Annotated in this window: 135 protein-coding genes and 1 pseudogene; 46 read left to right on the plus strand and 90 right to left on the minus strand. The window is 43.9% G+C overall.

Features of this window, described 5'->3' with window-relative positions:
- Nucleotides 1-1,058: 1,058 nt before the first annotated feature.
- Nucleotides 1,059-2,468 carry a sensor domain-containing diguanylate cyclase gene (locus tag JJQ94_RS23370; RefSeq protein WP_099030908.1) on the plus strand — a complete coding sequence of 470 codons (1,410 nt, stop codon included), beginning with the start codon at nt 1,059-1,061 and terminating at the stop codon, nt 2,466-2,468.
- Here the strand turns inward: JJQ94_RS23370 and ylqF are convergent.
- On the minus strand, nt 2,465-3,409 hold the full coding sequence (gene ylqF / locus JJQ94_RS23375) for a ribosome biogenesis GTPase YlqF (RefSeq protein WP_099030907.1): 945 nt from the start codon (nt 3,407-3,409) through the stop codon (nt 2,465-2,467). The two genes, JJQ94_RS23370 and ylqF, sit on opposite strands and share 4 nt — an antisense overlap.
- Nucleotides 3,410-4,353: 944 nt before the next feature.
- Here ylqF and JJQ94_RS24260 point away from each other — a divergent pair.
- From JJQ94_RS24260 to JJQ94_RS23410, 5 genes are all read left to right on the plus strand, one after another.
- Nucleotides 4,354-7,983 (plus strand): polymorphic toxin type 15 domain-containing protein, encoded by a 3,630-nt coding sequence (locus JJQ94_RS24260; RefSeq protein WP_236596538.1) that lies wholly within the window; start codon nt 4,354-4,356, stop codon nt 7,981-7,983.
- Nucleotides 7,983-8,669: a GAD-like domain-containing protein gene (locus JJQ94_RS23395; protein ID WP_099029944.1), complete on the plus strand. Its 687-nt coding sequence runs from the start codon at nt 7,983-7,985 to the stop codon at nt 8,667-8,669. The genes JJQ94_RS24260 and JJQ94_RS23395 overlap by 1 nt, the downstream gene beginning before the upstream one ends.
- 406 nt (nt 8,670-9,075) lie before the next feature.
- Nucleotides 9,076-9,816 carry a hypothetical protein gene (locus JJQ94_RS24265; RefSeq protein ID WP_236596539.1) on the plus strand — a complete coding sequence of 247 codons (741 nt, stop codon included), beginning with the start codon at nt 9,076-9,078 and terminating at the stop codon, nt 9,814-9,816.
- Between the two features lie 11 nt (nt 9,817-9,827).
- Nucleotides 9,828-10,577, plus strand: coding sequence for a PoNe immunity protein domain-containing protein (locus tag JJQ94_RS23405; RefSeq protein ID WP_099029945.1), 750 nt, complete (start codon nt 9,828-9,830; stop codon nt 10,575-10,577).
- A gap of 9 nt (nt 10,578-10,586) precedes the next feature.
- A complete protein-coding gene (locus JJQ94_RS23410; RefSeq protein ID WP_099029946.1) occupies nt 10,587-11,378 on the plus strand; it encodes a PoNe immunity protein domain-containing protein in 792 nt (263 codons plus the stop codon).
- A 212-nt stretch (nt 11,379-11,590) separates the two neighbouring features.
- Here JJQ94_RS23410 and JJQ94_RS23415 read toward each other — a convergent pair whose 3' ends face one another.
- Entirely contained in the window at nt 11,591-13,474 is a 1,884-nt protein-coding gene (locus JJQ94_RS23415) for a methyl-accepting chemotaxis protein (RefSeq protein WP_099029947.1), read from the minus strand.
- 84 nt (nt 13,475-13,558) lie between these two features.
- Here JJQ94_RS23415 and JJQ94_RS23420 point away from each other — a divergent pair, with 84 nt between their 5' ends.
- Nucleotides 13,559-14,719: a porin gene (locus JJQ94_RS23420; protein ID WP_099029948.1), complete on the plus strand. Its 1,161-nt coding sequence runs from the start codon at nt 13,559-13,561 to the stop codon at nt 14,717-14,719.
- Nucleotides 14,720-14,839: 120 nt separating this feature from the next.
- Nucleotides 14,840-15,481, plus strand: coding sequence for an alpha/beta fold hydrolase (locus JJQ94_RS23425; protein WP_099029949.1), 642 nt, complete (start codon nt 14,840-14,842; stop codon nt 15,479-15,481).
- Here JJQ94_RS23425 and JJQ94_RS23430 read toward each other — a convergent pair.
- The gene (locus tag JJQ94_RS23430; protein ID WP_010376516.1) at nt 15,478-15,687 is read right to left on the minus strand and encodes a hypothetical protein; all 210 of its coding nucleotides are present in this window, start codon (nt 15,685-15,687) and stop codon (nt 15,478-15,480) included. The genes JJQ94_RS23425 and JJQ94_RS23430 overlap by 4 nt on opposite strands.
- A gap of 403 nt (nt 15,688-16,090) precedes the next feature.
- On the opposite strand from JJQ94_RS23430, the gene JJQ94_RS23435 reads away from it, so the two are divergent.
- The gene (locus JJQ94_RS23435; RefSeq protein ID WP_099029950.1) at nt 16,091-16,564 is read left to right on the plus strand and encodes a Dps family protein; all 474 of its coding nucleotides are present in this window, start codon (nt 16,091-16,093) and stop codon (nt 16,562-16,564) included.
- Nucleotides 16,565-17,007: 443 nt separating this feature from the next.
- Here JJQ94_RS23435 and JJQ94_RS23440 read toward each other — a convergent pair whose 3' ends face one another.
- The 8 genes from JJQ94_RS23440 to JJQ94_RS23475 form a co-directional block, all read right to left on the minus strand.
- Nucleotides 17,008-19,065 carry a S9 family peptidase gene (locus JJQ94_RS23440; RefSeq protein WP_099029951.1) on the minus strand — a complete coding sequence of 686 codons (2,058 nt, stop codon included), beginning with the start codon at nt 19,063-19,065 and terminating at the stop codon, nt 17,008-17,010.
- 60 nt (nt 19,066-19,125) lie between these two features.
- Nucleotides 19,126-19,587, minus strand: coding sequence for a hypothetical protein (locus tag JJQ94_RS23445; protein ID WP_099029952.1), 462 nt, complete (start codon nt 19,585-19,587; stop codon nt 19,126-19,128).
- A gap of 340 nt (nt 19,588-19,927) precedes the next feature.
- Nucleotides 19,928-23,080, minus strand: coding sequence for an efflux RND transporter permease subunit (locus tag JJQ94_RS23450; RefSeq protein ID WP_099029953.1), 3,153 nt, complete (start codon nt 23,078-23,080; stop codon nt 19,928-19,930).
- Between the two features lie 15 nt (nt 23,081-23,095).
- On the minus strand, nt 23,096-24,262 hold the full coding sequence (locus JJQ94_RS23455) for an efflux RND transporter periplasmic adaptor subunit (RefSeq protein WP_099029954.1): 1,167 nt from the start codon (nt 24,260-24,262) through the stop codon (nt 23,096-23,098).
- Nucleotides 24,263-24,505: 243 nt separating this feature from the next.
- Nucleotides 24,506-26,824, minus strand: coding sequence for an ABC transporter permease (locus JJQ94_RS23460; protein WP_236596540.1), 2,319 nt, complete (start codon nt 26,822-26,824; stop codon nt 24,506-24,508).
- 53 nt (nt 26,825-26,877) lie between these two features.
- On the minus strand, nt 26,878-29,262 hold the full coding sequence (locus JJQ94_RS23465; protein WP_099029956.1) for an ABC transporter permease: 2,385 nt from the start codon (nt 29,260-29,262) through the stop codon (nt 26,878-26,880).
- A 10-nt stretch (nt 29,263-29,272) separates the two neighbouring features.
- The gene (locus JJQ94_RS23470; RefSeq protein WP_099029957.1) at nt 29,273-29,977 is read right to left on the minus strand and encodes an ABC transporter ATP-binding protein; all 705 of its coding nucleotides are present in this window, start codon (nt 29,975-29,977) and stop codon (nt 29,273-29,275) included.
- A 10-nt stretch (nt 29,978-29,987) separates the two neighbouring features.
- On the minus strand, nt 29,988-31,229 hold the full coding sequence (locus JJQ94_RS23475; RefSeq protein ID WP_099029958.1) for an efflux RND transporter periplasmic adaptor subunit: 1,242 nt from the start codon (nt 31,227-31,229) through the stop codon (nt 29,988-29,990).
- A gap of 252 nt (nt 31,230-31,481) precedes the next feature.
- On the opposite strand from JJQ94_RS23475, the gene JJQ94_RS23480 reads away from it, so the two are divergent.
- Entirely contained in the window at nt 31,482-33,986 is a 2,505-nt protein-coding gene (locus JJQ94_RS23480) for a zinc-dependent metalloprotease (protein ID WP_099029959.1), read from the plus strand.
- Between the two features lie 88 nt (nt 33,987-34,074).
- Here the strand turns inward: JJQ94_RS23480 and JJQ94_RS23485 are convergent, their stop codons facing one another.
- Nucleotides 34,075-34,689, minus strand: a complete 615-nt coding sequence (locus JJQ94_RS23485; RefSeq protein WP_099029960.1) for a PQ-loop repeat-containing protein — start codon at nt 34,687-34,689, stop codon at nt 34,075-34,077.
- Between the two features lie 211 nt (nt 34,690-34,900).
- On the opposite strand from JJQ94_RS23485, the gene JJQ94_RS24270 reads away from it, so the two are divergent.
- From JJQ94_RS24270 to JJQ94_RS23495, 3 genes are all read left to right on the plus strand, one after another.
- Nucleotides 34,901-35,221, plus strand: a complete 321-nt coding sequence (locus JJQ94_RS24270; RefSeq protein ID WP_236596541.1) for a hypothetical protein — start codon at nt 34,901-34,903, stop codon at nt 35,219-35,221.
- 330 nt (nt 35,222-35,551) lie between these two features.
- Nucleotides 35,552-36,076, plus strand: coding sequence for a hypothetical protein (locus tag JJQ94_RS24275; protein WP_236596542.1), 525 nt, complete (start codon nt 35,552-35,554; stop codon nt 36,074-36,076).
- A gap of 219 nt (nt 36,077-36,295) precedes the next feature.
- Nucleotides 36,296-38,098, plus strand: coding sequence for a PKD domain-containing protein (locus JJQ94_RS23495; protein WP_099029961.1), 1,803 nt, complete (start codon nt 36,296-36,298; stop codon nt 38,096-38,098).
- 78 nt (nt 38,099-38,176) lie between these two features.
- Here the strand turns inward: JJQ94_RS23495 and JJQ94_RS23500 are convergent, their stop codons facing one another.
- The 6 genes from JJQ94_RS23500 to JJQ94_RS23525 all read right to left on the minus strand — a co-directional run bounded on the left by JJQ94_RS23500 (nt 38,177) and on the right by JJQ94_RS23525 (nt 47,083).
- Nucleotides 38,177-40,990 (minus strand): hypothetical protein, encoded by a 2,814-nt coding sequence (locus JJQ94_RS23500; protein WP_099029962.1) that lies wholly within the window; start codon nt 40,988-40,990, stop codon nt 38,177-38,179.
- 166 nt (nt 40,991-41,156) lie between these two features.
- Nucleotides 41,157-41,393, minus strand: coding sequence for a hypothetical protein (locus JJQ94_RS23505; protein WP_099029963.1), 237 nt, complete (start codon nt 41,391-41,393; stop codon nt 41,157-41,159).
- A 58-nt stretch (nt 41,394-41,451) separates the two neighbouring features.
- A complete protein-coding gene (locus JJQ94_RS23510) occupies nt 41,452-42,723 on the minus strand; it encodes a sensor histidine kinase (RefSeq protein ID WP_099029964.1) in 1,272 nt (423 codons plus the stop codon).
- On the minus strand, nt 42,701-44,050 hold the full coding sequence (locus tag JJQ94_RS23515; RefSeq protein WP_099029965.1) for a sigma-54-dependent transcriptional regulator: 1,350 nt from the start codon (nt 44,048-44,050) through the stop codon (nt 42,701-42,703). The genes JJQ94_RS23510 and JJQ94_RS23515 overlap by 23 nt, the downstream gene beginning before the upstream one ends.
- A 61-nt stretch (nt 44,051-44,111) precedes the next feature.
- The gene (locus tag JJQ94_RS23520; RefSeq protein ID WP_099029966.1) at nt 44,112-44,963 is read right to left on the minus strand and encodes a D-hexose-6-phosphate mutarotase; all 852 of its coding nucleotides are present in this window, start codon (nt 44,961-44,963) and stop codon (nt 44,112-44,114) included.
- A 161-nt stretch (nt 44,964-45,124) separates the two neighbouring features.
- Nucleotides 45,125-47,083: a methyl-accepting chemotaxis protein gene (locus JJQ94_RS23525; RefSeq protein WP_099029967.1), complete on the minus strand. Its 1,959-nt coding sequence runs from the start codon at nt 47,081-47,083 to the stop codon at nt 45,125-45,127.
- A gap of 268 nt (nt 47,084-47,351) precedes the next feature.
- On the opposite strand from JJQ94_RS23525, the gene JJQ94_RS23530 reads away from it, so the two are divergent.
- Nucleotides 47,352-48,641, plus strand: coding sequence for a porin (locus tag JJQ94_RS23530; RefSeq protein WP_099029968.1), 1,290 nt, complete (start codon nt 47,352-47,354; stop codon nt 48,639-48,641).
- Between the two features lie 101 nt (nt 48,642-48,742).
- On the opposite strand, the gene asnB is transcribed toward JJQ94_RS23530, so the two are convergent.
- The 5 genes from asnB to JJQ94_RS23555 all read right to left on the minus strand — a co-directional run bounded on the left by asnB (nt 48,743) and on the right by JJQ94_RS23555 (nt 55,187).
- A complete protein-coding gene (asnB, locus tag JJQ94_RS23535) occupies nt 48,743-50,758 on the minus strand; it encodes an asparagine synthase (glutamine-hydrolyzing) (RefSeq protein WP_099029969.1) in 2,016 nt (671 codons plus the stop codon).
- 9 nt (nt 50,759-50,767) lie between these two features.
- Nucleotides 50,768-51,838 carry an aspartate/ornithine carbamoyltransferase family protein gene (locus JJQ94_RS23540; protein ID WP_099029970.1) on the minus strand — a complete coding sequence of 357 codons (1,071 nt, stop codon included), beginning with the start codon at nt 51,836-51,838 and terminating at the stop codon, nt 50,768-50,770.
- A 109-nt stretch (nt 51,839-51,947) separates the two neighbouring features.
- Entirely contained in the window at nt 51,948-53,369 is a 1,422-nt protein-coding gene (locus JJQ94_RS23545; protein ID WP_099029971.1) for a sodium:solute symporter family protein, read from the minus strand.
- The gene (locus JJQ94_RS23550; RefSeq protein ID WP_099029972.1) at nt 53,366-53,797 is read right to left on the minus strand and encodes a hypothetical protein; all 432 of its coding nucleotides are present in this window, start codon (nt 53,795-53,797) and stop codon (nt 53,366-53,368) included. Before JJQ94_RS23550 ends, JJQ94_RS23545 begins: the two co-directional genes overlap by 4 nt.
- Nucleotides 53,798-53,939: 142 nt before the next feature.
- Nucleotides 53,940-55,187: a Zn-dependent hydrolase gene (locus JJQ94_RS23555; protein WP_099029973.1), complete on the minus strand. Its 1,248-nt coding sequence runs from the start codon at nt 55,185-55,187 to the stop codon at nt 53,940-53,942.
- Between the two features lie 229 nt (nt 55,188-55,416).
- Here JJQ94_RS23555 and JJQ94_RS23560 point away from each other — a divergent pair, with 229 nt between their 5' ends.
- Nucleotides 55,417-55,827 (plus strand): YbaN family protein, encoded by a 411-nt coding sequence (locus JJQ94_RS23560; protein WP_099029974.1) that lies wholly within the window; start codon nt 55,417-55,419, stop codon nt 55,825-55,827.
- 110 nt (nt 55,828-55,937) lie between these two features.
- Here the strand turns inward: JJQ94_RS23560 and JJQ94_RS23565 are convergent, their stop codons facing one another.
- The 6 genes from JJQ94_RS23565 to JJQ94_RS23590 all read right to left on the minus strand — a co-directional run bounded on the left by JJQ94_RS23565 (nt 55,938) and on the right by JJQ94_RS23590 (nt 60,822).
- Nucleotides 55,938-56,477, minus strand: a complete 540-nt coding sequence (locus JJQ94_RS23565; protein WP_088532102.1) for a carboxymuconolactone decarboxylase family protein — start codon at nt 56,475-56,477, stop codon at nt 55,938-55,940.
- Between the two features lie 202 nt (nt 56,478-56,679).
- Nucleotides 56,680-57,555 carry a retropepsin-like aspartic protease gene (locus JJQ94_RS23570; protein WP_099029975.1) on the minus strand — a complete coding sequence of 292 codons (876 nt, stop codon included), beginning with the start codon at nt 57,553-57,555 and terminating at the stop codon, nt 56,680-56,682.
- Between the two features lie 66 nt (nt 57,556-57,621).
- The gene (locus tag JJQ94_RS23575; RefSeq protein WP_099029976.1) at nt 57,622-59,001 is read right to left on the minus strand and encodes a sensor histidine kinase; all 1,380 of its coding nucleotides are present in this window, start codon (nt 58,999-59,001) and stop codon (nt 57,622-57,624) included.
- Nucleotides 58,998-59,693, minus strand: coding sequence for a response regulator transcription factor (locus JJQ94_RS23580; protein ID WP_099029977.1), 696 nt, complete (start codon nt 59,691-59,693; stop codon nt 58,998-59,000). Before JJQ94_RS23580 ends, JJQ94_RS23575 begins: the two co-directional genes overlap by 4 nt.
- A gap of 162 nt (nt 59,694-59,855) precedes the next feature.
- Nucleotides 59,856-60,566, minus strand: a complete 711-nt coding sequence (locus tag JJQ94_RS23585; RefSeq protein WP_099029978.1) for a hypothetical protein — start codon at nt 60,564-60,566, stop codon at nt 59,856-59,858.
- 13 nt (nt 60,567-60,579) lie between these two features.
- Nucleotides 60,580-60,822 (minus strand): hypothetical protein, encoded by a 243-nt coding sequence (locus JJQ94_RS23590; RefSeq protein WP_236596543.1) that lies wholly within the window; start codon nt 60,820-60,822, stop codon nt 60,580-60,582.
- A gap of 178 nt (nt 60,823-61,000) precedes the next feature.
- Between JJQ94_RS23590 and JJQ94_RS23595 the strand changes: the two genes are divergently transcribed.
- The gene (locus tag JJQ94_RS23595; protein WP_099030074.1) at nt 61,001-61,702 is read left to right on the plus strand and encodes an NUDIX hydrolase; all 702 of its coding nucleotides are present in this window, start codon (nt 61,001-61,003) and stop codon (nt 61,700-61,702) included.
- A gap of 21 nt (nt 61,703-61,723) precedes the next feature.
- On the opposite strand, the gene JJQ94_RS23600 is transcribed toward JJQ94_RS23595, so the two are convergent.
- Entirely contained in the window at nt 61,724-62,581 is an 858-nt protein-coding gene (locus JJQ94_RS23600) for a LysR family transcriptional regulator (protein ID WP_099029979.1), read from the minus strand.
- An 89-nt stretch (nt 62,582-62,670) separates the two neighbouring features.
- Between JJQ94_RS23600 and JJQ94_RS23605 the strand changes: the two genes are divergently transcribed.
- Both JJQ94_RS23605 and JJQ94_RS23610 read left to right on the plus strand, forming a co-directional pair.
- Entirely contained in the window at nt 62,671-62,901 is a 231-nt protein-coding gene (locus JJQ94_RS23605; protein ID WP_010606951.1) for a DUF2798 domain-containing protein, read from the plus strand.
- A complete protein-coding gene (locus tag JJQ94_RS23610) occupies nt 62,882-63,184 on the plus strand; it encodes a putative quinol monooxygenase (protein ID WP_099029980.1) in 303 nt (100 codons plus the stop codon). Before JJQ94_RS23605 ends, JJQ94_RS23610 begins: the two co-directional genes overlap by 20 nt.
- 161 nt (nt 63,185-63,345) lie before the next feature.
- On the opposite strand, the gene JJQ94_RS23615 is transcribed toward JJQ94_RS23610, so the two are convergent.
- Nucleotides 63,346-64,647: a hypothetical protein gene (locus JJQ94_RS23615; protein WP_099029981.1), complete on the minus strand. Its 1,302-nt coding sequence runs from the start codon at nt 64,645-64,647 to the stop codon at nt 63,346-63,348.
- 307 nt (nt 64,648-64,954) lie between these two features.
- Between JJQ94_RS23615 and JJQ94_RS23620 the strand changes: the two genes are divergently transcribed.
- Both JJQ94_RS23620 and JJQ94_RS23625 read left to right on the plus strand, forming a co-directional pair.
- The gene (locus JJQ94_RS23620) at nt 64,955-65,830 is read left to right on the plus strand and encodes a hypothetical protein (protein ID WP_099029982.1); all 876 of its coding nucleotides are present in this window, start codon (nt 64,955-64,957) and stop codon (nt 65,828-65,830) included.
- A gap of 50 nt (nt 65,831-65,880) precedes the next feature.
- A complete protein-coding gene (locus JJQ94_RS23625; RefSeq protein WP_099029983.1) occupies nt 65,881-66,852 on the plus strand; it encodes a transposase in 972 nt (323 codons plus the stop codon).
- Between the two features lie 160 nt (nt 66,853-67,012).
- Here JJQ94_RS23625 and JJQ94_RS23630 read toward each other — a convergent pair whose 3' ends face one another.
- The 4 genes from JJQ94_RS23630 to JJQ94_RS23645 all read right to left on the minus strand — a co-directional run bounded on the left by JJQ94_RS23630 (nt 67,013) and on the right by JJQ94_RS23645 (nt 71,541).
- A complete protein-coding gene (locus JJQ94_RS23630) occupies nt 67,013-67,246 on the minus strand; it encodes a hypothetical protein (RefSeq protein WP_442960333.1) in 234 nt (77 codons plus the stop codon).
- A gap of 69 nt (nt 67,247-67,315) precedes the next feature.
- The gene (locus JJQ94_RS23635; protein WP_099029984.1) at nt 67,316-68,752 is read right to left on the minus strand and encodes a hypothetical protein; all 1,437 of its coding nucleotides are present in this window, start codon (nt 68,750-68,752) and stop codon (nt 67,316-67,318) included.
- A gap of 175 nt (nt 68,753-68,927) precedes the next feature.
- Nucleotides 68,928-70,748 (minus strand): glutamine--fructose-6-phosphate transaminase (isomerizing), encoded by a 1,821-nt coding sequence (glmS, locus tag JJQ94_RS23640; protein ID WP_039493253.1) that lies wholly within the window; start codon nt 70,746-70,748, stop codon nt 68,928-68,930.
- A gap of 10 nt (nt 70,749-70,758) precedes the next feature.
- Nucleotides 70,759-71,541 carry a DeoR/GlpR family DNA-binding transcription regulator gene (locus JJQ94_RS23645; RefSeq protein ID WP_010377680.1) on the minus strand — a complete coding sequence of 261 codons (783 nt, stop codon included), beginning with the start codon at nt 71,539-71,541 and terminating at the stop codon, nt 70,759-70,761.
- 149 nt (nt 71,542-71,690) lie between these two features.
- On the opposite strand from JJQ94_RS23645, the gene JJQ94_RS23650 reads away from it, so the two are divergent.
- Nucleotides 71,691-73,571 carry a PKD domain-containing protein gene (locus tag JJQ94_RS23650; protein ID WP_099029985.1) on the plus strand — a complete coding sequence of 627 codons (1,881 nt, stop codon included), beginning with the start codon at nt 71,691-71,693 and terminating at the stop codon, nt 73,569-73,571.
- 64 nt (nt 73,572-73,635) lie between these two features.
- Here JJQ94_RS23650 and JJQ94_RS23655 read toward each other — a convergent pair whose 3' ends face one another.
- Nucleotides 73,636-73,956, minus strand: coding sequence for a DUF6482 family protein (locus JJQ94_RS23655; RefSeq protein ID WP_099029986.1), 321 nt, complete (start codon nt 73,954-73,956; stop codon nt 73,636-73,638).
- A gap of 368 nt (nt 73,957-74,324) precedes the next feature.
- Here JJQ94_RS23655 and JJQ94_RS24280 point away from each other — a divergent pair, with 368 nt between their 5' ends.
- A complete protein-coding gene (locus tag JJQ94_RS24280) occupies nt 74,325-74,600 on the plus strand; it encodes a transposase (RefSeq protein ID WP_236596544.1) in 276 nt (91 codons plus the stop codon).
- Nucleotides 74,601-74,754: 154 nt separating this feature from the next.
- On the opposite strand, the gene JJQ94_RS23665 is transcribed toward JJQ94_RS24280, so the two are convergent.
- The 7 genes from JJQ94_RS23665 to JJQ94_RS23695 form a co-directional block, all read right to left on the minus strand.
- The gene (locus JJQ94_RS23665) at nt 74,755-75,879 is read right to left on the minus strand and encodes a glycosyltransferase (protein ID WP_099029987.1); all 1,125 of its coding nucleotides are present in this window, start codon (nt 75,877-75,879) and stop codon (nt 74,755-74,757) included.
- Nucleotides 75,876-76,904 (minus strand): glycosyltransferase family 9 protein, encoded by a 1,029-nt coding sequence (locus JJQ94_RS23670; protein ID WP_099029988.1) that lies wholly within the window; start codon nt 76,902-76,904, stop codon nt 75,876-75,878. The genes JJQ94_RS23665 and JJQ94_RS23670 overlap by 4 nt, the downstream gene beginning before the upstream one ends.
- A 2-nt stretch (nt 76,905-76,906) precedes the next feature.
- Complete coding sequence (locus JJQ94_RS23675; RefSeq protein ID WP_099029989.1) at nt 76,907-78,253, minus strand: 3-deoxy-D-manno-octulosonic acid transferase; 1,347 nt, start codon at nt 78,251-78,253, stop codon at nt 76,907-76,909.
- A 132-nt stretch (nt 78,254-78,385) separates the two neighbouring features.
- A complete protein-coding gene (locus tag JJQ94_RS23680) occupies nt 78,386-80,800 on the minus strand; it encodes an FtsX-like permease family protein (protein ID WP_099029990.1) in 2,415 nt (804 codons plus the stop codon).
- A 226-nt stretch (nt 80,801-81,026) separates the two neighbouring features.
- Entirely contained in the window at nt 81,027-83,423 is a 2,397-nt protein-coding gene (locus JJQ94_RS23685) for an ABC transporter permease (protein WP_099029991.1), read from the minus strand.
- A 2-nt stretch (nt 83,424-83,425) separates the two neighbouring features.
- Nucleotides 83,426-84,133, minus strand: a complete 708-nt coding sequence (locus JJQ94_RS23690) for an ABC transporter ATP-binding protein (protein WP_099029992.1) — start codon at nt 84,131-84,133, stop codon at nt 83,426-83,428.
- A 10-nt stretch (nt 84,134-84,143) separates the two neighbouring features.
- Nucleotides 84,144-85,397, minus strand: coding sequence for an efflux RND transporter periplasmic adaptor subunit (locus JJQ94_RS23695; RefSeq protein ID WP_099029993.1), 1,254 nt, complete (start codon nt 85,395-85,397; stop codon nt 84,144-84,146).
- Between the two features lie 249 nt (nt 85,398-85,646).
- Between JJQ94_RS23695 and JJQ94_RS23700 the strand changes: the two genes are divergently transcribed.
- The 4 genes from JJQ94_RS23700 to JJQ94_RS23715 all read left to right on the plus strand — a co-directional run bounded on the left by JJQ94_RS23700 (nt 85,647) and on the right by JJQ94_RS23715 (nt 91,412).
- Nucleotides 85,647-87,059 (plus strand): sigma-54-dependent transcriptional regulator, encoded by a 1,413-nt coding sequence (locus JJQ94_RS23700; RefSeq protein ID WP_099029994.1) that lies wholly within the window; start codon nt 85,647-85,649, stop codon nt 87,057-87,059.
- 11 nt (nt 87,060-87,070) lie between these two features.
- Nucleotides 87,071-88,396: a sensor histidine kinase gene (locus JJQ94_RS23705; RefSeq protein WP_099029995.1), complete on the plus strand. Its 1,326-nt coding sequence runs from the start codon at nt 87,071-87,073 to the stop codon at nt 88,394-88,396.
- A 132-nt stretch (nt 88,397-88,528) separates the two neighbouring features.
- Nucleotides 88,529-89,305 carry a LytR/AlgR family response regulator transcription factor gene (locus JJQ94_RS23710; protein ID WP_099029996.1) on the plus strand — a complete coding sequence of 259 codons (777 nt, stop codon included), beginning with the start codon at nt 88,529-88,531 and terminating at the stop codon, nt 89,303-89,305.
- A gap of 139 nt (nt 89,306-89,444) precedes the next feature.
- Nucleotides 89,445-91,412: a TonB-dependent receptor gene (locus JJQ94_RS23715; RefSeq protein ID WP_099029997.1), complete on the plus strand. Its 1,968-nt coding sequence runs from the start codon at nt 89,445-89,447 to the stop codon at nt 91,410-91,412.
- A 38-nt stretch (nt 91,413-91,450) separates the two neighbouring features.
- Here the strand turns inward: JJQ94_RS23715 and JJQ94_RS23720 are convergent, their stop codons facing one another.
- Together JJQ94_RS23720 and JJQ94_RS23725 are read right to left on the minus strand one after the other, a co-directional pair.
- Complete coding sequence (locus JJQ94_RS23720; protein ID WP_099029998.1) at nt 91,451-94,876, minus strand: GMC family oxidoreductase N-terminal domain-containing protein; 3,426 nt, start codon at nt 94,874-94,876, stop codon at nt 91,451-91,453.
- A 153-nt stretch (nt 94,877-95,029) separates the two neighbouring features.
- On the minus strand, nt 95,030-96,232 hold the full coding sequence (locus JJQ94_RS23725; protein WP_099029999.1) for an acyltransferase family protein: 1,203 nt from the start codon (nt 96,230-96,232) through the stop codon (nt 95,030-95,032).
- Nucleotides 96,233-96,399: 167 nt separating this feature from the next.
- Between JJQ94_RS23725 and JJQ94_RS23730 the strand changes: the two genes are divergently transcribed.
- The 4 genes from JJQ94_RS23730 to JJQ94_RS23745 all read left to right on the plus strand — a co-directional run bounded on the left by JJQ94_RS23730 (nt 96,400) and on the right by JJQ94_RS23745 (nt 100,171).
- Nucleotides 96,400-97,263 carry a LytR/AlgR family response regulator transcription factor gene (locus tag JJQ94_RS23730; protein WP_099030000.1) on the plus strand — a complete coding sequence of 288 codons (864 nt, stop codon included), beginning with the start codon at nt 96,400-96,402 and terminating at the stop codon, nt 97,261-97,263.
- A gap of 231 nt (nt 97,264-97,494) precedes the next feature.
- Nucleotides 97,495-98,781 carry a LysM peptidoglycan-binding domain-containing protein gene (locus JJQ94_RS23735; protein ID WP_099030001.1) on the plus strand — a complete coding sequence of 429 codons (1,287 nt, stop codon included), beginning with the start codon at nt 97,495-97,497 and terminating at the stop codon, nt 98,779-98,781.
- Between the two features lie 23 nt (nt 98,782-98,804).
- A complete protein-coding gene (locus tag JJQ94_RS23740) occupies nt 98,805-99,554 on the plus strand; it encodes a hypothetical protein (RefSeq protein WP_099030002.1) in 750 nt (249 codons plus the stop codon).
- Nucleotides 99,518-100,171, plus strand: coding sequence for a hypothetical protein (locus JJQ94_RS23745; protein WP_172439924.1), 654 nt, complete (start codon nt 99,518-99,520; stop codon nt 100,169-100,171). The genes JJQ94_RS23740 and JJQ94_RS23745 overlap by 37 nt, the downstream gene beginning before the upstream one ends.
- Before the next feature lie 17 nt (nt 100,172-100,188).
- On the opposite strand, the gene thpR is transcribed toward JJQ94_RS23745, so the two are convergent.
- The 3 genes from thpR to JJQ94_RS23760 all read right to left on the minus strand — a co-directional run bounded on the left by thpR (nt 100,189) and on the right by JJQ94_RS23760 (nt 102,497).
- Nucleotides 100,189-100,707, minus strand: a complete 519-nt coding sequence (gene thpR, locus JJQ94_RS23750) for an RNA 2',3'-cyclic phosphodiesterase (RefSeq protein ID WP_099030003.1) — start codon at nt 100,705-100,707, stop codon at nt 100,189-100,191.
- Nucleotides 100,708-100,736: 29 nt separating this feature from the next.
- A complete protein-coding gene (locus tag JJQ94_RS23755) occupies nt 100,737-101,459 on the minus strand; it encodes a helix-turn-helix domain-containing protein (protein ID WP_099030004.1) in 723 nt (240 codons plus the stop codon).
- Nucleotides 101,460-101,630: 171 nt separating this feature from the next.
- Nucleotides 101,631-102,497: a helix-turn-helix domain-containing protein gene (locus tag JJQ94_RS23760; protein WP_099030005.1), complete on the minus strand. Its 867-nt coding sequence runs from the start codon at nt 102,495-102,497 to the stop codon at nt 101,631-101,633.
- A 284-nt stretch (nt 102,498-102,781) separates the two neighbouring features.
- On the opposite strand from JJQ94_RS23760, the gene JJQ94_RS23765 reads away from it, so the two are divergent.
- The 6 genes from JJQ94_RS23765 (at nt 102,782) to JJQ94_RS23790 (ending at nt 112,181) form a co-directional block, all read left to right on the plus strand.
- On the plus strand, nt 102,782-105,436 hold the full coding sequence (locus tag JJQ94_RS23765; protein WP_099030006.1) for a TonB-dependent receptor: 2,655 nt from the start codon (nt 102,782-102,784) through the stop codon (nt 105,434-105,436).
- 58 nt (nt 105,437-105,494) lie between these two features.
- A complete protein-coding gene (locus tag JJQ94_RS23770) occupies nt 105,495-106,982 on the plus strand; it encodes a tryptophan halogenase family protein (protein WP_236596545.1) in 1,488 nt (495 codons plus the stop codon).
- A gap of 106 nt (nt 106,983-107,088) precedes the next feature.
- Entirely contained in the window at nt 107,089-108,354 is a 1,266-nt protein-coding gene (locus tag JJQ94_RS23775; RefSeq protein ID WP_099030008.1) for an MFS transporter, read from the plus strand.
- Between the two features lie 6 nt (nt 108,355-108,360).
- The gene (locus JJQ94_RS23780; protein WP_099030009.1) at nt 108,361-109,236 is read left to right on the plus strand and encodes an ROK family protein; all 876 of its coding nucleotides are present in this window, start codon (nt 108,361-108,363) and stop codon (nt 109,234-109,236) included.
- Nucleotides 109,226-111,772: a family 20 glycosylhydrolase gene (locus JJQ94_RS23785; protein WP_099030010.1), complete on the plus strand. Its 2,547-nt coding sequence runs from the start codon at nt 109,226-109,228 to the stop codon at nt 111,770-111,772. The genes JJQ94_RS23780 and JJQ94_RS23785 overlap by 11 nt, the downstream gene beginning before the upstream one ends.
- A 235-nt stretch (nt 111,773-112,007) precedes the next feature.
- Complete coding sequence (locus JJQ94_RS23790) at nt 112,008-112,181, plus strand: hypothetical protein (RefSeq protein WP_017218574.1); 174 nt, start codon at nt 112,008-112,010, stop codon at nt 112,179-112,181.
- Between the two features lie 49 nt (nt 112,182-112,230).
- Here the strand turns inward: JJQ94_RS23790 and JJQ94_RS23795 are convergent, their stop codons facing one another.
- Nucleotides 112,231-112,749, minus strand: coding sequence for a hypothetical protein (locus JJQ94_RS23795; protein ID WP_099030011.1), 519 nt, complete (start codon nt 112,747-112,749; stop codon nt 112,231-112,233).
- A 237-nt stretch (nt 112,750-112,986) separates the two neighbouring features.
- On the opposite strand from JJQ94_RS23795, the gene JJQ94_RS23800 reads away from it, so the two are divergent.
- Entirely contained in the window at nt 112,987-114,552 is a 1,566-nt protein-coding gene (locus JJQ94_RS23800; RefSeq protein WP_099030012.1) for an NAD(P)-binding domain-containing protein, read from the plus strand.
- Nucleotides 114,553-114,597: 45 nt separating this feature from the next.
- Here the strand turns inward: JJQ94_RS23800 and JJQ94_RS23805 are convergent, their stop codons facing one another.
- The gene (locus JJQ94_RS23805; protein WP_099030013.1) at nt 114,598-117,726 is read right to left on the minus strand and encodes a lantibiotic dehydratase; all 3,129 of its coding nucleotides are present in this window, start codon (nt 117,724-117,726) and stop codon (nt 114,598-114,600) included.
- Nucleotides 117,727-117,735: 9 nt separating this feature from the next.
- Entirely contained in the window at nt 117,736-118,941 is a 1,206-nt protein-coding gene (locus tag JJQ94_RS23810; RefSeq protein ID WP_099030014.1) for a lanthionine synthetase C family protein, read from the minus strand.
- A gap of 233 nt (nt 118,942-119,174) precedes the next feature.
- Here JJQ94_RS23810 and JJQ94_RS23815 point away from each other — a divergent pair, with 233 nt between their 5' ends.
- On the plus strand, nt 119,175-119,375 hold the full coding sequence (locus JJQ94_RS23815; RefSeq protein ID WP_039493184.1) for a hypothetical protein: 201 nt from the start codon (nt 119,175-119,177) through the stop codon (nt 119,373-119,375).
- A gap of 51 nt (nt 119,376-119,426) precedes the next feature.
- Here the strand turns inward: JJQ94_RS23815 and JJQ94_RS23820 are convergent, their stop codons facing one another.
- From JJQ94_RS23820 to JJQ94_RS23865, 10 genes are all read right to left on the minus strand, one after another.
- A complete protein-coding gene (locus JJQ94_RS23820; RefSeq protein WP_099030015.1) occupies nt 119,427-121,571 on the minus strand; it encodes a peptidase domain-containing ABC transporter in 2,145 nt (714 codons plus the stop codon).
- A gap of 17 nt (nt 121,572-121,588) precedes the next feature.
- Complete coding sequence (locus tag JJQ94_RS23825) at nt 121,589-122,833, minus strand: HlyD family secretion protein (RefSeq protein WP_099030016.1); 1,245 nt, start codon at nt 122,831-122,833, stop codon at nt 121,589-121,591.
- Between the two features lie 159 nt (nt 122,834-122,992).
- Nucleotides 122,993-124,354, minus strand: coding sequence for a bifunctional UDP-N-acetylglucosamine diphosphorylase/glucosamine-1-phosphate N-acetyltransferase GlmU (gene glmU, locus JJQ94_RS23830; protein ID WP_099030017.1), 1,362 nt, complete (start codon nt 124,352-124,354; stop codon nt 122,993-122,995).
- Between the two features lie 326 nt (nt 124,355-124,680).
- Nucleotides 124,681-124,890: a hypothetical protein gene (locus tag JJQ94_RS23835; RefSeq protein ID WP_099030018.1), complete on the minus strand. Its 210-nt coding sequence runs from the start codon at nt 124,888-124,890 to the stop codon at nt 124,681-124,683.
- A gap of 14 nt (nt 124,891-124,904) precedes the next feature.
- Nucleotides 124,905-126,524, minus strand: coding sequence for a cyclic peptide export ABC transporter (locus tag JJQ94_RS23840; protein ID WP_099030019.1), 1,620 nt, complete (start codon nt 126,522-126,524; stop codon nt 124,905-124,907).
- Between the two features lie 48 nt (nt 126,525-126,572).
- Entirely contained in the window at nt 126,573-127,583 is a 1,011-nt protein-coding gene (locus JJQ94_RS23845) for a TauD/TfdA family dioxygenase (protein WP_099030020.1), read from the minus strand.
- Nucleotides 127,584-127,602: 19 nt separating this feature from the next.
- Entirely contained in the window at nt 127,603-134,901 is a 7,299-nt protein-coding gene (locus JJQ94_RS23850) for a non-ribosomal peptide synthetase (protein ID WP_099030021.1), read from the minus strand.
- Nucleotides 134,898-138,275: a non-ribosomal peptide synthetase gene (locus JJQ94_RS23855; RefSeq protein ID WP_099030022.1), complete on the minus strand. Its 3,378-nt coding sequence runs from the start codon at nt 138,273-138,275 to the stop codon at nt 134,898-134,900. The genes JJQ94_RS23850 and JJQ94_RS23855 overlap by 4 nt, the downstream gene beginning before the upstream one ends.
- Before the next feature lie 2 nt (nt 138,276-138,277).
- Nucleotides 138,278-144,049, minus strand: a complete 5,772-nt coding sequence (locus JJQ94_RS23860; RefSeq protein WP_099030023.1) for a non-ribosomal peptide synthetase — start codon at nt 144,047-144,049, stop codon at nt 138,278-138,280.
- 3 nt (nt 144,050-144,052) lie between these two features.
- Nucleotides 144,053-146,476 carry a penicillin acylase family protein gene (locus JJQ94_RS23865; protein WP_099030024.1) on the minus strand — a complete coding sequence of 808 codons (2,424 nt, stop codon included), beginning with the start codon at nt 146,474-146,476 and terminating at the stop codon, nt 144,053-144,055.
- Nucleotides 146,477-146,638: 162 nt separating this feature from the next.
- Between JJQ94_RS23865 and JJQ94_RS23870 the strand changes: the two genes are divergently transcribed.
- A complete protein-coding gene (locus tag JJQ94_RS23870) occupies nt 146,639-148,780 on the plus strand; it encodes a winged helix-turn-helix domain-containing protein (protein WP_099030025.1) in 2,142 nt (713 codons plus the stop codon).
- A gap of 162 nt (nt 148,781-148,942) precedes the next feature.
- Here JJQ94_RS23870 and JJQ94_RS23875 read toward each other — a convergent pair whose 3' ends face one another.
- The 19 genes from JJQ94_RS23875 to JJQ94_RS23965 form a co-directional block, all read right to left on the minus strand.
- Nucleotides 148,943-149,149: a hypothetical protein gene (locus JJQ94_RS23875; RefSeq protein ID WP_099030026.1), complete on the minus strand. Its 207-nt coding sequence runs from the start codon at nt 149,147-149,149 to the stop codon at nt 148,943-148,945.
- Between the two features lie 1,051 nt (nt 149,150-150,200).
- Nucleotides 150,201-153,290 carry an efflux RND transporter permease subunit gene (locus JJQ94_RS23880; RefSeq protein ID WP_099030027.1) on the minus strand — a complete coding sequence of 1,030 codons (3,090 nt, stop codon included), beginning with the start codon at nt 153,288-153,290 and terminating at the stop codon, nt 150,201-150,203.
- A complete protein-coding gene (locus JJQ94_RS23885) occupies nt 153,287-154,348 on the minus strand; it encodes an efflux RND transporter periplasmic adaptor subunit (RefSeq protein ID WP_099030028.1) in 1,062 nt (353 codons plus the stop codon). Before JJQ94_RS23885 ends, JJQ94_RS23880 begins: the two co-directional genes overlap by 4 nt.
- A 490-nt stretch (nt 154,349-154,838) precedes the next feature.
- Nucleotides 154,839-155,255, minus strand: coding sequence for a F0F1 ATP synthase subunit epsilon (locus tag JJQ94_RS23890; protein ID WP_099030029.1), 417 nt, complete (start codon nt 155,253-155,255; stop codon nt 154,839-154,841).
- A gap of 13 nt (nt 155,256-155,268) precedes the next feature.
- Nucleotides 155,269-156,654, minus strand: coding sequence for a F0F1 ATP synthase subunit beta (atpD, locus tag JJQ94_RS23895; protein ID WP_099030030.1), 1,386 nt, complete (start codon nt 156,652-156,654; stop codon nt 155,269-155,271).
- A 32-nt stretch (nt 156,655-156,686) separates the two neighbouring features.
- Nucleotides 156,687-157,547 (minus strand): F0F1 ATP synthase subunit gamma, encoded by an 861-nt coding sequence (atpG, locus tag JJQ94_RS23900; RefSeq protein ID WP_099030031.1) that lies wholly within the window; start codon nt 157,545-157,547, stop codon nt 156,687-156,689.
- Nucleotides 157,548-157,599: 52 nt separating this feature from the next.
- Nucleotides 157,600-159,141: a F0F1 ATP synthase subunit alpha gene (atpA, locus tag JJQ94_RS23905; RefSeq protein ID WP_010376884.1), complete on the minus strand. Its 1,542-nt coding sequence runs from the start codon at nt 159,139-159,141 to the stop codon at nt 157,600-157,602.
- Between the two features lie 14 nt (nt 159,142-159,155).
- Nucleotides 159,156-159,689: a F0F1 ATP synthase subunit delta gene (atpH, locus tag JJQ94_RS23910; protein WP_099030032.1), complete on the minus strand. Its 534-nt coding sequence runs from the start codon at nt 159,687-159,689 to the stop codon at nt 159,156-159,158.
- Between the two features lie 16 nt (nt 159,690-159,705).
- Nucleotides 159,706-160,176, minus strand: coding sequence for a F0F1 ATP synthase subunit B (atpF, locus tag JJQ94_RS23915; RefSeq protein ID WP_010376882.1), 471 nt, complete (start codon nt 160,174-160,176; stop codon nt 159,706-159,708).
- Between the two features lie 49 nt (nt 160,177-160,225).
- Nucleotides 160,226-160,459: a F0F1 ATP synthase subunit C gene (atpE, locus tag JJQ94_RS23920; protein ID WP_010376881.1), complete on the minus strand. Its 234-nt coding sequence runs from the start codon at nt 160,457-160,459 to the stop codon at nt 160,226-160,228.
- A gap of 78 nt (nt 160,460-160,537) precedes the next feature.
- Nucleotides 160,538-161,395 carry a F0F1 ATP synthase subunit A gene (gene atpB / locus JJQ94_RS23925; RefSeq protein WP_017218544.1) on the minus strand — a complete coding sequence of 286 codons (858 nt, stop codon included), beginning with the start codon at nt 161,393-161,395 and terminating at the stop codon, nt 160,538-160,540.
- Between the two features lie 15 nt (nt 161,396-161,410).
- Nucleotides 161,411-161,791 carry an ATP synthase subunit I gene (locus JJQ94_RS23930; protein ID WP_010604145.1) on the minus strand — a complete coding sequence of 127 codons (381 nt, stop codon included), beginning with the start codon at nt 161,789-161,791 and terminating at the stop codon, nt 161,411-161,413.
- 289 nt (nt 161,792-162,080) lie between these two features.
- Complete coding sequence (locus tag JJQ94_RS23935; protein WP_099030033.1) at nt 162,081-163,019, minus strand: ParB/RepB/Spo0J family partition protein; 939 nt, start codon at nt 163,017-163,019, stop codon at nt 162,081-162,083.
- A gap of 15 nt (nt 163,020-163,034) precedes the next feature.
- Entirely contained in the window at nt 163,035-163,820 is a 786-nt protein-coding gene (locus tag JJQ94_RS23940) for a ParA family protein (RefSeq protein WP_099030034.1), read from the minus strand.
- A 14-nt stretch (nt 163,821-163,834) separates the two neighbouring features.
- Nucleotides 163,835-164,455 carry a 16S rRNA (guanine(527)-N(7))-methyltransferase RsmG gene (gene rsmG, locus JJQ94_RS23945; protein WP_099030035.1) on the minus strand — a complete coding sequence of 207 codons (621 nt, stop codon included), beginning with the start codon at nt 164,453-164,455 and terminating at the stop codon, nt 163,835-163,837.
- 15 nt (nt 164,456-164,470) lie between these two features.
- Entirely contained in the window at nt 164,471-166,360 is a 1,890-nt protein-coding gene (gene mnmG, locus JJQ94_RS23950; RefSeq protein ID WP_099030036.1) for a tRNA uridine-5-carboxymethylaminomethyl(34) synthesis enzyme MnmG, read from the minus strand.
- Between the two features lie 422 nt (nt 166,361-166,782).
- On the minus strand, nt 166,783-167,220 hold the full coding sequence (gene mioC, locus JJQ94_RS23955) for an FMN-binding protein MioC (RefSeq protein ID WP_010604148.1): 438 nt from the start codon (nt 167,218-167,220) through the stop codon (nt 166,783-166,785).
- A gap of 409 nt (nt 167,221-167,629) precedes the next feature.
- On the minus strand, nt 167,630-168,427 hold the full coding sequence (locus tag JJQ94_RS23960) for an isocitrate lyase/PEP mutase family protein (RefSeq protein ID WP_099030037.1): 798 nt from the start codon (nt 168,425-168,427) through the stop codon (nt 167,630-167,632).
- A 111-nt stretch (nt 168,428-168,538) separates the two neighbouring features.
- Nucleotides 168,539-169,039 carry a phage integrase N-terminal domain-containing protein gene (locus JJQ94_RS23965; RefSeq protein ID WP_236596546.1) on the minus strand — a complete coding sequence of 167 codons (501 nt, stop codon included), beginning with the start codon at nt 169,037-169,039 and terminating at the stop codon, nt 168,539-168,541.
- 642 nt (nt 169,040-169,681) lie between these two features.
- Between JJQ94_RS23965 and JJQ94_RS23970 the strand changes: the two genes are divergently transcribed.
- Together JJQ94_RS23970 and JJQ94_RS23975 are read left to right on the plus strand one after the other, a co-directional pair.
- A complete protein-coding gene (locus tag JJQ94_RS23970) occupies nt 169,682-170,803 on the plus strand; it encodes a hypothetical protein (RefSeq protein ID WP_099030038.1) in 1,122 nt (373 codons plus the stop codon).
- A 1-nt stretch (nt 170,804) separates the two neighbouring features.
- A complete protein-coding gene (locus JJQ94_RS23975) occupies nt 170,805-171,308 on the plus strand; it encodes a hypothetical protein (RefSeq protein ID WP_099030039.1) in 504 nt (167 codons plus the stop codon).
- 305 nt (nt 171,309-171,613) lie between these two features.
- Here the strand turns inward: JJQ94_RS23975 and JJQ94_RS24470 are convergent, their stop codons facing one another.
- From JJQ94_RS24470 to mnmE, 3 genes and pseudogenes are all read right to left on the minus strand, one after another.
- Nucleotides 171,614-172,225: a site-specific integrase gene (locus JJQ94_RS24470; protein ID WP_442960344.1), complete on the minus strand. Its 612-nt coding sequence runs from the start codon at nt 172,223-172,225 to the stop codon at nt 171,614-171,616.
- Nucleotides 172,226-172,816 (minus strand): annotated as a pseudogene (locus tag JJQ94_RS24475) (phage integrase SAM-like domain-containing protein); the annotation flags it as partial.
- 106 nt (nt 172,817-172,922) lie between these two features.
- Complete coding sequence (mnmE, locus tag JJQ94_RS23985) at nt 172,923-174,287, minus strand: tRNA uridine-5-carboxymethylaminomethyl(34) synthesis GTPase MnmE (protein ID WP_099030040.1); 1,365 nt, start codon at nt 174,285-174,287, stop codon at nt 172,923-172,925.
- A 211-nt stretch (nt 174,288-174,498) separates the two neighbouring features.
- On the opposite strand from mnmE, the gene JJQ94_RS23990 reads away from it, so the two are divergent.
- Nucleotides 174,499-176,679, plus strand: coding sequence for a winged helix-turn-helix domain-containing protein (locus JJQ94_RS23990; protein WP_236596547.1), 2,181 nt, complete (start codon nt 174,499-174,501; stop codon nt 176,677-176,679).
- A gap of 3 nt (nt 176,680-176,682) precedes the next feature.
- On the opposite strand, the gene JJQ94_RS23995 is transcribed toward JJQ94_RS23990, so the two are convergent.
- Genes JJQ94_RS23995 through JJQ94_RS24005 form a run of 3 tightly spaced genes read right to left on the minus strand, consistent with a single transcriptional unit; the run spans nt 176,683 to nt 178,567 of the window.
- The gene (locus JJQ94_RS23995) at nt 176,683-177,420 is read right to left on the minus strand and encodes a TlpA family protein disulfide reductase (protein WP_099030042.1); all 738 of its coding nucleotides are present in this window, start codon (nt 177,418-177,420) and stop codon (nt 176,683-176,685) included.
- Entirely contained in the window at nt 177,420-177,878 is a 459-nt protein-coding gene (locus tag JJQ94_RS24000; protein WP_099030043.1) for a TlpA family protein disulfide reductase, read from the minus strand. Before JJQ94_RS24000 ends, JJQ94_RS23995 begins: the two co-directional genes overlap by 1 nt.
- A gap of 17 nt (nt 177,879-177,895) precedes the next feature.
- Entirely contained in the window at nt 177,896-178,567 is a 672-nt protein-coding gene (locus JJQ94_RS24005; protein ID WP_099030044.1) for a cytochrome c biogenesis protein CcdA, read from the minus strand.
- 205 nt (nt 178,568-178,772) lie between these two features.
- Between JJQ94_RS24005 and JJQ94_RS24010 the strand changes: the two genes are divergently transcribed.
- From JJQ94_RS24010 to JJQ94_RS24025, 4 genes are all read left to right on the plus strand, one after another.
- Nucleotides 178,773-178,928, plus strand: coding sequence for a DUF1496 domain-containing protein (locus tag JJQ94_RS24010; RefSeq protein ID WP_141557605.1), 156 nt, complete (start codon nt 178,773-178,775; stop codon nt 178,926-178,928).
- Between the two features lie 113 nt (nt 178,929-179,041).
- On the plus strand, nt 179,042-179,206 hold the full coding sequence (locus tag JJQ94_RS24015) for a hypothetical protein (protein WP_172439925.1): 165 nt from the start codon (nt 179,042-179,044) through the stop codon (nt 179,204-179,206).
- 21 nt (nt 179,207-179,227) lie between these two features.
- Entirely contained in the window at nt 179,228-179,458 is a 231-nt protein-coding gene (locus JJQ94_RS24020; protein ID WP_099030045.1) for a DUF1496 domain-containing protein, read from the plus strand.
- A 268-nt stretch (nt 179,459-179,726) separates the two neighbouring features.
- Nucleotides 179,727-179,942, plus strand: coding sequence for a DUF1496 domain-containing protein (locus JJQ94_RS24025; protein ID WP_099030046.1), 216 nt, complete (start codon nt 179,727-179,729; stop codon nt 179,940-179,942).
- A gap of 75 nt (nt 179,943-180,017) precedes the next feature.
- Here JJQ94_RS24025 and yidC read toward each other — a convergent pair whose 3' ends face one another.
- The 4 genes from yidC to rpmH all read right to left on the minus strand — a co-directional run bounded on the left by yidC (nt 180,018) and on the right by rpmH (nt 182,712).
- Nucleotides 180,018-181,652: a membrane protein insertase YidC gene (gene yidC, locus JJQ94_RS24030; RefSeq protein ID WP_099030047.1), complete on the minus strand. Its 1,635-nt coding sequence runs from the start codon at nt 181,650-181,652 to the stop codon at nt 180,018-180,020.
- An 8-nt stretch (nt 181,653-181,660) separates the two neighbouring features.
- Nucleotides 181,661-181,963 carry a membrane protein insertion efficiency factor YidD gene (yidD, locus tag JJQ94_RS24035; protein ID WP_010604158.1) on the minus strand — a complete coding sequence of 101 codons (303 nt, stop codon included), beginning with the start codon at nt 181,961-181,963 and terminating at the stop codon, nt 181,661-181,663.
- A 176-nt stretch (nt 181,964-182,139) separates the two neighbouring features.
- Complete coding sequence (gene rnpA / locus JJQ94_RS24040; protein ID WP_099030048.1) at nt 182,140-182,571, minus strand: ribonuclease P protein component; 432 nt, start codon at nt 182,569-182,571, stop codon at nt 182,140-182,142.
- A gap of 6 nt (nt 182,572-182,577) precedes the next feature.
- On the minus strand, nt 182,578-182,712 hold the full coding sequence (gene rpmH / locus JJQ94_RS24045) for a 50S ribosomal protein L34 (protein WP_010376846.1): 135 nt from the start codon (nt 182,710-182,712) through the stop codon (nt 182,578-182,580).
- Between the last annotated feature and the right edge of the window lie 607 nt (nt 182,713-183,319).

A 183,319-nucleotide genomic window follows, 5' to 3' on the forward strand; every position in this document is an offset into this window, starting at 1 on the left:
AACCACTTAGATCTAAATAAGAATTATTTTCAAAAAGAACGTTGACAGCCCTTCAAATCTAATTGATAATCACTATCAACAAGGCGAGAGTGACGGCTCAACTTGTTATTACAATAGTTTCTTGACCCGAAACAAGGCTGGTATCCACAACTACCAAGGACGTTAGCAGGCACTTGCATTGCTCCTCGTATTTAGACGCTAACTCCACTTTTTACTTGCTACATTGCTCATATCGGTGACGGTAGATATGAAATCAAAAAGCCCTGCTCAGGGCTTTTTTTATGCCCAAAATTTATTTTTACTCCTGCACTTGCTAGAAAAACAGCCGCACTAATATTAATGAGAATTATTTTCAAAAAAGTATTGACTCATTATTAGATCTAACTGATAATCACTATCAACAAGACGGCAACGTGTTGTTTCGCCAACTCAGTTAGTAAGGTTGATAGTTGTAAAGCCCTGTCTACCTGATGTACTCGCTACCTTGAGATTGGCATTAGTACTCTAGTTTGTTTCTCGACCCTGAAACACGGCTGGCCAACGTTAATGGCTTGAATGAGCTTAATTCAGTCGCCCCTAAACCTGACTAAGTTTATTCTCACAATTTACTTGCTACATTGCTCATATCGGTGACGGTAGATATGAACGCAAAAAGCCCTGCTCAGGGCTTTTTTTATGCCAAAAATTTATATCTATTTTCAGCGCTTACCGAAAAACAGCCACACAAATATTAATGAGAATTATTTTCAAAAAGGTATTGACCTAACGGCAAATCTAATTGATAATCAATATCAACAAGAGGACATGCTCTTGCTGATTCGACCCTGAATCGTGTTGTCGGTGATGTGCTACAACGCCCCTTGATGTGTATCACTGGCAACCACTTTTTACTTGCTACATTGCTCATATCGGTGACGGTAGATATGAATCAAAAAGCCCTGCTCAGGGCTTTTTTTATGTCTATATTTTCGATCAGCGTTTGTTCAGCTGTAATGTCGTGTAATCGTTTTCTTTTACTAGAATCCGTATCATTCTATTTTTCCAAAAATAACAATAATATGAACGCTCGACGCTACCGTTATAATATGTTGTTAAGCCTGCTGCTGTTGGTAGGGTTTATTTTCACCAGCTGGATAAGTATCGAGCACGCTAAACAGTCGTTGTATAAAGGGGTGAGCGATGATGCTCTGCCACTCACCAGCCATCTGATTGATTTAGACATACAAAAACGGCTCCAAGCTCCAATCATTGTTTCTCAGCAAATGGCAAATAACGTCTTTATTAAACGTTGGCTAACGTCTTCACAGCAAGACCCTGCGCTTATTTTCACCTACTTAGAAGATACTCGAGTATTACATCACGCAAAAACGAGCTTTTTAGTGGATGACAAGAGCCTCACTTATTACCACTTTGATGGTAGCACCCAGCAGTTAGACATCCGCGCCAAACAAAACGATTGGTACCGAGAAAGCCTGCATAGCGATGCTGACTATGCGCTCAATGTTGATATAGATCCAAGAGACAACAACGAAGCCATTGTTTACGTCAATCATAAAATAAAGCAAAACAACGATGTAATTGGCGTTGTTGGGGTTGGTATCTTATTGGCTGATTTACACAATTTAATCGAACAATACGAAGCCAGTTACGCGCGCAAACTGTATTTTATCGACCACAAAGGCAGGCTATTATTTTTTAACGACCAGACCCTATCTGGCACCAGTATTCATGACCGCTTTCCAACCCAAGCAACGGCGCTGCTCAATCAATCCGAATATCAATTTCGGTTGGAAACTGACGACCATGCCGAGTTTGTTCATTCGCGCTATTTGGACTCAATAGGCTGGTATTTAATTGTTGAGCAAACAATAGATAAATCCAGTGGAATAAGCGACATCCTCACAACCAATTTATGGGTAGGGAGCCTCGTCACCCTATTAATATTGGCCGTGGCGCAGTTGACGTTTAATCACTATCAAAAACGCTTAGAAAAAATGGCGAAGTACGACAAACTCACTGATACTTTTAATCGCCAAGCCTTCGAGCCACAGCTTCAGCACCATTTAGCGAAAGCGCGTACCCAATCAACCCCTGTAGTGATGTTGATGATGGACATTGACCACTTTAAACAAGTGAACGATCAACATGGCCATGTGGTAGGCGACAGAGTGCTGCAATGTTTCTCCAACGTATGTAAACGCCAGATAGAAAACAAAGGTTTGCTGTGCCGCTGGGGGGGGGAAGAATTTATGGTATTGCTACCCAAAGCGACGTTAGAGCAAGGAATTGCGATTGCTGAGAAGATCCATGTTGCTCTAGAGCAGGCGGAATGTGAGGTCAAAGTGACAGTCAGTATTGGCGTTGCACAATACCATATTGATGAATCAGAAGATGGTTTTATAAAGCGCGCCGATGCCGCGCTCTATCGTGCCAAACAAGGCCGGAATCAAACCAAATTCGCCGCTTAGCGGCGATTCTTACGCGTTCTTGCGCGGCGCTGACGTTTTTCGTCTTCACGCGCGGCCTTTTTAGCCTCAGCTTGTGCTCGTAACTCAGCAACCATTTCTTCTTCCGACTCTCGCATTTCCGGCGTTTCCATCGTGATCTGCCCGATAACAGCATCGCGCAGTTCGTTGATTAAAATCTCCGACATCTTATGCGTATCGACCTGATTGCCACCCTTTACACAACCGCGCTTGCGGCCAGCCATCTCAATAAATGTCCAATCACAATCCGGTAATTCGTCGAGTTTGTAACGTGCTTTTAAAAGCTCTGGATATGCACCTAGCAAATATTCAGCGGTATAGCTCGCCACTTCTTCATAATTGATAGCCGTATCGCGAATAGCACCCGTTGCCGCCAAACGATAGCCCGAGTTTTCGTTCTCAACCTTTGGCCACAACATACCCGGCGTATCGTAAAGCATAATGCCGTCTTCAAGCTTAATACGCTGTTGCGCTTTAGTTACCGCCGGTTCGTTACCTGTTTTTGCAACAATTCTGCCAGCAAGTGTATTGATAAGTGTCGATTTACCCACATTTGGAATACCCATGATCATGGCTTTTAGCTGCTTATCTTGACCCACTTTATGAGGTGCAAGCTTTTTGCAAAGCGCATTAATACGCTGTACTTCATTCGCCTTATCATGACCAAACGCCAGCGCTTTTACACCGCTCTCACGTTCAAAATACTCCATCCACTGCTTGGTCAGTTCAGGATCGGCAAGGTCCGCTTTGTTCATGATTTTGATAACCGGCTTGTCACCGCGTAACTGCCCTACCATCGGGTTTTCACTACTATATGGAATACGAGCATCCAGCACTTCAATAATGACATCCATCTGCGGCATGATCTCTTTGATCTCATTGCGCGCTTTATTCATATGCCCTGGGAACCACTGTATTGCCATTATAACCACCTGTATTAATTAACTTTAAAAGCTCATATGTTGAACACCTTGCCAAACTCACGCCCACCATCGCGCCATTCGTACGAAGCAAGAGAAAAGTTAAGGATACAACATAGGGTACTAAACGCTTTTAATACAGCAGCAGTACCTCATCATAAGTTGGTTATTCTACTATAAATTGACAGGATTGGGTTAATGGCTAAGAATTCTGTTTAATTCACGTATCACGCTCGACATCCTTGTCCATATATCGCTGCTATGAGTAAAGTCAGCCCGTCCTCCTAACTGGGTTCAACGCCCATCCATGGGCTACGACTTACTTTTCTTTGATACTTAAAGAAAAGGCACTCCCTCTTCACCCGAAAAACATACTTCTCGGCGGGTGAACCGCCTCCCACAACACTATTTAGACTGTGAGCTTGGAGGCTACGCTGATAGTTTTTGTAACCCTTGCAAACAGCTTTATTGATGAAGTCGTAGACGATCTCAAAAGCAACTTATTTCCCCCTCCATCACACCCGAAAAGCATAAGCTGATATGCAATGTGCCGACAGGATGTCGGCCAAGTCTTGTCTGGCACAGGGAAGTGCCTTACAAGACGGTTGCACTATGTCGGCTTAGGATTTGAGGGTTAAGTGTGATGCTGGGGCGACGTTTTCTTGGTTCGCTCGATCGCGTCGTGTAAAAAGAATGAACGAGAAGCGCATGGATGCGCTTTGATATCTGCCAAGGAGGGCAAGCTGACACCGTTTCATTTGACTTGAGATTTAAAAACAGTCCGTTATGCCAAAAGATAAGCATTCGGATGCTGAATAAAAAAATGAGTTAAAAATGCTTGCCTTTTATGTAACAATAGCGCGCAAATAAAAACCAATCGCAGCACACTAGGAAGTCGTACTGTGTATTGGTGGAACGGCTTTAACCAACAACAGTGGACATAAAAAATGCAAACAAGGATTGTGGTGTATGGTACTAACCATCCTGTACATGTCGTCGATTTTGAACTCACGACCTGTATCAATAGCGGCTTTTTACTCAAAGCGAACCTAGAATCCCAATTTGACCTCGCTGATGAGTTACTTGTCGGCAATATGCTCACGTTTGAAATTGAGTCACCGGACGCAATATCAACGTATTTCACTGGGACTTTGTTTGATATCCAATCTGGCTTTGTGTCTGAGCACACCTGTGGTGCAGAGGTGGTCTTAAAGCCTCGCCTTGAGTTACTTAAGCAAACAGAAAAAAGCCAAATCTTTGTACAAGCCAATGTCCAGTCTGTCCTCAATAAGTTGATACAAAAAGCCGGCTATTCACAAGACCGGATAAAATGGCGAGTCACTAAAGATTTACCCACGCTACCGCAGTGCGTGCAAGCGCTAGAAAACGACTACACCTTTTTCACCCGACTCTTAGCAAAGTACGGGTTAATTTATTGGTTTGAATGCCATGATTTTATTGAGTCGATAGTGATTGCCGAGGGGAATCTTGCAAGCCCGTATATTGAGCGAGGCTTGCTGTCGGTGACGGATAAAGATGGTCTAGTTCACGAGCATGAAACCGGCTTTGTTGGGTTTACGCAGTGCCAAAGCCGCCATCGTTTTAGAATGGGTGGCTCCCAAGTGCATATGAATGCCCATCCACCAACCTCGGTCAGCTCGGCGCAGCGCAGTTATTTTGAGCCTGCTGCACAAAATCCTGCTGAGCAATTTGAGCGCACCGGCAATCTCGAGCTTGCCTATCAACAAGGTAAAAATGAAGTCACGCTAGTAGGAAACGTAGCCGAAGCCAATGCCGGTTATTCGTTTTCGTTAAATGGTAAATTAGGCACAGCGAAAGGTGGCGATTATACCTGTATTCGCAGTAAACAGGTGTATAAGCAAGGCAGTGCCAATGACCCTAAGCAAGTTGCGTATCATAGCGAGTCGGTGTGTGTACCACGAGGTGAGCCAATACGTATTACTCCCCCAGAGCATAGCCCCAAGCCGATGGTGTTTACCGCCACAGTGCGCTCGCTGTCGGGGTCAAAGGCCAACCCTCACTTAGATACCCAAGGGCAATATGCCACGCAAGTACATTTCGATAGTCAGGTGACCGAGTCGGTAAAGCGCCTCACCCAATATGCCTGTCGCGGTCAAAAGCAACCGACGGGGTTACACTTTCCACTCCTGCCAGACAGTAATGTGCTCATCGGTTGTATGAACAACGACCCAGACCAAAGTTACTTGTTAGGGTTTGCCCTTAACGACACGCAACCGTCGGTTGTTACTAGCGCCAATAACACCCAAAACGTGTTGTGCTCTCGCGGCCAAAACCTGTTGATGTTTGATGACACCCCAAATACCCCGCATATTGTGTTGCAAACCCTAGCGGGCAACCAGCACTTGGTGTTACATGGGGATAAAAAGCAGCCTTATATTCACTGGCTTGCGCAACTTGGCGCGATGAATATTTTTGCGGCCAAAGACATACAACTTGGCAGTGTTAAAAGTGCAATTCGACTACTCACCAATAAAACCTTTATTGCCAGCGCCAAACAACAACTGGCACTGGAGAGTAAAAAGTCGGTGATTATTGATGCCGCAACCAACCTAGACGTCACCGCCAATCAAATTGACGTCAGCGCCAAACAAAATATCACCCTTAAGGCGGGTCGCAGCCATCGCAGTGTTATCCAAAGTGATATAAAGCTCAAGGCAGACAACAACCTCACCATCACCGCGCCGGCGGGAAGTCAAATCATTCAAAGCCAAGGCAATATCACAGTAAAAGGCAGTGGCTCTGGCAACCTCACCCTTACCAATGGCGGCAGTGAAATCAGCATTGACTCAAGTGGTAACGTCAACATCTTTGCAGACAAATTACTGACCTTAAAAGGCAAAGCCATGACCGTGTTTGACGGTAGCATGGAGCAAGATATTGGCAGCAAACAAAGCGCCACTATGCCAAGTGTACCGCAAATTCAAGCCCTCTCTGAGAATGCTCGACTCTCATTGGCTGCCGATGGCATTGCCACCATGGCGAGCAGTACCATTGAGCTGTCTTATACCTATCAAGATGGCAGCCCAATTATGGGCGCGCCTTATACCATTCGATTTGCAAACGGCACAGAGCTGACCGGTAACTTAGACGATAGCGGTAAAGCAAAAATTGAGAATGCACCGCCTGGTCAATACACCGTGCAATATGGTGAGGATAAACGCGATTACCTGCCAGAAGATAATCGCCCTAAAAATCCTCTGTATGGACAAATCACCCCAGCGCGAGCGGCTGAAATGGTACGCAGCGGCAATACCGCACCACTGATAGAAGCCAACGGCATTGCAACCCAAGCAGGTGATTGGTTGTGGGGCACACTGCAAGGCGACTTTAATCAAAACCCCTCCACGTCACAAATCGTGGTAGGCACCTTGATTTCCATGATACCAATTATCGACCAAGTCATGGATTTACGAGATATCACCGCCAATGTCATGTTACTGACTGACGATGATGAAGCCAACGACACCGACGCTTGGCTTGCCTTTACCCTAACGGGTATTGGTTTAGTGCCAGTTGTGGGCTCAGCAGTCAAAGGCGTAGGCAAGGTTATCTTAAAAAATACCGGAGAATCGCTCTCGGCTGCGCTTGCCGTACTGCGCAAGCTCGGCAAAGGCGACCCAGTTAAATACCTAAGAGACATCAACTGGCAAGACCTAGGAAAACAATCCGCCACGGAAGTTAAAAACATCGTCAAAGGCCTGCGCGATTCACTTGACGAAATGTCTACCAGTTGGCACTACGACCTACTGCTCCCAGACGCTGCCATCGAAGGCATGCAAGCCACGGTAAAACGCCTAGACGACGTTACCCCCAAAATCGACCAGCATATGCAACAAGCCGCCCAAGAAATCGGACAGCGAGTTAATAGAGCACTGGATGAGTATCAAGGGGAATTACCAATTCGAGGCGTTACCGACAAGCCCACCAAAGCCAAAGCCGATGAATTGGAGCCGCCAAAAGGAAATGAGTTGCCAGGGGCTGCAATAAAACGTATGCCGCAATACAACGTGCCTTGTTTTAAAAAGAATGCCAAAGGAACCGCTGTTGAATATGACCGCCAATTAAAAGGACAAATGGACGGGCTAAATAGCATGACTGTAAAACAGTATCTTGAAAATCGCGATGCTTATAAAAAGATTGGCCGAAAAGGAACTGGTAAGGCGCAGAAGGCGGCTAGAGAAAAGTTTAAGAAAAAGTTAATTGACAAATACAAATTAGAGCTCCAAGAAAGTGGAGAGTACTTCGGCGAAGAAGCTGTTAGAAAAGCTGAAGAATTAGCAAAAAGGGACATGAAAACCCTCAATGCTTTACATAACCCTGATATGATTGCAGGGGGGTTAGATGAGGTGGTTGATTTAGGTGACGCTAGTGTTAACCAATCTATTGGCGCACGATGGAATAAAAAAGGTTTTGATGACTCAGGTAAAAAGACTACGTTGAGTCGTGTTGAGCTAATGGATAATGAGGCAGAGAAAGCACTAAAAGCATTGGGTCCAGATGCAAAATTAAATATGAATCTACATAGGTGCAAATAATGAACAAGTTTTTTGACAATTTTTATAACTTTGGTGGGTTTGGTCCAGCGATAGAAGCGATTCAACCAACAGATGAGCAACTCCAGTATTACCAAGGTATTTTACCGAATAATTTACTTGAGTACTGGAAGGAATACGGCTTTTGTGGTTGGGGGAAAGGCCGTTTATGGATGGTGAATCCAAAAGATTATCAAGATATCTTGACTGAATGGTTAAGAGGCACGAAGTTTGAAAAAATGCAAAATGACGGTATAGACAGCTTCCATGTAATTGCACTAGATGCATTCGGTGAGATCTATGTCTGGGGAAAGAATTCAGGGAATAGCATTTCAATAACAAGTAGTTATGGCATGATTTTCCCGACCTTTGATAATGAAAAATATGTTAGTAGAGGTGAAACTAGAAGCCTAGACCTTTTCTTTTCTATAAAAACAACTTCAGAAATTGATTTAGACGATATCAATGATCAGCCTCTTTTTGAACGAGCTGTCGAAAAGCTAGGTCCTCTTGAAAATGGAGAGATTTATGGCTTTGCGCCTGCTCTTGCCCTTGGTGGCGAACCTAAGCTTGAGAATCTCCAAAAGGTAAAAGCCACGGAACATTTAGCTTTCTTAGCAGACCTTGGAGAAAAGCGTGTTATGGCCGATATCGTTGCGCTATCTAACCAATTACCCCATAACCAATAGCACTTTTTTAAGTCCTTTAAATACATAGATGTTGTGAGGCTAGGTTCAATCGTCTTCCTAGCCTACATTTCTCACCACATTTCTTCTGCTGCTTTCATTTACATTTTTAATTAGAGAAACCACGGTTGCTAACCTTTAACTACTCTACTGAGATGGTGTGCAGTGGTAAGACAAAGCCATAAATAGAGGCCCAAGACATATCATAACCATAGGCAAGGTTATCTAAAAAAATACCGGAGAATCACTCTCTGCTGCGCTTGCCGTACTGCGGCTTTTTACCCAAAGAAAAGTCGGTAAAGGCGACCCAGTTAAATACCTAAGAGACATCAACTGGCAAGACCTAGGAAAACAATCCGCCACGGAAGTAAAAAACATCGTCAAAGGCCTACGCGATTCACTCGATGAAATGTCCACCAGTTGGCACTACGACCTACTACTTCCAGACGCCGCTATCGAAGGCATGCAAGCCACGGTAAAACGCCTAGACGAGGTCACCCCAAAAATCGACCAGTATATGCAACAAGCCGCCCAAGAAATCGGACAGCGAGTTAATAAAGCACTGGATGAGTATCAAGGGGAGTTACCACAGGTTGGTGTTACCAATGTGCCGAAGAAATCTAAAGCGCCTGAGCTTTCAGCTCCAGAAGGAAACGATCTCAAAGGTGCTCCAGTTAACAAAGTTAATCCGCCATCACGTAAGACGCCTAGTGACTTTACGCAGCATAAATCATTAAACCATAGAAAAGGTGCTACTGGTGAGTACAATGCACACCAATTAATGCTGGAAAATGGTTTTACACCGCTAGGTAAAACCGACGGTAATTATAAACCAGGACAATCAGGTATTGACGGAATATATCTGCACCCAAATCCACCACCAGACTATGTGATTACAGAAGCCAAATATAACACCTCTCCATTAGGTATGACTAAAGATGGTAGACAAATGGGTGATGACTGGATCACAGCCGAACGGCTAGAAAAAGCAGGTATAAGTAGAAGAGATAGAAAAAAAATACTTGATGCTTTAGCTGATGATGATGGCTCGGTACTAAAGTTATTAATTAGAAATGAGATAGATGGAAACTTAGCTGTTGAAGTACTTGGTAAAGATGCTAAAACGATTGATAATCAATTTAAATTTTAAGAGATATTAAGATGTTAAGAGACACTTTAAGAGATAAAGCTTACTTTGACGAAGCAGTTGAGTTTTATAGCGATGCAATAACTGAAGATGTTGAGAAAATCACTTCTAGTAATCGTTCTAATTTGGTGAAGATGAAACGCACCTTTAACTTAATAAACGAAGTTTTAAGTTACCTCCAAGTAAAATACTCTCGAGGGGATGACCTTACTGAGTTTAGAGCTTTTATTCAGGACCTGCTTACTTATCGCAAATGGCAAAAGGACTTTGCGGATAATCTATCAGACGTAGAACAAGTTGAGCGTATTCCTATAGAAGAGTTGCACCAAAGCGATTTACGGAACTATTTAAAGTTATTTAGCTTCGCCTACTGCTTAAATATGGGAAAAGATTACTACTTACAATTATTAGAGCTTATTGGAAATCAAGGACAAGATGCACTATTTGATAAAATTGCGATAGCGTTAGGTGACACTAATCGTGAAATAGCAGCGGATACTCAGTTCAAAAAACGTTTCGGTAAGCTTTACAAAGTAGTTGAAGGAAGTCCAGAGCAACGTCCAGCACTTGCGAAATCTTATATGGAGGCTTGGTACGTTTTGGAGGAAAGTCCTGATATACATTTACTGGATAATGATGCTTACGATGGCTATTGGTGCTGGGAAATTGCACTTGTTGTTAAGTTATTCAATATTGATGATAGCAGCTTTATTGACCACCCATACTACCCCAAAGACCTCGTACATTGGCAAGATAATCAGTAGGAGATAAAGGTGCGCGATACACGGAGAAGTAACGATTATTTCGAAGAGTTCTTAGTCGACATTGAAGTTGGCATTAAAGAAACACAAGAAGCCCTCGACGCAGGTAATTTTACCACACCGAGCGAGCGAGTTAATGTTGCGCAGCGTATATATCAGCTCGCGATTATGCGAGCGGTAGCGCACTACTCATATGGTGCTCACCTTGGGGATGTTAAGCGCTATACCGAAGCGATTTTGCCGTATCGCAAACAACTGACAAACTACTGTGATAAGTTACCTGCAAATCATCAAATATACCGCCATGCTTTTGAAAAGCTGGGCGGGCAAATCGATGCTGTCGGCTCCCCTAATATCAATCGTTATATCTACACTTTGTGGTGGCTGGCTCTTTTACAAGCCTGTGATGTCGCTCCAGCTCATATTCAGGAAGTGCTCGATGTTATTGGCGAACGCGGCAAAGACACCTTACTTGATAATGTAGCCATTGCACTTGGTGATAACGATAGACCTATTTCGCCCACACTCTACTACCCTGAAATTTATCAAAACCTTTCACTCGCTTTTACAGTACCCAATGAACAAAAGCCTGATTTACTCAACCAATTTGCACAAAATTGGTACAGTAAGTTAGAGAGCTTGGCGGACTGGCATGATAATCACAACTGTGAATGCGAATTCGAGTACACAGATTATTATATTGGTTATTGGTGCTTTGAACTGGCTTTAGTCGCTAATGTTCTAGAAATACCAAGAGAATCCTTGGAAGATAGTGTTTATGTTCCGGTTGATTTAATCAGGTAATCAGCCTGACACTCTTGGAAGCGCGTAGAAGTGGCAGCCAGCATGCAGAAATTTAATTGAAACAACCACTTTTAACATCAATGTGATACCTGATCTGAGTGGCTTTGGTACTGTTGTGAACTTTCACATCACATTCTGCAGGCTGCTCACCAATAGAATGGCGCAGCCGCTATAACAACAAGTCACAAGCTGTAATCCGTTATATTTCAAACTCACAACGTAAACTTAGACAGCAGCGCCTCTTGTTCATGGGCGTTTTTCGCGAGTTCTTCGCTGGCATTATATTGTTTGTCTGAAAAGCTACCGACCTCCACGCTAATATCGTTGATATGTATTGTATTTTTATTGATTTCTTCAATCACTACACTTTGTTCTTCGATGGCGGTTGCGATTTGAATATTGCGATCCATAAGCTCTTTTACCGCTTCTGAGATTTCTTCTAGCATATGTGTCGCTTGCTCGGTTTGTGAAACACATTGCTGGGTTTTATCTCGGCTGCTTCCCATAGATTGCTGAACTTGAATGGATGAGGCTTGGATCTGGTCGATCATGGATTTAATTTCGGTGGTGGATTCCTGTGTTTTAGACGCTAAAGAGCGCACTTCATCGGCCACAACCGCAAAACCTCGGCCTTGCTCCCCGGCACGTGCGGCTTCAATTGCAGCATTAAGTGCCAGTAGATTGGTTTGTTCAGCAATGCCATTGATGACCGAAAGAATATTCTCGATATTTTGGCTGTATTCTGCAAGTTGCGTACTCAGCTCGTACGATGCGGTAATATCGTCAGCCAAAGCATTAATTTGGCTTCGCGCTTTAAAGAATATCTCTTGCCCTTCGGAGGTCTTTTCATTTACAGAAGTGATAGAACTTGCGGCTTGCTGCGCGTTACCCGCGATCTCGGTCGAGGTAGTACTCATTTCATTCATCGCGGTAGCGAGGTTTTCAATTAGGCTAACTTGTTGGTCAAGTTTCTGAGAGGAATGCGTCGACAGCTCTTTGGCGGCATCACTGCTTATCACCACGTCGTCTGCACGTTCTTTTACGTTACTTACTAACCCATGCAAAAAGCCTAAGAACAAATTAAATTGTCGCGCTACCGTGCCGCACTCATCTTCGTTAACGATTTTTAAGCGCTGAGTTAAGTCACCTCCCCCACTTGCCATGCCAGTGATCGCAGATTCCAAATCCCGTAATGGTTGGAGTAAGTGAATTGCTAAAGTCCGTACGCAGAATACTCCAATAGCCACGGCTAAAATAGCAATGATCAGGGAGTTTATTGTAATTTCAGTTAGTGTTTTGTAGGCTTTTGATTTGTCTATTAATACCGCTAAATACCAGTCCGTACCAAAGGTGTTATCTAGCGAATGTAAGTAAAACAGCCTTTTGCCTTCTTTGGTATCCACTTCTTGCAACTTATCTACGCTATCTAAGCGTAAAGCGGGGTATACCTGTTGCAGTTTTTTGCCGTTAAATTCGGCATGTTGATGAGAAATTACATTACCAGACTTGTCGACCAAAAAGGCATAGCCCGTATTATCAAAGGTGACCTGATTGACACTATTGGCGATGGTTTTTAGGCTTAAATCTCCCCCGATTACCCCTTTAAAATTACCGTTCGCTACAATGGGAGATACCACCGACAGCAATAATTCACCTGTCGCTGCGTCAGTATATGGACTGGTATAAACAGTTTTATTTTGGTTTTTACCAAGCTGATACCAAGCTCGCTCTCTAAAATCTACGCCCGGAGGATTTTTGCGAGCGGGGTTGTTCGATCTGAGTCCTTCCTCATTTGCCAAAGTACCAAAAGCCAGCAAAAATTCGTTTTTAAACGCTGGTGTATTCAACGCTTGTTGAAAGTTATCATCGTTAAAGTTTTGCTCTAACTGGCTTTTTATCACATTAATTTGCGTTGCTTTACCGGCCAGCCAATTCTCTATGCTCACAGCCAGCAATTGCGTGCTATCTGTTACATAAGCATGGGTTTTGGTTTTCACCGAATCGCTAACAAACCAGTAAGTAGAAAGCGTCGTCGTGGTGATGATCAATAAGATCACTATGGCAGAAGTCACAGAGAACTTAGTGCGGATCTTCATATTCAACAGCCTGAATAAAAAGCGCTCGAATATCAAAAGTGTTATCTATAATTCGATTATTGGCAACTGAGCGATGTAAAAACCATGAATTTTACTTTGAGCAACTCAACCGCACTGATTGGCCTAGCCTGTTTACTAACTTCTTCAGCAGTTCTGGCAGCCGAGCGCCCTGTCACCATGGCCGACATTGAAAATCTTGAGCGGCAATTGGCTGAGCTTAAAGCTCGGTTTATGACGCAAAATAGCGAACTAAAGGCCGCAGCTCCGGTGGCAAAATCAACACCACAAAGTGACCCCGTAAAACCACCTACCGAGCCCTCAACCACGCTCAAAACCTATGCTACAATACGCCCGACATTTGGTGTAATCAATCAAGATGACGCAAGTAACTGGGATGTTCGTGACGCCTTATCCCACGCAGGGATTAAAGTGACTCATGAATTTATGCTGGGCTGGCAGGCTGAACTTCATGGTGAATGGGGCATCGATCTCGCCAATGAAGGAAATTTTGGCAAGTCACGCCGTGCTTATACTGCGCTAGGTACACCGTATGGTCGGTTTGGCATTGGCAAACAAAGGCCTCCACAGTATCTGTTTATTGCCGAATACGTTGATATTTTTAATCACGCCAGCAGCCCGTTTGCTTACGATCCAGAGAGTATTTTTTTCGTTGATAATTTAGTTACTTACCGCTACGAATTGGGGCCAATGACGTTTATCGCCGCAGGCCAATTTAATGGTGACAAAGGCGATAATCAAACGGATTTATTCAACACTGGGTTAAGTTACGATAACGCGGGTTTACACGCGGCGATTACTTATCAACAAAACGATGTGTACGATAACGAGCAGCATATTGGCGAAAACCAACTTTGGTCTGGTGCACTGGCTTATCAATTTACTTCCCGCTTTTACGCTGCCATGGCGTATCAGGACAAAGACTATCAACGCGTGAGCGCACTTGATTCTCGACAAGGCCACACCTTTGATCTTTCTTTGGCCTACCAACTCGCAAAACACTATAAACTCAAAACCGGATATTTTGATTTTGATGATGGTTACGGCAGTCATGATCCGCTTAATCAAAGCTTCGATGGCTACAATGTTACGCTTGAGTGGCTACCAACACCGCCCCTCAGAGTGCACTTGGAGTATTTGAACAAGTCCTTCGACAACCAAATCGATATGGACTCCATCTCCATTGGGTTTAGGTACGATTACAAGCAAGAGTGGCAATTTGATTAGCAAAGATCACAGGATCTAGGATAATAATTTTTCAATTTGGATTGATTTATACATCAAGTATTCAAGTGAGGGTGGTACACTCGCGCAAGGCTTAGAAGTATTCAAGTTTAAAGGGGCGGCATGAACCACTCTCCTATTCCACTCAATATTACCACGAGCGCCAACATCGAGAGTATTGTTGTGCTGCATGGCTTGTATATGTCTGGCTTTGTGATGCGGCCGCTTAGCGCTCGCTTAGGTAAATCGGGCTACCGTATTCTCAATTTAAGCTATAACACATTAACGCCAGATATTGATGAGATCTGCGCCGCTATAGATACTTTTGTTGGCGACCGCCCCGCCGCACTCGTTTGCCACTCCATGGGAGGCTTAGTTGCAAGAGCATATTTAGAACGAGGTTCTGCTGCGAGCAAGCAAATAAAAAAAGTGGTGACCTTAGGGACACCACATAAAGGCAGTGCCATTGCCAAGCATATGCACGACAAAGGACTGGAGCTACTGTTAAAAAACAGTGTGGAGTTTTTATTATCTAACAATCAAGATTGGCCTTTCGACGCCAAGCTTTACAGTATTGCCGGTGACTTACCCATTGGACTAATGCCACTGCTACAAAAAGGTAGCCAGTCTGATGGCACTGTGTTGTTAGAAGAAACCAAGCTCAGAGGCATGGCCGAGCACAAAGTATTTCATCTCAGCCATACCAGCTTAATATATTCCCGTGCGGTAATGGACTATATCTGCGAGCTGTTAGAGAGGCCTTAGTGCTCTGCGCTTGCAGCCACTTTGTAAGCAATCACTGCGATCAAGCCAACTAATAACGGCACTGGCGCTGCAATATAACCAAAGGTATCTGAGTTTGCGATGCTTGCGCCAGCTAAGTGACCCACTAGCCCAACAACAAAAGCCACTAAAGCGATAACAACGACGACGAGTTCCATTTTATGTTCTGATTTTGTTTTGCCTTTCATACTCATTTCCTCAAGTAGTAGACACCGCGTTTTTTGTGTCTTGATGAAATGATTATGCGCTTATAACACGGTGATATTTTGACCTGAATCAAGTTTAAAAGCGCCAAAATACGAACGAGATTAAACACTTGTCTTAGATCAAAAACTACGCGCTCTAGTTATATTTTGGGAAAAGTTGGCAAGCTTTATTCCCGCCGAGTTTTTATGTCACCTTGTTATTTTTGAACACTTCTTGGGGTTTCATCTTGTTTTTTACCACGCTCATCCCAACGTCATATTGTATTAATATTTGATATGTTTTTATTTTATTGATTGATTTTTTCGATTAAACACTTTGATTTTAATCATTGGGCAATCACCTAAGGTTGCGCCATACTGACTGTGAATCAACAAGGAGCATCGCATGACAAACATTAATTCTATCGGTTTAGACAAAGCAAAGAGCCAAGCGCTGGTAACGTCACTTAATACATTACTAAGCAGCTACCAAATTCAATATATGAATGCCCGTGGTTTTCACTGGAACATCAAAGGTCGTGAGTTTTTTGAACTACACCTAAAATTTGAAGAAATTTATACGCTACTGCTTGAGAAAGTAGACGAAATCGCAGAGCGTATTTTGACGATTGAAGGCAACCCATTGCATGCGTTTTCTGATTATTTGGAAAACAGCGAAATTAAAGAAGCAAAAGGCATCAGCAATGGTACACAAGCACTAGAAACCTTGCTTGATGGCTACACAACGCTTATTTCTATGCAGCGTGAAATTTTAGCACAGGCGGGTGAAGCCGAAGATGAAGGGACAGCAGCGCTAATGAGCGACTACATTAAAGAGCAAGAAAAGCTAGTGTGGATGCTTAAAGCGTATTTAAACTAAGATAGACGGATAGGTCGGACTAAGGCTAGGGTGTACGAGTCGAGCTAAAGCTACGACCTACAAGCAGAGCCAGCTCCTACCTAGGTTCTTCTCTGGTAGGAGCGAGTTTACCTCGCGATCTTTTATCGCTTTTTTTGTCGAGCTAAGTCTAGAATGTACGAGTCGAGCTAAAGCCGCGACCTACAAACCGAGGCAGCTCCTACCTAGGTTTTCCTTTGGTAGGAGCGAGTTTACCTCGCGATCTTTTATCTCGCTGTTGTCGAGCTAAGGCTAGGATGTACGAGTCGAGCTAAAGCTACGACCTATAAACCGAGCCAGCTCCTACCTAGGTTCTTCTCTGGTAGGAGCGAGTTTACCTCGCGATCTTTTATCGCTTTTTTTGTCGAGCTAAGGCTAGAATGTACGAGTCGAGCTAAAGCTACGACCTACAAACCGAGCTAAAGCTACGACCTACCATCCAATAAGCTGATAAAGAATGCCATTTCTAGCGCTCGTTCATGCAGGCTTTTAAATCGGCCTGAGGCACCACCGTGACCCGCTTCCAAGTCGGTTTTAAAGATCAGTACATTATCATCCGTTTTATATTCTCTGAGCTTGGCAACCCACTTCATGGGCTCCCAATACTGCACTTGCGAGTCGTGCAGGCCTGTGGTGACTAGAATATTTGGATAGGCTTTGGCTTCAATATTGTCATACGGCGAATACGCTAAAATATTCTGGTAGTCCGCTTCATTATTCGGATTACCCCATTCATCATACTCGTTGGTGGTCAATGGGATTGACTCATCCAACATGGTAGTTAACACATCCAAGAAAGGCACATGGCAGCCTAACCCTAAATACAGCTCTGGAGCTTGGTTTGCAATTGCCCCCATTAACAGGCCGCCTGCACTTCCACCTGATGCAAACACTTTGTCTTTATGGCCGTAACCCTGCTCAACCAAGGCCTTGGTAACATCAATAAAGTCGTTGAAGGTATTTTGCTTATGGGCTTTTTTGCCTTGCTCATACCATTCACGACCAAGCATCTCAGAACCTCGAATATGCGCAATCGCGTATACAAATCCTCTATCTAACAGGCATAGAATTTGACTAGAGAAGTTAGGGTCGATAGTAATACCATAAGAGCCATAGCCATACTGCAATAATGGATTGCTACCGTCTTGATTAAACTTATCTTTTCGATACACCAAAGATACAGGGACTTTAACGCCATCTCTTGCGGTAATATGCAAACGTTCAGAGTGATAATATTCAGGTTTAAAATCACCTAACACTTGCTGCTGCTTTTTAAGCGTTTTCTTGCCTGTGGTTAAATCACAATCGTACACTGAGCTGGGAGTTGTCATACTCGAGTAGTGGATACGAATATTACTTGAACTTGGCTCAGGGTTATTTCCTACCGTGGCAAAATAACAAGCATCATCAAATCCAAGGTGATAGCTCTGCCCTTGATAATCGTGGACAACAAAACGGATCTGCCCTTGTTCACGCTCAGTCAGCACAAAGTGACTATTAAACAGCTCCAAGCCTTCTAATAGTACATGGTCGCGATGGGCAACCAACTCTTCCCACTGCTCGATATCACCAACGGTTGCCGCTGTTGCACGCATTAAACGGAAGTTTTTAGCGTTCTTATTACTCAGGATGTAAAAGAACTCTCCCATTTTTTCAAGACCATATTCATGGCCAGCTTCTCTTGGAATAAGGGTGCTAAACTCACCGCAAGGATCGTTTGCATCCAGTATTAACTGATCGCTCGTTTCCGTCGCTGCGAGATAGATATAAATAGCGCTTTCGTCACGACTTTTACCCAATCCCATATAAAATTGGCGATCTTGCTCTTCAAACACCAAAATATCATCGCTTTGTGGCGTTCCCAACACATGACGATACACTTGGAAGCCGAGCAACGTTTGCTCGTCTTTTTTGACATAAAATACGGTTTTATTATCGTTCGCCCAAATTACCTGACCTTCCGTGTTATACAGCACGTCTTGTAGTAATGTATTGGTGTTTAAATCAAGAAACTTGATGGTATAAATTCGACGCCCGTCGGTATCTTCACTATAGGCAAGCAGTTGCTCATCTGGGCTTACGGTAATATCACCGATGTCATAAAACTCGTTGCCAGCGGCTAACTGATTAATGTCTAACAGAAGTTTTTTATCCGACAAATCTTCTTGTGATGCGCGATAATACCTAGCATATTCCTCATCACCACTCACTTCACTCACATACCAATAGTTGCCATCTTTTGCGGGCACTGAGCTATCGTCTTTTACGATACGACCTTTCATTTCTTCAAACAGCTGGGTTTGCAGCGCTTGGTGAGGCGCCATTTGCGCTTCACAGTAATCATTCTCTGCTTTGAGGTGTGCCAACACATCAGCATTTTTACGCTCGTCATCACGCATCCAGTAGTAGTTGTCGATACGCTCATGATTATGGTGCAGCAAGGATTTCGGCTGCTTTTTGGCTAGCGGTTGAGTTTTTTCCATCACCAAGTTGTCATCCTAAATTCGTTATTTCTCACCAGTGTATCACAGCAAATTTAGGAATTAACAACCATCTAAAAAGCTTTCTGGTGTTTCCTCTACAGCAACACCCTGAGACTTTGCAACCTGCCACAATTGCTCTCCTTGTGATTTAGGCACAAGCCAATTACAGGCAAAACTCGAATATAGATAAACTTCTTCATCTTCTACAGAAAGTAGCTCAACCCCAAATTGATCCTGCTTATTTGGATGGCGATAAACACAAAGCTTATTGTTGCTCGTCATTCTATACACTTTCGGCAGTGGTGAGCGCCAGTTATAAATGTGAATTTCACGATTCTCAAAGTTGAGGATTAATGTGTGTTCCAGATTAATGATTGCATAAACAATGACACCTGCAGTGAGCAGCAGCATCACTATTATTGCTGGTCTTGCCAAACTAGCATCCACAGTCAATGAATTGCCAGAAACGACATCCTCAACCGTTATCGCATAATAAGCACCCATGCAAAAAATATAGTGCATGCCAAAATTTGCAAAGGTAGAAGCCTAAAGCTTTTTTTTAATGTAACGCACTGAATCATACTATCCTTTATTTTCTAATCACTGATAATCAACTCTATTGGTATAGCGCATATTAAGACGTTAAATTAGCAACCAGAATGGCTTAGGTGCAGGCTCAACCGCCCTCTTTTTTTCTTTTGCCATTTGCCATCACAGCGAAGAAAGAGGTGACAATACCGACTCGCAGGTACAGCAAGAAATCATTAATTTACCTTCCCTAGAAACGGGTTGGGTTTTTAATACACAAAAAGGCCGAGCATCACTGCGCGGCCTTTATATTATTGAGTGTAAACGAGAGTTTCTAAGCTTCTGCTTTCTCTAGTTGGTTATCGTCAGATTTAGGCTTGCGTCTGATCTTCGCTTTTAAGCGTGAACCCGCCGCCTGCACATCCGTTAAGATGATGTATAGGGCCGGCACTAACACCAGCGTGATAAGCGTTGCGAATAGCACTGCAAACCCAAGTGATACCGCCATCGGAATAACAAATCTTGCTTGTAGACTCGTTTCAAAGATGATTGGCATGACACCGGCAAACGTCGTGATAGAGGTTAGCGTGATTGCCCTAAAGCGTGCACACCCCGCTTCAATAACCGCCTCTTTAAGCTTAACGCCCTCGGCACGTGCTTGGTTGATATAGTCCGTCATTACTAAGGAGTCGTTGATCACAACCCCAGCAGCGGCTACCAATCCAAACATAGACATAGTACTCATATCTAAGCCAAACACTAAGTGACCCCATAGCGCGCCAACTAAGCTAAACGGAATTACCGACATCACGATAAGCGGTTGCGCGTAACTCTTCAGCGGTACAGCCAATAGGATATAAACCATCAACATACCAGCGGCAAAGAATAAGATCTGCTCACTGGTTTGTGCTTGGCGCTCTTCCACACTACCACCTAGCTTAGTTTTTACGCCTGGGAACTGTTTTAGTAGCTCTGGTAAGATATTTTCTTCGATATTCTTAACCACGGCATCTGGCTCAATCAGCTCTTCATCGATGCTGCCGTATACATATACCGTTCTAAAGCCATCTTCACGACGAATATAATTGATACCCGGCTTCTCGGTAAACTCTACGACATCGCCTAGCATCACTTCTTTGCCTTTTGGCGTTGTGATGATAGTACGCTTAAGTGAAGCCAAAGCTTTACGATCTAGTTCAGGATAACGCACCATCACTTTGATCTCTTCGCCATCACGAATAACACGCTGTGCTTCGCCACCGTAGAAACTATTACCAACCTGAATCGCAACATCAGCAAGTTGCAAGCCAAGCTCATAAGCCACTGGCTTGAGCGCGATCTGCATTTCTTTACTCGCAGGGTCAATACTCGAGCTGATATCAAAAAGCCCTGGTTGCTGCTGCAACATTGAAATAAGCTGCCTACCCGCCGCATTGAGGGTCTCGATATCAGAGCCTAGCAAGCGATAACCAAATTCACCCTCACCACCACTTTGATCGCCAACACTGTCATACACAATGATTGACTTCACTGCAGTGATCTCTGGCATTGCCTCGCGCCAACGGCGTGCAAGTTCAAAAGCCGTAAACGGTCTTTGCTCTTCGTCAACTAGCGTCGATAACACTGAGCCCTTAGTGCGGCTTTGGTTCCAAGAATATACATCCTTAATCATGCCTTGACCGAATTCCTGGGCAATCTCTTTATCGACATTGCGTACCATTAACTCAATAGACTGCATTGCTGCAATGGTCTGCTCGTCTGATACGTTGTCGTTCATGGTAATTTCGATCTTTGGATAATCCTCTGGCACTTTCGGGAATGGAATAAAGCGCACTAAATTCGAAGTCACCAAGCTAAAGCTAAATACCAGCATAGCCACAAAAGTTAATAATACGGTCCAGCGCCAGTCAACGCAGCGCTGAATAAAGCGTCTGTATGGTCCGTTTACAAATGCGAAGAACTTCTTGTTAAATGCAGCACGACGACTGTTTGGACGTAGTGGTTTAATCTTAGTGTGAGCAATATGTGCTGGTAAAATCCATTTGGATTCAATCAAGCTGAATACTAAACACAGAATAATAACGCCCGAGATTGACTTAAAGAATGCACTTTCAGGACCAGATGAGAACATCATAGGTGCAAACACAGCGATGGTCGTTAGTACGCCAAAGGTTGCTGGCGTTGCTACACGCTTAGCGCCGATCACTACATTCTTAACGCTATGACCTTTACGCTCAATTTCGGAGTAGGCGGACTCTCCTATGACGATGGCATCATCCACCACGATCCCAAGCACCATGATAAAGGCGAACAGCGATACAATATTAATGCTGATCCCAAGTGCTGGCATAAATAGGAACGCACCAAGGAAACACACCGGCAAACCAATCATTACCCATAGCGCTAATTTGAAGCGTAGGAAAATAGTCAGCATGATTGCAACGAGTAACGCTCCCTGTATCATATTACTCTTCATCATTTCGAGTCGAGCGTTCAGGTAGTACGTCATATCAACGATTGGTTCTAATCTTAAGCCTGCGGGTAATTTGGCGTTTTTCTCTTCAACATATTTATGTACCGCTTTCGCGATTGGGATCATATTTTGGTCTTTGGTCGCTTTAACCGACAGGAATACTGCATTTTCACCGTTCAAACGGAAGTAATATTCACCTTCAGTCAGGCCATCTTTAATTTCTGCGATATCTTGAAGATAAATTTTTGCACCGTTGTCACCAACTTTAACTGGGATATTTCTAAACTCATTACCGCGGTACATTTGATTTTCAACACGCACTGCAATGATGCCAGATTCAGTTCTGATTTGACCTGCTGAAATGTTGGTTGAATAACGTCTAATTGCGCTACTTACATCACTAATCGTTAGGTTGTAACGGCGCAGAGCGTCTGGATCAACTTCAATACCAATCTCATAGTCAGGGGTTGAACGGTCAACCAGTGAAATCGTTGGAATTTCGAGTAATTCATCCTCGATTTCTTTGGCAATTGGCTTGAGTGCATTCAACGGTAAATTACCAGCCAGCGCGATGTTCACCACGTCTTGACGAAATTCTATAAGCTGAACCTGCACAGGCTCCATGGACGCTGGAAAGGTCGCGATACTATTCACACGCGAGCGAATTTTATCTTCTACTTCCGTTAGGTCTTCATCTTTATAGATTTCAAGTTGCGCACTACCGCTGCCTCTAGCGGCACGGTAAACCCCTTTTTTGATTTCTGTAACGTCTTTTAATGCTTCTTCAATTTTGATCAAGATCCCCTCTTCAATTTCTTGAGGAGACGCACCAGGATACACGGCTGACACCGTCACATAATTGATCTCAAAGTTTGGAAACATTTGCCTTTGGATAGTCACATAACTGATAAAACCCATTATCAGTATGAAGACCATCAACAAGTTTGCCGCTACCGTATTATTCGCAAAATAAGCGATAATACCGCGCTGCGATGTTTTTTCTATATCACTCATGGTCGCTCCTTGCTGTTACAGCTTTTCCGGCTGACTACTTGGCTTTGATGAGGAGTCCGTGCCAGCAACTTTAACTTCCATGCCTTTTTGTGGATATTCAGGTGGTGTCATGACCACTTTATCGCGACTTGTGATGCCATCGCCGATTAAGAAGAACTCACCCTCTTCGCGGATAACTTGCACTTTACGTGGCTCAAGCTGGTTATCTTGATTAAGCAACCAAACCGACTGATTATTCACGATATCTTGAGGTAGACGGTAGATTTGTTTTAACGTTTTACCCGCAAAGCTAACTTGTACATACGTACCGTATTTTATCGCTGGCTGGCGTGTTGTGAGACCATACGGGTCGTTAATACGCACTACCAAGTTGTTCATACGCGTTTGTTGGTCAACAGTACCTAAATCTCTATCAATTACCGCTTCTCGAGAGAAGGCATTAACACCACGCTGATAAACCGTAGCGGCAAGGCCTGACACTCGCTCAGGTAAAAACACAGAATCAAAACCCGCGATAGGAATAATCACTTCGGCAGTTTCGATGTTATTGACCGTACCAACTGAGCTACCCATAGAAACGAACTGGCCAAGACCAACGTCTTTTTTCACCACTAGTGCGTTATAAGGCGCGATAACTTCGCAGTTTTCTAGGTCTCGCTTTGCACGCTGCAGTGCAGCTTTTGCCGATTTTACTGAGGCTTTGGCACTCATGACCTGCGGTTTACGTAAAAATAGGTCGGTATGCTTTTTATTTGGAAATCTTCTTGCTTCATCAGCAGCTACATCAGCTTGTGCTTGCTCTTCGATAAGCTGCGCCTGGGCTCTGGCAAGTTCTGCTTCTGCTTGTAGCAACGCGGCTTCGTAGTTATCTTGCTCAATACGCAGTAGCACCTCGCCTTTTTGTACCACACCTCCTTCAACAAAGTTAGGGTGCCAGTATTCAACTTCGCCCGATACTTGAATAGAAAGTTGTGTACTTTCTAGCGGTTTTACTTCGCCATAGCTTTGGATCACAACTTGGTGATCTTGCGCAGCGAGAGTTTCAACTTCAACAACAGGACGAGAATCGACTTCTTGCTTCTCAGGCTCACTCTTAGCAACGGCATTGACGAACATAAATCCGACAACACCCACTATAAGCACGGTAAAGGGTAGAATCCATTTTAAAGTTTTAGCTTGCATGACAGTACCTATTGATAATTTCCTGACCGTATAGTACCAAGTTTAGCGCGTTCTCGGATGTGACATTTGTAAGAATCTGTTACACCTTTAGAACAACTTTTTATAACTATCGAAAAACAGCGGAAATTATAAAGTAATTTCAAACAATTAAGCACCAAAACCTTTGATTTATAAAGATCTTTCTAAGTGCGATTTTTGTGAGTTATATAACAATTTCCTCAGCTTTTTGTCACATTTATCACCCTAGATCTGCTTAGTGACATGATGAAGCTCAAGCGCTAGAACGATACAGCCTACCAATACGATAGCGAACAACAGATAGGTCCCAAGCAGCGGACTCAAAATGCCAAACATACTCGCCACTACTAAAGACAAGAAAACAGCAATAACCACCGCGACTAACACGAGAGAAGCTCGACTCCTACACTGTTCAATAAGAACATCGCTTACCTTAGCACCGACTAAACGCTTGATATGGAAAACCGGCGCACTCAATATGGCGAGGTAGCCGAGCAAACCATACATACCTGCAACTACCTGTATTAGCATCATCAGTGCGATCATCAGCCCAGCTAAAAAGCTCAGCTTGGCTGTTTTGTTGAGTTGCTGCATACGTAATTTAATATCGACGAGCTTTAAGATCGATTGGCTTGGGTTTTGTTGTTTGTACAAGGCGGTAACCGTATGCAAGTCTAATTTCTCTCCCGCTTTGGCTCGCACTAGGATATTTCCACTAATAAAATTAAAAGGTAGATAAGCCAAGGCTTGTGCTTGGGAGGTATGGCTAAAGGTGTTTTCAACAATACCCACAAGGGTAATAGGACGCTGATTTCTGTCGTAGATAGTCATGCCGATATCTGCAGCTGTTACGCCAAGGCGCTGTGCTAAAAGCTGATTGAGCACCACTTTTTTTCCCGAACTATTGATAGCTAAGTCATCCTCAGAGAATCCGCCACCAGCAATAAATCTTAGGCCTGAGGTGCTAAAGTAATTTGGCCCGCTGAGCTGTAAATAAGCGACGACTGAGTCACTGCCATCATCAACTAAGCTTAGCGGCTCCAGAAATACAAACTCGTGGGGTAATACGCCAGCCAGAGCAGCACTCTCGACACTTGGGAGCTGTCTAAACGCCGACAGGTTTATCATCGCTTGATTATATCTTGCTTGAATAGCATCTGAGCTGCGATCGTAGTTACTTTGCTGTAACTCAACAAAATAAAGGTTATTTGAGTTAAAACCACTTGAGGTATTTAGCTGCCCGCCAAAGTAGCTCAATAGCCAAAATGCAAAGCTCATCGTGACTATGCCCACACCAATTTGCAATCCGAGTAAGGCTTGACTCATTGACTTAGGTAATTGTTTGACCTGTCCCTTTCCTGAGCCACTTAGTTGACTACGTATATCCTTAAATGACACCTGAGACATTGCCAGTTTTACGAACACCAGTGCACAGAGCTGAGCAAAGACAACCGCCAATAAGAAGCTCCACCAAGGCAGCGTTAGCCAAACCGCGTGCGCTAAAGTCTCCTTTGCCCAAAACTGAATTAGCCAAACGCCAGCTTTCGCTATCCCTATGGCAAACAGTGACGCAAACAAAAAAATCAAGGCGATATAACGCCACTGTTCGAGTTGTAGACTGCCGCGCTTAGCACCGAGTACAATCGCCAGTGCCAGCTGGTTTTGTTTGGATTTAAAATCTAACAAGTAGAGTGAAAATGCATTCACTAAGGTAATGACAAGCAGCCCAACGCCTGCAAATGCTAACCATTGCGTCGTTGTTCTTAGCTGCCCTTTTAGTTTATCTGCAAGTGGTGACAACGAAAACCTGAGCGTCGCACGACCAGATATCGCTTGTTCTAATTGAGCTTGCTCAAATGCAACTTGAAACTGCGCTTGCAAAAGCGTTAATTGCAGCTGCGCATTTTCTTGTTTTATGCGACCTACCAGAAATAAGTCGCTTCTTACCGCCAAGTGATCCATACCCGTAATACGGTCACCCATCATCTGCGCAAATGGCAAGAATACCTCACTCATCCGGTTAGATTGATATAACTGCGGTTCGGACTCATCGCACGCGACCACTCCCACCACGATATAACGACGGTCATCAAGTTGAATGCTCTGTTCTATAATATTTTCATCAGGAAAATGTTGCTTCACAAAGCACTCTGTTACAACAACTTCATTAGGTGCTGTACCAAGCCCATTACTTTGGGAAAACCACCTCCCTTCCTTTAAAGCAATATTAAAGAGCGAAAAGAAATCATCACTGACGTAAGTTGTCTCAATCCTCGGCTCAACCACTGAACCACGTAATAAGCTGTGGCTATAGAATACTGCGGAGGCTTTATCAAACAATTGCTTGTCTTGAGCAAGCTGCCACGCAACAGGCGTAGAGATAGCATTTTCCATGATCGCCTTGTCATGTTCATCTAACATATCCCCTTGCAGCCAAACGAGTTTATCGCTTTGCGCATAAGGTAGCGGCTGATAAGCTTGCCATGATAAGCCAATACTCATCATCATAGCGGCGAATGCGCCGCTCAATAACACGACTAACATTAGATTTAGCCTATACCTCATTCGCCTCAATAGCTTATGCCATAATGTCATGCTTATCCCTTCACTAATTCAGATGGGTTGATTAATGCATTGAGTGGCCTGCGCAGTATTTGTTGTAGTGAAAAGTACAAACACGAACTCGATACCAACATTATCCCCACAGCCGCAATCGAAAACTCTGCCACACTAAATGTTTGCTGAAAGTATGGCGACAATAATAAGCAACCTGTCAGGGAGATCATTAACGCAATACCTATGTGCTTAAAGTGGGTAGTAAGATCCTCTCGAGTGAGATCGCTGTGTTTGGCACCCAGCACCATTTTCGTACCGTAATAAGAAACTTTAAGTGATTGGCTATAACGAAAGACACCAAACAGACCAATAATCACGAGCAACAACGCCAACGCGAAGATAAATAGTGCTCCATAGGTGACCAAGGTATCAGTCAACAGGTATTGCTCACGCTGCGCAGTAAGTGATTTAAAACTAAAGATTTTCAATGCTGGATGAACTTGCGTAAGCAGCGCTGCAAAATGGGATTTAGTAACCGGCTGCCGAGTCTTAATTAACGCCGTATTACTTCCTTGTACTGCCCGATACACATGGGGCAGTGCGGGTTCGCCAGGCACGGCTAAATCAGCAACGACACCAATAATTTCAAATGCCGCATCACCGTCTGCAATGTTAAAGCTCAAGCGCTTGCCTAGCGCCTTTTCCTCGCCACCTAGTTGCTCAGCAAAAGTTTTATTGATAATTAACTGCTGCTCACCGCGGCGCACCGCTTCACTATCGAAAAACTGACCTTGTAGTAACGGCAAAGAAAAAAACTCAAGATAACCACTATCTACAACTCGGCCAACCGGATGCACGCGTTCGAGCGTCTCGACTTCTTGCAATGACCAAGTGCCAACGCCTTGCCCGATGGGTGAACGGCTTCGACTCACCGCGATTACTTCTGCGGTATTCGCTAGGGCTTCACTGGCTTGACGCATGACTTCTCGGTATTCGTCTCTCGGCATTGTGTCAGGAGCATAAAACGTGACTTCGTATTTATTCTTGAGATCTACCGCATAAGCATTTTTGAGATGAGATATGGCAGCAACACCGACATTAAAGCAGAAGAAGGTCAAGATAATAGAAATACTTAACTGACTCACCGCCATGATCCGTTGTACTCGCTCACTCACAACAACGGCAGCCCCCTTGCCGCTTTGTTTTAGCATGTGCGTTAAGTGGCGAAAGCGTATTGCTGACATTCCAGCTAACAACAATAACCAGCTCGTCAATAAAGCGACCAATCCCAGTGCAAGCACACTTTGCCAGGTTAACGAAATCAGCTGCGCTTGCGGCAACAGTCCCACTAGCTCTTGCTGTAGCCACTGGCAGATAACATAAGACGCACCAATTGCAACCAAGAATGATACTAAGCAAAGTGCTAGCAGCGGTAACCACTGCATCAGCGCAATATCTCTTATTTTTGCACCCACCACCGCTTGAATTGCCAGCCTACGCTGGATCTGACTGAGTCTTGCAAGGTATAAATTACTGATATTTAGGAGCGCTATACCAAGTAAGCCTAGCGATACCACAAACATTCCAAATAACAATAAGGGAGACTTACCGAGCATAATTGATTTCAACGGTATCGCGCGAATGCCAATATGCCACTTCGCAAAATACTCACTGTCGCTCACTTTGCTGCGCCAAAGTGTGTTCATTTCGTTGGAAAGCGAGAGGCTGACTTGTTCATGCTCCGCCCCTGTAGCCAGTTTACCCACCATCAAGTTAAGCGCATAACGGTTCCACCAGTAAGGTTTAGCTTCCTCTGAAGTTAGGTTGTATTGCCAAGGTAGCCATACCGCAGTGTTGTGCGTGAGTTTTTTTAAGTTAGGTTCATAAAACTGCTCTGCCGCTACCCCGACAATCGTAAACTCTCGCTCATCCAGACGCAGCATTTTATTTAAGATATTAGGATCGCCATTGAAGTGGTTTTGCCAAGCTTGAAAGCTAAGCACTGCCACAGGGCTGCTCTCATCGACAGGTTCGGTAATAACCCGCCCCATCGCAAGCGGCATATCAAAAATACTAAACCACTGTGGCGAGACATAAGCCGATTCAACTTGAGGCGCATCGGCGTCTGAGGTAAGCAATTGCTCGGCATAATGCACCATCGCCAGTTGCTCCATTGCGGCAGGTTTATGCTCGTATAAATGCATCAATGATGGGTAGTTAAAGGCTTCGCTGCTCTCGTTGTCATTTTCATCAAACATCGGGTATTCAAGTTTAACAATACGTTCTGAATCCGGGTATGGTAGAGGTGAGAAATACAGGCTATGTAACATTCCCATTGCTACCAGCATCACAACGAATACGCAGCTCAGCGTAGTCACCACACTAACATGGTAAATATTTGCACGGCCTAAGTTGAACACTTGCATGGTGCCCTCTCTATGCTCGTTGACTAACAGGTTGAGCAGAAGCGACAGTGCCTAACAGCTCACCATCAAACAATTTCACCTGCCTTGGAGCCATATCGGCATAACGTGGATCGTGCGTCACCATACAAACTGTGGTGCCTTGCTGATGCAATTCAGCGATTAATTGCATCACCTGATCGCCACTTTTCGAATCTAAGTTACCTGTCGGTTCGTCCACCAGTAGAATGCTTGGTTCTGTCACCAAAGCACGAGCAATCGCGACACGCTGCTGCTGCCCGCCTGATAGCTGATTTGGCTTGTGTTGAACGCGATGCGACAGTCCAACCTTTTGTAAACAAGACTCGACTCGCTGCTTTACTTCAACCTTGCTCAGCTTTTCAGAGCGATACTTTAGGGGTAAAGCGACGTTATCGAATACCGAAATTTCATCAATGAGATTAAAAGCCTGAAAGACAAACCCAATATGCTCATTGCGAAGCTCAGCGGCCTGATCAAGCGTCAGGGTTGTCACATCATGAGCACCAATCGTATAACTGCCACTTGTTGCTTGGTCAATCAAACCAATGATGGATAACAAAGTAGATTTACCACAACCAGATGGGCCAGAGATCGAAATAAAATCGCCTTTTGCTATTTCCAGTGAAATATTTCTCAGTGCATGTGTTTGTAGTTCTTCGGTTTCGAACACTTTATTGATATTTTTAAGCACTATCATTTTGATATTCCTACTTTAATAAGATTGTCTCACCTAGACTGGAAAGATAGGCTAGATCAGAAATGATTAATCGTCTCCCGGCTTCAACGCCAGAAACTATAACAATATATTTCCCAGTTGAAGCACCAAAAGTGATTTCTATCGGCTTTGCGGTGTCATCATTATTCAGGGCAAATAAGGTCTGCGTTTGATTATCTTTGGCATTGGCGGGGCGCTGAACATAGGTGGCATTGGCAAGATGCTTAATGGCGATGCTGGCAGAGATACTCAGCTGCGCTCGCGCCTGCTTCGGTAAAGCATTTGGTAAACTCACCTCTACTTCCACGCTATTGTTTGTCACAACGGGGTCAACTCGGAGCACTTTGCCTTTTACTTTGTTGGCCTGCATGCTCACCATAACGTCTTGCCCAGTTTCAACCCAGCGCACTTGGGATTGTGGCACAGACAATACCGCCATCAACGACTGGTTAGAGCCAATCAATGCTAATTCGTCACCAACATTGACTCGTTGCCCAAGCGCCAGAGGCATGCGCTCAATGATCCCTGAAGTACTGGCTCTAATCTCTAATTGTTGCTGTTTTTCTAGTAAGTTATTGAGTTCTTGTTCGCGAATATTGATTTCCTCGTTGGCAAGAATAAGCGCTGAGCCATGTAGTGCTTGTAACTGTTTAGCTTGCTTCTCTAGCATAGTGATTTCATGTTGCAAGGTACTCAAACTGGTTTCAGTTTGGGCAAAGTTCAGCGCAGAAATAATGCCTTGTTGTGCAAGGTTTTGCTCCGCGCGGTGACGCAATACTAAGGTTTTTAGCGCGCCTTGTTTTTGCATCAGCTGTGTTTGTTCGTTTAACAGCTCCCGTTGTTGAGTGAGTAGCAGCTGCTCTTTTATTGTCCGCGACTGACGCAGAGCTTGTTTGGCTTGCTGAACTTGCAACACCAGATCAGGGCTCACAAGCTCGGCTATCACATCTCCTTTACGAATAATTGCGCCCGCTTTATGGTGGATAGTTTTAACGATAGCCGAACTTTGCGCGTTTAATAAAAACTGCTCAGCACTACGTAATTCCCCAAAGCTATCTACTGATAAGGTAAGCGGTCCTTGTTTCACCTCCGCTACCAGTATTTCAGCGCGCATCACACTAGAATGAGACGCCCATTGTTGCCACAGCAAATAAACAACTATCACCGCCATTAAACAGGCAACAACGATATAGTGTGTGGTTTTTTTTGGCTTCGCTGGTTTGACTAGATCCATTTCCCCTCCTAACTGACTAAGCGCTAAGAGCGAGAACTATGCCAAGTTGAAATAACATTACATTTCAGCACGTTAAAAATCACGTAACTGAAAAAGTCAGCTGATATTCCGAAATCGGAGCATTCACTCCGGGATCGGAGAGTAACGGCAGTAGATGCAGCTTATCTTTTGTTACACTCCTTTTGCCTTGAGTTTCTGACAGGCCCAATTATTTTGGGTACACTCTAATTTTTACCATTTCGAGTCAATATTATGAAGAAAACGGCATTAAGCATTGCCCTCGCGATCACCTTTGCAAGCGCCCCGAGCTTTGCAAAAAAAGACAAAAAAGAAGAAGAAAAAACCATCGCTTCACTTATCGAAAATAAAACCAGTATCGATGGCCTGTTCACGCTTTATCAAGATAAAGAAAGTGGCGAGTATTTAATGCAACTCAATGAGGCGCAACTTGATACACCTTTCTTATACTTCGTACACACTGTTGATGGCGTTACCGATGCCGGTCATTTTCGAGGTAATTACCGCGAAACTAAACTGATTGAATTTAGAAAGCACTTTGACCGCATTGATATTATCAGCAAAACACCGCGTTTTATTTTTGATGAAAACTCAGCCATCGCAAACGCGAGCGATGCCAACATCAGCGAAGCAGTGCTTGCCAGTATCGATATTGAAAAAGCCGAAGTTGGTAAAATTTTATTCAAAGCGGACAAGCTATTTTTAAGTGAGTCACTACACAAAGTGTCTCCTTGGAAACGTGCGGACGACAAAAAGGCAAGCAAACGTTTTGCCCTTGGTAAATTAGACGACAAAAAATCTCGAATCGTTAAGCACCGTCCATACAGCAACAACTTAGATATCGTTGTTGATTATGTCTTTAGTAACCCAGACCCAAAAGTTGCCGGCTCAAATGCAGTAACAGACTCACGTTTTGTTTCGCTAAAAGTACAACATAGCTTTGTCGCTCTGCCAGACAATAGCTACCAACCTCGCTACGATGATGCGCGTATCGGTTATTTCACCAATCAGTTCGACGTGCAAACTTCACCAGATTGGACGCCATATAAAGACGTTATCAAGCGTTGGAACTTAGTGAAAAAGGACCCAAGCGCGGCGCTTTCTGAACCTGTTGAACCAATCGTGTGGTGGATTGAAAACACCACACCAGTCGAATGGCGTGACACGGTTCGCGATGGTGTACTAGGTTGGAATAGTGCGTTTGAAAAAATCGGCTTTAAAAATGCCATTGTGGTGAAAGTACAGCCTGACGACGCCACTTGGGATGCGGGCGATATCAACTACAATGTCCTACGCTGGACTTCATCACCTCGCCCACCGTTTGGCGGCTATGGTCCGGCAACAGCAAACCCGCTTACCGGCCAAATTCTTGGTTCCGACATCATGCTAGAATACGTGTTTATGCGTAATCGCTGGATATATGACTCGCTCTACTCTCAAGGGCAGATGAGCCATAGTGCTGAGACATCAAGCGATACACTACACTGCTCGCTTGGACATGAAATGCAAGGCCAATTGATGACGGCAAGCCTCGCAACAGGCGCTGACATCGAACGCAAAGAAATGCTACGACAAGGCCTAGTACAGTTGGTTCTTCACGAAGTAGGACACACTTTAGGTCTAAACCACAACATGAAATCTTCGATTTTGTGGGGTCCTAAAGAAGTACACGACAAGTCAAAAACACAAGGTATCGTAACTGGCTCCGTGATGGACTACGCACCAGCTAACATCGCCCCGCTAGGTATGGAACAAGGTGATATCTTCCAAACCAAACCGGGTCCATATGATGACTGGGCAATAGAATTTGGCTACAGCACGGCACTTAACGATGACACCCAAGAGCAACTGCGCCTTGAAAAGATCTTATCTCGTTCTGGCGAACATGGCTTAGCTTTTGGCAACGATGCCGACGATATGCGTGCGCCAGGCCGTCATATTGATCCTCGCGTGATGATTGGCGACTTATCGTCAGATCCGGTGACATACGGCGTTGACCGCATGACTCTGGTCAACCATTTATTCACCGAACTAAAAGGCAAAGCGCGTGTTGAAGGTCAGTCTAACCAACAGTTATTAACCTCAGCGAATATGCTGTTTGGTCAATACCGTGCTCAAGCAACTGTGATTTCACGCCAAATTGGCGGTGTATACGTTGAGCGCAGCGTAGTAGGCACAGAAGGTGAAACAAAACCATTTACACCAGTACCACTTGCGCGCCAAAAAGCAGCAATGACCGCGCTTAAGGAAATGGTGTTCGCACCGACCGTGCTTGAAAATATGCAGCCTCTTTATAACTACATGCAAGCACAGCGCCGTGGCTTTAACCATTATGGTAAGAACGAAGACCCTAAAGTCCATAAGATGGTACTTGGTATGCAAAAGTCGGTACTAGACCAGGTACTACACGCGAATGTATTACAGCGTATCAGCGACTCTGCGTACTATGGTAACGAATACAGCCTAAACGAGGTTATGAACGACCTGACCGCCGCTATTTTCGTTACTGATAAGAATGCAACGACACTAAGCCAAAACCTGCAAATAGAGTACGTTTCTCGCTTGATTAATGTCGCAGGCTTGAGTAAAGCGAGCAAATACGACAATTTGGCAAAAGCAGCTGCACTATTCCAGCTGCAGAGTATTTTGGATAAGAGCACAGCTTGGGGTGCCGATCAGGCAACTAAGGCACATAAAGCGTATATCGACCGTATGATCACAAAAGCGCTAGAAGCGTAACTCAAAAGCTTTTGTATTACGCGAGTGAAATGAGCGAAAACGTTAAGGGCTAGCAATTTGCTAGCCCTTATTTTGTCCGTTTATATTACTAAGCTAAAGCAGGTTTAGAGCGATAGTACTGAATACAACCTAATTGCGCGGCATTAGTCAGTAAAATCATCACAAACATCAACACGTGAGCCACGCTAACATGACCTAAGCTCAGTTCAGCAGCCAATCCAATTCCTCCCGCTAAAAACTGCAGTGAGAAATACCTAGCGCTTAAGTTAGAGACATCACCGCTTTTAATCGTTTTATAGGTTTGTGGCATAACGCGAATTGAACTCATCACTAGCCCTAAGTAAGTTAACGCATTTAGCAACGCCGCTGCTTCAATGTCCTTTGCCAATAAAAGCCCAAATGGCAACGTCGACAAAGCAAGCAAGAGTGCTAATTGATTACGCTGTTTCGAGCTTGCGTTGTACCGAATAAAATAATATAAAATAAGTGCACTTAAAGAACCAGTAATAACAAAAGGCAGCACCATAAAAAAACGTTCAAAGAAAACGTTGTAGGCAATAAAGTAAGAGCTTTGTGCAACACCAAAACTCATCATTAACAGTGATACACCTGACACACTGCGATTTTTACGGATCTTCCTAATCAAAGGAACAAAGCTTAAAACCAAAACGAAAGAAGAAACGATCGGTAAATATTCGCTCAATGCCAACTCCAAATGTCTAAATTGTTGCAAAGTTAAAGTGCTGTAAAACTTTTAAAAACACATTGTAAATTTATGATTTTTAAGGTTTTATTTTTGAAGGCGCGCATTTTAAGAGCTAACTTTTAAAATACAACTGGACGCCTAACATCCAACTTTGAATAGATGGCAAGGCTGAAATACAGGTGTATATAAATAAATACAAGGAATTACTATGAAGTGGCTACTCATTATACTTACTAGCATTGGCTTGAGCGGATGCAATTCCACTCACACCACTACAGCAGACATGAGACAGAAGGTAGATGTAACTTCTCTATTCAACCACTCTCTTTTTGCGCTGAAATCAGTTCCTTCAGAACAACAAATCTTCACTTTACCTAAGCAAGAAGAAGAAGCTTTATTAACCTATGTTGAGCGGTTCAGAGGTAAAAATGTAACCAAAGACGAAATTCTTGGTAATTTCCTTCAGGCAAAAATTGGCCACTTTTCTTACGACGGCGAAACATTCATAGCCAGTGAGTTGCTAAATTAGCAGTCCGGAAATTGCATTTCTCTAGCTATATTATCTCAGGCCTATGCCAATATTCTCGGTATTGAAACTAGTTACGCCAAAGTCGATAGCTTTCCCATCTATCAGAAGAATCAAAATTTCGTACTCACATCAAGCCATTTTAAGACAAAACTAATTACACCAAAGGAAGAATTAGCAACTCTAAATAACAGACTTTTCTTTAGCGGAACTGTTGTTGATTATTTCCCTGAGCAGGATAGTGTATTCTCAGGGAATGCGCAGTATGAAGATTTAGTCGCAAAGTTTTATACCAATTTGGCCGTTTCCGCTTTGTTGGAAGCTGACTATGATATGAGTTATTCTTTGTTGTCTGCTGCACTCAAATACGCCCCAAGAGACGCTGAAGCTATCAATATTGCCGCGCTGTTACATAAGCATGTTGGTGATAGAAATAGTGCGAAGCAAATCTATGATTATGCCTTCAACAATCACCTCACCAGCACCAATTTATTATTGAATTACCTTAACTATATTCCCAAAGACCAAACTAATCTCAAGAATATGATCCTAGCGGAGCTTGAAAAAAGCCCTACCTCCCCTTTCGATACCCTCTCGTTAGCTTCGAGCTACATAAAGCAACAGCGCTATAAAAAAGCCAAAGAGCTTATTGAACCTTTATTGTTGAATTATCATTACTTGCCGGAAGTTTATGTCGAGCTCGGGAAAATTGCTTATTTAGAGCAAAGATACCAAACCGCGTTTGAATATTTTGAGCAAGCAGTCATTAAGTCCAAAGAGCAATACAAAAAAGACCTGTACACCGCCAAGCAAAACATGTTGAACCATTTATTGGTTCGTAATGAGGATATAAAATAAGTCATAAAACAGGGAATAGCATGAATAAAGTAAAATTCATGTTAAAATAATATATATAAAACTTTACAAATCACATTATTGTTTCTATTTTGGTGTGTGGATGTTCAAAAAACATACCACCAACTGGTCGTGCCCTACAGTGCACCCAAGGCTTGGTACTGAACGACGCCCAACTTTTTTATTTCAAGTTGGATAACCACACACTCAAAAGGAATAACAATGAAACGACACATTCTTGTCACAGCATTAGGTTTTGCATCTGGTATCGCGATGGCACAAGCGCCATTAACGGAAGCTCAGATGATGGAATATACCAGCAAAGCTAGCAAAGCAATGATTGGTAAAAAGTACGAACTTAACCTTCCACTTATTACTCAAAACAGTGCTACAAATACTTCAACGTCTACACAGACCATTGTGCAAACAGTTTCACACCCAGATGCAAGCTACATCAAACTACACTTTAAAAACCTCAATCTTGCAAGCGGCGGTAAACTCGTTGTTCGCTCGGAGGATAGTGGCGAGCGCTATGAATACACCCAAGCAAGCCTCCGCGCAGCAACAGTTGATCCAGACCTCGGCGATGACGGCGTTAAACAGTTTTCTGCTATGTCAGTCTCTGCTGATAAAGTCATCATTGAATATACCCCAGGTCAGGGTAATGCGGGCAAAACACCCGAGATCGATTTTTACTATCATGGTACTGAAGGGCAAGCAACTGTTGAGGGCCTGACCGATGTGACGCCCATGTCAACTTGTGGTGCGATGGAACGTAAAGACGTAAAGTGCTGGGCGCAATCGCATCCGGTAGAGTTCGAGCGTTCACGTCCAGTTGCTAGACTGCTTATGAACGGTAGTGGTTTATGTACGGGTTGGCGTGTTGGTGCAGATAACCGCATGTTTACCAATAATCACTGCGTGGGATCAGCATCGGAGCTGGCGAATACTGAGGTATGGTTTAACTATCAAAGTACGAGCTGTAACGGCAGCCAGCGCGAGACCGTGGTTAAGGTCACAGGTAAAGACTTCCTTAAAACAGATTACACGCTAGATTATACGCTGTTTACCATCAATGATTTCGCCAAGGCCCAGCCGTTTGGTTATTTTGGCTTAGATGTGCGAAATCCATCGCAGGGCGAGCGTATTTACATACCTCAACATGGTTCAGGTAACCCTAAAGAGCTGTCGATTGAGTCTGATCAAGACACCAATGGACTGTGCTCTGTTAACCAAGCAACGGCGAATGGTCGAGGTACTGGTACAGATATAGGCTATTACTGCGACACTATTGGCGGCTCGTCAGGTTCACCAGTGCTTGCAGCCTCAACCAATAATGTTGTTGCACTACACCACTTAGGTGGCTGTACCAATAAAGGCGCTAAAATTAGCTTAATTTGGCCTCAGGTTTCTACTCACTTTGGTGGCCAAATCCCTGTTGGTGATAACGGCACTACCGATCCATTGCCGGTTGCGTTATTTACTTACAGCTGTAATGACCTAAGCTGCAGCTTCGATGGCTCGGGCTCTAGTTCACCAAATGGTTCTATTACACAGCATAGTTGGCAGTTTGGTGACGGCGCATCCGCTTCAGGCGCGCAAACTTCACATAGCTTCACAAACTCTGGCAGCTATACCGTAGAACTCACCGTGACAGATAGTAATGGTGACACTGCGTCAACAACACAACAAGTTGCCGTGACGCTGCCAGGTGAAGAGCAAAAGCTTATCAAGGGAGTTGCAAAAACGGGGCTTGCGGGTGCTAGAGGCAGTGAAACCTTCTTCTATTACGATGCGCCTGCTGGCGCGAATACAGTGACATTCAATACAAGTGGTGGCACTGGTGATGCTGATATGTACGTACTTAAAGGTGCAGAACCTACAACCAGCAATTGGACTTGTCGCCCTTATCGCTCCGGTAATACTGAGTCTTGCAGCCTAAATGAAGGGGCTGGGCGTTATTGGGTGATGATCCGCGGTTACAATGCTTACTCAGGTTTGCAAATCGTAGCAGATCACAACTAGCCTAAACTTCGAATAAACAAACTGAATGATTTGCGGGGGCTCGCCCCCGCTTATTTGATAGCAATCTTCAGCGATTACCTACAACTCATACCAAACACTAAACCAAACACGGTTTTCATTGGTCATGTTACGCCCCTCTATACGACCAACTCCAGCACTAAACTGTAGATCGGTTAATCCGGCAGGAGCAAAATCAGCGGCCTTATCTAATATCACTCGAGACAAAGGTAAGCGCATCTTAATACCGTAATTTTGTCCAATCACTTCTCCATCTAACTGATGCTGCTTATAAAATAACTTAGGTTTGCCCTGCTGCCATGAAGTTGCAAATTCATAGCCTAAATAGCGGCTTCCCGTTGCAAATAGATGCGGCAACATAGGTTCGCTGACAGCGTGCAAACTGTTACTAATACTAGTGCTGGTAAGCGCTCCACCACCCACAGATAGGGGTAATTCGCTGCTGTAGCGGCTATCGACCGATGCATAGAATGGAATTTGCCATGCTTTAGCGAAAAAACTCAGCTGATAATCAAAACCATCTAATTCACCTAGCCACTGAGCTGCAGAGACTTGCAGTGCTACACCATGCTGCTGCGTATCCCACATTGCACGACCGTTAAAGCCGTAACGCCCGCCGCTCCATGTCTTTTCACCATGTTGCACACGAATAACACCCAATTCAGGAGCGAGGTAATTCAATGCTTCACCAAAACGATAGCTAGATGACAAGGCAAATTGCTTAAAGCTGCTTTCATTCGAAGTATTTGCTTGTGGCGAGCGAGACTGCTTATCCGCTTCTAGCTCTTGATATCCAGCATCAAACGTCGTTTTCCAGTTTTCATGACGATATTCAAGTTGGGCAAATGCGCCCATCAACGCGCCATTATTGATACTTTTCTCGGCTCCAAGCTGCCAAGCAAGTTGGCGCAGCACATCCTGCCCTTTTAATGCCACGCCCAAACTATCAAAAGAGGCGCTATTTAATGCGCCTGATAAGGCGACAGAATAAGACTGTTCGAACACAGAATAATCAGAACTGGGCAGCGCGGTTTGATCTATCTTAGCCGCAGGTAATTGATGAGGATGCAGCTCTTTTTGTTCCGCCTCATCCACTTGCTCCAACACGCTCACGGTGCGCCAAGCCGGAGACACTATTTTGTTAACCTTGACCCCTTCAGGGGTCGCATAGCTCACCAGTAACTGCTGTGAATGGGTAATAATTTGCTCAAGCGGTTTAGCACTCACAGGTAAGGTTTCAAGTATGTTACTCGCCACATCATAACGCATCACCGCTAAGTGGCCTGCGACTCCGGAAATAAAGTACAACTTGTCATCATCATGAGACCAAGTTAGCCCCGAAAGGTATTGATGTGACTTGGGTAAGTAGACGATTTCGGTTGCATCATGGCTGAGATCTTTAACAACAAGTTGCCAGCGCTTGTTAGGAGTAACATGCACATAGGCTAATGTGGTCTTTTTATTAGAGAGCACAGGAAAGTCATGGACATCCCCAAGCTTACTTGTGGTGATCGGCATTTGCTTGCCTGAGCTCAGCTCTATGGTCACTAGCTGTGAGTAACCCAAACGAGACACCTCCGCAATAATGGTATTAGTATCAACAATACTAAAGCGACGAATACCCGCGCCTTCGGTTAGTTGCTTAGGCTTTCCAGTACCAACTTTCCAGACAAACAAATCATTGATAAAGGTATCGTCTGCAGCTGGCGCTTTTGCAACGAAGTAAATATGGCTGTCATTCAGCCACTGGGGGTAATAGATACCAGCAAAATTGTGAGCATTAAGCTGCGCAAGTCGCTTTTTTGGAAAGGCTTCAGGTGCGATATCCACAATATCTTTAGGATCAGCATTTAGTATTGCTTCATTGCGCTTATTAAATTGCTCAATGGCTTCTACATTTTCTTTATTTTCGTAGATATTGAGTGTGACTTGGCGTTTACGATTTTGCTCTACCACCAAAAACTGACTGCCATCTGGAGAGAACGCGATATCTCGAGCAGCATATGCGAACTGCTGCCAAAGCTCACTCTGTGTCGGAACCAAGGCCAGCTCTTGCTGCATGGCCTGATAGCTATATTCAACAATAAAGCGACGATATAACTGGCTTGCCGGCGCTCCAAAAGCACCACTAAATGCGGTTTCAAAACTGCGAGATTCCACCGCCTGCACTCTTGTCCACACTGCATCTAGCGTCTCTGCGCCATAATTATCCTCAAGCCATGCTAGAAAACGTACGCCTACTAAGTATGCCATGGAATTGGAAAGGTAAGACTTGTCGCCATTATCTAAAGCGCTATAGGTCGGTAATGCGCCTTGCTGCGCGTAATAACGCACAATGCTCTCACTGTAATTATCGTATAAGCGTCCTCGTCCCGTTAATCTAGACTCCAGCAAGGTCGCATAACCCTCGCTGACCCAGCGCGGTAATACTGCATCGAGCAAGTCAGTAATATCGTGCCAATCTCTGAGATGTTGTCGCCATTGATTACGGCTAGGCTGTGACAGATGAACAAGGTGAATATATTCGTGCAAAATGAGCAACTGCTGCCAACTGGTGTTATTTGCTATTACGGAGTCAGCTTGAGGCGGCGTTGCTTGCAGCGCCATCATTGGTTTATCTGTGCTGGGTAGTGCAAAGCCATTAGCCGCATTTTCTGGGTCGTAAATGATCACATCAGCACGTTCACTCAGGGCTCTGCCTTGCTGTGCCAGCACTTTATCTCGCACCACCTCCAGCTCATTTGCTGCAGAATACGCCCATTGCTGAAGCGACTGAGGATAATGCACATTGAAGTTTTCGGTTTTAATGGTTTGCCACTTAGCCTGTAAACCAAAGCTAGTAAAAGCCACAAAAATTATCAGTAGCGCTCGCATTACCTTTCCTAAATAATTCCAGTTGCGCTAGCTTAACAAGAGATGTAAAGAAAAAGTGTGCTTTTTAGTAACAATTTCTTGCGCACGTTACACCTTAAAACGTCTATTTTGAGGTAAGCAGCTCTTTAGTTGCTCTAAATGCGCGCTTGTAATATTAGTACTTTTTTCAGTGCTTTTGTGGCTGTGCAAGGGTGATGAACAAGCTAAGTACCCCAAGAGACACTGCAAACACAAAAAATACCACGGTTGAACTCAACCCCGCCTGCCATTTTGCCACGGCGATTAAACTCGCGCTCAATAACACCGCCAGTTTTGCTTTGGTTTTCGCGTGTTGTTTGAATGATTTGGAGTAAGTATACGCCATAAAGATAAAGCCGCTGGCCAATAGATAAGTGACTAACATGGTAACTCCTTGCCAAAGTTTTGAAGGAGCTTTAATTATATGCTAATGATAATCATTATCAATAAGGCAAGGTGATTTTTATTAATCCACCTGAGTCTGTGTTGTGACAGCTAAGTTGTCCATCGTGTAACTCCACAATGGTGCGACTAAAGGTTAAACCTATTCCCTGCCCATCTTCTTTGGTGGAATAGAAGGGAGTAAGCATGTTATCTAGGTTGGCAAAGCCCGGGCCATTGTCTTGTACATCAATCACCACTCGTTGCTGCTGATAATAAGCATGTAGCATCAATTTGGTATTTTCACCACTGGCCTCAATGGCGTTTTTAACTAAGTTAATCAGCACTTGCTCGATTAAGGTTTTATCAAGATTAAGCGTATTCACGGTGCAATTTACTTGGATATCAGTATCCTCAAATAGCGCAGCAACAGAAGACAGTAACAGCATTATGGAGACTGACTCCCGATCTAACCTTGGGGTTTGCGTAACCTTGGCGTATTGGCTCACAAATTGTTGTAAATGCTGGCAACGCTGACCAATAACACTTAGCGCATGCTGCTCTTTTTCGTCCTTCGTTCTTGCCAATAAGGTTTGCGCTAGGGAGCTTACGGGCGTCAAACTGTTGTGGATCTCATGGCTTATTACTCGGATTAAATGTTGCCAAGCAGCCAGCTCCTTTTTACGTAATGCCTTGGTGATATCGAGTGCGACGAGTAAAGAAAACTGTTTACCCTCTTGAAAGAATTCACTGCTTTGCAGTTGCCACCGAGATTGCTGCGCTGTATCTGCAAAATGCCAGTGATTATCTTGTTGCACCAACCCAAACTGAGCCGCGCTTATTCCCTTACACTCTAACCAAGGGCGATGATAAAGCGACTCAAATGCCCCATTGGCATAGGCAAGTTTGAGTTTTTCGTCAAACATCATAATAGGCGTATTAAGGCTGTCTATGAGCTGATAAATGATAAACTGCTGACTATGATAGCGGCGCTTTTGACTGTGTAGCTGTGCACTTAAGGCCAGCAAGCGCTGTTCAAATTCAGCCACCACGCCCGCCGTATAATGTGGCTTAATGGTTTGAGTAAAATCACTTTGTGCAATCGCTTCTAGCTGCCAATTAGCACGCATGGCAATACGCTTAAGGTGAGACAACAGTATTTTTTGTAACCCGCCCAATAACCCCAATACACTCACCGATACGACAGCCACCCACATTACCCCAAGCTGTAATTGCAAAAGCAGCAAAGTCAGTAAAACCGTACAGCTAATGGTCAACAGCGTACAGTAGGCTCCAAGCCGCCACTCGGCGCTAGCCAGATGTTTTAAGGCCATATTTTTCCAAACGCCGATAAAGAGAAGAGGCCGTGAGCCCGAGTATTTTAGCGGCTTCTGCGACATTGCCTTGGGCGCGTTGCATCGCTTGCTCCACCATTTCTTGCTCCACTTGTTGCAAGGTCTTGCTTGGCATATCACTGGTCACTTTAGGTGCAGTGGTAAAGCGTAGTTGGCAATCACTGAGCTCAATTTGCAAGCCCTCCGCCATTAACACGGCACGCTCCATGACGTGACTTAACTCACGTACATTGCCAGGCCAAGCGTGTTCAATCAATGCAGCTTTAACCGCTGGGCTAAGTTCACGAATTGGCTCTCCATACTGCGCACAAAATTTAGCGACAAAATACTCGGCCAACGGCACAATATCGCCAAACCGCTCGGCGAGCCTCGGCACTTCAATCACAATCGTGTTGATGCGATATAACAAGTCTTCTCGGAACTCACAAGCTTTCACTAAAGCGTCAAGATTGGTGTTGGTTGCGCAAATAAGTCGGCAATCCGCTTGTTGCGTCTGACTGCTACCCACAACTTCATAACTGCCATTTTCCAGCACCCGCAGTAGTTTTGCTTGAAGAGGAAGTGGAATAGTCGCAACTTCATCAAGAAATAGCGTACCTTGCTTTGCCATCGCAAAACGACCAACACGATGCTGCTTTGCATCCGTAAACGCCCCTTTGCTGTGACCAAACATCTCACTTTCGAACAATGACTCAGGCACCGCGCCCATATTCACTTCAACCCAAGGCCCTGCTGAACGATTAGATTGTTGGTGTAACCACTGAGCTAAATGACTTTTCCCCGCTCCACTTGGCCCAGTAAGCAGCACCCGAGCGTCGGTTTTTGCTACTTTAGCAAGCTGCTTATATAAAGATTGCATCGCCTGAGAGCGCCATTGAAACGCGCCGCGCTCGCAGTGTTTTGCTACGATACTCGATTGCTTTAATGATATTTTGAGTTGTTGCTGCACGGCTTGCAGCAGCTGCTGATTATCCCATGGCTTTTCTATAAAGTCGCTCGCACCAAGCTGCATTGCAGACACCGCTAACGCGACATTTCCCCAACCGGTAATACAGATCACAGGCACATTAAGATTGGAGTCACGTAGCCAGCGCAAAAAGTCTAGCCCTTCATTGCCTGAAGTGGTATCGCGGGAAAAGTTCATATCGAGCAAGACTAATGACACTTGCTTAGCGGTGAGCAGTGGCTTGGCAAGTTCAAGGGTTGCCGCCTCAATTACATTGAAACCTTGATCTTCTAAAAAGAATACGGCGCTGAGGCGTACTTCGGCGTTATCATCGATAACCAGTATTGTGGGCTTTTCCATAGGGAGAATTTTTATTGTTACAGGGTTTCAGCGGAGCATGGTGTGCTCCGCGAGTATAGGATTACAACCAACGGATGATTGTACTTAGCGTATGACTTTCACCCGGTGCAAGTTGCACGGCATCGTCCATTACGTTACAGGCTTCTAAACACAACATCTTGTGGTATTCATCATCATTAAAGTTGCTTAAACGCTGTGACTTTTCAATCCATGGGTTCCAAAGCACACAAGAAGTTGAGTTTTCACGTTTTACTTCAATAATGCCCGCAGGCGTGTTAATGGTTTGCACTGGGCTTGCTTGGGTGTACACCATATCGGTTTCGCGGGCAAAGCCAACCACTTCGGTTTGCTCAAATGGACCTTCATCAAATTCGATATATTTCGCGCCTTGTAACCCGTCTACCGTAGTATTACTTACTTCTGGAGTTGGGAAATACGTATGTAGGGCTTGCGTTAACGTAAATGGCGCATCACCAGTATTGATATTCGTGAGCCGCACCTCAAGCTTGTCTGATAACACAAACTCGACTTCTAGTTGTGATGTGTGTGGCCAGTATTGCGCTTCAACTAAGGTCATCGGTAGTGTGAGTTTAACGGTAATTTCTTCGCTTTTTTCTTCAACGCTGTGCGCGCGCCAAAGTAGCTTGCGAGCAACCCCATGAATTGGCCAATCCGCTTTGCTATGTACACCAAACCAAGGCCAACAGATTGGAATACCACCGCGTACTGGTTTGCCCTCAAGGTAATCTTCTGCCTCAGAAACCCAAATTAAATTGCCTTTTCCTGCCGGCGTAAACTCAGTCAGTTGCGCGCCCTGTAAAAAGATCTTCGCTTGGCAAAATGCACTGTCGACCCAAATATATTCAAGTCCGGACTCAGTGCGCTCGATTGAAACTGAAGGTGATAATTCCATGGTGATTCCTACGTCAACTCAATGATATGCCTACCTTACCACTTAAATACTACGAGTAAACTGTTATCCATCCAATTTGAAACTTATTCAATTATACCAATACGGTAGCACCGTGAGAGTCTTGCTCTCACGGTTTATGGAACTTGAGGATTGGGCTAAAGCTATACTTTAAATTTGCCCACCAGCTCTGTGAGCGTGCTCGACAATGAATGTAATCTCACGCCATTTTGATTAGTATTCACAGCAATATCACTCACGCTATCCGCGGCATTTTTAATTTCCACCACGTTACGATTGATATCTTCGGCAACATGTTGCTGCTCTTCAGCAGCAGTGGCAATTTGCGTGTTAAGGTCGCTAATATTGACAATCGCTTGGGTAATTTCACTAAATTGTTGTTGCGCTGAGTTTGTCAGTTCAACCGTTTGCTCCGTGCGCGTTAGACTGCGCTTCATTTCTCCCGACACCATTTCCGTCATTTTTCTAAGCTTATCAAGCTGAGAGGCAATTTCTTCCGTCGATTCAGAGGTACGCTGCGACAACGCTCGCACTTCATCAGCCACAACGGCAAAGCCACGACCATGTTCACCTGCGCGTGCCGCCTCTATTGCAGCATTTAATGCTAAAAGGTTAGTTTGCTCTGCAATGCCTCGGATCACACTGAGTATCGACATAATATTTTCGCTTTCGGTGTCGAGCTGCATGATATCTGCGGTTGCCTTATTGATCACTTCAGATAATGTTGTCACGCTTTCGACAGATTCTGTGATCACCCTTTGGCCCAGCTCAGATGCTTGCTGAGTTTGTCCGGCCAGCTCAGCCGCATTGGCACAGCTTGCCGCTACTTCGTTTGCCGTTGCCGCCATCTCATTAATTGCGGTGGCAGCCATTTCAAGCGCTTGCTGTTGTTGACTGGTAGCGCCCGTGAGCTGATCAGACTGCGAAGCGGTTTGTCGTGAGGTTTCATTAACTTGCTGTGCACACTCATTGATTTGCGTCACCAACTCAGCAATGAGATTTAAAAACAAATTAAAGCTCGTCGCCAGTTTGCCTGTTTCATCCTGAGCTTTAATGTCTAAACGCTGAGTTAAATCACCACCGCCTTGCGAAATTTCAGTTAAGCCATCACTCACTTCTACAATGGGTGCTGAAATCAACTTAGAAATATAACTTGCCAGTAACAGGAACACGGTGATCAGGACGGCACTTAGAATCAATATTGTCAGCGTCATCGCATTGGCTGCAGCCATTACCTCACTTTTTTCAACTAAACCAATAAACTTCCAGCCTAATTTGGGTGCTGTATAGATGTTGGCAAAGTAGTCTTGCCCGTTAATTTCGAGCTCAAATAGCCCATCTTTATTTTGAGCCAATTCACGATAGCGGCCGTCAGCAATGTCTGCCAACTTTTTAAATCTATGTTCGGAGAACTTGGCATCGACCAACACATTTCCAGTGTCTTCCACTAGCATTAAATAGCCGGTCTCGCCCAATTTGATATTGCGGATGATTTTGGTCAACCCTTGTAGTGACACGTCCATACCTTGGACACCCACGGTTTGACCATTGACAGTTACCGCTTTTACCGTCGACACAATCACCATATCATCCGGCGCCCAATAATAGGCGCTGGTGCGGATCGTCTCGCCATTTCCTGATTGTCCTGTTTGATACCAAGGACGCTGCCTAGGGTCGTAGTTTGCATTCACTTCACCTAGAGGCCATTGAATATAACCACCTTGCTGATTTCCCATGTAGATATAGGCAATACCGGGGTGCGTGTTACCAAAGTGCTCAAATAGCGAATACGCCGCTTGCTCTGTTTTGCTTCCTGCTTTCGAATTAAGTCGAGTGGTGCTGGTTGTATCCATATAAGTTTTCACGTCTTGCTGCGCACTCAAGACCTGTGCATGGGTTGCTAAATAGTCTACGTTTTTTGCAATTTCATCAAAAAACATCTGGATACCATTCTCAACCTGTAGCGCCTCTCGATCACTGAGCTCCGAGAAGGTCTCTATTCCCTGCTGCCGAGTTTGACTGATAATAAGCCCCGCGATGATTAACAAAGGAAGCGCGATTGCTGTTGCGAAAGACAGCTTTAGTTTTTGCGATATATTCATGAATAAACACCATTTCACAGATAGTAAAAATATAGTGAGGGATAGGCTATTGGGCAAGAATGACATACAAATGTGATCACTTGTTCGCCTTATATTCATCTTAGATATGGTTAAATGTTGGGTAACTTTGAGGTCAGATAGGCCACAGTGTTACTATGGATAATTCAATCAAGGACCATAAAATTTATCTGCTTTCTGCAATGATAGGTTTAGTGGTCTACAATTTGTAAGAGGTTTTTGCGCTCAACCATTTAACAACGGGACAACTATGTTAAAACTTTCAATCATCTCACTCGGATTAGGTCTAGCACTTTGCTCTAATTCAGTGCTTGCCGAAAACTCAGAAATTGACGCGTTAAAGCGCCAATTAGCTGAACTTCAGAAGAAGCTTACGCAGCTAGAACAAAAAGAGCAGGCGCGAGCACAACAGGAAAAAATCGCCAAGGCTGAAAAAGCCGAAGCTGAAACTAAAACTCAAGTTGCGGCAGCTGAAACAAAACCGACCATCAAAGTCGGCGGCGCGATCAGAACAAACTACAGCCATACGTCTTATGACGATGACAACAAGAACCGTGGTGGCGATTTTGACTTCGATATTTTCAGACTGAACTTCTCTGGTAATGTCGGTGGCTTTGGCTTAAATGCCGAAATCCGCTTTTTCGACTATATGACTGCGGTAAAATACGCTTACCTAGATTATGACTTTGCCGAACATTGGCAAGCTCAGGTTGGTATGACTAAAGTGCCTTTTGGTAACTCACCTTACAATTCGCATAACTGGTTCTTTAACACCACCTATTACATTGGTCTTGAAGACGACCACGACATGGGGGTGGTATTTAAACGTAAAGTGGCGGAAAACTGGCAGCTTGACCTTGGCTTTTTCAAAAACGATGAGCTAGGTGGTGTCGATGGTTACGTGGATGACCGCAGCGATCGCTACTCTTATGACGTGGTGGGTTTCCGTAAAGCGGGCGATGGCGTTTATGACGACCCAACGCAACCAATCGGGGAATACAACACCTTTGTTGGTCGCTACGCGTATCATATTGAACACAACGGTGGCACAACTGAAATTGGCGTCTCTGGCCTTGCCGGTGGCCTTCACGATGGTAACGACCGAGCAGGTGATTACAACGCGTGGGCACTGCATTTAAATAGTAACATTGGCCCTTGGAACTTACAGCTACAACACGGTGAGTACCAGTACGATATTGATGACGTAAACCGTATGGCCGTCGGTGCTTATGCGTTTTATGATTCCATCGCAGCAGAAGCCACCATGTCGAACTTTAATGTAGCGTACAACCTGCCAGTTGAGTTCGGTCCAATTACCGATCTGCAATTTTATAACGACTTCGGTATTATTTACGACAAATCCGATAACACCGAAGACACTTGGATGAATGTCACAGGTGTGTCACTCGCTGCGGGTGCATTCTTCACCTATGTTGATTTAGTTCACGCGAAAAACCAGCCATTTATTGGTGGTTCAATCGCAGGCGATAGTGACGAAAGCGAGCGTCGCTTCAACATTAACTTCGGTTATTACTTTTAATCTAAGGGATTAATCTTAGGGATTAAATCAAAAAGGCGATGCGCTTGTTGGTGCATCGCCTTTTTATTTCCTTGTTTTCTGTAATACCAATAAGACCAACGTTAGTTTGTGGCAGCCCTCCAACCAAGGCGCTCCGCTTCAGCGGCAGCAAATTGTGGTAAATCTGCGGCAATAAACTGCTTGTGCAGTATTTGCACACCAAGTAAGTGATTGATCACGGCATCGAGTTGCACTTTGAGTGAATCATCGGCGTCTGGCGATTCATGTAACTCAAATAGCGCATTTACCGCTTCAAAGTCTAATAAACCTGCGGCTTCTACAGCTTGTCTAGATAAGTATTTATCAGCCAGCACGCGCATTGACGCCCATTTTTTCTTATCCGAGTGCGCCGGTGGTGCCATAAAAGCAAACTTTTCTCGTTCATACAGCACTTCTGGCAGCAGCCCTTTCATCGCTTCACGTAATACATACTTTTCTTTACGGTCTTTAATGCGATATTGCGGGGGAATGGTAAAGGCAAACTCAGCGAGGTGATGATCCAAAAAGGCAGGCCTTGCCTCCATCGAATTGGCCATGTCGACCCTATCACCGCCCCAAGTTAATATTTGCCCCTCAAGCATGGTTTTAATCCACACATACTGGGCTTTGTCGAGTGGATGACGGGACTCCAACATGGCATCGTTTAAAGTCTCAGCGATTGCTTTGCCTGCATCATAACCCGTGAGTATTTCTCTGTGTTCGGCGGCAACGAGTTGATGGGCAAAGTGACTGCACGACAACCAAGGCTGCAAACAACTTGGTGTGAAACCAACCACCTCATCTAACGCTGCACTATCGTATTGCTCACGGGAAAGCATGGCGCCCTTAAACAACTTATTGCTGTCTTCCAGCATGGTTTGCCACTGGGCCTTTTCGGTGTCATCAAGTTCATCTAAGCCATATAAAAACAGATCTTTTCTAAATGCTGGATAACCCGCAAAAAGTTCATCGGAACCCTCTCCGGTCATCACAACTTTATAATTAGACTCGTTAACTTGCTGACTCATCAAGTATTTCGCAACACCAAGCGTGTTATAAATAGTTCGTTCGGTATGCCATAAAGTTCGCTCAAAATGCCCATATAGCTCGTCACCGCTTAACGACATAATGTGATGATCGGCCTTGGTGGCTTGTGCCATCTGTTGTGCAATCGGCGTTTCGTCGTACTCTGCACTATCAAAGCCTATGGTAAAAGCCTTAATTGGTGTCTGTGCCGCAGCCGAAGACAGGCCCAAAATAGCGCATGAGTCTATGCCACCACTTAAGTAACAACCTACCGGAACGTCCGCGGTGAGTCTCAACTGCACCGCTTCTAGCAGCTGTTTGCGCACGCCATCAATGTAGTATGCCTCATCTTTGCTATTTAAATACGCTTGCGCCGTCGGAAAGTTAACATCCCAATAAGGTCTATCTTCAATGCTAAAACCTTGTTCACTTCTGGTGATGCTAACAACATGTCCAGGTTTGATTTGATGTACATTCGCAAACGCCGTGCTACCGGGCACCATGACTTGGATCAGTTGATGAAATAGGCCTTCACTTGAGAATCGGCGTTTAACTTTAGGGTTGGCAAACAGCACTTTCAGTTCTGAGCCAAACACAATTTCGTCTTCTGCTTGGGTGTAGTACAAAGGTTTAATACCAAAGCGGTCTCTAACTAAGTGCAACGTATCGGTTTGTTGGTCATACAACGCAAACGCAAACTCACCACGCAAATGTGTCAGCATCTCATCGAGGCCAAGCTGCTGATATAAGTGCATCGCAATTTCTGAGTCGCTCTTACTTTGGAACCTTGCCCCTTTTGCTACTAGCTCAGCTCGGATCCGCGCGTAATCATAAAACTCGCCATTGTGCGCCAACATTAGGCGCTTATCAGAACTAATAAAGGGCTGTCGCCCTCTTTTTTCGTCGAGGTCGATTATCGACAGTCTGGCGTGACTAAATCCCACGCCAGCCATTTGTTTATAGCCAAAACCATCGGGACCACGATGATGTTGAATGGCTGCCATGTTTACCAATAATTGATTATCTATTTGTGTTTGCGCTTGCGTTGAAAAAATACCAGCAATTCCGCACATAATATCTCCCTAAATCACATCCATCACAGTACTGGCGCGCTGCACCATACAGGTCAATAAGGCTTGGCGTAAAAAGACGGCACCACGTGCCTGACTAAAATACCAATTGTGTGGCGTGGCATCTAAACTGGTGCACAGCTCTTCACCTCGAGCCAGAGGATGAAGCACTATCGCATCGGGCTTAAAAGGGGAATCTGCGCTCAATTTAAACGACTTTCCATAGGTTTCGAAGCTTTCACCAACCCATGCAATGGAATTGATATACACCACATCAAGCTCAGGTAAAACGGCGTTCAAGTCATAGCCGATAGACACCTTAACCCCCGCCTCCTCTAGCTGGGCTAATTGCTCACTCGACACCGCTTCCTCGACACTCTCGTCATAGAGCAGGAATATTTCGTCCACAATACGCGGAAAATGCGTAAACATTTTCAACAGGCTACGTACCGTACGCATTTGACTCGGCACGCCAATCACACCAATTTTTATAGGACTAAAGGCTTCGCTGTCAGGGAGTAATAACGACGGCCGCCATTTGAAGATAGTGTATAGATCGGACATCGCTTGTGTTGGGTGCTCATCAATGCCATTACCAGCGTTGATAATTGGAATGCGTAGGCTGTGGATCATCTCTTCAATAGACTCCACTGAGGTGTCACGTAAGACGACACAATCGCCATAATTATTGAACATCTCGGCGACATCCTGCAGCGACTCCCCTTTCGCTATGCCCGTTGAGGAGCGATCGGTGATCGACATAATGTCGCCCCCTAAGCGATGCCATGCACTTTCAAACGACAGACGGGTGCGGGTGCTGGGTTCATAAAACGCACTGATCAAAATTTTGCCACTGAGCGGCGAGCTGAACCTTGCAGGGTTACTTTCATATTTCGCGGCGAGGCGGAATAACTGGATCAGCACGTCTCGGTCAAGATGGTCGACACTGATAATGTGCTTATTCTCCAAACAATGCAGCCTGTCACCGTCTTCTTGTATCGCTCTGAGTAATGCTTTGGGATGTGCATCCCCGTAAACATCCGGCTGCGCTCGATTAAACTCTACTTGCTGCGCACTTACCATAACTGCCTCTTTTTAAAATCAATAAGGAACATAACGACAAGGACAACAGGACATAAACAACTGAGCACTATGGCCAGCCAAATTAAACTAGAAAATGCGCCCAATGAGATCATACATCCTCCACTTTGCTTTGCGTGCCCAACGCTTGCCAATGGAATGATTGCTGACTAAAACGCCAAGCAATCACACAAATTAATAACGACACCGCACAAGAAACTAATGCAGCGACATAAAAACCAATATAAAAATACCCAATCAAACCTGATAGCGTGCCAAGCAACATAGCCCAGCCAGCGCTATTTCCCGTCATTCGCGCAAAGTACAAACCAAATACGATAGGCCAAATGGTGCTGGCGACGAAGGCGCCAGCGAAGTTCAACAAGGCACCCAACGTGGCGATTTTTGGTAAACACAAGAGCCAAGTCACGACACCGAGTATGACAATAATCCACTTAGCACTTTTTAAGCGTTCGCTATCGCTTGCCTTTGGTTTGATGTATTGCAGGTAAATATCTTGATTGATGAGATCTGACGTTGCGGCAAGCAAGGAGTCCAAACTCGATGCCAGCGCGGAGAACACCACAATGAACAGAATGATCGAGCCGGTATAGCCGAGCACTTGGCTTGCAACCAAGGGTCCCACCATATCGGCGCTAGCGGGATACAAGCCTAAACTAGGCGCTGCCAACGCAATAAATCCAGTCACGATGGGGATCGGTAGCCACAGTAGTCCTGCGATAAAATACGCCTTTTTGCCCACCCCACCTTTAAATGCAAACGCCCTTGACCACCATACGTTGCTGTGAAAAATTTCTCCTAAACCAAAAAAGATATTGTTGAACAAAAACATCACAGCAGCAGGAAAAAGTAGGTCGAGTAGTTTAGGGTGGTCGCTACTGAGTTTTTGGTGAATTGATTCAAGCCCAACATTCATCGCCACGACGATGGCAATTCCTACGACACCTGCCAAAATAATAATGGCCTGTAGAAAATCAGTGGCGATCACCGCTTTTAGACCGCCAAAGAGCGTGTAGACCACACACATCAGTAGAATTATTGACATACCAAGGTGATAATCTAAGCCACTTAGGGTGTGTAGCAAAATGCCACCCGCCATGCCTAGGCTAACGAGCCAGCTCATGGCATATACGAAAGAGATCAGCAAAAAGACCCACCAAGAGAAACGCCCAAACCGCAACCGCATGAAGTCGCCACTGGTGTAGCCGTGGGGTAGTAAAGTTTTAATGCGTTGGCTTAGTGGCGCAAATAGCAGCAATCCGAATGCGGCACAGGCGTAGCCTATCATGCCCCAAATACCAAACTGATAAGTGAGCTGTGGTGCAACCAAAGTGGTGTTACTGGTGACCCAAGTTGCCATCGCAGTGGCGCAAGCAAAGGCCAATCCGACATTTCTACCGGCCAGCGCAAATTCATTATGTGACTGCACGCGCCTGCCAATCCACCAGCCAAAAAATACCCATAGCAAAGCAAACGCTAGGGCAAGACCGAGCGCCAATGAAGCATTTATCATACGCTTTCCTTATCGTGCGTTTGCTTATTACCCACCACAATCATCCCTACAAGCAGCACAAATAAGCACAAGCCCAATACAAACAGTGCAAGCGCCAGCGTTAACTGATGATGTTTGACTGAAAATGAGACCGACGTTTGTGCCGAGTTAGCAGAGGGACTACCTAAGGTTGCGAGATAATCACCATCAGCCAAGCCACTAATGGTTACCGCTTGTTGAGACGGCTGAAGCGAAAGGGAGAGGGAGTAGGGTTCTGAAAGATGTTGAATGGATAGCTGTGTTGATTGCTGTAGAGGCGGACCCGTGCGCTCAATGTGTAGCGTAATAAACCCAGCAGTCACGACCTCATCGCTCACCCTCAACGAGGCGGCAAGCCCATTAAAGCTCGCAGCAAGTAAGACTAAGGTTACTACTCGGGCGATCCACATCCTCATAATCCCTAACTGCGGTTATCCAAGCCTGGATTCGCCGCAAGTTTTGCTATCCACATTATTCTAGTAGTAACAAAGACTAGCCCAAGGATCAAATTTGTCTAGTAAACCGTCACCCAATTTCATCCTCACTTTACATTTACTCTTTTGTTTTTATTGCTCTTTTTTTAACACATTGCAACAGTAAATTACTCCCAGCTTCAACGTCATGCCAGTGACTCCATTCATCTGGCGCATGGCTAACGCCGTTGAGTGATGGAATAAATATCAGTCCCGTGGGACACACTTCTGAAAAAAATTGGCTATCGTGACCAGCACCACTTGGCATGATTTGATAATTCAGTGACAAGGCCTCTGCCTGTTGACTAATGAATTCCACCATCTCAGGTGTGCACTTCATTGGAGACAACCAACTCACCTGCTCGTATTCAAACATTAAATGATGTTTTCGAGCGATGGCAGAAAGCGCTTTACGACAGGCAATTTCAAGGTTTTCCATCACCGTTTCGTCCATATCACGCGCAACGATGGTGAAATCCACCTCTCCAGCAATCGTATGCGCAAAACCCGGCTTTAATTCTGCCTTACCGACGGTGATCCTCGTGGTGTCCGTGCCGTCCTCTGCAATAATGCGATCTAACTGGTAAGCAAAATCAGCCAGCCCCATAAAGGCGTCGCTGCGCATTTCCATGGGTGCAGTACCTGCATGATCGGCCTTCCCAATTAATTTAACCATCCATTTAAATACCCCTGAAATCCCTTCCACCACACCAATCTGAATGCCTTTTTGATCAAGCACTGGCCCCTGCTCAATATGTAATTCAAAAAAACTATTTATTTGCTCAGGTTCCAGCCTCGCATTCAGTGCATCCATAGGGTCTAAGCCTTGTGCACGCATAGCATCACTGAGCATACAACCATCCGCATCATGACTTGTGAGCAATTGGTGAGGCGTTAATTTTCCGGTGAGCGCTTGTGCCCCGATCATGCCGCCAAAGCGCCCTTCTTCTTCACTGGTGCCGATGACCCAAATGGGCCTATCTAATTGCACATTATGTTCTTTCAAGACACGAATACACTCAAACCCCGCAATGACGCCCAAAGTTCCATCAAACATGCCACCCGCTGGTACACTGTCGAGATGGGAGCCAATGATCACCGCGGGTTTTGCAGCGATATCCGGGCTGGTCATTTCAATAATCACATTGCCAGCGCCATCCATGCGACTCATGAATCCCTCACTTTGTGCGCATTCCATCAGCCATTTACGCGCTGCAAAATCCTCATTGCTAAAACCTTGGCGATAAATTCCCTTATCTTCATGGTTATAGCCGAACTCCGCGAGCGCAAATAAGGTAGACTTAAGACGTTCTAAATTTACTTGCATACTTTGCTCCTCAACGTTTCAGTCGCACTACTTCCTTGAACCTGAGATCAGATTAGCTATTTTAAACACTGACGTCCGACTGATGATCTCTTTGCTTTAGCTTAGTTGAAAATTCGCGAATTTCAGCCGCTGTGATATGCTTTTAATAATTGGCTTCTGGTTAACAATGTTAGCTCAGGTCATCGCGATGCGCTGTCAGTTCAGCACTCCCGGAAATATGAGGATGCCTATGCGTAAAAAAATCCCCTTATTCAATCGTTGTTTTTGGTTGCATGTTGCTGGCATCGTCTTTGTTGGTCTCGGTTTTATCGGCATGGCACTGCCTGTTATGCCTACCACCATCTTTTTTATTCTCGCTCTCGCTTGCTTTACCCGCTCTTCTCCCAAATTAGAAAACTGGCTGCTCACCCACCCAAAATTTGGCCCGAGTCTGGTTGCATGGCGGCAACATCAGGTGATCCCCATAAAAGGCAAGATTGGCGCTGCGATTGGCATGAGTGTTGGTTTACTGGCTTTGAGCTTTAGTAGCGCGCCTGTTTGGGTAGTGTGGTCTGTCGCGATAACTGAGGCTGCCGTACTCAGCTATATTTTTACACGTCCATCAGTCATCCCTGTGGATGTAAAACAGCCACACTTATAACAAAATATTAGTGGCCAAGCAGGAGGACTGAGCACTCAGATAGGCTTACAGCTTGAAGGTTTGGAAAGCGAGTACATACCTAGTAGAGAGGCTAAATGCCTCTATACTGATTAGCTAAACGCTTTAAAAGCATCATCCAGCGGAGTATGCGCGATATGATTCACGTAGTTACTCATGACTTTTTGACTTAGCGCTAAGATAATTTCCAGCAGATTTTGTTTGGTATAACCCGCTGCAAAAAATGCTTTAGTTTGTGCATCGCTCAACTTGCCACGCTCACGCAGCATTTCAAGTGTTGTGGCACGCAGCACTTCTAGCTTCTCATCGCCAAGTGGTGCTTGCTCACGCAGCGCTTTGACCAATTCATCACTTACTTTCATTGATTTTGCGATGGCAGAGTGAGCAGGCACGCAGTAGTGACACTCATGTTCTACATTAATCGCTTGCCACACCACGGTTTTTTCATCGTTATTGAACGAGCTATTTAAAAAAGCCTCATGTAACACTTGGTAACCATGCAGATGCTCGGGTGATTCTGCCATCACACCATGAAGATTCGGAATACGTCCAAACGCTTGCTGGGACTTCTCAAGTAATGGTTTACCTTTTTGCGGTGCAGATTCTACGGTATGGATTGTAAAGTCAGTCATCAGTTGCTCCTATTGGTGCATTTTGTGTTGGTATAATCTGAGTTCTAACTAACCTCAGGTTAACTACTCATTGGGTACTAGACTAACCTTACTTGAATGATCATTCAAATAACTATTCGCTATAGTAAACACAATAACCGTCTAAATTAATATGAAATTTAATTAGCTACTGACTGGTCGGGTCAAGCCAACAGCGTTGGGATCAAAAGTAAATTTTGTTCTCCGCGTAATCGATAATTAGCTTATCGCCGTTGAAATTACTTAAACCAAGCAGGATAAACGGCTCGTCTTTATATCCAAGCACCTCAAACACTGGCATATCCGATAAGTGGCTTTCGGTATTGATGATTTCCTTGCCTCCTAAGCTAAAGCGCAGTGATTCTATGGCAACCTTTTTAGTCGCTTGGTCGTTTAACCCGCGGCTGATATCTTCTTCGCCCAGCGTTAATGTTAGTTTATTGGCCAAGTGTGAGTTGATGTAGTTGGTTGGAGCGCCGGTATCAAGCACGGCGTCCACCTCTTCGCCATTAAAACTTGCTGTCAGCTTGATGAAATTGTTATCTATTTTAAAACTTTCACTCTCTAAGCCTTGTGTCACGCTATTTGGACAAGCCCCTTGATACAAACTCAGCTCATTATTTTTAAAATCAAACACATTACAATATTGCGACATATATCCATGCCCCAAAATTCCAGGCAAGACACCTTCCACATCTAAGCGGGTCATATCTTTAAATACATAAGGAAGTGACTCTGCTGCTAAGTGACCGACGCTGGTGTGGTCTATCGTTGCCAATACTAGCTCTGAGCTGCCACTTGCGCCTTGCACGTCCATTTTGCTTAGCTTATCTTCTGGCAAGGCAAGTGCTGCTTTCAGATTAACCGGTAAAATACCAACATTCGCAGCACTATCTAAAATCATAGGATGGGTAACCGTATGGTTAAGCGTTGCCATCACATAGGCATGACCTTTCTCGGTATATTTCATCGGTAAGGTTAGCGATTGTGGCGCGGTAGACGCGGTGATCCCACAGCCAACGGTGGTACATGCCAATGCTGATAAAATAATTGCTCTCATAATCTTGCTCTCAAACTGTTGATGTCGTTGTTAAGCTAACTATGCCGAGCAATTGTCAAGCAATTATCAAGTTAGTCGAGAAAACCGAAGTGAAAAGCTAGCGCCTTGATTTTCAGTACTGGTCGCGGTCAATGTCGCGCCCATCAGCTCGGCAAGTTGACGACAAATTGGTAAGCCGAGCCCTAAACTGGATGTATCGTGGCGCGACCCCTGCGCGCGGTAAAAGCGCTCAAACACCTGCTCGAGTTGATTAGGCGACATACCTTGGCCGCAGTCAGCAACCTTAATCACCAGTTCATTATCTTGATAACTGAGCTTTAAGGTCACAACGCCACCATCTGCACCATATTTAAAGGCATTATCTAATAAGTTCACCACTATCTGCCTGACTCTTCCGGCATCAAGCGTCACGGTCACGCCCTCTTGAATATCTGCATCTAATTTCACGCCTCGCGCTTTGGCCTGTGCTTGGTAACGCACTAAGGTCGATGTTAACAGCTCAGAGAGATTTACTCGTGTCGATGACAATGTCAGCTGCTTTGACTCGGTTAATGACAACAAACACAGGTCGTCGATAATACGGTTGACGTTGTGAAGTTCTTGGCTGATCACCGCTAACTGAGCCTTATCCATAGGGACTATACCGTCTTCCATCGCCTCCAAGCGCGAACGAATGCCATTTAGTGGTGTCCGTAGTTCATGAGATAAGTCGGAATTCATTTGTTTATATTGTTGATGTAAACCTTGTAGCCAAGCCGCTAGATTATTGAAGCTACTGATGATTTCGCCAACTTCATCATGGCGTTTAAGCGCTAAGCGGGTGTCTAACTCTCCCGACTCTATTGCCTTAAAGCTACGTTTGAGCTGTTTAAGTGGCGACAAAAAGTACCACGAACCCAACCAAGCAAGTAATGCAGCAATAATCGATAAAATGACCAAAGTAAGCATAAAATCATCCAGCATAGCTTGCTGCAACGCTTCCTTTTCAAACGACCTATCTAGCAATACCTCAGGTAACCAGAACAGCTCACCATGTGGCGGTAACGCATATTGCGCCTCATTAAATTGCACCACAAACGCTGCAACACCGGGATGATGGATAGAAAATTGATGACCGAATTTGACATGCTCATAGTCTATGGTGAGATCGGGGTTGAGGATCTTTACATCCGATGTTGAGTTAGCATCTCGCCAAATAAATAGCTGCTCAGGATAGGTTGATGCTAAAAACGTTAACGTCGCTTCTGGGCTCGCGAAGGTTTTGCCAGCCAATGCTTCTTCCACTAAGTCATCATCGAGCAATGAATGACCAAACGTCACCGCACTTTGCTTATTAAATGCTAAAAAAGTGCGCTCGGCTGAGTTTTTAGATAGTTGATAGAAGCTTCCGAGTAGCGCAAAGGTACAAAGCGCCACGAGTAAGGTAAATTTGGTTTTTAGTTTCATGAAGGCACCTTACGCGCGATAAATTGGTAGCCTTGCCCGTAACGAGTGGCGATAAACTTGGGCTCAGCCTTACTGTCACCTAGTTTTTTACGCAAGTTAGCCAAGTGAGTATCGACTGCACGATCCGTAATAGGCGCATCACTTCCCCATACTTGTTCAATTAATTGCGCCCGGCTAAATACTTGTTGCGGCTGCTTGGCTAGAGCCAATAATAATTCAAACTCCACAGCCGTTAACGCTGGCGTTTGCTGTGTTACCGTTACGGATTTGCTCTCAAGGTTGATACTTAAGCCATCAAACAACAAAGTGGCACTTTGCTGACCGCGATAGCTACGCTTACATAGTGCCTTTGCTCGTGAGATCACTTCTCGTGGGCTGTAAGGCTTACATACATAATCGTCCGCACCAAGCTCAAACCCCTCAAGACGATCGGTTTCAGAGACTTTGGCGGTCACCATAATGGTAGGAATGTTGCGCGCAACGGCTTCTTTTAGTAGCTCACGACCATCACCGCCGGGTAGCATGACATCTAAAATAGCGAGTTGAAATGTTAGATTTTGTAGGGCTCGGTGGGCATCTGGGGCGTTATCGAAATGGACAACCTGCATATCCGCTTGTGCCAGATATAAACGTAAGATCTCGGCACTGCTTGGGTCATCTTCTACATATAAAACAGTATATTGGTCAGACATGGGGAGGCGCTTTTTGTACTGATTGTAATTATTAGATGGATAATTGTGAAGTACAAAAGTCTTGGATAATCAGGCAAAAATGTTGGGGGTTAATTGTGCGCGATAGGAAATATCGCTTTTTACCACTTTAGAGCGAGAAGAAACGTCGCAACTTTTGATTTTCTAGTACGGCAACATTTGCTTGACCCTACATACTCTCTTTTCACCTGTACTGCAGTACAAAATATCGCCTTTTGGATTTTCGAATTTTAGGGATTTAGCATTAGAGAGAAGTGTACTCATATTTGAAATATTGACAGCCAGGTCATCTTTACAACTTTTGTCGCACTCCCCCAGCAAGAATCGGTATTCTTTTTGATATTCAAATGTTTGCCCCTTCACAGAAAGCGACTTCTCCATTATATCGTTAGAATATTTGATTGCGCCATGCTCAACTTTTAAACCAGTAATTTTCGTAATTGCGCTCACATACTTATTAATGTTTTGCGCCGGTAATAAAACAAAATAGGGACCAAAGTCTTTCAGCATTTTTTCAATACTATTCTCAAATTTGTTGTATTTCCCAATAATAGACCAACTTTGCAACCAGCTGTCAGACTGTTCTTTTAATGGATAAACCAACAAGCTTTTAATAGAGCCTAAATTTAAAGCTTGACCATGCTCAGTATAAATTTCAGGAAATTCATGTCCACTATCTCTGCTCCAGTACCCTAAACACGACTCTGCTTGGTCACCCCGTCCGATTTCTTCGCATAACCTATAATAGTGAGGAGTTCTAAAAAGTACCGAGCCATTTTTAAAGCTCTCTAGATGCTCCCTACAGGAAAAAAACTTAATGAGTGAATATGCTGTTTGTTCCTCTATATTTCTCATAGCCGACCTTCTCCTAAACTGACTTTTTTCTTCCCATTAGTATCCGCGCCAAACAAAGTCGCTTCAATGCATCCACCGCCATCAGTAAACGCATGATATGAGAAGAATTGGTCACTCTGGCTGTGATTTGAACTTTTTCGCAATCACGGAAATCAAATGCCTTGAAACGAATATGCTCTTCCCCACCTGAGAAGGTAAATGCTTCATATTGAACATCTTTTTTGTTTCCAGAGAATTCATAACTCGTGACTTTCATAACCTTTCCTTAATAATGTCCCTAAGACACAAATAAGGTATCAAACATTTTTTGATCAATCAACAACTTTATGTCCAAAAGACATTTAATGTTTATTTTTAACATAGGGATATTCAGTATATTTGCCATACTGGCTACAATTGTTTATTGTGTCCAAAAGACACAAACTAAAAATATCATGAACCCTGATTACGATTTAACCCAATACCAAAACCCACTGTTCACGGTAGACAGCGTGTTATTTACAATTTTGCAGGACAGCTTAAAAGTGCTGCTGGTGAAACGCGCTAACGCTCCCTTTAAAGGCCGCTGGGGATTACCTGGAGGGTTTGTTGATGTTGAGCTGGATGACAACACGGATATGAGCGCGCTGCGTAAGATCAAAGAGAAAACCAGTGTTGCCCCACAATACCTAGAACAACTTCAGGCCTTTTCTGGGATCAACCGTGATCCGCGAGGCTTTAGTGTCACCTTGGTTTATTACGCCTTGATTTCACCTCAGCAAGTGGCAACACAAATAGACTCGGTAGATGATGTAAGATGGGTGGATCTTAGCGAGATCCCAGATCTTGCTGTGGCTTTTGATCATAAGCATATTATTGAAAAGGCCAAGGCAAGGCTGCAGCAAAAGGCGTTATATTCCATGATCCCGGTTTATTGTTTGCCTGATCAATTTACCATTGGACAACTCAAAACCGCCATCGAAGCCATTATCGCCAAACCCATTCAGCGCAAGAGCTTGGTAAGACGAATTGAAGCCTCAAACATGTTTGAAGCACTGGATGAAAAGGTCAAGTCAGGCGGACGTTTAGCACAGCTCTACAAGCTAAAGCCTGATGTCGATATCGTGCATTTTGAGCGAAATCTGAGCTTAGGATAAAATACGGTTGTGCGGTGTTCATTACAGAGCTATCACTGCCCCTTGCAGATAATCAAGCTCCTGACACCGCATTTGCAGTAACTCAATAAAATCTCTGGTGTAAGTCGGTGGAGTTCGTTGATTTGGCCAAAGCGCGTAGATGTTGCGAGTAAATTGGCAGTCACCGATATAGCTAAATGCGGTTTGAGATTGCGCTGCCAACGCTGCAATTTCTGTCATCGGCAATACGCCAGCACCGTTAGCCGAGCCTACCAATTTACGCACTAAGGTAATATCACCCACATAAGAGACGTGACTAAACTGCGCCAGCAGTGCTCGCCACGCATCGGTTGCAGGCAGTTGCGATGCTTTAAAGGGCAAAAACAGGATTTGTGTAGTCGCAATTTCCTTGGCGACCACCACTCTTACCGCAATTTGCCCCAGACGCTTTTGATAGACGCTTGAATCATCCAGCTCCCCAACTCGCACGGTTAAATCAAACCGCTTTTGGCTGAGTAAGGCCACACTATTGGCAGGCTCCACATGCAATTGGATCTCAGGATGCTGGGCCTGAAACGATTGCAGCGCATTATACAAAGGACCAATCATTAAGTTTTGCGGGCATAACAGGTGAAAAGTGGACGCTTCTAAAGTTGATAGCGCCTCACTTTGCGCTTGCAAGGCGAGCAAAGACTCCGCCATTTTATCCACCACCGCCTGACCATGATTCGTTAATGTAAGTCCTCTGGCGCTACGCAGTAAGAGCGGATAACCGAGTTTCTCTTCCAGCGCTAACATCCGCTTAGATAAGGTCGGCGCGCCTATGCCAAGGTCTTCTGCCGCCTTGGCAAAACTTCCTCGGCGGCTTACCTCAACAAAGAGTCGTAAGTCATCTAGCATAGTTATCTCCGCAATCTTAGCTTTCCATTTTTGCCATTCTGATCGGCTGGCAATTCCCTACAATCATACCAACAGCCAGAGGAGGAAACATGCAAAAACTCATTTTTACATTACTGCTGTCATTGTGCCTGTCGTTTATGGTGTCTGGATGGGTTACGTACATCAATTTGGGATTAGTGGCGGACTTTACTACGCGATGGGCGCATGCCTTTGCCAATGCTTGGCCAGCCTCGTTCATCGCCGCCTATGTTTTATCAGCCCCAGTTACCGCCGTTACTAAACGCATTATGGAGAAATACCATGGCCAACAGCCACAATAACGTCAACTTTATCGCCCATATCACACCTAAAACCGAGCACTATCAAGATTGTATTTCCGCAATCCAAGGGATCTTGTCAGCCACTCGAGCAGAAGCAGGATGTTTACGCTTTGAACTTTATGAAAGTGAAAACCGCACCCAGCTTACCTTAGTTGAGCGCTTCATCGATCAAGCCGCGTTCGATTTTCATCACCAGCAAGTTTACACCAAACGGGTATTTACACTGTATCAAGGATGGCTGGCAAAAGCGGTGGATATTACCTCTTTATCGCCTGTAAGGTGATTAAAGTGAGGATCAACATAGAGTAAACTGAAAGCCTTGTTTAAGCCTAAACAGCGAATAAATAATGCTTTTCCAGTTACTACTTCCGGAACTACTAAAGTTGCATTTAGGACTCACCCTAAATGCAACCCTTTTAGCTCATTTCTGACCCAACCTTCAGATTAATTAATAAAATCAATAGTTGGTGCGTATATGATGCGCAAAGAGGTGGTAAACCCGTCAACGTCAATTTGATTATCACCTTCACTTTGATTCTTATGCCATTTTACATCTATAGTCATATATAGCTCATCTACAAATTCAAATTCATAGTAAGCACCATAATATATTGTTTGAAAGTTAAGGCTTCTTGATGTTGAGAACGAAGTTCCTGCGCTGAGTTCATTAAAAGGTGTGTTATCTGTGCGAAAACGCAAATCGGTAGTGAACTCATCCTCTATTTTAAATCCAGTTAAGCCCAACAACAGTCCCCAATCCATTTGGCTATTTCTTGGATTTGAAAACCTTAGTTTTTTATATCCCCCTAGCAACGGTAGCCTAAAAGAGAAGTCATATTCCATTTTTATTGTTGATTCTAAGGTGGTTCTAAAAGCAGCCTCTCTGTCACTTATGTCATCTAGTTTTACAAACTGGACCGGAGTAGTTATTGATGAGTCTTCGCTAGATACAGGAACACTAATGCCTAACTCAACCCATGGCATTTTCGCCGCAACTTCAAAGCTTGGAAAGCTAGAGTTTGCAAAACTTTGAGTAAAGCTAGCTTTATTTACTCCACCAATAGCATCTGGGGTGAAAGGTGATAAATCAAGCACATTATTAGCGCGGTAGTTAATTTTAGGAGTATACGCATATGAAAAGCCTAGGCCTGCTTTAAACCGGCTTGTACTAATGTATTTATCAGTAAACAAACGTAGTTCCTTTTCAAAATCCTCTTTTCTGTAATTTAACTGTTCATCTGATGCGCTTGTATCATTCAGCAATAAGCTAGCCTTTACTATTATTGGCATCCTCGTTCTTAATTGATAACTGAGATTAGTGTTATAATGAATTTCGTCGGCATAGCTACTTGCACGCAGATCAGACGTCAGCTCTCTCATTCTACTAACAAATTTCTTATCTGGTAATTGACTTAGGTTGGCATCTAAAGTCAAAACATAATTATAAAGTAGATCCGTATCTATTGTCTTTTTCAGCAATAAGTAATTCACAAATTCAGCGCTCTGAGTAACCAACTCATCAGGTATATTTGAAACAGAGGCTATATTTAATATCCACTCGTAGGTAGTAATAGCATTTCTATCTGATTGATCTAACTCTACAGGAGTATTACTCTCATCAATCACTGATACCTTTTGCTTTCCTTTGTCTGTTATTACATCTGTTTTCCTCACCGGATCCTTGGCCTGTGATATATTGCTGAATAGAATTAGCGAGATTGTTGATATGGTTATAAGCGTTTTCATGTTTTATCCTTCATAGTGATGAAAGATAAAAATAGTACAAAAAATAAACAAGTGTAAAATAGTGAAACCAATCGTAATTTAATTGATCTTTATTTACTATCTAAGGACCTTTTCTGATATTTAAAACATGACGTTTTTACGAACTGTGCTCTCGCTGATTGAATGCTTAACCAGATCAGTTTTCAGCTTTATATCTTCGATTATTCATGTCTTCATAAGTCGAAGAGCGCTATAGACCCCCTCTATAAGCCACAGCAACCAACCACACTGACACGACAATACTGATGAGTAATTAAGGAAAACAAATATGACGCAATTCTATTTTGGAGATTGGTACAACGAGGATGCTTCAACTCGCCTAGACGCCTTAAAACAGGCTTTATCTCAACAAGATAAGGCAAAGGTAGAAACCTTATCGGAAGCCCTGTTTGAAAGTTATTTGGATGTCACCGCAGCACTCACGAAAGCACAAATTATCCAGTATGCCGACTTGATGGGTGATGAGTTGAGTGCGATAGAACTCGATATTTGTATGGGAGAATTAGTTGATCATCACCACCCAGACAATATCGAAACAGCCTGTCGTCATTGCCTAGAACTTGGCATTGGTTTTCCATTCGCCGACTACTTTTTGATGGAAATGACGGCGAATCGCTCAGAGTTCGACATTGAGTTTTTTGAGCGCACCGTAGCCCCCTCTTTTGTGGAGCTGCACAAAGCAGGCAAAATGTCTGTCACAGACTACTTTGCACTGATGTGCGAAATTATTTGTCGCCTTGATAAGTGTGAATATGGCGCGAATTGTTTAGAAAAGTTACTTAAAGACCCAGAGCTCGATTTAAGTCAGCTAACCGAAAACGACTATACTGCGTGTTTAGATGCCTGCCACTACGGCTATTTTCTCAAACCTGAACTGTTTCGCTTATTTGTGAAGAAAGCGAATGGTCGTCAAGTAATCGAATCCACAACAGAATGGCAAGAATCGGGGGAGTATTTTCTTATCACCTATCAATTTAAGTCCATTTTCGGTGAAGCCAATGCATATTGTGGCGGCTGGGAAGAATATAAAGACAATTTTACCGATGCCTTTATCGAACTAAAGCGCAGTAACTTAGTTACTCAAGTAGTGGAAATAAACCAAAGTAAACCAAAGACACCCACCACTAATTTGTGCCTTTTTTAAAAGTCGTCTACGCTCTAATTCTGCACTCAAAGGATTGAGGAAAACAAAGGATGGCTACTGCCCGTAAAAACCAAATCAGCTTAACCGACACCAAATACTACCACTGTATCTCCCGTTGCGTGAGGCGCGCGTTTTTATGCGGTGAAGATAAATTGACCGGAAAATCCTATGAACATCGCCGTGATTGGGTTGAAGAAAAGCTCCTGATGTTGGCAGCTGTTTTCTGTATCGACGTCTGTGCTTATGCGGTGATGAGTAACCACACTCACCTTGTTCTGCACGTTGATGATAAAAAGGCCAAGCGCTTATCAGATAAAGCCGTTGTAATACGCTGGCACAAGCTGTTTAAAGGTAATTGGGTAACTTGGAAGTTTATCGAGGAAGAGCCTCTAAGCGAGTCGGAGCAGTTGACACTCAGTGAATATGTTACCAAATACAGACAAAGACTGGCTGATATTAGTTGGTTTATGCGAGTGCTTAACGAAGACATCGCCCGTCGAGCAAATAAAGAAGATAATTGTACAGGCCGATTTTGGGAAGGACGATTTAAGTCCCAAGCATTACTGGATGAAGCAGCACTGGCTGCTTGCCTCGCTTACGTAGACTTAAACCCAATTCGAGCTAAATTAGCCCCAACACCTGAAACCTCTGACTTTACCAGTATCAAAAAGCGTATCGACCATGCAAGGCAAGGGAAACAACCAAAAAGCCTATTACGGTTTGCGGGAAGCCCCCGAAAACATATGCCAAAAGGGCTGCCTTTTGAACTCAAGTTTTATATAGAATTAGTTGAGCTTACCGGTCAATGTATTCGCACCGACAAAAGCGGTGCCATCTTTGAGTCTCAACCTATTCTGTCTCGACTAAACATCGAACCTGATAATTGGATGAAACTCACTACACAATTTTCTCAGGTTTTCCACGGCGCGGTGGGTCGAGAGCAAGTACTCACAGCTTATTGTGGAACCCTTAAAAAACGACGGCGCACAAATCTAGCAAATTGTGAACGCTTGCTGGCTTAACCAAATAAAGCCTTTAATGATAAACCCTCAAGCTGTACAAATCACAGCCCCCTTGTCGTGCGTGATACACAAGTTTTAGTGTCGCAAAATGAGCAAACACCAACAGCTACCTTATTTTAGAATCGCTTTTGATACGCATAATGAACAATCTTGTACAATTCTAAGTCGAAACTGCCATAACCATGGTAAGCAAATAATAGTGGCTGTCAGTATTGTTTTCGGTCAGTATTGTTTTGCGTTTGGACTTATAGCCAAAAACTCGATGTACACGGCCATCGGATGGCGCATCATAAACCGTTAACCACGGCTTGTAATCCTGATACTCACCTGTACCACGCCCTTCTTTAATCCACTTACGATATTGCGCCTCAGTATGGCCAATCTTCCTAGACATAATATACCGCTATAACTGATTGAAATTTCAGCATAGCTAGAGTGAAAGTGTGATGCAAGCACCTCAGAGTCAAACTATATACTTTCTAAATGACTTAACTATCTGAAAATATAAGTACCCATTGATTGCTCTACTTATCGTATTGTAGAGGACAAACCAAGTGCCTCCTTCAAAACTAAGCGACTTTAACCTATGAGCAGGGTTCATCGACAAAAGCGCGTCACTCATCGAGAATACTTTTCCATCAATAGGTACTAGGTTGAGCCAGTAATAATTAAAACTATCTTTAAAGTGCGAGCAATAAAATACAGCACTCTCAAAGGATTTTTCTAAAGTGAAAAAGTTTACAAGTATCGGCGTTAATACAAGGTTGAAGCATAAAAGAATTACCAGTGCTCTTAACCAATTTGTACCATGTTCGGATGTAAACTCTCCAAGTTGCAATGATACTCTATCAGCCCAAGCAACCAATTTAGATTCACTTTCTTCGCTTTTAAGTAAAGAAACCTTAGTATTGAGATAACTTCTTCTAAACTGAAGCCCTTGCTCTAAATCACCATCATCGACCAGCATTTTGTAAACTTTGAAACAGTAGCTTCTCAATAAACTATTACCCGACTTATATACGGGGTTCAGGGGCCATCTTGTACCAGTAGAGCTGGCACTTTGAAACTGAACTTTATCTATTTCAAAATGTGCAAATGAGCAAAAGTCACAATCTTTAAAATCCGACTCTCCAAAAGAGATTGATTTAAATAGCACTGATGTTTTGCTCTGGCCTACCAAAGCACGAAAATCATGAATAGAAAGTTTGCCACTGCCACAACTAAAACCACTAACAGAAAACTTTCTCACTCCTTGTTTAGCAGTAAGAGATAACTCATTGGTTAAGAAAAGCTTACTTAGTTCTAAGTTATCGGCATCCCCAAAACTAATATCTAGCCGACCATCAATACTATCTTTCAATGAGATCTTGTGACTAGAATTGCTCTCAAATTTGAACCCTGAATCAACAATTAAACCCTGTTCTATTTCCAAGTTACAAAATTTGGACGTGCTTTTGTGCCAAAACTTTGAAAAGTGGCTATTTATAAGCTGAATCAAGTTAATGGATGTGCATAAAGATTTGAAGTTCCCACACTCACTGTTACTGACTGTCAAAGTCTCTATGGGGCAAGAATCATCATTGTGGATTTCAATAAGTTCAACTGAAGAGCCTTCTATCTTGAGGCTTTTTACTTTCGAGTTTTTCAGAATCAGTTTCTTGATCTTCGAGTTTTGTTCAATATATAGACACTCAATGTTTGCATCTGCAATGCCAACTCCATCGACTTCACTTTCACATATTATTAGCTCACCAATATCACTTTTTATTTCGATTGTTCCTAGAGAGTTCTCAAAAAAGAAAACATTACTTCTATGTGGACCATTAATTGTGACTAGCTTTAATTCACGCTCATTAAGTTCACGTTTAACCCCATTAATATCAATTGTCTGCTTAACCATACTCTATCTCAAATATCCGAGGCTCTTCGCTACTTACAATACTAAGCGATACAGTTGAACATCACAAAGCACTCAAAATTAAAAAAGCCGACACAACGTCAGCTTTCTTGTATTCCATATTCAGTATGTATATCTTTATTGTTCACCCACATCTGAGGCGCTTGCGCGCCTTTTCTTATTCTACCGTTACACTCTTTGCGAGGTTTCTCGGTTGGTCAACATCGGTGCCTTTGATAACGGCTACATAGTATGAAAGTAGCTGTAGTGGGATGGTGTAAACCACCGGGGCGATGATGTTTTCTACGTGATTGACGTTCATTACTCGCATGGTGTCGTCTGAGGCAAAGTTTGAGTCTTTGTCTGCAAATACGTAGATGATACCGCCGCGTGCGCGTACTTCTTCAACGTTTGATTTAAGCTTTTCAAGCAGCTCGTTGTTTGGTGCAACGACGATGATAGGCATATCTGCGTCGATAAGCGCTAGCGGGCCGTGTTTTAGCTCGCCTGCCGCATAAGCTTCGGCGTGGATGTAGGAGATCTCTTTAAGCTTCAGTGCGCCTTCCATTGCGATTGGGTATTGTGAACCACGGCCAAGGAACAATGAGTGATGTTTGTCGGCAAATTCTTCTGCAAGAAGTTCAATACCATCCGCCATCGTTAGGGTTTCTTCAAGCTTGGTTGGCAGGGTTTTGATAGCGTTGACGATTGCACTTTGGTCACGGCCTTTTTCCTGCGCAATCGATGCAGTTAGCATCAATAAGCCAACTAATTGGGTAGTAAAGGCTTTAGTTGATGCCACCCCAATTTCAGCGCCGGCTTTGGTCATAAAGGCAAGATCTGACTCACGTACAAGTGATGAGCCAGGTACGTTACAGATGGTCATTGACGCCATATAGCCTTGCTCTTTGGCAAGACGCAGCGCTGCAAGTGTGTCTGCGGTTTCACCTGATTGTGAAATGGTTACCAGTAGGCTGTTTTCATGCACAAATGAGTCGCGGTAGCGAAATTCTGAAGCGATTTCAACGTTACAGCTTACGCCTGCAAATTGCTCTAGCCAGTAGCGCGCCACCATGCCTGAGTGGTAAGACGTACCGCATGCGATGATCTGTACGTGTTTTACATCTTTAAATATTTCATTGGCTTTGTCGCCAAATGCGTCGATACTGACGCGATCGTTGTCTAAACGGCCTTCAAGTGTATTACGAACGGCCATTGGCTGCTCGTAGATTTCTTTTAGCATATAGTGGCGGTATTCGCCTTTGCCCGACACATCTTGAGTAATGTTAGACTCAACTACTTCGCGCTCTACAGGATTGCCGTTAATGTCGAAGATTTCTACCGTTTCGCGAGTAATGCGTGCTACATCGCCTTCTTCTAAGAAGATAAAGCTGCGTGTTACTGGTAATAGTGCAAGCTGATCAGAGGCAATAAAGTTTTCGCCAAGGCCAAGACCGATAACCAATGGGCTGCCTGAGCGTGCCACGATGATTTCATCTTGGTTTGCTTTATCAAATAATACCGTGCCGTATGCACCTTCAAGCTGTTTTACCGCTGCTTGCACGGCAGCAAGTAATGTAGTGTGCTGTTGTCTGAGTTGATGGATCAGGTGCACCATCACTTCGGTGTCGGTGTCAGATAAAAACTCGTAGCCGTCCTCTTTTAATGCCGCGCGCAAACCTTCGTGGTTTTCAATAATGCCGTTGTGTACCAGCGCAATTTCGCTGTTAGAAATATGCGGGTGCGCGTTAGCTTCGGTTACGCCGCCGTGTGTTGCCCAGCGCGTATGCGCGATACCGGTAGTACCTTTTACTTCTGCATTTTCAAGCGCAGATTCTAGGTTTACCACTTTACCTACAGCTTTCACGCTGTTGAGTGCGCCGCCTTCGCAAAGTGCTACGCCCGCAGAGTCATAACCACGGTATTCAAGGCGTTTTAGGCCTTCGATAAGAATTTTGTTTACTGGACGCTCAGCAACAGCGCCTACGATTCCACACATAATCTCTCCATTATTTGCACGTTGTGTGTAGTTCAGCACAGATAAGTTGTATGCCACGCGCTTCGATCGCTTGGCGGAGGTCATCGGCCAAGTTGTTGTCGGTGATCAAAGTGGTGATCTGTGCCCAAGGTATTTCTAAATTTGGAATTTTACGGCCAATCTTGTCGGATTCGACCATCACGATCACTTCACGGGCTGACTTTGCCATCACACGGCTCAGCCCAATTAATTCATTGAATGTAGTTGTACCTCGCTCTACATCAATGCCATCGGCACCAATAAAAAGCTGGTCAAAGTCATAGGATTGCAGTACTTGTTCTGCTACTTGCCCTTGAAAGGATTCTGAGTGCGGATCCCATGTCCCGCCGGTCATCAATAAGGTTGGCTCATTCTCCAGTGATAACAATCGATTAGCGATATTCATCGCATTGGTCATCACGACTAAACCGCGCTTTTGCGCAAGCTCAGGAATTAGGGTTTCTGTGGTTCTGCCGCTATCGATAATGATGCGATTGTGATCTTTAATCAGCTCGGCGGCCGCTTTGGCAATGGCCGTTTTACGTACCGAGTCTTGCTCGTCTTTACCTGATGCGGTGATCTCTTTAGGAAGGGCTATCGCACCGCCATAGCGGCGTAGTAACAGGCCGCTTTTTTCTAGTGCCGTTAAATCCTTACGAATCGTAACTTCTGACGTTTCAAACTCAGCGGCGAGTGATTCCACGCTTACTTCACCGTATTCATTCACCCACGAAAGAATGGTATGTCTGCGCTGTTGAGTGTTTCGTTTAGTCATCAAATAAGTTTCGTTTCGAAATTTAAGGCGATTATAGTCGAAACTTCAAAACCTAAACAAGTTAAATTTTGCACTGAACAAATTTTAACTGGAAATATTTTGAGCAACGGGATACATTTCCGGATTGAGGTACTTAAAAGGATAATTAAATGAACAAAAACTTAATAACATCAATACTTTGTTGTTCACTATTCCTAGCAGGATGCGGCGGTTCAGGTGGTGACACTACACCAGTCAATCAGGATAGCGGCAAAAATGGAAATAATGGCAACACGGATTCAAATAACGATAATACAGATTCAGGAACGGATACAACGACTAAGCCAGTCGCTAAAATTCAGGCAAGTGCCTTTGGGGAGACAGGCAACGTCATTCAGCTTAGCACTGCAGGAAGTACGATCCCTGAAAATGCCGAAATAACATGGCAGTGGCAAGCCAAACCTCAAGGCAGTAACGCTCAGCTTTCTAACCCCAACGCTAAGCAAGCACACTTTACCGCTGATTTTTCAGGTAGTTATATTGTAGGGCTAACAATCAAGTCAGGTAGTAACGAATCGAAAACACAGTTTGAGATCCGTGTAAAAGAAAAAACTACACCAAGTGTGAACACGCCTCCTGTCGCCGATTTCACACTCACAAAACAGGAAATTGCCATCAACGAGCACCTACAGTTAGATGCAAGCAACAGCTCAGACTCAGACGGCGATAATCTTAGTTATAAATGGCAAGTCACTGCACCTGCTAATGTTGATGAATATACATTGGTAAGTCCTAACAATAACGTTGCCTCTTTTGCCTCTAAATTTGCGGGTGAATACACCATTACTTTAACCGTTTATGATGGTAAATCGTCACATAGCAAATCGGAAAAGGTCATCGTTGTAGATAATCAGCCAGCTCTAAAAGCAGCTATTGCAGCGCCTTCAGAGGTTACATTAAGCTCAATGACTTTTGTTGAGCTGAAAAGTGATGGTAGTCAGTATCAAGGCGCAGTAACACCGTTTTGGAGTTTTGACAGCAAACCGAGCGGCAGCCAAGCGGTAATGGCTACGCCAAACGGATTTAGCACCTCACTTAAAGTGGATAAGGCAGGACAATATAAAATCCGCTTTAGCCTTAAAGACAAACAGGGCCGTTTAAGTGAAGCAACCCATACCTTAACGGCAAAATTCGGCGAAGCAAACAAACCGCTTGTATTCGTCGACGCGCCAGAGTCAACCAAAATCAATGAAGCCATCGAGCTTAGTGCCAAGCGAAGTAGAGATACAAGCGGAAGAACACTCTCCTTTAGTTGGACGTTTGAGCCATTTGAAGCCGGTTTGACCTATTCCGTTACGAATGAAGATACCGACACGGTGACTTTTACGCCTCACGGAGAGGGGAGTTACCGTTATTTTGTGGAGGTAAGTAACGGTGAGCTAAGCCAAACCGCCAGTGGCGTGATAAAGAGTCACCCTGAAAATTATGGACCTACAGCGTCTATGAGCCCACAAATATCTACAGCTACGGAAGGGGAAACCAAAGTCTTTGTGGTATCAGCAGAAGATAAAGATGGCGATCCGCTCACTTATCGCTGGTCGCTTGAAACGAAGCCAGAGAATAGCACGGCAGTGGTCAATAATGCTGATAATCGCGCGTCAATTACCTTCGATGACGCTGGTAATTATGTGCTGAAATGCATCGTGTCTGATGGCAAGGTTGAACTAGTAGTCGCGGCATTCATCAAAGTAAGTGCTATTCAAAATAGCGCTCCAGTAATTACAGCGCTGGACTATCAAGGTGTACTGAAAACAGGTGCAGCACTGTGGATCACTTCAACGGTTATGGATAGCGACAGCAACGCAAGCAATTTGACCTACTTTTGGAAGGTGGTTGCTCCGTCAGGCGAAGTGATTGACAGTACCGAGGCACATGACTCGAACCTAGAATTCACTCCTGTTGCCTCAGGCGACTATCAGGTAAGTTTAAGTGTTGTTGATGAAAAGTCTGCTTCCGTCGCAACTAAAACGATAACACTCTCAGTAGAATAAGGTCTCTCTACTCGATAACTTTTAAGGCTTAAGCGCTCACTTGTGGGCGCTTAAGCCTTTTTGTTTAAACGGTTATGTCGGATGGAGTTAAGTGACGGATCTCCATATTACTGACATGCATTCCCGAAGAGTCCTCAGGACCAATTTCATCATAGGCAGACTCAACTCTGAGGTAGGCTTGAGTTGCGCCAAGCTCAGCGAGTTTTGTCTCTGCTTCTCGCAGCGAGTTAAACGGCGTTAGTTTGCCCTCGGCATGCATTAAGATGTGCAAGTTCCCGTCTCCGTCTTGACCACCCGCGAGATAGTGATTTGAATCCGCGTAGCTAAGTACGATGGCATGGAGTTCTTTATTAGCGATTTTTTCTTTGAGTGTGGCAGCAAGCATAATGCTCTCCTCGTTTAACCGATCAATAATTAAACGACACGATTGTATGTTTGGTTCACCTTGGTTGTCATGAATGTGTTGTCGCAAACCTGTCGTGATACATCACGACCTACCATCCAGACGTAGGTCGAGGTTTACCTCGACGCGATAATCGTTAATCCATTCGAAACCTAATGTCGTGATAAATCACGGCCTACCATTCAAACGTAGGTCGAGGTTTACCTCGACGCGATAATCGTTAACCCACCGCAAACCTGTTGTCGTGATAAATCACGACCTACCATCCAAACGTGGGTCGAGGTTTACCTCGACAGATTTAATCGAAGGGATTATCTTTAAAGCTCATCTCTCAATTGCAAGGAATGCACATGAGCTGGAATGACCTGAGAAAAGGCAGGAAATCAATCCCGTACGCGGAATACTTCGTTACGTTTAACTGCCATAAACGCACGCCCTATTTTACGGATTATCGGCTGGCACGATTGTTTTGCCAATCTATCTCACATAATGAACAAAAGTTTGAGTGCCGCTGGCAAACATGGGTGCTAATGCCAGATCACTTTCATGGCTTACTAACACTTGGCAATACACAACTTGGTAAGATTGTTGGAGAATTAAAAGGCAAAACAGCTTACCTGAAATAAACAATTGGATTTAAAGCACAGAATTTGGCAAAGCGCGTATTACGATCATCAGCTCAGAACCACAGAAGATAGGCATACCACTGCCCGGTATATTGCTGCAAACCCACTAAGAACCAAGCTAGTAAACCGCATTGGTGATTATCCTTATTGGAACTCACACTTTCTGTGATTGGCTGGTTAAAGGCGCTCTTCCCAACTCAGTTAACACGCTTCGATACACCGACAAGTTGCCTTCCGCCATCACCTCAATGGCAAATTCACTGCACATTTTAGCGCGACCTTCACGGCCCATTTGCTCTCGTAAAACCGAGTCCTGCAATAAGCGATTAAGATCTTGGGTAAACTGAACTTGATTACCAACCGGAGCGAGTAATCCGGTTTCATTGTGCGCAACCGCTTCGGGAATGCCGCCAGCAGCAAAGCCCACAACAGGCACGCCAGATGCGCTACTTTGTAATAACGCTACGCCTAGCCCTTCCATCGATGCTGGATGTGCAACAATATCAACCGCCGGTAAAATACGCGCTACGTCTTGTCGAAATCCCACCAGCTGGACAATTTTTTGCAACCCCAGCTCGTCTATACGTGCCTGATAATGCTGCTGCTTTGGCCCTCGGCCAAACAGTAATACGCGCAAATTAGGATGCTCAACAATGAGTTTTTTGGCTGCACGCATGATCACATCTTGCCCTTTGCGCTCTATCAGCTGCGCAAAATTAGCCACAACCAAGGCATTTTGTGGCAGCTCAAACTCATCAAGCAGCCATTGCCGCTCCGCACTATTTGGTGCAAAGCGCTGGGTATCGACTGCACTGTGGACTAACTTTACTTGCTCAGAGGCAACACCTTGCGAGAGTAATACTTGGCGGATCCCCTCTGAGATAGCGATAACTTTATCGTAGGCTGGGTATTTTAATTTTGACCACCAGCGTGGCTCGGTGTTGTCGACTCGTCTCGATAAAATAACAGGAACATTAAGCGACTTCGCGGCAAGTAATCCCCAAGTATCAACCCCTCGACGGCTGTGAATATGAACACAATCAGGCCGATGATGGGCAATAGCCCTTCGTAAACGCAAACATTGCATGACATCGAGATCGCCTGCCATTTTCACGGGCTCCACAACAACTTGCTTATCAACTGCTGCAATCATTTCACTATTAGGCGGGCAAACCAGCACGTTCTCAATGCCCTTTTGCTGTAACGCTTGAGTTAAATATACCACTTGTTGTGCGCCGCCATATAAGTGACGACCTGCTTCAATATGCAGAACTTTCATAGCACTTCTCCCAGTGCGCTCGACACTCTTTGTGGCGTAAGACCTACCATACAATCAAAACGAGCCTCACAGGTTGGCCGACGTTTGCATGGTGAGCAAGCAAGTTTATCGCTCAACACGCGACCATTTGGATTGAAGGTGTTTTCATACGGTAAGGTTGAACCAAACAATGCAATAACTGGGGTATGATGCGCCATCGCCATGTGAGTCAGTCCAGTATCAACGCCAATCACGCCTTTTGCCCCCCGAATGATCTCGCTGCACTCCAGCAATGTCGTTTTCCCGGTTAGATTAATGATCCCCGGCATCTGTTTTTCTAAACGTTCGCTATGAGCGATATCACTTGGTCCACCCAAAATAATAATATGCGCACAAATAGACTGATTTACTTGTTTATACAACTCATGCCAATGCCCATCTACCCAATGTTTCTGTGCTCTCGTTGTAAACGGGCAAAACACCACATAAGGTTGGCCTTGAGTATGCTCCAATAGCAGTGCTTCTGTATGTTGTTGTGTCTCGTTCGAGGCAATGAGCGAATATTGAAACGCCGCTTCTGGCGCACCAAAAAATTTCGCTGCAGCTCTGTATTCCGAGCTGATATCAGCAGACCAAGGCGAGGTCACTACCTTATTCATAAGCCACTGACTGCCTTCGCGACTATTGATCCCAACCTTATATTGAGCGCCGCTAAGCCAAGCTAGCAGGCCACTTTTAAGGAGTCCTTGAGCGTCGAGTACTAAGTCGAATTGTCGGCTAGCCAACTGCTGTTTAAAGCTATTAACTTGCTTCAGTAGCGCTATGATCCCTTGTGCTTTTCGCACTTTTTGCCATTCATTACGAGGCCACAGGATCACCTCATCTAGCAATGGATTTTGTTGTAGCAAGGTCGCGCCAGCAGGCTCTGCTAACCAGCTCAGTTTTGCTTCTGGGTAACGTGCCTTTAGTGCAGAAATAAGACCTGACGCCATCACGATGTCACCAATGGCACTGAGTCGGACAATAAGGATATTGTTGTATTGCATGGTTATCTGATCACCATTGGATGTAATCGGGTACTATGAACTGGCCGCTGCGCCTGCTTTAACTGATATAAAACTTGCAATGTGGTTTTGTGTAGTGCGCCATTATGCTTTGCGATAACAGCTTGCCCAGCCTGTATTTGTTGTGCTGTTGTCGCATTATTTTGCCAAAAGCCGATGACTTCTCTGGCTATTTGCTGTGGTTCGTTGCCCTCAACAAGTGCACCAACTTGACTCAGCGGCGCACATATATCTTCACAATTTCGTCGACTACTACCCATTACGACAGCAGCCCCTTGGACAATGGCTTCGGCAGGATTATGACCACCGAGCTTAACTAGCGAGCCACCAATAAAGGCAACGTGGGCATCACGATAAAACGCAAATAGTTTACCCATCGTATCGAGCAGATACACTTGAGTATTTGCCGTTAGTGTTGGCGCGTGCGAGTAACGCTGACAGCTCAGCCCGCTTGCTTGCAGCAGCCGCCATACGTCATCAAATCTTTCAGGATGACGCGGTGCGATAATTAGTTGAGCTGCTGGATTTTGCTGTAACAACTGTTTGTGCGCTGCGACCACCGCTATTTCTTCGGTGTCATGCGTGCTCCCCGCAATCCATGTCAGTTGAGAGGGCTTTTGCGTTGGGTCGGCGTGTTTAAGCTCTGGCCAATCGTACTTGATATTACCGCACAGCATCAGTTTTTCTGGTGGTACACCCAACTCGCGAAAAGCTTGATAGCTTAGCTCACTTTGCGGCAGGATTTTATGCACCTTGGACACCATAAAGGTAAAAAGACCTAACATGTTGGCATAACGATTTTTTGATCTGTCGGTCATGCGAGCATTTACCAGCATCACTCGACTGCCTTGGTTGCGCGACTGGCGAATAAGGTTCGGCCACCACTCCATCTCAACTGACATGGTCAATACCGGATTAAAATGCGCCAAGAACGCACCAACCATCAATTGAAAGTCCAGTGGCAAATAGGTGTGAATGACTTGCTCCCCCCAGTTGCGCTCAATATAGTTGGAACCCGCAACCGTGGTACAAGTAAAAACAATGGGTAAATGAGGATGCTGTTTACGCAGCTCAGGAATAAGTTTAGCAATGGCGGCGCATTCACCGACGGAGACACCATGTAAATGAATACAGGCGGGTAAACGCTTACAATCGTAGACACCTAAGCGCTGTAAAAAGTGCTTTTTATAACCCGGTTTACGTAGCCATTTTTTTAATAAGATCAGCGCAATCAAAGGTAAACACAACAACAGGATACTGTTATAAACACCAATCCAAAGTGAATTAGCTGATCTTCCACGAAGACGAGAGGTTGTCTTAACCTTAGCCATAGCCACACCTTGTTATTCAAGCATGAATTAACCCCAGTGTAACTATGGTTTTTGACACTAAATTGACAGCGAGCCATACCAATTTGCTTTACTAAGTGGCCTATTTTAAGTATTAAGTCAAATTGCTATCAACTACTCGTAGCGCAGCGCTGATGAGGGGCGCCGGCTTGCAACCTTGTAGGTAACGAGCACAACGGTAAGCCAAGTAAGCAAGATCACAAGTAGGCCTGCGACTCCATAAATCCATATAGATTGATTTATCCGCTCATTAAAGCGATTAAGCCACTCACCAACTAGCCAATACGTCAGCGGGACTGCAAGTACCATACTCAATGCAGATAACCACAAATACTCTTTAGCAACCAAGCTAATTAACCCAATACGTGTAGCGCCTAACACTTTGCGGATAGCTAATTCCTTTTCTTTACGCAAGGTAGTAAATGACGCTAACCCAAATGTTCCGAGTAAGGTAAGAAATATAGCTAAAGGACTAAAGATAGATAGCATGGTAAGTGTATAGAGCTCATTCTTGTGGGCCGCCAAGAACTCATCATTGAGAGATTGCACTTCTATATCACGACGATTGAGATGTGCTGCAAGGACTTGTTCAATTTCAGTGATCACGTTATCTGGATCAACGCCTTCATCGATCTTTAATACCACATTTGCAGTTTCACCATCAGCATGACCAAGCATCAATGAAGTAGGTTGTACTGCATTATTCACGGAACCAATTCTGATATCCTCAACTACGCCCACGACCTTTGCTGTCAACTTTCGCCTTGGTACGGTAACAGTAACGCCGATTACCTCATCAAGCTTCTCATATCCCGCTAAATGAGCCATTTTTTTGGTTATCAGGATAGCGACATGCGCTTCTCCATTTTGCTGTTCACGATACCAATCTCCAGTGTAATCGCGACTAAAGCCTCGTCCAGTAATCAACTTTAACCCGAGTACATCAATCACGTCATAACCCGTATTGATTACTGCTAACATGCCATCATAGGTTTCGCCATTTGGCCAAGTGTAATGCATCCCACCGTTAATGGCAGTTGCATAATTGGTATCGCTCAATGTCCAACCAGCCACACCTGAGATCTGGCCTAACTCATCAAGCAATGCGTTTCCTTGTTGCTGATAAATCAGCTCTGAGGGCAATTCTCGAATGATAATTCGCTGTGCTTTTTCGTAACCTACATCCAGCTGTTTTACCAGCATCATTTGTTGATAGAGCATGCCGATCGCTGCTATCAGCCCTACGCCAATCGCACCTTGTAAGCATAAGGTTATTTTGCGGATCCTTGCTGATGAACGCCCTCGACTAAAATCGCCACTTAACACTTTTTTCGCGCCAAATGACGAGATAAATAAAGCTGGATATAGCCCAGAAAATAAACCAACCACTGTCAATGTAATTACAAGACCGAGCATAAATAGAGAGTTGTATACCAATGTCAGGGGCTGCGCGATTAGCTGATTAAAGTGCGGCAATGCCAACTCAACGATTACAACCCCTAAAAACCCTGAAAACAGTACAATCAGTAAAGATTCTGACAGGAATTGTGTGACGAGTTGCGACTTACTAGCTCCTAGCGCTTTACGTATGCCGACTTCTTTAGCGCGCTTTGCAGCACTGGCAACATTGAAGTTAATAAAATTAGCGCTGGCTATGATCACAAGTAAAGTACTCAGCACAACGCTCACTTGCAGTGCCAAATAAGACCCGCCTTGCTTCATCTCTACGGTGCCATTGGTGTGAAAATGCAACTGGGTCAATGGAATAAACTGAAACTGGATGTCTTTGAAGTTCGGGTTTTTAGCTCTTTTTTGCATCTCGCGCGTCATCTCTTGCGCTAACGCGTCGGGATCAGATTCTGGCTGCAACTTCAAATACACATGACTACTAAAAGGACCGCGCTGCAATTTGGGTAAGTACATCAGCACATCAAAATCAAAGTGTGTATTTGCTTCCAAATCCGCAAAAACAGCAGCCACTTCATAGCTTCCCCCATCGTAAGCAAGTTGCCTGCCGATAACATCTGTGTCGCCAAACAAGCGCTTTGATTCTGTCTGGCTAAGGGCGATAAGATTGGGCTGAGAAAGAGCCTGAGTTAAGTCTCCATGTAATACTGAGATATTCACAAACTCAGCCAAATTTGGCGTCGCAACATATGCCTTTTTGAGCTTAAAGCGCTGTTCTTTAACCTTCACGATATCCGCCATTGGTTCGCCACTATATTGTAACGATTCAATCCGACTAATAATCAACAGTTCCTTTATTTGACTGTGCTTTTGCATCAGCAGCGGCATTCTAGGGTCAATCGCACCGCGCACGCCCACACCGACAGAACGCAAATCTAAATGTACTCGATAAACATGATTTGCATCAGGCTGATGTTTATCAACAATCAACTGACTTTGGGCAAATAAAGCCACGATAATTGCAGCAGCAATTCCAATGCTGAAACCGATGACATTGAGCAGTGTGTGTAGCTTTTGCTTTTTACTTACCCGAATTGCCGTACTCAAATATGAAGTGAGCATAGAAGATCCTTTTTAGTTATTTTTTTATAAAGATATCCAGTACAAAGTCACTTGATTTTCAACTCGCGATTGTGACTCACTTTTAAAAATGACTGCTTGTGGAGCATATTCACACCATTCAAAAGCAGAAATGGTCGTGCCGATATTAGCGATGAACACACCAAGAAATAAATGATAAAAGCGGCCTAAATTAGGCCGCAATTTCTTGAGTGATTACCAATTTAATTTACTCATATCGCAAGATCAGCGACGGACGTGTACTCGCGGCTTTAAAGGCGAGGGTAGCCACAGTCAACCAGGTGATACCAGCAACCACCAAGGCTGCTGCGCCATAAACCCACACTGCTTGCTCAATGCGGTCATTAAAGTTTGCAAGCCAATCACCAACGAGCCAATAAGTTACCGGATAAGCAATGGCGATACTGACTCCCACCAAAGTCAGGAACTCTTTTGCTAAGATATTCACAATGCTTAGCCGTGATGCCCCCAAGACTTTGCGCACAGCCACTTCTTTTTGGCGGCGAACCGTTGCAAAAGATGCCAGTCCAAAAGTGCCCAAACAGGTTAAGAATACAGCTAGCGCAGTGAAGATAAGGACCACCTTAGAGATACGCTCATCACTACTAAGTACCGCCTTATAACTGTCTGAAAGTAGGTGTATCTCTGGTTCATACACGTTTGCGGTTTTTGCCAACACACTAATCAAGTCTTGTCTAATCTGTGCTAAATACTGCGGGTTAATCGTTAAGATCACTTCAGATGTTGGATTAAAATAAGTAAACCCTAATAAAAACATAATATTAGAACTCGCTTCTTGTGCATTCCCCACTTTGACGTCTGCGACGACGCCAACTACTCGCATCTCTACGTTGCGGCCAGTATCTTTGATAGTTTTGCCAATAATGTCAGCCACATTGCTGTAGCCAGCTTGCTTAGCGACTGACTCGGTAATAATTGTGCCTATTGTGGTTACGCCGTTAACTCGATTTGACCAATCACCGGCAAACTCTCGGCTAAAGTCTCGACCTGCAAGTAGCGTTAACCCCAACCCTTTGACTACCTCGTAGCTTGTGCCAATAACTGGCGTTAAGGATTGTGACTGTTCACCATTGGGCCAAGTTGGTACTAGGGTGTTATTAATCGAGCGAGTCAGCTGCGTATCTATTACACTGATATGCTCAACGCCCTCAATCGCCGCAAACTGTTTAACTAATGATGTTGGCGCTTTTGTAAAAGCCGCTTTAACGGGCACTTCTGAGACCACCAAACGTTGTGCGGTTTCGTAACCAAGCGGTAAGTTTTGCAAATGTGCCAACTGGTACTGTAGCGTTACCGAAGCAATAATTAACCCAACCGCAAGTGCTGCTTGTACAGTTAAAAGACTTTTGCGCACCCAAATCGCGGTACTCCCACGCTGTAAATCTCCGCTTAATACGCGTTTAGCACTAAAAGATGAGATAAAAAATGCAGGATAGAGACCCGCCAACAAACCCACAGTGACGGCAACCGCGACCACTACGACACTAAACATAGATGCATAATCAATACTTAATTCACGGCCAACTAGATTGTTGAAACTTGGCAATAGTAGCTCGACCAAAACACAGGCTATTGTCATTGCAAGCAATGACACGAGTACAGACTCAGATAAAAACTGTGCAACTAATTGCGACTTGCTGGCACCAAGAGCCTTGCGTACACCCACTTCTTTTGCACGTTTGGTCGACTGTGCAACCGTCATATTAATAAAGTTAAAGCCAGCGATAAGGATCAGCAGCACGCTTAAACCAACACAGATCATCACCACTTGTTTCGCACCACCCACTTTCATTTCAAACGGCGACTTTGCAGTAAAGTGAAGGTCCGTTAAGGGGTGCAATTGCAGTGATAAACGACCCTTAAAGTCACCGAAATAATATTTCTCCGTCAGTGTTTTTTCCAAGGCAGTAACGTCTGTTTGCGGTGCCAATCGTAAATAAACATAGCTAGAAGTTATATCCGTATTGACAGGATCATGCTCTACCGACACTAGGTTTTTAAAGCCAAAATGCGTGTTTTCAGGTAAATCTGTAAATACTGCACCTACCGTATATTGGCCGTTTTTATGCTGCAGAGTCTCGCCAACCACGTTTGTGCGACCAAAAATACGCTGAGCTTCTGAACTGCTCAATGCAATGCTATTCGGTACACTCATGGCGCGACTTAGGCTACCTGCCACCGTTTCCATATCGATGAAGTTCTCGATATTTGCAGTTGCGCCATAAAGATCATTCAGTTTAAACCCTTGATTTTTTACTGTCACATCTACTTCAGCTTCGCGAGTGAACTCCACCATCGTCAGCGCAAAAGCCTCTTCAACCTGACTATATTCAAGTGCTCGTGTGCCATTGATGTAATTAAAAACAGGAACGACCCCAAGCCCTAATTGCGAATAGTCTTGTGCAATTCGATAAATACGCTCAGCATGAGGCTGTTGGTTATCGTAAGACAGTTCATTTTTTGCAAACAGTGCAACCAAAATTGCCGCGGCTAAGCCCACACTAAGCCCAAGTACATTTAAAATAAAATGCTGTTTTTGCTGCTTAAAAGCACGCAATGCCGTTATTAGATAATTCACTATCATCGTTATGCCACCTCTGATTTTTGTGGTTGCACCACCGTGTTGGCTTTATCTAACATCACTTGGCCATCGAGAAGGCGTACAAGTCTATCCGCGTATGACCCCTCTTTTTCTGAGTGCGTTACCATGATCACAGTTGTGCCTTCGCGATTTAGCTCGCGTAACATCGCCATGACTTCTGCGCCATTTTTTGAGTCTAAGTTACCCGTTGGCTCATCCGCCAAGATAAGTTTAGGGTTAATAACCAGCGCTCTTGCAACCGCCACACGCTGCTGCTGACCACCAGAAAGTTGCTGCGGTAGGTGATCGGCACGGTGGTCGATGGCAACGCGTTTTAAAATCTGCTCTACACGCTGCTTACGTTCACTTTTTGAGATATTTTGGTATTGCAGTGGTAGCTCGACATTTTCAAACACCGTCAGCTCATCAATCAGGTTAAAGCTTTGAAATACAAAACCAATAGACGCTTTACGTAGCTGTGAGAGCTGCTTTTCGCTATAGCCCGCAATGTCAGTGCCCGCAAACTCAAACTGCCCAGATGACGGTGAATCCAACATCCCAAGGATGGACAATAAAGTGGACTTACCACACCCGGACGGGCCCATGATGGCGACAAACTCACCTTCATTGACGGTGAGGTTAATATCGTTTAGCGCAGTCGTTTCAACGTCTTGAGTACAAAATACACGGTTTAGGTTAGTTAGTTTTATCATTGTTATATCCTTAGAAATTGAGTTGTTGCGCTTTGTCGAAGTTGCTATAGCTTGAGGTGATCACTTGCTCACCTTGTGATAAGCCATCTAACACTTCGTAATAATCTTGATTCTTTTTACCTAAGCGAATGTCACGACGCTCGGCGGTTTTGCCATCACTTGCCAACACGTATACCCAATTACCGCCAGAGCTTGTAAAAAAGGCACCGCGTTTTAGCAATAAGGCATTTTCTTTGTTACCGCCAAGCATCAGTTCTACATCTATGCTTTGGCCGCGTTTAATGTCGCTTTGGCCGCTTGGTAATGCCACTTCTACCTGAAATTGTGATTGCGTTACACGGCTATCAATTTTGCTCACCTTGGCACTGACTAAGCCACTGTCTAACATCACATTCACTGCCATATCCGGTTGTACTTGATTTAAATAAAACTCATCAAGGCGGACAACCAACTTGTATTCATTCGGAATGTCAATTTGGCCTAACCGTGCCTCTTTACTCTTTGACTCACCGATTTCAACATCCAGCTCACTCAAGTAACCCGATACCGGCGCTTTGATCAGTAGGTTTTCGAGATTTTTACGGGCAAATTGCAAGTTCTTCTGTAACATCTTAGCACTGTCTTCTAGCTGTTCGACTTGTACTTTACGAATTGAATTTTCCTGCGTTTGGCGCTCTAACGTCAGCTCCTTTCGGGCCTTGTAATATTGTAAATCGTCCTCAATTTCAGACAATCTGTCGGTTGCCAGCACGCCTTTTTCAACAAGTGGCTTGGATTGCTTATAACGACGTTCCAAATGGCTAATTTGTAAATCAATTTCCAGCAAGTCACGGCGTAAATTAAGGCGACTAGTTTCCATCGTCATTTGGGTGTTTCTCAGGAAATTAAGCTGCTCTGTTACTTGCGCTTCGCGACTCATCACGTCTAGCTGTAAACTGGTATTGCTCAATCTCACTAATGGCTGACCTGCCTCAACATACTCACCCTGCTCCACCAAGCGCTCTTCCACTTGACCACCCGCAATGGTATCTAAGTAAATCGTGGTTTTTGGTACGACTTGACCACGCAAGCTCAAGGCATCTACAAACGCCCCTTTGCTTACGGTGCTCACCGTGAGGCTACTCAGCGCGAGATTTTGACTCCGACCTGAAGAGGCAGTGTTATTGAATGCCAGTGCCGCTGCTGCAATGCTCAGAAGTACACCACCTGCCACCGCTTTTTTAAGATGTTTTTGCAATCCTGAACGCTCTATTTTCTTATCCATAATCACGCCTCTTGTTCTTAGTCGGTTAAATCGTTTTATCGAATATGTATGACTAATATCAAACACCATGCCAAGCTTGATTTTATTAACAAGTACAACAAGTTATATATTTATCCTTATATTCTAAAAATAATAAATGTCCGGAAATAGAACACATCAAAAATCACAAAGTGTCCATAAATGAACACTTTTCGTAGACGAGATCTAAACGATTGCGGTACGCTAAAAGAAAAATAAAGCGATCAGGATATGAAGCAGGAAGGCACCATATTAATTGTCGATGACAACACCGATATATTAATTGCAGCAAAGCTTTTGCTAAAAAAGCATTACCAAACCATCATCACCACAGATAACCCCTTTGATATAGAAGCGCAGATTGCATCACAGCAAATAGATGTGATCTTGCTTGATATGAACTTTAGTCAAGATGCCATTAGTGGCAAAGAAGGCTTTTATTGGTTAAAGAAAATTGTCGAACAAGACCCAAGCATCGTGGTGTTGTTAATGACTGCCTATGGTGACATTCAGCTTGCCGTTGACGCGATAAAAGCAGGAGCAGCCGACTTTATCGCTAAGCCTTGGCAAAATGACCAACTACTCGGTGCGGTTGCTGCCGCATTTGCTCATGCCAAAGACAAACAGCAGGTTGGTAAGCTCACTCGTCAGACGCAAGGGCTAAATCAGGCACTCAATCAATCTAGTAGTAGCCATCAATTTGCTTTTTTAGGTCAAAGCCCAGCCATGCAAAAGGTATTTAGTACCATAGAACGCGCAGCGCTCACCGATGCCAATATTTTGATCACCGGCGAAAGTGGCACGGGCAAAGAGCTCGCCGCCCACGCCATTCATCAGGCGAGTATGCGCCGCGACAATACCTTTATCAGCCTAGACATGGGCGCAATTTCCGAAAGTTTGTTTGAAAGCGAATTGTTTGGTCATAAAAAAGGGGCGTTTACCGATGCAAAAAGCGATAAGGTCGGTCGCTTTGAACTCGCACACGAGGGGAGCTTGTTTTTGGACGAATTGGGCAACCTGCCAATGAGTCAACAAACAACGCTACTTGCAGCGCTACAAAATCGACAAGTCACTCCAGTGGGCGGCAACAAGCCAATTTCAGTGGACATACGGCTTATCTGTGCCACCAACGACAATCTTCAACAAGCGGTTGATGAAGGCCGTTTTAGGCAAGATTTATTATATCGGATCAATACCATAGAGATCCGTCTGCCACCGCTTCGCGAGCGTGCCGATGATATTCCACTGCTCGTAAACTACTACCTAGAACACTTTTGCCACAAGTATAAAAGGCAGCTTGAGGTAAATAGCAGCGACATGCAATGTCTACAAACCTACCCGTGGCCGGGTAATGTCAGAGAGCTCGCACATGCTATCGAGCGCGCGGTGATCTTAAGTGAAACCGAGTTTTTGGATATCAGTACTGTGATTGGCACTAATCCCACGGCGGCGCAAGCCGGTAAGGAGGATACCTCGGACACCAATACACTCACTTTTGAAGGCACTTTCAACCTTGAAGAGATTGAACAACGTACGGTGCGTGCAGCGCTCAAGTATTATCAAGGCAATGTCTCAAACGCTGCCAAAGCGCTCGGATTAACCCGAGGGGCGATGTATCGTCGCTTAGAAAAGTACGATTTGTAGGAAGAAAAGAAATGACACGCGTTGCTCACCATCCCACCCTTGTTTTTTTCTTTACTATTATTGGCTTAGTAATTTCCAATGGGCTCTCGCTATATTTGTATATACAAGGTGGCTTTTCGGCAACTTGGCTGTTGATCACCCTTATTACCATCGCGTTTATTTCAACCTTATACTTTCAATTTAACAAGCAAAACAAGCACATGGGTTTTGTACTTAAATCTTTAGCCAATGGCGATAGCTCCTTGGGATTAAGCCAACATCATCCCATGCGGCAGCACTTAGAAGAGATCAAAACGCGGATCCAAAGCGCGCGATTGAGCGCAGAGCAGCAGGCTCACTTTTTACAAACCTTGTTAGTGCATATCGACTTGGCTGTTTTGGTGTTCGACAGCGAAGGGAAGGTTATTGAATCAAACCCAGCGGTAACCCGTCTACTCGGTAAACCCATTAATCACAGCGAAGATTTAGAAGATATCGCACCACTGGTTAATGAATGCGATAACAGCTTGAAAACGATAGCAAATTGGCAATATGGTGAGCAACAAGATAACTTGTCTATACAAATAACGTCAGCGCAGATCCAAGGGCAAATTCGTAAAATTGTCACCTTACAATCCATTCGTGATGCATTACAAAACAAAGAGCAGCAAGCCTATAAACGCCTCACCAAAGTGCTTACGCACGAGGTGGCTAACTCTATCACCCCTCTGTCATCCATTGCACAAACCTGTGAGGGACTCTTGCCCGACACATTGAGTTTTGACGATGAAGAAGATAAACAAGACCTCGCCTTAGCACTGCAAACACTGGCAAAACGCACTGAGTATCTGGGCGCTTTTATCGCCCGTTTTAGAACGGTGAGTAATTTACCAAGTCCAGCGCTGCAACCTGCTCAGCTTGCGCCGCTGGTAGAGGGCATCTATCAGTTACATCAACAAAGCTGTCATCAAGCGAACATAGACTTACAGCTTGATATTAGCCACTCCCAACTGGTGATGTTAGACACGGCTCAGATTGAGCAAGTGCTTATTAACTTAACCAAGAATGCCATTGAAGCGGTGCAGCAGCGCAATGCCGAAGACCTGCGAAACGCGCGCCAAGTGGTGTTGAAAACAGGAGCCAATAATGCAGGCCAGCACTATATAGAAATAAGCGACAATGGCCCTGGCATTGCCGAACATGTAGTCGACATGATTTTCGTGCCGTTTTTTACCACTAAACAACAAGGCTCGGGGATCGGCTTAAGCCTCTCAAGACAAATTATGATTAATCATGGTGGCGACTTAATTTATCTTAGGCGCGAGCAAGGCGCCTGCTTTAGATGCGTGTTTGGTTAACTAACTTGAGCTTTGCTTAAGGGCTTATCTTTAGTTCAGAGCAAATAAGACTAAAGGCCGGGTCTAGCCTTGAGGATTTGTGAACTTATAAAAAGTAGGTAAACTAGAAGTATCTAATTTAGGGAAAAGTTCGTGCACACCGTATACAAACCTATTCTTACTATTACTGGAGTTGGCTGGACTGCCGTCATCATATTTTTAACCGCAATCGACTTGCTGCACGATTGGGTTGAGGTAGAAAGTGAGCGGCTGAATAATCCTACCTGGTGGGCTTTGCAGGAGTGGGGACTCTGGTATATTTACACACCAATACTCTTCTTGTGGCTAAATAATCTCAGCCAACAGAATAAGGTGTGCTGGCGCAATTACTTCGTTTGCTGCTCAGCTTTATTCGTGGTGAGCATGTCTATACAAGCCGGATTCGACTACCTCGTTTATCGCGATGATATTCCCTATACCTTGTATTATTTTGCGCCATTACATCCGCTGGTGATCTACGTATGTTTTATGATTTGGCACAAGTTTATCCGTATTAAAAACAATGAAGAAGACAATAGCACCGCGATAAATCAACGTTTGCTTGTGGATTTAGGCGGCGATAAATCATTTTTACAGATCAAAGACATCGTGCACATAGTGGCTGCTAAAAACTATGTTGAAATTCACACCGAGTCACATCAATATCTCAAACGAGCGACCCTATCTCAGTTTGAAGCAATGCTGCCAACCGATATGTTTGTGCGCACCCACCGCTCTTATTTGGTTAACCTGGCCTATGTTGAACGTATCATCACCAAAGCTTCAGGCAATGCCATCATCAAGTTATCAACGGGCGCGCAAATTAGCTTGAGTAAAGGTTACAAGAAAGCACTAAAGTCACGCTTCGATACACTTTCTCAGGCTGCATAACATCAGCGGACGACGTGAACCCGCTCTCGGTTTCCCGTCGATCCGTCCCATAGAACCACCTTATGTACCTAATAATTTGTTTTATCTGATTTTTTATTTTTAATAGCGCAATCGAGAGCTTTTTATTCAAAGAGGAACAATGACACGATTTCATCCCTCCAAGACGGCCTATTACGCTTTAATGAGCGTCATAAGTAGCAGCGTTTACGCCAATATGGATAACGCTAAACCGAGTGTTTATGCTGGAAGTTCACTGCAACAGTTTGCAGCACAAGATGCACTTGCTACCATCGAGCGCTTACCGTCATTCACACTCATTGAACAAATTGGTGAACGCGGCCTCGGAGGCAGTTCTGCCAATATTTTATTAAATGGCATGGAGATCCGCGTAAAGTCTGGATCGGTCTCGGAGTATTTAAAACAACTTCCCGTTGACCAAATCGTTGCGCTAGAAGTGTACCTCAGTCACCACCCATTCCCTTCACTTAAGCAATATAATCAAGTTGTTAACATCATTCGTAATGAAAAAAACAATGCCTATAATTGGCAACTAGGTCGTGCAATAAATGCCAGTACCTCCACTGGCATAACAGCATTGGCGGGATTTGTATTACCTAAAGGGCAATGGACACACAGCGGTCATCTTCAAGTTCAGAATCAGCCGTTTAAAAGCACCAGCCAAGGTCAGCTGTTCGCGTCTGATAACACACCCGAGGAAAAGAGCGAAGAAACATTTAAAGAGCAAAGTGAGCGAATAACGCTCTCACTTACCAGCCATAAAACCTTTCAGGATGGTGCCCTAACGCTCAATGTTCAGGCTGTAAAAGACAACTTGCAATCGCAATACGAATGGCTGTACCGCACGCCAACTTCACCCAGCGATGTTGAATCTGCGTTTTCGCAAGAGCGCGATAAAACAAACACTAGCGAAATGTCTATCGATAGGCAGTGGCAAGGTCAGCGCTGGAGCACACAGCTTACAGGCTACTACTCAAAACAAAAGAATGAGTTGCACATGCTTGATGGTCTCTCTGCGCAACTTTCAACACCGAGCTTTACACAGTATAAGCGTACTGACGAGCGAGTAATTCGCCTGATGGTAAACGACGCGGTCTCGGAGTACGGTCTTGAGGCCAGTATCAATCGCGTAAATGCCAACACACTATTGCCCGAGGAGCAGTTACACAGCACGATAAAAGAGCTAAGTTTTGAGCCCTTTGCTGCTTTTACTTGGTCGCTTTCACCCAAATGGCGGTTACACAGCAAACTGGCAGCCGAGCAGGCAACACTTTCGACCAATAGTAATAAGAGTGAAGATATTCAGCATCTCATCGCCAAGCCGTTGGTGCGATTAAATTATGACGCGACAAAAAGCACTCAGTTTACAACCACCTTAAAGCATGAAGTGGAACAGCTCGATTTTTCACTTTTTTTACCAGAGCTCAACGCAGGATTTGACCGCTTACAGTTTGGCAACCTTGAAATAAAGCCAATGCAGTACACTGAACTTGCGCTGCAAATTGATATTGAAGAAGGTGAAAGATGGCGTTTTAACGTTAAACCTTTTTATCAGTGGCAAAAAGATGTGCATGAATATCAGCAAGATAATCGAGGTGAAAGCATAGTTGAAAATGCCGGGGATGCCGCGCTTTGGGGGCTAGATGGTGCGGTTAATCTCGACTTATCAAGCTGGATCAACAACAGTCAGCTCAATCTTGATTATAGTTATCGAGACGCATCATACCGTGACGCGCTCACAGGAAAACGTGCGATTAACGGGACTGTTCCACATAGGGCTAGCGTGCAGTTTCGACAAAGCTTTAATCGCTTTTCTTGGAGCGCAGAGATTTCCAGTGGGGATAGTTATCGCGAATATTACCCAGATGAGCAATTTATTGAATCAGGTTCTTTGCAATTGACTTTGCAAGCGCAGCTTCAAGTGAGCCAACGCGTTAAGCTCAATCTAAAGGCTTCGCCACTCACGTCTAGATACGAATATCGACGCTTGTATTACAACGCCTCACGGGCGAACGCCATAAGCGCAGTAGAAACTATTTACGAGCGTGTACCACCTGAGTTTGCGTTCACGCTCAGTGGTAGTTGGTAGGCCGGCACTAATCGCGCCTACCGACCTTAGTGTTCTTACTAATATCGCTCTAAATGATTGAGAATATGTGGAAAAACATCTACATCAGCCTGACGCCCAAAGATACAATCTATGTGCGCGTAATTGGGGATCACCTTACGCGTAAACTGAGCATCACCAAAGGCAAGACAAAGACGTTCATAGGTTTTTTTCGTGCTCTCAGGTAAATAACATTCGTTATCTGCCCCGCTAATAAATAGCGTCGGCACGTTTAATCGGTTGATGTGTGGCATGTAAACGTCCTTACCATCTGCATCAACCAGTTTTCCTGCGCGACAAATTGCAGCAAGGTGCTCAAGGGTTTGAATATTGGCTTCGGCAAATAGTTCATCAATATGCTCATGCAGCAAATCGGTTAACTGATCATGACGATATAAGGAGGCGTACATAAAAGTCACGCGATGGCAGCTATCATTATTGCATCGCCCTTGTGCTTCAGCGAGCGCGTACAAGCCTAGCGCCTTATCATACAAAGAGGCAAGCCCATTGTTCTGCTGTGGTACTCGCGCTGTTAGCGAGTCTACCCCCAGCCTTTCTAAAAATGAAGGGAGATGTAAACCTGTCTTCATTTTCGTTGCCATCGGCACCACGACATCCGCTGCAATTTGTGATGCAACGACACAGCGAACTCCTGTAAGGCCGCTAAGCATAGACATAAAGAAGGTCGTAGCACCATAGCAATGCACCACCGCCTGAATACTATCCGCTCCCGTAATGGTACGGATTTTGTTCACCGCGGCAGGGTAATCGTATTTCGCTACCTGATCGCCATTCGATTGCTTTGCGGCGGCAGGCAACAAAATACTGACTCGATAATCCAATAGCCACACGTCATATTGGTTAGCGACTAGGTACTCTACTAAGTTGGTATCTATCATGTCGGTGGAAAAGATACTCGAAGCAACTCCCAGCCCATGCACTAACATAACTGGGCCCTTGTCACCGCCACGATAACGAGTCAGTGATAGCTGCACATGATCAGCTGTATCAAACAAGTATACTTCAGGTGTTGGGGCCCTTAGCGGCCGCTTTTTGCGCACCAATTCACCACTGTGCATTTTTTCTTGGTAAAAAATACTGCCGTAACTTTGATATAGTGTGCCCGCAAAAAACTGCCCAAAGCGCGCGATGGCTTTTAAGCGAGCCGCTTTACTCTCTGCATGACTTACACGAATAGTGGCAAGCTGCGTCACAAAATCAATCGGCGCTATCTTCATAATACCGTGACCACATACGGCCCCTTGAGTATCTTCTCCTTCATGAATATCAACAAATAACGTTGTAGTATCATCCCAAAGATCGAGTGAGTGAGGGTCGTCTTTGATTAACTTAAAGGCATTAAAGAAGTACTGTTTGCTATCCTCCGCCATTAAATTCATTTTATAGATCATCTTACGGGTATTTGGTGGAAAGGCCTGACGCTCAAACAAACGAAACTCACCATTACGAACGGTCAGTGGTTTATCAGAAAGCACATTACACTCAACGCGACCCGAAATACGCGCTTTATGTTGCGGGTCGGTCAACATCACCTCTAGATCCGTCGAGCTGACCGTCAACACAAACGACAGCGTTTGGTTTGTTTCTTGGCCCTGCTGATAGGCAGCTAAGTAGGTTTGTAAAGAGGTAGAGCCAGGCTCTACCACGCGACTAAAATAGCCCTGCATTCGCTCTGTAAACGCCAATCCCGTTGTGGTCGGCTCAGCGGTACGGGAACGGCTTGAAGGCAGCTGATAGTCAATTTGCCAATCACGGTCCTTGGCGATAAGTGCACAGCAGCGCTCCGTCAATGCACTTATCGTAAGCAGCGGATTGACAGCAAGCGAAGTTGGGATGATGGCACCATCTGACACATAGAGCGAGTCGTAGCAGGCATCACCCTCACCCATAAACACTTGCCCTTTATGATTCACCACCCCTTCAGAACCTGTCTCAGCAAGTCGACAGCCACCTAAAGGATGAACTGTAACCAAGCGATTATTCAACCACGGTGACCAAATCGGGTTTTTAACATAGGTCCCACCAAGCGCTTTTGTCGCTTGGAGCAGCTTTTCGCTCGCATGATGAAAATTAGACTGAGTTCCTAACTCTGGCCAACTGATATTTAACTTGTCTTGCTCAAAAGTTATGACACCTTGGCTATCATCATGACTCATTACTAGGTAGGTCTGAGTATGCTTTACCGCACCATGATAAGCGCCTCGCCATTGGCTTTGCCATACTCTAGCTTGCTCCTTCAAAGCATCATGAAAACCATGATCCGTATCGAGCCCAGCTACGCCCGCAGCACTTGCAAGTGCCGTAGGTAACACTCCTGCCATTGCGCCGGGTAAACTTCCCTCTTCGATAATCATTTGCTGCGCGCGTTCACTCGCTTCACGGAGATCTATTGCACTGGTGATACAAGGTCCTGTAGGCGCTTTTTCTTCTGGCTCTAGATTACCAACCCCAACGCCATCGATTTCACTGTCGCAGTTATAGCCAAAGCCCAACATATCGCCATTGCCGGTAAAATGCTGACCAAGTTGCGAAGAGATAGCCAAACCGCGACTTTGACTACGCAATAAAATTTCATTACTGCCCAGCGTGCCTGCTGCCAAGATCACAATATCCGCCTCAACAAATAACGGCGCAGCAGAAAAGCATTCTGCGCCGGTCCCCATGTCTTGGTAAAACACCCGCCAACCGGAGTCGGTTTTCTCAAGGTAGCGCACACTGGCCTGACAATAGATTTCTGCACCATGGTTCCAAGCATCGGGTAAGTAATTCATTCGAGTGGTGTTTTTAGCATTGAAATTACAACCAGACACACAGTCTCCGCAGTTATTACATGCTTGCTGCTCAACACCCACATGGTTAATGCCACCTTCAGGGGTAGCAAAACATACATTGATTGGCACTTTATTAAAGGGAGCTTCCAATGCATTTGCCGACTGCTGGTGAGCCTTCAGTTTATTCAAAGTTGGGGAATGTTCAGGGTATAACGCAGGTTTAAGCATCTCTCGAGCCCGCGAGAATCCCTCTTCCAACAAACCATCCTCATCATCTCTAATCGCGTGTGGCCATGCAGGGTCTTTTAGTACTGCATCTACTGGGGGCAAAGCAACATTGGCATTGATAAGAGAGGTACCACCTAAACCACAACCGACGACGACATTCTGTTCACGGTGCATATGAATATCAAATAATCCCAAATGAGAGCCCTTGTGCCCTGTTTGGCTATTAAACTGCAATTCACCAGCGGCCTCCAACTCGGTATCCGGAAATTCTCCCGTTAAAAACTCGCGCCCTCGCTCTAGTAGACAGACTGATTTTCCGGCTCTTGCCATACGTGACGCAGCGATAGATCCGCCATAGCCACTGCCAATAACAAGTACGTCGTAATGAGGCTGAATTGTCGCCAGAGGTGAAGAAATTGGTTTCATTTGGTTGATTCCCTCTTCTTATTTGCGCTCACCACCTTGCCCGTGGCGATGCTATCCGTGAAGTATCCTCCGCCGGAGGCATACTGACCCTGGGGCCTGCTGACCCTAGCAATAAGAATAGAGCATTTATTGCACAATGGTGCACTAAGCAGGTTAAATAATCCGGAGGATCAGTGGCAGCAATAACAAACTGCCCAACCCCCAAAGAATTTTATTGTTTGTCAGCAAAGCAGTGCGATACCCCACCATTAACCCCAGGGAACCCAGCTTTGGCACCAGCCAAAACAACAATCCAGAAAATAGCAGTGTTCCTGTGATCACCAACAGGCTCTCAGGCACACCACCGAGTTGATAACGGCTCAGCCAGAGCGCCAAGGCAATAATCACGCTTTGATGCCAGAGATAAATGGGAAACACCGCTTTATTGAGCCCCGTAAGCAGCGGATGAGGACGGTTAAGATAACGCGCCGCCAGTACCAATATCAACAACACCGCGCACACGCGTTGCAACACCAACACAAAACTCCCACACCAAGTAATGAAGGTAGTAAGCGTGTCTTGCTGCAACCAGTAAAAATGATATAAAAGCAAAATAATCATGGTATTGACTGCACAAATCCACAGCAGCACTTTACCTTGCCGAGCAAGCCAATCCCAAAACTGATTATGTTTAGCAAGCAGATAGCCTGCGAGCAGAAAAACAAATCCGTGAAGCTCTCTTTTGCTATCGCCCTCTAATGCTAACTGAGCCCAGAGTAAGATTGCAAAAGCCAGCACGCTTAGCGCGTAAGTTGACCCGCGCAAAGTGATAAAATACCGGATCCTTACTTGAAGCTTAGAATTAAAGACGATATGCAACACAGCAAGGAGCAAAGTAAAACGCCATAATTCTCGCAAATACCACAAATGATTGACATCGACATGGGGCCAAATACCGCGTTGATACTGACTGAATAAAGGGCTGTTAAAATCTATAAACTGTTTGTAAAAGTCAAGATACCCAAGCGTTAACCCAGCATTTTGCTGCATTTCTGCATACAGTTGCACGGGCACAACAAGCCATATGCCAAATAATAGCGGGAGTAATAACAAAGGGGTACGAAAGAGCATTGCTGTGCATGCACCTTGTTTATCAAAAATATATCTTAGCGCAACACCCGAGATAAACCAGATAAGCAACATTCGCCATGGTGAGATAAGTAACATCAGATATTCTAGCCAAACCGAAGTATAGGCACTCTTGTAGTGAAAACCCCAGTTAGGTACATATAACATGGCGGTGTGATAAAAAATGAGTATCGTAAATGCAATAACACGCAGCCAGTCTAGCTCTACTCGCCGATTTAAATGATCCATGTTATTTTCTTTTTGAAAGTAAACTTACCCCCACAGTGCGCCAATACAGCGTACAAACAAACGAAATTTGCTTAAATAACAATAGCTAGGGATTAACCGTGGAATAGAGGGATAAAATAAGTGACCGCTTTGCATCCAGTTGCTAGAGTAAAAGAAAAACTCAAACCATGATGTTTTCACGTACCTTTATTCAGCAGTACCACCCTTTGATGGCAATGGCATTACTCGCCCTCTTTCTGGCGATTAATAACACCTTGAATGCCATTACTCTGATCATGGATGCCAAACGAGATGCGCAGCTCGATTTTGCGCTGTGGGAGCCTTTTGTGTGGGAATATACCAGTGCAGCTGCCAGCTTAGCCTTAATTCCTGCCATATCTTGGTATTTAAACGCATTTCCTTGGCAGTGGCATAAACCTTTTAACGTCGCTTTTAGCTTTTTTATTGCCTCACTGTTATTTTGTTTTGGCCATGTTGGTATCATGGTGTTATTACGTGAAACGATTTATTTTAGTTTGCAACTAGATTACAACTTTCACCTTTCTTGGTTTGAACTTATCTATGAATATCAAAAAGATGCATGGAGCTTAGTGTTCTTTATTGCACTCATAAAAGCTTATCAATTTAGTGTCTCCCATATGCTTGGTGAAGCATCTCCGATAAAACAAGAAAGAGATGAAGATGAAACACACCACAAACCTATTCATCACTTATTGGTACGTAAGCTTGGTAAAGAATTTATCGTTAAGGTTGAAGAGGTTGAGTGGTTACAGTCGTCTGGAAATTACGTCAATCTGCACTTAAATGGCCGCATTTATCCACTACGCTCAACGCTTGCTGCGTTATGTCAGCGCTTAGACCCTGTCGGCTTTGTGCGCATTCATCGCTCTTTTGCTATTAATGTGTCTAAAGTAGTGAGTATTACGCCGCTCGTCAGTGGTGACAGTGAAATCGCATTGCAAAGTGGGAAAGTATTAACGCTCTCGCGAACCTATAAAACACAATTTAAGCACCAACTACGCCTTGAGTAAGTGAGCAATACTCAATTATCAAGTAACCGAATGTTATTGCGTTAATTCCATTAATCAATGCTAAATGCTGTAACGCTAAAGTTCATTTTGTATCCATTTCATCGCCCTACACTACACAGCCGCAACAGGTAAGGTGTCTATTTTTGCATTTGCACCGAATTTATATACAATCTTATGCGGTTCAGATGCCCTAGATGGACTGCATAATAAAAGGATAATAAAAAAGGCTCTATGAAAAACCTCATCACTCCATTACTTACAGCAATCCTGCTTCTAAATGGCTGTAGCCAAATACAGCAACCTCAACAGGATGAACCAACGCCAGATAACGCTGTGCAATCTACTCATAACAAGCCAAAAAACACTGTTAAAGACGAAGCTAAAACGGTGGTTAAAACGCCATACGACCCGCTCGCAACTGATGATTTATGGCTCCGTATTAAAGATCAACTTAGCTTTGCTGATTCCGACGATAAGCGTGTAAAACAACGGATTGATTGGTACCTCAGGCATCCCAATTATATGGATACCATCAGTGAACGGGCAGCGCCGCTACTTTATTACTTAGTAGAAGAAGTCGAGAAGCGCGATATGCCAATAGAACTTGCATTGATGCCGCTAATTGAAAGCGACTTTAATACCCAAGCCTACTCTCACAAGCATGCTTCGGGTTTGTGGCAACTCACACCGCTGATTGCAAAACATTATGGTGCCAAGATCAACGCTTGGTATGACGGCCGCCAAGATATCGTAGACTCGACCCGTGTCGCATTGGACTTTTTGCAATATCTCCACAAACGTTTTGATGGCGATTGGTATCATGCTATTGCCGCCTATAACACAGGTGAAGGTAGAGTGCTTGCGGCCATTGAACGAAATAAAAAAGCAGGTAAACCAACTGACTTTTTCCATTTGAAGCTACCACGTCAAACCAGCCACTACGTACCAAAGCTACTTGCGGCATCACAGTTGTTAAAGCATGACTTGATGAAGTTTCCTAAGATCCCTAATCGCTCGCTAATCAGCGTTATTAAACTCGAACAACAAGCCATTTTATCAGATCTCAAAGGCTGGAAAGAAGTCGAGGTATTAAATCCAGGCTATGCACGTTTTCCTGCATTACTCGGCGGCCCTGAGCATATTGTCATTCCCACAGCGCGCGTGTCAGAGTGGCAAACCATGCTCACACACTTACCAAAAATGCCTGCAGATACATGGCAACATTATACTATCCGACGTGGAGACTCTCTTAGCACCATTGCAAAACGCTATTCGCTAACCGTCGCCGAGTTAAAAGCCTTTAATCAATTAAAGAGTGACCGAATTCGTGCAGGAATAAAGCTAATTTTGCCCATTTTGGCTGACAAACAACTGGACTATAAGATAAAACACGGCGATAGTTTATGGCGCATAGCTAAGCAATTTAATGTCAGTGTCGCTAAGCTAAAGCAATGGAACCAGCTATCGACAGATAGACTGAAAATTGGCGATACGTTACTCGTATTTCTGTCGCCTTAGGGCGTAGTGTCAGTTGGATAAATATGTCAGAACATAACAATAATAACTTACCCTCTGAAAATGTAGCCGAAACGCAGGCAGCAAAGCCTGCTCGGCCACAGCCACACAACTCAAGACACTCAAGGGGCTCCTTTAAACTCTCTCGCTCCAAAATGAACACCATTTTGGCTTTGTGTGCGATGTTTATTTCAGCGGCATCGTTTTACGCCACTTATCTGCAGGCAAAGGCTGCTCAGGAGCAAGTTTCCGCAGCCGAAAAGCAGCTAAAAACTGAAACTTGGCCATGGCTACAATTCAGCTATAGCAACTTTGATTTAGAGTCGACTCAAGCAACGATTAGAGTCGATATTCGCAATTCGGGGACCGGCCCTGCAATCATTCATTACATCAAATATGAATTGGATGGCGAAGCGTATTTTGATGTTACCGAACTCATGGACGCTTGTTGCAACCTTAACGCCTATCAAGCAGCCCTAGACGATGCGCAGGAAGAAGAATCGAATATCAATTATCTAAAAAAGTTTGGTTGGTACGTATCAAGCGCGCCACAAAAGGTTTTGTTGGCAGATGGTGATGCTTTTAATATCTTTACCATGCCAAAAAGCAATTTTAATCGTGGATTATGGGATAAAATCGATGCCCACAAATCGGTTTTTAAGGCAGAGGCCTGCTACTGTTCTATACTAAAACAGTGCTATACCACGAATGAAAAAGCAGTGATCACTGAGGTACCTAGTTGTTCAACGACACCGACAAATTCTATCAACGAGTAACACAGCATCTATTGCAATTTGAGGGCGAGGTACTGCACTTGTACCTAGATGTAAATGCCAATCCGACGATTGGTGTTGGTTTTCATATGCAAAGTGTTGAGCAATTTTGCCAGTTACCAATGCGGGATAGGCGCTCTAAACGTTCTGCCACCTTGCAACAAAAGCGCGATGAATACCGTAATATTAAGGGTAAGCCCAGCGGTTACAAGGCATCTTGGTATGCGCAATATACTGAGCTTACCTTGCCACCAAAAGCGTCTAAAAAATGTCTTATAGAGCAAATCAAAGAATTTGAGCAGTACCTCATTCATTTTCTTGCCAAGCAAGAAACTGGCAGCATTCCTTATCAGCTATTACCGACGCCCGCTAAGATTGCGCTATTGGATATGGCTTACAACCTTGGTACCAGTAAGTTATTTTTGGCCTTTCCTAATTTGATTAAAGCCATCAGCGCACAAGATTGGCACAGCGCAAGTAAAGAGTGCAGTCGCCTACATATTAGCCCAGCACGAAACGAGGCCACCAAAAAGCTATTCCTCAAGTGCGATAAATACCAGCGTTATCAACTGACTTGGTTTGAAACTTTGGTTAAAAAGCTAAAGCGTTGGCTGTCCTAAAATTCAACTATTAAAGTTCAGCTCAGAAAAAAAGACTCGATAGGGTCGTAAATCAAGCCACGCTCATTGCGATGAGAGTGATAGAGATGAAATTTCTTTACTGTCAGTGAGAAAGGCGCAATGGGCCTTGCTACGCTCGGCTCAGGCTTACAATTTCTAAATAGCGTGATATGTGGTGAGAAAGGATGCGAGTTGCAATAGAGGTCGCATTTTTCTCCAAAAGCACGCAGTGGATTGGCTAAATCAAGCAAAGCTTGTGGTTTTTGTTCGGGCTTTAAGTAAAAAATGCCATTGTGCTGCCAGTAGCCATAGTCACTAAAGGTGAGTGTAAATTTAGGCACCGATAAACTACTAGCAAAATCACAAAGCTCGGCTACTTTTGATTCTTCCACCATAGCAAGGAACGCCAGTGTAAGATGCCAATTACTCGGCTGAGTATTGGCTTTACTCGCACTCACACTATCCACCAGCCACTGGCCGATATGCGCTCGAGCGTCGTCATCCATTCCAATACCAAAAAATAATCGCTTTTGCATCTTACACCTTTAATCTAGAATTTAATAAACTAAGGTTTAACTAGCCGCTTACCTACTAACGTTAGCATAACCCCAGCAGAGAGACACAATAAGCCAACAAATTGCAGCCATGCATTTTCTGCTCGCTCACTAAATTTAGGGCCTTGAAAACGATAATGCCTTCTACCATTGGTTACCGATTCGGTATAAGCGCTTCCCCTATAATCTGAGAAAAATACCGTTTCTTTATCTAAACGTTTCGCCATGGCAAGTTCTACTTGTTCAAAAAATTCACGGTCACTATTCTTACTATGAGGAACAAGGTATGCGTGCCATTTTCTATATAGCTCGACGGGTTCACCGGCTTGCAATACACCCTGAGATTCATATTCAAACAGTTTTTCACTAAAAAATATCTGTTTGTAGCCACTCCAAAATAACCCCACACCGAGAGACACTAACAAAATAGCTAATATCGCAAGTTGCTTATATTGCTTTTGCTTTGATTGTTGATATTGCTTATACCAATATTCGATGTCTGGAATTTGGCTTAATTCTTCACGTTTCCCTTGTGTTGAAAGGGTTTGCATACATTCATCTAAGGATAAATTCAGCGCGGTTAGTAACTTTCTAAATACCTCGTTAGAAGGCACGGATTTGTCGTTTTCTAGTTTAGATAAATAGCTTTGCTCAACACACATTTGCTCAGCTAACTGGGGTTGGCTTAAGCCTTTCTGTGTGCGGATCTGTTTAATAAAGTGTCCTAGTGTCATCACGGTCATCCTCGTTTATTGTTGTTGCGACCCGGCACATTCTTGGCAATTCCTTGATAAATACCAAGTTGAATATTTAGGAATAAGCATGAATATCATAGCATTACGAAATATTCACGGTTTGAATTGAAGTTTTGATTAAAACGTATAATAAACAGGCTCACGTCCAGATCAATACAATGCCTTTTGGTGCAGCCGTGCACGAAACTCACTGGGCGTACATGCCTTCAACGCTTGAAAACGACGATTAAAATTAGAAATATTATTAAAACCACATTGATCCGATATCACACTAATGGGAGAGGCGGAGCTAATTAACAGTTTACAGGCCTTGGCAATACGCAGCTGATTGATAAATTCCGTCACAGTACGCTCCGTGCGCTTTTTAAAGAAGCGGTGAAAGTGATTGGTGCTCATGTGCACTTGCTGTGCAAGCTCATCGGCGCTTAATTTGTCGGTGTAATTGTCATAGATATAGGCAATAACCCGGTCGAACTTGTCTTTCGCGGGGTCATGGCGGGCATCAAAGCGAAAGCCGCTACTGGCTAAATGTTGATAGTTCGATGTCGTCATCCGCGTTAACATTTCAAGCAAAAGCACAAAGCGCATTAACGGCTCGGCATCCGCGATTTGCTCAAACCATTTTTTCGCTTGCCTTGCGACTTCCACAGGAAATTTGACGCCACGGCGCGCTGCATTTAACAATTCAGATAAGCCATGTAATTCAGGATGCTGAGCTACTAAAGATTCCAACCAGTGTGCGGGTATTTGTGCAACATGGACAACGTGAGCGGAGTGATCCGGATTCGGTTTTGACTGCCAAGTATGTGGTAAGTCAGGGCCTAGGATAACCAAATCCAAGTCTTCGTAAGGGGCAATATGATCACCCACGTGACATACACCGATACTGTTGAGCGTTAAACAGATCTCATATTCCGGATGATAGTGCCAATTAAAGGGAATTTCGGGCAATTGATACAGGCAATAACGCCATGAACACCCGGGAGATGGCAGTACTTTCTCGTACATCGCTCGCATAGCAATTTCCTTTTACATTAATAAACTTATTTAAAATCGGCATGTTATAAACTTTAAAACAACTATTCGTTACACCTAGTTGCATATCATGCAAATTCAATCACTCAACAATACTAATCTATCGAAATATAGCGATTGCCTAGAGTGCAGTGAAGTATTTTTGTCAAATTACTCTCATTTAAGCGTGAAAAGTATCATTAGTAGATAGAAATATACCGCTTAAAAAACACTCAAGGCGATACCCTAGCTTCTGCCAACAACAAATAGGAACAATGGGCAGAACAATGAAAACAACTAAGTTGAAGCAATTTAAATTGAATAAACTTGCCGCCATCGTGACAGCAAGTACCTTATCACCCCTTTTACTCACCGCAGCACCATCAGCATTAGCCGAAGAACAAAGCGCAACAGAAAAAGTCGAAGTAATTGAAGTAAGAGGCATTCGCCGCTCGCTTGAAGCTTCAATGAACACCAAGCGCTTTGCAGATGGTATTGTTGATGCTATCACCTCGGAAGATATTGGTAAGTTTCCCGACAAAAACATTGGTGATGCGCTACAGCGTATTTCTGGGGTCACGGTCGACCGCCAATATGGTGAAGTAAGTGGTGTTACTATCCGTGGTACCGCGCCCGAGCAATCGCGTATTTTATTGAATGGCCAGTCCGTTGCCAGTACCGATTGGTATGATTTAGGTCCATCAACACGTACTTTTAACATGGAGCTGTTATCAGCAGAGCAAGTTTCGGCAGTGAACGTCTACAAAACGCCTGAAGCAGACCTTGAAGAAGGCGCACTGGGTGGTACAGTGAATCTTGTCACGCGTAAACCACTGGACTTAGATGCACACACTTACATGGTGTCAGCAGAAATGGGCCGCTCTACCTTGTATGATGAAAATGATTTAAGTGGCTCATTTTTAGGTAGCTGGAAAAGTGACGATGAAAAATTTGGTGTGCTCGCAGCATACTCTATTGAGAACCTGACTTCAGGCCGTCACGTTATTGAGTCCATTGGTGGCTACTATGAATATTTTGCGGCGAATCAAGATACGGGGCAAGCATCTACAGTGGGCGCTTGGGCAATCGGCTCACAAGCATTTAGAGCTGAACGCGAGCGCACCAGCGCGCAACTCACGGCGCAATTTGCACCAAGCGATAATACAGAGTTTACGGTAGACTACTTTCGTTTTGAGTTTGACAACCCACATGTAAACCATAACTTCCTTACCGTAAGTGCCCGTGGTGCAGGTGCTGTTGATGTACAAAACAACGCTGCAGGTGGTACACAGCGTGCGCGTATTTTGCCAGCTTACGCGAACATTATATACAACCCCACTGTTCGTAACGCCGTAAACATGGAAGTCGACGCCTTAAACTTCAGTGGTAAATACGTCGGTGATACTTTCGAGATTAGCGGTGTTATTGGTCGCTCAACATCTGATGGTGGTACACAGTTTGGTTCCTCAAGTTGGTGGATCCCGGCAACGGATGAGGGTGGAAAAATTGGTGATCCAGCCTTCCCTAATGGTCAAAGTAGTACTGATGGCGGCTTTACTTACGATGCCACAGGCCCTTATCAAATTTGGTTTGATTCGCTAGACCCAACCGATGCCTCACAGCTCAAATTTGCTCAGGAATCAAACTTCCAAACTACGGTTCAAGAGCATGAAGTGAGTTATGCACAAGCCGATATCAAGTGGATGCTAGAGCATGATTACTTCAAGAGCATCAAAGCGGGTGTGAAGGTAAATAAAAACGAATTTGCACGTATCGCAATACAAAGAAACCCAGCAGATGTAATTGGTTTTGTTCCTGATGGTAATAGCTTAGCTAACTGGAGTGATGGTATTTTTACCAATCTTCATTCGCAAACGGGCGGACATATTCTTAACTCATACGCCAAACTAGATGAAGATAAGTGGTGGGATTTTATCACTGGCAAATATGAGGCGGGTGAATTAATTGAGCAGCAAGACCTTGGTAAAACCTACAATGTCGAAGAAGATATGCTCGCTATCTATGTGCAAAGTGAATTCAGCGGTGAAAACTTCCGCGGTAATATCGGCTTACGCTATGTGGATACAGAACAGCAGTCCAGCGGCTATGTTGATAACACGGTCTTCAATGAAACGGTTGACTACGACAACTGGCTACCGAGCATCAACTTCGCTTATGACTACAGCGACGATATTATCATCCGTGCGGCCGCCTCTAGCGTTATGTCTCGAGTTAATTATAACGACTTAAAACCAGGTCTAGCGATTGATGCTAACTTTGGTTCTGCCACCGGTGGTAACCCGAACCTTAAACCTTATGAAGCAGATCAAGCAGATATTGGCGTCGAATATTACTTTACCGAAGCTTCCTTGCTCTCAGCAGCCGTTTTTGTGAAGAAAATTGACAACGTTGTCTTTTCTACCGAAGCGATTGAATATGTAGACGGATGCGGTACCGACCCTTCTAAGTATGATCAATGCCGAGTCACACGCCCACGTAGTAACGGAGACGGTGACGTAACAGGGATAGAACTGCAGCTTCAACATAGCTTTGATAATGGCTTCGGCTTTATTACTAACTACACCTACGTGGATAGTGAAACCACCACACCAGATAATGCAAAAGAAATGGTGCCGGGAGTATCTGAAAACTCATTCAATGGCTCGCTATTTTTCGAAAATGAGCAGTTCAGTGCACGTATCGCTTATAACTGGCGTAGTGAATGGATTGGCGTCGGTGCAGCACAAGCGGTGCGCAACGATAGCTACCAACAATGGGATGCATCTTTGGTGTGGCATGCAATGGAAAATCTGGATGTCAGCTTAGAGGGTGTAAACCTGACCAATGAGGTTATTCAATCTTACGACACCAACTACAACTTAACGCAGAACACCATTGAATTTGGTACGCGTTATTACCTTGGCGTCAGCTATAAGTTCTAACCTCGGAGCCCCAGTCGCTTGCGGCTGGGGTCATTTGCCTATGAAAACTCATTTGCCTATGAAAACAATACAGTCACTCACCATCCTTGGTGGCGGTACCGCAGGTTGGATGTGCGCAGCCTACCTTGCTAAGCATCAACCTAATTTATCGGTCACGGTGATTGAGTCATCGAGTATTGGCAGAATTGGCGTTGGCGAAGGCTCAACGCCACATTTGCAGCTTTTTATGCAAAGCCTTGGTGTGAAAGAACGCGATTGGATGCCCGCATGCCAAGCAAGCTATAAAACCGGGATCTATTTTGATAACTGGAATGGCGACAATGGCAGCTATTTCCATCCCTTCTTCTCTGAAATGGATGCAAAAACAGCGGAAGTCTACTTTGTCAACGCCAATGCCAGACGTCGTGGTAGCGAATATATAGATAAACCCGAACATTACTTCTTAGCCGCAGTGCTGGCCGACAAGCAACAAGCACCTCTGCCACAGCGTCCATTACCAAGGGCGCTTGAATACGGCTATCACTTTGATGCGCAAAAACTTGCGGATTGGTTAAGGGCATTTAGCCTAGCGCGAGGCGTAAAGCATATTCAAAGTACGGTGAGTAGCGTACAGCATCATGCCAAAGAAATTATTGCACTGACACTTGAGTCGGGTGAGCAGGTGAAAAGCGATTTTTACGTCGATGCCTCAGGGTTTAACGCCCTGCTGATAGAGAAAACGCTCGAAGTGCCCTTTATTTCCTTTGCAGATCAGTTACTCAATGATTCAGCTGTCGCGATTGCCGGCGCTAAAATAAGCCCGCTACCTTCAAGCACTTCTGCTATCGCGATGCCGTGCGGCTGGCGCTGGCGGATCCCGCTACAAGGCAGAACCGGACATGGTTACGTGTACAGCAGCGCTCATACCACCCCCGAAGAGGCTGAGGCTCAACTGCGTGAAGCCGCGCAACTCGATAAAGGACAAGCCAAACATCTCACTATGAAAGTGGGCATGATGGCGCGCAGTATTGAAGGCAATGTGTTTGCTATTGGCCTCGCGCAGAGCTTTATTGAACCACTCGAAGCCACCGCGCTGATGGTCACAGGTTATAGCATTGAGTTATTGAATGGACTGCTTTCGCAACAGCTCGAGGCACAAGCCATCAATCAACAACTGTCAGAGCTGGTGCTCGGTATTAAAGAGTATGTACTGGCACATTACGCCACCAGCAAGCGCGCAGATTCACCGTATTGGCAAGATGCGAAAATCGCAGCACTGAGCTTAAACGAGCTCGATGAGCTGCTCACACACTGGCGTAGCGGTGGTGATTTTGATGCTTGGCTCAACCAACACAGGATGCACTCTCCCTATATTCGTCCCAGTTGGTATTGCTTACTTGGCGGTATGGATCATCGCGATAGCACCTGCCAAATGCCCTTTGATCAAGCACCACAGCATATTGAACAGGCGGCCAAGGCCTATCTTACGAAGCTTAGTGATGAGCATTTTATTGCCCATACAACCGCACTGGAACAATTACAGCGAGTACAAGCATTCCGTGCATAACCCAATTGCGGGTGATGGTGAGATTCCCCTTGATCTTTTTGTTTGTCTGCCCACAAGCGAGATCGCCACGCCATCACCCGCTCTCTAATGAAGGTGGAAATACAACATGAAAAAAAGCTACCTAGTGATTGCCTTAGTATTGGCAACCTTTTTTACGGTGTCCTTTATCACCAATATTTTAGGCGCGATTTTTCCAGCATTAATAGAAAGTTACAGCATAGGTCTAACGCTTGCGGGGTTTTTCCCGTTCGCCTTTTTTATCGCTTACGGTGTGATGTCTATTCCGGCGGGACTGCTAGTTCAGCGTTTTGGAGAAAAAACCGTTATGCAGCTCGCATTTACCCTTGCTGCAATTGGTGCAACGACCTTTGTGCTAACGCCAACGTTTGCCATTGCCATGGTTGCGTTGTTTATGCTCGGCTGTGCCATGGCACTACTGCAAGTGGCTATCAATCCACTATTACGCGCTAGCGGTGGTTCGGAACACTTTGCCGTGCTTTCGGTGTTTGCGCAGTTGATGTTTGGTGCTGCCGCAACACTCGCGCCTTTGGTGTATAGCAAACTACAGTCTCAAGTCACCACCGCAGAGGGATTTGGCGGAGCGCTGTCTGGTGTTATCCCAGCAGATAAAACCTGGCTAAGTATCTATGCGGTATTCGCTATCCTAAGCGTCGTGATGCTATTACTCTCGCAATTTACGCCATTTAGCGCGGTACCCGAGCAGAAAAAGCAGCAGCTGAGCTGGTCACAAAGTATCGGTTTTTTTAAAGATAAAACCGTATTGAAATTTTTTGCCGCCATCGCCGCTTATGTTGCGCTAGAACAAGGTGTCGCTAACCTTATTTCCGTCTTTTTGCAGCAATATCATGGCCTAGACCCAGCCACCGAAGGCGCAAAAGTAGTGAGCGAATTCTGGTTATGCTTAACCTTAGGCTGTTTACTTGGACTAGCACTACTTAAACTTATTGATGCACAAAAGCTTTTGATTTTATTCAGCTTTGGCGCCGCTATCGCGCTCCTAAGTGCGTTATTCGGTAGCGCTACCGTGGCGCTTATTGCTTTTCCAATTGTGGGATTCTTCCTCTCCATTATGTGGTCGGTCATCTTTGCTCTGGCATTAAATTCATTCAAAACCGGCCATGGCGCAATCACAGGGATTTTATGTACCGGGATCATTGGCGGTGCTTTTATGTCTCCCATCATAGGTTTTGCGGCTGAATTGAGTAACAACTTACAACTTGCTGCCCTGCTACTGCTACTACCACTTAGCTATATTCTGAGTGTTGGTGTATGGGCTAATCCTTTGATTAAAAATAAAACTTTTGGCAATAGTCAAAAGACGCTGTCTCAACCTCTAAATGAAAATAGTTAAATTACGATGAATCACTCTTTGTTATGTATTGACTTGGGTGGCACCAAAGCGCTTGTGGCTTCGGTTGCGCACACTCAGGTCGAGCAGGTACGCCAGTATGCGGTGCCTAGTCAGGCCAACTTAGACCAAGTTAATGCCTTTGTTATCCGTTTAATCGAAGAAAACCTAACAGCCGAAACAACTGGTATTGCGATTGGCGTACCAAGCACACTGGATGTGTGCAGCGGCACCGTGCTGACAACACAAAATATTCCTCATTGGCAAAATGTGCCTCTGAAGGGATTGTTAGAACAGCACTTTTCTTTGCCCGTTGTTGTCCATAATGACGCAAACTGCTTTGCATTTGGTGAATACTTATATGGTGGCCACCATGCCAACAACCTAATTGGCGTATGCCTTGGCACAGGCATTGGTGCCGGTTTTGTGTTTAACGGTAATTTATATACGGGTAACCATAGTGCTGCAGGAGAGCTAGGAAACTTAAGCTATCTTGATGGAATTATTGAAGATTATGCTTCAGGACAGTTCTTTGGGCGACAAGGAATTGAAGGAAGGTGGTTGGCCGAACAAGCACGCAGTGGCGACCCATTTGCACTACAACAATTTGAGACTTTTGGCAGTCACGTTGGTCATGCACTCGCGCAAATAGTCATGGTGCTGAACCCTGATGTCATTGTACTTGGCGGCTCCGTGACGCATTCATATGACTATTTTAACGCTGCACTTGAAGCCAAGATGCAGCAGTTGCTTGGCAATGCTTTATATCAATCCGTTCGTGTCATTCCAAGCATCTTAAATCACGCGCCACTTTTAGGGGCATACGGATTGTTTCAACACAATAAAATTAACCATGATAACAAGGAACTAGCCAATGAAGTTTAATCGGCTTATGGCCCTACTTTTTGGGGTGTCGTCACCCCTTTATGCGCTCGACCAAACCGCAGTAAACTGGTTAGGCCAAAATCTTGATGTAAAGTACACCTTGCTTGATAGCAAGCCAAGCACCTGCCCCAAGGCACAACAAAAGTGTTATTACTCAGAGTTGAGCTTTAGCGTAGCCACAGAAAATACCAAGGCAAATAATGACTTTGCTATCTTTTTTAGCCAACTGATGCCGATTTACCATGTTGAGGGCGATAACTTTGCCATCACCCATATCAATGGTGATATTCACAAAATCACGCCTGCGGCAGGGTTTAGTGGGTTTTCAAGTGCCCCCACTACCGTGCGCTTTTATACTCAGGACTCTCAGGTTACGCGCTCAGAATTTATGCCAAATTATGTTGTAACGGACGCGCAGCTTAAGCTCACCCCACAAGTGATCAAAAGCACGCAAACCCAGCGCGATAACGACACAGGACTTGAGCTACAACCTTATCTGACGCCATTTGATTCGCTCAACCAGCTGCAAACTAGCAGTAAAGATGACACGCCGTGGATGGGTAGCGAATACTTATATCAACATCAAGTGAAGCCAACACTTGATGCTGCGATTGGGCTGATACCAAAACCTAAACAACTGACTGTGGTGTCCGATAAACGACTCAATTTAGCGGCCGGTATTAATCTGCAACTTTCGGGCGTTTCCGCTGAGGCTATCGCCATGGCACAACAGCGTCTCAATACCCTCGGAGTAAAAAGCACCAAGAACGGACTTGTAGTTAATGTCGCTGTAAAGCCAAATAAGCAATCAAGCCCACATTATCAACTGACGGTCGCCGAAAACAATATCTCAATCCAAGCCAATAACAGCGCCGCAGCATTTTATGCGCTACAAAGCCTTGCAGGACTGTTGGATATTAATGATTTGAGTATTCCCATGGTGGATATTATTGATACACCAAGGTATGACTTTCGTGGTTTACACGTCGATGTTGCCCGCAACTTCCGCTCCAAAGCCTTTATTTTACAAACCATTGAGCAGATGGCGGCGTATAAGCTAAATAAATTGCACCTTCATTTAGCGGATGATGAAGGCTGGCGCTTAGCCATAGACGGTCTTGATGAGCTCACGTCTGTTGGCGCTTATCGCTGCTTTGATTTAACTGAAACTCGCTGCTTATTGCCGCAATTAGGCGCAGGAAATGATAAAAACGCGCAAGTAAATGGCTTTTACTCTGCAGAGGATTATATTGAAATCCTGCGCTATGCCAAGGCGCATCATATCGAGGTGTTACCCTCATTAGATATGCCAGGTCACTCACGCGCTGCAATCATCGCCATGGAAGCGCGATATAAAAAGTTGATGGCACAAGGCAAACCTGAGGATGCGCAGCAATATCGATTAGTAGAAACGGCTGATAAGACGCGTTACAGCTCCATTCAACATTACAACGACAACACGCTAAATGTCTGTATTGCAAACACTTATACCTTTATCGACAAAGTATTAAGCGAAGTAAAAGTGCTGCATGACCGTGCTGGTGTACCACTCAACACTTACCATATAGGTGCAGATGAAACCGCAGGTGCTTGGCTAGAATCGCCGGCTTGTAAAAAATTGCAGGCAAGCGTGAAAGATTTTACCAACTTTAACGGTTACTTCATTGAACGGATCGCAAAGTTACTAGATAAAAAAGGAATACAAGTTGCAGGGTGGAGCGACGGTTTAGGTGATGTACGTGCTGCGAATATGCCAGCAAACGTACAGAGCAATGCTTGGGCGACATTAAGCGAAAACGGGCACGTGGTCGCACATCGCTTCGCCAATCAGGGCTGGCAGGTTGTCTTGTCTAGCCCTGATGTAACCTACTTTGACTTTCCATATCAGTCTCACCCAGAAGAGCGTGGTAATCACTGGGCAAGCCGTGCTATCGAAAGCAAAAAGATGTTTGAGTTTATGCCAGACAACCTCCCTGCGCATGCAGAGATCTGGAAAAATACCAATAACCACGCCTACATAGCCAACGACAGCGACTCATCACTAAACAAAGGGGTTAAGTTTGCTGGGCTCCAAGGACACTTGTGGAGTGAAATGCTGCGCAGTGATGCACAAGCCGAATACATGCTTTATCCACGGTTATTGGCCCTTGCAGAGCGTGCATGGCACCATGCAGAGTGGGAATTACCCTACCAAGCCGGTCGTATATACAGCCAATCTAGTGGATATTTTACGGCTAAGTTACAGGCGCAACGTGAGGCTGATTGGCAACGATTCGTGGCTATTTTGGGCCTTCAAGAGCTGCCTAAATTAGCACAAGCCGGAATTGAGTTTCGCATTCCTGTCGTCGCCGCAAAACAGCTATCTGGAGCAAAACTCGACGCTTTTACCGCCATTCCGGGTTTTGCTATCGAAGCACAGCTTGAAAACGGCAACTGGGTGCCCTTCAATGCCTCACTTAATCAAGTAAAGGCGCTTAGAGCGCTGCACCCAAGCTCCGGTCGCAAAGGACGAACTTTGAGTTTAGAGAAGAAATAACGAATAAGAGCGACATGATGCTAAGCCCTACTTAGTTCTTAGCATCTCTATCACCATTATCAGGCGCAAAAGAAACGTTGAGAAAATGTAATTAATAGCAAAATGTTGAAAAAGTAACAAATATGTTTTAGCTTAGTTGTCGTGTTACTTTTTTGTTCAATTAAGAATAAATCAGATGACATAACTACAATACATTGAGCTCGACCAGAGCCCATAATTTAGAAGGAATACTAAAGTGAAATTATCGTTAAACAAAAAGAAAATCAAAGCTCTATCAGCAGATAAGCAAACTGTACCAGCAGTAATGACTCCACAGGTTGCAGGCGGCGCGCTTCGTTTCAGCCAAGACAGGCTAACGCATTGTGTTGCCAATACGTGTGGTCGCCATACTTGCCCTGATATTTACTAATCGAGAGTAAATAACACAGTTCAGTGTCTCCTTGGAGGCACTTTAAAGCTTACTTAAATTTAACTTTTTTGTCGCTTTTCGTATAAATTCGCGACTCAGGTTTAGTCCACTTGCCGTTTTTCAAGTATTGCGTCGATACCGTAAATTGACCACTCTCAAACTTACTGGTTGATTTCACCTTTGTAATACCATCTTTGTTATTGATAACCTCTTCGTATGCCACAAACTCGGTCTGGCTCAGGACTTCCATCGTTCCTTGGGTGTAAAATCCTGCCGTCGTAAAATAGTAAAACACTAGACTGTTTTTACTTTTATCCCAGAAAATTAATGACTCTCCGCCGTACATGCCATCGTTGATTGAATGTAAGGTACGAATGGCTGTGCCATTTAAAGCCCGTTCCCAGTGACTGACATCCTGCATCTTTGGTTTATCTGAAGGCACGTCAAAGTCCGATTGCCAAGTACCAAGATAAGGTGTAAACACCGAGAGTTCTTCATTTAATTTTTCATTAGCCCAAGATAGCGTACTGAATATCACCAATATGGCGAGCCCGAACTTTTTCATCATTTTTATTTCCGTTGATTGTGTCTCACTCAGTATAAATCCTCATGCGTAGGTTGCGTACTTAAGATAAACCTGTCACTCCTCCCGTTGGTAAAAAAACATTGCAAATACACAATTAATACACATTTTAAAACAACAATTACACAACAAATTAATATCATAACTGCAATAGGGAAACGGGGAACGTTACCCTGTCTAGAGTAGTTGTTGCAGCACCAACACCAACAAGGAACAACGAACATGCTTGATTATCTTATTATTGGCGCAGGCCCAGCAGGAATCCAAACCGCTTACCACCTAAAACAAAGTGGCTTGTCCTACCTCATGTTGGAGTCAGGTCAGCGCGCAGGATGTTTTTTTGAAACATTCCCAATTCACCGGAAACTAATTTCAATTAATAAAGTATTTACCGGCTCAACAAACCCTGAATTCAACTTAAGACACGATTGGAACTCCATTTTAACTGATGACTACAGCCTCAACTTTTCCAGTTTTGACCGCGACTTTTTCCCAAGTGCTGATAACTTAGTCAAATACCTCAACCATTATGTTGACCAAAATAAGCTAAATGTTGCTTATAACCAGCGTGTTAAGTCCGTCGAAAAGATTGCCGATCACTTCGTTGTGACCACAACTCATAATGAACAATATACAGCAGCCCGCGTCATCGTCAGCACAGGTGTCCCTAAGCCTTATATTCCGAAGATCGAAGGAATAGAGCTAGTTACACAATACTCAGACTTAAATATTGATTTGGCACCATATGAAAACAAACGCGTACTTGTTATCGGTAAAGGAAACTCAGCTTTCGAGACGGCTGATCACCTTATCCCCGCCACCAGCCTAATCCACGTTTGTAGTCCAAATCCTTTAGATATGGCATGGAAGACCCACTATGTTGGCGACCTACGTGCAGTAAACAACAATATTCTAGATACTTATCAACTGAAGTCACAAAACGCTATCTTAGACGCCGACATTAAGCGTATTGAGAAACAAAACAACCGCTTTATCGTGCACTTTAGTTATGCTCATGCTAATGGTGAGCAAGAAACCATAGAGTATGACGAGATTATTTGTTGTACTGGATTTGCCATGGACAGCAGTATTTTTGCCGATAGTGCAAAACCTGATCTCATGATTGAAGGCCGCTTCCCCTCTCTAGATTGCAGCTTTGAATCCATCAATGTAAAAGGCCTTTATTTTGCCGGCACGCTGACACAATCCACCAAATATCGTAAGTCGACCTCAGGCTTTATTCACGGCTTTAGATACAATAGCCGCGCCTTAGTCGAGATGCTAAAACAAAAGCATCATGATACTACACTTGCATGCGACCAACACTTAGGTACGCCAGAAGCAATCGGCAGTGCAATCCTGAACCGTATCAATGAGACAAGCGCACTATGGCAACAGCATGGCTTCATGGTGGATGCAGTTACGGTATCAAAGAGCGGTATGGCACAATATTATAAGCACCTGCCAAGTCCGTACCTCCATGCTCATCTAGGTGATCACTATCATTTGCAGATAGCATTAGACTTTGGTGCACCAATTGAAGGCGACCCGTTCAATCAGGTTCGAGTGCATAAAGACAACGCGACTGACGCGGAGTTAAGTAAATTCTTACACCCCATTATTGAACTTTGCTATCAGGGGGAAGTAATAGAGACTCATCATATTATTGAGGACTTAGAAGCGGACTGGACTGACGTAGAAGCGCACGTTAAGCCACTTCAACAGTTCATTGAGCGAGTATTACCAAAACTTGCTGGTGAGAAAATGCAAAATAAAGTGTCAGCATAGCTCATAAATGAAAAAGGTTGGCAACCAAGCCAACCTTTTCATCCCCTAAGAGACTTTAGACTCAGAGAAGTACTTTCGTCTCAACATATCATGAATAACAAATTCCTGCTCTCGACCATAGGCTTTAAACATACGGTTGTTATGCATATGCAAAAGAGAGCCGAGTAATGATTGTATACTCAAATTAAGTGAACCTGACTTTTCTAATGTCAAAATTTCCTTCACCACTGGCTCTGCCTGCTTCTGCCACGCCTCTAACAGCGCCAACATCGCTTGCTGCGTCTCATCACATTGCGCTAGGCTCGCAATATTAAGCTTCGTAAAGTCATCATCGAGCTGTGTTTGGTGATCGCGATAACGATTACCGAGCTGCTTTCTCAGCGCGCTACTCTCATTGAATTCTTTACCAAACCCTGCGCGCAATGAAGAGATCAGTGATAGCTTTTGTTCCGCATCATAATTAAATAGCGTCAGCAAACGGTTAGTACAAGCCAATGCGATACGCCAACGGACATCTTCTCCGAACGCTTCAACTAGTTGACAACTTTTCGCAATAAGCTCACTGTCAAACATAAACAAGCTTTCGATCAAAGTCATCGATTGCGGACCGCCGTAGCGCTCGACTTCTCGCTCATAAGTCATTAATTCAACTTTATGCAGCTGAGAGCTCTCTATCATAGGTGACAATAGCTGATTGAGTTTTGGCAATAACTCTCCACAAAGCACTGCTGGCTTGCCTTGGAAGCGTAAGCGTAGATGCCAATCCGGATCGCCATAGCGAATAAAGAACCACTTATCGAATAATGCACTATTTTCCTCAATAAGCGGCAATAACTGCTCATAAAGTAGCTGCTCAACAATGGTATTACCCGAATATATTTTTAAGCTAAGCCACTCGGAACCCGCACTGAAGCGCCGAGAGATTGGTGTGGCGGTAATATTTTCTAGTGGCTTTTCTGCAAAGTGCGTATGAGGAGTCGCATTCTCATTAAGTAAAGGAACAATGATTTCATTCGCGTAATGACGACCTTGTGCATCCGTTACACGCGGCGTCAGTTGAGATGCCAATACTTCGCTGAGCTCAACCGTATTGCGGCCTTTGGTTTCCATCAGCAACACTTCTACCATCGCACTTTGGCTTAAGTTCAAAGTTAAAACATTATCTCCTGCGGCAAAACTTACCCAATCATCTAACAAATACTTATCTTTGAGCTGTTGAAGCTTATTTGCGTCGATGTGTTGATTAACTAATAACGCTTCTAGTTCTTTGCGTTCAATACGCCATGTTTTCTCATGCAAAATCAGGTTATCTAACATGATGCGCGGCACATAAGTTGCGTTTCTTAGGCTTGAAGGCAGTGAAAATTTAGGCGTTTCACTTTCTTGATGCTGCAACATACAAAGGAATTTATAAGCGCTCAAGCTTCGAGCAGAAAAGTTATGTGCACTCGACAAACGCGGAATAATGCGTTTATTGAGTCGCTTACTCCAGAGCTTAACCTGCTGGCTTTCGACCCAAACATACAGATCACTTAGCGGGATCTGGTATTCAAGGTCTAGTGAACTGTCTGCCATAAAAACGATTTCGTACTGCCGTAAATGTGGCCTCGCAATCACGTTACCAGGCCTTCCCTCTGGCATATGTACAATTTCAGCGAAGATTACCTCTTCACTGTGACTATGCTCTTGCTCTAAATGATCAATAACCGACTCTTTTAATGTTTCATCAAGGTGGCAGAAACGACCCAAAAGATTAGCTGCCGACGGTCCATAACAGCCATTGAACTTGAACACAGGATTCGACTTTTCGTCCTCAAATAAACTCAACATCACAGCCATTGAACGTGGCAAGTTAAGTTCTACTTTATCCTTAACTTTTTGCTTCAATTCGCTACTGGTCAGGACCACACAGCTTTTGCCTAAATTACTTGGCAATGTCACAGCCTGCTCAATAATGTGATCCAGTTCGGTATAGTCAGGGGCGCTAGCTTGTCCACTACTCGCTCGACCCAACTGTAAACCACCTACTAGCGGGGCATCATAACCGGTTTCCGTGGAGACACTAATACCCGACTCATCATCCAACACCATATCCAAAGGTACAAATTGACCTTCAAACCGCGTGTTGAACTTATTAATAAAGTTTTCAAGTGGGTTATGCTTAGCGCTGCGATTTAAGCTCGCAATCAATTGCAGTTGTTTATTCACTCTTGCAACTTCTTGCTGTGACATTTCACAATGTAAAAAGGCGCGGTAAGTATCTGATTGGAAAAGTTTGTTTTCTTGAACTTTAACCGGTAGCTCAGAAAGGTATTTAAAAATGGCTTGGTATTGCTCAGGCTTCGCTTGTCCCGCTTCATCCATCACTGCAAGGTCATGAGTCGCCTGCTCCAACTTGGCGTAAACTTCTACAGGTGCAACATTTTTTAACGCTTTTATCAACGCGATGTCGGGACTTTCACCAGTAAGTGGTAGCGGAATATCGGGAATTAATACACCTTCAATGATGAGTTCTTCAAGGTATGCACTAACTTCCTCATATTCGGCTTCACTATAGCGCAAACAAAATTGCTCAATGAGCTGAGAAAAACTTAGCTTCTGTTTCGCCAGTTCCAGCATAGTGACGAAGTACTCATCACTATCAACGGCACTCAGGCGATACTGCATGGTGTCATCAGAAAGGTAAGTTTCGATGTAGCGGCACTGATCTGCTATAAAGTAGTGAGATGGATTAGGTAAATAAGACAAATTATCTGATTTTGCTTCAGTTTCTGCTAAATGAGATCGAATTGCAGACAACAGAAACATGTCTAAGCGAGTTTTGCGGGAGTCATGCTCTGCGCTATCACTCACAAGACGAGTTTCTGAGCCAATTTTACCCGTATGGACACCAGAAAAAAGACCAAAGGGTGTAGGTCGTGAAGACATTCGAATGAGGTATCGCAATAGCGCCAATGCGACTTTTTTCCCCTGCTTGGAGTTCGGCTTTTCACGCCACTGTTCCAATCGCTCTAATAGAGATGGACTTGCAACGTACAAGGCTTCCATCACCCCTGGTGTGACAAGCCAGGCACTTAACATCGCATTACTATCTTGCTGATTGAACAAGGTTTCAATCGGCAGTTTTGGTGTTCGTAGAACAAAAAAGGAGTCTGTTGTTATTTTAGCTGGCATAGTTACTCCTTAACTCATTAATAGACAATCGGTCCAATCAAGATTGTCATCCAGCACACCGATGAGCGCTAAACCAATACCAGCAAAACCCATTAAAAAGCTAAAATCTTCTTGATGCACCTTTTCCAAACCGTTATATGAATACAAGGCCTCTAGTCCACGTTCTTGGTACTGATTTAAGCCATAATCTAGCCAGGTTAAGGCGGCCTGCTGTAACTTAGGATGAGGCATAACTTGGTTGAGCAGTTGATAAATGGTTACCAACCCAAAAAAACCATGACAAAGTCCGGCATCGTTAATATGGCCTTGCTTCGCGTCTCTATCGACGTTAAACAACGCGATTTCCAGTGCCTGTTCAACATAGCTTGGCTTGTCTAGCGCATGCCCAGCTCTTGCAAGTGTTAACGCAATCGTTAAGTCACCATAGCACCAACCTAAGCGAGAGTGGTGCTCGTCTCCTGCACATGATCCAAAGCAAGCTTTCTTATCATCAGCATGACTTTGTTGTTCAAGCAACCAATTACAGCCCGCAACAACCAGTTTTTGCGCCCGCAGTTTTACTTTTTCGTCCTGAAGCGCAGGAATAAGTGCCGCGATAATCCCAGGTACACCATGAGCAAGCCCAAGGTTAAACTCATGTTGTTCGAGATTTTCTTTGTCAAATCTATATACCGATTGCTTCGGCTGAGACCAAGCAACCTGCTGACCATCTAGCTCTACCGCAACCGACTCATACCCCGTAACAAGACGATCAAATAAAGTACTTTGTTGAGTCTTTTTTGCACGACGTGAGATATAGGGAGAATATCCGGCAAGGCCTAACACCATTTCAATTTCTCCAGTCCAAGGAGAAAAGTCGAGTGCCGTGTTAAAGAAGTTATCTATCTCCTCCAGCATCTCAGGATCATACTCTTCGTCGTCATACTGGTTAAAATACTCAAGCACCCAAGCTTGCCCAGCTAGCCCTGAACTCAGTTCAGGGGTTTGCTCTGCCAATTCATTTTGGAGCTTATCTAGCGCCAGATGAAATTTTTCCTCATCGACCCAAGCATCATTAAAGTTTGCAGCTCGAAATAAAAACAATAAGTGCCCAGCTAAACCACTAAGCAAACCGTTACTGTTCACAGCTTCAAGATTTGATTCAACCTGCTTGGCTAGCTTTTCCACTATAGACAGGATTTGTTCTTTTTTTTCTAAATCTAACGCCTTTAGCATACTTATCCTTGTTTCAACTCTCTAATTATAATATCTGTACTCACCATAGGTAAGTTAACCTTTTGTTTGGCCAAACTCAAACTTTGATATACAGGTTGCCATCAAAAAAAACAAAATGTTGACATTTATTCAAACTGAAACTAGCTTAACTTTTGTACACACGCGTTCAATGCGTGTAGCAAAAGGATTGAAATAAAGGACTGCCATTAACCAACATAAGTAAGGAAAAACGAATGAAATTGACACTAAACAAAAAGTGCATAAAAGCACTCTCAAATGACAGCAAATCTATTCCAGCGAATATGACACCTCAAATTGCTGGCGGTGATGTTCAGGCTAATTCTCCGGCTGGCTCTCTATTCACAGATCGCTATGGCGATTGTTGGACAGGTCGTAACCACTCTTGCCGGGAGCACACTTGTCAGATCCCATAATTTGCTACAGCAGTAAGCCTTAAAATAAAGCGAGCTGTATGCTCGCTTTATTTATTCAGATCCCGATGTCGAGGTTTGCTCTTCCCCTTCATGGTGCACTGGCTTTTTGAGCTTAATTTCTCTGTCAGCCGAGGCAATGGTTTCTTTCCGGTGCGCGATGATAATACGCGTTATCTTCAACCGAGATACTGCATCATTAATATCTTCTTCCAACCCAGTATCAAGGTGACTTGTCGCTTCATCCATAAACAGTATTTTCGGATCTTTATACAGAGCACGCGCCAAGATGATCCGCTGCTTCTGTCCTCCAGATAAGCTAGACCCCATGTCACCAATCAAGCTGTCATATCCCATTGGCATATCGCTGATATCATCATGAATGGCAGCAAGCTGGGCACAGTGCACCACTTTTTCCATATTAATCGGGGAATCGAAAAAGGCGATATTATCAGCCACAGTACCTGATAGAAGCTCATCGTCTTGCATCACCGCAGCAATCTGCTGGCGGTATTGTCTAGCGCCAATTTGGCTAAGAGATATGCCATCCACCAAGATTTCACCATTAGATGGCTTATTTAACCCTAACATTAACTTAAGTAACGTCGACTTACCGCAACCGGAAGGCCCTGTGATTGCTACTGACTCGCCCGCATTGATTGTTAAGTTTAGTTTTTCAATTACATTTGGTGTTGCGTCTGAATATGCGAACGACAGGTTTTTTACTTCAATTTTGCCTTCGATATTCAGTTTACGATATTGATCTGGTTGTAACTCTTCTTTATCCGTTAAAGCAATATCAGCGATACGGTCAAAGTGGAGGCCTAACATTTTAAACTCAATGAGCTTTTCTATAAGGTTTGCAGTCTTATCCATAAACTGACGCTTGTAAGACATAAAAGCAAACAGCATACCGGTACTAAATCCACCAGCAATCACCAAGTGCGCCGCCAAATAAACCACAATGATATTCTCGATACCAAATAGCGCCCGGTTAATCGCGTCGTAGCCAATTTTAAAATTGCCCAAGCGGATATTGTGGTTAATCGCACTAGCGTAGCGATTTTGCCACTGTCCTTCCCGCTTGACCTCTGAGCCAAATAATTTAATTGTTTGGATCCCGCGTACCGTTTCCATAAAGTTGGAGTTTTCTTCCGCGCGCGCCATGATTTCTTGCTCACTGATATTACGAAATGGCTTATACATGACCATTCTGATAATCGCGTATGTGATCACAGCCACCAATACGACCGCTGATAACATAGGACTATAGAAGAAGATCATCGCTAAGGTAATAATCGCCATTAAGCCATCAATAATCGCTTCAATGACTCCCGTTGTAAGGAGCTGCTTTACTTGCTGAAGAGAGCCGAAGCGAGAAACAACATCCCCCATATGGCGCTTCTCAAAATAGGCGATGGGTAAGCGCACTAAGTGGTGAAATAGGTTCGCCCCCAATTGAATATTCATCTGATTGCCAAAGTGCAGCAAGGTAAAGCCACGCAGCGCATTGGTAGCGATTTCAAAAAGCAGTACTAAAAAGAACCCTATCGCCAGCACCGTCAAGAGAGAGGTGTCACCAGTGAGTATGACATCATCTATAACCAGCTGAATATAATAGGGCGCTGCCAGCGTAAATACCTGTAGCAAGATGGATAGCATAAAGATAAGCAACAGTGAGCGTTTTAAGCCCGTAATACGACTCCAAAAATCGGAGAATCTAAGGCTCGCTTTTTGCTCTTTCTTTTCAAAGTCTTTGGTTGGCGTTAACTCCAATGCCACGCCAGTAAAATGCTTAGAGGCTTCTTCCATCGTAAAGGTTTTTTCGCCACCAGCGGGGTCATGGATCACGATGCGCTTTTCGTTGGCCTTTTTAAGCACCACAAAATGGTTCATGTCCCAGTGTAAAATTGCCGGTGCTTGCAGCGCATCTAGATCTTCAAGCTCAATTCGCAGAGGCCTTGAAGTTAAATGGAGCTTTTCAGCAAAGTGCATAATATCGAGCAGCGTACAGCCCTCGATTGAAATACTAAAACGCTGCCTTAAGCGAGTTAAATCAGTGCGATAGCCATGATATCCAGCAACCATAGCAAGACTCGCAAGGCCACACTCTGCCGCTTCTGATTGGATGATCACTGGTAAAGATTTCCGCGACCAAAACTCTAACTTATTGGCTGCGCCTTCATGTTCCATTTCCATATCAACCCTTTTACTTCTTATAACTGGCCTTTGATGCTAAATACTGGGTCAAACAACCAACGCAATAAAGAGCGTTCTTCTACCACAATATCCGCATCAAGCGTCATACCTGCACGCAAGACTGTATCTTTACCATATGCTTTTACTACCTGTTCATCCAACGCAACCACTACACGGTACGCAGGCTCTTGAATAATGCCTGGCATGTTGGTTTCCTCAGGCAAGATAACACTGTTACTAAGCTCTACAATCTTTCCTTTGTATATACCAAACTTTTCGTAAGGAAACGCATGGTAGCGCAATTTTGTTTCCTGCCCCTCTTTGATAAAACCAAAAGCCGAAGTTGGGATATAAACAATTGCTTGCATATCACTATGTTCAGGGATGAGCGTCAGTAAATGCTGACCCATGGAGACATTTTTGCCAAGCTTAGCCAGCAATCCAGTGACGACACCGGATTGGGCCGCGCGGACTTCACCAAGTCGCTCTTGTTCAATCGATGATATTTGGATCAATAGATCAGCTTGCTGCGATTGCAGCTGAGAAATTCGGTTTTGATGTTCAATCGGCAATTTCGCCAATTGATTTTTGATGTTTTTAAGCTGTGACTCAAGCGCTATGCGTTCTGAACGGATTGAAGAAGCTTGCTGCTTTAGTGAAAGTAGGGTGTCTTTTTGGCGCTGTAATTCTAGTTCAGAAATATAACCAGTGCCTTTTAACGTCGCAATTTGCGATACTAAATCTTGATTAAGTAGTAGCCGCTCTTGGAACGTGCTTGCTTGGCTCTCAAGTTCTTTTAGTTTTTCTTTTGCGGTCGTTTCTTGTTGCTGTAGCTCTTCAATGTCAAGCTGGTACTGTCCACGTAGTTGTTCTATCTGCTGTAGTAAGTTCTTTTGCTGAAAGCGATATTGATTCAGCAATGCTTGATTCAACTCAGTGGCTTCGGTGCTATGTTTTGCAGATGCAATTCGCAGCAAAGGTTGCCCAGCAGCGACTTGTTCACCCTCTTTGACCAATACTTCAGACACCACCCCCTGTTGCATTGCAGCAACACGCAGCAGTCCACCACTGGGTTCAATAACGCCAGATACTCTTTCCTTTCTGGTATAGCTACCACTTGATAGAAACACGATACTTAAAATCACAACCGTTAAAATGAGTAATCCCAGGGTCTTAAATACGGGCGGTTGGATTAAGCTAATTGTGCCCTCTAAGCGGTGCTGTTTATGCTCTAACACCTCACGGCGAAATAAATTTTCCATAGCACTTATCGGGTAATATTATTGTTAATATTTTTTTATTGAAAATACAATGTACCACGGGTGGTAACAGAAAGGAATGAAATAAGGCAAGTCACACTTGCCTTATTTAGGTTTGGAAAGATTTAACGCTATCTGTATGATATTAAAAATTAAATAATATTATGACTTCTTAATTGGACGCTGCCAGCCATCCAAGTTACGCTGTTTTCCTCGCGCGACTGCCAATTGCTCATCTTTAACACTTGAGGTAATCACTGAACCTGCACCAATCGTTGCCGTACTACCAATTTCAACCGGTGCAACGAGTGATGAATTAGAGCCAATAAAGGCATTATCACCGATAATGGTTTTAGACTTATTCACACCGTCATAGTTACAAGTGATGGTGCCGGCACCAATATTCACTTTTTCCCCAATTTCAGCATCTCCAAGGTAGGTCAAGTGATTAGCTTTTGAGCCTTTACCCAAACGAGACTTTTTCATCTCTACGAAATTACCGATATGAGAATCTTCTTCCATTATCGCGCCAGGACGCAAGCGAGCAAATGGACCTAAAGTACACTTATCAGCGACCAGCGCATCTTCGATAAGCGTATTAGCTTTAATAACTACGCCATTGCCGATTTTACAGTTTTTCAGTACGCAGTTAGGACCAATAACGACATCATCGCCAATTTCAACATGGCCTTCAAATATCACGTTAACATCAATCTGAACATCTTCGCCAGTTGTTACCTGTCCACGCACATCGATGCGAGCAGGATCCGCTAAACTAGCACCATTAATCATCAAGGTTTCAGCTTGCCAAGTTTGATAAGCGCGCTCTAAAGCAGCAAGTTGCACACGATTATTCGCACCTTCTACTTCCATTTCATCATCAGGCTGTGCAGAGGTAATTTCTACCCCTTCGCTGTGCGCCATCGCCACGATATCAGTGAGATAATATTCACCTTGTGCGTTATTGTTCGATAGCTGTCCAAGCCACTTTTTCAATAATCCACCGTTAGCCGCCATTATGCCTGTATTGATCTCGGTAATAGCAAGTTGCTCCGCAGAGGCATCTTTTTGTTCGACAATACCAACCAATTTGCCACTTTCTCGCAGCATACGGCCGTAACCAGTCGGGTTGGCTAAATCAACAGTGAGTACCGCAAGGCCGTTATCTGGCGTCACATCCAGCAAACGCTGTAGCGTGCTCAGCTTTGTGAGAGGCACATCACCATAGAGGATCAGTACTTTATCGTCATCACCAATATGCTCCTTTGCTACCGCGACAGCATGACCAGTACCCAACTGCTCAGATTGATGCACCCAGTTCACTTCATTATGTGATAACGCGGCTTGTAGCTGCTGCGCACCATGACCGAAAACTAAATTGGTAGACTGCGCGCCCAATGAGACCGCATTGTCGATAACATGCTGAACCATTGGCTTTCCAGCGATAGGGTGAAGTACTTTTGGCAACTTAGAGCGCATGCGAGTGCCTTTGCCCGCAGCAAGAATAATTGTATTTAACGGCATGAACACAGGATCCTTTTTCTTGTGTCAAAAAACAAACGTACGGTTCAATACTCTTGTCTTTAATCCGGTCACTTCATTGTGCACCGTAATACTAAAATGGCTTTAGCAGACAACAAGCACTTACTAAGTACAAATTGCGCAATATTGTAGCGAGGATTGGTGAGAAAGGTAAGAGTGTACTTTTCTTCCACACAGCGGTTTAGTCAAAAAATACGTTAAAAGAATGTAATAGTACCTACAACACAGTCAGCTGAATCGTTTTAACACGCTAAAAGCAAGCTAAAGTGGCACGAAGCTTACGCTTCGCGCCACTCAATGTTCAGCTTCTATTTGGCTGGAGATTGAGGTGGAGTCGGCGTGGTTGGAACTGGTCCGCCATCCCCTTTGGTAACGGTTACATGGCGCTCTTTCACCACTTTACCACCAACGGTGTACTGAGATTCTTTCACCGTCACTTCACTTTCTGCTCCAACAGCTTCGATATCCGTATTTTTTGGCGTTTCTGGGGTCTTGCGACCTTTGATAAAATCAAACATATGTGCTCCTTTAATTATGCAGCTTGTTGTTTTTTCTGGTTCAATTCTTCAGCCTGTCCCTGATCGAACTTGATATGGCGATCAGCGAGGTGGAAATATTTGTCATCATGAGTGACTGCAATCACGGTTTTACCTTGCGATTTCAACCATGGCAGTAATTCCTGATAAAATAGCGCTCTAAAATGTGGGTCTTGGTCCGCAGCCCATTCATCTAGCACGTAGATATCTTTATCTTCGAGAATTGAGGCGATCAATGCCAAACGCTTTCTCTGTCCTTGGGAAAACTGTGTAGCGGAAAACCCTTCCTCATCCACGCTTAGCTTGTGATCCAATTGAAACTGAGCCAGCAATGTATTCGCCCTTTCTCTATCTACTGGGTCACCTTTAGCATCTAACAGCTCGCGATAAAGGTAGAAATCAGGCAGCACCATCGTAATTTTATCTCTGTAACTATCAAGTTGAGCTGCATGTACTTCTTGTTCATCCACTTTTATTACGCCCTTTGAGGGTGTGTAAAGACCCAATAGCAAGTGTAAGAATGTTGACTTACCACTGCCGTTACCACCGGTAATAAAAATAATTTCTCCTTTATTAAACGTCAGGTTCAGTTTTGGCAAAGAAAAAGCCGTATCTTCTCCTTTCGCTTCATAAGCGAAAGAGACATCTTTAAAAACTAACTTATTCCAGTTGTCTGAAAGCGACGCGTGCTCATCCGTAGTTAATTCACCTTGTTCACTGCCCAGCTGTAAAGATTCGATTTTTTGCATTGAAACGCGTGCCCTAGCGATGTTTTGCCATAGGTTCATCACGTAACCGAATGGTGCTGCAATGTAAGTTACGATAAGGATATAACTCATTACTAATTCGGTGCGCTGTAGATAATGACTGACCGCAACTATGGTGCCCAACGTGATGAAAATCACGACCTGACTTATATTGCGGTTAATGTCCCAGGCAAAGCCATACTCACGCTCGCTGCTGCGTAACTCAGTCATCACTGGCTGCAGACGTTTTTCAAAAAAGTACTGGCGTCTCGCTTTGTTAACTGTTAATTGTTTCGCGCCATCTAAAATCCCCTTATAGCCTTCAAATACATGATCTTGATGTTCACGCATTTGGTTCGCAGCCTTGGTTATTTTTGTCATTACTATTTTTGTGATTAAAAACGACACTAGTGCTGCTAATACAAGAATGCCAAACATCACTTCAGACAGTACAAATAGATAACCGAAACAAGCCAACAACAGAAAACTGTTATAAACGAAAGCAGGCATCTCAGCGAGCGCCCCCGAGATAGCATTCACGTCATTGGTCAGAACGTTATATAGTCGTGCTCTACCTGCTTTTTCTAGTTTGTCATAATCGGTTCCCAAAATACGACTAACGAGGTTTTGGCGCACACTGTTTACTGTGCCTGCACTGTATTGAGAGAGAAAGTAACTTGTCGTCATTGAAGCCGCTAATAAAAACGTGACTAATACCGCAAACACAACAACCTCTAGAGGCTGAAAACCTGTTTCCCCACTTTCCCCTATCATATGAAACAAAGCTATCGATGTAGCCGCTGTAAACAAACTAGCGAGCCCCGATAAGAACATGATCTTTTTGAATTTTTTAATATAGTAAAGCAACATAATAAACCTGCTATTTTGGGGCTCGTAGCCACGAGCCACATGACTAACTTATAGTTCCACTGGCTCGCCCATTGAAACAACTATCCGACGCTCGCCTTTGAATGGGTCGCGGCCGTGTGATACCAACATGTTGTCCATCAGTAACACATCGCCTTTTTCCCACAGGAAAGTTACGGTCGCTTTTTTATAGGCTTCATTAATATGCTCAATCACGTCATCTGGGATCACAGAACCGTCGCCATACATTGTGTTATAAGTTAACGCTTCTTCCCCAAATTGAGACACCAACTCTTTTCTAATCACTGGACACAGGCTCGACGGGTGCCAGAATGCAGCATGGTTAAACCACACCTTTTCACCGGTATGAATGTGATCACGAATAGCAGGACGCACTTGGCGAGTACGGATTTGATCGGCGCTGATAATTTCCAACTCAACATCCGCTTTCTGACAGTATGCTTTAACTTCTTCAATATCATCAGTGTTGAATGCTTTTTGCCAAGTAGGACCTAAGCCATTGCCATAGTTGCGCACTAACATCCAACCATGCTGTTCAAACTTGGCTTTAATATCAGCGTCAATATAGTCATGCACTTTTCTAACGTCAGCGATAGGCGTCGCACCGCGCTCCTCTGCTGGGATCATGCAGCTAAATGCAATCTTCATTGGCCATTGTTTAACGTATGACAATTCGTTGTGCTGTGCGATGCTCAATTCATTAGGAAACTCAGTTGAGGTGTAAGCACCTTTGCCGAGATTGGTGCGAGGTGTCGCGCCTTCCATATATTTTGCGAGTGTCGGAATAAACTCATTTGCGACGTCACGGAAGTCGTCTTCATTCTGTAGATTAAAACCACGTAATAGAATCGCACCGTATTGTTTCAGCTGCTGATCTATTTTTTCTGCATTGTCAGCAACCCACTGCGCGGCACTGTGTGTTCCGCTAGTATCTTCAATTACAAGCGGGAAATCTGGACCTTCAGGTAAAAAACGCTCCTGAAGTGCAGCTGGCATTTGACCGTTGTATTGCTCTTTGAAAATTACAGTATCTTTTAACATGGATATTTCCTTTTATATTTTAGTTTAAATGTTTATTAATCAGTGTTTTAAGTTCGTTTTCTTTCATGATGGCATGATGATCTGTGTCCTCAATGCCAAATGCTTCACAATGTGATAAACGTGTTGACCATCCCTCTACAGCCGTAAAATCGCTGGCGTAAATTAGCCGAGCACTGGATGCAGAAGGAATACAGGTATGGGCTGAAAATAATGCATGGTTATGGCTCAATATCTGCCACTGCATCTGTAAATCCATCAAGGTAAACGCTTCAGAGACTAGGTGTTGTGTCACACACAACTGATGAAGCATCGCCAGACGTTGCTCGTGATCCAAATGCTGTACATCTTCAACGGCAATGCCATCCAGCGACACCCCAAGTTCTTCGGCAAAAGCACCTAACCGCTGTAATTCACTTTGTTCAATATTTCTATTTAGTTCAGGAACATATGAATCAATCATGGTCAGACTAAGTACTTTTTCTTGTGCCAACCTTTGCATGGTGTGACCAATTACTCCACCCATCGACCAACCGATCAGATGATAATTCGGGTGCTCGATATCAGCCTCAAGCAAAGACAGATAATGCGTGGCCAGCGCAGTGATCGATCTAAATTGCAAGGTAGTGGATTGCAGCCCGTAAATAGGTGCATTCGTTTCCAATTCAGAAACCAATTGTGCATAGCAAGTCAACTGACCACCCACAGGGTGAATAAACACAATCGGGGGTTGTTGGTCATCGCCTTCACGCAAACACACAAGTTGTTTAAGGTCACCATAACTATCCATTGCATCCACTTTTGCCGCCAGTGAACTCAACGTTTGCTGCTGGAAAACATCTAGTGCATTGAGCTGCACATTGAACGTCTTTTTAATTGCTCGGACTAGCGCGACCGCTTGTAATGAGTTACCACCTAGCTCAAAGAACGACGACCCCTTAAACAGCAGCGTATCCGTCGGTAGCCTTAATACTGCTTGCCACACCTCTGCTAACTTGCACTCCGTCGCAGTGCTTAAACTGTCCCCAGATGGCTCAACCTCGACTTGTGGTAATGCAGAAATATCCAGTTTGCCGTTGCGAGTAACAGGCCAGTGTGTCATGGCAATATATTGTTGAGGTACCATGTAGCTTGGTAATTTCGTACTTAATGTAGCGCTCAACTCAGTACTATCAAGTACTTCAGATACACCTTGTACATATGCCACAAGCATAGGAGTACCACTTGCTAAATAACTAATCATCACATGTGCCCTTACGACATCAGGCAAAGCGAAAAGATGCTGCTCTATTTCAGCCAATTCAATCCGATAGCCATTTAGTTTCACTTGAGAGTCAACACGACCTATGTAGTGCAAAATACCATCTGAAAAACGCACGATATCGCCTGTTTTGTATAAACGAGCATGGCATGATTGGTGGTAACCAAACGGGTTATCAATAAAGCAGCTGGAAGTTAGCTCAGGTTTACCTAAATACCCTTCTGCAACACCTTCACCACTGATATACAACTCCCCCCTCATTCCTTCAGCGACTAATCTTTGATGATCATCAAGCACATACAAACGAGTATTAGATAACGGCAAACCTAAATGTGGACAGGAGCCTGAGATTTCAGCAACCGTTGCATTGACGGTACATTCTGTTGGACCATAAACGTTCAATGCTGTCCGATCATGCAGGTGCTGCCACTTAACCAAACGCTGCCAAAGTGATTCAGAGATGGCTTCACCGCCTATGATAAGGTTTGGTAATTGCGCATCTAGGTCTTCGTCCAGCCACATTTCGACTAAGCTTGGCGTACAATCCAATACCGTCACGTTATTGTCGCTAAGGTATTCGCCCAGTTGTTGTGGTTGTAACTTAAGGGTTTCTGGTATCGGTGTTAACGCCATTCCAGCTATCAGCTGCAATAGCCCCTGCAACGACGCATCAAAGACATAATTAGCATTCCATCCCCAGTTTTGTTCACCTTGGCATATTGGCCAACGTTGCATCTCTTCCATCAATGAAACTGCATTGCGGTGCGATACCATGACACCTTTCGGTTGCCCTGTAGTACCTGAGGTGTATATCACATAGGCAAGATCCTCTGCCGACACGATAACGGGAGCAACTTCCCCTGCGACTTGTGCTACTTCTAGCATATTGACGGTGGTGCTTGGGCACTGAGCGCTATCAAAACTCGTCTGATAAGCAGGCTGTGAAATCAGCAGACTGGCTTTAGCATCAGCTAGCACAAAATCTATCCGCTCTTGCGGCGCGCTTGGGTCTAGCGGCAAGTAAGCTGCGCCAGCAGTCATAATGGCTAACAAAGCAACAACCATCTCATCACTTTTGTCCATCTGCACAGCGACAACCTGTCCACGCTCAATACCATGAACTGTCTGAAGCACTTGCGCACACTTTGCTACCCGCGATGCCAATGCTTGAAAGCTCCAACTTTGATCCTGCCAGTGAAGCGCGATGTTAGTTGCGTGCTTTGCTACAGTATCTGACCAACATGTGACCAAACTCTCGGCAACAACATGCTGCGTCGAGTCTAGCGGATTCAACTTAGCGAGTAGTGCCGTGGTTTGAGCTTTGTTACAAAGCGTCAACGCACTCATTGGTAAAGTCATGATATCGCGCTGCGAATTGCCTTTTACCAACGCGCGTAACAACTGCATCATCTGCTCGGACAATCGCTCAATACTCGATGCTTTAAATAGACTGGTGTCGTATACCCAATTAACAGTTAACTGGTGGTCAGACAGCTCAAAATGAACATCTAAATCAAACTTGGTTGTGATCTTCCCATCCGTTAGCGAGGTAAACTCAACACCTGATAAAGCCTCTATCGAGTCTGCTTTATCAAACCGGAAGCTATCTTCTCCATCCGTAGTTAACATTATCTGGAATACTGGGCTTATCGCTGCGGAGCGATTCACATTAAGCGCATCAACTACTAAATCGAAAGGCACCAAATTATGTGATTGTGCGGCAATATTGACGTCACGTATGTGAGCTAAATACTCTCCAAGAGTCGCAAAGTCGGTGTGCGCCGTTAGTGCAATGGTATTTACAAATAGTCCAATTAAATCAGCTAGCTTTTGATCATGCCTACCAGCCACCGGCGCGCCAATTACGCACTGAGATTCACGGCCATGTTGTGCAACAACAATCGACAACGCTGCATGTGCCAACATAAATGGGGTTAGATTATGCGTGCCGATAAAATCCTTTAACGCCAACGCTTCTGCCTTTGCAAGCACCTGCGTTACAACCGCTCCGGCTTGCTGTTTAATTTTCGGTCGAGGAAAATCCAAGGTAATACCATGCTCTGCTGGTGCATCCTTAAGACACTCCTGCCAGTGTTCAAGCGATGCTAAGCAGCTCTCACTGGTCAAATATGTTTGCTGCCACACAGCATAATCCGTGTAATTAAGCGCATTATGTGGCAAGTTCGGCTTCTTACCTTCTTGCTCACCACGGTAGAGTTCGGCGAACTCGTTAAACAAGATGTTCATCGACCAACCATCGGTAGCAATATGATGCAAGCACAATAGTAAGGTACCCGAATTTTGCGCAGCACCATCAATGTAAGCCACGCGTATCAGCGGAGAACTGGTGAGATCAAATGATTCATTCAACTCACTTTGCACTCTCATTAACTCATCAGCATAGTGTTCTGCACTGGTATGGTAGTGAGCAATGGTAAATGCTGAAATTGGCTGAACCTGCTGTATCTCGCCTTCATCGGTTTCATGGTAAGACGTTCTTAAGACTTCGTGACGCTGAAGCAGGCTTAAAAACGCGCGTTCGGCTGAATCAATGTTAAAATCACCGCGAACTTCAAACTGATAATTTAGATTATATTGCGCACTACCATTACCAAGTTGGTCGATAAACCACATTCTGCGCTGTGCTGCCGACAAGGGATAACCCTGCTCCGAATTTGGCGCTTTGGTGACGCTAAATAAGCTAGTGGTATGCTGATATTGCGCGACTAATTCGGTAAATTGAGCCAGTGTAGGCGCTTCAAATAAACATTGCACAGGCACTTCAGATTGTGCAGCGTGATGAATTTTGTGTACGACATTCATCGCCAGTAGCGAATGGCCGCCGAGTTCAAAGAAATTACTTTCCATGCCAATGTGCTCTGGCGCAAGTTGTAGAGCAACAGCCCAAATATTGGCAACTACTCTCGCTAGAGCGCTAGAGGGTGGTGTCAGTTTCGTAGCCGTATTACTTTGCTCTCGCACCAGGCGGGCACGATCTATTTTGCCATTTGCGGTGAGTGGCATCGCTTCTAAAAGTACAATCTGAGCCGGGAGCATATGTAAGGGCAAGCACGGAGTAAGTGCCTGTTTAATCGCCTCAACACTCTGTACCTGATGGCAGGTTACATAAGCAATCAAGCTTTTTTGCCCACTCTCAGTTTCGACTTGTACTGCGGCCTCTTTGATATCGGTTAGATTTGTTAGCGCTTGTTCTATTTCACCGATCTCGATACGAAATCCGCGGATCTTTACCTGATTATCGGTTCTGCCGATATAACAAACATTGCCATTTTCATCCCATTTAACCATGTCGCCGGTGCGATAAAGTCGCTCACTCGTAATTGAATCGACATAGACAAAACGCTCTGCTGTCATATCAGGTTTGTTTAAGTACCCTCTGGCAAGTCCTATTCCGCTTAAGTACAGCTCACCAACAACGCCAACGGCACTGCGTTGCTGCTCTGAATCCAAGATATAACAACCCGTACCTGAGATTGCCTTACCGATTGGATATTGAACACTCCCTACTTCTTCAATTTCATAGTAAGTACTAAATGTCGTATTTTCGGTCGGTCCATAAATATTCAATAAACGCGTGGGCTTACCATAAGCTAACGCGCGATCAATAGTATATTTATCGAGTTTCTCGCCACCAACCATGACATTATTTAGTGAGGCAAATGCATCTGGACGAATAGCAATGATTTGATTAAATAGCGCCACAGTGATGAACACTGTGGAAATGTTCATGCGACGCACTTCATCTGCAAAGCGGTTGGCATCAAGCAAGCAAGCCTTATCCATCCCATACAATGTCGCACCGTTTGCCAATGCTCCCCAAATCTCAAATGTGGCGGCGTCAAATGCGGTATTGGAAATGAATAAGATATTTTCAGCTGAACTCAATGAAACATAATTAGGGTTGTGTACTAATCGCTCAATACCTAAGTGTTCAACCATCACCCCCTTTGGTTTACCTGTCGATCCAGAGGTGTAAATAATGTAGGCAAGATCATCGCCACAGGTAGTTAAATCAAGATTAGTACCACTGTGAGTTCCAATTTCAGCTTCAATTTCTAGCGCATCAACTGCCGCGATAGCAATCTCATACTGCTCAAAAATGGGTGCTAACGCTGTCGTAGTCAGCACTTGCTCAAGCGCCGTATCTTCGATCATATATTGCAGCCTAGCCGCAGGATAATCGGGATCTAGAGGGACGTAAACCGCGCCAGCTTTGACAATCGCGAGCATGGCAATCACGAGCTCCGTAGAGCGTTCGAATGTCACGCCAATGAATGCACCTTTACTTACACCTTGGCTTTGTAGGTATCTTGCTAATTGATTCGCTCGGGTATTTACTTCTCCATAACTCAGGGTATTACTGGCGACACAAATAGCTGGTTTATCTGGGTTGCTACCTGCCCAATGCTCTACATAGCTATGAATAGGTAAATTATTTCCCTGATATGCAGCGGATTGCTCCCATTCTTGTATCTGAGCAAGTTCGGCATCATCAATCAGCACAAGTTGCTCTATAGGAGTATCGATATTGTCAGCAATTTGCTTGCAAATGGTCTGTAACTGGCGGGTCATTCTCGCGACGGTTTCGGCCTTAAACAGGTTAGTGTCAAATGAAAAGCTCACTTGAATGCCATCAACTGTGTCAACGATGTTTATTTGGATATCGTATTTTGCGCTTAGCTCTGCTGAGTCAAACGATTGCAACACGACCTCTCCCGCCAATGGGATCTCTGCCTCTGCGCTAATATCTAGATTATTCTGTACGAGCGCGATTTGAAACAGCGGATGATAACCATTGCTACGCTCTGGTTTTAACGCCTCAACTAAATATTCAAATGGAATATCCTGATGCTCAAGCGCAGATTCATTCACTTGTTTGGCTGCCGACAACAGCTGGGCAAATGACTGCTTTGAGTCTAGGCGTAAGCGCAACACTAAGTTGTTAATAAAGCAGCCAAACGTTTTTTCTAGTTCTTTTTGCTTTCTACCCGCCACTGGCGTGCCCACGACAACGTCGTCATTACCTGCGTAGCGCCCCAGTACCACCGAAATAGCGGCATGAAACAACACAAATAATGATGTTTGCCGTGTTGTCGCCAACGCTTTTAGTTTGCGACTTAAAGAAGCTGATAACTGGGCAACTCTAAAGTCACTTTTACCACCGGTAGAAGCCGGTCGTGAAAAGTCCAATGGGATATTATGAACGCTCGGCAAATCCTGCAATTGAGTTAGCCAGTAGGTCTTTGATCCCTCCACATTATCACTACGTAGCATCTCAGATTGCCAGTTAGCATAATCGGCATATTGCACTGCAACGTCGGGAAGCTGTGGCGCAATACCATGAAATAAAGCGTTATAAATATGCTTGAATTCATCAAGTAGCAATGTCATTGACCAGCCATCAGCAGCAATATGATGGACATTGAAGAACAAAATACCCCGCTCTGGAGATTGCCTTAAAAAACCACCTCGAAGCATAAGGTCATGTTCAAGATCAAAAGGCCTGTCAGCATCCTTACGTACAAACTCAAGTGCAAGCGCCTCGCTTTCTGCAGCTGATAAATGACTATAATCTTCAATAATAAAGTCAACATCGCCCGCTTCACGTACCGTTTGCACCAGCTGTTCGCCTTGATAATGTACAACGGTGCGCAATGCTTCATGACGAGCAACTATCATTTGCATTGTCTGACGAGCCATAAGCTCGTCAAACTCTCCAACTACGTGCACGCCATTTGGCATATTGTAAGTCGCCGTAGCATCTGACATCTGCTGTGATAACCAAATTCGGCGTTGTGCAGAAGAAACGGGCAGAAGCCCATTTCTGTCTACTGGCGTAATACGATAACGCTGCCGTTCACCTTCTAGCGCAGCAAACCGCTGAATATATGTAATCAGAGCTGTTTTGTTTTCCTTAAGCATCGCTATGAGTTCAGGGATCAGGTTACTCTTATCGCCAGTGATATTCAGGCTCTGGCCGTCCGTAGACAGCCTGAGGCCCAAAGTAGAGCACTGTTCAATGATGTGCTCTACACTCATATCACCATCCTTTCGTCATCATCACGCGCGACGCTGCTAGACATTACTAACTTTTGTTTCTCATAGAGCTCGCACTGTTCAGCAAGTGCTTGAATAGTTGGGTTTTCCATTAGCACTTTTAATGGTATTTCAATGCTAAGTTGCTCGCGGCAGGCACTCGCAACTCGGATCCCCAATAGAGAGTGGCCGCCGATAGCGAAGAAGTTGTCGTCCATGCTGATAGACTCTTTGCCCAATAAGTCCTGCCAAATGGTTTGTAAACGCGCTTCCATCTCTGATCTTGGCGCAATGTAGTCATCAATCACTTCTTCAAGCTCAATGCTAAGTAGCGCTTTGCGATCCTGCTTACCATTTTTCGTTAACGGGATTTCTTCAACTTCAATGATGGTGGCAGCAACCATGTAAGCAGGAAGTTTTGCTTTCATCCAATCACTGAGTCTATTTTGGTTTACATCTGCACCTGCCACGTAAGCGACTAGCTGTTCATCTTTAACGAGTACTGCGGCATCAGTCACGCCCGCATCTTCCAAAATAACAGACTCAATTTCGTTTAGTTCGATACGATAACCACGTAACTTAACTTGGAAGTCACTGCGTCCGAGGTATTCAATAGTGCCATCTGCCAGCCAACGTCCTAAGTCACCCGTTTTGTAGATACGACCAAAAGTAGCAGACTCGATGAAACGCTCTTCAGTTAACACATCATTGTTAAAGTAGCCACGAGCAACCCCTTCACCACCAATGTATATTTCACCTTTTGCGCCAGCCGCTAACGGTGCTAGTGCATCATTCAAAATATAAGTCTGGCAATTCGGCAATGGACGCCCAATATTTGGTACAGACTCAGCGGTAATATCAGAGAAAGTCGCGTTAACAGTACATTCTGTAGGCCCATAGACGTTGAGCGCAAAACGTTGATGCTCAGAAGCATGTGATGCCACTTTTTGCCATAATTCAGAGCTGATAGCCTCACCACCGATTAATAAATTCGGCAATGCAACTCCCTGCTCATTGGCTTCACGAAGCACTAAATCAACTAATGCAGGGGTGGTATCGAGTACGTCGATTTTATTTTCGGTAAGGTAACTAAGTAACTTGCTTGGATCCTTTCGCAATTCATCTTTTAGTAGATTAAGCTCCACACCAAAAGCCAACTGAGTCAGAGCCTGAACAGAAGCATCGAAAATCATCGGCGCGTTCCATGCCCAGCGATATTGACCTGAAACCCCACGCTCAGACAACAGCAGCTTCATGCTGTTTGCAAGATTCACCAAGTTACCGTGTTGAACTGCCACGCCCTTTGGCTTACCAGTTGAGCCTGATGTATATAACACGTAAGCCAATTGCTCAGCTGACAAGTTGATATCGTCGACACTGATCTCACCAGTTGCCACTAACTGTGTGTGATCGATAGTCAGAGTCTGACAATTGATGTCTTTGAATTTATCGTTGTAATGAGACTGAGCAACAACGATATGTAGTCCAGTGTCAGCAATGATGTATTCGATGCGATCATTAGGTGCTCCAGCATCTAGTGGGACATATGCGCCACCCGCGTGCATCACAGCTAGTTGGGCAATTAGCTGTTCGATACTGCGGTCGACACAAATACCAACAGGAGACTCAGTTACCACGCCTAGCGCTGTTAATTGCTGAGAAAACTCACTGACTTTCGCTGCAAGCTCACCATAACTAATGGCTTCATCTTCAACTCGTAACGCGATTGCATCTGGGTTTTGTTTTGCGAATTCAAAAATCGACTTAATCAGATTGGTTTTGTTTTCAAAGGTACGTTCATTCGCATTTTGCCAAGGTTGTAGAGTACCTTCTGTGACACCAGAAATTGTCGAGATTTTCTCGTCTCCATTAGCGATAGCATTTGCTAGCAGCGCTTCAAATGATTGAGCAAAGTTCTCCATAGTATGTGCATCGAACAGCTCTGATTTATATTGCCAAGCCAGAACTAGCTTCCCTTCTTCCACCGCAGCACTTAGTGAGATATCGAAGTTAACCACGTCAACACCTGAGAGGATTTCTTCCGGATCCGACATTTCTAAACCAGGGAGCTGGAACGTACCACTATCATGGTTTTGTAGTACAAACCACAGCTGGAACATAGGTTGATGACTGCTACTACGCTCAGGATTCAGGTCTTCAACAAGTGCATCAAACGGAAGATGCTGATGTTCAAATGCTTCTAATAGCGTAGTTCTATTGCTGGCGATAAGTTCATTGAAACTTGGATTACCTGACAAGTCAGTACGTAGCACTAGGTTGTTTAGGAAGAAGCCAATGAGTGGTTCAACGTTTTGGTGAATACGACCTGCGACTGGCGTCCCCATAACGACATCTTCTTCGGCGCTCCACTGACCAACCAATAAGGCATAAATCGTTTGCAGCGCCATAAACTGTGTTACGCCCTGTTGTTGGCAGTATGTATCTAGTTTTTTCGTTAGCGCGACACTCAATTCACGGCGCAATGAATTACCTAAAAAGCCTTGCTGTGCTGGGCGACTACGGTCTAGTGGTAGGCTGTGTGTTGCTGGTAGGTCTTTTAACTGTTCGCGCCAGTAACCCACTTCATTTTCAAATACTTCACCTTGTAGCCATTGACGTTGCCAGTGTGCATAGTCCTTATATTGTACTTCCAACTCAACTAACGGATTCGGTTTGCCTTGACTGTACGCGGTATATACTTCCAAGAACTCTTTGACTAACACACCAAGAGACCAACCATCTGAAGCAATGTGATGCATGTTAAACAACACATAATGCTCAGATCCTGACGCTTTAATTAACTGAACTCGCAGCATAGTGTCGTTTTGCAGATCGAATGGCTTTAATGCATCTTGCTCTGCCAACGAACGGATCTCGTCGTACAGGTCATCTCCTTGCAAGTGAGTGAAATCAATAATGGTCACCGCACTATCAACCTGATCTCGGATCACCTGTTCACATTTGTCGTTCGTTTCTTTGTATACAGTACGTAAAATCTCATGGCGCTCAATCACGGCATCGATCGTAGCAATGAAAGCTGCTTGGTTAAGGCTGCCATCTAGCTTAAATGCAGCAGACATATTGTACTGTGCAGAGCCTTGCTCAATACGGTCAATAATCCAAAGGCGCTGTTGAGCAAAAGATAGCGGAATAGGTCCATCAATCACCGCACGCTTGAGTTTTTGTTTTTCAACAGCACTTTTCTGTGCTGAAAATTTATTAATGAACTCAATAAGCTGCGCTTTATTTTCTCGTAAAATAGTGATCATTTCATTGTTCAATCCGCCTTTTGGCGCATCGATTTGCAAGTTGCCGTTCTCTACAGAGAGTCGAACTCCTTGCTCAAGACATTGATTTATTATTGTTTGTGTGTTCATGGTTATTTCCTTAAAGTTTGCGGCGAAGTAGTAGCTGTCATCGTTGGACTGGCCATACTTTGATTGTTAAAAATGGATGAGATTAGTTCTGCCAATTGGCTAACAGAGGGACCACTGGCAAATGTCGACACATTTAGTCCCAAGTTAAAATGCTGTTCACAAGATGAACATAAACCCTGTACTTGTAATGGATTACCTCCTAATTCGTAGAACCCTGCATCGACTTTGACTTGGTCTTTTTTTAGTAACGATGCATAAATATCATGCAAAATATCTATAATGCGTTCGCGCAGTTGTATGGCTTTGCTTTGAGTCTGTGCAAGACTGCCAACATGCTGAGTTGACGCTGATAGCTGGTTAAGTTTGATTAAGCGGAACTCTTCAAAAAGCGCGTTGACTGCTATCACTTTGGCACCTGATGTTGCTTGATATTGCGCTAGGGTTTCAGTCAGATGTGTATCCACCTCTGTACCATTGATAAGCAGATCCGTTGTGTGACTAAACGTAAGCCCAGTTTGACTGTGCATTAAATTTAAGTACCCAGGCGTCAGCTCAATCAGGTTTACTTGTTGAGATGCTAAGTAATTATTCAATTCAGTAATTGAGTATCGTGTCTTGGTGTCAACGATATGTAATTCAAAGCCAATACTCATTAAACATAGCGCCATGACAGAGCAATCGAAGGACACTGATGCATTCCAAATAAACTTATTACTGTGGCTCTGCTGTGGCTGTAGCTCATTGGTGAGCTTGCCCGATAGCATGACGAGATCGTGTTGTGTTAGTGCTATTTCGTTATCGGAACCCGGATACAAAATACAAATAGGCTGAATCGATAACTTTGCTTCTGGCTCAAGAAATCCTGTCGGTACCTTAAAAGCCAGCGCTTCTGTTGTATCCAACACTTTCACCGGTGTATCAGCTAAGAATGATCCTAAATGACGCTGCGTAACCGCGAATTCCAGGTTAAAACGTTCGATTGCTTCATCTATCGTCTGCGTATCACTATCTGGATCTAATACGATAAAGGTGATACCACTGAATAAGCAGGCCATCTGAGTGACTAATAAAGCCAAACCATGTTCTAAACAAACCCCTACCGAATAACCTGGTTTTACGCCATGAGCATCTAAATAAGCGCGCATGCGTCTAACTTTGGCAAACAGGGCTTGCTGAGCAACTGTTTGTCCTTCGTTTACCACTGCCGTTGACTGAGGACTGGCGGTAGCATTTGCGACTACTCGTGCAGCAAACACTCCTTGCTCAACGATTGGCACTTCAATATTTTGTGAGGACATTTGTGTCAAAGGAGTTAACGTGTCAGACCCTTCAAGGAACCATTGCAAAATAGCCTTAAAGCGCGCGGCGTATTGCGCTACCGTATCGACGTTAAACAACTCAGGGCGGTACTCCCAATCCAGTGTTAATGTGCTTTCCTGTTCGTATACCGACAATGAAAGATCGAAGTTAACGCTAGGAGTATGAGGCTCCACCAGCTCAACTTTTAAATTATCCAACGTCATCGGGTTGAATTGTTGACTGTGGTAAACAAACCAAAGCTGAAAGATTGGGTTGTAACTTTGGTTGCGTTCGGGATTTAATCGCTCTACCAATAGTTCAAAGGGAACATCCTGATTATCAAAAGCAGACATCACAGACTGTTTGGACTCGGCCAATAAGTCTTCAAGGGGTCGACCAAAATCGATCCTATTGCGAAGTACTATTGAATTAGTGAAACACCCTATTAACCCTTCGATATCAGGATGATTTCTACCCGCTACAGGTGTGCCAATGAGAATATCGCTTTCGCCGCTTTGCTCTGCGATTAAAAGGGCATACACGAGCTGTAGCACCATAAACGGCGTCATGTCTTTACGCTGGCAAAAAGCCTGTAACTGTGAACGCATTTGGCTATCAATAGTCAACTTGTAGCTACGCCCTTCAAATGAAGGTTGTGCTGGTCGAGGATAATCCAACGGTAAGCCATGCACCTGTGGATGATCAGCCAAAAAGTCAAGCCAATGCTCTAATTGCGCATCCAGTAAACCGTCCTGAATGTTTTGATGTTGCCAATGCGCATAATCTTTGTATTGAATATCCAGAGTCGGCAGTTCAGCGGCTTCATTTCTCAACACACTGCGATAAAGCATCTTAAGCTCTTCGGTTAAGATGTTGATAGACCATCCATCTGCGGCAATATGGTGCAAAGTCAGTAGTAAAAAGTGATGTTCCGGCGCAGTTTTAATAATTTTGGCGCGAATTTTTAACCCCACATCGAGTTGAAAAGGCATATTCGCTTCGGCTTCAACAAAATGTTCAACACTGGACATCACATCTTGTTTACCCGAGAGGTCTATCATTGGCACATCAAAGCTATAGTCTTCGAGCACGTATTGCTTAGCCGTATAATCGTCATCGATTAACACTGTGCGTAACACTTCATGACGGCTAACTAGCTGCGCTAACGCATTCCGTAATGCACTAACCTGCAATGCCCCGGTAATGGAAAATACTCCAGGCATATTGTATTGCGCCGTGCCATAACTGAGCTTATCAATCACCCACATTGACAGTTGAGAGCGCGATAAAGGATGTCCACGTTCGATGTCCGACTTAGTCAGATTGCGAGTCGCCGGACTATATGATTGATCTTCCAACATCGCATCGACTTTGCTCGCCAACTGCCGAATCGTTGGCAGTTCAAAGATGCAAGCAAGAGGCAGATCCACTTGTAATCTTTGCCTTATCTGACCAAACATCTTCATGGCTAATAAAGAGTGGCCGCCCAGCTCAAAGAAATTATGCGTCACGCTGATTGCATCTCGCTCAAATAGCGACTGCCAAATCGTGCTTAACAAATGCTCGGTGTCAGTTGTTGCTGCGAGAAACTCAATTTCTCGATGTGCAGGTTCAGGCAGCGCTTTACGGTCTACCTTGCCACTAGAAGTCAATGGAAATGCATTCATTTCGGTGTAAAAGTGAGGAACCATAAAGTTAGGTAACTCAGCTGCAAGCGCAGTACGTATGGCCTCAACATCAAGTGCAGCACTAGACTCCATGATGACATACGCAGCCAGCTTTACATCACTACCTCGCTCACCATGCGTGGTCACCACCGCCTGCTTAATGCCAGTCAGTTGCGATAGCTTTTCTTCAATTTCCCCCAACTCAATACGATAACCACGGATTTTCACCTGATGATCGATACGACCTAAATACTCAATCTCACCGGAGCGATGTAAAGTGACTAAGTCCCCTGTTCGGTAAAGTCGCTCGTTGGCTACAGCAGGTATGTGCACAAACTGAGTAGCGGTAATATCAGGTCGACCTATATATTCAAGCGCAAGACCATCGCCCGCAATACATAGCTCACCACTCACACCAACCGGAGCTAGTTGCCCTCGAGTATCGACAACAAAATGACGGTAATTAGGAAGTGATCTTGATAACCGGCAACTTGGTATACCATCTTTGTCGCTATGCACCTCTTCAACCAAAGAGTACACGGTTGCTTCCGTTGGCCCATAACCGTTAATAACTCGTTTCGATCGCAACAGCATTTGCTCTGCAAGTGCTGGATAAAGCGGCTCACCACCAGTGACCAATGTCGCTTGAGCATTTCCTTGCCAACCAGCCTCAACTAAGGCTTGCCACATCGTTGGAGTACACTGGAATAAGTTGTACTCACATGTATTTGCAAACGCTGCGAGTTTAAGTGCATCCTTACCTATCTGATGTCCAACCAACGTGACTTTGCCACCAACAACCAAAGGTGCAAATATTTCCAAAGTCGAAATATCAAACCCTATCGTTGTTGTTGCTAAACAATGACATGCTTCTGTAAGTTCAAGGCGCGCGACCATGCCACCAATGAGGTTGTCTAAACTACGTTGAGCAATCAATGCGCCTTTAGGACGACCCGTAGACCCTGAAGTGTATAAAATATAAGCACCCACAGCTTCACGTTCTGTCAAAAAGCTAAGGCTATGCTGCCTTGGCGCCTCAATATCGGCGGTTAATTGGTCAATAAGTAACGTACGTTTTGCATCAATCGGAGTCGTTTTCGATACCTGCGTATCAGTCACCAACAGCGCAGCCTGACTATCAGTAAACATAAAAGTCAGACGATCAAGCGGATAAGAAGGGTCTAGCGGTACATAGGTTAAGCCTATAGATAAGCAAGCTAATAACGTTGCAACCATATTCTCATTGCGATCGAGGCATAACCCTACACGATCACCAGATTGGAGCCCTTGTGACGTTAAAATTTCAGCTATTTGCACCGCTTTTTCGCTTAATTCGCGATAAGTCCAAGTAGATTCACCAACAACTAGCGCAATACTATTTGGGCGGTCTGTTACTTGCTGATTAAAACGTTGCACTAGGCTACTACTGTCACACGCTTCCGAGCTGCCGTTTAGCGTTTGATAAGCCTGATAGTCCTGCTCATTGAAAAAGTTAAAGCCTGAGATCTGCTGCTCTGGGTTGTGACGTATAGCTTCCAAAATAGCAAACAGACGTTCGAATATGACTGCCACATCAGATTCATCAAAAAATGCGCGATTTGCTTCAATCTGTAAAATCACATCTTGATGGTCGCCATATTCACAAAGATTGAATAACAAAGGGGTGGTTTCCACACCAGGAGGGATAAACTCTGATTCGGCGTCTATCTGTCCGTCTGCATATTTATAATCTAGCTTTTGATAATTGAACTGGACATCGAATAAGCGCTCAAGGTCTGGCTTCAACTGACGAGCGTGCTCAACAATTTTACTTACCGGATATTTCTTAAACTTTGAGACATCTCGCATTTGCGCGCGGATCTCACTCGCAAGGTCAGCCATGGTCCACTGTTGATCGATGCCAAAACGCATTGGTAAAACAGAGACTATGCCGCCAATTGCTCGCATGGTGGCTTTATCACGGTTGTGAAACGGTAAAGCCAAAATAATGTCAGATGTATGATATTGAAGGTTTAAATAACATGAGATAGCTGCCATAAACAGATGATGTATACGGACTCCCATGTTTTTTGCCAGTTCAGATAGGCTAGTATAATCAGCCTGAGCAATCGCATACTGGCTCAAAAAGCTCTCATGCATCAGGGGGGTATTTAGCTGCTTGGGAACAAACATTCTATCTGGCAATTGGCTGCTGAACTTTTGCTGCCAGAAGTCTGCTGTTGCAGCACTAATATCCACATTGTGATTCATATAATCGACAACGTGCTCAAACTGCGTCAGCTGGATAGGCTCAACAACGCTGTTTCCATCTTTCTGTGCCAAATAATATCTAAATAACGTATCAAACCAGTTGCTGTAACCAAATCCATCGGTAATCAAGTGATGCGCAATCGGTACATACCAATACTCATCGCTCGTTAATCTGAGCAAGAAGGTTTTATATAAACCTGGTTCAGATAAATCAAAAGGCTGCATTAGCTGTGTTTTTACAAACAGCTTCGCTTGTTCTTTCGCATCAGAAGCGGCACTAAAGTCAAGATATTCGAACTTACACGCAACTTCAGCGCGACACTGAACTGGTTGACCCATCTGTTCTTGGAAATAGAGGTGAAAAACATCGTTTTCAGCCACAAGTTGCGCCATAGCCTGTTGAAAGGAGGCCACACAAATAGGCTCTTTAATTGTTATCACTCCACCAATGTTATAGTTTGGTGAGCTTGGATATCGTTTTTGATCCAGATAAATATCGAGTTGTGCAGATGTCAGCATCATACCCTTATCCTCTGTGAGTTTATTATTGTTTTTCATGGCTTATTCCTTAGACTCAGCGGGGAGTAGCTTGAGCGAGTAAACGGTTTCCTGCGGCAAAAATGGCGAGAACACCCCTTTTTGCCAGTCGTCATGCCCCGCCATCCAGTATGGCGACATTGGATTGGACGCTTGACCTACAGGCATATGAAAGAATCCACTTTGCTCTTCACCTGGTGTCACCCCCATTCTCATCGAGGCACCGAAGCTTTGTTCCTGCACTAGGGGCATGTTGATATCTCCGTCCGCACCGTATTCTGGGATATTAAAGAACCTCCCAATGAGTGGCAGAGCACCAGCGACAGGATGAGAAATAGCAACTTTGTTGTAGTCACCCCATTTGGCATTCGCTATCGAGCCATGAGTGTTATTAAAGTGGTCATTCAAAAAAGTCAGAGCATCGGCATACAAAGCTTGCCAAGACTCAAAATGTGTATTTAAAAGGTGATCTGGGTGTTCATTGACTAACTTCCATAGTGGCCCTTCCCACTGACTGGTTAAGCTGAAGTAGTCAAAAACATTTAGGTCGGGATTACTTTCATTAACTCCACTCAGAATGCCGCTAAAAACTCGGCGTGCGACCTGAGTTCTGAATGCTCTCACCAACAAATAACCGGTGGAGTCTTTAAGTGCTTTACCATTCCAGTTATTGACAATTTTTCGGTATTCGGCCAATTCAGGATATTTGGCCATGAACTCTTCATTCATAATAGACAGCAGCAGATACTGCCAACGCTGGAGAAATATTGCGCGACTATCGAGCTGTGTACGCAACATCTGGGCTTCACTAGGCTCATGCATCACTCTGAGACCGTTATGAATTTGCTGCGCTCTCGCGCCAAGGGCGTAGTTTTCGCGACCAATAATATCTAGTTCATCACCTGAAACGACTCGTGCATTAGCAGTAAAAATAAAACCCGATTTAGGATTAACACGTTTCGGATATTTATCTGTCGTTAAGTACCCGGACCAGTCATATTCTTTATCGTCATAGTCGATGGGAGCCCATACTGAATGGGCTCTCTTTGGTAATGCTCCCAACATCGTCCAGCCAATATTCCCTTGCTCATCACCCACCACTACATTGAGATGCGTCATATGCGTGTTATTGAATAAAGGCAGCGCGGTATCAACGCTAGATGCACGCTCAACCTCCAATAACCCTAAGTTGACTGCAGAGGATGAATGGGCGACCCAACGTAAAACCAATAAATCGCCATTCTGTTCACGTTCAACGACAGGTCCGTAAGGAGTGACATCAACGACATATTCCACAGGCTCAGCGTCCTTAACATCAATGCGCTGTGTAATATGTGTGACTAGTTCTTGGCCTTTATCTGCAGGGATCCGCAGCAAATCAGACCAATCTCCCATAGAGTTAGTGAAACCCCAGGCTATATGCGTATTACTGCCCGCAATCATCAGTGGTAGACCGGGTAAGGAAACACCGGTTAATTTGCGGTCTTCATCCGCTTCGTGCCACGAAAAGCCAACTCGATACCAAATATTGGGAACATTGAGGTTTAAGTGCATATCATTGGCAACTAAAGCCTTGCCGGATTTTGTATTTGTACCCGACACAGCCCAATTATTACTGCCAGCAACTGAAGGGCTATCTTGTAACGCCATTGTATATAAAGAATCAGCTTGCTCATGCAACGCAAGAATGTCTTGACTGGTGTCAGTAGCACTTTTTAGTGAGTAAACTTCAGCACTAGGAATAGATATAGCGGCAAGATGTTGTGTATCTAATGGTTGATCCCAAGAAGTACCCAGCGGCACCAGAAAGTCAACCAGTGCCTGTGGTAAGTTTTGTCGTAACTTATTTAGATAAAGTGTATTACGGTAATCATGGCCTTGCATCTCCATAAACATGGCAAAAGAGACTAAAAATGAGTCCTCCGCTTGCCAAAGATTTGGTGATGCCTGTAACAAAGTATATTCAAATGGGGTACTGTCTAGCTTTTCAAGCCCAGCATTTACACCTTCAACATAGGCATCAAGTAGTGCTTTGTGTCTAACATCTAAACTTTCATAAGCTTGTCGTGCAGACTTTCTGAATTGATGCAGTCTAGCTTCCTTGTCAGCACTAACAAAAGACTCACCAAAAAGTGCACTAAGTTCACCAGCAGCCTTTCGACGCAGGTAATCCATTTGAAAAAAGCGCTCTTGAGCATGTAAGAAGCCCATTGCTCGAGATACATCCATTCTTGTCTGTGCAATAATGGATGGCACACCGCTTCTGTCTCTGTCTATAACAACCTCATTTTCAACATGAGGAAGATTAACTTCACCATTTAATAAAGGCAGAGCAGAATTCAGTCGATCCCATAACCAATAACTAGCGCAACTGGTTATTACCATAGTTGATAGGCCACTAAATAATAGTGCCTTCTTTATAGTGCTATGTTTTCTTTCTATGCTCATCTTCGCTTTCCAATACCTGTTCCTTGTGCACGACACACGGTGAACAAAACTAAACTAGCCAAGATAATTGAATAATCAGCACAGAAAGACAAAACACTTCCCATTATAATGTGTTACATTGGTCGGTAACAAAAAAACACATTAAATAAACACAATACAATCATGAATGGTAATAGTGTTAACAGGGCAATTTGGTTAGAAGATAAACAAATTACAGTTGGTCAATTTCAGATCGATTTCAAAAAAACACGCTTGTATGACAACAACGCCGAGAGTGAAGCCGAACGAGTAATTAAGCTAGAACCCTTAACCATGGAGCTTTTATGCTACCTAGTTAAGCGCCAAGGTGACTATGTAAGCCAAAAAGAGCTGCTTGATCATGTTTGGGATGGACGCATCGTTTCAGATAATGCTATTCGCCGAGTGGTTAAAAAGCTCAGAGATGCGCTAGGTGACGATGTAAAGTCTCCTACTTATATAAAAACCGTACCAAGCAAAGGCTACCTGCTTATTGCCGAAGTAAATATTGAGACGGTCACACAAGGTAACGGCGCTGATCACACCGTTGGCAATATTCAATCCCCTGATAATAAGAACATTAGAAAAACCATTCAAAATCAAGCTAAGTATTTGTTTATATTGCTTATAGTAATATTAATTACTTGCTATGTGGCTTACGCTTATATTTTGAAACCTACTAAAAAGGAAATACAACAAATAAAAGCAGTCACCAGTATGTCAGGTGAAGAGGATTGGGCGGATTACCACAAAGAGTCGGATATGGTCGTCTATTCTCATCGTAAAGACGTGTCGGGTTTTTTTAACTTATACATTAAATCTTTGTCAACCAACGTTACCAAAAGGTTAAGTTCAGGCGAGGCTAATTATTATTCAGCTAAATTCTCTAAAAATGGAAAGAAAATAGCTGCACAAAAACAAAAAGGCAATCATGCAGAACTAGTCATCTTATCGCTAGATGATGCAATGGATGTTTCTAAGGAAGAGGTGATCTACGAGTATGATACATCTCAGCCAAATTTATCCTGGGCTCCAGACGATAGTGCGCTGTACTTTTCCCTGAAAAAGCAATCGGATTATCCAAATACCATCTTTAAGATCGATATTAACAGTAAACGCCTAACTCAGGTAACTTACCCAGACTTTAATCCTTATGGAGATTACTTTTCAGCGATTTCAGGGGATGGATCACGCCTTGGCGTTTTAAGATACTCAAATTATCAACGGACACATTTGATCATTTTAGAATTGGCCTCTGGAAAAGTGCAGAGCAATACCGTACTTGACTTTATACCGCAAAATATCGTTTGGGATGAAAGCGGTTCAGGCCTTTATCTGTCAAATAATAATGAAATCTTCTTTTTTAACGCTCAGAAAAATGAGCTCACCCCCCAAGTGCAAACCGATTTTGGGCTATCTTCAATTTACAGTACCTGCGGAAAACATTGCTTGTTAGTAGGTAAGGAAGAAGAAAATGTGCGTGATATTATTGAAGTTAAGAATCCATTCTTTAACAATAGTATCAACAACTTATTTGAGTTTTCACTTGCGGGTAAAGAGGGACATCCCGATTATCTGGCAGACTCAAATAGCATAGTGTTCCGCTATGAATATGACAATATTCCACAAATCGTTACTTATTCAACATCAGGAAAAATGGAGTTATTAACCGAGTTTACTCAGCATCACAATATAAGCGATCTGGAGTATCACCCGAAGCATCACTCCATACTCGGTATTTTAGACCGCCAACTATTTACCTTAGATATCAATAGCAAACAAATACACTATCTAACCACTCAGTTAGAAAATATTCAAAACCCGAGCTGGAGCAATGATGGACGTTCAATCTACTTCTCACGAAAGGAAGGCAATCAGTTTTGGCTTATCCGCCAAGATGTCAACAGCGGTAAATCAGAACCACTGCTTTCTAATGTAGTCAGTGCAAAAGAGGATCTCAAAGGGCAGTATCTATATTATCAGCGTACTGATGGCCAATTGTATCGAGCACCATTAGACACGATGAAAGAAAGTAAACCGATAGCAAAGCTAGAGTTAGCGTCTAATATTTCTTGGCACCTCACATCTCAATACGTCTATTATTCTGTCTCAAATGGTTATAAGTATGATTTGGTTCGTACAGATTTGAATTCAGGCAAGTCTGAGCGAGCTTCTCTACTGAAATACGCATTCTACGCAAAATTTCAACTCCATCCGAGCGAACAAAAGCTATTGCTACTGCAACGAGCAGCACCGAGTACCGACCTTTACAACGTCTATTTTTAACTCGATACGATAAAGTGTCCTCTGCATCACATATCATTTTGCAGAGGACAACGGGCTAGAACGATCATAGGTGTTAAAACGCCTTTCTTAACCTTTTACTATGTGACCTTAAATAATCCAACTACCGCATGTAAGTATCCACTTGGCAGTAGAGTGTCATTATTACTCTTCCGTTGAATTATCTTCCGGCCAACACTTAGGGAAGTTTGGGCAACTTGGGGTAATAATCTCACCATTTGGGGTACCCGTGGTGTTGGCACCATTCGTGTAATAAGGTTGCTCAGAAGCCTTTACTGGCGCCCATAGAATAAAAAATACTGTGCCGATAAAAAGTGATTTCATTGTTGTTGAGTTTATTTTAGAAAACATATTATATCCTTGTGTAACTTTTGTTTTTAATTATATTTTTTTGTTTCGTAGTGCTTATTCAGTAACATTATCACTACCGAGTGCATCACCTATTACCACTTTTTCAGCATTGGAAATAGGATGTAAGCAATCTCTTCGATGTTATCGTTTTACTCCTTATTTGCGTTGTATTGTGACGTTGATGTTGGAGGAAGAGCCGGCCAACACTTAGGAAAACTAGGGCATGCAGGTGTTACTACAAAGTCATCCGTTACTGTTGCACTATCTTGACTATTAGTATCTTGCTCATAAGCATTTACAGATACTGTAGTTAAAGTAAGTAGAGTTGTTAGCGCTAGTTTTTTTAATGTAGAGAACATATTTATTTCCAATTTTTGAGTTTAATTTATATCGAGTCGAGCACTCATTTACTTTATTATCGTGCTCCGAGTTGATGAATCTACTTTAAGCGTAAAAAGCCTATTTACCACCCCACCATTCATGACTACGCATTATTTCAATTGATTACATGCCAAAAACAGAAATAAAACCAACAAAAACAATAATATGTAAAAAATCAATATTGCTATCTTTTATCTATTACTAAGTATTTTTTTGTTTTATTAGGCTATTCATAGCGGATAGTCACAGGTGTGTGAAGATGGAATGGGACCTGAATAGTTGTAATATGAGAATAAGTTAACACTGCTAACTAAGTTTTAGCGTATAAGCTGCTGTCATGAAATAAATCTGTCACAATACTTCAATGCGAATTAACTCACAATAATGACTCCCAAGCTTACGGAAATCAGATCGTAATGTTAAATGAGAGGCGTATTGTTGGGTGTAATATTCGATTAATACTTAATGTCATAGAGCTAAGCACAGACTCAAATACTCTTGTACATTACGGCATAATATTACACATCGTGTAGCCTTGATGGGGTTTCCAACTTTACACGTTTCAAAGCAAAACCAGAGTTCTACAACTCATAAGAGTTACAACGTGCAATACAATAAAAAGGCCACAACTAAGTGTGGCCTTGACGTGGTTCAACTAGGTAAATAAATATTATGAAACCGTTTCAGCATGTGGAAACAGGACTTCACGCTCTTTGTATTTGGCGAAAACGGGTAAACTTAACAAGGCAGCCATAACAGAAAGAGAAAATATAGCACTGAATGTCATACCACCAACGATCACAATGGCCAAGCCACGATAAATCTCCGAACCCACGCCAGGAATAATTGCTAGAGGCAACATCCCAAAAATACTCGTCAGTGTACTCATATATATAGGCCGTGCTCGTGATTTAATCGCCAACTGAATTTTCTCGCCTGTGGTATAGCGCAAACTCTCAAGCTCATTAAAATGACCAACAAACAGAATCGCATTATTAATAACGAGTCCAATTAGAATGATGAACCCCATCATTGAGATAACATCTAAGGGTTGATAGGTAAAAAGATTAACGGTATTGAGTGCTAACATCCCGCCAATCAGTGCAATAGGTAACGATAGCATAATAGCCAAACCATTGCGGAAAGACTTAAACCACCCGGATACAAGTAAAAATAGAATTAGCATTGCAAAGCTAAACTGTTGCAGCATATCCGAAATAAGCTCATTTAATTTACTCGCGCTACCACGATAGGACACCGAAACAGACTGTGGCATATGTTGCCCAATAATAGGGGTCACTTGAACTTTGAGATCGTCAATAAAAGTAGATAAGGGAATGCTAGGCGGTGGCGTTACATTAATTGACAATGTACGAAAGCCATTTAGACGATATAAAGAACTTGGCCCGACATCCAACTCATAATCAACTAAGGTCCTTAACAGGGTAACTTTGTTTTCAAGTGGAAAATACAATGGTGTATCCATTACATTATTGATGGCATCCCAATCTTCCCCTTTGATATAGATTGGTAAGTTTTTTGTGCCATTAGAATATTCCCCAATATAGACACCGTCGGTCAGAGCACGTAACTTCTGTGACAAATTATACTGGGACTCTCCCAATTCAAGCAGCTGATTGTCTTTTGGAGTAAAGATAATTTGTGGGTCATCATTATACAACGGGGTGTTGCTCCACGGGTTGGCATAACCCATATTGGTGTTTAGATGCTCATACACTTCTCGCCCAATTAATTGCAAATCATCCAGCGACGTACCGGTAAAGTCGATAGTAACCCGACGATTGGTAGACAAACCAAAACCAAGTAAAGAGTTAAAGTTGGCATACACATTCGCATGTGGAAAAGCCGCTTCCAGTGTATTTTTTGCCCAAGACTTTAATTGCTCAGCCTGCTCAGGTTCTTTGGGGTATAGCACCAACTGGACCGACGAACTTCCCGAAACAAATGACAAAAACTTATCAATCAGCGGACCTTGTTGCTGTTCCTGCTCAGCTTCAATCAGTTGATTTATGGGCATCAACAACTCACTGGTTAACGCTTCATGATTCATACTTTGGTTGACATTAACAGACACGTTAACGCGCGTTCCTTCCACTTGCGGTAAAATGTTCAACTTAGGCGCGAGTAATATCAGCCCGGCGATTGGTACTATCACTAACAACAGGAGCATCGCACTTCGGTTTCGTGAACTTACTACCATACGTGCAAGGCGTGCAGAAATTCTATCGACAAAGTCTCCTGTCGTATCCAGTGCTTTGATACTAGGCAAAATATAGCGTAAAAGCAGTGGCAACAGCAGTAAAGCAACAAACAAAGAAGCGCCTAGAGCCGATGAAATAGTGATGGCCAAATCGTGGAATAGCTTGCCCTCTGCACTTTGCATCAAAAGTATTGGAGCAAATACGATGATGCTAGATACCACTGAATTTACCAGCGCTCCCGATACCTCAGCCATCGTTTTACGTATCGCATCTACAACACGCTCCCCCTGCTCTCGATATCGCACTGCAGTTTCAACCACGACGATTGCAGCATCCAAAATCATACCTGTCGACAGAGCAATACCGGCAAGCGATATCACATTAAATGTTCTACCCAAAACCTGCATAGCCAAAAATGTGGCCAAAATGGAAATTGGCAAACTGATGAATATCATCGCGATAACCGGGAGCTTTCTAACAAACAAAAATAGAATTAAAGTAGATAATACAACCCCGAGGATCAGGTTATTTTGCACCATACTTACTGCACTATTGATGGTTTTAGAGTCATCCTTGGTCAATTCCATTTGTACACCTAGCTCAGGCAGTACTGTAGTATTGAGTTCAGTCATCACTTTTCTTAGCTGTGCCAAAGATGCCAAAGCATTTGAGCCAGTTGCGGCATTAACGCTGACATAAAAAGCTTGCTGTCGCTTCCAGTAAACTGGCGATGAATCAGTAACAAAGGCATTTTCGATGTAGGCAACATCACCGAGTGTAACCACCTTTTGTTCATTCTTAGCGATAACTAGCCCATTGAGATCTGAGATATCACGACGACCCTCAAAACGTACCGCAAAGTTGCGTGTACCTTGTTCAACGATACCAACACTTTGATCTAGAGAATTGCGCAAAATATTTAGCATTTGATCTATCGTCAACGTGTATTTAGTCAACTTTTCAGGGTCAAAAATAATATCTATGCGCTGTTCAGTAGACGCTAAAGGTGAGAGGCTGCTAATTCCCGGAATCGCTAGGATTCTAGGTCTGACATATTTCTCAAATACCTCTGTGTATCTTGCTCGATCAGCCGGAACCCCTGCACTATTTGGGAAAAGTACTAGGCCGGCAATACTTCCTTTATTATCTTTTGACTTGTTTTGAATGATTGGTTCTAGTGCTGTTTTTGGCCGCGTATTAAATTGATTCATCTTATCGATAACTTCAATATAAGCCTCCTGCATATCAGTGCCTGGCTGAAAGGTCATATTTACCCAAGCAAATCCCGTCCCAGTATCGGTTTCATAGCGCAACACTCCGGGTACTTTACTTAGCAGCTCCTCTACTGGTTCAACAATCTGACGTTCCATTTCCATGGGCGATGCACCCGGCCAGAAATTTCCTACAACAATTCGGTCTTCACCAATATCTGGAAGTAATTGAACAGGGAGTTTGGGTATAGCGGCAATACCCAAGATGATTATGATGAGAAAAAAACTCACCACGTAGTGAGGATTTTTCAGTATTCTACTATTCATAATTGAGCTACCCTTTCATCCACTTTTACCACATCACCGGATTTCAAACCAAGCCCACCTCGAGTGACAACAACCTCCCCGGCAGATAGTGCACCGCTCACGACATAATCACCATTAATGCCAGCAAGCACCTTTACATTGGCTTTTTCTACTGAACTATCAGCTTTTAACTTGTAAACAAAACTATCCTTGCCTCTTGGGATTAGCGCATCACCAGGGATAAGCAGACTATTTGGTATCGTAATTGTGAGTTGTATGGACAGGTTAGAACCTAATACTAGTTTATCTTTCAGTTCAGGTTCCGGTTCAACAAATAACTTTACAGCGCCAGTCCCTACACTTACTTCAGGTACTACTCTCGCGACTTTGGCTGTGCCAATGCGCTTCGGTACCTGTAGCTCACTTTCGATGATCAGTTCGGCATGCTCATCAATATAATCAAGTAGTTCAATGGGAAGCTGACTTGACAACTCAATTGCAGCAAAATTATTGACTCTTGCAATCGCATCTCCTTCTTGGACAAATTCGCCTTTACGTACGAAGGTTTCCGCAACAAAGCCACTTTCAGAGGCACGAATTGTGCTAAGCGAAATATGTCTTTGGATTTCTGTCAGACTGACTTCAAGCTCAGATACCTTATTTTTGGCGTTCGCAAGCTCATAAGTAAGCTGATCTAACTCCGATTGATTAACACTTTTAGTTTTTGATAAGGTTTCGAGTCGCTTTAACTCAACATTAAGATGCTGTACCTGAGCCTCAGCTTGGCGAATCTCAAAGCGCTTTTTTTGCTCCGACAACGATAGAAATTGAGTATCCAATTGTGCAATCACATCGCCAGCATTTACTCGCTCTCCAATCTTTTTAATCCTAAGAACGTGCGCGCTGCTGTAACTAGATAGTACGATGGCATCTGAATCAACAACCTCTGCAACCAACTTACTCGTGATCCCTCGACTATTTTCGACAACCGGAGCGGTAGTCACGATACGCTGCGCTAAGCTGTGCTGAGACACAAGGAGTAGCAACAACAAACCGACTTGATGCGTAAAAATTTTCATAACTTGATCCCCGTTGATTTCACTTTTCTCTGTGTTTGTTTTGGTGAGTTTAGAGAGTAGAGAGCGGATACGAGAAGTGAAGTGTTGTTACCTCACGCCACAACGTGTGACCAAGTAATTATTAGCATAATAAACATATAGTTATAACAACAGATACAGAAAGTAATGAATCGTGACAAACAGCTTAAGCCTGCATATTTGATACGTTAGCATTCCTAAAAAAAGAACTTCAACATAAAGAATTAATACTGTCACAGTAAGTTGGTGGCCATTTTGTAGCTCTTCTAAGAGTAGGAAAGTTTAACTGTACTAAGTAATACCAATTTGCTTAATTAAGTGAATTGGTATAAACCCAAGTAGGCAACCTCAATAAGAAATTTTGAACTTCGTTTGGGTCGACTTGATACTTTCAAATTGATTGAGTGGTATACACCGTGCATAAAAAAACCCACGCGATGCGTGGGTTTTTGATAACCAGATAGGTGGCTGCTTATTTGCGCAGCTGGCGTAGAAGGCGTAGTTGCGCAAGGGCTTCTTCAAGCTGCAATGCCGCACGCTGATAATCCAGCTCGCTCGCATTGCCTGAAGCTAATTGCGCTTCCGCTTCACGTTTAGCTTCTTCAGCAGCTTGCTCGTCAAGCTCTTCCGCACGAATAGCAACGTCCGCTAGAACAGTTACTGTTTGTGGTTGAACTTCAAGCGTACCGCCTGCAACGTAGATAACTTCTTCTGAGCTATCTGCTTTAACCAAACGTACCATACCAGGTTTTAGGCCAGTCAGCAGTGGCGCGTGACCTGGATGAATACCAAGCTCACCTTCACTACCTGTCACTTGGATAGTAGTCACAGCGCCAGAGAACAAGCTCTGCTCTGCACTTACTACATCAAGGTGTACTGTCATTGCCATAACAACCTCCTAATTACATGTTTTTAGCTTTATCGATCGCTTCGTCGATTGAGCCAACCATGTAGAATGCCTGCTCAGGCATATCATCGTAATCACCGTTTAGGATGCCCTTAAAGCCAGAGATTGTGTCTTTAAGAGATACGTATTTACCAGGTGCACCTGTAAATACCTCAGCAACGAAGAATGGCTGAGATAGGAAACGCTGGATCTTACGTGCACGAGATACAACTTGCTTATCTTCGTCAGATAGCTCGTCCATACCTAGAATTGCGATGATGTCTTTCAGCTCTTTATAACGCTGTAGAACTGTTTGAACGCCACGTGCAGTGTCGTAGTGCTCTTGACCGATAACTTGTGGGTCAAGCTGACGTGAAGTTGAATCTAGAGGGTCTACCGCAGGGTAGATACCTAGAGACGCGATATCACGAGAAAGTACTACTGTCGCATCTAAGTGAGCAAACGTGGTTGCTGGAGATGGGTCAGTCAAGTCATCCGCAGGTACGTATACCGCTTGGATTGAAGTGATTGAACCTGTCTTAGTTGATGCGATACGCTCCTGTAGAACACCCATTTCTTCAGCTAGTGTAGGCTGGTAACCTACCGCTGAAGGCATACGACCTAGAAGTGCTGATACTTCAGTACCTGCTAGTGTATAACGGTAGATGTTATCTACGAAGAATAGTACGTCACGACCTTCGTCACGGAACTTCTCAGCCATTGTTAGACCAGTTAGTGCAACACGTAGACGGTTACCCGGTGGCTCGTTCATCTGACCATATACTAGTGATACTTTATCTAGTACGTTTGAGTCGTTCATCTCATGGTAGAAGTCATTACCCTCACGAGTACGCTCACCAACACCTGCGAATACTGAGTAACCGCTGTGCTCGATTGCGATGTTACGGATAAGTTCCATCATGTTTACGGTTTTACCTACACCCGCACCACCGAATAGACCAACTTTACCACCTTTAGCGAATGGACATACAAGGTCGATAACCTTGATACCAGTCTCTAGAAGTTCAACTGAGCTGCTCTGCTCTTCGTATGATGGTGCTGCACGGTGAATAGACCAACGCTCTTCTTCACCGATAGGACCCGCTTCATCAATCGCGTCACCAAGTACGTTCATGATACGACCTAGGGTCTTTGTACCAACTGGAACCATGATTGGTCCGCCAGTGCCTTCTACTGATGTACTACGACGTAAACCGTCAGTAGTACCAAGTGCGATAGCACGTACCACACCGCCACCTAGCTGCTGTTGCACTTCTAGTGTCAAACCAACTAAGTCGCCTTCTGTAACTTTTAGTGCGTCATATACGGCTGGCACGTTGTCTTGTGGAAACTCGATATCCACAACGGCGCCGATAATTTGGACGACCTTACCTAAACTCATGTCTATTCCTCTTATTAAACTTTGCCGAAGCGTTACACGGCAGCCGAACCGCTCACAATCTCACTGATTTCTTGTGTGATTGCGGCTTGACGTGCCTTGTTGTATACCAGCTGTAGCTCATCAATCAGGCCACCTGCGTTATCCGTTGCGGCTTTCATCGCAACCATACGGGCAGCTTGCTCAGAGGCAGCATTCTCAACTACGCCTTGGTAAACCTGAGACTCAATAAAGCGCACAATTAGTGTCTCTAAAATCGCCTCTGGGCTTGGCTCATATAAGTAATCCCAAGCGTGAGCTGATACTTCTTCTTCAGCTTTTGGCAAAGGTAATAACTGATCGATAACAGGCTCTTGTTTCATTGTGTTGACAAACTTGTTGTACACAACGAATAAGCGGTCAATTTTGCCTTCTTCGTATGCATCTAGCATTACTTTTACAGGACCAATTACGTCCTGAATTGAAGGTGCATCTCCCAGCCCTGCCTTTTTGGCTTCAAGCGAACCACCAAAACGTCTAAAGAAACCAGCAGCTTTGCTACCTAGTGTTGCGAACGACGCCTCAACACCTTTTTCTTTCCACGCTTTCACGTCTTTCGCTACACGCTTAAACTCGTTTGAGTTTAAGCCACCACAAAGACCACGGTCTGTAGAGATAACGATATAACCAACTCGTTTCACATCACGTTCTTCTAGAAACGGGTGATGGAAATCAAGATTAGCCTGAGCAATACGACCGATCACTTTGCGTAAGTTTTCAGCGTATGGACGACTAGACGCTACGCGTTCTTGTGCCTTCTTCATTTTAGAAGCGGCAACCATCTCCATTGCGCTGGTGATCTTTTGAGTATTCTTGATACTCCCGATCTTGCTTTTTATCTCTTTTCCGCTGGCCATGACTCTCTCTCCGAATCTCGGTGAGTAGTTACCTACTCACCTTAATAACACATTACCAAGTTTGCGTAGACTTGAACTTCTCAAGAAGCTCTTTAAGCTGCGCTTCGATCTCGGCGTTGTAGTTACCAGTTTCATTGATTTGAGCCATTAGCTCTGCGTACTCGCTCTTAGCAAATGCGATTAGGCTTGCTTCGAAATCAAGGATCTTGTTGATTTCGATATCTTTTAGGAAGCCTTTCTCTACTGCAAATAGCGATAATGACATATCAGCAACAGACATCGGTGCGTACTGTTTCTGCTTCATTAGCTCTGTTACACGCTCACCGTGTTCAAGCTGTGCACGTGTTGCATCATCAAGGTCAGAAGCGAACTGAGAGAACGCCGCTAGTTCACGGTACTGAGCTAGCGCTAGACGGATACCACCACCTAGTTTCTTAACAATCTTAGTTTGAGCTGCACCACCTACACGAGATACCGAGATACCAGCGTTAACCGCTGGACGGATACCTGCGTTGAACAAGTCAGTTTCTAAGAAGATCTGACCGTCAGTGATTGAGATAACGTTGGTAGGTACGAATGCAGAAACGTCACCACCTTGAGTTTCAATGATTGGCAATGCCGTCAATGAACCTGTTTTACCTTTCACTTCACCATTTGTGAACTTCTCAACGTAGTCAGCGTTTACACGAGACGCACGCTCTAGAAGACGTGAGTGAAGATAGAAAACGTCACCTGGGTATGCTTCACGGCCTGGTGGACGCTTAAGTAGTAGTGAGATTTGACGGTAAGCAACAGCCTGCTTAGACAAATCATCATATACGATTAGTGCATCTTCACCGCGGTCACGGAAGTATTCACCCATAGTACAACCAGAGAACGGCGCTAGGAATTGTAGCGCTGCAGATTCTGATGCAGAAGCAACTACTACGATAGTGTTTGCAAGTGCACCGTGCTCTTCTAGTTTACGTACTACGTTAGCAATTGTTGACGCTTTTTGACCAACCGCTACGTACACACACTTAACGCCTGTGTCTTTTTGGTTGATGATAGCATCGATTGCTAGTGCTGTTTTACCAGTCTGACGGTCACCGATCACAAGCTCACGCTGACCACGACCAACTGGGATCATCGCATCGATAGACTTATAGCCAGTTTGTACTGGCTCATCTACTGATTGACGCTCGATTACGCCAGGTGCGATTTTTTCAACTGGTTCAAAACCATCGTTATCAACAGCGCCTTTACCGTCGATTGGCTCACCTAGCGTGTTAACAACACGACCTAGTAGACCACGGCCTACAGGTACTTCAAGGATACGACCAGTTGATTTAACTTTTACGCCTTCTTTAAGGTCAGCGTATGGACCCATTACTACAGCACCTACTGAGTCACGCTCAAGGTTTAGTGCGATAGCATAACGGTTGCCAGGAAGCTCGATCATCTCACCCTGCATACAGTCAGCAAGACCGTGAATGCGGATGATACCGTCGGTAACAGATACGATAGTACCTTCGTTACGCGCTTCACTTACAACTTCAAACTGCTCAATGCGTTGCTTGATCAGTGCAGAAATTTCTGTGGAATTAAGTTGCATGCTCTTTTTCCCAATTACGATTGTAGCGACGTCGCAAGACGATCTAACTTGCCGCGAACAGAACCGTCGATTACGGTGTCACCGGCTTTAATCACTAGGCCACTTACAATGGCTTCGTCGATGCTACAATTCAGCTTAACTTTGCGTGCGAAACGTTTCTCAAGTGCCGCGACCAATTTTGCTTGCGTATCATCTGCAAGCACTGTTGCTGAAACCACATCTACTTCGATTTCTTTTTCATAGTCTGCTTTTAATTCAGCAAACAACTCTGCAACAGCTGGAATGGCAGCTAAACGCTCATTTTCGGCCATCAGCTTGATAAGATTTTGACCTTGTTCGTTGAGTTGCTCAGCACATAACTTGATAATGATTTCAGACTGTTGTGATTCAGTAGCGATGCTACCAAGTAGCGCCTGAACCTGTTCGTCGCTGGTAACTTGACCAGCGAAGAACAGCATTTCATTCCAAGCTTCAACTGTGCCTTTTTCAACGGCAAGTTCAAAAGCCGCTTTAGCGTATGGGCGAGCGATAGTAGTCAATTCAGACATGCTCATACCCTCCTACTTAAAGCTCAGCGACAAGTTTTTCAACGATGTCACTGTGTGTGGCTTGATTGATTTCACGCTCTAAAATCTTCTCAGCGCCTGCGATAGAAAGTGCAGCGACTTGTGAACGCAGCTCTTCTTTCACACGGTTGCGCTCAGACTCAATTTCAGAGTGTCCCTGAGCAATGATTTTTTCACGCTCTTGCTGACCACGAGTAGTCTCTTCGTCAACAATTAGCGCAGCACGCTTCTTAGCTTGTTCGATGATTTCAGCCGCTTGTGCTTTCGCTTCTTTCAACTGTTCAGCACCTTGTGCACGTACGCGCTCAAGTTCTTTCTCAGCTTCATCAGATGCCGCTAAACCATCTTCGATTTTCTTCTGGCGAGCTTCAATCGCACCATTTAGTGGTGGCCATACGAACTTCATACAGAACCATACGAAGACCACAAATGCGATTAATTCACCTATTAGAGTGGCGTTTAAGTTCACGACCGCTCCTCCTTACTTGACAGTTGTTCGTTTCAGGTATTTTGCAATATTAAAGAGCGAACAACATGTACATAGCGATACCTACACCGATCATTGCAACGGCATCGATAAGACCAGCTAGGATGAACATTTTAACTTGTAGTGAAGGCGCAAGCTCAGGTTGACGAGCACATGCTTCTAGGAACTTACCACCCATGTTACCGAAGCCTAGTGCAGTACCGATAGCACCAAAACCGATTAGTAGTGCAACAGCGATAAGTTTAATAGCAACTGCGATTTCCATTTTTATCTCCAAAGTTTTAATAGTAAATTAAAGTTTAAGTTTAAATTTAAGTTGTAAAAATCTTTATTATTCAGCAGATTAGTGACTTTCTGTACTAGCCATACTGAGGTAAACGATAGTCAGCATCATAAATACGAATGCCTGAAGTACGATTACCATAATGTGGAATACTGCCCACACGAAGTGCAGTGGTAACTGCATCAAACCAATTGCACCGATAAGGATGAAGATCATCTCACCTGCGTATAAGTTACCGAACAAACGTAGTGCTAGCGAGAACGGCTTAGCAACTAATGCGATTGTTTCAAGTAGTAAGTTAAACGGGATCAACACTGCCATCATTAGTTTGTTTTTAGAGCTAAATGGGTGCAATGTTAATTCTGCAATAAAGCCACCGATGCCTTTGATTTTAATTGAATAACCGATCATCAGAATAAACACGCCTAGCGCCAGTGCTGCTGTCATGTTTAAGTCTGTTGTAGGTACAATCTTCATGTACACATCGTGTGAATCCATACCAAATGCTTGTTCACCAACAAAGCCAGCGAATGCAGGTAGGAAGTCAACTGGAATCAAATCCATCAAGTTCATTAGGAATACCCAAACGAAGACCGTTAGGGCTAAAGGTGCAACTAACTTGCTATTACCATGATAAGTGTCACGTACGTTGGCACCAACGAACTCAACAACCATCTCGATAAAGCACTGGAATTTACCAGGAACACCTATAGTGGATTTTTTAGCGGCACTTCGGAAGATCCATAAAAATATCAGACCTAAACCGATTGACCATGCGAGGGTATCTACATGCCATGTCCAGAAACCACTATCCGCACATGCTTTGTTGAAGGCAAGACCGGCATCGGTCGAGCACATCTTGGCATTGGTCAAGTGGTGCTGAATATGGCTTGATAGAGTAACTTCTTCTGCAGCCATGTTTTATCCCAAAAGTTAATGATTAAAAAAAATCAGGACCAACCATTGTGTCAGCATCACGAGCATATACGCGCCAAAGAAAGGCAGCATCATTACTGAAAAATGCTTAAAAATCAGTGCAAAGAGCACAACAGTTAGCAAAAATTTTAATCCATTTCCTCGTTTTATCGAGGAATATACTTGATTTGCTTTGCTTGCACCCATAAATCGAAAGGCGTAAGCAGCAAATACAAAATTAGGGAGTACCAACACAGCGCCGCCAGCTAATGCTGAAACTCCGGCTTGTACTCCCCAACCTATAAAAACGATTACTGCAGCGACTAATGCTACGATACCCTGAATCAAAACACCTTGTAATGCGGCTCGCCTGTATGGGCGGGCTAACGAATGAGTCACTTTATATTAACCTTAATGACGTTAAATTTTATCAGGGTATGAAAACTGGCGAAATTATACTTGTTTCTGCTTAATTTGCAACTTGACGAGGCGAAATGTGACGTTTTTTGGACGCCAAATAGGTCAAAATTTGTTAGGGAGGTAGGCTTAAATTCAAGCCTGTACAAGAGTGGCTATTTTTCCATCAAAGTTGTTAGTATTCTCGCTATTTCGCAGCATATCGGTGAGAAAATAGCGGCGCAAAATAAAGCACCGCATTCACGTATTAGTCAATTAGTTAAGTTTACCGTTAGTCAGCTTCATTCATTTCAGGGTTAATACGCCCCAAAATACCATCAAGCTCATCCAAACTAGCATAGGAAATAACCAGTTTACCTTTACCTTTTTGGTTGTAGTTGATCTCAACTTTTGCGCCTAAGTTTTCCTGTAATTGCTGTTCAAGCAGCTTCACATCAGGATCCTTTTGCTTCGCTTCTTTTTTCTCAATAGGCTCTAAAATGGTACGAACCAGTTTTTCGGTTTCTCTTACGGTTAACCCTTTGGCCACAGCAGTTCTTGCCGCTTCAGATTGCGCTTCACCAGTTAGGGCAAGTAAACAACGAGCATGGCCCATTTCTATGTCGCCATGTTCCAACAAGATTTTTACATCATCGTTGAGATTGTTGAGACGAAGTAAATTGGTGACCGTCGTGCGCGATTTACCCACCGCATCGGCAACTTGCTGATGCGTGAGTTCAAATTCATTTAGCAATCTATCTAGAGCAATTGCTTCTTCCATTGCATTGAGGTCTTCACGCTGAATGTTTTCAATAAGCGCAATCGCAACAGCCGCTTCATCCGGCACATCTTTGATTAAACAAGGAACGGTATCTTGCTTTGCCAGTTGTGCCGCGCGCCAACGTCTCTCACCGGCAATAATTTCAAAGCTTTGCGTGGTAACTTTACGCACCACAATAGGCTGTAAAATCCCCTGTGAACGGATCGAACTCGCCAGTTCCTCAAGTGCCTGTTCAGACATATCTTTACGCGGCTGATATTTACCCGGCTTTAGCCACTCAATAGGTAATCGTTGTAACTCTTGTTCAACCGCCGATTCGGCAGGTGCTTCACTGACTGTCGCAACCGCTTTTTCTTGATTAGGCACAGGTGCCGCAGCACTTGGATTAGGTTTAGCTGAGCTGAGTAGGGCATCCAACCCTCGGCCTAAACCACGTTTTTTAACCGACATGTTCTTTTTATCCTCTTAGGCAACCGCAGTTGCTTGCTTTTCTTTGCGTCTTAGCATTTCACCCGCTAGCGCTAGATAAGCTTTCGCACCGCTTGATGCTCTATCATAATACATCGCAGGCGCTCCAAAACTTGGCGCCTCCGCTAATCGCACATTACGAGGGATCACAGTCCGGTACACTTTATCGCCAAAGTGTTGTTTTAACTGCTCAGATACGTCGTTAGCTAGACGATTACGCGGGTCATACATAGTGCGCAAAATGCCTTCAATTTGCAATCCTGGATTCACCAACTTACCGAGTTGGGTAATGGTGTCCATCAAAGCCGTTAATCCCTCCAGTGCATAATATTCACACTGCATCGGAACTAAAACCGCATCAGCGGCAGCCATGGCATTTACCGTTAGCATATTTAATGAAGGTGGACAGTCGATGAATATATACTCATATTTATCTTTTATCGTCTCAAGGGCGTTACGTAGTCTCACTTCGCGTGCAAACAACTCCATCAGTTTGACTTCTGCCGCGGTTACATCCCCATTTGCTGCGATCAAATGATACTCACCACTGGTTTCTGTGGTGATCACTTGATCCATCGGCGCTTCTTCGATCAACAGATCATAAACCGTAGCGACATCGGCGTATTTATCGACGCCACTGCCCATGGTTGCATTGCCTTGGGGATCGAGATCGATCAACAGAACTTTACGTTTAGTCGCCGCCATGGACGCGGCTAAATTCACCGCAGTGGTTGTTTTACCAACACCACCTTTTTGGTTTGCTATTGCAATGACTCTTGCCACATTGTCCTCGACAATTAATCTTTAGAAAGAATGATTAAATGGCGCTCACCTTCAAGCTTGGGCACCACTAAACTAATATCTTGCGATAAACTCACGCCGTTTGGTAATTGTTCTAGCTCATCCGCAGGGTATTGACCCTTGAGTGCTATGAATACACCTTGGTTATCGATTAAATGTGAACACCACTGGATCATATCTTGTAGTGATGCAAAAGCACGGCTGAGTACACCGTCTAATTTAACACTTGGCTGATATTCTTCAACTCGAGACTGCACAGGGGTAACATTCTCAATGCCAAGCCCATGTTTTACCTGCATTAAAAATCGAACTCTTTTACCAAGGCTATCAAGAAGAACAAAATTGATGTCCGGTCTAGCTATCGCTAAAACCATACCCGGTAAACCCGGTCCGGTGCCAACATCAATATAGTTACTGCCCGTTAGGTGTGGCGCAACAACCAAAGAGTCCATGATGTGTTTTACCATCATTTCTTTTGGGTCACGAACGGAAGTGAGGTTGTAGGCTTTGTTCCATTTATCCAGCAGCTGGACATATTCGACCAACTGCTGCTTTTGTTGTTCGCTGAGCTCGATTGAGGTATCAGCGAGTAATTCATTCAATTGTTCTAATAACACAGTGTTCCACTGCTATTACGCCGACTTACGTAATAGCCCTTGCTTTTTCAGATACACTAATAATAGCGAAATAGCAGCAGGGGTGATACCAGAAATACGTGAAGCTTGGCCAATCGTTTGTGGACGAGCATCACTTAGCTTTGCCACAACCTCATTTGACAGGCCGTTTACCTGGCCATAGTCAAACTCAGCAGGCAGTATTGTCTCTTCATGACGAAGCTGTTTATTAATCTCATCTTGTTGACGCGCAATGTAACCGGCGTACTTAGTTTGGATTTCAACCTGTTCAAGGGCTGGAATATTATCAAACTCAGATCCTAATCCTTCAATTGCCATTAGGTCGTGATAATTAACCTCAGGACGGCGGATCAGATCTTCAAGACTGGCTTCGCGTACCAGTGGTTTTTTCAATAATCCATTTACCGCTTCAAGTGCAGGGTGATCTTTATGGATCCAAGTATTGCGCAGACGCTGTGCTTCTTGTTCCATAACTTCAAGCTTGTCGTTGTATGCAGCCCAGCGTTCATCGTCAACTAAACCTAATTCGCGACCTTTTTCCGTTAGACGTAAATCCGCATTGTCTTCACGCAGTAACAAACGGTATTCAGCACGCGAGGTAAACATACGATAAGGTTCTTTTGTACCAAGCGTTGCTAAGTCGTCAATTAACACACCGGCATAAGCTTCATCACGGCGCGGTGTCCATGCTTCACGGCCTTGAACTTGAAGGGCTGCGTTCATACCCGCAATCAACCCTTGTGCGCCAGCTTCTTCATAACCGGTTGTACCGTTTATTTGACCTGCAAAGAATAAGCCATTGATAAACTTAGTTTCTAATGATTGCTTAAGGTCACGAGGATCGAAGAAGTCGTACTCAATTGCATAACCAGGACGACAAATATGCGCATTCTCAAACCCTTTAATAGAACGCACGATCTCCAGTTGGATATCAAATGGTAAGCTGGTGGAGATACCATTTGGATATAGCTCGTATGACGTTAAACCTTCGGGTTCTACGAAGATCTGATGTTTTTCTTTATCAGCAAAACGCACAATCTTATCTTCGATGGAAGGGCAGTAACGTGGACCAATTCCTTCAATCACGCCGGCATACATCGGTGAGCGATGTAAGTTATTGCGGATCACATCGTGGGTTTTTTCATTGGTATAGGTGATATAACAAGGGATCTGTTTTGGATGATCAGACACTTTGCCCATAAACGAGAAAACCGGAGTAGGGGTATCGCCAGGTTGCTCTTGCATCACTGAAAAATCAACGGTTCTTGCATCGATACGTGGTGGTGTACCCGTTTTTAGACGATCGACTCGAAAAGGCATTTCACGTAAACGCTCAGCCAAAGCGATAGAAGGAGGATCGCCAGCACGGCCGCCTTTAAAGTTTTCTAAACCAATATGGATCTGGCCACCCAAGAAAGTACCAACCGTTAGCACCACTGAAGAAGCGCTAAAGCGTAAACCCATTTGAGTTACGACACCTTTGACCTGATCGCCTTCAACAATCAGATCATCACAAGATTGTTGGAAGATCTTTAAATTTTCTTGATGTTGCAGAATGTCTTGGATCGCAGCTTTATACAATGCGCGATCTGCCTGAGCACGAGTCGCTCGTACCGCAGGGCCTTTCGATGAATTAAGCGTTCGAAATTGGATCCCACCTTTGTCGATTGCTTTGGCCATTGCACCACCAAGCGCATCGATCTCTTTAACCAAATGACCTTTACCAATCCCACCAATAGCTGGGTTACACGACATTTGGCCTAAGGTATCCATATTGTGTGTTAACAATAAGGTATTCATACCCATACGTGCAGCTGCAAGTGCAGCTTCAGTGCCTGCGTGTCCACCACCAACAACGATGACATCAAAATGTTCATGATAAATCATTTACGGGATCCTACTTAAAACAACCGAGCAAATTTAGAAAGGATGCGTATTCTACCTAGAATTAACCAGAAGTGAAATGGTTAAACTTTGCACAACGCAAAAAAGAGATCACTTAAAATATATAAGGATCTTTTTAAAGATCTTTATTGATCTTACTACTACTGATCCTTTGATCTGTGAATAGTTTTGTATTCCTGTTTAGATCCAACTGCTTAACTAAGATCAATTGGTGTGAATTAGATCGGATCAATGGGCTTAAAACCTTTGATCAACTTGGCACTTTATTCACAGGGCTAGATCTGAATTATTTTATCCAATGGATAAGTAAGCGTAGATCAGCAGTTAGATCATAGGTTATCCACAATACGATCTAAAATAGACTGAATTTGTGAATAACTTCTGTGTATTTCAATGTCGCGCCGTTAAGCGACACATTCAACAAACTTAGGTAACCAAGCAATAGCGGTATCTTCTGGTAGATCTGGGTGTAAAACATCGATCTTTTCTATGTCTAACAGCTGTGTTGCACCTTTTTCTTTAAGTAGATCAGCAAGATTAATAGCTGCATGATTAAAGGTGTCGTAACTTGAATCACCAATTCCCACTACCGCAAAGCGTAACTGGCTTAGATCCGAGCTCGCTTTTAGTGCTGATATAAAAGGTAATAAGTTTTCTGGATAGTCACCGGCCCCATAGGTTGATGTCACCACCAGCCAAAGTGCTTGCTGACAAGCTTCAAGCTCGGGTTTTTCATGCAAATTTACGGTATAACCTTGAGATTCAAGCGATTCCATTAGCTGTTCAGCAACGTATTCTGCTGATCCCATTTGGCTGCCTACAATAAGATCTAAAGTTTGCATTGTTACCCTTACCTAAGTCGTATTGCGCGCCATCTTAGCGTTTAACGTGAATATGTAAAGAGGGGTTTGAAGTAATTGGATAAAAATATTTGCACAAATAGTGTGTGACTTTTAATGTCCTTATTTATCTATATGAAATAAAAAGGAAAAATAAAATATTCCTAAGCTTAACTCGGTGATTTATTTGTGGATAATCTATGGGATAGCTGAGCCTAAAAATACTTTTTTAAGCCAAAGCGCATGCTTGAAACGGTAAGATCTCCGCTGTTTTTGAACAAATTTTGAGGTTGTGGATGAGGTGTTGTGGATAACGATCTAAAAGCTGGAAGTCGATCCAGTCTTTTAGATCTATATACTTAGATCCATATAATAAAAGAATCTAAAAAAGCGGTCAGATCTTGTGATTTATTTAGTTTGACAGCCAAGTTGTGCGGACTGATTGCTCAAATAAGAAGTCTACAGCATGTTCTTCGAGCAGCCTTCTGGTGGCTGATTCTTGCAGTGCTATCACATGATCGCTGAGAGCATTACCCGATGAGATACGTTTGACTCCTATCTCTGCTAACGCCTGTTTATCACTAAATCCGGGCAACAGCATCACATTGACTGGAATTGAAAGCAGGGCTGTTAGGCGTTTTATCATGGTGGTGTCGGTTAAACCGGGAATAAAAAAGCCATCGCAACCTGCTGCTTGATAGACGAGCGCACGCTCATGCAGCGCCGCTTCCGTCCACTGTGGTTGTAAGCAAAGATCGCAACGGGCATTAATAAAAAAATGATCGAAACCATTATGACGTAAAGCTTGTTTGATTGCCTGCAATAGCGCTTGGTGTGCCTTTATATCGCGTAAGCTGCTCTGGTGACTGGGTTTGTCTTCAATATTGATACCTGCAACGCCAAGGTCGGCCAATTGGATAATATGTTTGATGATCTGATTTTGATCCGCACTGTAGCCTGCCTCAATATCAACACTTAATGGAATAGTGATCACCTTAAGGATGGCACTTACTGTTTGTAGTACACGGTCAAATGTGAGTTGTTCTCCATCTTTGTAGCCCTGATGATTAGACATACCCCAGCTTGTTGTCGCAACGGCCTGACCACCAGCCTGTTCGATGATAAGCGCTGATGATGGATCCCAGCAGTTAGCTAGAAAAAGCGGGGCTGATTGTTGGTGTAGTGCATTGAAAGTTGTAGATAGAGCCATTTTATTTCTCCTAAGTTTAAGCGCTTAGGATACGCAGTGTATGGATGTTGGACTGGCCAGATTTAGCACTTAACGTGATTGGGTAGATTTGCGGTATTTGCCACCCTTAGCTCATGAGCCTTTTATTTGCAGAGTGTTAGCATCTATCAAAGCATAGGATAAGCTGAATTTCATACACTCCTCTTTTCTCAGCCCAAACTCTTGCTGCAAACGCAGGGAAAGCTTGATCAAGTCACTCTTGATCTTGACATGCTTATCCATGTCTAACGTTTTTGACTTGCCAATGGGGTTGTTGCGAACTCTTGGAATGCCGTAATCATCATTACTGCGTGAACAGATATTAGGTTTACCTATTTTTTCGGCAATCCAACGCAGTGCTGCCATTCTGTTTTTAATCGTTTTTGGTGCTAGACCTTCATCTTGCCAACGCGTTACAAGGTGATTGATATGTTTGGTTTTAAGACCTGATGGATCTCTTAATCTATAACCATGGCTAAGTAGCTGTGCTGCTGCGAGGTTTAAAACTTTGCTTCGGGTAGCTCTAGTGCTAAAGCTACTTTCGCGGTGTGTGTCGTTCACCATTTGGTGAAGACGATATCCTAATTGGCTCATTTCATGTTCCTCATAAATTTAAAAAATAGTTTTGAAAGTATTGAGAAAAACACCAAACCGAAGACCAGGGGGGCGAAACGCCAAAATAGGTAAGTTTTAAAGCCATATGAACGGTGCGTAACCGAGCATATTGTCGAAAGACATAAAGGCTAACTGGTCTAAAGCAATAAAGCTGAGCCGTGTGATTTCTGTTGAAATACAGCGCGAACTACTGTGGTTTATATTTGTGTTGTTTATAGTGGGGCGGTCGTGTGACCCATAATGCTGCGAATGCAGCTCCTCAGGAACGTGTTGCGGGCAGTGGATACGCCCTTTTTCTTGATGCTCATGTCGAGCTGGTTCGTTAATAAAATTATCACAGTGATCAGAGATTGCAACACCTTTTTGACACGCTCAAATCTCCATCCCTCTTTTGGCCCTGCAATTTTTCAGGGCGGATTGGATGTCGAGGCATCATGAGCAGTGGCCTCGACGGTCGACTCAGTAATAATAAACTATAAAGTTAATATTTATTTCCTATTGAAGAGATTAAATTTTTTACTCTACCCTTTCATTCTACTGTTTATAATTAGTACAATCATGGTGACGTTACTCTCTAAAAAATATACAATTTGATAACTAAAAATTATAACGGGCAGAAACATGGAAAAAGGGCTTATTAGCTTCTTTGAAGTTACTCACTGTGGCTTCTATAGAATGAGAAATAAAAAAGACAGTGAGCTGGTAGAGGGATCTTTGAGTGAAACTATTAAGTTAGTTACTAATTGGGTCAAAGATAAAGAGTTTTCAAAAACAATTCCCTGGGATGTTGCAACTAATCCAAATAGAACACAAATTTATTGTAAATCTGTTACCACTGATCCTGTTACTGGTGATTCACTCTTCGTATTTTGGAAGCGTTATAGCGATGATAGTGGTAACCTAAGTGGAATTTTGGCCGATTCGAAGGTAGGTTCAAATAAAGGTGACTCAATAAAGGTAGGGAAGAAAGTAGGTGGGAAACCAGTCATTCTTGGGGAGCCAATGTACTATTGGTTTATCCCCGAATATAACCTTCTTGCTTCAGTAAAGTTTCCAAATTCTCTAGCTGATACTGATTCCATATATGATTACTTCAAAAGGACTATTGATTTAAGAGTCGATCATCCTAGAAAAGAGATACATGAGCATGATATCTACAATCAGTATGCTGGTAGAAATATAACTACAAAAAATGTTTGTTATAAATCGGATGATGACTCTTTCACTATGAAGTTTAGATTTCATGGGCAGTTGAAAGAATTATCGGTTAAGAATGTAGATACAGATCGATTATCAAAAACTATATCTCACATTGTCGTTAGAGATACAATTTCAACGGTTAAAGAAGATGACAAAGACTCTATATTTAAGCTTTGGGATAAGGTAACTAAGAAACAAAAAGGTAAATACTTCAAGAAACAAGTTGAGATTGTATCCGAAGCCAATTTGAATGGAAATGAGCTTAAATCAATGTTGAATGTTTATTGTGAAGAATATGATCCAACTGAAGAAGACTGGAACAATGTTGGCTTTAAAACCGACGGAAAAGACGGCACAACAAAGTGGTTTAATCGTTATGTTGATAGAGCTCATATATTAATTAATACTCTTGAAAAAGAAGATGGAAACTATTATCCAGCTGAAAAAATCCTTCCAATATTGACTAGGCAGAGGGTTGACATATTAGCGCCAATTCTGGAAGGCGGTGAGGAAGAAGAGCTCGATAAAGTTGTTGGTGAGTAGAATGACACGCCTTATCATACAAAGTGTATTTATTCTTGTAAGCTTAACTATAGCTTACTACACAGCTGCTGGAATCAGATTTGAGCAGGTCAAAGAAGTACTTTCTACATTACAAAACATATCGGCAGCAGTTTTTACTTTAGCTGGTATTTGGATTGCATATATATACCCAGAAGCTATAGCTGCTTTTACTAATCCGAAAAAAGTTTCATTGATAAAAGGTAGCGAAAAAACAAAGCGTATTGAGAAGTTAGTACTAATAATTCTAACTTCCGCCTTTGTCTTGGTCACTATCCTTCTTTTTAACTTATCTTACATGCTTTTAAAAAATGCATCTGTTGTGATTGAACACAAAGAGGTACTTAAAATCTTAAGTGTGGGACTAATAATATTTGTTTCTTTGAACCAAATTAAAGCGATCCTAGCTGTGATGATAAACAATATTGAGTTCGTAAATGAGTTACATAAGAATAAAACCGAACAAGAAGCAAACGATGAGCTGTAGTAGAGTGCAGACTTTATAACCACTCCTTTCAAACCCTGTAAAGCCATAAATCGGAACCCCGCAAGCGGGGCCCCTTGCTTCGCAACCCTGCGGGCGATTTCTAGCTTGACTGGATTTTCTCTGCGTAGTGAAGGTTATCCAAGAGGTATGCGGCGCTCTGAGTGGCAAGCACTCGACGCTTTCACACCTCCTGGATACAACTGGCTTTTCAAATAAAAACGGGAAAGAGGGAAGGTAAATAAAATTATATTTAACTGTTTTTATTAAACTTTCCCAGTTTCCCATATTTCCCAACCTAATATCCTTTATTGAAATAAACTAGGTAGGGTGGTCATCGCCTCTTTTCGCTTACGCTCAACTATATCAGAGTAAATTTGTGTTGTTTTTAACTCTGAGTGGCCTAGTAGCTTTGATACCGTATAGATATCGATATCATTAGTTAACATACGGACTGCAAATGTGTGTCTCGCGCAGTGAAAGGTTATGTGCTTTGTAATACCTGCTCTGAGCATCCATTGGGTTAGGGCTACGTTAGTATAGCTCGAGTATCTTAAGCCTTTAAAAACACGTTCATGGGCTTCTCCTTGCGAACCTAATAAGCTGATCGCATCATCGGGTAAATCAAGGTACTGGAGATGTTTTGTTTTCGTATGTCTGAACGTCGCGCGTTGCTCTTTTAAAGCTATTCGATCCCACGTTAGTTTTTGAATATCGCTCCAGCGCATACCTGTCAGGCATCCGAATAAGAATGCTCGCTTTAGTACATCATATCGGCACTCTGTTCTATAAAGAGCTGTTACTTCTTCCTCTTCTAAGTAATTACGAGGGTTTTGTTCTATCTTGATGCTTTTTACTTCGTTTACAGGATTTCGGCGAATAATGCCTTCGTGAAATGCTTTGTTTAAAGCCGCTCTCACTTTATTGAAATAGCATGATGTAGTATTTGAAGAAAGTAGCTTATCTGACTTTGTTCGTGCATGTTTTATTAAGTATGTTCTGAACCCTCATAATACATCTGCATCGAAGTCAGCAAATGACAGCGGGTTTCCTTCACAATACCTCTTTAGATGCATTAACGATGATTCCCAGAGCGATACGTTTGATGTGCTATCCGTGTGCTCTTTTTCGTTAATTAATTGCTGCATGTAGCTATAAAAGCTTTCTTGCTGTTTTTTTGAGTCTTCAAAATGATGCTTGTTGTTAGCTAAATCAACAATCGCTTGTGCCCTTATCTTTTCTGAAATATCTAGGGTCTTTTTATTGTGATCTCGTTCAAACTTGTCTTTAGGAGTGGCATAAATGAACAAGTCTAATGATTGTCTTTTACGGCGTTTTACTCGTTTGCCATTTTCATTTAGGTAAGAACCATAATTTCTGGTTAATAACAGTTGTTGGCGGCCAGCACTATCAGGTGACTTTTTCTCGATAGTTAATTTCATAATAACTTCCTCTTTGGTGGACCAATAGTGGCTCACATCAAAGAAGTAAGTGGGCCATTCGAGGCCCATATTATGAAACTAAAGGAAACTAGAGAAATATAAAAAGTAATTAAATGTATGAATATATTAGGTATTTTAACTTTATTTGGATATTTGTTTCCTTTAGTTTACCTTGTTATTTACCAATACAAAACGAGCTAAAGATTTTGCCCAGCAAGTCGTCGGAGGTGAATTCACCGGTGATCTCATTGAGGTATTGCTGGGTAAGGCGTAGCTCTTCTGCCAAAATTTCACCGGCAATATGCATTTCTAGCTGAGTTTGACCTATTTCTAGGTGCTCAGCAGCGCGCTCTAGGGCGTCTAAGTGACGACGGCGAGCCATAAAGCCACCTTCAGTTGCACCAGTAAATCCAATACAGGCTTTTAGGTGTTCTCTCAATAAATCAATGCCTTGAATATCTTTGGCACTTAGACGGATAAGGGTATGGCCATCACTCGTTGTTGCGCCAACCGCTTCACCGCTTAAATCGACTTTATTGCGGATCACGGTAATTTCCATGCCTTGTGGTAACTGCTCGATAAAATCAGGCCAGATCTTCGCAGGATCGGTTTCGTGGGTTTCGGTGCCATCCACCATAAACAGTACGTGATCGGCGCCGCGGATCTCTTCCCAAGCACGCTCAATGCCTATTTGTTCTACTTTATCTGGACTCTCACGAAGTCCTGCCGTGTCGATAATATGAAGGGGCATGCCATCAATATGAATATGCTCACGTAGTACGTCTCGCGTCGTACCTGCGATGTCTGTAACAATCGCGGCTTCACGGCCAGCTAAGGCGTTGAGTAATGAAGATTTTCCGGCGTTAGGGCGGCCAGCAATAACTACGCGCATGCCTTCACGCATGATGCTGCCTTGCTTGGCTTGTTTACGCACTTCTGCGAGTTGCTGAATAATGGCTTCTAGGTTACCCGAGACTTTACCATCGGAAAGAAAGTCGATTTCTTCGTCGGGGAAGTCAATTGCGGCTTCTACGTACATGCGCAGATGAATTACTTTCTCAACCAAGGTGTTGATATGTTTAGAAAAGTCACCTTGTAGTGAATGTAGCGCACTTTTTGCAGCTTGCTCGCTGGTGGCGTTGATCAAGTCTGCGATAGCTTCTGCTTGCGTTAAGTCTAGCTTGTCGTTCATAAAAGCACGTTCTGAGAACTCACCAGGCTTTGCCAAGCGCACTTGCTCAATTTGGCTGATTTCCTTTAACAGCATATCAAGTACCACTGGGCCACCGTGACCTTGTAACTCAAGGACATCTTCACCGGTGAATGAGTTCGGCCCTTGGAAGAACAACGCAATACCTTGGTCGAGTTGTTCACCTGCTAAGGTATTGAATGGCAGGTATTCGGCATAGCGAGTTTTTGGGCATTTACCTAAGATTAGCTCTGCGACCTCTCGGGCTTTACTGCCTGAAACTCGAATAATACCAACGCCACCGCGACCCGGTGCGGTAGCCTGTGCTGCTATGGTGTCTTGTGCGATCATGATGACTCTTTAGACTGTCTGGTTAATAGCCATAATTGTACAGCAATTGATATATCTCAGGTATAGCTGGTGGGTAATATCTAAGTCTGCTCATTGCGTTTTGGGTGGTTGATGACCTTAATGATACGGTTATGCGCTTTTGTCAGGTATAATTATGGTCACAGTTTTTACTGTTCTTACTAGCAAAGGTTGTATAAGGGAAACTAACGCTGTGCTGCACTTTCTTCAATACCGCTTCGATCCAAATGTCTCGTGTCTATATCGTGATGCTGAGCAAGTGCCACTGAGGCCGAGAGTCGCGCAGCTGTTGGCTTATTTTTTAGCCCATCCAAATCAAATTGTTACACGTGAAACATTGCTCAGTACGTTGTGGCAACACGGTGAGTTTAGAGAAGCTGCACTAACACAAAGTATCACTGAGCTAAGACAAGCCCTCAAAGATAACGCCCAGCAACCCACCTTTATTAAAACCATACCACAGCAAGGTTATCAGTGGATTTGTCCTGTTGAGAGCCGCACATTTACCACATTCAAACTCACTACAACAATGAAAGCGATGCTTGTCGTTGGCGCTATTGCGTTAAGTGGAGTCGCAGCGAGTGTTTACCTCGTTTCTAGCTCAGTACCCGTTGTCACTCGTATACAAGCTGAGCAAGACTCGTTAATCATTGTGCCTATGGTGAATGAGACGGGTGTGCAAGCCAATGCGTGGTGGGGTTATGCGCTTGAAGCAGCATTGAGACAACATTTACAGTCTCATTATCAATTAGTACCGCGAAGTCAATATCCTGAGCTTGCAGAGAATAGTGCGATTAATCAGCTCACGCTTTCACTAAAGCCGATACAACAGCGTTTTTTACTCAGTGTTACTTATGGAGATAAGCAAAGCGAGATAATTGTTGAACAGTTAGATGAGAGCTTTGAAGCGATTGCAACAGAGGTTATTGCGCAGTTAGCGCTAGATATTGACACTAAAACCGCCAAAAAATCATCCTTAAATCTAGCAATGAATGACTATTACCGCGGTGTACAAGCATTAAATGAACAGGGACCTCAACTGGCAAAGGCATATTTTGAGGCGGCTGTGGCACAGATGCCGGAACATCTAGAAAGTCAGTTGGAGCTTGCGCAAATTTGTTGGCAGCTCGGTGATATTGATTCTGCCACACGTCGATTCGAACAGGTTTCACTAAGTTCAGCTTCAATCGCGACTCGTGCTCGCTACCACCTCTATTACGGAGAGTTTTTCAAGGCACAAGGCTTACATCAGCAAGCGTTGCAGCAAGCTCAACTTGCCCTCGATGCTGCTGAGCAAAGCCAGCAAGTTGAATTGATTGCGATGGCATATCAACTCAAAGCAGATGCTTTTTGGGTGTTACAGCGTTGGGATGAATACCAGCAAGCGATGAGTTCAGCGCATGTTTTGATAGGCAGTCGATCGTTTGCCTATAGCGAAGCACAGCGGAGTTTCTATCTTGCCAATCCACCAGCGGCTGGTCCCGCTGAAAAAACGTTACTGAACTTAGAGAAGAGTAAACCTGTGCTCGCGCAAGCCATTGCCTATTATGAGCAAACAGAGCAGACCATGAATCTAATAAAAGCTTTGTTTGCTTATGGTCAAAATTACTTAGTGCCAGTGGTTGAAAGTGAGCCTAGTTTATTAAAAGCCCTCGCTTTGGCTCAGAAAAATGGATATCGCTATTTAGAAAAGCAAATACTCACTTACCTAGGATTCTACTATATTCAGCTACATCAGGGAGAAAAGGCGCTACGGTATTTAAAAGACATTAACGGCGAGCCGCGTTTTATTCCAAGCTATGAGCAACAGCAATTGCTGATTGGCATGGCGCATATGGATATCGCATTGCAAACGGGTGATACGGATGCAATGCAAAGTGCAATTACGCAATATCAAATGCTGTTAGAAAGCGATTATATTTCTTCGGTGACGCGTGCCAACGTTAAATTGTTACTGGGTTGGACCTGGATCAAAGCGGGCAAGCTCGAATTAGCAGAGCCGTTGACGATTGAAGCAATGCAAGACTATCAAACGTTACAGCTACAAGAAGTTGAGATCTATGCGCTCTATACGCAAATGTATATCCACCTTTTGAGAAACGAGCCTCAACAAGCGCTTGAGATCATTACTGCACATCAACATACCAATTCACACCTCTTGTTGCTTTACGGTGTTGTTGCGGCTGATATGTTAAAAGAAGAAGCGCTGCAAAAACGCTTTTCAGATAAATTGGCCGGACTCGGAAACAGCCAATTATTACAGCAACAGTTGCTGCAAATACGCCAGCAAAGCAGCATCGATAAGCATTTTATAGCTGAACTTATCGATGCCCCTTACAGCGTCTATTGTCAGAGTAAATGGACGATAAATTAGGCTCTAGTCTATGTTGGGTGGCTGATTACCGCGATAAACGACTTCACCATGTTTGTCTTGTACCACCCAGTAAGGTAGCTCTCTAATCTCAAACTGGCTAAATACTTCGTTGTGGTGATCGAACACAATATCGTGTTTGACCTCAAAGCGTTGTTGGTAGTCTCGAGCACTTTGTTCTTCCACATAAAAGGGCTTAATCACAGTAACGACCGGATACGCACTCGAGTCAGCGAGTTGATTGTTTTGCTTTATTCTCATTTCACAGGCAGGAATATGTTGAAACGGACACAAACTATCGCTGAAAAATAACACTCTGTATTGACTGTTTATAGTCGCTATCGAAAATGGTGTACCTGTGAGTGTTTGCAACGGGATCCGTGTTTCTTTCTCTGTGCTTGGTGCACTGTTAGTCGTCAACAACTCTCGTTTGATAACTTTGTCGTCTTTAACGACAACACGAGCAGGTGTTTGCCTTACTGCAAAGCGTTGCATCAACTGGTTTTGCTTATCAATGGCTAACTCAGCATAGCTTGGGTAGGCCGTTTTAAACTGCGCTAAGCTTGCCTCATCAATATTAATATCGGGCTGTAGCAATCTCCTTGGTGCTAGTGGCGTTGGTAGAGTCGTGGGCTGTACATACTCATCCCAAATATTAATAAACACATACTCTTGCGTGTTAGCGTGCGCAAACACGCTGAAACACACTGCGGCGAACATAAGTAGGGCTTTAATTGATGACATTAGTTTGCTCCTTGGAGTGTGCTCAGATGTTGTTGCAGCTCATCTGTAAACAATGCGCTGCGATAGATTTCTTTGCCGTTTTCATCAATGAGGATATGTTGTGGCGTGCCTAACACTTGAAACTGCTGAGTTATCTTGCCATTACCATCAAATACCGTTGGAAATTGGTAATCATGTTTATCAAGGTAAGCTTGCACGCCTTTTTTTGACTGATTGAAGCCGATATTGACGGCGATAACCTGATAGTGGTTATTGGCTTGCTGAAAGCTTTGCTCAAGCAGTGGCATTTCTTCCACACAGTAGGAGCACCACGTTGCCCAAAACTTCAAGTAAGTGACTTTGCCTTGGCTGGTTATGGTATTGTTTGCAAGCGTATTGGCGGTAAGTACGGGATAGTCCTTTGCTGCAGACATTGTGCTGAGTAACATAAAGAGTGAATAAAATATGATTTTTTTCATGGTGGTTCCTTTGCGTTTTATAGCCAACTTTTGCCAGCTTGAATAAGAAAATATTGCGCCATCGCGACTAAGATAAGTGCGGTTGCTGTAGTGATGTGATTTAGCCAAGCTCCAGAGCTTGGTAATGTACGCAAAAAGCGCGTACTTAGGCCTGCTAGCAGTAATAGGGTGCTCATACCGAGCGCAAAACTAAACAGCAGCGCGCCTCCTAATAGAGGTTGCTGGGCATTAGCAACGAAGAGCAATAAGCCGCCTAAAATTGGAGACGTACAGGGAGCCGCAACAAGAGCGCTGGCCATGCCCATTAGAAGAGGTACTGGTGAGCCTGTTGCAATCGTATTTGGCAAGCGTGGCAGAGAGATTAAGCCTTTTGATACCGCAGCAAAGTAGAGTAATAGATTGGCAAAAATAAGCAGCACCCAAGGGTCTGTTGCTACTTGGCCAAAGAAGCTACCGGTTAATGCTGCAATAAATCCAAGCGCGGCGTACACCGCTGCAAAGCCTAGTGCATACCAGATTGGGGCAAGGCGAATATGGCGTTGTTGGCTAAGAGTTGCAACAGTTATGGGAAGTATGGGATATACGCAGGGCGTAAAGCTGGTGAGTACACCGACTAAGAGTGCAATAGGCACTAACCACCAATCAGTTTCGGCACTGGAGAGTGCCTGTAGTAAAGTAGATTCAAGCATCGTCTTCTCTTCGCATTTTTAACTGCAAAAGAGCATGACGGATAGCCCAGATTTGACCTATCAAATCGTCATAAAATCGCTATCAAATTTTATCAAGTGATTGTTTTTTCTTATTTTATTTTTTTTTGTTGATACAAATGTTGTTTTAAAGTAAATTTTTCAAACCTGTTTTGGGTACAGCGAGTTGATTTATAAAGGAAATGTAATGAAAAAATTAGAAAGTAAGAAAATACCTAATAGTCTTTTGAAAAAAATTAGTGGCGGCGATTGCTACTATAATGATAAAAGATATTCTGATGGCGCTAAAATATTTCATCCAGATGGAAGTAGTCAGCAATGCATGGGCGGTTCTTGGAGCTAACTCGTAGAGTTTATATAAATCTCTTCATAATATAATTGTAGAGGGGTTATGCGTTTGCTAGCTACCTCTATTGCTTATGTAGATAAAAAGTATTTACTTAGGAATTTAATGGTATGAAAAAAGCAGAGTCAAGAACTTTCCACGTGTTAAGTAATTATGAAGTAAAAAAGATCTCTGGTGGAGATTGTTATTATGCGGATGAAAAGTACGCTGAAGGTGAAAAAATAAAACATCCTGATGGTTCTACTCAAACATGCAGTGGTGGATCTTGGGTTTAATTTTAGTAAAAGGAGTGTTAAATGAAGAAACATATTTTTGCAATGGTATTATTAATGCCAATAATTTCTTTTGCCTCGGAGCAAGAAGCCTCTGAATCTAATGGTGACAAAGCACTGAAGGTATATGATTCAACGAAGTTTTGTTATTACGCAGATAAAGAATTTTCTGAAGGTGCAAGGCACTATATCGGTGATGTAGTACAGCGTTGTACTAGGCGAGAAGATAATACACTTTATTGGAAAACACTTTAATTGGGGTTACCTAGTTAGAAATTTTTTCGTAACTAGTTATCGGGCGGTGTCCTGTCTATTTGATAAATACCAAGGTTTCTATACATATTATTATAGTTAATTTGTGGTCTTTATTTACCAATCAATAAAGTGCTCTGCTGTATTTTTTCATGATAGGTTAGAGCTGCTATATTTTTTGATAACGAAATATTTGATGCATTTCATCTTGATAAGATAAGGTAAAAAAATAATTTAGGTAAAGCTAAATTTATACGTAAAGGGAGATATTATGAATAGGCTAACACTAGCGGTTGTATCTGCAGCATATGCGGTATCTGGTTCTGCACTAAGCGGTGAGAATGTAAAACCAGACTACGACCCTACAAAGTATTGTTATTATGCCGATCTGGCATATTCTAAGGGATCGGTAGAAAAGCAGAATAACAAATGGAAAGTCTGTGTTGACGGCGGTCCAAATGGTGAGCTTCGGTGGGTTGATCAGTAACGACAATTTCATATGATGCGCAAATAAAAAACGCCAGCTTCACAGCTGGCGTTTTTTATTCAAGGTGTACGAGCGTTAACCGCGTACTTTCATGCCTTTTTTCTCCATGCCACGGTAGATGATAAGCATCTGAGCGATAGAGATAAGGTTTGAAACTAACCAGTAAAGTACCAGACCTGATGGGAACCAAATAAAGAAGATTGAGAACACGACTGGCATGTAAGTCATCATCTTTTGTTGCATTGGGTCAGTAACTGTCATTGGTTGTAGTTTTTGTGTTAGGAACATACTTGCGCCAAATAGCACAGGTAGTACGTAGTAAGGGTCCATTGATGATAGATCCGTTAGCCACAACATAAACTCAGCATGACGTAGTTCTGTTGATTCGAGGAATACGTAGAACAAGGCTAGGAAGATTGGCATTTGTAGTAATAGTGGGAAACAGCCACCCATTGGGTTCACTTTTTCCTTACGGTACATTTCCATCATCGCTTGGCCGAACTTCTGGCGGTCATCGCCATAACGCTCTTTTAGTGCCTGCATCTTAGGCTGTAGCATACGCATTTTAGCCATTGAGGTGTATTGCGCTTTAGTTAGTGGGTATAACGCCGTTTTCACAATCAAAGTGATAGCAATAATCGCCAGACCCCAGTTACCCAAAATACCGTAAAGGAACTTAAGCAGAGTCAGTAGCGGTTGTGAAATAAACCATAACCAGCCGTAGTCTACTGTGAGATCTAGATCTTCTTGAATTGCTTCAAGCGCTTCTGTGTCTTTAGGACCCATGTAGTACACTGCATGGATAGTTGCCGTGCTGTTTGCTTGAACATTGGTTGGCTCGCTCTTCATACCAACAATACCATTACCATTTCTAAGCGCGGTATAAATTGTATTATTGGTTTGCTGATCTGGCACCCATGCACTGACGAAGTAGTGCTGTAGGAAAGCAACATAGCCGCCTTGGGTATTTTTATTCAGGTTCGCATCCGCCATATCAGAGAAGCTGTATTTCTCATAAGGTTCTTCAGCGGTACCATAGGCTGCGCCTAAGTAGGTCTGATCAACCATGCTGCCTTTATCTTGGCGTGTACGTTTGATTTGTGTGTATAGTTGTACTTGAACAGGTGATGAGGTGGTGTTGTTAACTTGGTATTCTAAGTCAACATCATATTTGCCTGCTTTAAATACATAAGTTTTTGTGTACTGTACGCCTTTCTCATCAGTAAAAGTCAGTGGTACACGTAATGTATCGCCATTAAGCTCATATTGCTGTTGTGCAGACTCATATACTGGGCGACCAGCCTTGTTTGCGTCAGGGCCGTTTAAACCAATTAAACCACTCTGTGAAACATACTGTTTGCCTTCAAATTCACCAAGTAACATGAAAGGCGTGTCGCTGCCATGGGTTTCTGCGTGTTGTAGTAAGTTGGCTTCAACGATGTCACCGCCTTTAGTATCAATTTTTACCGAAAGTACATCGGTAGTGATACTAATGACAGAACGTGTTGCCTGAGTTGCTACAACTGGGACATCGAATTGGCTTGATGCAGGTACATCAGCTTGCTCTTCTGTTGGGGTTGAGTTCGCCACTTGTTGTGTGACGGCACTGGTATCAGCTTGTGGTTGGTTTTGTTCTTGTGTCCACTCTTGGAACAGTAGGAACGAAACCAGCAACAAACCGATAAATAAAAACGTGCGTTGCGATTCCATAACAGCTCTTATTTCTCGTGTTGTTTAACTTTAGTCGACTTCACAGGTACAGGATCATCTCCACCTGCGCTCAAAGGGTGACATTTTAATATGCGTTTAACCGCTAACCAACTCCCTTTTGCAATTCCATGTAAATTAATTGCTTGAATTGCATAACTAGAACAGGTCGGGTTAAAGCGACAATGAGGCCCGAGTAGGGGGCTAATCCATTGTTGATAACCGCGGATCAGCAATATAAGCAGGTGCTTGGGAAGCGAACAAACTGCTTTGAACTGATTTCTGATCTTGCTACGCCCTGAAGTTGAATTCATGGCTTTGTAGATATCAATTTCCTCAATTTACTGCTTCAACCCAAGTGGGCAAAAACAGACTATTTTTCCATTGATATAGCTGATTAAAAGGTGAGCTAACCTTACCTTAATTGGCGTAAAATTACTATGCTAGCAAGGGTAAATGCGCCGTAAAAAGGAAAGGCTAAAGCAGATTATTACTTTTTCGCGTTAGCTTGAGGATTTTTTGAACGCTTATGTTGAGGCTTTGGCTTAAAAGGTGGTTTAGGTGCACCAGGCTTACAACGTTCATTTATTTTGCGCCACATCTTAGTGAGCTGTTTAGTTAGCTCTTCATTAGATTGCTCGTCAACACCGGTTTTGACCATCAACACAATATCGATGTTATCAAGTTTATGACGATTTAATCGAAAGCTTTCTCTGGCAAGTCGTTTGATACGGTTTCGTTGACATGCTTTTTTGCAGCGTTTTTTTGCTACAGTTAAACCGAGTCTTGGATGACCAACATCATTTGGTTTTGCAAGTAGAGTAAAATAAGGCGTAGCAGCGCGAGCTGGCTCTTGAAATATGCGGGAGTAATGCGAGGGAGTTAACAGACGTAACTCCCTGCTAAAGCTAAAGTCTTCCACTAAATATTAAGCAGAAAGTACTTTACGGCCTTTAGCACGACGACGTGCTAATACTTTACGACCGTTCTTAGTCGCCATGCGAGCACGGAAACCGTGAGTGCGCTTGCGCTTAAGTACGCTAGGTTGAAAAGTTCTTTTCATAACAATTCCATCCGATCGGTTAAAAGTTAAAACATCCTATGCAGGTCGCGATCCTGGCACAGGTGCCATTGCGAGCGCGAGATATTAAAGCTGAGCGCGTCTAAAGTCAATCAAAATCTGTTCTCTGTGGCTAAATAATCCACAGTAGGATTTCTTTATCCTTATATATAGACAAAACTTGGCAAAGCTATCGAGCAAACATAGACGATCCACATAAAGTAGGATCAATACGAAATCGATCTGCATAGATCTGATCCGATGGGCGGCATTATAGCATTTAGTAAGAATAGGAAAAGCTCTGGAAAACTAAATTTGATCTTAATTTTGGGGTGAGATCGGGAGAGTTTTTTGCTATGATCTTACTTGTGGGTAAAAAATAAAAACCTTTAAATTTCATGTGTTTATTTTTTTGCTTGGGTGAGATCTTGCTTTTTCTAAATGTCAATATTGAACTTGTGGATAAGATCACTTCATAATACCCCGCTTCCACCAGTGATTTTGTAATAAAAACTAAGTATTTCCGGCGATCCTTTCATTTAGATCTGACTATTTAGATCTGAATGCTCTATTTTTTATTCCCGGGAATCAAAACCTATTGGAGTTCAGA

Source organism: Pseudoalteromonas sp. GCY, from assembly GCF_016695175.1.
In the GTDB taxonomy this organism is placed as follows: Bacteria; Pseudomonadota; Gammaproteobacteria; order Enterobacterales; family Alteromonadaceae; genus Pseudoalteromonas.

What these genes read in the sequence shown, in the direction of transcription:
- JJQ94_RS23370 (WP_099030908.1), top strand. Translation starts at nt 1,059, where the DNA reads ATGAACGCTCGACGCTACCGTTATAATATGTTGTTAAGCCTGCTGCTG.
- ylqF (WP_099030907.1), bottom strand. Translation starts at nt 3,409, where the DNA reads ATGGCAATACAGTGGTTCCCAGGGCATATGAATAAAGCGCGCAATGAG.
- JJQ94_RS24260 (WP_236596538.1), top strand. Translation starts at nt 4,354, where the DNA reads ATGCAAACAAGGATTGTGGTGTATGGTACTAACCATCCTGTACATGTC.
- JJQ94_RS23395 (WP_099029944.1), top strand. Translation starts at nt 7,983, where the DNA reads ATGAACAAGTTTTTTGACAATTTTTATAACTTTGGTGGGTTTGGTCCA.
- JJQ94_RS24265 (WP_236596539.1), top strand. Translation starts at nt 9,076, where the DNA reads ATGTCCACCAGTTGGCACTACGACCTACTACTTCCAGACGCCGCTATC.
- JJQ94_RS23405 (WP_099029945.1), top strand. Translation starts at nt 9,828, where the DNA reads ATGTTAAGAGACACTTTAAGAGATAAAGCTTACTTTGACGAAGCAGTT.
- JJQ94_RS23415 (WP_099029947.1), bottom strand. Translation starts at nt 13,474, where the DNA reads ATGAAGATCCGCACTAAGTTCTCTGTGACTTCTGCCATAGTGATCTTA.
- JJQ94_RS23420 (WP_099029948.1), top strand. Translation starts at nt 13,559, where the DNA reads ATGAATTTTACTTTGAGCAACTCAACCGCACTGATTGGCCTAGCCTGT.
- JJQ94_RS23425 (WP_099029949.1), top strand. Translation starts at nt 14,840, where the DNA reads ATGAACCACTCTCCTATTCCACTCAATATTACCACGAGCGCCAACATC.
- JJQ94_RS23430 (WP_010376516.1), bottom strand. Translation starts at nt 15,687, where the DNA reads ATGAAAGGCAAAACAAAATCAGAACATAAAATGGAACTCGTCGTCGTT.
- JJQ94_RS23435 (WP_099029950.1), top strand. Translation starts at nt 16,091, where the DNA reads ATGACAAACATTAATTCTATCGGTTTAGACAAAGCAAAGAGCCAAGCG.
- JJQ94_RS23440 (WP_099029951.1), bottom strand. Translation starts at nt 19,065, where the DNA reads ATGGAAAAAACTCAACCGCTAGCCAAAAAGCAGCCGAAATCCTTGCTG.
- JJQ94_RS23445 (WP_099029952.1), bottom strand. Translation starts at nt 19,587, where the DNA reads ATGCACTATATTTTTTGCATGGGTGCTTATTATGCGATAACGGTTGAG.
- JJQ94_RS23450 (WP_099029953.1), bottom strand. Translation starts at nt 23,080, where the DNA reads ATGAGTGATATAGAAAAAACATCGCAGCGCGGTATTATCGCTTATTTT.
- JJQ94_RS23455 (WP_099029954.1), bottom strand. Translation starts at nt 24,262, where the DNA reads ATGCAAGCTAAAACTTTAAAATGGATTCTACCCTTTACCGTGCTTATA.
- JJQ94_RS23460 (WP_236596540.1), bottom strand. Translation starts at nt 26,824, where the DNA reads ATGTTAGTCGTGTTATTGAGCGGCGCATTCGCCGCTATGATGATGAGT.
- JJQ94_RS23465 (WP_099029956.1), bottom strand. Translation starts at nt 29,262, where the DNA reads ATGCAAGTGTTCAACTTAGGCCGTGCAAATATTTACCATGTTAGTGTG.
- JJQ94_RS23470 (WP_099029957.1), bottom strand. Translation starts at nt 29,977, where the DNA reads ATGATAGTGCTTAAAAATATCAATAAAGTGTTCGAAACCGAAGAACTA.
- JJQ94_RS23475 (WP_099029958.1), bottom strand. Translation starts at nt 31,229, where the DNA reads ATGGATCTAGTCAAACCAGCGAAGCCAAAAAAAACCACACACTATATC.
- JJQ94_RS23480 (WP_099029959.1), top strand. Translation starts at nt 31,482, where the DNA reads ATGAAGAAAACGGCATTAAGCATTGCCCTCGCGATCACCTTTGCAAGC.
- JJQ94_RS24270 (WP_236596541.1), top strand. Translation starts at nt 34,901, where the DNA reads ATGAAGTGGCTACTCATTATACTTACTAGCATTGGCTTGAGCGGATGC.
- JJQ94_RS24275 (WP_236596542.1), top strand. Translation starts at nt 35,552, where the DNA reads ATGAGTTATTCTTTGTTGTCTGCTGCACTCAAATACGCCCCAAGAGAC.
- JJQ94_RS23495 (WP_099029961.1), top strand. Translation starts at nt 36,296, where the DNA reads ATGAAACGACACATTCTTGTCACAGCATTAGGTTTTGCATCTGGTATC.
- JJQ94_RS23500 (WP_099029962.1), bottom strand. Translation starts at nt 40,990, where the DNA reads ATGCGAGCGCTACTGATAATTTTTGTGGCTTTTACTAGCTTTGGTTTA.
- JJQ94_RS23505 (WP_099029963.1), bottom strand. Translation starts at nt 41,393, where the DNA reads ATGTTAGTCACTTATCTATTGGCCAGCGGCTTTATCTTTATGGCGTAT.
- JJQ94_RS23510 (WP_099029964.1), bottom strand. Translation starts at nt 42,723, where the DNA reads ATGGCCTTAAAACATCTGGCTAGCGCCGAGTGGCGGCTTGGAGCCTAC.
- JJQ94_RS23515 (WP_099029965.1), bottom strand. Translation starts at nt 44,050, where the DNA reads ATGGAAAAGCCCACAATACTGGTTATCGATGATAACGCCGAAGTACGC.
- JJQ94_RS23520 (WP_099029966.1), bottom strand. Translation starts at nt 44,963, where the DNA reads ATGGAATTATCACCTTCAGTTTCAATCGAGCGCACTGAGTCCGGACTT.
- JJQ94_RS23525 (WP_099029967.1), bottom strand. Translation starts at nt 47,083, where the DNA reads ATGAATATATCGCAAAAACTAAAGCTGTCTTTCGCAACAGCAATCGCG.
- JJQ94_RS23530 (WP_099029968.1), top strand. Translation starts at nt 47,352, where the DNA reads ATGTTAAAACTTTCAATCATCTCACTCGGATTAGGTCTAGCACTTTGC.
- asnB (WP_099029969.1), bottom strand. Translation starts at nt 50,758, where the DNA reads ATGTGCGGAATTGCTGGTATTTTTTCAACGCAAGCGCAAACACAAATA.
- JJQ94_RS23540 (WP_099029970.1), bottom strand. Translation starts at nt 51,838, where the DNA reads ATGGTAAGTGCGCAGCAAGTAGAGTTTAATCGAGCGCAGCCGGATGTT.
- JJQ94_RS23545 (WP_099029971.1), bottom strand. Translation starts at nt 53,369, where the DNA reads ATGATAAATGCTTCATTGGCGCTCGGTCTTGCCCTAGCGTTTGCTTTG.
- JJQ94_RS23550 (WP_099029972.1), bottom strand. Translation starts at nt 53,797, where the DNA reads ATGTGGATCGCCCGAGTAGTAACCTTAGTCTTACTTGCTGCGAGCTTT.
- JJQ94_RS23555 (WP_099029973.1), bottom strand. Translation starts at nt 55,187, where the DNA reads ATGCAAGTAAATTTAGAACGTCTTAAGTCTACCTTATTTGCGCTCGCG.
- JJQ94_RS23560 (WP_099029974.1), top strand. Translation starts at nt 55,417, where the DNA reads ATGCGTAAAAAAATCCCCTTATTCAATCGTTGTTTTTGGTTGCATGTT.
- JJQ94_RS23565 (WP_088532102.1), bottom strand. Translation starts at nt 56,477, where the DNA reads ATGACTGACTTTACAATCCATACCGTAGAATCTGCACCGCAAAAAGGT.
- JJQ94_RS23570 (WP_099029975.1), bottom strand. Translation starts at nt 57,555, where the DNA reads ATGAGAGCAATTATTTTATCAGCATTGGCATGTACCACCGTTGGCTGT.
- JJQ94_RS23575 (WP_099029976.1), bottom strand. Translation starts at nt 59,001, where the DNA reads ATGAAACTAAAAACCAAATTTACCTTACTCGTGGCGCTTTGTACCTTT.
- JJQ94_RS23580 (WP_099029977.1), bottom strand. Translation starts at nt 59,693, where the DNA reads ATGTCTGACCAATATACTGTTTTATATGTAGAAGATGACCCAAGCAGT.
- JJQ94_RS23585 (WP_099029978.1), bottom strand. Translation starts at nt 60,566, where the DNA reads ATGAGAAATATAGAGGAACAAACAGCATATTCACTCATTAAGTTTTTT.
- JJQ94_RS23590 (WP_236596543.1), bottom strand. Translation starts at nt 60,822, where the DNA reads ATGAAAGTCACGAGTTATGAATTCTCTGGAAACAAAAAAGATGTTCAA.
- JJQ94_RS23595 (WP_099030074.1), top strand. Translation starts at nt 61,001, where the DNA reads ATGAACCCTGATTACGATTTAACCCAATACCAAAACCCACTGTTCACG.
- JJQ94_RS23600 (WP_099029979.1), bottom strand. Translation starts at nt 62,581, where the DNA reads ATGCTAGATGACTTACGACTCTTTGTTGAGGTAAGCCGCCGAGGAAGT.
- JJQ94_RS23605 (WP_010606951.1), top strand. Translation starts at nt 62,671, where the DNA reads ATGCAAAAACTCATTTTTACATTACTGCTGTCATTGTGCCTGTCGTTT.
- JJQ94_RS23610 (WP_099029980.1), top strand. Translation starts at nt 62,882, where the DNA reads ATGGCCAACAGCCACAATAACGTCAACTTTATCGCCCATATCACACCT.
- JJQ94_RS23615 (WP_099029981.1), bottom strand. Translation starts at nt 64,647, where the DNA reads ATGAAAACGCTTATAACCATATCAACAATCTCGCTAATTCTATTCAGC.
- JJQ94_RS23620 (WP_099029982.1), top strand. Translation starts at nt 64,955, where the DNA reads ATGACGCAATTCTATTTTGGAGATTGGTACAACGAGGATGCTTCAACT.
- JJQ94_RS23625 (WP_099029983.1), top strand. Translation starts at nt 65,881, where the DNA reads ATGGCTACTGCCCGTAAAAACCAAATCAGCTTAACCGACACCAAATAC.
- JJQ94_RS23630 (WP_442960333.1), bottom strand. Translation starts at nt 67,246, where the DNA reads ATGTCTAGGAAGATTGGCCATACTGAGGCGCAATATCGTAAGTGGATT.
- JJQ94_RS23635 (WP_099029984.1), bottom strand. Translation starts at nt 68,752, where the DNA reads ATGGTTAAGCAGACAATTGATATTAATGGGGTTAAACGTGAACTTAAT.
- glmS (WP_039493253.1), bottom strand. Translation starts at nt 70,748, where the DNA reads ATGTGTGGAATCGTAGGCGCTGTTGCTGAGCGTCCAGTAAACAAAATT.
- JJQ94_RS23645 (WP_010377680.1), bottom strand. Translation starts at nt 71,541, where the DNA reads ATGACTAAACGAAACACTCAACAGCGCAGACATACCATTCTTTCGTGG.
- JJQ94_RS23650 (WP_099029985.1), top strand. Translation starts at nt 71,691, where the DNA reads ATGAACAAAAACTTAATAACATCAATACTTTGTTGTTCACTATTCCTA.
- JJQ94_RS23655 (WP_099029986.1), bottom strand. Translation starts at nt 73,956, where the DNA reads ATGCTTGCTGCCACACTCAAAGAAAAAATCGCTAATAAAGAACTCCAT.
- JJQ94_RS24280 (WP_236596544.1), top strand. Translation starts at nt 74,325, where the DNA reads ATGAGCTGGAATGACCTGAGAAAAGGCAGGAAATCAATCCCGTACGCG.
- JJQ94_RS23665 (WP_099029987.1), bottom strand. Translation starts at nt 75,879, where the DNA reads ATGAAAGTTCTGCATATTGAAGCAGGTCGTCACTTATATGGCGGCGCA.
- JJQ94_RS23670 (WP_099029988.1), bottom strand. Translation starts at nt 76,904, where the DNA reads ATGCAATACAACAATATCCTTATTGTCCGACTCAGTGCCATTGGTGAC.
- JJQ94_RS23675 (WP_099029989.1), bottom strand. Translation starts at nt 78,253, where the DNA reads ATGGCTAAGGTTAAGACAACCTCTCGTCTTCGTGGAAGATCAGCTAAT.
- JJQ94_RS23680 (WP_099029990.1), bottom strand. Translation starts at nt 80,800, where the DNA reads ATGCTCACTTCATATTTGAGTACGGCAATTCGGGTAAGTAAAAAGCAA.
- JJQ94_RS23685 (WP_099029991.1), bottom strand. Translation starts at nt 83,423, where the DNA reads ATGATAGTGAATTATCTAATAACGGCATTGCGTGCTTTTAAGCAGCAA.
- JJQ94_RS23690 (WP_099029992.1), bottom strand. Translation starts at nt 84,133, where the DNA reads ATGATAAAACTAACTAACCTAAACCGTGTATTTTGTACTCAAGACGTT.
- JJQ94_RS23695 (WP_099029993.1), bottom strand. Translation starts at nt 85,397, where the DNA reads ATGGATAAGAAAATAGAGCGTTCAGGATTGCAAAAACATCTTAAAAAA.
- JJQ94_RS23700 (WP_099029994.1), top strand. Translation starts at nt 85,647, where the DNA reads ATGAAGCAGGAAGGCACCATATTAATTGTCGATGACAACACCGATATA.
- JJQ94_RS23705 (WP_099029995.1), top strand. Translation starts at nt 87,071, where the DNA reads ATGACACGCGTTGCTCACCATCCCACCCTTGTTTTTTTCTTTACTATT.
- JJQ94_RS23715 (WP_099029997.1), top strand. Translation starts at nt 89,445, where the DNA reads ATGACACGATTTCATCCCTCCAAGACGGCCTATTACGCTTTAATGAGC.
- JJQ94_RS23720 (WP_099029998.1), bottom strand. Translation starts at nt 94,876, where the DNA reads ATGAAACCAATTTCTTCACCTCTGGCGACAATTCAGCCTCATTACGAC.
- JJQ94_RS23725 (WP_099029999.1), bottom strand. Translation starts at nt 96,232, where the DNA reads ATGGATCATTTAAATCGGCGAGTAGAGCTAGACTGGCTGCGTGTTATT.
- JJQ94_RS23730 (WP_099030000.1), top strand. Translation starts at nt 96,400, where the DNA reads ATGATGTTTTCACGTACCTTTATTCAGCAGTACCACCCTTTGATGGCA.
- JJQ94_RS23735 (WP_099030001.1), top strand. Translation starts at nt 97,495, where the DNA reads ATGAAAAACCTCATCACTCCATTACTTACAGCAATCCTGCTTCTAAAT.
- JJQ94_RS23740 (WP_099030002.1), top strand. Translation starts at nt 98,805, where the DNA reads ATGTCAGAACATAACAATAATAACTTACCCTCTGAAAATGTAGCCGAA.
- thpR (WP_099030003.1), bottom strand. Translation starts at nt 100,707, where the DNA reads ATGCAAAAGCGATTATTTTTTGGTATTGGAATGGATGACGACGCTCGA.
- JJQ94_RS23755 (WP_099030004.1), bottom strand. Translation starts at nt 101,459, where the DNA reads ATGACACTAGGACACTTTATTAAACAGATCCGCACACAGAAAGGCTTA.
- JJQ94_RS23760 (WP_099030005.1), bottom strand. Translation starts at nt 102,497, where the DNA reads ATGCGAGCGATGTACGAGAAAGTACTGCCATCTCCCGGGTGTTCATGG.
- JJQ94_RS23765 (WP_099030006.1), top strand. Translation starts at nt 102,782, where the DNA reads ATGAAAACAACTAAGTTGAAGCAATTTAAATTGAATAAACTTGCCGCC.
- JJQ94_RS23770 (WP_236596545.1), top strand. Translation starts at nt 105,495, where the DNA reads ATGAAAACAATACAGTCACTCACCATCCTTGGTGGCGGTACCGCAGGT.
- JJQ94_RS23775 (WP_099030008.1), top strand. Translation starts at nt 107,089, where the DNA reads ATGAAAAAAAGCTACCTAGTGATTGCCTTAGTATTGGCAACCTTTTTT.
- JJQ94_RS23780 (WP_099030009.1), top strand. Translation starts at nt 108,361, where the DNA reads ATGAATCACTCTTTGTTATGTATTGACTTGGGTGGCACCAAAGCGCTT.
- JJQ94_RS23785 (WP_099030010.1), top strand. Translation starts at nt 109,226, where the DNA reads ATGAAGTTTAATCGGCTTATGGCCCTACTTTTTGGGGTGTCGTCACCC.
- JJQ94_RS23795 (WP_099030011.1), bottom strand. Translation starts at nt 112,749, where the DNA reads ATGATGAAAAAGTTCGGGCTCGCCATATTGGTGATATTCAGTACGCTA.
- JJQ94_RS23800 (WP_099030012.1), top strand. Translation starts at nt 112,987, where the DNA reads ATGCTTGATTATCTTATTATTGGCGCAGGCCCAGCAGGAATCCAAACC.
- JJQ94_RS23805 (WP_099030013.1), bottom strand. Translation starts at nt 117,726, where the DNA reads ATGCCAGCTAAAATAACAACAGACTCCTTTTTTGTTCTACGAACACCA.
- JJQ94_RS23810 (WP_099030014.1), bottom strand. Translation starts at nt 118,941, where the DNA reads ATGCTAAAGGCGTTAGATTTAGAAAAAAAAGAACAAATCCTGTCTATA.
- JJQ94_RS23815 (WP_039493184.1), top strand. Translation starts at nt 119,175, where the DNA reads ATGAAATTGACACTAAACAAAAAGTGCATAAAAGCACTCTCAAATGAC.
- JJQ94_RS23820 (WP_099030015.1), bottom strand. Translation starts at nt 121,571, where the DNA reads ATGGAAATGGAACATGAAGGCGCAGCCAATAAGTTAGAGTTTTGGTCG.
- JJQ94_RS23825 (WP_099030016.1), bottom strand. Translation starts at nt 122,833, where the DNA reads ATGGAAAATTTATTTCGCCGTGAGGTGTTAGAGCATAAACAGCACCGC.
- glmU (WP_099030017.1), bottom strand. Translation starts at nt 124,354, where the DNA reads ATGCCGTTAAATACAATTATTCTTGCTGCGGGCAAAGGCACTCGCATG.
- JJQ94_RS23835 (WP_099030018.1), bottom strand. Translation starts at nt 124,890, where the DNA reads ATGTTTGATTTTATCAAAGGTCGCAAGACCCCAGAAACGCCAAAAAAT.
- JJQ94_RS23840 (WP_099030019.1), bottom strand. Translation starts at nt 126,524, where the DNA reads ATGTTGCTTTACTATATTAAAAAATTCAAAAAGATCATGTTCTTATCG.
- JJQ94_RS23845 (WP_099030020.1), bottom strand. Translation starts at nt 127,583, where the DNA reads ATGTTAAAAGATACTGTAATTTTCAAAGAGCAATACAACGGTCAAATG.
- JJQ94_RS23850 (WP_099030021.1), bottom strand. Translation starts at nt 134,901, where the DNA reads ATGAGTGTAGAGCACATCATTGAACAGTGCTCTACTTTGGGCCTCAGG.
- JJQ94_RS23855 (WP_099030022.1), bottom strand. Translation starts at nt 138,275, where the DNA reads ATGAACACACAAACAATAATAAATCAATGTCTTGAGCAAGGAGTTCGA.
- JJQ94_RS23860 (WP_099030023.1), bottom strand. Translation starts at nt 144,049, where the DNA reads ATGAAAAACAATAATAAACTCACAGAGGATAAGGGTATGATGCTGACA.
- JJQ94_RS23865 (WP_099030024.1), bottom strand. Translation starts at nt 146,476, where the DNA reads ATGAGCATAGAAAGAAAACATAGCACTATAAAGAAGGCACTATTATTT.
- JJQ94_RS23870 (WP_099030025.1), top strand. Translation starts at nt 146,639, where the DNA reads ATGAATGGTAATAGTGTTAACAGGGCAATTTGGTTAGAAGATAAACAA.
- JJQ94_RS23875 (WP_099030026.1), bottom strand. Translation starts at nt 149,149, where the DNA reads ATGTTTTCTAAAATAAACTCAACAACAATGAAATCACTTTTTATCGGC.
- JJQ94_RS23880 (WP_099030027.1), bottom strand. Translation starts at nt 153,290, where the DNA reads ATGAATAGTAGAATACTGAAAAATCCTCACTACGTGGTGAGTTTTTTT.
- JJQ94_RS23885 (WP_099030028.1), bottom strand. Translation starts at nt 154,348, where the DNA reads ATGAAAATTTTTACGCATCAAGTCGGTTTGTTGTTGCTACTCCTTGTG.
- JJQ94_RS23890 (WP_099030029.1), bottom strand. Translation starts at nt 155,255, where the DNA reads ATGGCAATGACAGTACACCTTGATGTAGTAAGTGCAGAGCAGAGCTTG.
- atpD (WP_099030030.1), bottom strand. Translation starts at nt 156,654, where the DNA reads ATGAGTTTAGGTAAGGTCGTCCAAATTATCGGCGCCGTTGTGGATATC.
- atpG (WP_099030031.1), bottom strand. Translation starts at nt 157,547, where the DNA reads ATGGCCAGCGGAAAAGAGATAAAAAGCAAGATCGGGAGTATCAAGAAT.
- atpA (WP_010376884.1), bottom strand. Translation starts at nt 159,141, where the DNA reads ATGCAACTTAATTCCACAGAAATTTCTGCACTGATCAAGCAACGCATT.
- atpH (WP_099030032.1), bottom strand. Translation starts at nt 159,689, where the DNA reads ATGTCTGAATTGACTACTATCGCTCGCCCATACGCTAAAGCGGCTTTT.
- atpE (WP_010376881.1), bottom strand. Translation starts at nt 160,459, where the DNA reads ATGGAAATCGCAGTTGCTATTAAACTTATCGCTGTTGCACTACTAATC.
- atpB (WP_017218544.1), bottom strand. Translation starts at nt 161,395, where the DNA reads ATGGCTGCAGAAGAAGTTACTCTATCAAGCCATATTCAGCACCACTTG.
- JJQ94_RS23935 (WP_099030033.1), bottom strand. Translation starts at nt 163,019, where the DNA reads ATGTCGGTTAAAAAACGTGGTTTAGGCCGAGGGTTGGATGCCCTACTC.
- mnmG (WP_099030036.1), bottom strand. Translation starts at nt 166,360, where the DNA reads ATGATTTATCATGAACATTTTGATGTCATCGTTGTTGGTGGTGGACAC.
- mioC (WP_010604148.1), bottom strand. Translation starts at nt 167,220, where the DNA reads ATGCAAACTTTAGATCTTATTGTAGGCAGCCAAATGGGATCAGCAGAA.
- JJQ94_RS23960 (WP_099030037.1), bottom strand. Translation starts at nt 168,427, where the DNA reads ATGGCTCTATCTACAACTTTCAATGCACTACACCAACAATCAGCCCCG.
- JJQ94_RS23965 (WP_236596546.1), bottom strand. Translation starts at nt 169,039, where the DNA reads ATGAGCCAATTAGGATATCGTCTTCACCAAATGGTGAACGACACACAC.
- JJQ94_RS23970 (WP_099030038.1), top strand. Translation starts at nt 169,682, where the DNA reads ATGGAAAAAGGGCTTATTAGCTTCTTTGAAGTTACTCACTGTGGCTTC.
- JJQ94_RS23975 (WP_099030039.1), top strand. Translation starts at nt 170,805, where the DNA reads ATGACACGCCTTATCATACAAAGTGTATTTATTCTTGTAAGCTTAACT.
- mnmE (WP_099030040.1), bottom strand. Translation starts at nt 174,287, where the DNA reads ATGATCGCACAAGACACCATAGCAGCACAGGCTACCGCACCGGGTCGC.
- JJQ94_RS23995 (WP_099030042.1), bottom strand. Translation starts at nt 177,420, where the DNA reads ATGTCATCAATTAAAGCCCTACTTATGTTCGCCGCAGTGTGTTTCAGC.
- JJQ94_RS24000 (WP_099030043.1), bottom strand. Translation starts at nt 177,878, where the DNA reads ATGAAAAAAATCATATTTTATTCACTCTTTATGTTACTCAGCACAATG.
- JJQ94_RS24005 (WP_099030044.1), bottom strand. Translation starts at nt 178,567, where the DNA reads ATGCTTGAATCTACTTTACTACAGGCACTCTCCAGTGCCGAAACTGAT.
- JJQ94_RS24010 (WP_141557605.1), top strand. Translation starts at nt 178,773, where the DNA reads ATGAAAAAATTAGAAAGTAAGAAAATACCTAATAGTCTTTTGAAAAAA.
- JJQ94_RS24015 (WP_172439925.1), top strand. Translation starts at nt 179,042, where the DNA reads ATGAAAAAAGCAGAGTCAAGAACTTTCCACGTGTTAAGTAATTATGAA.
- JJQ94_RS24020 (WP_099030045.1), top strand. Translation starts at nt 179,228, where the DNA reads ATGAAGAAACATATTTTTGCAATGGTATTATTAATGCCAATAATTTCT.
- JJQ94_RS24025 (WP_099030046.1), top strand. Translation starts at nt 179,727, where the DNA reads ATGAATAGGCTAACACTAGCGGTTGTATCTGCAGCATATGCGGTATCT.
- yidC (WP_099030047.1), bottom strand. Translation starts at nt 181,652, where the DNA reads ATGGAATCGCAACGCACGTTTTTATTTATCGGTTTGTTGCTGGTTTCG.
- yidD (WP_010604158.1), bottom strand. Translation starts at nt 181,963, where the DNA reads ATGAATTCAACTTCAGGGCGTAGCAAGATCAGAAATCAGTTCAAAGCA.
- rpmH (WP_010376846.1), bottom strand. Translation starts at nt 182,712, where the DNA reads ATGAAAAGAACTTTTCAACCTAGCGTACTTAAGCGCAAGCGCACTCAC.